Origin of the sequence: Paenalicyclobacillus ferrooxydans, assembly GCF_001399675.1 — a bacterium.
Classification (GTDB): domain Bacteria; phylum Bacillota; class Bacilli; order Alicyclobacillales; family Alicyclobacillaceae; genus Alicyclobacillus_B; species Alicyclobacillus_B ferrooxydans.
Map to the genome: position 1 here is coordinate 1 of NZ_LJCO01000069.1, position 166,454 is coordinate 166,454.

Sequence of the window (166,454 nt, forward strand, 5' to 3'; positions counted from 1 at the left end):
TGTGAAGAGCAGAATCCCCAACTTGTGGGACTCCTTGTGAAAGAGACAGGTGAAGCCTAGACGGTTCACAAGCGAGGGCTTAATCAACTCCGGCACGAATCACACATCATCCCATCAACCATGTGGTCATGGTTGGGCAAGCATGGCGAACCGCCGTATGCGGACCCGCATGTACGGTGGTGTGGGGAGACGGGGGCTTCTTACCCCCTCTTACCCGATTGTACAAATTGAGTAATGTCTTCGCGTTCCCCGACCACAAGAACGGTGTCCCCGACATGGAGCTCAGTGTGCCCGTGCGGTACAATCGGCTTTCCATCCCGTACAATGGACATAATCAGCAGGTTGCCAGGAAACTCAACCTCCATCAGGCGCTTACCATGATAGGCGTGACTGCACAGACGTACCTCTTGAATCTGCATGTCTCCAGGCCCGCGCAGAAGCTGCGTTGACACGGGATGATTGATTAACTGATCCATCAAGGCGACCTCGGCAAACTGCGAATTAATGACGACGAACGGTGCACTCTGACGGTGCTCCTCAAACAATCCGAGGTCTCGAATCGAGCAAATGACAGATTCGACTCCAAGTGAAACTGCAGCGCTTGCGAGTTGAATGTTCAGATGGTCGTCAGAGGTATAAGCAACCAGAGCTTTCGTTCCCTGTGGATGAATGTCCATTTTTGCCAATGCCGGGAGACAGTTTTCGATATCCTGGTCGCCTTGTCCTATATCCTCATGGTGCTTCGTGGGTTGTTCGATGGAAAGCCCTGTTTCCAACAGTGCTTGGTCCCAAGCCTGAACCCACAAAAAACGCTGGCTTTTAACGGATAACTCATCGACGAGCAATTTAGCCCCAGGCAGGTTACCGACAATGACAACTTGACGATCCACTGCGTGATCGCGATGCGGGAGCAGCTTCCCAAAAACTACTGGAGATATGATGGCTGTCAACATGGCAACGAGGATGATGGCCGTATCTACTCCGCGACTGATTGCACCGATTTGCATCCCTACTGCAGCTGCCGCAACCGTTACACTCATTTGAGTGGTCAGCAGTGCAGCGCCTGACAAGGTGTCGCGCCACGAGTAGCGTGATCGCAACAAAAGAACGGGAAGTCCCTTAAATACGTAAGTTGCAATAAACAGGACTGGCAACAGGATAAGGGCCTTTGGGTCTGAAAACAGGGATCGAAAATCAAAGTCGACGCCAACCATGATAAAGAAAATGGGAATGAGAAACCCAAAACCGATTGCATCGAGCTTATGGAATATATCTGACTTTGTTTCTTCGTTGACCAAGCCAACGAGTACCCCGGCCAGGAATGTTCCAAGGATAACTTGAACGCCGAGTGACTCTGCAAGGACCAGAAAGACAATCATGATGGCCATCGAGGCTCGAATACCCAGTTGTGCTGTGCCGTGAGCCAGGTTTTTAAAGGACCTGTAGTTTGAAAAACGGCGAAATAATCGGTACATGAAGAGTAAAGCAAAGATCAAAATGAACACGAACAATACTTTTGGCGAGAACCCGCCCTGGAACAGTGAAGCAGCAACGGAGATGAGCAGCATCGTCACAAAGTCAGCAAACATTGCCGCCGCCAGAATCAGTTGTCCGAATTCAGAATCCAGCAGGTCGTACTCTTTTAAGACGGGTACGACGATGGTCAAAGACGTGGTGGTAATGATGAGGGCAAGCAGAAAGGGACTTCGAATCAGGTGCAGGTGGTGCAGATAAATGGACAGCGCGATCGAAAGTCCGAATGTGAGGACGCAGGAAATCAGTGCAAACGCCAGCGGATTTCTGATCAGGCTGAACATACCACGGGTGACGCGGGCACCTTCTGAAGAAGTTGAATTTTGAGCCTGTGTGCGGCGTTTCGGCAGCAGTGTCTTGAAGTCTAATTCAAGTCCAGATACGAACATTAAGTAAGCAAGGCCGAAGAACTGTAAGAACTGCAGCCACTGAGATGATTGAATGATGTTGAATCCACTTTTCCCTACAATCACCCCCACAAGAATCTCGCCAACCACAATGGGGATGCGCACAACTTTGATCTTCGAAACAATCAACGGCACAAGCAACGCCAGTACCGTCACAATCAAGAGCGACTCCAGAGAAAACGTCGAATTTTCCATACAACACTCCTTATCTTGATGGTAAACCTTTTATCTTCGTGTCACTGTGCCACAAGTATAAACGATTGACGCGTTGTTGGTAGTTTTGCTCCAATCATGTGTATGTAACCAGAGTAAAACAGATACCTGAACCCGGGCGGGGTCAGGTATCTAGTGTTGTTGAAGGATTCATGGCAAGGATTCATGGCCGGGGTTGATGGAAAAGGGTTCACCGCAGAGACGGGGCCAGCATTTTGGCGAAGTCTGAAATCGGCATATCCTCCCAGACTCGAAGGCGGTGCAGTTGGTACGCTCCTTGGTTGGCATTCGCATATCCCGGGTGTTCTGTAAAGGCCAACAGGTAACCGTCTGTTTGTAAATTGCGGATGGTCGTTGCAGTGTATTTACTGCTCGGGTAACAGAAGTACAGTACGGGGTGGTGCAGATGAGCCGTGAGCACTTTTGCAGAATTGATGAGTTCCCTCTGTTGCGCAGCTTGGGTCGCCAAAGACATGTCAATATGGTGAATGGTGTGAGACTCCACGTCGATAACACCGCTCGTCTCCATAGCGGATAACTGTTGCCAGGTGAGCATCGCGAATTTCCCTGTGTGGCCGACTGCACCCGTTATCAGGAATACAGTTGCTGGAAAGTTGTATTTCTGAAGGACCGGGTAAGCGTTGGAATAGACACTTTCATATCCATCGTCAAACGTGATCACGATGGGACGCGAAGGAAGTGCGCCTTTTCGATACATCGCAGCATATAACTGTCCGAGGTGAATCGGGTGAAACCCGTGTTGATGGAGCCAAGCCATTTCGGATGAAAATTGTGTTTGTGACATGCCAAGGCTGTTGTGCGGAAGATACGTGACGTCGTGGTACATCAGGACGGGTACAGAAAGTCCCAGGTTAGGTTTATTGACGCTTGTGTGCTCGTATTTCACTGGTGATGCCGTCCAATGCGTACCCTCAGGTGTTGTCTCGACAGGACGAGTGGGGCGATGGTGAGACTCCTCAGTCTGGATTCCCATTCGAGTTTCTGGTTTTGGGGCTTGCGCGGTGGTCTCTTGAATGCCGCGGATCCTCGATGATGACTGAGGAGCACAACCAGCGACGAACAACAGGGTCAAGCAACTGCAAAGTGTTGTCAATCGTGCAGCGGATCGAGCGAGCTTCTTGAAACGAGTTTGTCTCATGCAGTTAGACGCTCCTCCCATCAAGATTCTGGTACCGTTATCGACTCAACATTTATGGGTCTGCATAATTATGGGTTTACATCACATGATTGGTTTCCAGCGTTATTGGCTTGAATCGTTATCGTTTCAGTCGTGCCAGTTTGAGTGTAAATTTGGACAGCAGCAGATAGGATGGGCGCACAACTGCATGTTATACACCGACTTCCATGCGTTTGGCATACATGAAGCCGTGACCCGCTGGGGCAGGTTAAGCAAAACGGGATTGAGGTGCCCGTGAATTATGCGGGGAACAACAGGGTCCTGCAGGACGGCGGGGGGCTTGGTAAGGTGGGGTATATCAGCATTAGCCCAAGCCGCTACTGGGGGCAACGGATCAGCACTATCAAGGGTATGTTCTGAGTCATCGTCACGGACTCTGCCTCGGTCTGTGCAAAGCCTCTATCAAATCGGTATACGGGAGTGCATTTAAGACATTCTCTTGGTACAACCATCCGCGCTGTGCCATCCGAACGCCATAGTTGATGTTCTGAAACTCACCACGATGATGAGTGTCGGTGTTGATCGGAACCAACATGCCCTTCGCCTTCACAGTGCGGAGCGGTTGCTCAAAAATATCGAGTCGGTTCGGATTGGCGTTCAGTTCCAGCATCACTCCATGAGTGAACGCAGCCTCAACAATCCGATTTAGATCTAGGTCATAGCCGGATCGCCTGCCCAAAATTCGGCCCGTCAAATGACCGATGATGTGGACTGCGGGATGTTCGATGGCGCGCAGGATTCGCTCGGTCATCTCCTCTTTGGTTTGATGCATCGCACTGTGAACGGATGCGATAACGAGATCGAGCTCGAACAGCGTGTCGTCAGGTAAATCAAGCCGGCCGTCGGCTAAGATATCAACTTCAGAGCCGTGGAGAATTCTGACTGGTGTATGCTTTTGTACCTCGGCGATTTCCTCTCGTTGTTGGCGAAGCCTTTCGGGTGTTAGACCGTTTGCGATGGTCAGGGATTGAGAGTGATCTGTGACAGCGATGTACTCATAGCCAAGTTCCTCTGCCATTTGAGCGATTTCAGAAATGGACAGTGAGCCGTCGCTCCACGTCGAATGCACGTGCAGATCACCCATAATGTCTGATGGCTGAATGAGTCTCGAGGGCGTGCACAGGAGACCATTGTCCTCTCGTACCTCCGGCGGGAAATAGGGTAATCCGAGCAGGGCATAAATCTCTTCTTCGCTGTTGACTTGAAGCGAGTCACGATTCCATTCGATGTTCTGCTGCATCAGCAGACCCGATATGACAGCTTGATGGGTCTGATCGCCCGTCGTCTCCATCAACCTTCGCGCATAGTCCGCCTCGGTGACGGTATGAATGTGGACTGGGATGTCGTCGCCGTGAACAGGCAGCAAGACGTTAAAGCCGCTTTGTCCAGAGATGGGGTCAGTACTGTTTTTTGACAGGTCCTCTCTGCAAACGGGGTCTTTGCTGGTCTTCTTCTGGAGCGTGAATTGGGCTGCCCACTCGGTGAGCGGGCCTGCATTGTCCAGTGCGGCGATAACTTCAATCTCCGGAACTGCAACAACGGACCGTCGGAGCGATCCGGTGAGAGACGCACGTGACACGCCTTGTATCTGAGATACCAGTTCGACCAGTTGGATTCCTAATGGCCAAGCCAGGGCAATCGGTATGGAGTGTTTGCGGTCCAAAAACACCCGCAGGTCCCGCCGAAGGCGGGCAAGGCGTTTGCTGCCAATACCGGGGACGCCTTGGAGGCTGCCATTTTGAAGCGCTCGGTTCAGTTCCTCAGCACAATGGATGCCGAACTGGTGAACGAGAGCATGCGCCGTCTTTGGGCCAATACCAGGGAGACGCAACAGTTCTGCGCAAGACAGTGGAATGTTAACGTGTAAGCGCTGCAGTAAGGCTTGCATGCCGCCTTCTTGCAAGGCGGTGACCATCGCGAGGGTTTCACGTCCGACCCCTTTGATACTGCCAGGCGGAAGGCTGAGGATCTCCCCGATTGAAAGAGGGGAGTCAGAAATCGCATCAGCCGACAAACTGTGAGCCCGAATACTGTATAGATTCGCACCCTCAATGGCCCATAAATCATTTGCCAGTCTGAGACATCTTACAATCTCCAACTTGTCCATTCGTGGTCACCCCTTCCGATTGTTACTGCTCTCTCTATCGTAGACCAGCCTACGGATTTTCAATCTGTGAGTGCAGTTGTGTCGAGAGTGCAATCCTGTTCAATCAGAGGTAACATATACGTGCATAGGTATATGCCTGAATGAGCTTAGCCTAAGCTTTATAGGATGAGGAGGAATTTTCGGATGGTTAAAGAGGTTGCAGACCAGTTGGCCCTGCTTACGATGATTCACGCAACAATTGATAAGATGGTTGAGGGGCTCTCAGATGAGGAGTGGACGAAGAAGAGCGGCGAAGGTTACAACAGTGTAGCCGCTGTCATCGATCATGTGCTTCTTGTTGAGGAGAAGTTCCTCTCTGTCTATACAGGGACAATCAGCGACGTAAATACACAGACTCCTTTTCAGAGCGCGCCTGCTGACTTGGCCGACATTCGCAGCCGTTGGGAAGCCAGCTTAGGCAAGGCAGAGTCAACCCTCTCCGGGCTGACTGAATCTGATCTCGATGCACCTGCTATCAAGCTCGGCGTTGGTGAGCTCAACAAGCGGCAGCTGCTCGCATACATGATTGCTCACACAGCACATCATCGCGGCCAGATTCCGATTATCAAAAAACTGAACCAAGGAGTGAAGTGAGTGGAGTTTGTCACACTCGCGGCCATCTTTGGGTTTCTCGCGGTGGCACTGGGCGCTTTCGGCGCCCATGCCCTCCGGGACAAGCTTTCTGCTGCCAATACACTTGGCGTCTATGAAAAAGGCGTCGCTTATCAGATGTATCATGCACTGGCTTTGTTTGGCACCGGTATTCTGCTTCATGTCGGTGCCACCCACAGTAACCTGGTACCGATTGCAGGCTGGCTTTTTGCAGCCGGGATTGTGCTCTTTTCGGGAAGCCTGTATCTGCTCAGTCTCTCTGGTAAACGGGCTCTCGGTGCAATCACGCCGCTTGGTGGTCTCTGCTTTCTAGCCGGTTGGGTACTGATATTGTTTGCTGTGGTGTGACGCACCGTCCACGTGAACGTCGCGCTTGACGTAAAGGTGCCAGGAGGGTCCTACACTCGTTTTTGGATTCCGCGGATAGCACCGTGTGGAAGCACTGCGTGGACTCCACGAGTTTGATTGACGATCTGTGTCACTCGAAGGTCCACGACCACACTGGCGAGTGCGAGTGCCTCAGCCCGTGTCAACGGATACAACTCCACCATAAACTTCACCATTTCCTCAAGAGCCATTGCGGTTGCCTCGTTCAGGTCCTCATGAAACCCAAATGTGATCCATGCCGAGGGTGTTTTTGCTCTCGGCATGCTTAGATTCATGCCCTTGAGCAGGAAAAACGTCAAGTCGACTACCTCCATGCCGCATTCAATCGCAGTCACCGAAACCTCCCCGTCACCCTGAGCTGCGTGTCCATCCCCGGTGGAGAACAATGCCCCTTCAGTTGCAACAGGTAAGTACAATGTGCTGCCCGCAATCAACTCTTTACAGTCGATGTTTCCACCGCAAAAACGCGGAGGGACGGTTGAGTGGATCCCAGGCTCCGCGGGGGCCAAGCCCATCATACCCATGAACGGTTGCAAGGCAACTTGATGTCCAAACTGGTTTGTGCCGGTCATGGTGTCGATATCGATGGACCAATTCAGGCGTGTCCGGTGCCCGGCATCCGCGATGCCAAGGCGCTCGTTCACTGCATGGGGGAATCCTCCAGCAACATTCCAGCCCCATTTTCCCGGGGTAATCTGATTCACCTGTACGGCAAGTACATCACCAGGCTCTGCACCTCGTACGGCCACAGGGCCAATCAAGGCATGCCCACGGTCAGTCTCGGGGTGACGCCCTTCAAACGTGGATCCGGACGGAGCAATTGTCCAGCCTGCATCGAGCGTCTGAAATCGGACCGTATCGCCAGAGTCAATGGTCAAGACAGGCGGAAATTCACGTGAAAAGGATCCCCTGAGTGTATCCCTGGACGGTGCAAGGTGGTGGATCGCCATATCAATCATCCTCCATAACATATCGGTTGTTTACACTTATATCGACGGCTCACAACGACTCAAACATGTTTGCACAAAATTCCTCAATCCGTGCTTGGTCTATCGCTTCAATGCGATAGACGTCAAAAATCAATTGGTCAATCGTTTGTTGGAGCAAAACTGGGTCGTAGGCGGTTTTAGATCGGCGAACTTCGACAATTTCCTCGGCAATATTTGCAATGCGGTGCTTGATTGTTGGCTCCGGTTCAACATATGGGAGGCGCTTAATGTACCCGGCTGTGACCATGTTTGTGCGATTCAAAACAGCTCGGATCAAGTATTTGACGAGTAAGCTGTTGAGAAACCCGAGTATGTAAAAGAGGTCTTCTCTCGACTTTGCAAAGAAGTTCCCGTTCACGCCAAACAGGCAACCCGCAGGTAAATACGCTGCAGAGAACTCAATTCCCATCGAAGAGCACGTGACGCCTTCCCGAAAGTAATATTCTGCATTGCGCGCCAGAAAGTCTTTATTGTTCATGCTGGCCGTTTTCCAGTCTCTGCCAATCCAGTATGGGGTCTCGTAGAACCATGCATCTCCGGCGCCGCCATTCTTGTAAAAAGGTACCCAAGTGTCGTCGTCCGATCCGTTACCAGAGGTGGTTGCACCAAAGGTGTCGCCGCCCGCGTCAGCCGATGGTTGTCCAGGGTTCCGTCCAACCCTGTCTGGTTCATTACATTTGCGCAGGAACTTTGCGTCGTTTCCAGTTGATATGCCAGTGCCTCCTGCAACGATGTCTCCCAACCGAGTGCCCGTGGTCTGAAATATCTCAATTATGCACTTTGGTACATTGATGAAAAAGGTGTGGTTGTCCATCTGCATGAAGTACTTTTGTTCGATCCGCTGGACCCTGTTTATACCAGGGCAGTGATACGACTGTTCATCCGGGAGTCGATCTACTAAATGCATGACATGTGCAGCACGCCTCGCTGCATTGATCTCACCCGTGCGCTTTTCGAGAATCAGGATGGCTGTACGGACGTCAGCATTCTTTTGATGGAATAAGCGGCGAGGAGCAAGCGTGATTTCATGAATCAAACAGTTGTCCACAACATATTTTCGGAAATTTTTGTAGTATACGTTAGTAAGAAAGGAATCTTGAACAATGACGCAGAGCACCCCGCCTTCCCTGAGGGAGCGGATGGCGTGAACAACAAACATGGAGTACATGTTCTGGATACCGACATCCTTGAACTGCACGTCTAACCGAGAACGATTTTGCTGAATATACACACTTTCTCGCTTTGACTTGTATGGCGGATTGCCAATAATCGCATCAAAACCACCCTGCTCCGAAGCAAGGAAGTCCTGACACTCGGCATTGATATGTGGAGGGAGACTGGCCACTGCTGTCGGATCGATATCAAAAGCGAGAATAGATGCTGGATGGACCCCGTGGCGTTGCAGGGACTCGACAAAGATGCCATCGCCGGCAGCTGGGTCGAGAATGGAGACATGATGCATTTGTTCTTGTGCCCTGCGAATCTGTAAAAAGGTCAGCAACCGTTCTACCATGTAGTCTACGGTCTGAATTGGAGTTGAGTACTGCCCGAGGCTGCGCTTGGTATCTAACATTCTATCCACTCCGGTCGACAGCAGTATACCATGTCGAATGAGGCAGAGGGGAAGGGATTATCAATGACTGAGCAGGCGTTTAACGAAGAAGAAGCGATCTCCTTCGGACAACTGATAGCCATTGCAGAAGCGATGTACGCACCGGGTCTCACGAACCCTCCCATACCTCCTGATTTGTCCGCGGATTGGGACGTCCTCATCGATGACATTAAGTCAACTCACTCCAATTCCCGGAATTGCGCCATACCATCAGTTGCTTTCATCATCTGTATACGTATCTGTATGTCCTTGGGGATCATGTAGACATCAGCAGTTAAGGCATAAGACGTTTCCTTCGACACATACTGAAAGGGTCGTTAACGTTGTGCGAGGAGGCGAACGGATGTCCCATAAGAGAACGAATGACGAGTCTAAAGTCGCGTGGCCGTTTAAGGATGAACATGAAAAAGGTTTGAGGAACAAACACGTTGACTTACCGAGCATGCGTACAGAGCTCACTCAGCAATCCATCGACCGCGGGTCAGGGGATTCAACGAGCAGCAAACGTGGTTAGGCCACGGCCACCCGAGTCAGGGTGGCCGTTTCATCTGCGAACAAGATGGGGTACCTAGCCCCGTCCCCCGAAGGTGACTCGAAAAAGGGCAAAGATTGCCCATCGCCGATCTCTTCTCTTCCGAAAACGAGGCAGCATACGATAAGTATCCAGGCATTCTCGCCAAGCTTCTTGTGCTCCTCTGGAGTTCCCGAGGAGTTGCTGCAGTTTCCCCATACGATAATAAGACTCACAGGAGGAGACGTTCTGCTGTTGAAAGGCATTTAAATACGCCACAGCTCTGTCTGGGTGCGTGTTTGCAACACCGGCGGCGAGCCTGAGGTAGGGCTCGCCATAATTAAGTCTCTTGTCGATTTCCAAGGACTGTATAATCAGAGACTCGCCTCGTTCTTTGTCTTCGAGGTTCAGATGGCATAAGCCTGTTAAATACAAGATCTCGGCCGAACCTTGCATTTGCTTTGGTAAACTCTCGAGCAGAGAGAGTGCTGTCTGATATTTGTGAACCTCGATGTACGCCTCAGCCAAATCATGTTTTGCAGGAGTGTCATGCGGATTCAACTGCACTTGTCGCCGCAGGTACGACATCCTTCTTTGCCGTTGAAAAGGCTTGGCAATGCTGGGCAACAACCCAATGTATCGACGGTCAACAAAATAGTAGATGGCCAGGATCACAATAATGGCCAGGAATGGATTTCCGGTGATTCTCAAGATGAGGTAAAAGACCAGAAGTTTTCCCATCTCAGTCTCCCGTGACAATGGATTTTACAATCACGCATCACTCCCTCCTATGATACCAAACGAATTTCACTTCCTCCTCAAATTTCCGATATCTTTTAGGCTTCCGCCTATCCAGCCCACGTTTTCCTGCATAGGCTGACGTGTAGATTTCAAAAACAGGAGGGCGGAGCGAGCATGCAAATTCATGTGGTTCGACCTGGGCAATCACTTTGGTCATTATCACAGCTGTACCGGGTGAGTGTTCAGGACATCATCAATACCAATGGCATCACTCAACCGAATCAGTTGGTTGTAGGACAGGCACTAGTCATTCCCATACCGAGGCGCACGTATGTCGTGCAACCTGGGGATTCTCTTTACACCATTGCAGAACAGTTCGGCACATCCGTGGCTACAATTGCAGGACAAAATCAAATCAGTCCATCTGCGCAGTTGACCGCAGGCCAGGTTCTGCAAGTGCCTCGGACGACGCGCAGGACGATTGAAGTGAATGCCTATCTGACTGATTTTGGTCAGCGAGGGCAGCAGACAGTTCAGCAAATTGGACCGGTTATCACCTATTTGAGCCCATTTAGTTATCACGTAGGCAGAGATGGTTCGCTGACTCCGCTGAATGACACAACCGTACTCAATCTCGCAAAGGCGCAAGGGGTGGCGCCACTGTTAGTCATCAGCAACTGGGAGGGGGCCATGTTCAATTCGGACCTGGCTCATACAATCTTAAACACTCAAACCGTTCAGGAAACCCTGATTAACGATGTGCTTAACACCATGAAAAGCAAGGGACATCGAGGTCTGAATATAGACTTTGAGTACATCTATCCATACGACCGTGAACCGTATAATCGTTTCCTTCAAAAAGTGACAACCCGGCTTCACGCAGAGGGCTTTACCGTTTCCACTGCACTGGCACCAAAATCCTCTGGTACGCAACAAGGGCTGCTCTACGAAGCCCATGATTACCCTGCACACGGAAGATTGGCTGACTTTGTGGTTCTAATGACGTATGAGTGGGGATGGATCGGCGGGCCGCCCATGGCAGTATCTCCTGTCAACGATATCCGGAAGGTGCTCGATTACGCGGTAACTGCGATTCCGCGCGACAAAATCTTAATGGGCATGTCGATCTATGGGTACGACTGGACGCTTCCGTTCGTTGCTGGTCAGTCCCGGGCTCAGACGTTGACGCCGCTCGGAGCAGCACAGCGGGCAGCAACGTATAACGTGCCGATTGGATACGACACCGGATCTGAAGCACCGAACTACCAATATACGGACGCTGCCGGGAGGCAGCACCAAGTCTGGTTTGAAGATGCTCGCAGTTTTCAGGCTAAGCTTGGTCTGGTTCAGTCCTATGGCCTGCGCGGGTTTAGTTTTTGGTCGTATCCAACGGACTTCCCGCAAGTTCCCTTGGTCCTTACGGACAGCTTCAGAGTACGGAAATTCTAATTCAAATTCTGAGCCCTTTGAGGCACAAACGATTCAGGGCATGATGAAGCGCTGCGAGAAGGCACTGCAAACCGTCTGGAGCGGTCAGCAGTTGCAGTACGCAGCGCTTCGTTACCATGTATGCCGCTGAGCCTTTAGATACATCTTTGCATCAGGGTGAGACCATTGGGTTGTCCGTGTAATGTTGATAGTAGTGCTTATGAACGGGTACGACGTTGTACCTGTGAACGTGAATGATTGGATGCACTATAGGGACCTCTTGCGAGATGCTGTGGTCATGGAACACGTACTGGGGTTCGCAAACAATCGGCGGACATGGATGGCACATGACCTTGTGTGCATGCTTCTTATGGGCGTATTCGGCGTGGTAGACCTTTTTTTCCGTTTTCATCTCAAATTGCTGGACGGCCATGCCATGAGAGTGACCGTAGCTCACTGAAGGTTGCGGAACCGGCATTTCCTTCTTTTTGTAGGCCTTAGGCGGGACCACTGAAGATTCATCTTTATGCGCCATGTAAGCAGGGGATTCTTCATCCTTCATTTCGTGTTCATGGTGCTGCCATTCCTTACCCTTTTCAGTCATTTTTGCACTCGCCCCTTCCTGAAGATACACTACATGTATGAATACCTAGGTACCAATGCCCTAGTCATTTGACCATTTTCTTGCATTCTTCTTCAGGCGCAGGTTCCCCACTCTTGCATTCAAGCAGTTCCTGGAGCGCTTGCTGCGACAGCAATGGCGTGCCATACGGCACGCCATTGGTTATTGCTTAGTCACTGCTCCCTCAGTTCGGTGCAAGTGCAATTCACCCGCGGTTGATCGGCCTTTCCTTTATTACTGTGCTGCATTCTTTGGACGACGGAACCACGGACCCTTTGCCGTGAAAAGTACAATGCCGTACAGGATGATGCCTACGATACAGATATAGAACCATCCTTTAAATCCAATGGCATTGACGATGACAAAGGTAAGGCCGCCAAAGATACCTGCAAGGACGTACTGGGCGAATGACCACAATGCCCACCCGGATCCCTGAAGGGTTGGGTGAATGTCCTCCAAGTTTTCTGAGTAGAGGGCCATCCAAGGACCAAAGCCGATACCGAGCAGGATCCCTTGGATCGACGTGTACCAAATCATGGTCGATACACTGACGGTGTGGCCAATCAAGTGAATCCAGAAGAACATGAAGATCAGAACTCCAACGACGCCAACCATTGAGCAGATTTTGCGGAGTTGGAGTTTGTCTGAAATAATGCCAACCAGAATTAGGGAACCAAGGTTTGCCAGCCAGAAGTAACTAGCGATACCAGCTGCTTGTGACGGAGCGTACTTGAATACCTCGGAAAGATAGAGCGGCCCGTACGCTGTTGTGAAATAGTACACCAACAGGAAGAGCACGATGCCCACTGCCAGAGCCCAGATACGGAACGACCCAAAGACAAGTCTTGGATTTGCGATCTCGCCTGTGTTGTGCCGAGCTTGGTCTTGTGCTTTTTCGACGTCCCGATGGTCCTTAATGATTTGTGCCCGCAGACTCGGAGACAGATCGCGAATGAAAAACGCGACGACGATGCTGATAACCAAACAAACGGATCCCATGATGTAAAACTGTGATTGCCAGTGATCGTGGAAGGCTGGCAATGTCCATCCGGCGACACCTGCTGCAAGAAAGTTGGCCCCGACTGGACCAAATGTCCAGAGTCCAAAGCCGAGCGCTCGACCAACGCGTGGTGTGAAGTCTCGTACCAGACCCGTGGTTGCAGGAAGTACGAGCCCAAGAATGACAGCCATAATGAATCGAACGATGATAAAGTCAAGTGTAGTGTGTACGAAAACCATGGAGAAGACAGCGAGTGCCGTAACAAAGGTGCCAAACACGACAAAAAAGGTTCTGCCATAGCGATCAAAGCGTGATCCGAGAACCATGGAAACAATGCCGGAGATGACTGTTGTGCCACCCATGATAAACCCATAGTCAATCAGGTTCAGTTTGAGAAAGGGTAATAAGAGCGGTACGACTGGAGCTAATTCGCCCTCATAATTCGCAACGATGTTTGCGATGACAACCAACACCAAAAGACCAACCTGCAGCCAACCGCGCGGATATACCTCGACATCGCGCTTGGCAAACCACCCGACAATACCACGGGGGTTTTCTGAGATTACTGTGGACATGCATTCATTCCTCCTAATGGCCATCAACAATTTTCGTAAAGCGCTTACAGAAAGCCCTTACACAAAAATCTTGCACGAGACCTGAGGGGACCGACCACAACAACAGAACAAACAAGGCGAAGCGAGGGACATCACACAACGGAGCAACGAAGCCACTGTGTTATTAAATTATCACATTTATCCAAATATTTAAATGGATATTCGGGTGAAAGTGATCATTATGAAAATGATTTGCATATAGGAACGGATAACATGTGGGGTCCTGCACGGATGGGGCACAACGTAAACAGCACTGGAGACCAAGCTTGGTCTCCAGTGGCATAACCTGCATTTGTATCGCTTACGCAGAGAAGGTACCGAATGTGGTCGACTTAGTTTGCGCGGGTCATGCCGCCTCCCGCAGACTGGGGACGGGACATCGGCTGCCCAACAGGGAAGATGGTGCGCCCTGCGACTGAGTTAATCACTCCCGCAGCAGAGGTGTACAACGCCAGAATGCCGCAAACGAGACCAATCCAACCGCCAACCTGGCTCCCCATCACATTGAAATTTCCCAGTGCCAGGAACACGAAGGCAAGCCACAAGGTCAAGAAGACAAAGAACAATGCACGGTTCAGATAGAACGTGCCAATCCACAGGTAGAACGTCAGAATCCCGTACATCAAAAGGAATACACCCATGCCGGCTTTAGGGGCTGCGTGCACAATGAAGTAGAAGGCAATCCAGAATGCACCATACGATGTGAAAGCGGTTGCACCGAAGGTATTGCCTTTCTTGAATTCCCACATGCCAGCCAGCAACTGAGCACCGCCGCCGTAGCAAAGCGCGAGCCCAAGCACCACGCCGAGGGCGTTTGGTGATGTGACATGGGCGTTAATCAGACTGAGAATAACCGTTGTAATGCCGAAGCCTGCGAGTCCAAGCGGACCTGGATCGGCAATCGTAACCTTTGCTTCATCGGACATGGAGATTCTCCTCTCAAATTAGAACAATGTTTTGACAAAACATTTCGTTGAGGTCATGACTGAGACGACATTTCGGCGCCTCGAGACCGACAACAATCGACATATGATTCAGACATCTAATTCAAAATGACTGTGCTCTGGGGTTGACACCTCCTCGCGCGCACCTGATTCATGCGTGGTCTGGGACTGCCACAAAGGATGTGAAAATAGCAGAAGAAATGAGTATATGTGACCTGCTGACCGACAGTTTCGGTCAGCAGGGCGACATCAGAGGAACTGAGAACAATCGTCTTGATTAAGACTCAGTATGTGCGTATTGATTTTTGAGGGATTCAACCACGCTCGGATCCGCAAGCGTAGTCGTGTCTCCAAGCACGCGGCCTTCCGCAATATCGCGAAGCAGACGGCGCATGATCTTTGCGCTGCGCGTCTTCGGCAGCTCTGCAGTAAAGATAATTTCTTCCGGACGTGCCATCGCACCAATTTTCTCGACCACGTGTTGTTTGATTTGTGCAACAAGTTCCGGTGAGGTTTCGATACCTTCCTTCACGGTTACGAAAGCAGTGATGGCCTGGCCTTTGACTTCATGCGAGCGGCCGATGACTGCTGCCTCTGCCACTGACTTATGGTCAACAATTGCACTCTCGACTTCCATCGTCCCGATGCGGTGACCGGATACGTTGATGACATCGTCAATGCGGCCGAGAATCCAGAAGTAGCTGTCTTCATCCTTGTGTGCACCGTCACCGGGGAGATAGATGCCTTCAAATTGGCCAAAGTACGTGCGCTTGAAGCGGTCATCGTCACCCCATACGGTGCGCAGCATGGACGGCCAAGGCTTTTTGACGACCAAATAGCCGCCATGTCCGGGCTCAACAGAGTTGCCTTGCTCATCCACAATATCTGCATCAATGCCTGGCACAGGCCGAGTGGCTGATCCTGGCTTGGTCGTCGTAATACCCGGTAACGGCGCAATCATTGCGCAGCCTGTTTCGGTTTGCCACCAAGTGTCAACAATCGGGCAACGGCCTTTCCCGATGTGTTCGTGGTACCACATCCAGGCTTCCGGGTTGATGGGTTCGCCAACCGTTCCGAGCAGCCGGAGACTGTCAAGGTTATGCTTTTCTGCATACTGCGGTCCCCACTTCATAAATGTGCGAATGGATGTGGGTGCAGTGTACAGGATGGTTGCACTGTACTTTTCAACGATAGCCCAGAACCGGTCCCTCTCAGGGAAGTCTGGAGCTCCTTCATACATCACCACGGTCGCTCCTGCAGTCAGAGGCCCGTAGACAATATAGGTGTGACCGGTAACCCAACCGATATCAGCGGTACAGAAGAAGATGTCTTCTTCTTTCAGGTCGAACACGCTGCGCATCGAGGTATTTACACCGACCAAGTAACCTCCGGTTGTGTGAACAATCCCCTTCGGTTTACCGGTTGTTCCGGACGTGTACAGCAGATAGAGGATATCTTCAGCATCCATCTCCTCCGCAGGGCAAGGTGTCGTCGGTGCCTTTGCCATCTCCTCGTGCCAGTAGACGTCTCGTCCTTCAACCATTGTTGCATTCGACTTTTCTCCGATCCGCTGTACAACGACCACCTTGCGTACTTTGGTCCCTTCTACAGCTTCGTCCGCGTTTGCCTTCAATGGGACGATACCGCCGCGGCGCCAACCACCGTCTGCGGTGATGAGTACATCCGAGTCGCCGTCAAGAATCCGGTCCTGGAGACTCTTGGCTGAAAAGCCACCGAACACAACAGAGTGGATGGCGCCAATCTTTGCGCAAGCCAACAGCGTAATGGGGAGTTCCGGGATCATCGGCAGGTAGACCGTGACGCGGTCCCCCTTCTTCACACCGAGATTCTTCAGCATGTGAGCTGCTTTGTCTACTTCGCGGCCCAGCATCTCATAGGTATATACTTTATCGTCGCCAGGCTCGCCTTCCCAGATAATTGCCGCTTTGTTTTTCCGGGGACCTTGGCGATGTCTGTCCACTGCATTGTATGCAGCGTTCAGTTTGCCGCCGACAAACCATTTTGCGTGTGGCGGGTTCCATTCCAGAACCTTGTCGTAGGGTTTGAACCAAGTAATGTTCTCTGCTTGTTCCGCCCAATACCCATCAGGGTCTTTCAGGGCTCGTTCATAGACGCCAGGATCGTTAAAATTCGCCTGTTTCGCGAATGCTTCAGAGGGTGGGAAAGATCGCTGCTCGTGTAATAAGGTATCCAGTTGGTTGTTAACCTCAGACATTTTCAAAACTCCCTTCAGCCGATTGTTAAGTGACGTTGGCTGTAATCCGATCTCATTTGACAAGTGTGGCGGTGAAAATCCGCCGGCCCGACGTGTAAGCACACCGCAAACGCTTACAAGCATGTATATATAGAACAGTTTAAATTATACGAGCAATTCTGCTAGATACGCAATAAAACAGAAGGCAAATCGACAGGTTGCAGAAAAATATTACGAGATACGACACAATATCCATTCTAATTAATCTTTACAGGAAAACGACACCTGCTAGTTAACTGAACCTCTCATAAATGAACAAGGTGCGGGGAAAGATCCACTGCAGTCGCACTTGGGGGTGGTTCACCTGGTATTTATTATTTCTATTGTCATCGTTGTGCTTTTCGTCATTTGGGGCGCATTGGCTCCGCATCAGTTGTCTGCTGGCGCAAACTACATGCTCAGTTTCACGACAGATAAGTTCGGTTGGTTCTATCTCATCGCTGCCTTCGGTTTTCTTGTCTTCACTCTGTATCTTGCGTTCGGGAAGTACGGGAAAATTCGCCTTGGGGCTGACGATGAGGAACCTGAGTATTCGTATGTAACTTGGTTTGCCATGTTGTTCAGCGCGGGAATGGGGATTGGTCTTGTGTTTTGGGGTGTCGCGGAGCCCATTGACCACTATGTTTCGCCGCCGATGGGATTGACTCCGAAATCCTCTGAAGCAGCGACATGGGCAGAACGGTACAGTTTTTTCCATTGGGGATTACAACCGTGGGCCATCTATGCTGTGATTGGACTTGCCTTGGCGTATTTCAACTTCCGTAAGGGTTCCAAAGGCCTTATTAGTGCGACCTTCTATCCCATACTTGGTGACAGAGTCAACGGAAGCATTGGCAAGACCATTGATATCCTGGCCGTTCTTGCTACGGTATTTGGTGTCGCGACGTCACTTGGACTTGGCACACTGCAAATTAATGGTGGCCTAAATGCTTTGTTTGGCGTTCCGTCTACTCGCATTCTGCAGATTTCTATCATCGCAGTTGTGACGGTGCTGTTTTTGATTTCGGCAACAACAGGGTTAGACAAGGGCATCAAGATTCTTAGCAATACCAATCTCATCGTAGCAGCCGTGTTGCTCTTGTTTACGTTGTTTTTGGGACCAACGTGGTTTCTGTTTGATACGTTTACATCGACGCTCGGCGGTTACCTCCAAAATCTCGTACGGATGAGCCTCCGGCTGGCGCCATTTCGGCCGAGTACGTGGATTGCCAACTGGACTCTCTTTTACTGGGCCTGGTGGATTGCATGGGCGCCGTTTGTTGGCATGTTTATCGCCCGTGTCTCAAGGGGACGGACCATCCGTGAGTTTGTGACCGGTGTGCTTCTGGTCCCAAGTCTCGTGAGTTTTCTCTGGTTTTCTGTATTTGGTGGAACGGCATTGCATCTGCAAATGTTTCAAGGCGTAGATATTGCTTCTGTGGTGCAAAAGGACATGTCAAAAGCCTTATTTGTTGTGTTACGGCACCTTCCGTTGGGGTGGCCGCTGGCGGTGATTGCCACAATTCTAATTGTGACCTTCTTTGTGACGTCAGCGGATTCCGCGACTTTCGTGCTTGGTATGCTGTCTTCCGACGGGAGTTTAAATCCATCTAACCGAGTGAAGGTAACTTGGGGCATATTGCAGTCCTTGATTGCGGTGGTACTCTTGCTTAGCGGAGGGTTACAAGGACTGCAGACTGCATCCATTGTTGCCGCGCTTCCCTTTGCCGTTATCATGATTGTGATGTGCTATTCCTTGGTGAAAGCTCTGAATGAGGATTTACGGAACCAACGTCGACAAGAGAATGAAGAAATTCGCCGGATAAGGGTTCTGCTTCAAGCGGATAAAAGAACCTCTCCGTGAAGGTAACAGTTCTAGTGGCAGAAAAAGCCGAAACGAAGGAACAATGCTCGCTGCATAAATCGCCTTATTCTATAAAGTCCTTGACTCCCATCAGAAAAGTGTGTATTTTGACCGACAGAAGATCACACCAGGTGGGAGACGAGGGACGGAGCACGCCTTCGGATCAGGGCCTGCAGCGAGGAGAGACCAGCTTTGAAACTAGAGACGAAGCTTGCCCAGGCTGGAAATCGGATCGATAAGACAACGGGAGCAATTTCAATCCCGATTCACCATTCGACGACTTACGCGCACCCGCGTTTTACAGAAAGTACAGGCTTTGACTACTCACGGATGGGGAATCCAACCAGGCAGGTCTTGGAACAGACCATTGCGGAACTGGAAGGCGGTACAGCCGGATTTGCGTTTGCCTCTGGTATGGCTGCCATTCACTGTGTCTGCCAGTTGTTTCAATCCGGCGATCACCTGATTGTGTCCAATGACCTATACGGCGGCACATATCGGCTGATTGAACAAATTCTGCGGCCGATTGGTGTGAGCGCCACGTACGTAAATACATCCGATACGGCGCAGGTCGAGGCAGCTATGAGTACTGCGACAAAGGCGATTTTCATTGAGACGCCGACCAATCCAACGATGCAGATTACGGATATTAGGGCGTGTGTCGAGCTTGCGCAGTTAAAAGGCGTCACGGTTATTGTCGATAATACGTTTATGACGCCGGTGTACCAGAGACCGCTCGAGCTTGGTGCAGACATCGTTGTCCACTCTGCCACGAAGTTTCTCGGCGGCCACAACGATGTCCTTGCGGGCCTCGTGGTCACCAAAGACAGCTTTCTCGCACAGCGTATTGCCTTCTACCAAAACGCGATTGGGGCGGTACTGGGTCCACAGGATGCCTGGTTACTCCTGCGTGGGATGAAGACACTTGCACTTCGGATGGAGCGGCATGAAGAAAATGCCCGCGCGCTCGCTGATTGGCTCGTCACCCACCCGGCAATTACCCGAGTCTACTACCCGGGGCTATCCACTCATCCCGGCAAGCAGGTGCAGGAACGACAATCCACCGGTTACGGGGGCGTGATTTCGTTTGAGGTGGCAGACAAATCAATGGCGCCGCATGTCCTCGACGCCGTTCGGTTAATCACGTTTGCGGAGAGTCTCGGCGGCGTCGAGTCCTTAATCACGTTCCCTGCGGTCCAGACCCATGCGGATATCCCGCAAGCCGTTCGGGAATCGATTGGCGTGACGGAGAGACTGCTTCGCTTGTCCGTTGGCATCGAACATATCGAGGACCTAAAGGCAGACCTTGAACAGGCCCTTGCGAGTGCTTAGATTCGTCATTTGAGTCCAAAAAGGTTATAATACACACTACATGTTCCATCTGCGTCACGAATCTGCGCGTCACTCAAAGGAGGTTCCTGTGATGAGCGTACACATCAGCGCGAATGCCGGGGAAATTGCAGACACTATTTTACTTCCGGGAGATCCGCTCCGTGCTAAGTTCATCGCGGAAAACTTCTTGGAGAATGCAAAGTGCTATAACGAAGTCCGCGGGATGTACGGGTTTACTGGACAATACCGCGGAAAACGCGTATCTGTTCAGGGAACAGGGATGGGCGTGCCCTCGATTTCGATTTACGCGAATGAGTTAATGCAGAGCTATGAGGTCAAAAGCCTCATTCGGGTCGGCACGTGCGGTGCATATCAGCCGTCCATTCGTGTGCGCGATCTCGTTTTAGCCATGGCAGCGTCCACGGACTCTGCTGTGAATCGGGTCCGCTTTCCACACCTCGACTATGCACCAACTGCGGATTTCAATCTTCTTCAAAAAGCCTTTCAGGCGGCCGTCGCAAAGGGCGTTTCCGTTCACGTCGGGTCGGTTTTTACCAGCGACTCGTTTTACCGTGAAGAAGGGGACACCACGGTAGAACGTTTAACGGCTTACGGAACCTTGGCGGTCGAGATGGAGACTGCGGCGCTGTACACACTTGCAGCCAAGTACGGAGCGAAGGCTCTGTCCGTGCTGACCGTCAGTGATCACCTCGTCACAGGGGAGGAGACATCCTCTGAAGAGCGTCAGTCCTCTTTTGCAGACATGATAGATGTTGCTCTGCAAGCTGCCACTGCGGAATAACCCGATTTCATCAAGAAAAAACACCTGCCACCTTAGCGTTAGCACAGGTTTTGCGTGTTTCACGCCTGCCAACCATCCAACTTTTTTGCGTCCAAATGGATGCTCCGTCACATGCGAAGACAGCGATCTGCAGGTGCAAGGATATCTGCGCATAGATATCTCGCTAGAGGACGCACAGACAAAGAGGAATCATTGGAGGGAGAGAACCGGATGCCAGAACGCGAAGTGACTGAAGCACCCTTACACAGAGATATCAGAATCCTCGGTAACATACTTGGCGAAATCATTGTTGAACAGTGCGGGAAAGCTGTTTTTGATCACGTTGAAAACCTCCGCTCTCTATCAAAAGCATTTCGCCAGGCCCCGTCGGACGACTTGAAGCAAGCCTTTCAAGACTATGTGAATGCAGTCTCAGTCGACGATCGCCTTTTTGTTATCCGGTCGTTCGCGCTTTACTTTGAGCTCATCAACTTGGCTGAACAGCATCACCGGATCCGCAGAAAACGCGAGTACGAGAGAGCTGAGCGGCCTGTCTTGCAGCGAGGATCGATTGAAAGTGCCATGGCCGCGTTTCAAGCTCGCGGTATCGACGCGGAACACCTGAAAAACATCGTCGAAGGCCTTGGTGTCGAACTCGTTTTAACGGCGCATCCAACGGAAGCGACGAGACGCAGCATTCTAGATAAGCACCAACGGATAGCGGTCCTTCTCGAACGTTTGGACGATCCGCTGCTCTCAACCCGCGCAGCGCGCACGATTGAGCGTGAAATCCGTGCGGAGATCGTGAGCATTTGGCAGACCAGTCCAATTCGGGATAAGCGGATCACGGTGCTTGGCGAGGTCAGAAACGGACTTTACTTTCTCGACAGCATCCTGTTTGACATCCTGCCCGAAGTCCACCTGCACCTCGAAGAAGAACTCACAAAAGCATACCCGAATCAAGATTGGCAGGTGCCGAGCTTTCTTCGTTTCGGTTCTTGGATGGGTGGAGACCGGGATGGAAATCCCAATGTCACGGCTGATATCACGTGGCAGACGCTCCTGATTCACTTTGAACTGGCACTCAGCAAATACGCCCAGCGGCTTGAGACGATGTCGCTCGACCTCAGCCAATCATCCACTCTTGTCCCGGTTAGCGACGAATTGATTGCGTCACTGCAATTGCAGACAGCCAGCGAAATTCCATCTGAGCCTTACCGGGCCAAGATCGACCACATGATGGCTCGCTTAGCCTCTTCTCGGGTGGGACTTGAAACGGCACGGAAAGGTAGTCTGCTCGGTTCAACTGCAGCTTCCAACCCGAGCCAAAGTGGAGGCACGGACCACGTACCGGATTCGGGTCAGAAACCGGGTCAGGACAGATCAGGATATATCCGCCCTTATACAGGCGCCAAGGAGTTGCTGGCCGACTTGTACCTCATCGACCGCTCTTTGCGGGAAAACCACGGAGCAGAGGTGGCGGATGCAAAGGTCAGGCCGCTCATTCAGCAGGTGGAGTTATTCGGTTTTCACATGGCTACCCTCGACATTCGGCAGCACAGCGGTGTGCACGAATCGAGCGTGGCGGAGCTTTTAAAGGCGGCTCAGATTCGCTCTGATTACATGGAAATGCAAGAGGACGAACGGATTGCTCTCCTCACGGATCTGATTGTTGACCCGCGCCCCGTATGGAGCCGCTTCTATCAACTCTCACCGACGACGATGGAAGCCTTGAAGGTGTTTGACATCATCAAGCTCGGGAAAGACCAACTCGGTGAAGACTGTATCCAGACGTATCTCATCTCGATGACACAGGGTGTCAGTGACCTCCTTGAGGTCCTGTTTTTGGCGAAAGAAGCGGGACTCGTGCAGGTTGAGAACGGTGAGATTGTGGAAAGTCGGTTGAATGTGGTTCCTTTGTTTGAAACGATTGACGACCTGCGGCGAGCGCCGAGTATGGTCGAAGAACTGCTGACCAACCCGACTTTCAAAAGCCAGGTCAGAGCCCATGGTCAGTCACAGGAGATCATGCTCGGGTATTCCGACAGCAACAAAGACGGTGGTGTCCTTACGGCCAACTGGGAATTGTACAAAGCGCAAAAGGCGATGCTTCAGAGTGCCAAAGAACACGGTGTGCGGCTCAAGTTCTTTCACGGTCGCGGCGGTGCGCTGGGGCGCGGCGGCGGTCCAGTCGAACGCAGCATTCTTGCCCAGCCGCCAGAGGCGCTGCTCGGTAAAGTCAAGATAACCGAGCAAGGAGAGGTCATCGCGCAGAGATACAGCCATCCTGGGCTTGCCGAGCGTTCATTGGAGTCGGCGGTGGCCGCAGTCCTCACTGGATCGCTGAATGTCCAGACCCCATCCATGCAACGTACGGAAACCATGTGGTCGAGTATTGTTGAGCGACTGTCTGAAACTTCCTATCAGTGCTATCACAACTTTATCTACGGTACAGAAGACTTCCTTCCCTACTTTCAACAGGCAACGCCCATCAATGAAATCGGGGCGTTGAATATCGGATCGCGCCCGGCGAAGCGCAAAAACTCCGCTCGCATTGAGGACTTGCGTGCCATTCCTTGGGTGTTTTCTTGGACTCAAACGCGACACCTGTTGCCTGCATGGTTTGGTTTTGGGACTGCCGTCGAGGAGTATATGGCGGGACTCGGAGATGATCCAACGGCAACGTTTGGCGCTGAAAAAAACCTGCTTACGGAGCGCAACAAGCGGATGCGGACGCTTCGCGACATGAATAAAAAATGGCCTTTCTTTCGGGCACTCGTAGACAACCTGCAGATGGCGTTGGCGAAGACGGACCTCACCATCGCCTCCGCGTATGTGGAATTGGTTGAGGATGAGACGCTCGCACGGCGCGTCTTTGCAGGGATTGAGGCCGAGTTTGAGCGCACAAGGCATTGGGTGCTCGAAATTACTGAGCAGGCGGAACTGCTCGATAACAGCCCGGTCATCAAGGAGTCGATTCGGCTTCGCAATCCGTATGTCGATCCGCTTTCCTACTTCCAGGTCGCATTGCTGAAAGAATTGCGGACGTTAAGTACGGATGACCCGCGCTATGCGGAAACGCTCCAGGCTGTGCTTTGGACCATTAAAGGCATCGCATCCGGACTTCGTAATACAGGCTGAGATAACGGGATTGCATCCGGGTTTCGGGCTACAGGCTGAGATAAAAGTATCGCATCCGGACTTCGCAATACCTGCTGATAATTCGACAGGATCTGTCAAGAAGGTATGTACACAATTTGGTATACTCCAAAGTATCAGTGTGGCGAGGAGAAAAGTCTGTGATTGTAGAACTGAAGGACGTATTTTGGCGTCAAAAGGGGCGCGTGATTCTGTCAGAGGTAAACTGGCAGATTGAGTCAGGTCAGCATTTTGCGTTAATAGGTCCTAACGGATCGGGCAAGACCAGCTTGCTGAACATCATTCTCGGTTATCAGTGGCCCACAAGGGGACAGGTCTCGGTTCTTGGCAACCGCTATGGCGCTTGTGATATGCAGACCGTGAGAAAGTCGATTGCGTACGTAAGTGCATCCCTCGGAGCTCGTTTCCACGCTGCTCACGCAGAGGACTTGGCGCGGGAAGTCGTCAAGAGCGGCAAGCATGCCGCGATTGGAACGAGCTACCACCGCTTTACAGAAGCAGATGATGAGCGAGCAGAGGGAATGCTCGAAACGTTTGGGTGTCTGCGTTTGGCGGATACGCCGTTCTCTCAGCTGTCCCAGGGGGAGCAGCAAAAAGTATTGCTCGCACGGGCGTGGATGGGCCAGCCTCAACTGATGATCCTGGACGAGCCGTGTACGGGGCTCGATGTGGGGGGGCGGGAAAACCTCCTCTCTGCCCTCTCTGCCCTCGGTCGTCGTGAGGATGCTCCGGCGATGATTTATGTGACGCATCACGTGGAAGAAGTTTTGCCGGTGTTTACGCACGCCCTGGTTGTGAAGTCGGGTACAGTTCTGGCATCAGGTGAAAAACAACAGGTACTGACGGATGACACACTCACTCGTGCATTTGAGGTTCCCTGTCAGGTTACGTGGCAAAGCGGCCGTCCGTGGTTACGTGTCGTGTAGTCAGGTAGTCAGGTAGTCAGGTAGTCAGGTAGTCAGGTAGTCAGGTAGTCAGGTAGTCAGGTAGTCAGGTAGTCAGGTAGTCAGGTAGTCAGGTAGTCAGGTAGTCAGGTAGTCAGGTAGTCAGGTAGGCACGGTTTGACAAATGACAATTGAAACGGGAGGACGACGGTATGCAACTTGAAGGCACGAAAGCGTTCCCGACAGCACCAATGGCAACGTATGAACTCATCACCAACCCCGACGCGATTCAGCGCGCCATGCCCGGACTGAAAGAACTTCGTGCTGTTTCTGACACCTCTTACGAAGCCCGGATGGAAGTGGGCGTTGCAGGAATTAAGGGTGTTTACGACGGCACGCTCGACATGGCCGATGTTGTTCCTGGTGAGTCGTATCGGCTGATTGTCAAAGGTGAGGGGCCGATGGGGTTTATGGATGCAGATGTGGCGGTCCAAATCCGAGCGTCTGACGCAGGAACAGCGGTCAGTTATCAAGGTGAAGCCAAGGTCGGCGGAACGGTTGCGGGTGTTGGTCAGCGCATGCTCTCTGGAGTCGCGAAGTTCATTATCAATCAATTCTTCAATGCTCTGGTCAAAGAAGCGAAGACCATCGCCAAGGAAGCATAACAACCAAGACAGGAAGTGACAGGATTGGCGAATGATGAAACAAATGCGGGTCGTCATTTGAATGGCCGGATGAATGACCGGCCCAGTCCGGGTGCCCTGGAACATGGGTTACGCGAAGCCGGGTATGTGGCTGGCCCGCATCTTGCCAAGATGATCTCGCTTGGTTGCACGATGCCTCGTCCGATTCTTCTCGAGGGTCCTGCGGGAGTCGGAAAGACGTCTCTCGCTGCAGCATTGGCAGAGGTGCTCGAAAGAGACATCGTTCGATTGCAATGTTACGAGGGTATCACGGCCGATCAAGCGCTCTACGAATGGAACTACCACAAACAATTTGCAGCACTTACCGTAGATAAATCGTCTGACGTCTTTACGTCCGAATATCTGCTTGAGCGCCCGTTGATGCGCGCCTTGAACCGCCCTTCAGTGCTCTTGATTGACGAAGTTGACAGAGCAGATGAAGGATTTGAAGCCCTATTGCTCGAATTTTTGGGAGAGTACACAATTTCAGTTCCGGAATGGAAGACTGTCCATGCTGAAGTGCCGCCTGTCGTTCTTCTGACCTCCAATCGAACGCGTCCGCTCAGTGATGCGCTTCGCAGGCGATGTCTGTTCTACCGCTTTGAGTGGCCAGAAGAAGTGCAAGAGCATGAAATCGTCTCCTCTCACGTTCCTGAGTTGCCGGAGTCAGAGATGCAGATGGTCGTCAAGGCAGTTCGCGCCCTGCGTACGTGGAACCTCATCAAACCGCCGGGGGTCGCGGAGTGCATTGACTGGGCAAAGGCACTTTCTTTGGAAACGGGCGGCTGGTCGCTCGATTTTGCCAGTCAAACCATCGGTTGCGTAGTGAAAGACGTACTCGACATGGAGGTGGTCGCGAAGCGCCTCAAAGAGCTCTTCTCTGGCGAGACCTGAAGGGACCCTGACGGTGACAAACCAGGACATCCCAACCCCAGTTCTGAAACCGTTTCCCGAGTTCCGCAGCACAGAGAAGATACTGGGGCAAGTTTCGACGACGCATCTGAGCAAGGCAGCGGCACCGCGAGTCTCGGCGTTGGAGTACGTTACGGAGCAGAGGCTTTTGTGGACCTGCCGCCCTGGACAGCTCGCATTGAAGGCAAGTCCACATTGGTTCACCAAGTTCAGAGCAGGGCAAAGAGCACCAAGCGCATGAAGACGTCGCCAGACTGGAAGCGCACGGTTCGCCTCTGGCAACGCTTGGGACACGTTTCACTGCAGTACCTTCCGGAAGCACGCTACAGCGTGCCAGGGCGGGTGGCTGTGTTGTGGGACGTATCGGGATCGATGGCGGAATCGATTGACCTCTATCTGCCGTGGCTTTACATACTCCGGCGCAAATGGAAGCGTCTTGGCGTGTTTCCGTTTGCGACCCGCATGGCGGACATCACAGAGGGACTGCTGGCCCCATACCCGTTGCTTCGTGCCTATTTGGCTGAAATTGAACACGTTTGGGCTGGCGGAACGAACATTGGTTGGGCACTTGGCGAGTGGATCTCGTCTTACGGCAGTCGCTGGTTAAAGAGTGACACGCTGCTCGTCATCATCAGTGATGGTTGGGATGTCGGCGCTGCAGAGGACGTACGACAGGCGCTCCACACCATTCGTGCGCACGACACGCGTGTCGTGTGGGTGAACCCATGGATGGGCACCCCTGGATTTGAGCCGAGGACAAGGACTTTGCAGGCGGCGCTCCCGTTTCTTGAGAAGATGGTCCCGGGGGGAACCGTTGCGAGCCTTCTCCGATTGGCAAACGAATAAACCACATGACGAACGAGTACATGACAATGAGCAAGTGACAACGAGCAACAAACACCAAGTACACGACAACGTGACAAAACGGTACGCGAAAGGAAGGGAAGCTATGAAACCGGCTGTTTTTCAGTATGTGCGGCCAAATAACTTGCAAGAGGCATTGTCTGCTCTACGAGATAATGCTGACGCAAAGCTGTTGGCAGGTGGGCAGAGTCTGATTCCACTGATGAACTTTCGACTCAGCCGCCCCACAACGCTCGTTGACATTAGTCAACTGAAGGAACTTGCAACCATTTCCGTTTCTGAAGGCACTGTCCACATCGGCGGTTTGGTCCGCCACCAACAACTGCACGAAGACGAGCAGATTCGAGAGGTTCTCCCGGTTTTATCGAAAGCTGCAGGCGAAGTCGGGCACTGGGCGATACGAAATCGCGGGACCCTCGGTGGGTCACTGTCGCATGCCGATCCCGCTGCGGAACTTCCTGCGGCAATGGTTGCCTTGCACGCCACACTGCTCCTGGAGAGCGCCGACAGCGCACGCGAAGTGCCGGCTGAGGAGTTTTTCCTCGGCTTCCTGACGACGGATTTGCAGGACGGCGAGATGATAACGAGCGTTAAAATTCCGGTTCCTGCACCGAACGCTAAATACGGTTTCGCGGAGTTCGCCCGCCGCCCAGGTGACTTTGCCTTGGCAGGTGCATACGTCGAACTCTCTGGCGAGGGCGGCACGGACGCGGTGACCTGGTTTGGTGTCAGCGGCGGTCCAGAGCGTCGGGAACTGTCTATCGCAAAGGAGACATCGGATCGCGCAGAACAGTTCAAGGAACTCGCTGAAGAGTTCGATCCGGTGGAAGACCCTGCCTATCGCAAACACCTCGCCGTCGTTGTGGCGGAACAAGCATATCAGCAAGCCAGAAAGGGGCAAGCCTGAGATGGAGACATTCACCAAACAGACTGTTCAAATTACCCTCCGCGTCAATGGCGAGAACCACTCTGTAGAGGTTGAGCCACGCATGCTGCTCGCGGATGTCCTGCGCCATGAGATTGGTCTCACGGGAACGCATGTCGGCTGTGAGCAAGGCGTATGCGGCGCGTGTACGATTCTCGTCGACGGAGCGCCCGAGCGCAGTTGCCTGATGTTTGCCGTTCAGGCAGAAGGCCGTGAGATCACGACGATTGAAGGGGTTACGCCGGACGAAGGGATGAGCGAACTGCAGGCTTCCTTCCAGAAGCATCACGGTTTGCAGTGCGGATTCTGCACACCGGGCATGATTTTGACTTCGGAGGCCCTCTTGGCGCGCAACCCGAATCCGAGTGAAGCGGAAATCCGCGAGGCACTCTCCGGGAACCTTTGCCGTTGCACGGGATATCAGTTTATCGTCGACTCGGTTCAGGATGCGGCTGCTGCAAAGGCTGTTAACCATACGAATGCGGACGGCGGATCTGACAAGGAGGGAGCATAATGGCAGATATGGCTTCGCGTCCCCAGTTTACGGGGAGCCGAATTACTCGTATTGAAGACGCACGTCTCGTCTCTGGGCAGGCACGGTACCTGGACGATGTGGACTTCCCAGGTATGTTGGAAGTCGCCTTTGTTCGATCTAACCGTCCCGCTGCAAAGATTACATCGATCGATATCGAAGCGGCTAAGGCCCTGCCTGGTGTGAAGGCGGTTTGGACACACGACAACTGCCCGCTTGAGATGACGAGCGCAGGCTTCAAGACGACCTGGTACGCCCTCGCGAAAGACGAGGTCCGCTTTGTCGGTGAGCCGATTGTTGCGATTGCGGCAGAGAATCGTTACGTTGCAGAGGACGCGGCCGATCTCGTTAGGATCCGCTACGAAGAGGTTGAGCCAGTGCTTGATGTCCGTACTGCGGCTCTGGAATCGACTCGCCAGGTGCATGAAGGCCGATCCAACGTCTTCTTCCACCGCGAGCGCAAGACAGAAGGCTTTGACGATGCGTTTAACAATGCGCCGCATCGCTTGAAGGATACATTTACGTTCCATCGGCAAACGGGTGCTGCCATGGAGAACCGCTCATTCGCTGCGTTGATGGATCCGTTCTCGGGCCGCCTGACCTGCTATTGCGGTCATCAAAGCCCTCATGAACTGCGCAGTGAGCTGTGCGAGATGCTCGGCATGGAAGAGAACATGGTCCGCGTGGTCGTGCCGGAAGTCGGCGGCGCATTTGGCATCAAGGCTGCGATGTACCCGGAATATCTCGTGGTTTCCTGGATGGCGCTCAAACTGCGCAGACCCGTGAAATGGGTCAGTGACCGCCAGGAGTCGTTCCTCTCCGACGTTCACGCTCGTGATGGTGTGCACGACGTGGAGTTTGCGTTTGATGATGATGGTAAGATCATCGCTATCTATGACCACATGATGGCCGATCAGGGTGCGTATGCTGCGGTGCCGTTCCCGGGATCGCTTGGGGAAACCGTAACGGCAGCCAACGTCTTGACGGGTCCCTACACGATTCCGCACCAGGCTACGGTGATTGACTGTTCGTTCTCGAACAAGATGCCGCTTGGCGCGTATCGCGGCGTCTGGGGTCCGATTGCTTCCTTCATTCAGGAGGGGATCGTTGACCGGGTTGCACGGCACCTCGGCAAAGACCCGGTAGATGTGCGCCGCATGAACATGATTAGCGACGCAGACTTCCCGTACAAGAACCCGTCCAAGATGCTCTATGACAAGGGATCGTACCTGAAGTCTATGGAAGACGCACTGCGCCTGATTGGATACGAGGATTTCCGCAAAAAGCAAGCTGAATACCGGACACAAGGCCGTTACCTTGGCGTTGGTATCTCGGTCTTTGTGGAGCCGACCGCTTCCGCAAGCTCAGAAGCCGGCAGCGTCGGTTATGAGGCTTGTACGATTCGCGTCGAGCCAACGGGTACGGTCACTGCCGCTCTCGGTCTGGGGCCTTCAGGTCAGGGTCACGAAACGACGATGGCTCAGCTGATTGCTGACCAACTTGGCGTGGACGTGAAGGACATTGTCATCCTGCACGGTGACACTGACAGCGCACCGTTTGGCGGGGGTACGGGCGGCAGCCGTTCCGGCACCATCGGCGGCGGTGCAGCCATTTCGGCTGGCAAAGAGATGCGTGCAAAGCTCGTGAAGCTCGCTGCTCATGTACTCGAAGCTGGCGAAGATGACATCGAGCTGCAAGAGGGCAAGGCATTTGTTGCAGGTGTGCCGGCGAAATCTTTGACCATTAAAGAGCTCGCGCAGATTGCCTACACGCACGTGGCCAAACTGCCAGAGGGGATGAAACCGGGTCTCGAAATCGTCACCCGCTATCAGCCTCCGTTCAAGGTCAGCTTCTCGAATGGCACGCACATTGCGGTCGTCGAAGTACACCCGGACACCGGTCTCATCGAGACCCTCGACTATGCGGTTGTGAACGACTGCGGTAACCTGATTAACCCGACCATCGTCGAGGGCCAGATCCATGGCGGAGTAGCTCAGGGTATCGGCGAGGCGTTCCTCGAGGAGCTCAAGTACGACGAGAACGGCCAGCTGGTGACGACGTCCATGCAGGACTACCTGCTGCCGGCGAGCGTAGAGGTACCGCGCATGAAGATTGAACACATCGAAACTCCGTCTGCCTCGGAAGGCGGATTTAAGGGTATGGGCGAAGGTTCGCTGATTGCGGCCCCTGCAGCCTTGACTGCGGCTGTCTCCGATGCACTCGAGCCATTTGGTGTGATGGTCAATGCAATGCCTGTGACCCCGGCCCAGGTTGTGGAGTGGGTATCGAAGGGTACACCGGCGGTCGGCGCAGACTGAGGTGTAGGCGGCGCAGTGATGGGGCGGCTTGACGCTGCCATGGCGCAGCTGTGGCATGGATTTGCGTGGACGGTCGCTGCTTGAATCCGCAGGGTCGCCTCGGGTCATGTCAAGGTATCCGGCCGGGTGGGGTCAGGTCATCTGATCCGCCACAGCGCTCTGGATATAGGCCACAAGTAAGCCATAAGTCATTGGAATTGGAATTGGAATTGGAATTGGAATTGGAATTGGAATTGGAATTGGAATTGGAATTGGAATTGGAAGTAGATGCCCCAGGGCTGTGCCCTGGGGCTGCCTTTCAATTATGGCTTAGGATACGGATACAGGGCTCTGGTGGAGACAGAAGCGTCATGGTCCACTGTGCGAGCTAGCCGAAGAAGGGGTCCCCCTGTACCGCAGTGTGGACGAATATGACACAAAGGAGTCGTAAGATGGCAAGTGAGGTTTCAGGTAATACGCCAGATGAGAAGGTTGCAAAAACACAACTTCAGATTGTGTGTGTGGTGCTGGCAGCGGGATCGTCAAGCCGAATGGGTCAACAGAAACTCGTACTCCCGCTCGAGGACGGCGAACCATTGATTCGACGCGTCATGGAGACAGCCTCAGGGGCTCACTTTTCAGCTCGGATTGTGGTTGTCAGTTCGGATGACGAATCCGTGCGCGAGGTGACCCGGCATCCTTTGTGGCAGCAGGTGCTCAACCTCAACGCCAAGGAAGGGATGAGTACGTCGCTGCGCGCAGGGGTTACGGCCGCGGAGGCAACGGGAGCTGATGCAGTTGTTATCCTGCTGGGGGATCAACCGGGTGTGACTGTGCACCATGTGCAGGCGGTCGTAGAAGGATATCAACGAGATCGGGCGCTCATCGTTCAAGCATCGTATCAAGGAGAACCAAGCCACCCGATTCTGTTTGACAGGGCGCTGTTTGGCGAACTGATGCAAGTTACGGGCGACGAGGGGGGCCGAAGTGTCGTGTGGGCGCACCCTGCGGATCGCCGCTTGGTGGCTCTACTTGACGATACGCCTGTCGATCTCGATACACCGGCAGCCTATGAGGCGTGGTTAGCAGAACATCGCCCCGTAGACGATGTGTAAATGACCTGAAGGGTGCCGCTCGAGTACCGCTCCAGGTGACGTTACCCCGTCAGGGTGTCCATCCAATCCTGTGGAAGCAGCACCTTGCTCCGGGCAATCCGCCGCACGTCAAACATCTCAACAAGATCTTCGGGCCGAAGAGGTTCCGGTCTATCAAGCAACCCGGCAAACCAGCCCAGGTAACCTGTGATTTGTTCTGCAGTCACACCCTTCGACCGAAGGCTGCGCAATGTCATCGAACCATCCCGCTTGGCAAATCGTTCCCCGTCCGCTGAGTAGATGAGTGGAACATGAGCAAACGAAGGTTGCTCCAGCCCGAGTGCCTCGTACAGATAAATTTGACGTACGGTGGAGTCGAGGAGATCATCGCCACGAAGCACCTGCGTGATCCCCATTTCCGCGTCATCTACGACCACAGCGAGCTGGTAGCTAAACACTGCGTCAGCTCGGTAGACAATGAAATCACCGCCGAATGCGGTACCGAACTGCTGATGCCCAGCTACCAAGTCTGTAAATTCTACTGGCCTATTCGGCACGACAAAACGCCACGCCGGCTGCTTCTGCCGCATTCGACGTAGTTGCTCTGCGGACAATAGGAGGCGGCATGTTCCTCTGTAGACGGGACCCTCAGATGCGAGACCGTGGGGTGCGGAGGCTGCCTCGCGTAACTCCTTGCGGCTGCAGAAGCACGGATATACCAAGCCCTGCTTCTTCAACGAATCAAACGCGTGTTGATACTGTTCGATCCGATCCTTCTGCCGATATGCCCCATGCCGTCCCGCCACGTCAGGACCTTCATCCCAGTCTAGCCCTAGCCAAGACAGATCCTCTAAGATGGCCGATACGTATTCGGGATTCAGGCGTCTTTCATCGAGGTCTTCGATGCGCAACACAAACTCACCACCCTGTTGGCGCACTTGTAACCACGCCAGCAGGGCAGTGAATGCATTGCCGATATGGAGATATCCCGACGGGGTCGGTGCAAAACGCCCGCGTACAGGATCACCCATTCTCTATCACCTCTTACAGGTTTGAAGCAACTGACTCAAAGACCGGCCTTTGCACAGCCTGCCCCCCGAGTCAGTTTCCACGAGGACCGCTGACTGAACTTTTCAGGGTCATCTGTTTTCCCCGACCAGTCCGACCTGACTGTACTGCTGTCAGCGACCCTGGATCAGGCGCTCAATGTCCTCGACCGTCTTCGGAATCTCTGGCGACAGCACTTCACACCCGTGTTTCGTGACGATGACGTCGTCTTCAATCCGGATGCCGATGCCCTCGTCCGCGAGGTACAGGCCCGGCTCAATCGTAATCACGGCACCGGGAACAATCTTGTACGATGAATCCCACACGTCATGCGTGTCGAGTCCCATGCTGTGGCTGACGCTGTGGTAATAGTAATTCACCACTTCATCATCTTCTTTAATCTTGCCAATTCGCTTCAATTCCCGCGCCAACACCTTCTTGGTCACGTCGTTCAACTCTTTGAGGGTCATCCCCGGTTTCACTGCAGCAATGGTCTCTTCTTCTGCAGTCAGCACAATTTCGTAAATCTCGCGCTGCCTATCGGTGAACTTGCCGTTCACAGGGAAGGTCCGGGAGATATCTGCACTGTAGTAGTTCCAGGCGGCTCCGAGGTCGATTAGGACCAACTCTCCGTCTTTCAATTCCTGGTTGTTTTCAACGTAATGCAGCACTGTGGCGCGCTGTCCGCCGGCGATGATGGATGGGAAAGCGTGATCGTGCACACCAGCACTCGTCAGCTCAAAATCAAAGTAGGCCTGCAGCTGGTATTCCATCATGCCAGGGTGCACATTTTTCAGCATGCTGTGAATGCCGTCGTTGGTGATCTCGATAGCACGACGGATCTGTGCCACCTCTTCCTCCGACTTCACGGCACGGAGTTCACAGATAAGCGGGAATGCATTCTTGATTTTCAGGTGTGGCATCCGAGTACGAACCTGATCTGCAAACTCGTGCGCAGGCGTACTTGGTGTATCCCAAGCCTCTGACTCAAAGGAGAGGTACAGTTGTTTGAACATGGTGCGACGGAATAAGGCCTTGAACTGGGCGTCAAATTCGTCCAAATAGGCGATGGACTGGGCGCCGGACAACTCCCGAGCACTGTTTGCACTGAGACGTTCACCAGTCCACTTTGCTGCTACTTCATCAGGGCGCTCCACATACAAAGTCTCTTCCACGTCACCATCGCGCTTGACGATGCGAAGAATGACATTTTCCCTATCGATCCCGGTCAAATAGTAAAAGTTCCGATTGGGGGTGAACGGGTACTCGCTGTCTGCTGACCTGTGCGGTGCACGTCCTGCAAACAATACAAGAACTGAAAAATCTTTCATAGAATCTGCCAATCTCTTACGGTTCGCAGCGTAAAACTCTGCGCTAATTTGATTGCTCATGCCCTGACCTCCTCTTTTCCTGTCGGGATCTATGATACCGCATTCTTGGTCAACACTCCTACCATCAGGCTTTCGACGCAAATAAAAAGCTCGGGTTGTAGTAAATCACCTGGGTCCAGTATCTGCTAAACGGGAAAGTAGCAGGCAGCCATCTATCGTGTTATCGTGTGCCTCGGACATGTTAAGTCGGTGTGACCGACTTAATGAGGCCTATCCGGAAAAGGTAAGACGGTGGCACCGACTAAGCCGGGCAAATTGAGCGAGTTAAGACGCTGATACCGACTAAGCAACGTGCATTCGCACCCGGGAGGGGGCAATAAGTCGGTGTGACCGACTTAATGAGGCCTATGCGGAAAAGGTAAGACGGTGGCACCGACTAAGCCGGGGAAATTGAGCGAGTTAAGACGCTAATACCGACTAAGCAACGTGCATTCGCACCCTGGCGGCGGCGCTAAGTCGGTGTGACCGACTTAATGAGGCCTATGCGGAAAAGGTAAGACGGTGGCACCGACTAAGCCGGGGAAATTGAGCGAGTTAAGACGCTGATACCGACTAAGCAACGTGCATTCGCACCCAGGAGGGGACCCTAAGTCGGTGCGACCGACTTAATGAGGACTATGCGGTAAAAGTAAGTCGGCTGCACCGACTAAGCAGGGGAAATTGAGCGAGTTAAGACGCTGATACCGACTAAGCAACGTGCATTCGCACCCAGGAGGGGACCCTAAGTCGGTGCGACCGACTTAATGGTTCCTTGCCTCACGCCATCTATCCGGGGTATAAGCATTCGATGACAAGACGTGATAGAATAATAAGAGTTTTACGATAGGGTTGTGAAAGGGTTCTCAGGAGTAGGGTTCTCAGGAGTAGAGTTCTCAGGAGTAGGGTTCTCAGGAGTTTTGAAGGGGCTCCCAAAGTGTTCCAGGGGAGCATTCAAAACGTTTCAAAACAGGCTCCAAAACGCTTTTTAAGCGTTCTCAAAGGGTTTTGAAGGAATTTGACTGATAACATCGGTTCTGTGCAGAACAAATGTGGGGAGGTACTCAATTGGCAAAGCAAACAGCTCAGTACGGCAGTTGGAAGTCACCGATCACCTCCGATCTAATTGTGCAAGGCACCATCAGTTTTGAGCAAGTCCTTGTAGATGGACTCGATATCTACTGGATTGAGAGCCGTCCGGCTGAAGGCGGTCGCAGCGTCGTCATGCGACAAAACGCCTCTGGTCAAGTGGAAGAACTAACCCCGCAACCATTTAACGCTCGCGACCGAGTTCATGAATATGGCGGCGGCGCTGTTGCAATCCGCGACGGCATCGTCTATTTCTCCAACTTTGCAGATAACCACCTTTATGTTCGCGATCGCGATGGAAACATTCACGCACTCACACAAGACTCCAAAATGCGTTACGCAGACGGGCAAATCGATGTCGCTCGGGGCCGTTGGATCGGTGTTCGCGAAGACCACACCAAATCCGATATCTTCGCAGAGAACACCATTGTCGCCGTAAATACAGACGGCAGCGGCGAGACAGTCCTAGTCTCAGGAAACGACTTCTATGCTTTCCCGCGGATCAGTCCCGACGGCACACAGTTGGCCTTCATCACCTGGCATCACCCCAACATGCCTTGGGATGAGACAGAACTCTGGACAGGCAAATTCGCAGCAGACGGCACCTTAACCGACCTGACGAAGGTTGCCGGCGTGAAAAACGAATCCATTCTCCAACCCAAATGGGCACCAAATGGTCAGTTGTATTACATATCAGACGAGAGCAATTGGTGGAATATCAAGCGGATCACAGACGGTAAGTTGGAGACCGTTGTCGCCATGGATGCAGAGTTCACCTCCCCCAACTGGGCGTTCGGCCAATCCGACTATGACTTTATCGATGCTTCGACCATCATCTGTGACTACACACAGAACGGGAAATGGTACTTGGCACAAATCGATACCCAATCCGGTGCACTCAAACCTGTCGCAAGCGAATACACATCCTTCAGTTCCATCCGTACAGATGGGGAACGGGTTGTGTTTTTAGCGGGATCGCCAACGAGTTTCCGCGTCGTTGTGACCACCAACGTGGACGGGTCAAACCCGACTGTCTTGCGGAAGTCTTCAGAGGTTCAAGTCGATCCCGATTACCTCTCCATCCCGGAATCCATTGAATTCCCAACGGAGAACGGGAAGACGGCGCATGGTATCTACTACCGCCCAAAGAACCCGGACTTTACTGCACCGGAAGGTGAAAAGCCGCCGCTGCTTGTCCATGTGCACGGGGGCCCGACAAGTGCCGCATCGAGTGTTTTGAGTCTGAGTACTCAGTACTGGACTAGCCGAGGGGTCGCAGTGCTCGATGTGAACTACGGTGGTTCGACTGGGTATGGGAGAGAGTATCGCGATCGCCTGAAGGGTCAGTGGGGCATTGTCGACGTGGACGATGCCGCAAACGGAGCGAAGTACCTCGGTGAACAAGGAGAGGTTGACGCAAACCGACTCGCGATCGCCGGCGGCAGTGCGGGCGGGTACACAACCCTTGCTGCGCTTACATTCCGGGATGTGTTTAACGCGGGTGCGAGTCACTTTGGGCTGAGTGAGCTTGAGGTGTTTGCACAAGAGACCCACAAGTTTGAGTCCCGCTACATGGACAGCCTGCTTGGGCCGTATCCGGAAGCCAAAGACGTCTACTTCAATCGATCTCCCATCAATTTCACCAATCAGTTGTCTTGCCCGATCGCATTTTTCCAGGGCTTAGATGACAAGATTGTTCCACCCAACCAAGCTGAGTTGATGGTCGAAGCGCTGCGCAAGAAGAACCTGCCGGTCGCATATCTCGCGTTTGAAGGCGAGGGACATGGGTTCCGTCGCGCAGAAAACATTAAACGAGCACTCGACGGGGAGTTTTACTTCTATTCACGCGTGTTCGGATTTACGCCAGCGGATGACATTGAGCCTATCCACATTGAAAACATGGATGCTGAGCCCGGCAAGTAATGTTTGATGCGGTTGTACGACCGGGTTGCATGACCAGACTGCATAACCAGACTGCATAACCAGACTGCATAACCAGACTGCATGACCGAGTTGCACACGACTCGACGGCATGACCAAACTGCACGTCCGGGTTGCACAAGACTCGACGGGATGACCAAACTGCACGAGCTCTAGGCATCGGTTGGTATGAGGACACGTGGTTCGGGTAGAATTGTGTAGACTTGGAACTGGCTGGATTACATCACAGAGGAGGACCCACGTTGAAATTTGAAGAGATGAAATACGACCGTCCAGAAATAGATCAAGTTGAAAAGCAGTTCACCGATCTGCTGACAAAGTTTCAGGCGGCAGACAGTTTTGAAGCGCAAAACAAGGCCATGAAGGAAATCAATGATCTGCGTGTGGAAGTCGAGACGATGGCGACGCTGGCCTCCGTTCGGCACAGCATCGACACGAATGATGCCTTCTACGACGCGGAGAATGACTATTTTGATGAGAACCAGCCGCGCATGCAGGCCTTGTCAACGCAGTTTTACCGTGCACTCGTTGAGTCTCCCTACAGAGCGGAACTTGAGCAGGCGTGGGGCAAACAGTTATTCCGTTTGGCCGAGATGACCTTGAAGACGTTCGATCCGGTTATCCTCACCGACCTTCAGAAGGAAAACAAACTTTCGAGCGACTACGACAAGCTGATTGCCTCTGCAAAAATCGACTTCGAGGGGGAGGAACGCAACCTCGCGCAGATGGGGCCGTTTCTGACTTCACCGGATCGGGAAATGCGTGAACGAGCATTTGCAGCCCGTTACGCTTTCTTTGCGGAACACCAGGACGAACTCGACAACATCTATGATGGATTGGTTAAGACCCGCACGGAGTTAGCACGAAAGCTCGGTTATAAGACTTTCACGGAGCTCGGCTATACCAGGATGTCACGGTCTGACTACAACGCTGAGATGGTCGCAAACTTCCGCAAGCAGGTGGAAGAGTTCATCGTGCCTATCGCCAGCAAGTTGCGTGAACGGCAAAAAGAGCGGATCGGCGTAGATAGACTGAGATTCTACGACGAAGGATTCAAGTTCCCATCCGGGAACCCGAAACCACATGGTGATCCGAACTGGATCGTTGAGCAAGGCAAGCGGATGTACATGGAGCTTTCACCGGAAACGGACGAGTTCTTTACGGTCATGACCGAGAACAACCTGATGGACCTCGTCAGCAAGAAGGGCAAAAACGCGGGCGGCTACTGCACCGGACTTGGCAAGTACAAGGTGCCGTTCATCTTCTCGAACTTTAACGGGACTTTCGGGGACGTCACGGTCTTGACGCACGAAGCTGGACACGCATTCCAGGGCTACAGCAGCCGCCACTTTGAGCTGCCGGAGTACGGTTTCCCGACGATGGAATCGGCCGAGATCCACTCCATGAGCATGGAGTTCTTCACCTGGCCGTGGATGGACCTGTTCTTTGAAGAGGAGACGGAGAAGTTCAAGTTTATGCACCTGGCAGACGCCCTGTTGTTCATTCCGTACGGAGTTGCAGTTGACGAATTCCAACACTTCGTCTACGAGAATCCGGACGTGTCACCGGCCGAACGGCGGGCAGCCTGGCGACGCATTGAGAAGAAGTACCTGCCGCATCGGGACTACGAGGGCAACGACTACCTCGAGAGCGGGGCGTTCTGGCACCAACAGGGCCACATCTTTGGTGTGCCATTCTACTACATTGACTACACGCTGGCTCAGATTTGTGCCTTCCAGTTCTGGAAGAAGGCAAACGAAGACCGTGAAGCGGCATGGGCTGACTACCTGAACCTGTGTAAACAGGGCGGCAGCAAGTCGTTCCTGGAGTTGGTTCAGATCGCAAACCTCATCTCGCCATTTGAGTCGGGGTGTGTGGAATCCGTCATCGGCGATATCGAAGCCTGGCTCGACAGCGTCGACGACAGCAAGCTGTAAGGATAGCGGACAACGACATTTTGGGCCTTGTTCTTAGTCTTTTGCCTGTGCCTCTTGTCGTGCGCTGGATGACGCGCGGAGCAAGGACAAAGGTTCAGAGACAAGGACTAGGCTTCAGAGGCAAGGACAATGCTTCAGAGGCAAGGACAATGCTTCAGAGGCAAGGACTAGGCCGAACGCAAGTTTTAGAATAGAAATCAATGAGGAATAACCCGCCAATGGCGGGTTAAACCTTTTTTCGGGGGCTTTCCTTCCCGAGCGACGGAGCCGATGAGGCTCGCAGCAGTATTTAGGGGACTATGGCTTCAACGAAGGGAAGATTTGTTCCTTACTCGCTGGCTTTGAGCATCACGTTACGAAACAACGAACCAAATTTCCTTTGTTCGGTCCTGCTGCCCCAAATCGAGGTAGAGATAGCGTCACAAGGGACAGTTTGTACTCTAATTCGAAGCGCAGGCTGGAATTTCAGGCAACAGAGGAAGTTTTGTTCGCTATCCTCATGTGGCGTGGTGACACTGTGCGCTGGACACACAACAGTGGACGTTTTGTACGCTGCTGCCACGACTGCCGCCACGGCCATCCACGACTGCCGCCACGGCCATGCACAATTCATTCAGGTACGACATTGTGCCTCTGTGCCCATCGACTTCCATATGGGCCAGCCTCTCAACCCACTCCGGGTCGCCCTTCGTGCCCCCCGATTGATATGCTGTCTACTGCGCCACTTTGATGGTGAACTGCTGCGTGAAGCTCCGCGACCCAAACTGCACTGTAAGGGTTACTTTATCGGTGCCTGGGTTCGCCAGCGTTGTTGTGCCGCTGAAGGCTCGGTTTTGATTGGACAAGCCGATGGTTTGATTCACGCCGTTCCCGAAGATTTGAACTGTCCCAGTTGGGGGCGTACCACCGAAGGGACCACCGGTTCGATTCCCGATCCGATTCCCTCCACCGTAGCCTCCTCGGTATCCACCGGTGCGGTTGCCGGTGGATCCGGCAGCTGCTCCAACCGAGTTCCCAGTGCGAGGGCCCATGTAACCGGGATGACCTGTACGGGGGCTCCGATTTGCAAACTGCATCGAAAACGTCATGGTAAACTGCTTGCCAGCTGACAGGCTTGTTGGGTTTGTCTTCATGACAAATGTCGGTTTAAAGTTGGCGTCCCTGCGAAAGCCTGAACCAGTTGCATTTTGGGCAGCCTGTCCTGTCTGTGCTGCTGAAGCCTGTCCCGTGGTGTTGGCACTGGCACTGCTTCCGCACCCCGCAAGACTGAATACGACAGCCACAGCTGCCATCCCCGTAACAAGCTTTCTGATCTTTGACCGACCCGAATTGCCAACTCCACTACGAACCGCATCGCCAACCCTATCTCCAACTGTGCCGGCAACTGTATTGGCAACTGTATTGGCAACTGTACCGGCAACCGTATCGTAAACTGTATCGCCAGCTCTATTGCGAGCGCCACGCCGAATTCTATTCATGACCCCATGCAGAGTGCCCTTTGTTGCAGTTGATTTCATCGTCGTCCCAGTCTCCTTAGTTTAGATCTACCCACTTTCTAAATAGATTTTAGGACATCACGTATGGAGCATTTATGCCGAATATATCTCAGTTTTGTGATAGACGGAGGTTTCGTTCCATGACCGAACTTAAGCATGCAGCAGGGTCCAGCAGCGGTTACAGGTTGACAACATTCTGAAATCTGATATCCTGACCCTAACTAAATAGTGAGATCGTGTCTGTCTGGCTTATGCCAGACCACCTCTTATCACGAGAAGCCGAGGGACTGACCCAGTGACGCTTCGGCAACCAGTGTCTACGAGAACTCGCAGGCGCCCGGTGCCAATTTCAGAGGATCTCAGGTCAGATCCGAAGATGAGAAGTTGACGCGCCCAAATCTACGGATGAAGGCCTCTTCTCTCTTTTGAGGGAAGGGCTTTTTTGTATGGGATCACGTAAGTACGTTTGTATGGGATCACGTAAGCACATAGACATCGTTTATAAATAGAGAGGAACGTAGAGATGAGTCAGGAACTGAACCAACCGAACCAACCGAGCCGAACGCACCAAAGTGAATCGCACCGCCAGCCGGACCACAGGGAAGCTCAGGATCCTCAAACTGCGAAGAGCCAGCCGCCACAACCGTCGCAGCAATCTCAAGCTGCGACGACTCCGTCCGAACCACAGCACCCGCACCTCAAGGTCGGCGCCGTCCACCCCATGATGGAGGGCGGACTGAGACTTAAAGAGGCCATCGCCAGCCGCATCCTTATCCTGGACGGTGCGATGGGCACCATGATTCAGCAACTCGACCTCACGGAAGCGGACTTTGGCGGGCCCCAGTACGACGGCTGCAACGAGTACCTCGTCCACACAAAGCCGAAAGCCATCCGTGCCATCCACGATGCGTACCTCGACGCGGGGGCCGACATCATCTCGACCGATACCTTTGGCGGCACGCCGCTGGTGCTTGCCGAGTACGGCCTTGAAGACCAAGCGGAGCAACTCAATCAAACGGCTGCTGAACTCGCTCGCAAAGTCGCGGACGCCGTCTCCACACCGGAGTGGCCGCGCTTTGTGGCTGGTTCTATGGGGCCTACCACGAAGAGTCTGTCTGTCACTGGCGGTGCCACATTCGATGAGCTCGCAGAGTCCTACCGGGTACAAGTCCGCGGCTTGCTGAGAGGCGGCGTCGACGTGCTCCTGCTCGAGACCTCCCAGGACATGCTGAACGTCAAGGCAGCCAGTGAGGGCATTCGCCAAGCCTTCGCCGATCTCGCTTTATCCGTCCCGGTCATCATCTCCGGCACGATTGAGCCGATGGGCACCACCCTTGGCGGCCAGAACATCGAGGCCTTCTACCTCTCCGTCGAGCACCTGCACCCGCTCGCCGTCGGCCTCAACTGTGCTACGGGGCCCGAGTTTATGCGCGATCACATCCGCACCTTGTCCGGCCTCGCGGAGTCTGGTGTGAGCTGCTATCCAAACGCAGGCCTGCCGGACGAGAACGGCCACTACCACGAGACCCCGGCAGCCTTCGCCACGAAAGTCGCCGACTTTGCGAAGGCCGGCTGGCTGAACCTGGCCGGCGGTTGCTGCGGAACCACGCCGGATCACATCCGGGCGCTCCGTCAGGCGCTCGGTGGCATCGCCCCGCGCACACTGCCACCGGCGCATACCCACGCTGTCTCAGGGCTTGAACCAGTGTACCTGGAAGACGACAACCGCCCCGTGCTCGTGGGGGAGCGGACAAACGTCATCGGATCGCGCAAGTTTAGAAAGCTCATCGCCGCCAAAGACTACGAGACCGCCGCCGAGGTGGCACGTGCGCAAGTCCGGTCTGGCGCGCAGGTTGTGGACGTCTGCCTGGCCGATCCCGATTCCGACGAAGTCGCCGACATGGCCGCCTTCTTGCCGCATGTGGTGCGGAAGGTGAAGGTGCCGTTCATGATCGACTCGACCGACGCAAACGTGGTGGAAACGGCGCTCAAGATGATCCAGGGCAAAGCCATCATCAACTCGACCAACCTCGAGGACGGGGAGCCGCGGCTCGCTCGGTTCGCCGGGTTGGCGAAACAGTACGGCGCAGCTCTGGTGGTCGGCACGATTGACGAAAAGGGCATGGCCGTCACCCGCAAACGAAAACTCGAAGTGGCGCTCCGCAGCTACGACCTGCTCGTACACAAGTACGGCATTGCTCCGTCAGATATCATTTTCGATCCGCTCACCTTCCCCTGTGGGACTGGGGATGAGAACTATATCGGATCGGCCAGGGAGACGGTGGAAGGCATCCGCCTGCTGCGGGATCGTCTGCCTGAGTGCCCGACCATCCTCGGCGTGAGTAACGTCTCCTTTGGCCTGCCGCCTGCCGGCCGCGAGGTGCTGAACTCCGTCTTCCTCTACGAATGCACAAAGGCGGGACTGGGTTACGCCATCGTCAACGCCGAGAAGCTCGAACGCTACGCGTCGATTCCAGAACATGAGAAGAAGCTGGCTGAGCGTCTGTTGTTTGAGACGAGTGATGCGTTGGTTGCCGAGTTCACCGCTTTTTACCGCGACAAACCGAAAGAGCCCCCCATCGAGAAGGCCTCGCTGCCGCTCGATGAGCGACTTGCTCGGTGTGTCGTTGACGGCACGAAAGAAGGGCTGATTGACGATCTCGATGAGGCCTTGAAAGCGAGGTCGCCGCTCGAAGTCATCAACGGGCCCTTGATGGACGGGATGAATGAAGTTGGCCGACTGTTCAACAACAATGAGCTGATTGTCGCTGAAGTCTTGCAGAGTGCCGAAGTGATGAAGGCAGCGGTCGCCTACCTGGAGCCGAAGATGGAGAAGTCGGAGAGCGCCAACAAGGGAACGGTGCTCCTCGCAACGGTCAAAGGTGACGTGCACGATATTGGGAAAAACCTCGTCGAGATCATCCTTGCGAACAACGGGTTCAAGGTGGTCAACCTCGGGATCAAGGTGCCGCCAAACGAGCTCATCGAGGCCGCGCATGAGCACAAGCCGGACATGATTGGTCTGTCGGGACTGCTCGTGAAATCAGCGCAGCAGATGGTTATCACAGCCGAAGACCTGACGAGTGCAGGTGTCGATGTACCGGTGTTGGTTGGCGGTGCAGCCCTGACGAAGAAGTTTTCGTACACGCGGATTCAACCGGCGTACAAGGGCTCCATCGTCTATGCGAAGGACGCCATGGAGGGACTCGCGTACGCCAACAGGCTGGTCAGCGGGGATGCCGCACGCGCAGAGCTCACAGAGCAGTTGGCCCGTGAGCAGGCGGAGATGGCAGCACGAGATGTATTGAAAGTCAGCCCGGAAGGGGACGGTGCACGAGGTGATAAGCCGCATGTATCCGATATCTCGCGGACTGCCCCGGTCTTTACGCCACCTGACCTCACGCGCCATGTCCTGCGGGAGATTCCGCTGTCTTATATCCGGCCGTACTTGAATCTACAGATGTTGCTCGGAAAACACCTTGGCTTGACGGGGAATGTGGAGAAGCGCTTGGCGGAAGGCGATGAGAAGGCTGTCGAGTTGCTCGAACTGGTCGACGATCTGATTCGACAGGGCGCAGCCGACGGCTTCCTGAAGGTGAGTGCAGTCTATCAGTTCTTCCCGGCTGTGGCATCCGGAGATGAAGTATTGATTCTCCATCCGGAGGATGTTGCAGAAGCCGGACTGGGGGCCGGACGAAAAGTCGGATCAGAAGCTGCCGCTGAATCTGGCGCACAATCTGGCGCTGAATCTGGTCGCTCACTCCGTGAAGCACGGGTGCTCGAACGGTTCCACTTCCCGCGCCAGCAAAAGGCGCCGTATCTCTGCCTGGCAGACTTCCTGCGCCCGATTGATGGCGGGGTGGTCGACTATGTGGCGATGTTGAACGTCACCGCAGGCACAGGGGTCCGCGAAGTGGCCGAGGCGTGGAAAGCCAGTGGAGACTACCTCCGCGCACACGCCCTGCAAGCTGTGGCGCTCGAACTCGCAGAGGCGTCAGCGGAGCGGATCCACCATGTGATACGAGATGCTTGGGGCTTTCCCGATCCGCTCGAGATGACCATGCGCGAACGCTTCATTGCCCGTTACCAAGGCATCCGAGTGTCATTCGGCTATCCGGCCTGCCCGAACCTTGACGATCAAGCCCAGTTGTTCCGACTGCTTCAGCCGTTTGACATCGGAGTGGAACTGACGGATGGATTCATGATGGAACCCGAAGCCAGCGTCTCAGCCCTCGTGTTCTCGCATCCGGAAGCGCGCTATTTCAACGTAGACATCGGATAAATCGATAAACATCCAATCAGGAGGTGACATGATGTCGGAAACCGAACAAACGCAAGACGGATCCCGACCGCAGCAGGACGGACCTCGACCGCTGCAAGACGGACCCCGACCGCGGCAGGACATCCGCGACGTCTGGAGTCAGCGCGTCATCCTTGGTGATGGCGCGATGGCAACGATGCTGCACCAGTCGGGTGTGCCTATTCGCACGTGTTACGAAGAGCTCTCTCTGTCTCATCCCAAGCTCGTTCGCGATGTCCACCTCGCTTATATTGCTGCGGGTGCCGAGCTGATTCAGACGAACACCTTTGGTGCGCACCGGGTGGGACTTGCTCGCTATGGACTCGAAAGCCAGTTAGCAGACATTAACAGGGCTGCGGTTGCGGTGGCGCGTGAGGCGGCAGAGTCTGCTCCCGCTCGGCAAGGAGCCGGGCACCAGGGAACCACAAGACAGGGATCGGGGCAAGGATTCAGTGCATTGGACACCCCAGTCAGGAGTTCCAAGGGCCAGGTGTGGGTGTTTGGAACCATCGGATCGACAGCAGGACTCGGATACCGAGGTGAGACAGAGGATGAGACCCGCTTCACGTTGCGGGATGTGTTTGCCGAGCAGCTTGATGCGTTGCTCGAGGCTGGAGTGGACGGCATTGTCCTCGAAACCTTCGCCGATCTCTATGAAATGCTCGTTGCCCTCGAAGTGGTTAAAAGCCGGACGATCCTCCCTGTTCTTGCGACTTTATCGCCAGATGCGCCAGACGTTACCCGTGATGGTGTGCCGCTGGCTGACGCGTTTACCCGAATGCAGGAGGCGGGGTCGGATGTTTTCTGACTGAACTGCCGACTTGGCCTGGCTGGAATCCTGCGAGCCTACGAGCGCATGCCCCATGCGCCCGGGACAGTCTACGCCGCGGTGCCGAACGCGGGCATGCTGCACATTGACGAAGGTGACGTGAGCTATACCGCAGGTGCGGATTACTTTGCAGACATGGGCAAGCGGTTGGTTCAAAGCGGGGTTCATTTTGTCGGCGGCTGTTGTGGAACGACTCCAGATCACATTCGGCGCCTCGCAGTGAAACTGCAGGAAAGTGATATCTCCGGCCGAGAGGCGAAGGCCAGGCCCGTCGTTGCCACCGAGACAACGGCTGTGCAGAACCGCATTCACATCAATGAAGAGCAGCATAAAGGCGGAGAGACGAGTAGGAGCAACGAGACGCACGGCAACCAAGAGGTGCACAGCAACCAAAAGGTGCACAGCAACCAAAAGGTGCACAGCTTTGACGCAAAACCTTCCTCAACACTGCTCGACAAAGTCAAGCGTGAAACGACTGTGATCGTCGAATTGGATCCGCCGCGGACCACGGATATCTCCCGATACATGAAAGGTGCGCTGGCGTTGCACGAGGCCGGTGCGGACTCGATTACCCTCGCTGACAACTCTCTTGGGACCGTTCGAGTGAGTAACATGGCTGTGGCTGCAATGTTGAAGCCGCTTGGTATCGATCCGCTCGTTCATGTGACGTGCCGCGACAGGAACCTGATTGGACAGCAGTCACACTTGATGGGTCTGCATGTACTCGGAATTCACCACATCTTGCTCGTGACCGGAGACCCGTCCAGGTTTGGAGACCTGCCGGGTGCAACATCGGTCTACGATGTCTCCTCTATCGAATTAACCAAGATGGTGCGGCGTTTGAATGAGGGGATCGCGTTTTCAGGGCAGCCGCTGAAGCAACCTGCAAAATTTGTGGTTGGCACATCGTTTAACCCGCATGTCAGAAACTTCGACAAGGCCATTGAGCGATTGAAGCGCAAAGTAGATGCGGGGGCAGACTACATCATGACGCAGCCGGTGTACGACGAGCGTCTGATGGAGGTCGTAGCAAACGCAGCATCAGAGATTGGTGTTCCTGTATTTATCGGAGTGATGCCGCTCGTCAGTGCACGGAATGCCCTCTTCCTGCACAATGAGGTCCCAGGGATGCAGATTCCTGAAGACATCATACAGAAAATGGTTGATGCACCACTTGAGGGCGCTGCAGAAATCGGCATGCAAATTGCAGAGGGGCTAACAAATAGAGCAAGCGAGTACTTCAACGGGATCTACCTGATGACACCCTTTCTTCGCTATGACTTGACGGTCCGCTTGACCAAGGCTGCAAAAAGGGCTGCAGTTGTTAAACCGTACTAACCGATCCGGTCATCCGGTCATCTAGAGTCGTCCCTTTGACCATGTATTCGATCGAGTGCAAAAGAGCAGTCCCGCTGTTGGATAGAGAGTGCATAAAAATGAATAAAAGATGGACAGGGAATGGACAGGGAAGGCTCTGTCCATTTTTATTTCCATCGTCGCAAATGACAAAGCGGAAACTTTTTTACGAATCGCTGAGAAGGCAAGATCAGCGTGCTTCAACACCCGCTTAAATACGCATTTAAATACGCATTTAAACCGACTGGAATATTCTTAGGACAGCTGTGATCCTTTGTGACGACAGAGGAGGTTGCATTGCAAACGCGGCTACAATCCGGTATACCGATGGAAGACGTCTAGGGAAGGAGTAGGTACCTTGACTTGGCTTGTTGAACCAAACCCCACGCAAGATCAGCTTGCTGACCAATTTAGACTACTGATGAGAAATGAATCCCTTTTGCAAATTCCAGGTGCGCATGACGGAATGAGCGCCCTGCTTGCGAAAGAAGCTGGCTTTCAGGCACTGTATTTGTCAGGAGCGGCTTATACGGCGAGCCTGGGCCTTCCGGATCTGGGTCTCCTCTATTCCAATGAAGTTGCCGCACATGCCCGGGTGCTTGTACGCGCCTCAAAACTCCCCCTGCTTGTTGATATCGATACGGGTTACGGGGGCGTACTGAATGTCGCACGTACAGCTGCAGAGATGGTAGAAGCCGGTGTGGCTGCGGTTCAAATTGAAGATCAGGACCTTCCAAAAAAGTGTGGGCATCTCAATGGCAAAAACCTCGTGGCGACGGAAGAAATGCAGCAGAAGATCAGAATGCTGAAGCAGGTGGCACCTACATTGGTGGTCATTGCGCGAACGGATGCCAAGGCAGTCGAAGGAATAGAATCTGCGATTGCGAGGGCAAATGCATATTTGGCAGCTGGTGCAGATGCGATTTTCCCGGAGGCACTCACAACGGAGGCGGATTTCCTCCAGTTCCGCCAGGCTGTTTCTGCACCGTTGTTGGCCAACATGACTGAATTCGGAAAGACGCCGTATTACAGTGCAAAACAGTTCTCAGACTGGGGATATGACATGGTCATCTATCCCGTAACGTCACTTCGAGCAGCTGCAAAGGCTGCTGAAACGGCTTATCGCACGATTCATAATGAAGGAACGCAGGCCGGAATTCTGTCTACATTGCAGACACGTGCTGAGTTGTACGATACCATTCACTATTACGACTACGAAGCACTCGACGAGCACATTGCCAAAACAGTATTGCCGACTCCTGATGCCGACTCGAAAGACAGGCTTCGGCTGTGACTTGGTATTTGTCTTTGCTTCTGTCTTTGGGGGTACCGTGTAAGTCTTGTGGCTGGGAAGAGGGATTTGTATGAATTGGAGACGTACACTCTGGATTTTATGGGCGTCAAACTTCGCTGTTACCGCCGGTATGAGTTTAGTGATCCCGTTTCTGCCGTTATACATCGAAAAGCTTGGAATTCACAACCTGTCAGCTATGGAGCGATGGTCAGGTTGGGTGTTTTCAGCTCAATTTGTGACCTCTGTTATTTTCCAACCGATCTGGGGAGCTTTTGCGGATAGGCACGGGCGGAAAATCATGCTTCTTCGGGCTGGCATCGGCATGGGTGTCGTCACGGCATTGATGGGTGCAGTGGGTGCAGTGTGGGAGTTATTGCTGCTTCGCCTTTTCAACGGAATATTTTCTGGTTTCATCTCCATGTCCGTATCCCTGCAGGCATCTATAACGCCAAACGAGCACTCTGGAAGAGCTCTCGGAACGCTGCAAACCGGTGCGATTGCGGGAAACCTCATTGGACCTCTGATTGGTGGGGCATTGGCTGAAACAATTGGATTTCGGGGTGTGTTCTTCTGCACAGGTGGCATGTTGATTATTGCAAGTTTGATTGTATTGCTGTTTGTTCACGAACATCATCAGCCAATCGTTCGAGCGAAAGGGCCAACAGGGGGCATCAGACAACTACGCCCTTTGTTTCCGGTCTTTGTGGTTTCCACCTTTATTCAGGTAGGTATGATGAGTATCGAACCGATTGTCACGATTTACGCAAAGACGTTGTACACAGGTCCGCACTTAGCGCTGATTGCGGGTTTGGTCGTTTCTATAACAGGTATGGCCAATCTCGTCGGTGCGCCGTCTCTGGGTAGATTGGGCGATCGGATCGGGCAACGGAAGGTCCTCATCTTGGCTACCTGTGCCGCTGCGGTGATGTATATCCCGCAAGCCTTAGCCGGGAACATCGGGGTTCTTCTTGTGGGACGGTTTCTGCTCGGGCTGTTTATTGGTGGTATGATACCGTCGCTCAATGTACTGGTAAAAAAGAAGGCGCCTCCGGAACTCTTAGCGACAGCATTCGGAATCAATTCTGCGTCTACGTTTCTGGGAAACCTGCTTGGTCCGCTTCTTGGGAGCAGCGTCGCCGCTGCGTATGGAATTAAGAATGTGTTTTACGTAACCATGATCATTTTGGTGCTGAATGGGATCATCATATTTTTCAATCGAAGGTTGGATGCGGAACGCGTGCCTGCTGTAGCAGGCTAGACGGTTGTGGACGCCTATTCCCACGGGTATCCCAGCCCTTCCGCATCGGCGGGTTCATACATGTACGACACTCCGAAGAGCATGATTTCGCTCTGCACGCAAAATAACGTGCCAATCTTTAGATTGGCACGTTCAGACTGACACCGGTACGCCGCTGCGTGACCTCATAGAGGAACTGAGTTCCTCTCCAGCCAGGCGGTCTTCCGCTGCGGAACCTCATAGCGGAACTGAGTTCCTCTCCACCCCGAACGTGCCAAAGCTGTCATTATCACGCCACTGAGCTGGCTGTTTATGCCTCACTGCCAAAAATCTCTGGCCACTCGGACCTGGCGGACAACATTTTCTGAGCCAACTCTTTGGCGCCTTCGAGACTGTGGCTTGCCGCCCAACCGCACTGGACCTCGTTGCAAGCCGGGACCTCGGTTGCTTCCAGCACATCTTTCAGCGTGGCTTCGAGATAAGCCATGACCTCATCGCGATCATCGACGTTTAGCATCGTCAGGTAAAATCCTGTCTGGCAACCCATTGGGCTGAAGTCAACCACTTGGCTGGTGTGGTTACGAATATTTTCGGCCATCAAATGTTCGAGTGAGTGGAGTGCCGGCATCTCCATGTGTTCTTGATTCGGCTGGCACAGCCGTACATCGTATTTGTAAATCGTGTCTCCATGGGTGCCGTTTACTACGCCGGCGAGTCGTACGTAAGGAGCCTTGACCTTGGTATGATCCAGATTAAAACTCTCGACATTCATCTTCTTCACATCAATCTACCTCCCAAGTCTTCAAGATGGACGTAATCTTCAATTTCATGTTGCCGCCTTGAGCCAGATAGCCTTGAGCCAGATAGCCTTAAGCCAGATAGCCTTAAGCCAGATAGCCTTAAGCCAGACCGCCCAGACCGCCGCTGTCGCAGACGCCCGTTGACATAGATGGCCTGTTTCGACTCCAGTTAAAACAGGCACTCCAAGGCGTTTAGAACGTCCTCGTCAAATGCGCCGGCGTTCGCCCGAAGATGTTGCATAGTTTCGGTATGAGAAACTCTCTTTAGAACAACAGATTCTGCGTATGCGTCTGACAGTTGCAGAATCCTTTCCGCTGCTTTCAGACTGTCACGTTCTGCCTCTTCGCCATTGGGACTGACGGGGACGTCAGTCGCCTGGTTCGGGAAACCGGATCCGTCACAACGCTCATGGTGCCGCAAGATGAGGGTGTTGACGTCTGGACAAAATTGGAGCTCACCGAGCATTTCTACAGTCAGCTCGGGATGATGAATGTATTGCAACCAGGTAGTATGTGAGCGATCCGGTCGGTCTGTAACGTCGGACCCAATCGCTGTCAGGCCGTAGTCCGCCAATCTTGCGGCGGTCACAAGATTTACTTTCATTTCTTCGGAGAGCTGCAGTTGATGGGCCAACTCTGTTGCGTACTTGACCCGTGTATCAATAAACTCCGAAAAACGAGTTGCAATAAACTCTTGTGTGTTCCAGGCCTCTGTAATCAGTAGAAACCGCTTCATCAGCGTAGTGTCTCCGGCAAGATGTCTGTCCGGGGAGACGCGTCCGTCTGTCCATTCCTCCAGGCGTGCTCTGATCTCGGCGAATTCTCGCCAGTGGCCGAGTAATCCGACTTGGAGTTCGGCCTTTTCCATCAGCTGCTTGGCAAGGCGTTGATCACCAATGTGAAACGACAGCTCCGCGTACAATCGGCACAGATGGGCCGTCAACAGCGGATCGGCCGTCTGGTATGCCTCGTCAAACAAGGGCACGGATCGCCTTGCATATTCAATGCTCTGCTCATAATCCCCCTGGTGGAGGTACATTCGGGACAGAGCAGTGTATGAAAACATCAGTTCTTCCTTTGCATCCGAAGCTTCCAGGGCTTTTTGAATACATAACTCTGCGTTTTCATAGTCACGCAGTTCGATGTAGCAAATACCGAGATTGTTATAGAGCGTGCTATGGTAATGCACAACGTCTGCTTCCTCGAAGTACTGAAGGCTTTTCCTCAGGCTGGTTACGGCATCGCGGTAAAACTGTGTCGCCCATTGGACCGTGGCAAGGTTGTTAAACAGAATTCCCCTTCGCAGGTTGGGGAGTTGTGCTCCTGCCCGGTTTTCAATCTCCTGCAATAAACGGTAGGCCCGGTCAAAGTTTGATTGGGCATGGAGTGCCATGGCTAAGTGAATCTGACACTTGGCTTGGTTATCAAGTGTGTCGGCTGCTGCGACAGCCAACGTAAAGGAATGCTCCGCAGCATTGATATCATGTTGCTGAATTTGAATCTTACCAATTTCATCGTAGAGTAACGAGAGTGAACCTGAGGCTCCGTACTCTCCACTCCGAAGTTTGTCTTGGAATTTCTCAAGTGCTGCATACAGATGCCCGTTTGCTGACAACTTTAAGGCGTGTTGGAGCTGTGCATCATGAAGTAATGTTCGCATTATGAACCCAACCTGTCCGCATTGTACATACCCTATGTGAACTAGCAGCAAGGATGTGATTTCTCCGTGCTGAGAGCCCAAATCCCATTTATCTTTCTCTCTATTTATTCATAAACCGGCAGCCGGATCTCGAACCGGGCACCTGTACCTGGAGCAGATTCGATAAGAAACGTACCGTCTAGGTATTCGATCCGTTCCTTCATGCCGGCGAGGCCGTAGTGCCCTTCTGGTATCAAATCGGGATCAAAGCCCTTGCCATTGTCTGCGACCTGGATAATCAAGTCACTCTTTGACTGTGAGAACGCAATCTTGACGTTTGTCGCCTCGGCATGTTTGTGGACATTGTTCAGCAACTCTTGAATCAGCCTGTAAATCGCAACCTGACGAGCAGGGGCGATATCAAGCGAAACATCCTCTTGAACTGAAACTTCAATCTTCAGGTTCCAGTCGTGTTGATTCCGCTCACAGAGCTGCAAGGTTGCCTGAAGCACGCCGACTTCGTCAACAGCCACCGGGCGTAAATCATAGATCAATCGCCGAACGTCACTGACTAGCACGCGAACCTTCTGTTGTAACCGATCTACCTCTTCCTCAACAAGCGCAGGCTGAGTTTGAAGTAAACGGCGGATGATATCCAGACGCATACTGACATTGGTGATAGCTTGCGCTGGACCGTCGTGCAGATCGCGGGCGATTCTGCGGCGCTCTTCTTCAATGAGCTTAATGCCGTGATCCGTTTGATCGAAAATCGGGAGATCGCCAGGTGACATCGAGAATAACCCCTTAGTTGTTTTACTGCCCATCAGTGCGTTCACAGTGATTGGTTCCCCTTGTATTGTAATATAAAAAGATCCATCAGTACTAGGAAGGGAAGCGTTGCATGCAAACGGGCGTTGAATTGACTTGAATTGAGTTGAAATTAAATGGAAGTTCAACAGAAGTGAATGTTGAACACAAATGAAAAGGGGCAGTGCGCGCAGGCACCCACCCCTGTAGCAGATGAAGTCTGAAACAGTTTCCCGTTAATCCCATATTGGCCGAACAATGATATTTGGGGACGTCGTTGTAGTTGTGGTTGCAGCTACTGCTGCAGAACCATGGTGCGATGCCGTGTGGAAGGTTACTGGGACGACGACCACAGCAGCAACAATTGCGAGCCCCGCAAAAACGGCTTTTGCCCACTTTTTCATGCTATTTCTCCTCCTTTCTGACGGTCAGGAGCACCGGAAACCCGGCTGCCATAGTGGTCTGAGAACACGCGTTCATCAGCACGACAGGCCCGTGGCTTTGCGTCCTTGCCTTTCGACAAGTTTGCTATTACTTACCAATATATTAAATTCAGAATTAAAAGTCAACTAAATTTATCCAAACTTTGAGAAATTGAGAAATGGGGTGGTAGATTGCGAGCGGTGGCTCATGAGTGGTTGGTTACCGGGCAGTAGATTAGGAGCAGAGGCTTACGAACGCCGGCTTATGAGCGGTCGCTTACGAGCTACGAGCAGTGCCTCGCGAGTAATGGGTTACGACCGGTACCTTAGGAATAATGGGTTATGAATGGTATCTTACGAATGGTATCTTCATCAAACGATAAGATGGATAGATGGATAGATAGCATGTTAACGGATAGATGGAGGGAATAACGTGGAAAACCAAACTTCAAACAGATCTGACAGTCAACATCGCCTTGCCGGCAGGGTCGTCCTTGTGACAGGTGCTGGGCGCGGGATTGGTCGTTGTGTGGCACGTACATATGCGGAGATGGGTGCACAGGTCGTCTGTTGGGACAAAGACGCGAACTTGTTGAACGAAGCCATGGCCAAATACCCGCAGACGTTTCGGGATACCGTGACGGCCACGGTAGATGTCAGCAAACCGGATGAGATCACCCGTGGCATTAGAGAGGTCGTTGAAGCGTTCGGTCGGATCGACATCCTCATTAATAATGCTGGGATATCTCATTGGAAGTCGCCGATAGACCTAGCTGTGGCGGAGTGGGATGAAGTCATTCATGTAAACCTCCGTGGGACCTTTCTGTGTGCAAGAGAAGCAGTGCAGCATATGGCCAAAGGAAGCGCGATCGTGAATCTGGCATCGACACGAGGCATCATGTCAGAGCCGAACAGTGAGGCGTACGCAGCATCAAAGGGAGGCATTCTAGCCCTGACACACGCACTGGCAGCCTCCTTCGGACCCCGCGGCATCCGGGTGAATGCCATCAGCCCGGGATGGATTGAGACGGGTGACTACGAAGCGTTGGGTGAAGCGGATCACGCACAACACTTCGCAGGCCGGGTGGGCCATCCGGGGGATATCGCCAAAGCTTGTCTTTACCTGACTGATCCGGATAACGATTTCGTGACCGGGACCAACCTTGTTGTAGACGGTGGCATGACCCGCAAGATGATTTACGTCGAGTAATTACGACAGACTTATAGCCTTGTCCGCATTTTGTGATACAGTGAATCTCGATCTATTCCTTTGCCCCATCGACAGTGACATGCTGAAATTAGGAGTGAACTTCATGAAACGAATGATTACGGGGATCTCGCTTATCGCGCTCACCTCGATGGGCTTTATTACGGGGTGCGCGACCAACACAACAAACCAGGCCAACACGTCGGCGACAAATAGTATCTATACAAACACAACTACACCAGCAGCCGGCTCGGGCAATGCAACAGCGACTGGTTCAGGGAACGTGACAGGGACAAGCGGAAGTGCAGGAAACGCTGCCAGTACGAGCAGCAACCCTGTCATGACTGATGCTCAGATGAAGACTGTTGCGAAGGACCTCGTCGACAGGTACCTTCAGTCGCACAACGACAAGACGGCAGCCGAATACCAAGTCGATATCACTCAAATTTTAATACCTGGGCTTGCTCAAGCCGTCGCCTCTGCAGCGAGAAGCGGCGTCGATTACAATCACCCGATTCAGTCATCAGCGGTCACGGTAGAATCCATTCAATACATGAATCCAAACTCGTTTGGAGCCATTGCGAACGCGAACATTCATTTTAAAGATGGGAAGACGGAGCAGACAAAGTACCATCTGATTTTGGCGCTTGATCCGGGTTCCCAGCAGTGGCTCATCCGGTCTATCGGCTAGCCTCCTGCCTCCCGGTCGAGGTGTTGGGGACTGCACATTGCCGGCGGCACCCTTCCTGAAACACCCTTCCTAAAGGCCAAGTGGTGAACAACAAGGCAACGTGGTGAACAACCGCTGGACAAGAGTCCAAATAGAGCCCGTTTCGGGGATTCGACGTGGCATCTTCCGGGTCGCAACCATACAGTATGGTGAGGCTCCTGCGGGAGCGTAACTCGACAGAGGAGGGACCACTGTGCGGAAGCGACCCACTAAAAAAGTAGCCAAGAAACGGCAAGCGAAAGTTGCTCCCAACAGTCCGGCGCAGTCAATTCAGTCTCCGATGCCGACGGCACAAACTGCTTCTTCTCAAAAACCGATAGATAATTTGAAGCAGAATCTGTCTGGCAAACGAAAAGCGATTTTTCAAATCCTGGATGATGTGAAGAAGGTTCAGCCGGACCAATGGAAAGACCCGAATGAGGTTGAAAAACTGGCGAAGAACTTCGCTGGAAAGCTCGGGTTGCCGGTGCCGGAAGAGCGGATCAAGCAGTTTGTGAATGCGTACAAGGACGCAACGAAGAACGGACCGAATGCCAATGTGGACGACATCGTCAAAAAATACGGCAAGAACGTCGATGGAGACACCCTGAAAGAAATCAAGAAGTTTGTTCCCAAGAGCAAGTAACAAAGGGTTCGCAGCCAAGGCGGACCGTCTCGTCGCAATGATGAGGCGGCCCGTTCTGGGTTGATGGGAGAGAAACCGTAAAGGGCTGGCACACCGTGCCAGCCCTTCTTGCTGTACGAAGAACCGGAATCAGCCTATCCGGGGAATCCTGCACGTCCGGCTGGCCGCCCGGCGGGTTGCTGACGCGCCGGGCGGCGCTGTGCTTGCTGCCGGGGAGGTTGCTGTCGCCGGGGCTGAGGGTTCCTCTGCGCAGCTGCTGGCTGACCCTCAATCAACGCTTGTTGGTTAGCAGGTGCTTCTACCTGCTCCACGTTGTCGGAGTCATCGGATCCGCCGCCCATCCCCTTCAAAATTTGGCTTCCTGCCGGTGAATTCATCAGAGCAACAAGGATATTTGTAAAGTCCTCGGTAGACAGATTCTTGCCGCGTTGTTTGATGAGCTTGTCAAGGACTCCGGTTTCCCGCAATGAATTTGTGGTTACAAATACCGTGTCCAAGACCTGGTCGGCCTGTTGCAGATACGTCATCCATTTTTTTACTTGAGTTCGCAAACTGCCAACACTTTTGATGGTTTCTTGAATGTTCTCGGGTGATAGGAGTTTTGACAGACTGTTCTTGCTGCCCGAGCTGCTTGCATTCGTCTTACTTGGCAAGCCGCTGCTCCCTCCGGACGCTTTCGCTGGGCGCTTTGCCGGACGCTTTGGTCTTCGTGACGTCCCTGGACCGGCCGACTTAACCTGTGTACCTGGCCTTTTTCTGACTTTGCTTGGTTGGGCCATGGTCTCACCTCCGTCTCTGTGCACAACTTGCCAACTACTGTATTGTATGGGCGGACAAGGGATTCGGTGACTGGACTTGAACCCGACCGTGACGGAAGGTGCATGATGTGCCGGGAGCAAAGCCAAACTACATGCGAGTTGATTTACAAATGGATCAGGCTTCAGAAGCCGACGGAATGGGGGAAGATACTTGGCTGAGGACAAGGACAGGAGTCAGAGGGAACGTTCTCTGCATGCCCGGTACGGAGGCGTCCACTTTACGCAGCTAGCGCATGCACGGGACATCAATGAATTTGTCCGGGCGCTTCCCATGGATAAAAAGGACAGCTTGTTTGAAGTGATGCAAGAGCTTCACAACAGTGGGTACATCCGAATCGAGAATGATCACGAATTCACTGACCACACCGGCGAAGTTCACCCAGACACGCACAACGCATAACGGCGCAAAAACAGGCGGTACCGTCTTTCAACCGACGGGCCGCCTGTTTCCTGGACTGAGTCATTATTTCCTCTTTGGAGACTACGATTCGAGGCGCGAGATAAACCGCTCGATCCGCTCAACGGCCGTTTTGATCTGCTCCATCGATGTAGCATAGGAAAGACGCATGTTTTCCGGTGCTCCAAAGGCTTCGCCGGGAACCGCGGCAACGAGATCGGTCTCGAGCAAAAGGGTACAAAAATCATTTGAGGTCTCAATCCGTTTGCCGTTCAGTGACTTGCCGTACAGTCCGGAGATGTTCGGGAATACATAGAATGCTCCATCGGGCACCAGACACTGGATACCGTTCATGTTTTGCAAGGCACTAACCAGGTAATCCCGGCGCTCGTGGAACGCTTCGACCATCCCGGGGTCAAACGAGTCGAGGGCTACAATACCCGCTGCTTGCGAGATACTGGCAGGGTTTCCGGTGGCGTGACTTTGCAGACTGGAGACAGCCTTGACCACGTCCTGTGGTCCGGCCAAGTATCCAAGTCTCCAACCGGTCATCGCAAACGCTTTGGAGAACCCGTTGACGACAATCGTGCGATTCATCAGATCGGGAACTAGGGCCGGAAGACTGTAGTGCTCCACATTGTAGACGAGTCGTTCGTAAATCTCATCGGTAACCACATACACATCGTACTGCACGAGAACTTCGCCGAGTGCCTTTAATTCGTCTTTTGTATAGACGGCACCGGTTGGGTTGCTCGGCGAATTCAACATGACCGCTTTTGTACGCGGCGTGATGGCAGCTTTCAACTGCTCTGGCGTCATCTTAAAACCGGTATCTTCATTGCAGGAGACGATGACAGGTTCTGCACCCGACAGTCGGATCTGCTCTGGGTAAGACACCCAATACGGTGCAGGAAGGATGACCTCGTCACCGGGATCGCAGATAGCAAGAAAGATGTTGAACAGCGAGTGTTTCGCGCCGGAAGATACGACGATTTGTTCAGGCGTGTACTGCAGGCCGTTTTCGGTCATGAGCTTCTGTGCGATCCGCTTGCGCAGCTCGAGCGTCCCTGCTGCAGGAGTATAGCGTGTTTGTCCATCGACAATCGCTTTAATTCCAGCAAAGGCAGCTGCTTTCGGTGTATCAAAGTCCGGTTCGCCAACGCTCATGTTGACGACTGGCTGCCCCTCTTTCATCAGGGCCTTGGTCTTGGCGTCGATGCTCATCGTCGCCGATGGCGCTATTCCTCGAACGCGCCCTGATAAACGTTGCTCCACGGGCCCACGCTCCTCTCATAGTTTGAGGTCATTGTACCATCATCACTGTACTGTCACTACCACTGTACGCCGCGAAACCGCTTGCAGTTGCAAAGATTTCTGAAAAGACCATATTCATCGCCAAAACCCACATAGTTCACGCCAAACCTACACGTTTGTCGCTACAGCCGCATGGTGGTCGCTAAGGCCGCATGATGCTCGCCAGAACGCATGATGGCAGCTGGAACGCATGGTGGTCGCTAGAACGCATGGTGGCAGCTGGAACGCATGGTTATCGCCAAAACCATTTTTTCCACCAAGGCGTCTTCTCCACCTGATGCTCTTCAGGTACCTGTTCCGCATGAAGCGAACAGAACTCTTTTGGTGCAGTGCCGGGTGTAAAGTAATCCGTCTCGGTGGTGCTGCAGTTCTTGGTAGCTAGTTCTGCGGTCACCGGATCGATAACCCGTTTCTCAAGACCGAGCGGCGGGCGGTACCAATCGGATGGGAGGCGCTGCTGGGCGGTGCCCATGAACTTCGCCCAAATGGGGCCGGCGAGATGTTCTTCATCCAGGGACAAAGGATGGTTGCTGTCGTATCCGACCCATACGGCACAGACGAGTTTTGGCGTGTACCCGACCATCCACGCGTCCGTGTCTGTGGTGCCTGTTTTCGCGGCTGCCGGGCCGTGCATGTATTGGTGGATTTTGTACCCTGTGCCGCCTGGGCCAAGGACAGACTTCATCAGATCGGTCATCTGGAACGCAACCGCCTCCGGAATGACGCGTGTTTTGTCCTTCTCTGTTCCAAACTGCTGCACGGATCCGGTAAACGAGGAACGGACTTCGTCTACCGTATGCGGCACGATCCGATATCCTCCGTTTGCCAAGGTGGCGTACACGGTGGCCATCTGCAGTGGACTTGTTGGGAATACCCCAAGCGCGAGCGCGGGGTACGGCTGCAGCGGTGTTGTCACGCCCATCTTTCTGGCTTGGTCGATCACGGTTTGCGGCCCGACGTCGAGATTCGCTGTCACTGCGTACACATTGTCGGAGCGAGCGAGCGCCTCCCGCATGGTGAGCGGCCGGTGTGCGTAAAACTCACCGTAGTCATGAACGGTGTACAGTTTTGACTTGTCGTACAAAAAGGTAGTCAGCTCGCTGTTCACTTGCTCGGCAGGCGTCCATCCGTGCTGGAGAGCAGCGGTGTACAGAATGGCCTTAAAGGTCGAGCCTGGCTGCCGCTCAGCAAACGCTCGGTTGTATGGACTGGTTGCGTAATCCTTGCCGCCAACCATGGCTTTAATGGCACCGGTTTGCGGATCGATGGCAACCAGAGCTGCCTGGATCGAGCTGCCCTTTGGCAGGGTGCTCACAACTGCGTGTTCTGCGGCTTGTTGTAAAACCGGATCGAGCGTGGTTGTAATTCGGATGCCGCCCCGATACAACTCGTCACTGCTGATGTGGAAGTGATCCTTTGCTTCCTCGAGTGCTGTATGTGTGAAATAAGGTGCAGAGGCCGTCGGGTCTTGTGCAGTATGGTAGTGCAGCGGTTGTGTAAATGCTGCATCTGCCTGTTCCTGAGTCAGTGCTCCAACCTGAACCATTCGGTTTAACACTAGTCTTTGCCGGTCCTTCGCCGCTTCCGGATGGAGCAACGGGGAGTAGATGCTCGGTCCTTTCGGCAGACCGGCGAGCATGGCAGATTCCGCAAGCGAGAGCTCGGACACGGGTTTTCCGAAATACAGGCGTGAAGCAGCGCCAACACCATAAGCACCGTGGCCGTAGTAAATGGTGTTCAGGTACTGGGTCAGGATGTCCTGCTTAGATTCGTGCAACTCAAGCTGCAGGGATAACAGACCCTCGCGGACTTTCCGAGTGATTGTCCGCTCTTGACTGAGAAAGAGGTTTTTAACCAGTTGTTGTGTAATGGTCGATCCGCCTTCAACTACATGCCCGCTCTTGGCATCGACGAGAAGCGCGCGGAACATCGACCTTGGGCTGACCGCATGGTGTTGATAAAAACGGGCATCCTCGACCGCAAGGGTAGCCTGTTGTAACTGAATCGGGATTTGATCGATTGGAACTTGCTCACTTCGTACACCACGAAGGGTCCACTCAGACAGGACGCTCCCTTGTTCCGTTTCAATTCGGGTCGGATCGAGAAAGCTTTGGTCCGGCAACGGGGTTGCTTTCAGCGCCAACAGAAGCGTTGTCATTCCTGCAAAACCAAGGGTCATCGGAAGAAACACGTATTTCGCCCACCAGGGAGACCGTGCCCACCAGTTTTGGTGAGGTGGACGGTTGTGATCATTTCGGTTTTGGCGGGAGCTGCCGTGCTGGGAGCTTCTGTGCTGGGAGCGCCCTTGCCGGTTAAACACATATGTTGTTTGTTGCTGGATGGGCAAGCCAAAACCTCCTTATGTTGCTGATCGAGGGTTAGTATGCACAGTCTTCCAATCTGGTATAATACGGGCGGCATAACTTTCGACAGAATGTGCCTGCTGCTGTCGATGGGCGGCAACGCTGGGTGCGATCCCGTGGCGCGTGCGGGGCGGTGTTGCGGGTGCGATCCCCGGGCGCACCGACCGGCGCACGCGGCTTCGGCGATCGTAGAGGAACTCAGTTCCGCTAAATCATCGCCGCCCGCGGCCTGGGCGCGCGTAGAGGAACTCAGTTCCGCTAAATCATCGGCGCCCGTGGCCCGGACGCTCGTAGAGGAACTCAGTTCCGCTAAATCATCGCCGCCCGCGGCCTGGGCGCGCGTAGAGGAACTCAGTTCCGCTAAATCATCGGCGCCCGTGGCCCGGACGCTCGTAGAGGAACTCAGTTCCGCTAAATCATCGCCGCCCGCGGCCTGGGCGCGCATAGAGGAACTCAGTTCCGCTAAATCATCGCCGCCCGTGGCCTGAGCGCGCATAGAGGAACTGAGTTCCGCTAAATCATCGCCGCCCGCGGCCTGAGCGCGCATAGAGGAACTCAGTTCCGCTAAATCATCGCGGCCCGCGGCCTGAGCGCGCATAGAGGAACTCAGTTCCGCTAAATCATCGCGGCCCGCCAGCCATCCCGGCACTGTCGGCCGACAGGCCACAACGGATGAACGGCTTGTACAAAACGGTTTTGTACATATGAAGGAGGAATTGTTCAAGTGAAAAATGCAGAGTTGTGGTTTACCGAGTACCAATCCGATAACCTCTCGATTGGCCTTCGTATTAATAAAACGATTCATAGCGAAGTGACGGAGTTCCAAACGCTCGATATCATGGAAACTGAGCAGTACGGCAACCTGCTTGTGCTCGACGGTTGCGTGATGACGACGGATAAGGACGAGTTTGTCTATCACGAGATGATCTCACACGTACCTTTGCACACCCACCCAAATCCAAAGCGCGTGCTTGTCATTGGCGGCGGAGACGGCGGGGCTATCCGCGAGATCATCAAGCACCCGTCGGTTGAGAAGGCGGTTCTAGCCGAGATCGACGGACGCGTCATCGAGACCTCCAAAGAGTACTTCCCGCAGATTGCGAGCGGCCTTGCTGACCCGCGTGTGGACGTCCAAGTCACGGACGGTATCCAATACGTCAAGGACCACAAAGGTGAGTTTGACGTGATTCTTGTTGACTCGACCGATCCGATAGGTCCCGCCGTCGGCCTCTTCGCCCGCGACTTCTACCAGCTGGTCTTTGAGGCCCTGACAGACGATGGCCTGTTTGTCGCGCAGACGGAATCGCCGTTCGCGAACCAGAAGCTCATCAGCCAGGTCAACGCGGATATCAAGAGCGTGTTCCCGCAGACACACATGTATCTAGCCTTCATCCCAACCTACCCGACCGGTATGTGGAGCTTTACAATGGGATCGAAGAAATATAACCCGCTCCAAGACCAACAGCCGCAACGCGTGACGGGCACAAAGTACTACAGCAGCGATGTGCACAAGGGAGCCTTCGCGTTACCCCCATTTGTTCAGGAGTTGATCAAGGGATGAGTGGCGCAGGCGAGCATAACTTCAATGGAGGAACGATGGGATCAACTGCCGGAGTCGGCAACGCTTCCGGGGCAGGCTCAGGCCTAGGTGGCACAGGCGGGCCAGCTACCACGGCCGGGGCGGCCCGCCGCCCGCTCGATCCCGCATACAGCGGCAACGTCTACATCGGATCGAGCGAAGATTATGAAGCAGCCAAAGCAGTCATCTATGGGATGCCGATGGACTGGACGGTCTCCTTCCGCGGGGGCACACGCCTCGGACCGGCCCGCATCCGCGAGGTTTCGATTGGGGTGGAGGAGTACAGTCCGTATCTCGATCGCGATTTATCGGACATCACCTTCTTTGACGCGGGCGACGTACCGCTTCCGTTTGGCAACCCGCAGAAGAGTGTCGAAGCCCTGTATCAGTATGTGCGTTCGGTGTACGCTGACGGCAAGCTGCCGATAGGCCTTGGCGGTGAGCACCTTGCTACGTGGGGGCCGCTCCGTGCAGCGTGGGAAAAGTACCCTGACTTGCACATTGTCCACATCGACGCACACACCGACCTGCGTGACGAATACGAGGGCGAGCCCTATTCGCACTCGACCATCATCAAGAAGGCCTGTGATGCTATCGGACCCGATCGGATCTACCAGTTTGGCATTCGCTCAGGCACCCGCGATGAGTTTCGTTGGGCAAAGGAGAACACGCACTTCTACCCATTTGACGTAGCGGAGCCGCTCAAGAAGGTGCTGCCGGAGCTGAAGGGGAAACCGGTGTACGTGACGTGGGATATTGACGTGTTCGATCCCGCTTACGCCCCTGGCACAGGCACAGCTGAACACGGTGGCATCGACCCGCGCGAAGGCTTCGAAACGATGAAGTTATTAGCGGAATTGAACGTAGTGGGCTTCGATCTGATGGAGATCTCCCCGCCGATTGACCCCAGCGAGCTGTCGCAGATCCTGGCGGCGAAGCTGATCCGCGAGGCCTTGCTGGCATTTGTGAAGTAGGGAAATTGTGGGCTGGACCGGGCCGCGGGGGTCAACGGGCTGCGAGGCTGCGAGGCTGCGAGGCGAGCCAGCACGGAGTTACGGCTGTTTCGTCGAGGCCAATGGGCCAATGGGGTCTACTGCACCCAAGGGATTAACGGGAAGGAGGGCATCAGATGAGGGACTTCTGGTTTTCGGAGACCGATTTCGTGGTTCCTGTTGAACTGAGCATCTCGAGGCGTAACCGATTTTTAGGCCATCTGACAACCGGCCAGCCGTGGGACGAACAGGAAAAGCAGACGGTTCAACAAGTTCGCTGGAAGCAGAGTGCAAACGTGCATGAAATCTCTTACCGGGAGACACCAGAGAATCCGAATCGCCGAGGGGGATCCGGATCGGCTGCCTCCCCCTTGGCTGCCTCCGACGAACCTCCGAACCTGACCATCTGCCGGTTAGAGCCCACAACACTGACGTGGCAACGGCATGGCGGTGTTGAATGGGAACACATTTTCGAAACAGGGGATGTACGATCGTCTCTGATGACGGTACCAGGTATCGGTTCCATTGAGGTGAAGCTGCGGACGCGCAGCTTACGGATTGAGGTCGGACCAACCGGCGGGTTGATTGACGTGGCATACGATATGACCATGTCTGATGTCACACAGTATATTGAGCTCAGTATGCGCTTCACCCGGACGTGAACTCCGGTTTCGCCCCAGCCGCGTTGACGGGATTCAGGCACGGTAGCGGCATTCAGGCATAGCGACGGGACTCAGATGTAGCGGTGGGACCCAGATATACCGGTGGATTCAGGCATATCAAAAGGAGGCACACGCAGTGGCCGATCTCGATTTAAGCCGCGACGGACTCGTTGAGATCCTCGATACCATTGATGAAGGCATTCATGCCGTGAATCTCGCGGGTGAGACAACGGTCTACAATTGTGCTGCTGCGCGCCTCGACGGCCTCAAACCGGAAGATGTGCTCGGTAAACACCTTCTCGAGTCTTTTCCGTCACTCGAAAACGGCACAAGCACGTTGCTTCAGGTCCTGAAAACTGGCAAGCCTATCTATAATCGCCCGCAGACCTACACCAATTACCTTGGCGTTAAAGTCCACACGGTGAACACAAGCCTGCCCATCCTCTCGGAAGGCCACCTCGTTGGCGCGCTTGAGGTGGCGAAAGACTTCACCCAGGTCAAGCGGCTGTCGGAGCAGGTGCTCGAGTTGCAAGCGCAGGTCACCGGATCGAGCAGGAAGAGGGGGGCTGCAGGTAGCGGATCGGCAAGCGGATCGGCAGAGAACCGATCGACGAGGGCCGTCTACCGTTTTTCACACCTGTTAACGAAGTATGATCCGCTCCTCGAAATCAAACGCCAAGCCGAACGCGCGGCACAGACGAGTTCTCCGGTGCTCATCTACGGAGAGACGGGAACCGGCAAGGAACTGCTGGTTCAGGCCATCCACAACGCCAGCCCGCGGCAACAGGAACCTTTTTTAGCGCTGAACTGTGCGGCGCTTCCTGCGTCGCTGCTCGAAGGGATCCTGTTTGGCACGGTGCGGGGGAGTTTTACGGGTGCCGAAGATCGGGCAGGGTTGTTCGAGCTCGCCAACGGAGGAACAATTTTTCTTGACGAGATCCAGTCGATGCCGCTTGAACTTCAGGCGAAACTCCTGCGCGTCCTGCAGGAAGGCGAGCTGATGCGCGTTGGCGATTTTCATGTTCGACGGATCGACGTCCGTGTCATCACGGCGACGAACCTTCGCCCGGAGAATGCGGTTCAGGCGGGGCAACTGCGCGGTGACCTCTACTTTCGCATCAACGTGGTGCGGTTTGATTTGCCGCCCTTGCGGGATCGCCATGTCGATCTCGCTCTCCTCACCGACCACTTCATCGGCAAACTGAATGGCCGTTTCGGCGCGCGCGTTCGCGGTGTGACCAAGGATGTGGCAGAACTGTTTGCTGTCTACACTTGGCCTGGCAACGTGCGTGAGCTTGAGAACGCGCTGGAGGCGGCGATGAACTTGATCGATGACGGGTGGATCGGTATCGAAAGCCTCCCCGTGCACCTGCGGAACTTCGCCCGTCAGCACGGTTTGGGTGAGGACGGTGCCGAGGCGGGGACAGGGGTGGGCCTGCAGGGGGCACCAGGGCTCGGTCGCGATGGCCAGCGCGGTGAGCGAGGGGCTGGAGTTGCCGATGGAGATGGAGTTGCCGACGGAGATGGAGTTGCCGACGGAGATGGAGTTGCCGACGGAGATGGACGCGAGGCTGGGAACACAGCCGCGCATATCGATAGGCACATGCATTCAACGGTCGTAGCAGATAGGCGCGCCGATAATTCGGCACAAGAGTCATCGGGCAAAGTGCATTGTGCCGAAAATCCAGCACAAGAACAGTGGGTAGATGCCTTAGAAGAGGTTGGGCTGCCAGAGTTTTGGCACAACATCGAGCAATCACAGCCACCCACAGTCGGTTGGAGAGAATTACAAAGTGGTTTTGAACGGATTATCTTGAAGCATGCCTTGGCGTCAGCCCACGGGAACGTAAAACAGGCCGCATCGACATTGGCAATCCCTCGGCAGACCCTGCAGTATCGCCTAAAGCAGCTGGATTTAACTTAGTCTGCGGGCCGTCTATGGGTTTGTGGTACGAGTCTGTACGTTTGTCGCTGCACCTAGCTGTAGGTGGCTGTATGTGGCTGTATGTGGCTGTATGTGGCTGTATGTGGCTGTATGTGGCTGTATGTGGCTGTATGTGGCGATGATACCTGTATGGGTATGCCTCTGAGCTAAGGCACAAAAGTTCCCTTCAGCACCCCACAACGTCCTTTGTTACCCTCGTATCAATAAAATACCTACCTGGGTATTCTGCGATAGCGTACAAACGTTCCCTTACCCTCCCCTTTTCGCTGTCTCCTGCCGAAATAAGACCCAGAATTTCCTCTGTAGCCTCAAACCATCCCCGGATTGGCTTGAATTTGGATGATAGAGGACGTTTCGTCCTCTATTCCATTTGGTCTTTTAAAATCCAGGCCTACAAGGGAAGCATTTTCCCTTAGCACGCCCCACCCCCATCCGGCTCGCTGTAGTGACTCCACTCCAACTCACCATCGTGCTCCGACCTCCCGACGGAGATGGAGATGGAGATGGAGATGGAGATGGAGATGGAGATGGAGATGGAGATGGAGATGGAGATGGAGACCGGGAACACAGCCACGCATTTCGAGAGGCACATGCGTTCAACGGTCGTAGTAGATGCGCGCGCCGATAATTCGGCACAAGAGTCATCGGGCAAAGTGGATTGTGCCGAAAATCAAGCACAAGAACAGCGGGTAGATGCCTTAGAAGAGGCCGGCTGCCAGAGTTTTGGCATAACATCGAGCAATCACAGCCACGCACGGTCGGTTGGAGAGAATTACAAAGTGGTTTTGAACGGATTATCTTGAAGCATGCCTTGGCGTCAGCCCACGGGACCGTCAAACAGGCCGCCGAGACATTGGCCATCCTTCGGCATACCCTGGAGTATCGCCTAAAACAACTGGATTTAACTTAGTCTGCGGGCCGTCTATGGGCTTGTGGTACGAGTCTGTATGTTTGTTGCTGCACCTAGCTGTATGTGGCTGTATGTGGTTGTACGTGGCGATGATACCTGTATGGGTATGCCTCTGAGCTAAGGCACAAAAGTTCCCTTCAGCACCCCACAACGTGCTTTGTTACCCTTGTATCAACAAAATACCTACCTGGGTATTCTGCGGTAGCGTACAAAAGTTCCCTTACCGTCCCTTTTTCGCTGTCCCCTGACGAAATAAGACCCGGAATTTCCTCTGTAGCTTCAAATCATCCCTGGATTGGCTTGAATTTGGATGATAGAGGACGTTTCGTCCTCTATTCCATTTGGTCTTTTAAAATCCAGGCCTACAAGGGAAGTATTTTCCCTTAGCAGGCCCCCCCTCGCTGTCGTGCCCCGCCCCTCGACCTCCCGACCAAAGCACTGGTGGCACACTTTTTTCATAATTCTTTCTTTCAGATAAGACACCAGTGTCAGGAGGGAGAAGGGTATGCCGCACACCTACAACAATTCGCACACCAACCTAGGCCTCAGCGCTGAGGGAGGCCAAAGTGGCCACGCCACCAGCCCGGGCCCTGTGAACACACCCACGAGCCAGACGCCCACGGGTCAGCCGCCCCTGAGCCAGCCGGACCCGAGCCAGCCGGACCCGAGCCAGCCGGACCCGAGCCAGCCGAACCCGAGCCAGCCGCCCACGGGTCTGCCAAGCGCCCCCAGCGTTCACGCGGACTCGGGAATGACCGACGATCCCTACGGTCTCTACCGGGTGGTGACCCCAGAGGGGAGCATGCCGCAGGCCGCCTGGAGGGTTGACAACACGCCTGTGTGCCGCGGGGGTGAGATTCTCATTGACGTCGAGATGCTGAATATCGATTCGGCCTCGTTCACGCAGATCAAGTCAGTCGCGGACAACGACCCTGCCCGCGTGGCGGAAGAGGTCAAAAAAATCGTCGACGATCGCGGCAAGATGCACAACCCCGTAACAGGGTCCGGCGGGATGTTGATTGGCCGGGTGAAGGAAATCGGATCGCGCATCGAGGCTAGAGGGGATGTACAGGTTGGCGATCGCGTTGCAACCCTCGTTTCCCTATCCCTGACACCACTGGAGTTACGCCAGATTCATCACGTCGACATGCACAATGCGCAACTCGACGTGGAGGCTGTGGCGGTACTGTTTGAAAGCGGAATCTACGCGAAGATGCCGGAGGATCTGCCGGATCGGATCGCGCTCGCCATGTTCGACGTCTGCGGTGCCCCGGCTCAAACCGCTCGCTTAGTGAAGCCGGGCAACACTGTAGTGCTCCTCGGAGCCGGCGGAAAGTCCGGGTTGACCGTGCTCGCACAGGCAAGAAAGTCGGCGGGTGACGGCAAGATTGTCGCCATTGAGTACGGGGACGCAGGATGCGAGCGGATTCGCAAGCTCGGGTTCGCTGACGTCGTCCTCAACCTCGATGCAACCAAGTCAGCCGACGTCTATCAAGCCGTAACGGACGCGCTCGGTGGAGAGTTGGCAGACGTCGTCATCAACTGTGTGAACGTCCCTGGCACGGAGATGAGCTCGATCCTCTGTGCGAAGGACCGCGGTACCGTCTACTTCTTCAGCATGGCGACCAGTTTCACAGCTGCCGCACTCGGCGCCGAGGGAGTCGGCAAGGATGTGGACCTCATGATTGGCAACGGGTATTGCAAAGACCATGCCGATCACGCGCTCAACCTTCTTCGCGACACACCGGCCTTGCTGGAGGTCTTTGAACAGAAGTTTGCTGCCGGCGCAAAGTGACTAGACCAGAGGGGCCCATGTGAACCGGTTACCTCTACAACAGCCACCACTCAAACGGTGTTGCAATCGGCTGCGTGGAACCTGCTCAAGTGACAATGGCCGGCCAGATTAACGCCCTGAAATCTTGAACCGGCTAGATTCGGCTAGATTCACACCTTGATACCCTAAACGGCCTGGGCCCGCGCCCACCCGTCTACCTTAGCCGTTTACCTTAGCTGTCTACCCTAAAGGAGGATGACCCATGAGCTTACTCGAAAAGAACCTGACCCACCGTTATGGAAAGAAACAACGCCACTTCCGCGAAGTTGAGTTGTGGAAGGACGTTGCCGATGAGCAGTGGAACGACTGGAAGTGGCAATTGACGCACACCGTCAACACCATCGACGAGTTGAAACAGGTGGTCAATCTGACGGAGGATGAGATTGGCGGCGTGGAAAACGTGCGCGAGTCGATTCCACTCCGGATTACACCGTACTACGCCATGTTGATGGATCCGGATGATCCGACCGATCCGGTCCGCATGCAGGCCGTACCGCTGTCGAATGAGATGCAGCGATCCCCATGGGACATGGAAGACCCGCTCGACGAAGACGAGGACTCCCCGGTGCTCGGTCTGACGCACCGCTACCCGGATCGTGTGCTGTTCCTCATCACCAACCAGTGCTCGATGTACTGCCGGCACTGCACGCGCCGCCGCTTCTCTGGTCAGGTCGGCCACGCGGTTCCGAAACCGCAGCTCGATGCGGCCATCGACTACATCCGGCGGACGCCAGAGGTTCGCGACGTGCTCCTGTCAGGCGGCGACGGTCTGCTCGTGAATGACCGGATCCTTGAATACATTATCAGTGAGCTCCGTGCGATTCCGCATGTTGAAATCATCCGGATCGGTACCCGGGCGCCAGTCGTGTTCCCGCAGCGGATCACCGATAACCTCTGCAACATCCTGAAGAAGTATCATCCAGTGTGGATCAACACGCACTTCAACCACCCGGACGAGATCACGCCGGAAGCTGCAGCAGCTTGCGAAAAACTGGCGGATGCCGGTGTGCCGCTTGGCAACCAGACCGTCTTGATGCGCGGTGTCAACGACTGCGTACACGTGATGAAGCAACTCTTGCACGATCTCGTTAAGATCCGCTGCCGCCCCTACTACCTCTATCAATGTGACCTGTCAGAGGGCATTGAGCACTTCCGGACCAGTGTGGCGAAGGGCATTGAGATCATGGAGCAGTTGCGCGGTCATACCTCCGGTTACGCCATCCCGACCTACATCGTGGATGCGCCTGGCGGGGGCGGCAAGATCCCGGTCGGACCACAGTACCTCATCTCGCAGGGACACGGAAAAGTCATCCTGCGCAACTTTGAAGGTGTTATCACCACCTATCACGAACCGATTTACGAAGATCAGGGCTGCCCGCCGTCCTGCACGCATGACCATTCACGTGACAAGGATGAACTCATTGGCGTGGCGCGCCTCTTGAACGACGTAGATTTGACCTTGGAACCCAAGAACCTGAAGCGCCGCAATGGGCGTGAACATCTGGATCGCCAACATGCCGATCTCGATGCGCTTCGCCGCGCACCCCGTCACAACTGACGGAAGCGGAGGGCCCCCGGGACGACCACCGGCATCAAAGACAGTCATCACGATGAAACAGGAGGCGATCCCATGAACCTGCTCGAGCGATGCAGACAGCACGGATGGCGGAGGTTGGCGTTTATCGGGATCGCCAAACATGCAGGGAAAACGACTGCACTTAATCGGTTTCTGCATGAGTTGGCCGAGGCTGGCGGCGGTGAAGAAGAAGGCAAAAGCCGTGAAGAAAGCGGCCACGCAAGCGGCCACTCAGGTGAGCCCCTGCGCGCGAACACAGGCGAACGCGAAAGTCACAGGTCGCAAATCGGGGTTGGCCTGCTCAGCATTGGTCTCGACGGAGAGCGCCGGGACACGATCCTGGGCGTACCCAAGCCCCGGGTCTATGCAGAGGTTGGGACACTGATCGCATCTGCCGAGGGTGCGCTCCTCGACTCTGAGGCTAGGTTCGAATGGATTGAGGAGTTGCCCATTTCTTCGCCGCTTGGACCGATCATGATTGCGCGCGTAACAACACCGGGGCCTGTCGTATTGGCCGGCATCCGGCAGCGTGCACATGTCCGACTGGCAGCAGAACGACTGGAAGCGCTCGGTTGTGAGTACATCCTCGTCGACGGGGCGTTCGATCGCGTTGCAGCTGCCGCCCCCACGTTAGTCGACGCCGCGGTGTTGGCCGTTGGCGCTGTCGTCGGGAGTACGGTCAGCGAGGTCTTGCAGCATGCATGGCCGGTCATTGAGCGGTTTGCACTCCCAGAGACGGACGAGCCTTGGAAGCAGCTTTTTGGCTCAGTACGCGACGAAGGTGCAGCGGGCATTGCGGTTCTTCAGCCCACGGTTCATCACTTGGCGTCTCGTGACTCCGAGGCACGTGACTCGGTGATGACTCATTCCTCCGAAGGTGTCACGGGTGAAGGTGTGTCGCGTGAAGACGGGGTGTTCGAGCATGTGTCGGTGCTCCGCCTGCCACGAGACGCCGTGATGTTTGATGTGACCCGTCAGATGGGGTGGAGTGATGCCGTCATCGGGGTGTATATCCCGGGTGCGGTTACGGATGGGGTTATCGGCGGACTGCTCCGCCACCCATCCCCGCTCCAAATTGTCGCGGATCATCCCGCTCAGATATTGATTTCCGAGTCTACCCACCGAAAGATGGCTCGGCATGGGCATCAGTTGACGGTTTGGGATCGATTGCCGTTAGCAGCGATTGCGGTAAACCCCCACCATATTGCGGGGGCAGACTTGCCTCGCGACGAACTGCTGAGACAAGTTGCATCGATAGCTGGGGATGTGCCCGTATACGATGCGATGGACCACTTGCCCTCGCAAGGCCTCCGCGCGAATGAGGCTGAGCCGTCAGGTCTGTCAGCGCTGTCCGAGAAGGCGACCGGGGCGTCGGGGGAGGGATCGATACGATGAGTTCGGGAGACAGCACTCGTTTATCGAGCCTTTCTTCAAGCTCTCCATCAGGACATTCATCCAGCTCTCCATCAGGCGGCTCGGGGAACATCACCCGCGGCGCAGCCTTCGTGGATGCTGAGACAGAGCGCGCAGTCGATTGGTCTCATCTTCTGGCCATCTTCGCACCTATTACGCCGTACGGTCGTGATCGCAAACGTACCCTGCAGCCATTCCTGCCTGGTTTTGAGGCAGATGCAAAAGCTGTCTGGAACCAAATACGCGAGGACGACCGACATTGGAAGGACGAAGACCTTGGCAGGCTTCGAGAGGCTCTTTCTCGCCTTCCTGATATTCGTGAAGCAATCGAAACGGTGGCGTGGAGCAGTGCACCGTTAACGCCGAAGCACTTTCTGGCGCTGAAGCAGTTTGTCGTACGTGGTGCTCGACTCTCGGAGAGTCCCGAAGTGCAAGGAGTCGGGTGGAGTGAACCAGCCCGGTGGCGAAGGCTTCTTCAGGTGTTTGCGGCTCAGCCCGCCGAGGCTGGCCGGGCGAATCAGTCTGCCCAAGCGGACGACTGGCCTGCCCCAATCTTCGAGGCGGCCACAGACAGCCGGCCTCGTCCGACTGCCCGCCCCAATCAGCCCGCCCCAACCTTCGAGGTTGAGTCAGCCAGGATGTCTGGCGCCGCTGAAGCAGTTTCGGATGAAGTGGTTGCGGATGAAGTGGTTTCGGATGAAGTGATTGCGGATGAAGCAGTTTCGGAGCAGTTCTCCATTGCCGATTTAGCGACACCCGCTTACGAAGCAGCAGCGGCTGCCATGAACAGTGCGTTGCACAAAGTTGCGCAGGCAAAGCACCGGCAACAGATAACGTGGCGGGCAATTCCGGGGGCCAATTTGCGCCGTGATGGGCAGCTCGTCATCACGCTCCCAGCACATCGAGATCTCGCCGAAGCATGCAAACAAGACGCCTGCCTCAAGTGGCTGCGGGATACTCCCTTCGAGAGTATCTTTGAGGTCGTGCCAACCGCAGAGCTGCAAGCCGCTGAGGCAGAACTCGAGGAGGCAAAGGCTACGCTCTCCCGCGAGGAAGACATCATCCTTGGCATCTTGACCGAGCGGCTTCGCGAAACCCTGCCCCTCTGGAACCAGGCCGCCGAGGACACAGCGGATCTCGACGTTCGGATTGCAAAGGTCCGGATGCTCCATCAGTTTGACGGCTGCATCCCGGAGTTCACAGACGCACTTCACGTCGTCGATGCGGTGCATCCGGAGACAGCGGATCGGCTGCGCAAACAGTCCCAGACGTTCACGCACATTACACTGCGGCCGGAAGACGGGGTGAACATCCTGTTCGGTTCAAACATGGGCGGCAAGACGCTCTCACTGTCCATGCTTGCCGCATATCAGATGCTCGCACAGTTTGGCCTGCCTGTGCCTGCGAAGGCATTCCACACGCGTCTCTTCTTTGCGATCCGCTTTGCCGCCACGACGGGCACCGACGTCCACTCGGGGCTGAGTGCTTACGGCAGCGAGGTCGTGCGTGTGAGTGACTGTTGGCGGGCTTTGGTGTCAGCATCCCCGGCCTTGATTGTCTTCGACGAGCCCGTGCGGTCAACCAACCCCATTGAAGGGGCTGCGCTCGTGACCGGGTTGGTTCGGGCGGCCAGACGGCAGACAGAGGGTACTCTGTCGGTGGTCTGGATCGCAACTCACTTTGCCGATCCGCTCTCTGAACCCGGCATAACCAAGTTCCGGGTCCGCGGACTTCAACATCACAGCTGGTCTGCCCTTACTGACCCGAAAGACAGGGTGGAATCACTCAAACGGCTCGAAGCGGCGATGGATTACCAGATCGACAGGGTTGATACCACCCACATCGACCAAGAAGCCTTGCCTGTCGCAGAGATTCTCGGTGCACCGAAAGAATGGCTAGAGCACGCGAAAGCCTATTTGCAGGAGGGAAAATCATGAAGTCCAAACTCAACTTGGACCCACAAATGGTCGAGCGGGCCAGAGCAGCCGCGGCGACGATTGCAGACAACGTAACGGACTTCATCTCACAGCGCACGACGGAGTCTGTTGAACGAACCGTGTTACGCCTGTTTGGTGTAGACGGAATAGACGCTGACGGTGTACCGCTGCCAAATGTCGTCGTCGATGCAGTGCACGAAGCAGGCCTGCTCGCTGGCGGGGTTACGCGCCCGTTTATGAGCGCACTCATCGCGACCGGACTTTCTGTGCAGGAATTGGCCGAGGCCGTGGCGGATGGAACGGTCGACATCTCATCGATCGCGCTCGCCCCTGAGGCCGACATTCGGGCGAAGGCGCGGGAACTGGCGGCTGTGGGGATGGACCGGATCAGGCAAAACCGCAGCACCAGGGACGCTTATTTGGATAGATTGGACGGCGGTCAGGCACCGCTGTTGTACGTCATTGTGGCGACTGGCAACATCTACGAGGATGTGGTGCAGGCCCGTGCTGCAGCAAGACAGGGCGCGGACATCATTGCGGTCATCCGCAGCACAGGTCAGAGCCTGCTCGATTATGTTCCCTATGGCCCGACGACGGAAGGCTTTGGCGGAACCTATGCGACGCAGGAGAACTTCCGCATCATGCGTGAGGCCCTTGACGAAGTTGGCGAGGAACTCGGGCGCTACATCCGCCTCTGCAACTACTGCTCAGGTCTCTGTATGCCGGAGATAGCCTCGATGGGTGCGCTTGAGCGCCTCGACGTGATGCTGAATGACGCCTTGTACGGGATTCTGTTCCGGGACATCAACCCGCAGCGAACCCTCGTCGATCAGGCGTTTTCGCGCATGATCAACGCCTACGCTGGCGTCATCATCAACACGGGTGAGGACAACTACCTGACAACAGCAGACGCTGTGGAAGCGGCACACACGGTGCTTGCCTCGCAGTTTATCAATGAGCAGTTTGCCCTTCGCGTCGGATTGCCGGAGGAGCAGATGGGTCTCGGTCACGCATTTGAGATGAATCCGATGATTGAAGACGGCTTCCTGATGGAACTGGCACAGGCCCAGATGGCCCGCGAGATCTTCCCGAGGGCGCCGCTCAAATACATGCCGCCGACGAAGCACATGACGGGCAACATCTTCCGCGGTCACATTCAGGACGCCCTGTTTAACATGGTCGGCATCATGACCGGCCAGGGAATTCAGCTGCTCGGTATGATGACGGAGCAGATCCATACGCCGCTGATGCAGGACAGACACCTGGCGCTCGAGAACGCGAAGTACATCTTTAACAATGCGCGTCACATCGCGGAGGAAATCGAGTTCGCGCCAGAGGGACGGATTGTCCAGCGTGCGCACGCAGTCTTGGCGGAGTCGGTGGAACTGCTTGAGCGCATCGTCGAGACAGGGTTCTTTGAGGCATTGGCCAAAGGAGTGTTCGCGGATGTGAAGCGGACCATCGACGGCGGGAAGGGACTGCACGGTGTCCTCCTCCGATCCGATGACTACTTCAACCCCTTCGAGATTGCGCTCCGTGAAGAACTGGGTCTCGGGCCTGTAAAGGTAGGTGTGCGAGGGTGAGTATGAATGAGACTTCACGCGTTGTGGAGGGACAGCCGGGCGATGATTATCGCGATCGGATTGCCAAAGCAGACCTGACCCGCATTCGCCCGTATGGGGACACGATGGATGACGGCAAAGTCCAACTGAGCTTCACTCTGCCAGTCCCCGATGGTCCGGAAGCGGTGGAAGCGGCTAGGCAGCTTGCTGCAAAGATGGGACTGGCTGAAGCCTCGATTGTGCACCACGAGGGGACGGGCGAGGGCTTCACCTTTTTTGTCGCGTATGGCAAGTGCCTGCACACGGTCGATTACGCGCACATCCAGGTCCCGAAAGTGACCAGTGAAGTGATGGACTTCTATGAGATCAACCATTATATCCAAGACCGTATTGGCCGTAAGGTCGTCATCTTGGGAGCATGCACAGGGACCGATGCGCACACAGTAGGTATTGACGCCATCATGAATATGAAAGGCTACAACGGAGAGTACGGGCTCGAGCGATACCCGGAGGTTGACGCACACAACCTCGGCAGCCAGGTCGAGAATGAGGAGCTCGTGCGCAAGATCATCGAGTATAAGGCAGACGCCGTCCTTGTCTCGCAGGTTGTGACCCAAAAGGACGTGCACATCAAGAACCTTGGTGCCTTGGTCGATCTGCTTGAAGCCCAAGGGCTGCGCGAAAACCTGATTCTTGTTGCGGGGGGGCCGCGGATCACGCATGAGTTGGCCTTAGAACTCGGCTATGACGCCGGTTTTGGTCCAGGCACACTGGCGCCGGATGTGGCATCATACGTCGTGCAAGAATTGGTCCGGCGAGGGCTGGCGAAGTAGCTGGAACTCTGTCTTGGTACACCCGTTGTGTATAATTGGATGAAGGATCAATGGCTGGCGGGCAAAAGCCAGCCCTTGTTATTGCATACAAAGGGGAACATTGATGTCGCTCCAAATTACTCCGTCAGCACCATTTGACTTCTCCCAAATGCTCCGGCGTCCATTGTCGAGGCCGTCCAAGGTAACCATCATCCATCCGGAGCTTCCATCCTACACGCGAGCTATGTGGGTATCTGGTCACCCGATTCCCATCACTGTCTCTGCCATAGGCACAGTTGAGTATCCTGTGCTCGACGTGACGTACCCTGACGATCTATCTCGCGAGGAACAAGCCCACGTTGAGCGGTCGATTCGACATATGTTTTCAACGGATGTCAGGCTGGAACAATTTTACTCGCACATGGCAGATATCCGTGAGTGGTCAGGTCTGACGGACCGGCTTTACGGCCTGCGCCCCATTCAGGATGCAGATCTATTTGAGTCCATGGTCAAGGTTATCATTGGGCAGCAGTTGAATGTGCAATTTGCCGCAACGCTGGTGGAGCGTTTGGTCGATCTCGGTGGACAGGTCATCGAGTGGCATGGGACAGGCTTGCCTGTTTTTCCGTCTGCACAACAGGTTGCGAACTGGTCTTATGAGGATCTCAGGACGCTTTCGTTCAGCCAGCGAAAGGCGGAGTATGTGATCGATTTTGCCCGGGCAATGGTTAGCGGCAAGGTCGACCTCGAGTCACTTTGGCACATGTCCGATGACGAGGTCTATGATCTGCTTCTCCCACTGCGGGGCATTGGCCGTTGGACGGTGGAGTGCTTTCTGCTTTTCGGCATGGGAAGAGCGGACATTATGCCCGCAGCGGATATTGGTGTGCAAAATGCGATACAAAAGTTGTATGGCATGGTTGAGCGGCCGAAGGAACAGGAAATCAGGCAGTTGGCTGAACCCTGGGCCCCTTGGAGAAGTTATGCCACGTATTACCTGTGGCAAAGTTTAATCCCGTTTGAACCCAATTCCTCAGCAATGACGCGTAATCTTCAGCATCCTAGCGAATGATAGGGACAGACTCCCATAGAAGCGCAATCTCTCAGAGCATTCATGCCCGTGGACAAATTTAGAGTTTGCAAGTGGATGATGACAGAGTAGACTCTGATGTAAGATATCTGTGGATGAATATGACATTCGACAGCACAGAGTTTGGACGACTGTATACTTTTGACGACTGTATACTTTGGGATGCACACCGCTGAAGCGACACCTTACATCAGGGGTCGTTTTATGTTTTTTTGCAAATTGTAAGGTGCATGAACCGAAGTTGGGGAGTTCCGTACCATATCCCTTCATATCGCGTCATATCACTAGGGCAATTTTACAACATGGGGGTCATGACCTTGGCAAACAATCGTTCACTAGGACTCTTGGGAAATATGCGGATGATCGGGCGTCGAAGTCCAAAGACGATTGGTGTCATCGGTGCAGGTCGATTTGGGACGGGTGCTGCAGAAGAACTATTGAACAACGGGCACGATGTGCTTCTGATTGATAAATACGCGGAGTTTCTCGAACCTTACGCAAGCCGCTGCAGTACGGCTATCGGAGATGCGGAAAGCATCGAATTTTTAGCGGAAGCCGGGATTAAAGACGTAGATGCAGTGATCAACGCGATTGGAGACGATGAGACTGCATCGAATCACGTCGTCATCAACTGTAAAGATTTCGGACTCTACGTCATGGCGAAGGCGAAAGACGCCACGCACGGAAAGATTCTAGAGCGATTAGGGGCCGATCACGTCGTCTATCCCGAACGCGACTCGGGGATTCGGCTGGCGAGGCTCTTAACGAGATCGGCTATCCTCGACATGGTTGAGCTTTACGAGGGCGTGTTCATGATGGAGATCAGTGCAGGTGGGGAGTTGATTGGCAGGACTCTCGATCAGCTCGATTTACCCCGCCGCTTCGGTGCACAGGTCTTGCTTATCATTAGAGGGGACAAGACCATCTTCTCGGTGTCTGCGACAGACAAGGTGTGTGAAGGTGACCGGATTGCGGTGCAGGGGCCGGCAGAAGCGCTGCAGAAAATTGCGCGTCGAGTGGAGCTTGAAAACGTTCGTTCCTAAGGAACAGCTTTTACGCCAGACTCGAGAAAGAAAGCATACATACGGTGGCAATACACCAAACGTTAGTTTTCAATCGATCTGTTTTTTCAAATGGATGGATGTTGGTTTTCCATCGATGGATGTTCGTTTTCCATCGATTAATGATGTGCCTGGGGGAGTTTTCTACAAATGTTCAGTACGCAGCAATGGCAAAGCGTAGTTACGATTCTGATCGTCATTTTTGCCGGCGGCCTCATTGTCGGCAAGCTGACGGAGAAGCCGAGGATTCCGGATGTAGCGGCTTATCTTGTGTACGGCATCATCATCGGCCCTGCAGTCCTGAACTTGATCAACGTACCGAGTCAGAACCAAGTCAATCAGTTCCTGCTGAACGTCGGAGCCACACTGATTCTGTTTGATGGTGGTCGCGGAGTTCAGTTTAAGGTTTTGCGTAAGGTATGGTTGAGCATTGTCATGCTGGCTATTGTGGGTGTGTTGGTGACGGCATTCACCATGGGTCTTGCAGCACACGAATTTCTGAGGATTCCATGGATTACGGCCATCTTACTGGGCTCGGTGATCGCGTCAACGGACCCCGCGACACTCATCCCGGTATTCAAACGGGTTGCCATCATTCCAAGGCTTCAACAAACGGTTGAGTCGGAATCTGCCTTTAACGATGCAACAGGTGCCGTGCTGGTGTTCACGGTGTTATCCATCATGCAGGCTCATACGGCGCTTCACTGGTACGCTCCGATTACCTCATTCCTTCACTCTGCACTTATCGGCCTTGTTGTAGGTATCGTCTTTGGGTTGCTCAGCCTCTGGCTCGTTTCGAAGCGAGGGTGGGGGATTTTTCACGAGTATGGGTCGATTGTCCTGCTGACGGTTGCACTTTCCTCCTACCAAGTGGCAGGCATGTTCAATGCGAGCGGGTTCATGGCAGCCTTTACTGCAGGTATCATCACAGGCAACGGCGAGTCCTTTCGGCTCGGGTTCATGGAGCACACAGAGGAGAACATTCATCACTTCGGCAATGCCATCACTTTGATTATGCGGATGCTCATCTTCGTTCTGCTTGGCACACAGGTGGACTTTAAGCTGATTCAGGAACACCTGTGGATGGGGTTGTTGTTGGTTGTGGTATTCATCGTGATCGCCAGACCATTGGCGGTGTTCGCTTCAGTGCTGGTCGATCGGAGTGCACAATGGGGCCGCAATCACGTCGCGTTTATGTGTTGGGTTCGGGAAACGGGTGTGATTCCGGCCGCACTGTCTGGCGTGCTGGTAGCGAAAGGCATTCCCAACGCGCACCTCATTGCCTCCATCACGTTCATGGCCATCTTGCTCACGATTTTAATTCAGGCGAGCACGACAGGTCTGGTCGCGAAACGTCTGAACGTCATGCGTGAATCGGAGACCGAGGACATTTGACGAGTGGGGGTGGCTGTTTGGGGGGCAGGGCCAGATGGCCCTCGCCGTCCGTCCGGCCATAGCGGAACTGAGTTCCTTTAAAGTAGCCGGGTTCGCGCTCCGTACAGGTCGGCCACAGCCCGGGCGCGCTACAGCCACCGGCTACAGCGCCCGGTCGAGCAGCTCCATGATGTGGACCGCCTCAACGTGATCGGACAAACCAGCCCGAATAATCCCCTGGCGCATCTGCAACAGGCATCCGGGGTTGGATGTGACAATGACATTTGCCTTCGTGTCCACGACTTTACCCATCTTATCGTCGAGAATCTTCATCGACAGGTCAAAGTTTGTGATGTTGTATATTCCGGCAGATCCGCAGCACTGATCAGCCCCCGGCAATTCCACGTACTCTACGCCCGGCAACTGGCGAATCAGCTCGCGAGGCTGTTTCCAAATCCCCTGGCCGTGCCGTAAATGGCAGGAGTCCTGATAGGTGACCCGCGCATGGACTTCCTTTGTGAACGAAATCTCAGGCAGCTTCGCGAGCAGCTCGTTTGCATCCATGAGCTTGGCCACGAACGCTTTGGCTCGTTCACTCCATTCGGGATCGCCCTCGAACCAATGGCCGTATTCGCGGAGAGCCGCGCCGCATCCGCCTGCGTTGTTCACGACGTAGTCGATGCCTGCCTTCTCGAAGGCCGCGATGTTGCGCTTGGCGAGGTCAAGTGCACCCCACTGCTCGCCGGAGTGTGCGTGCAGAGCGCCGCAGCAGGCCTGATCCTCCACGAATACAACCTCGCACCCAGCCTTGGACAAAACGCGCGCAGTCGCCTCGTTTGCCTCAAAGAACATCACATCCATCACGCAGCCCTTGAACATGCCAACGCGAATCGTTTTCGATCCGATCGAGCCGTCCATCGAAGCCCCAGTTGAGGCCCCGGCCGGCACACTCGTTGCGGCTCCCGCGGTCACCACACCCGTTGCTGCTGATGCAACCCTGGTGCGATTCGCCGCGCCTCCACCGGCAGTCTGCATTACACCTGCGGCCGAAGCAGCACCCGATGGCGGCACAACAGTCCGGCGCTTGCGACGTGCAGCGGGGGATGCCACCTTCGGCACCGCCTTTTGCATTTCCGCCATCGACCGTGGCAGGATGCGCATCAGACCCGTTTTGTCGGCGAGCTTCTGCAACCCCAGGGTTTGTGCGGCCCAGAGCACAGTTCCCATTTTCTCGATCCGGCTGGGATACAAAAATATCCGTCGAAACACGAGGTTGCGGACAAAAGACTCTTTCGCCGTCCTCTTCACGGTATGTTTGAGCGGGAGTGTGCCCGTCGCAGCTCCGTTCGCTGTGATGGCGTCTGCAGCAACCTGCAGACTGCCGCCCTGAGCCGTTGCCACAGACGTCTGATCGCTTTGCGTATCGGTGGTTTTGGAGGCGTTCATGGACTTGACTGTTTCAATGGCGTCACGCGCGTTTTCTACGAGTCGTCCGTATTTCACGCCGGCCGGGCAAGCCGACTCACAGGCCCGACACCCCAGGCACAGGTACATGTTGTCTTCGAAGTCTTGGTCTATGGCCAACTGTCCTGTGGCTATGCCTTTCATCAACGCGATCCGTCCGCGCGGGCTGGCGTATTCCTTGCCTGTTTCGCGGAAGGTCGGGCATGCGGGGAGACAAAATCCGCAGCGCATACAGTTCATGATCTCGTTCATGTCAAACTGCGGCACAAACGAATCAGCAGACTCAGCAACCGGGGCCTGATTCGACAGTTCCTTCGTCATCGTGTCTTTAGTGGACGTGCTCATGAGTTCCAATCACCACCCTGCGACGCGTATCCTTGGCGAACATCTTGCCCGGGTTCATGATCCCGAGCGGATCGAACGCCTGCTTCACACGCTTCATCAATTCCAAACCTTCGTGGCCAACCTTCAACTCGAGGTAGCGCGCCTTTGCGAGTCCGACACCGTGCTCGCCAGTGACTGTGCCGCCGAGCTTGATGGCCGCGTGGAAAATCTCCTCAAACGCCTGCTCGACCCGCTCAATCTCTTCTTTGTCCCGCTCGTCCGTCAGGCACGTCGGGTGGAGGTTACCGTCTCCGGCATGGCCAAAGGTGCAGATTTCCACGTTGTACTTCTTCGCTATGGCGTTCACCTGCTCCACCATCTCCGCGAGTTTTGCGCGCGGTACGGTGGCGTCCTCGAGAATCGTCGTTGGTCGCACACGGGCAAGCGCGCTCAGTGCCGCACGCCGGGCGGTCATCAGTTCATCGCCCTCCTGCGGAGTAGCGGCCATCCGAACCTCCACCGCGCCTGAGGACCTGCATAAGCTGGCGATCCGCTCGATGTCCTCCTCGACCTGCAGCGTCGACCCGTCCTGCTGGATGAGCAGCATGGCCTCCATATCGAGGGGGAGACCGATGTGGCTGAAGTCTTCGACGACATGCATCGTACCGTGATCGAGAAACTCCATCGAAGAAGGAAGAATCTTCGCTGCGATAATGGCAGAAACGGTCTTTGCCGCATCGACCAGGCTCCGGAAATAGGCGACGAGGGTCTGCGTCGATTCAGGGAGCGGCAGCAGTTTCGCAGTGATCTCGGTAATCACAGCCAAGGTCCCTTCCGATCCGACGAGCAGCCGTGTGATATCGTACCCGGCGACGTCTTTCGCATTTTTGCCGCCGAACCGGACGACCGATCCATCAGGAAGAACCGCCTGCACACCCATCACGTAATCCTTCGTGGTTCCGTACTTCAACCCGCGCATACCGCCGGCACACTCTGCCACGTTGCCGCCGAGGGTGGAGACGCGCATGCTGCCGGGATCGGGCGGATAAAAAAGTCCTTTGGCCTCTACGGCCTTGTGCAGGTCTGCCGTGACAAGGCCAGGCTGAAAGGTTGAGGTGAGGTTATCTGTGTCGATCTCCATCAGCTCGTTCATCCGGTTCAGGTGCAGCACAATGCCGCCTTCGACCGGCACCGTACCGCCAGACAGGTTGCTGCCTGCGCCTCTTGAGACAATCGGAATTCGATGTTGACTCGCGAGTTTCAAGATGGCGGCAATCTCTTCGGTGTCGCCGGGTTGGATGACGAGATCGGGCATTGATTGATACAGCGGCGTTGCATCATAAGAGTACGAAAACCGCTCTTGTATGGAGTCGAGCACATAGGTATTGCCGACGATTTCCCGAAACTGCCGGATCAGGCTTTCATCCACTTTCATCGCTCCTTGCGTTCGAATGTCAGCGTTTGCTCGTTGGGTACGGCGCCTGTTTCACTGATATCATCAGGTCATCAGAGATATCATCAGGTCATCAGATGAATTATGTAAGAACACTCTATCACAGTGACGGGAAAGTGTGTAGAGTATTGGCTGTGAATGGGCAGGTGCAGGCTGCAAGGGCACAGGGGTATAACGTGCAAGGTGGAGGATGGAGGGTGCAGGGTGCAGGGTGCAAGGTGCAAGGGTATAAGAGAAGATATTTCCCCTATTACAAAAAGGCTGGTAAAGCCGATTGGATAGCGGACGAAACGTCCGCTATCATCCGAATTTCAGTGAATTAAGGGAAGAATTAAGGCCAGAGCGGCAAATTTGGGCCTTAATCGAAAGAGGTTTCCTGAGAATGAGGCCATAGAGGAAATTTTGGGCGTTGTCGAGATATACTGGAGTGGGTATGTGGATGGTTTAACGGTGTTTGCGGGCGTTAATGACTCACGAACGGAATGTTTGTACTCTAGCTTCCGTGCGGGGGATTTTCGTCTCTGTGCACAGCGCCGCCTGTTACTGACGGGCTGATGAATAGAAGGAGTATGGTCTAAATGGGTTTAGTCCGGAAAACGTCTGAAGTTGTGGCAGACGATTTGGAGAGACAGATAAGCGACGGGTCCCTCAAGTCGGGTGATCAATTGCCGACAATTGATCAGTTAGCGATCCAGTACGGCGTCGGCAAGTCCACCATTCGTGAAGCCATCAGTCAGCTGAAGGCTCGTGGACTGGTTCAACCCCGGCAAGGGGAGGGAACATTCGTCACGCCGAACGCAAACGATGCTTTGCAGCATGCGAATCATGCCTTAGGCAATATCCCGTTAGCCTTAACAGGGAACCCTGAAGAACTAATTCAGTTGCTTCAGGTGAGACGACTCATTGAGGGTGGATGTGTGGTGGCAGCGGCTGAGTCTGCAGATGAAACGGATATGCTGCGGATGGCGAATATCGTTCACAAGATGCAAGACGCTGTTGATAATGAGGAGATGAGTCGACTCTACGATATACAGTTTCACATGGAGATTGCGAAAGCGTCCAGGAATCCGTTTCTGCTGAAGATCATGGAGACCATCTCGGAGGCCTTGAATCAGACCATTCGCGATTCGAGATCGCTGTGGTTGTACAGGGGGCAGCAGCAAAACCACCAGCTCTACCTCGATCACCGGAGCATCTACGAAGCCATTCATGATCGGGATGCTGCTCTCGCCAAACAGCGGATCGAAGCCCATCTCGATAATGTGAGTGCAGCACTAAAGGAGTACTTAAACGCGAGTATATGACCTGAGCACCTGACCTGAGCATTCCCACCCAAGTAGTCACCCGCTCGCATGACGAGACTTCAGACGCCAAACGGGTAGGAGCAAGGCAGCCCTTTAAACCGTTCACCGCCAGGGCAACCCTTGCCTATCCCTATCCCTATCCCTATCCCTATCTCCATCTCCATCTCCATCTCTTGGCCGACCCCCACAACACCTTCGTCTTCTGTGTTCTTCAATGGTGTCTTATTTATGCGGAAAAATGAATATATACAGACAACTTCACCTTGTTCACGCTTCTCATAAATCAACGAATCATAAGTGTTATTCATTCTTAAATCAATATTCCGCCTATTTTATCTGATTGCATATTTATACGTTAAAACTATTGACATATACGGTACTGCGGATTTAATCTAGGATTCATTCACTTCCGCGTGCCGCCTTGAGGCTGGCACACTGCTTGTTCGCTGGTCAGTCGCTGATCAGCCAATCCATGCAAGTTAACCAATGACAGGTATAAACACAACATGATCTGACAGACAGGAGTTGTCACTTCCCAATGAAAAACATCAAGCAAAAGTCGATTTTATCCACAATGGCAATGGGCGGTATTGCAGTTCTTCTCGTCGCAGGCTGCGGCACAACGGCTGGCAACAACACAACCAATCCGACAACGGGCCAGGGTGCAGGCAATACCACCTCATCCGGAAGCGCAGCATCGACCAAGAAGATCAGTGCCATCAATGTTACCGCGACGGCCAACCCCAATGCGGAGCCGAAGGCAGGCACTATCGTGATCGGCACAGATGATACTTACCCGCCAGATGAATACACCAATGCGAGCGGCCAACTGCTTGGTTTTGATGTCGATCTCGGTGACGCCCTCGGCCAGGTCCTCCATAAAAAGGTCATTTGGAAGCCGACTGCATGGGACGGAATTATTCCAGGACTTGAAGCCAACAAGTATGACGCCATCATTTCATTCATGAACGTAACACCGCAGCGTGAGCAGCAGATCCAATTTATCCCGTATGGAACTTTTGGACAGGTCATCGTGACCAAAGCCAATTCCTCTGCACCCATTACGACGCTGAACGACCTCAAGGGCAAGAAAGTAGGTGTTCAGATTGGAACAACCAGTGAGGATGCCGTAAAGAAGGTCGGCGGTGCCATCATTAAGGAATACAACACATTCCCTGACGCGCTCAACGATCTGGCAAACGGCCGCATAAATGCCGTCGTGGTGGACGAGTCTGTCGGACGATATTACATGGCAAAAGACCCAGGTGTGTTCAAAGTGGCTGGACAACCTTTTGCGTCTGAACCAGTCGGTATCGGTTTGCGTAAGAACGAAACGCAACTTGACCAACAGCTGCAACAGGCTTTGAACACTCTGAAGCAAAACGGAACATACAACAAGATCTACACCTACTGGTTCGGAGCTCCGAGCAAATAAGCGGTGCGAGCAAGCAAGTTAGCAGATGATTGTTTGAGAAGACCGCGGGGTAAGTACTTCAACATACAGAGAATCGTTCCAAACAGGAGTCATGCTGGACAAGCATGACAGCAGACAAGCATGAAGCCAGACAACAGAGTACTCGCAACGTAGAAAGGATTTTCACGGATGCAATTTGTGAATTACGCCATCGAATATCTCCCCCTGCTCTTGCGGGGGGCTTTGGTTACACTGGAACTTACGGCGCTCGGGGTGTTGTTCGGCTTGGTGCTCGGCGTTATCGCCGCATTAGGACGCATTTCACACTTTTGGTTGTTTAATGTTCCGGCCAGGCTCTATACCTGGATCATCCGAGGAACCCCGCTTTTGGTCCAGATCTTGATCATCTACGTGGGGTTGCCGTCACTTGGCATCACGTTGCCTCCATTTCCGGCCGCAGTCATCGCACTGAGCATCAACTCCGGGGCGTATATCACCGAGATCATCCGAGCGGGAATTCAGTCCATTGATGTAGGGCAAATGGAGGCATCACTGTCACTGGGGATGACGTATGGAAAGGCGATGCGACGCATCATTTTTCCTCAGGCCTATCGTCGCTTACTGCCGCCCCTTGTGAATGAGTTTGTCGCTTTACTGAAGGACTCGTCATTGGTATCGGTGATCTCAATGGAAGAACTCCTGCGCCGAGGCCAGGAGATTTACACCGCCAACTTCAAGCAGATGCAGACGCTCATCCTGGTGGGCATTCTCTACCTGATTATGACCAGTATCTTCGTGCTGGTTGCCAATCGACTTGAAAAACGCCTGGCGGTAAGGGGATGAGCGGAGGCATGAGCGAACAGAACATCGTTGTCCGTGCTCTAGATGTTCACAAGGCATTCGGTGCATTGCGTGTCTTAGAAGGTGTGACTGTCGAGATCGATCGCGGTGAGGTGCTCGCCATCATCGGCCCGAGCGGATCGGGCAAATCAACTTTGCTTCGCTGCTTCAACGGCCTGGAGGAAATCCAAGGTGGGAGTGTTGAGATTCTAGGGACTCCGCTCAGCCTCAAACCTCGCCGATTGGCAAAACAGCGTGAGAAGCTGGGCATGGTGTTTCAGCGATTCCACCTGTTCCCGCATCTGACGGCTTTCCAGAATATTATCGAGGCACCTATCCACGTTAAGGGTGTGTCGCGGAAAGAGGCGGAGCGGATCGCGTATGAACTGCTCGATAAGGTAGGGCTTCGCGACAAGGCGAACGTTTACCCGTCACAGTTGTCCGGCGGACAGCAGCAGCGCGTCGCCATTGCTCGGGCACTAGCGATGGAGCCGGACGTGTTGTTGCTCGATGAGCCGACTTCCGCGCTCGATCCGGAGCTAGTTGGCGAGGTCCTCCAGGTGATTCAGCAACTCGCGCAGGAAGGCATGACGATGGTGCTCGTCACGCACGAGATGGCGTTTGCTCGCAAGGTAGCGGACAGGGTCATTTTTATGGAGGGTGGCGTCATCGTCGAAGAAGGGGCACCGGAGGAGATGTTCACCCGGGCGAAATCGCCGCGGACGCGCCAGTTTCTGCAGCAGGTGATGCACGAGGAATAAGGGTTTGTCGTCCAATGAGGAACAAGGGTGTGGCCAGCCACTTAACCACGCCTGAGTCGGTTCGTTAAGTCGCTCCGAGCGACTTAACTTCCGAATTTGAGTGACCTTAGTCGGTGACACCGACTTAACCTCGCCCACTCGGCATCGTTCCGGCCTGCTTAGTCGGCTTCAGCCACTTAGCCAGGCCTCAGTCGGTTCGTTAAGTCGCTCCGAGCGACTTAACTTCCGAATTTAAGTGACCTAAGTCGGTGACACCGACTTAACCCCGACAACTCGGCGCCGTTTCGGCCTGCTTAGTCGGCGTCACCGCCTTAACCGCGACAACTCGGCATCGTTCCGGCCCGCTTAGTCGGCGTCAGCCACTTAGCTAGGCCACAGTCGGTTCGTTAAGTCGCCCCGGGCGACTTAACTTCCGAATTTGAGCGACGTAAGTCGGTGACACCGACTTAACCCCGACAACTCGGCGCCGCTTCGGCCAGCTTAGTCGGCGTCAGCCACTTAACCACGCCTGAGTCGGTTCGTTAAGTCGCTCCGAGCGACTTAACTTCCAAATTTGAGCGACGTAAGTCGGTGACACCGACTTAACCCCGACAACTCGGCGCCGTTTCGGCCCGCTTAGTCGGCCTCAGCCACTTAACCACGCCTGAGTCGGTTCGTTAAGTCGCTCCGAGCGACTTAACTTCCGAATTTAAGCGACGTAAGTCGGTGACACCGACTTAACCCCGACAACTCGGCGCCGCTTCGGCCCGCTTAGTCGGCCTCAGCCACTTAACCACGCCTGAGTCGGTTCGTTAAGTCGCTCCGAGCGACTTAACTTCCAAATTTAAGCGACCTAAGTCGGTGACACCGCCTTAACCCAGTCAACTCGGCACCGTTCCGGGCTGCTTAGTCGGCCTCAGCCACTTAATCAGGCCTGAGTCGGTTCGTTAAGTCGCTCCGAGCGACTTAACTTCCGAATTTAAGCGACGTAAGTCGGTGACACCGACTTAACCCCGACAACTCGGCGCCGCTTCGGCCCGCTTAGTCGGCCTCAGCCACTTAACCACGCCTGAGTCGGTTCGTTAAGTCGCTCCGAGCGACTTAACTTCCGCATTTTAGTGAGGGTGTCGCACGTTACGTTGGTTGGAGCCCATGGACCTCTAGCCGGCACCCCAATTATCCTATCCCCGCGCCCCATCCTAGTTCAGCTACCAGCGGACATTCCCAGAAGTTTTGATTTCCCCATCCAGCCCATTCATGGTATCTTAGACTTGTGACAGGGTGTGTACGGTTTCATGGCGAGGGTCCTCCTCGCATAATGTGATTGTGTCCACCACTTCTTTTTTCTCTATGTAGAACCGACCGGTCGGTCGATAGTTTTTTCAAAGAAACATCCCGGTGTCACCTGCAGCAGCATGTAAGAGGTTTTAGCAGCAAGACAAGATCTTCACACGTCTTCACCGCATCTTAGTGGACATGGAGGGGTATTGCGGTATGTGGTTCATCATTCAAGCCGTTCTATTCGTACTCATTTTTGGCGCGGCCCTTTACTCGTTCGGCTACGCCATCGCGCAGCGCGTTCGCTACCTTACGTTGGCGTCACGCGAGGACAGCCGGCTCGATCGCAAAGGCGACCGGTTCATGAGCTTCGTCAAGTATGTGCTTGGCCAGCGCAAAGTTATCGCTGAGCCGTCAGGCCTCGGTCACTTCTTCATCTTCTGGGGCTTTCTTGTTCTCGTCTTTGGCGATCTCGATTTCATCATCTACCACCTGACCAACTGGCACCTGCCATGGGCAACCGCACCAGCGTACCTGTTCATTCAGGAGTTGTTTTCCGCGTTTGTCTTGGTGTCGTTGCTTGTAGCTGGGTTGCGCCGGTTCCTGTTCAAACCTATGCGCCTGTCTAAATCAGTCGAAGGCGGCGCAATTCTCGGTCTCATCGCCACCATCATCATCACCTATTATCTCGCGACCGCAGCCGACATGGCGCTGGCTGGCACGCATCCAGGTTGGGCGTCTCCGATTATTAGTGCCATTTCAAGTGGATTTGCGGGGATGTCGACGACCGGTCTATGGGTGATTCGTGAAGTCTTCTTCTGGATTCACGTTTTGTGCCTCTCGACCTTCCTGTATATCATTCCGCGGTCGAAGCACTCGCATATGATTGGATCCATGTTCAACTGGTACTTCCGTCGTCTCGATTCACCCGGTAAACTCCGTAAGCTCGATCTCGAAGATGAGTCCATCGAAGAGTTCGGTGTTGGTCGGATTGAGCAGTTTACATGGAAGCAGTTGCTCGATGGCTACGCCTGTACCGAGTGCGGCCGCTGCCACGTTTCCTGCCCGGCCACGCTGAGCGGCAAACAGTTGTCACCGAAGTACATCATCCTCAAGATGAAGGATCAAATCAACGCTGCCGGCCCAGGCATGCTGGCAAAAATGGCTGCCGGCGCAGAAGATATGACCAGTGAGAACCTGTTTGAAGCTGGCGTGTTCACCGAAGAAGAAATCTGGGCCTGCACCACCTGCCGCGCTTGCGAAGAAGCTTGCCCGGTCGCCAACGAGCACGTGCAAGCCATCGTAGACATGCGTCGCAACCTTGTCTTGACAGAAGGCAAGACGAGCCCGGAAGTCACCAAGGTATTTTCGAACCTCGAACGTCAGTCGAATGAGTGGGGTATTAACCGGCGCGATCGCGCTCTGTGGGCCAAGGACCTTCCAGTCAAAACGATGGCAGAGGTCGAAGGCAACGCAGAGTACCTGTTCTTCGTCGGTACGGCAGCATCGTTTGATCAGCGCAACCAGAAAATTGCGCAAGCCTTCGCGAAGGTTCTCCTCGCTGCTGGCGTTGACTTCGCCATCCTTGGCCAGGAAGAAGAGTCTGATGGCGATTCCGCTCGCCGCCTCGGCAACGAGTTTCTCTATCAGGAGTTTGTCGAGCGCAACGTCGAGATCTTCAAGGAATACGGCGTGAAGAAAATCATCACAACGGATCCGCACGCATTCAATACCTTTAAAAACGAGTATCCCGATTTCGGTTTCGAGGCGGAGATCTTCCACAGCACACAGTTTGCTGCGAAGCTCATCTCCGAAGGTAAGCTGAAACCGAAACGTGCCGTGAATGAGACGATTACCTACCACGACTCGTGCTACCTCGGCCGCTATAACGATGTGTACGATCCGCCGCGTTACATCCTCGAATCCATCCCAGGTCTGAAGCTTGTGGAGATGGAGCGCAGCCGCAATAAGAGCATGTGCTGCGGTGCAGGCGGCGGTGGCATGTTTAAGGAAGAGACAGGAACGCGTATCAACGTGATGCGCTCCAAGCAAGCCATCGATACCGGGGCAAGTATCATCGGCACAGCCTGTCCGTACTGCATGACCATGATGATCGATGGAACCAAGGCAAACGGGAAAGAAGACGATGTCAGCACGTATGACGTCATCGAGCTGCTCGCGATGTCGATTGAAGACGAGGCAATGCATCAACCAGAAACTGCAGCTGTGAACTAAGGAACCGTAACCAGAGTGAAAAATCAAAGGCACCGGCGCAGGTCGGTGTCTTTGACCTTGGGAGGAATAAAAAATGTCCACGAATCCAAGACAGTCTGTCATTGTAAGCGCTGCCAGGACGCCGTTTGGAAAGTTCCAGGGCGGGCTCAGCAGTAAGAAAGCCGTCGAACTTGGCGGCACAGTGATTCAGGCAGCCATGCAACGTGCCGAGGTCCGACCTGAAGAAGTGGAACAGGTCATTATGGGTCAGGTGCTCCAGGGTGGATCCGGTCAAATTCCATCGCGTCAAGCAGCCAGGCTGGCCGGTCTCCCTTGGGAAACGCCCAGTCTGACTGTCAATAAAGTGTGCGCATCAGGCCTGCGGGCAGTGACGCTGGCTGACGCTCTGATTCGAGCAGGGGACATTGACGTGGCAGTCGCTGGCGGCATGGAGAGCATGTCGAATGCACCTTATGCCATTCCGGGTGCACGAAACGGTCTGCGGATGGGGGACGGCGCAATCATCGATCTCATGATCCATGATGGACTCCAGTGCGCCTTCCACAATGTGCATATGGCCGTTCTTGGAAGCCGAGTCGCCGGGGAGTACGGGATCTCTCGCGAAGCACAAGATGAGTGGGCCCTGCGTTCTCATCAACTGGCTCTCGCTGCCATTCAGTCTGGGAGGTTTGCAGAGGAGATCGTGCCGGTGGAAGTAACGGATCGCAAGAAGGGAACTATCATCGTCGATACGGACGAAGCCCCGCGATCCGATACGTCACTCGAAAAACTTGCCTCCCTGCCGCCTGTGTTCACGAAGGACGGCAGTGTCACGGCCGGGAACGCCCCTGGTGTGAATGACGGTGCGGGCGCCCTTACAGTCATGTCGGCCGAGTACGCCGAAAAGACGGGGCGTAAACCGCTCGCCTACATCAAGGGATACACCGAGGTTGCGGCGGAGGCAGCGTACATTGCGACAACCCCGGGACTTGCGATTGAGAAGCTGCTGAAGAAAACAGGGTATCAACTGTCCGACATCGACCTGTTTGAGGTTAACGAGGCGTTTGCTGCGGTGACGCTGACGTCCGGACAGATGATCGGCCTCGATTACAGCAAGGTGAACGTAAACGGCGGTGCAGTAGCGCTTGGTCACCCGATTGGCGCGAGCGGTGCACGCATTCTAATGACCCTTATCTACGAGCTTCGCCGTCGCGGTGGCGGACTTGGCATTGCGGCCATCTGCAGCGGTGCCGCGCAAGGCGATGCCGTGCTCGTCGAGGTTCCGTCCTAAGTCGGTGACATTCCGTCCTTCGGAGTTGACCTTCAGCCGCAGGTCGGTGAAGTTCCCCTCTTAAGTAATTGAGGTGTGGATACAAAATACGAAAGAGCATCACCAATTCAGGCAATTCCGCATGTTTTTCCATTGCATGATTTCGTGCCGATAGGGCTTTGCTTCTTGTTACAATGGTGCATGGAACACTTGTTGATACGGACTAACATTTGCAGTGAGGAGTGGAGAAATATGGCACTTACCGTAAACAAGCTCATGGTTGTCGGGGCTGGCCAGATGGGCAGCGGCATTGCACAGGTCGCTGCGGAGGCTGGACTGAAGGTTTACCTGAATGACATCAGTGAAGAGTACGTCAACCGCGGGATCGCGAACATCACAAAAATCCTCAGCAAGAACGTAGCAAAGGGTCGCATCACTGAGGCGGAGAAGGACGAAATCCTCGCTCGCATCACTCCGTCGACGTCGCTGTCAGATGCGTCATCCTGTGACATGGCGGTAGAAGCAGCAACGGAGAACATGGAGATCAAAACGCAGATCTTCAAGAATCTCGATGCTGCCCTTCCGACCGATGCAATTCTCGCTTCAAACACATCTTCGCTCCCAATCACTGAGCTCGGAGCAGTGACAAACCGGCCGGATAGAGTGATTGGCATGCACTTTATGAACCCGGTGCCGGTGATGAAACTCGTCGAGATCATCCGGGGACTCGCTACATCAGACGAAGTGTATGACACGGTGCACGCCTTGGCAGAGCGGATGGGCAAAGTGGGTGTGTTGGTGAACGACTTCCCTGGCTTTGTCTCCAACCGGATTTTGCTGCCGATGATCAACGAAGCTATCTACTGCGTCTACGAAGGGGTTGCCACTCCGGAAGCCATCGATGAGGTCATGAAGCTCGGCATGAATCACCCGATGGGGCCGCTCACGCTGGCTGACTTTATCGGTCTCGATACTTGTCTGGCCATCATGGAAGTGCTGCACGAAGGGCTCGGGGACTCGAAATACCGGCCGTGCCCACTGCTTCGTAAATACGTCAAGGCTGGTTGGCTTGGCAAAAAGACGGGTCGCGGATTCTACGTGTACGAGTAAGGTTGTGCAGTCAGCGGGTGCTTGAACATCCGCAACAGGCTTTCGACGCAGCCTGCGCTTAACTTAAGAGGCTGTGAGCCACTTCAGTCAGAGTCCGAGCCCCACCCCATGAACCATAAACCATGGATCATAAGCCATGGACCATGGGCTATGGACTCTCGAATCTAAGCGGTACAGTTGAAACCTAAGCAAATGATTCTCTGGTGAGGTGATCTTACGCAATGGCGAACCGTGAACTTGTCGACCTTCAGGTCGAAAACCATATTGCAACCTTGACGTTGAAGCGTGAAAAACAGTTGAATGCACTGAGTCAACAGTTACTGACCGACTTGAATGATGCGCTCGGCGAGATCGAGCAACGAATGGAGCAACAAGACGAGATCCGTGTCGTCCTTCTGACGGGTGCAGGCAGAGCTTTTGCAGCAGGCGCGGACATTGCCCAGATGAAGGACCTTTCTGCACCTGTGGCGGAAGCGTTTGCAAGACTGGGTCAGCAGGTCTTCTCAAGGCTTGAACAGCTCGCAGCGCCGACAATTGCACTCGTCCATGGATATGCACTGGGCGGTGGGATGGAGCTTGCGATGGCTTGTGACATCCGCATTGCGGCGGAAGGAACAAAGTTTGGGCAGCCGGAAGTCACACTGGGGGTCATCCCCGGTTTTGGCGGCAGTCAACGATTGCCCCGGATTGTTGGGCAGGGCAATGCACTCCATCTCCTGTTGACAGGCGATTCGATCGATGCCGCAGAGGCGTATCGCATTGGTCTTGTCACGCAGGTCGTGCCCCTCGACGAGTTGACCACTGCCGGACACAAAATTGCTGCGAGACTGCTTGAACTAGGCCCCACAGCTTTAGCGGGAGTGAAGCGTGCTGTATATGAAGGTGCTGAGCTCAGTTTGGAAGCTGGTCTCGTTTACGAGGCCGCACGATTTGGGATGTGCTTTGCGGGTGACGAGCAACGCGAGGGTATGACTGCGTTCGTCGAGCGCCGCAAGCCGCAGTTTGCGATCAGTGCCAAGCCCGACGGACAGCAGCAATGACGGACAGCAGCAATGAGGTGACGGAGCCATGAACTTCGAACTGACCCAGGAACAACGTGAGATGCGCGAACTTGTGCGCCGATTTGCCAAGGAAGAGATCATGCCACGCGCAGCGGAAATTGACGAAACGGACTCTTTTCCGCGCGATCTCGTCAAACAGATGGGCGAACTCGGCCTCATGGGATTGCCCATCCCGGAAGAGTATGGCGGCGTTGGTGCCGATTTTGTCAGTTACATGCTGGCGATTGAGGAGATTTCCTACGCTTCTGCCACGCTCGGTGTCATCCTGGCGGTGCATACCTCCGTCGGATCGTTTCCTATCCTCTACTTCGGCACCGAGGCACAAAAACAACACTATCTGCCGAAATTGACCTCGGGTGAGTACATCGGCGCCTTTGCACTGACAGAGCCGGACGCCGGGTCAGACGCCGCGAGCATCCGCACGCGCGCAGTTCGTGACGGCGACCACTATGTGCTGAACGGCAACAAAGTCTTCATCACCAACGGCGGCGAGGCGGACGTCTATTGTGTCTTCGCAGTCACCGACCCCAAGCGCGGCAACCGCGGCATCACTGCATTTCTTGTCGATCGCGATACACCAGGCTTTCGCGTCGGCAAAAAGGAGCGGAAGATGGGGTTGAACGGATCGGCAACGGCGCAGCTTCACTTCGAAGATGCTAAGGTCCCCGTGGAAAACCGCCTTGGGCAGGAGAACGAGGGCTTTGTCATTGCCATGCGGTTGCTGAACGGCGGTCGCATCGGCATTGCAGCGCAGGCACTCGGCATTTCTCGGGCAGCCTTTGACGCAGCCAACCGCTACGTTCGCAGCCGCAAGCAATTCGGCCAAGAGGTCTTTCAATTTCAGGGTGTACAGTTTATGGTTGCAGATATGGCGACCAAGATTCAAGCCGCAAGGTGGCTCGTTTACCACGCGGCGCAGCTCAAAGAGGAAGACCGGGACTGCGCCCGCGAAGCGTCGATGGCAAAGGTCTTTGCCACCGACACTGCGATGCAAGTCACGACGGACGCTGTGCAGCTGTTCGGCGGTTATGGATATGTGAAAGAGTATCCTGTTGAACGATATATGCGTGATGCAAAGGTTACGCAGATTTATGAGGGAACCAATCAGATTCAGCGGATCGTGATCGCCCGTCATCTCGACGTCCCGACGATTTAGCCGGCCAGGGCACCGTGCCGCTGTCGACCTGGCTTATCCGACCAAACGATAGAAATGGAGCGTGCTGATAGAAATGAAATTCACACTCGATCAAGAACACGAACAACTACGCAGATTGGTCCGCGACTTTGCAGATCGCGAGGTGGCCCCCGGGGCTGCAGAGCGTGACGAGTCCGAACACTTTGACCGCGGACTGTTTGAGAAAATGGCGGAACTTGGCTTGACGGGTATCCCTTGGCCGGAGGAGTACGGCGGCGCTGGAATGGACTTCCTTGCCTACGTCATTGCTGTTGAAGAGTTGTCCCGCGTCTGTGCCTCGACAGGTGTCGTGCTGTCGGCGCACACGAGTTTGGCAGGCTGGCCGATCTATAAGTTTGGCACGGAAGAGCAGAAACAGAAGTATCTTCGCAAGATGGCAGAGGGCGAGTGGCTCGGTGCCTATGCGTTGACGGAGCCTGGGTCTGGATCGGACTCCGGTGCCATGCGCACTACGGCGAAGCTGGATGGCGACCACTATGTCCTCAACGGCAGCAAGGTGTTTATCACAAACGGTGGTGCAGCAGACGTGTACGTTGTCTTCGCGCTCACCGAACCGGAGAAAAAAACGCGCGGTGTCACCGCGTTTATCGTAGAAAAAGGGATGCCGGGCTTCTCAATTGGCAAGAAAGAAAAGAAGATGGGCATCCGCGCTTCCACAACGGTTGAGCTGATTTTTGAGGACTGCCGCGTTCCCGTTGAAAACCGTTTGGGAGACGAGGGGTTCGGGTTCAAGATCGCGATGATGACCTTGGATGGCGGCCGCAACGGCATTGCAGCACAAGCGGTCGGTATCGCACAAGGCGCGTTTGAGCAGGCACGAGACTACGCGAAGCAGCGCGTACAGTTTGGCAAGCCTATCTCTGATCTGCAGGCGATTCAGTTTAAACTCGCCGACATGGCCACAAAGATTGAGGCGTCGAGACTCCTCACGTACCAAGCGGCCTGGCTCGAGTCGAGCGGTCTGCCGTACGGACAGGCCTCTGCCATGAGCAAGGTGTTTGCTTCCGACACCGCGATGGAAGTGACGACCGAAGCGGTGCAGGTGTTTGGCGGCTACGGATTTATTCGGGAGTACCCGGTTGAGCGGATGATGCGTGATGCGAAAATCACGCAGATTTACGAGGGTACGAACGAGATCCAACGCATGGTGATTGCTCGGCACATCCTGACACAGCAAAAGTAAGGATTGTGACGGTCGATCCCGATGTTGGTCCACCTGGTCCACCTGGTCCTCCAGGGCTGACGTGGGGTCAGATGGGTCCGCATGTCGGTCCACCTGGTCCGACATGATCACAACAACGGCCTTACGGGGTAATGATTCCGGCGGTGACTATCGCTTCGTGGAGGTGGACGCTTTGCATCCATTGGTGTCGCGCATTTTGCGGGGCGACATTCGCGCGGTCGCAAGAGCGATGACGCTCGTTGAAAATGACCATCCGGAGAAACGTCAATTGCTGCAGGGTCTCTACCCCTATTCCGGGCGAGCGCATCTGGTGGGGATCACCGGATCGCCCGGGGCCGGCAAGAGTTCCTTGGTCGACGGATTGATTGCGCACCTGCGCGGTCTTGGTCTCTCCGTTGGCGTATTGGCTGTCGATCCGTCGAGCCCCTTCACTGGCGGCGCACTCCTCGGCGACCGGGTGCGGATGACGAGACACAGCGAAGACAAGGGCGTGTATATCCGAAGTATGGGCAGCCGCGGGACGCTTGGGGGCCTCGCCAAGGGATCCCGGGAGATGCTGTATGTGTTCGAAGCCTTCGGTTGCGATGTGGTTTTGCTCGAGACCGTCGGCGTTGGACAGGCCGAGCTCGACGTCATGTCCGTGGCGGATACAATTGCACTGGTGCTCACGCCTGGTGCGGGGGACGGTGTGCAGACTGCCAAATCTGGCATTATGGAAATCGCGGATGTGTTTGTCGTCAACAAGTTTGACCTGCCTGGTGCTGAGGCCCTTGTGCGTGAGATTCAGATGATGTTGATGGACAAGTCCTCTTTTCGTGAGGATTGGCAGCCCCCGATTGTTCGGACCAAGGCGGCGCACGGAGAAGGCATTCCTGAGATGTGGACAGCGTTCGAAAGCCATCGACATCATCTCAAAACAAGCGGGTTTTGGAAGGCGCGACGCAAAGAACGGCACAAGCGAGAGACGCTGCAACTCTTGCAAGGACACCTATCGAGGTATGTGGAAGACCGCGCAGACACCGATTTACGTTGGCAACGAATCTTGGAGGATGAAACACAACTTGATCCGTACCGGGCCCTCGATGAGCTGCTTGTCGACCTGCCGTGGTTGACGAATCTTGGACGAGACGCAGAATAGCCGATTCAATCTCGGTCGACTTTCAGACGTTGTGGGTAAAAATAGCCTCTCGTGCGTTGCTGTCAGGATTGAAAATGGGCCTCTCATGCGTTGCCATCAGGGTGGACATCGTGTACGATGGACGCGCGAGTTTCCATATTGTGCAGGCCGTGTGCTATAATCCTTCTTATTTGCCACGGCGGGTTTTGTACCTGGTCTGAGGGAGGGTATCTCATGACAGCTTCACTTTCTAAGAGTGCTGACGAAATTCAGCAATTACCTCTGGTGGAGATTGCATACGAACTGTTAAAAGCCAAGAAAGAACCGATTTACTTCCGTGACATCATGGAAGAAATCCGTACACTTCGCGGCATGACTGAAGAAGAAGCGATGGACGTCATTGCACGACTGTACACGGAAATCAACATTGATGGTCGGTTTATTCACCTCGGACAGAATGTCTGGGGCCTGAGACGCTGGTACCCGGTTGAGAAGGCCAACGAACGTCCGCAGTCGAGCAAGCGTTTCGTTCGCAGCAGCGGCGACGCCTTCAGTGATGATGATGAGTTACTCGATGATTATGACGAAGAAGAGGACAGCATTGCTGAAATCGGCGAGGCGGAAGACGACACCGAAGACGGCGATGACTACGATAAGCTCAACAGCGACGACGATTTCGATGAAAATGACGACACCGAAGACGCCGACGACGACTTCGATGGTGATGAAGACAGTGATGTCGAAGAGGATATAGAGGATTCCGACTTCGCGGATGAAAGCGATGATGAACCCTATCCTGACGACGAGCTTGATGACTCCAATCCAGATGATGAGGATGACGATCGGTAATGTCTACTCGTCCCACACCATCTGTGGTATAGTAATTGGGGCGAACGAACAAAACTTGCGTTCTGGGTCCTCCAGAACGCTGTTTTTGTGCGGTCTTTGGTTTGGAATTGACGAGGAGGAGCACAGATGTCCAAGTTTATCTTTGTCACCGGTGGTGTAGTCTCGGGGCTCGGCAAGGGAATTACAGCTGCGTCTCTTGGGCGGATTTTAAAGAACCGGGGATTCCGGGTAACGATACAGAAATTCGATCCGTACATCAATGTTGATCCAGGGACGATGAGTCCGTATCAGCATGGTGAAGTGTTTGTCACCGTCGACGGTGCAGAGACTGACCTTGATCTTGGTCACTACGAGAGATTTATCGACAACGAGCTGACGCAAGACAACAACGTGACGAGCGGCAGAATCTACTGGTCTGTCATCACGAAAGAACGCCGCGGTGATTACTTAGGTGGAACCGTACAGGTTATACCTCATATTACCAATGAGATTAAGGATCGCATTCTGCAGGCTGCAACACCAGAAACGGACTTCGTCATCACCGAGATCGGCGGTACGGTAGGCGACATTGAGAGTCTGCCATTTCTTGAAGCCATCCGCGAGATGAAAAGCGAAGTCGGCCGTGACAATGTGCTCTACATTCATGTCACCTTGATTCCGTACCTCTCTGTCAGCGGTGAAGTAAAGACCAAACCAACGCAACACTCGGTTGCGGAACTGCGCAGTATTGGTATTAATCCTCATATCATTGTCTGTCGTACCGAAGTTCCTTTGAGTCTGGATGTAAAGCGCAAGATTGCGCTCTTCTGCGATACAGATATAGATTCCGTGGTTGAAGCCAGGGATGCCGAGGTGCTGTATGAAGTGCCGTTGCTCCTCCGTGAACAAGGCTTCGATGACACTGTACTTCGTCATCTGAAACTTGAGGCACCTCAGCCGGATATGACTGAGTGGTGCAAGATGATTAACCGCATCAAGACCTTGCAACACCAAGTCCGGATTGCAGTAGTCGGCAAATACGTCGCCCTCCAGGACGCTTACGCAAGTGTGGCAGCGGCGCTCCAGCACGGCGGCTATGAAAGTGACACATCAGTGGACATTCTCTGGGTGCAATCCGAAGATGTGACTGCAGAGAATGTGGAAGAACTTCTCTGCGGGGTGGATGGTATTCTCGTGCCTGGCGGTTTTGGCGATCGCGGTATTGAAGGCAAAATCATCGCTGCCAAATACGCCCGTGAACACAAGATTCCGTACTTCGGAATTTGTCTCGGCATGCAAATCGCCGTGGTTGAGTTCGCTCGTCACGTTGCGCAAATGCAGGGCGCGCACAGCAGCGAGTTTGATCCGGAAACATCCTATCCGGTCATCGACCTGCTGCCTGAGCAGAAGTTCGTCGAGGAAAAGGGTGGCACGATGCGCCTTGGCGGGTACGAATGCAGTGTCGTACCAGGCACGCATGCAGCTGAGGCCTATGGTAAGGACTCGATTGTCGAGCGCCACCGTCATCGCTTTGAATTCAACAATGACTACCGCGAACAACTCGTTGACGCGGGTCTCATCATCAGTGGGACATCACCGGATGGCCGCTTGGTTGAGATGGTTGAGGTGGCTCAGAAGGAACATCCGTGGTATGTTGCCGTGCAGTTCCATCCGGAGTTCACGTCCCGCCCGAACCGTGCACAGCCGCTGTTCCGTGACTTTGTTGCGCACGCACTCGCTTATCAGCAGGGTCATTTACACCAGACTGCTCGATAACCCAGGCGTTTCAATAAACGGCATTTCTCGATAAAAGCAATTTTTAATCAACGGCGTGAGCAATCTCAACAGAAGATGATTCGATACGAAAACGGGAGCCGAGGCTCCCGTTTTCTATGTGCAATGGTTTTTTCATGCGTCTTCCAAACATTGCGTGTGAAGCGCGGGGGCCGGCTCGCCGGCAGGAGAATTACGAACTTTTAGCGAAAGATATACAAGACGGCGGTACAGACTTGCATCAATACGTTTCACTCGTGCTTAAATGTTTCCAGAGGCATTTATCGAGAGCGCTGAACTGCACCACAACGCGCTTCAGCATCACACTAACTGTCTGTGATACCGCATACAAACCAGCAGCCCGTTTGACCATGAGCAACTCACTGACCATGGAACGGCTCCAAAGGAGGAGACAGCTTGGAGAAGAAAGTACTGATTGTTGACGATCAATTTGGCATCCGTGTACTACTGCAAGAGGTACTGTCACAAGAGGGTTACACCGTGTCCCAAGCACCCAATGGCCAAAAAGCGTTAGAGTTGGTCAAGGCCGACAAACCAGATCTAATTTTGCTGGACATGAAGATTCCGGGCATGGATGGCCTTGAAATTCTACGAAATATCCGCAAGATGGAGGTAGACACCAAGGTCATCATGATGACAGCTTATGGCGAACTCGATCTCATTCAGGAAGCCATGGAGATGGGGGCCTTGGCCCACTTCACCAAGCCTTTCGACATCGACGAGTTGCGTCAGGCTGTACGGGCACAACTGCAATAATTGAGCAACACCAAGATGAGTACCCTGCTGGGGGTGTACGAATGATGGATGAAGGCAGACTAGACGGCAGTTGGGAAGTTACCATTCGGTTGCGGATGAGCGAACACGATGCACATTATGGGGGTCGCCTTGTTGATGGTGCCCGAATGCTGGGCCTGTTTGGCGATGTCGCGACTGAGCTTTTGATTCGTCATGACGGAGATGAAGGACTTTTTGTGGCATACGACTGTGTGGAGTTTAAGGCACCTGTGTATGCCGGGGATTACATTGAAGCGAAGGGCCGCATCACGAAGGTTGGTCGAACATCTCGGCGAATGGAATTTGTGGCGATGAAGGTGATTGAGGCCAATATCGATCCCGCTGTCCCCTCCGCTGCCAATGCCCTCGACCCGCCAGTGCTTGTTACATACGCCAGTGGCACCTGTGTTGTGCCGCTGGATAAACAACGGATCGACCACTGATTTCACTATGCCTTGCCCAGGCGTGATTTGAACAGCAAAGGGCCAAGTGAAAGGTCTCATAAAGTGACGACAAGGCGGTGAGTGATACGGATAAGCTCATCATCACAGCGGCGATGGTTGGGGCGGAGACAATGCCATCGGATCAGCCAAACCTCCCCATCACGCCGGAACAGATTGCGGATGCAGCAAAGGCTTGCCGGGACGCAGGCGCGAGCATCTGCCATCTTCATGTACGCACGGACGATGCGAGGCCGACTCAGGATAAGGAGCGGTTTCGCGAGACGATTGAAGCCATTCGCGAGAAAACGGACATTATTGTGCAGGTGTCAACTGGCGGAGCCGTTTGGATGACACCTGAGGAACGCCTGCAACCCATTGAACTGGCTCCGGAGATGGCAACGCTCACGTGCGGGACGGTCAACTTCGGTAAAGAGGTGTTTTGGAACAGTCCAGAACTGCTCGAACGGTTTGCCTCGGAGTTTCAGAAGCGGGGGGTCCGCCCGGAATTCGAGATTTTTGATTCTGGAATGATCGCGAATGCAATGAATTTAGCAAAGCTTGGCCTTGTTGAACCACCGTTTCATTTCGACTTTGTGCTGGGGGTTCCGGGCGCACTTCCGGCGAGTGCGAAGAACCTGTTGTTCCTAATGGAATCCATTCCTGCGGGCGCAAGTTGGTCAGTTGCAGGAATTGGCAGGCACCAATTGCCGATGGCAGCGCTTGCAATTCCACTTGGCGGGCATGTACGGGTTGGATTTGAGGATAATATCTATTATCGTAAAGGAGAACTTGCGATCAGCAATGCGCAGTTGGTCGAACGTGTGGCACGAATTGCAGCTGAGCTAGATCGGCCTGTGGCCACACCAGACGAAGCACGAGCACTGCTTGGTATTCCGCGAAAAGCATAAAACCGTTCGTGGGCACAACTCCTTTGTGGGAACAACTCCTTCGTGGAAACAACTCCGATGACAGGTCAGATCATGCGATTTGGCCTGTAGACGTTTTGGACACCACGAGACGGTCCTTAGAATGTAGCGGGAGTGCTTGTTCGAAATATAAAAATATAGGGGTGGAGCCAAGTGAAACTGTTTATCGACACAGCGAATGTCTCGGAAATCAAGGATGCCGCAGAAATGGGAATTTTGGCTGGTGTCACGACGAACCCAAGCTTAGTCGCAAAAGAAGGCCGTGACTTTGTGCAGGTCTTGAAAGAGATCCTGGAGATTGTCGACGGACCCATCAGCGCTGAGGTCATTAGCCTGGATGCAGATGGCATGGTTGAGGAAGGCGAAAAGTATGCCGCGATGCACAAAAACATCGTCGTCAAGGTGCCGATGACATCGGAAGGCCTGAAGGCTGTGCACCGCTTCGCACAGAAGGGCATCCGCACCAATGTTACGTTGGTCTTCAGCGCGAACCAGGCACTGTTGGCAGCGCGGGCGGGTGCATCGTTTGTCAGCCCGTTCATTGGCCGTCTCGATGATATCAGCTATGACGGCGTGGAATTGATCCGCGACATCAGCACCATCTTTGACATCCATGGGATCGACACTGAGATCATCGCGGCAAGTATCCGACACCCAATGCACGTGACTCAGGCTGCTTTGGCTGGCGCGCATATTGCCACCTGCCCGTACAGTGTCCTCGATAAGATGACGAAGCACCCACTCACCGACCAAGGTATTGAACGCTTCTTGGCGGATTGGAGCACGGTCGCAAACAAGAAGTAAGCAGAGTAGCGTATGTGTTTGGGCTCACCTTCAGTCGCAGGCCGGATGACCAGGCTCACTGGGGTCGGTGGCAGGCCTGCTGACACGCCCATGCGTCTGTGGCATCGGCGGCTCAGATGTCGTCTGGCATGGACTACAATGAACAGCTTTTCCGGGTAAATCATCGTGCCCGCGTGCCAACGGCCGCGGGCTACATTTTAGTTTAGTCTTGGAAGGGGATAACCGGATCGTGGACGCGGAGCAAATTATTGAGTTTATTCGATCAAGCGAAAAGAAGACGCCCGTCAAGGTGTACTTAAAGGGCCGTCTGAGTGAGATTCAGTTTGGCGAGAGCATACATACGTTCATCAACGATTCTACGGGTGTTGTCTTTGGCGAGTGGAAAGACTTGCAACCCGTCCTCGAAGCCCACGCAGACGCGATTGAGGATATGGTGATTGAGAATGACCGTCGCAATTCGGCGATCCCGCTCCTCGACCTCAAGGGCATCCACGCCCGCATTGAGCCGGGGGCAATCATTCGCGATCAGGTCGAGATCGGCAACAACGCAGTCATCATGATGGGGGCTTCCATCAACATCGGAGCTGTCATTGGCGAAGGCACGATGATCGACATGAACGCGGTCGTCGGCGGTCGCGGCATCATCGGGAAGAACTGTCACATCGGTGCAGGCTCGGTCGTCGCCGGCGTCGTAGAGCCGCCATCGGCTAAGCCGGTTGTGATTGAGGATAACGTTTTGGTCGGGGCGAACGCCGTCATTCTAGAGGGTGTCCGAGTTGGCAAGGGATCGGTTGTGGCGGCGGGTGCCATCGTGATCGAAGACGTGCCGGAAAACGTTGTTGTCGCTGGCGTCCCGGCCCGCGTGATTAAGCAGATCGACAGCAAGACGCAGTCGAAAATCGAGATCAAGCAGGAACTGAGGCAACTCTAATGCAGGACGTACAGGTGTACGACGGTCTGACGTTAACCCAAATTCGTCGGCGGCTTCATGAGATCCCTGAGCCTGGCTATGAGGAGTTTGAAACGCAAGCGCAACTGCTGGCATGGATCTCTACCCTCCCGCAGGACAACATCGAGGTCAAGACCTGGCGCACGGGCGTGTTAGTCATGGTGCGCGGCACGGAGGCTGCTGGCGCCGGAGCTGAGGCCGGGGCCGGGGCTGACGTGGGGACTGTTGGAGCTGGCGCTGGAGCTGGCGCTGAGGCCGGGGCTGGAGCGGGGGCTGAGGCCGGGGCTGGAGCTGGGACTGTTGGCGCGGCGGGTGGAGCGGGATTCACCATTGGTTATCGGACAGACATCGATGGCTTGCCGATTGTCGAAGAGACTTCGTATGACTTCAAGTCTACCCATCCCGGCTTTATGCACGCGTGCGGGCACGACATGCACATGTCGATCGCGCTCGGCGTCTTACGCCACTTCGCAGTTCATCCGCCGAAGCAAAACCTGCTGATGGTGTTTCAACCTGCGGAAGAGGGCCCTGGGGGCGCCAAACCGATGCTTGTGAGCGATGAGTTCAACCTCTGGCGGCCGGACATGATGCTCGCGCTTCATATCGCACCTGAGTACCCTGTTGGTACGATTGCCACTCGCGAAGGCCTGTTGTTCGCGAACACGTCGGAGCTTTTCATCGATCTCGTCGGCCTCGGCGGCCATGCGGCCTACCCGCATCGGACCCGAGACATGATTGTTGCTGGTGCCCATCTGATCACGCAACTGCAGAGCATCGTTTCCCGCAATGTCGATCCGCTCGACTCCGCCGTCGTCACCATCGGGAAGCTCACCGGGGGTACGAAGCAAAACATCATCGCCGAAACAGCGCGCCTCGAAGGTACCATTCGAACGATGTCCATGACTGCAATGAAGGCCGTCAAGGCACGCATTGAAGCGCTGGTCAAGGGCATTGAGGTTGGGTTTGAGTGTAAAGCGACCATTGATTACGGCGCCAACTACACACAGGTCTGGAACGACAGCGGTCTGACGCAGGAGTTTATGGAGTTCGTGCAGGGGATGGGTGCGTTAGATGGGTTAGGCGAGCGGCATCAGGCGCAGGCAGAACAAAAGGCCGAAGCGCAAGCCATACGCCAGGCACGCGGGGTAACAGACACCGGCGGCCAGCTCTCAGTCGAGTTGGTTGAATGCGGGCCTGCGATGACGGGGGAAGATTTCGGCGATTTCCTCGCTAAAATTCCAGGATTCATGTTTTGGCTCGGAGTCGATACACCGTACGGACTACATCACAGTAAAATTGAGCCGAATGAAGGAGCCATTGAAGTGGCTGTCGGACTTATCACCCGTTACATCGAGTGGAAGTGCGAGCGAGGCTTGTAGGGCTTGTAGGGCTTGTTCGAACCAATGAAATGAGGAAGGCAGGCCTCCGGCCTGCCTCTCCATATTAAATGCTCTAAACAACCTGGAATGCGCTGAATAACGTACCATTTGTCTCTTAATCCGGATTTCAAGCCACCGTCAGCTTAAACAGCAAACAAATTTTCCCTTATGGCTCGCTGTCGGGGCTATTTTGCCGACCTGAAGCCCCATAGCGGAAGTTTTCTCCTCTAAAAGTCGCCAGACTGCCCGAAATCAGTCAACAACGAACAAACCTTCCCTTACAGCGTGTGCTCTGCACTAAGTTGTGACTTCAGGGCCAGTACATCAGGTGACCGGACCGTCAATCGACTGGCCGCGCAGCGATGTCCGGGCGTTTTAAAGGAACAGAGTTCCGCTAAGGCCACCGTTCCCCCCTGCTCCCGTCCTGCTCCCGTCCTGCTCCCACCCCGGCGCCCCGTCACCACCACCCCGGGGCCCTACCACGCCCACCATAATCACCCCAGCGACTTCACAAACCGCTCCATCCGGTTCAGGCCTTCCGCCAAGGTCTCTATGAAGACGGCATACGAGATTCTGACGTGCCCTTCGCCAGTCTCTGAGAAGGCGGTCCCAGGGACCACAGCAACGAGCGCCTCGGCCAACATCCGGACTGCGAAATCCCACGATGACAACCCAAACTTCGAGATCGACGGGAACACATAGAATGCCCCGCTCGGTCTTGTGACCTCAAGCCCCATTTGCTCGAGCCTGTCGCATACATAATCACGCCGATCCCGATACACCTTCCGCATTTCACTCGCATCATCGATGCCGTTTGTGAGTGCTTCGAGGGCTGCAGCTTGGCTGACGCTGCTCGCACAGGTGGCGTTGTATTGATGCACCTTTAGCATCTGATTCGATATGTAAGCCGGGGCAAACGTAAACCCGATGCGCCATCCGGTCATGGCGTGCGACTTTGATAATCCGTTCACCACAATGGTCTTCTCTCTCATCCCAGGGAAGGTCGCAATCGATTGATGTTCCCCTTCATACACCAGTTCGCTGTAGATTTCGTCCGAGATGATAAACAGGTTCTTGTCCCTCAGCAGATCAGCTATCCGACGTAGTTCATCTGCCGGCAGGGTGCACCCGGTCGGGTTAGACGGATACGGGAGAATCACACAACGCGTTCGGTCTGTCAGGTGCCGCTCCAGTTTCTCTGCGGTCAGGATGAAATCCGAGTCCCGTGTATCCACGTAGACAGGATGGGCGAGTGCCATGCGGATAAGCGGCTCATACGCAGGATACACAGGCCCTGGGAGAACGACTTCGCATCCTGGCTCGAGAATCGCGCGCAGTACGATGTCAATCGCCTCACTGACACCATTGGTTGTGATAATCTCGTCCTCGGCCCGGTAGCGAAGGCCGTATCTTTGCTCAACAAAATAGCTCGCCGCACGGCGTACCTCAATCGTGCCAGCGTTATGGGTGTACGTCGTCTGATTTTCGTCGATAGCTCGTTTGGCAGCTTCCTTCACATGATCCGGTGTGGGGAAATCCGGCTGCCCAATCGTGAGCGACAGCGCTCCAGGATGGTTGGGGATCAAGTTGAACAAACGCCGGATCCCGGAAATTTGGATATCCTTCACCTGCGGATTCAGCAGGGCTTCTAGCGAGGTCTCCATACGAGCATCTCCTTGTTTAACGCGGTTTCCAAAAATATATCACACCGTTGGGACGAGGAGAGAGCAGATATCACTTTGCAGTGGATTGGGCTCGTCTCACCGTCCCGCGAGCCTAGAGCTCCGCGAGCCTGAAGGTTCGCAAGTCTGAAGGTTCGCAAGTCTGAAGGTTCGCAAGCCTAGAGGTCCGCAAGCCTAGAGGTCCGCAAGCCTAGAGGTCCGCAAGCCTGAAGGTTCGCAGGTTTGGAGGTCCGCAAGCCTGGACGTCGGTAAACCTAGAGGTCCGCAAGCCTGAAGGTTCGCGAGCCTGAAGGTCCGCAAGCCTGAAGGTTCCCAGGTTTGGACCATCGCAGCGCTGGCGGTCTGAAATTCGGAAGTCCGGAAATCCGCCAATATTGCCTGTACTATGTTGTGTCACATATTGATAAATGTGTTATATTATTAAATCGAAAAGTATATACGGGTTTTCAATCATCAGAGGGGGACATGACCGTGGACAGAGAACTGGCACTTGAAATTGCACGTGTCACGGAGATGGCTGCACTAAACTGCGCGCGTTGGATGGGGCGCGGTCGCAAGATGGAAGCGGATGACGCCGCGACCACCGCCATGCGACGCATGTTCGATACGGTGCAGATGGACGGTATTGTTGTGATCGGTGAGGGTGAGATGGATGAAGCGCCGATGCTCTATATCGGGGAGAAACTCGGGACCGGATCGGAACCGCGTGTAGACGTCGCTGTCGATCCGCTCGAGGGCACCAACATCCTCGCCAAAGGTACGTGGAACGCGATGTCTGTGGTAGCTGTAGCGCCCCGTGGCACGCTGCTTCATGCGCCGGATATGTATATGGACAAGATCGCCGTGGGACCCCGTGCGAAAGGCAAAATTCATCTCGATGCCACCATTGAAGAGAATCTGAAGGCCGTCGCAAAGGCCACGGACAAAGACGTTCAGGATGTGGTTGCTGTTATCCTTGACCGTCCCCGCCACGCACATATCATCGAACAAGTCCGTGCGGCAGGAGCACGTATTCGCCTCATCTCAGATGGCGACGTGGCCGCAGCACTCAACACAGCATTTGAAGATACCGGTGTTGACATTCTGTTTGGATCCGGTGGCGCTCCCGAAGGCGTCCTCTCCGCCGCAGCCCTCAAGTGCCTCGGTGGTGAAATGCAAGGACGACTCCTGCCGGAAGATGAAGCCCAGATGCTTCGTTGCCGGGAAATGGGCATTGATGATGTGAGTCGCGTTTTATATATGGACGATCTCGTTCAAGGCGACGATGCCATCTTTGCTGCAACCGGTGTTACGGATGGTGAATTGCTTCGGGGTGTGCGCATGATCGGCAAGTCCCGGGCCCGTACCCATTCCATCGTCATGCGGGCGAAAACAGGCACAGTTCGGTTCATCGAAGCCGTGCACGATCTGACCCGTAAACCAGGTGTGACTGACGGCACGCTCAGTATGGCAGGCTCATCGTCTTTGTAACACACTTTTGCGCAGCGGGGGGTCCCAAATCCATAGCCCTTCCTATCCAGCGGAGGGTTTCAATCGGCATTGGCGCTGGGGCGCCTGCGTCAGGGTCTCCTCGTCCTGCAAGTGCCCCCTCCGGATAGCGCAGCGAACGGAGCCGCACTAAACGGAGCCGCAGCGAACGAAGCCGCACTAAACGAAGCCGCACTAAACGGAGCCGCACTAAAATGCGTCAAAGGGTATCAAAAGCCCCGGGAATTACCTCCCCTTTGAGCCTCACTAATCTTTTAAGAGGGAATCCTGAATGAAAATTCGTGCGGCGATCCACTTCGTGACGGCATAGAATAGGATTACGCGGGTAAACATGATATAATGCAAGCGATTTACTGCTTGCTGTGAAGGGTGCGTTAAGAATGTGGGGGACGCTTATTGGACATTAAAGAACTAGAATCAAAAAAACTGACAGAGTTGTATCAGTATGCAAAGGAATACCAAATTCCGTATTACGGGAACATGAAGAAACGCGAACTCATTTTTGCTATCCTACGTGCCCAAGCGGAGAAAGACGGGTTGATGTTTGCCGAGGGTGTCCTCGAAATCATGCAGGACGGCTTTGGATTCCTCAGACCGATTGGTTATCTTCCCAGCGCAGAAGACATCTACGTTGCAGCTTCACAGATTCGACGCTTTGATCTCAGAACAGGTGACGTTGTTTCCGGTAAGGTTCGCCCACCCAAAGACAACGAACGATATTTCGGCCTGTTGCACGTCGAAGCCGTCAACGGTGTAAGCCCGCAAGAAGCAATGGAAAGATTGCATTTCCCCGCGTTAACACCTTTGTTTCCTGAAGTTCACATGGTTACAGAGACAACACCAGAACGGGTAGCAACAAGACTCATTGATTTATTTGCCCCGATCGGTTTTGGTCAACGCGGTCTCATCGTCGCACCACCCAAAGCAGGCAAGACCGTTTTACTGAAGGAAATCGCCACAGCTATCACTACGAACTATCCTGAAGCCACGCTGATTGTTCTCCTGATTGACGAACGTCCTGAAGAAGTCACCGATATGCAGCGGTCCGTCAAGGGTGAGGTAATCGCCTCTACATTCGACGAAGTGCCTGAGAATCACATTAAGGTTGCTGAGTTGGTATTGGAGCGTGCACTCAGACTTGTCGAGCATAAGCGAGATGTCATCATCTTGTTGGACAGTATCACACGTTTGGCCAGAGCGTATAACCTGGTTGTTCCGCCGAGTGGACGGACATTGTCTGGCGGTATCGATCCCGCTGCATTCCACCGCCCAAAGCGCTTCTTTGGTGCTGCGCGTAAAGTTGAGGAAGGCGGCAGCTTGACCATTCTGGCAACGGCGCTGATTGACACCGGATCGCGTATGGATGACGTCATTTACGAAGAATTTAAAGGCACCGGCAACTTGGAGCTGCACCTCGACAGAAGACTTGCAGAAAAACGCGTCTTTCCTTCGCTCGATATTCGACGTTCGGGGACACGGCGTGAAGAGATGCTGTTACCAAAACCTGTGCTCGACAAGGTATGGGCGATCCGTAAATCCATGGGTGACAACCAGGACTTCACGGAACTGTTTATTCGTAAGTTCAAACATTATAAGACGAATGAAGAATTCCTCGCAGGACTCGAGATACAGCATAAAGAGAAAAAGGCATAAGGGTAGAAACGAGATGGTGTTGAGCGCAACAGGTCAGGGTTTTTAGGGCCTGGCATCAAGCTCAAGTGACAACGTCAATCACTCCTCCCTTCTCCTGTCCCGCGCCCAAGCAACTCCCTGCAAATCCAAGCCGAGATAAATTTACCCATTGTAAAAAGGAAGATGACAACTCGCTTTTATGGTGTTATAATGGTTCGCAGTGTCTTATGTATCCATTAAAGCGAGGTGATTTTCATGAAGACCGGAATCCATCCGGAGTACCATGCAACAACAGTCACCTGTGCCTGTGGTGCAACATACGAGACCGGATCCACTAAGGAGAACCTTCGTGTTGAAGTTTGCTCTAACTGCCACCCATTCTTCACGGGTCGACAGAAGTTCCTCGATGTAGGCGGACGTGTAGAGAAGTTCAACAAGAAGTACGGACTCGCATCACAGAACCAGGAATAACAAAGGAATTGACGAGGCCAGGCAGTCGTCTGCCTGGCTTCAGTTTAAGACCCGAGGTTTCTTTAAACAGACCTTTCAAAGCCAAGCAGGACTTTCGCGCGTATCGGGGTTGCTGTCGAGACAGCTGTCACCGTCGGTCTCGAAGGGTTCTGACTTGGCTTTTTGTAACGGATAGATGCTTTGTGCAACCGACAGATGCTTTTTTGTAAATGACAGGTGCGTCGCAGATACATGTTTTTTTAAAATGATAGATGATGAAGATAATGAGGTGTCGGCCATGTTCGACCGTTTAGAATCCATTCTGGACAGATACAACCAGTTGGGGAACTGGCTGTGCGATCCAGACATCGTCAGCGACCCAGAAAAACTGAAAAAATACTCTAAAGAGCAGTCTGACCTGAGCGAGACGGTCGAGGCCTACCAAGCATACAAGCAAGCGCAGCAGCGGATCGCCGAAGCGAAAGAGATGCTGCAGGAGAAACTCGACGATGAAATGCGCGACTTCGTGAAGCAGGAGATTGACGAGAGCTCCAAGGAGATTGAGCGGTTGCAGCAGGAACTGCAAGTGCTCCTGTTGCCGAAGGATCCGAACGACGACAAAAACGTCTTCCTCGAAATCCGCGCGGCTGCAGGCGGCGAAGAGGCAGCCTTGTTTGCCGCACGCCTGCTCCGTATGTATTCGCGTTATGCGGAACGCAGTGGCTGGAAGACGGAGATTATTGATGCCAACTACACGGATATTGATGGGTTCCGTCAGGTCGTCATGTCGATCCTCGGTAAGGGTGCCTACAGCAAGCTGAAGTTTGAGAGCGGAACGCACCGGGTGCAGCGTGTCCCGGTGACGGAGTCGGGCGGACGTATCCACACCTCCACTGTCACCGTGGCAGTGATGCCTGAGGTGGAGGACATCGAGATCGATATCCAGGATAAAGACGTTCGCATTGATCTCTTCTGCGCAACTGGACCAGGCGGACAGAGTGTCAACACGACTCAGTCTGCGGTTCGCTTAACGCACTTACCGACCGGTATCGTGGTGTCGTGTCAAGACGAAAAGTCGCAGCTGAAGAACAAAGACAAGGCGATGAAGGTCCTGCGCGCTCGTTTGTACGAGAAGTACGAGATGGAGCAGAAGGCCGAACTCGACGCCAACCGCAAGAGCCAGGTCGGCACAGGCGATAGAAGCGAGCGCATCCGAACCTACAACTTCCCGCAGAGCCGGGTGACGGATCATCGGATTGGGTTTACAACGCATCGGATCGAAGAAGTCCTCGATGGCGATCTCGATGAACTCATCCAGAGTCTCATCGTAGCTGAGAGATCGGAATTGCTGACCGCGGCGGAGGCATGATGGACGACGGGATGGACGACGGGATGGACGACGGGATGGACGACGGGATGGACGACGGGATGGACGACGTACAGAGAGTCGGGCAAGCTCTGCAAGTTGCGCTAAACAAGTTATTGGAGTCCTCAGGTCCGTCACAAGGCGGGCCTGTTTCCGTTGCGGATGCTTTGCAGATAGCACGCGGTGAGGCGGAATGGCTTCTTCAATCGGTGCTCGGATGGACTCCGACAAAGATGCTGATGTCACTTGGGGATCCGCTTCCGGCAGACGCTGCAAAACGCTTTTTTGAGGCAGTGAAGCGCCGATCCGCTGGGGAGCCCATCCAGTACATCATTGGCGAGGCACCCTTTTACGGACGATGGTTTCACGTTGAACCGGGTTGTCTCATCCCGCGGCCGGAGACAGAATTACTCGTTGAGGCCGTCGTTACATATATCCACGACGTACATCGAGGGAACGTGCACGGCCTGACAGGAGGAGCATACAGCGACCATCTGCGGGTGGCGGATATCGGCACAGGAAGCGGAGCCATCGCTGTGACCGTCGCCTTGGAGTGTCCGGGTGTCGACGTCTATGCGATTGACCTTTCGATGGATGCTCTCCGGATTGCCCGCGGCAACGCACAGGTCCATGACGCGCCTGTATCGTTTGTACATGCCGACGGCATTAACTGGCTGCGTGATTTCTCGGGCCAGATTGTTGTCAGCAACCCACCGTACATTCCTTCACAGGATATCGAGGAATTGGCGATGGACGTACGCGATCACGAACCACGCTTAGCCCTTGACGGGGGCCCAGACGGTCTCGATTTTTACAGGGGGCTGGCGTCGTTGGGTGATGGGATCTTTGCAGACGGCCCGGCAGCTATCTTTCTTGAAGTCGGAGCAGGTCAGGCACCTGCGGTCCGAGACCTGTTTGTCCACGGAACAGGTGGAGCCGATTTCAGGAGTTGGGATTTCAAAATCCTGAAAGACTTACAAGGGATTGAGCGGATCGTGAAGGGAGTCCGTGGGGATGGCTGACACGGTCAGACAGACTGTTCAAAGGGCATTGACAGAGTGGATGTGAAGGGTGCCTCAGCAAGGGTGCCTCAGCAAGGGTGCCTCAGCAAGGGTGCCTCAGCAAGGGTGCCTCAGCAAGGGTGCCCCAGATGGTTGAAAGGTGCCTCACGCGAGGGTGCCTCAGCAAGGGTGCCCCAGATGGTTGAATAAGGGAAGAAAAGTTCGTTGATCACCCGAAAATCAAAGTTCAGCGTTGGATAGAGTACAAAATTTCCCCTGTCCCCTCATAACTGAATCAAATCGGCAGTGTATCAGGTAACAAAGGAAGTTCGGTTCGTTATTTCAAGCGCGTCTTCTGAATTAGTACGGACAAGGGAAAAATATTCCCTTAAATCAACATACCCCAATGGGTATGCCTGGAGAATAGAGACCATTATGGCCGTTCGGGGTTGTTTAACGTACATGAGGAGCCTCTGACTTACCTGGCCGTCGGCGCCAAACCCTGCAATCGTGACATCCTGACATTCTCGCATTCTCGCATGCTTGCACTCGTGCCCTCCTTTGTGTAGCTCTCTGCCGTATGGACCTACGAACCCCCAACAGGGGAGCAAAGTTCATTCGCCAACCACCGTGCTTCGCACAGCACGTGATCCGTATTTTCGTGAGCCTGCGTTTAAATCTAGCAATCTGTGGCCAAACTTCCTACTAGAAATGGTAGGAGGGGTCGCTGATGAGTGTCGGAAAACGGTTGGCAGTGTTCGTGGTTGGAGTCGTATGTGTGACGGCAGTTGCCAGAGCGATGTTGGGCATAGGCGGGCCAGGCTTGACTGCGCAGCAAGGAGGCAGCAGAGCCAACACTGGCAACTCGCAAAGCGCTGTGGCACAATCACTAACGACAACACAAACCGGTAACTCATCAGCGAATAATGGGCCGATTCTGACCACTGAGGCTTACGATGTCGCAACACCGCATGATGCGCCCATCCCGCAGCAGGCGTTTCGGCTGAGGATTATCGCAAACAGTGACTCAACGCAGGACCAAAACGTGAAACGCGATGTCCGCAATGCGATTGTCATAGAGGTTGCCAAATTGGTACACGGTGCAAAGACAGAACCGGAGGCACAGGCCCGAGTGACAGCTGCCCTGCCAAAACTGCGCGCCATAGCACTCAAGGTAACCCGTCAACACGGTTTTACCTACCCTGTGAAGGCGATGGTTGGCAAGGCCCCATTTCCGACCAAACTGTATGGCAATCAGGTCTACCCAGCTGGTGAGTACAAGGCACTTGTTATTACACTGGGCAAGGGTCAAGGGCAAAACTGGTGGTGCGTTCTATTCCCACCGCTGTGCTTCATCGATATCGCTTCTGGAGATGCGGTCCCAAACACGGCAGGGTTCCCCGACCTCCCACCGCTGGAAACCATATCCATCAATGGACCGACGGGTCAGCCTGAAAAAGTACAGGTTCGCTTAGCGGTACTCGATTACGGCGAAGAGGCTTGGAAAGCGATGATGCATTGGTTCTAAACTGCAACGTTTCACGCAAGTACGAAGAGGTACCTGTTCAAGCAAGTATGAAGAGGTCCCCGTTCGCGCAAGTATGAAGAGGTCCCTGTTCACGCAAGTATGAGAAGGTCCCTTTTCGCGGAGTTATAGGAGGTTCCTTATGGAAGTCTGGCGGATCGAAGGTTTCGCATCATCTGGGAACAACGCATCGGAACACAATGTATCTGACAACGTCTCATCGGATCACAACTCGTCTGAGAGCAATATTTCATCCAACAACAATATGAAATCGAACAACAACGTGAAATCGAACAACATGAAATCCAACTTGGAAGGGAGCATCCACACAGCCGATCAACTCCGGCATGCGCTCTCTGAGCCCGCGCATCGACTTCGCCGAGGCCAGGTCATCGCATTCCCTACCGAAACCGTGTACGGTCTTGGGGCGAACGCCTGGGATGAATCCGCCGTTCAAAAGGTATTTCAGGCGAAGGGCCGCCCATCTGATAATCCGTTGATCGTCCATATCGCTGACCTGACGCAGCTTAAAGAGGTCATCAGTGACCCTGGGACAATCCCGGGTCCTGCCAAGCGGCTGATGGATGCCTTTTGGCCGGGCCCGTTAACCATTATCTTCCCTGCCCACGAGAAACTCGCCACATCTGTTCATCCAGGGATGGATACCGTTGGTGTACGCATGCCGAACCACCCGGTGGCATTAGCTCTCATTGCTGAAGCCGGGTGTCCTGTGGCTGCACCGAGTGCGAATTCGTCCGGGCGGCCGAGCCCAACTGTGGCTGAGACTGTTTTGCACGATCTCGCCGATCGGATCGACGGTGTGGTGGACGGCGGACCTTGTCAGGTGGGCTTGGAGTCCACGGTGATTGCCGTCACTGAGACCGAGGGTGTCGTTTATCGACCGGGCTGGATCACGCCAGAAGAACTCCAAGCAGCCTCAGGGGTCCCTTTCACACTCGATCCACATCTGAAAGGCGAAGGAGACAAACCAAAGTCTCCTGGGATGAAGTATCGACATTACGCTCCCGATGCACGCGTGTGGGTCTGGTGGGGCGATCCGGTGGATGTCCGGGAGGTCATCGCGGCGACGATAGCGGATCACCCGGAGTTGGAGCGAGTGGCGCTCATCTGCCCCGCGGACTTCCCGGATGTGGATGGCCTCTCGGCGAGGTGGAGTCCTGACCCAAATGCGCCGTACGAAAACGGACTTGGCCATGAACTGTACGAGCGCTTGCGCTGGGGGGACAAGATTGGCGCCGATGCGCTCTTTATCGTTGGTGTCGAGCCGAAGGGGCACGGGCTTGCACTTATGAACCGTTTGCAGAAAGCGTCAGAAGGCCGCCAGTTCCATGCGACACCGTCCCGCCAAGAGCCTTCCAAACCGCCGCTGCCGGGGCATACAAGACGCCGTTGATTCCTACAATTGGATGCGTGAGGCTCGTCGCCTCTCCGTCAATTTTGAGCAGCCAGCCTGACATCACGAGGTTGGCTGTTTGCGATCCGGTGCCACTACTCCCATCGCTCGCCGGCCCCATAGGCGAGAACACGAGACTAGTGCCGCCGCTTCCTGTATTGGCACCTGCGCTGCCCGAGCTGCCCGAGCTGCCCGAGCTGCCCGAGCTGCCAGAGCTGCCAGAGCTGCCAGAGCTGCCAGAGCTGCCAGAGCTGCCAGAGCTGCCAGAGCTGCCAGAGCTGCCAGATCCAGTGGGCGAGCCCCCAGTGCTGCGGTTCACCTTCCCAACGTTTTTGCCCCCACCTGCGCTGCTCCCATTTCCTACACCTGCCCAACTAGATTGAATAAGGCCGCTGTGCAGAGGTGTCTCAAGGGAGATGGTGCGGTCCGATCCATTCTCTTTGAACGTACCTCCGACCGCCTTCGAAATGACGCGAAGCGGCATGTATACAGTTTTGTTCCACACAAACCCGTTTCCCGAAACAGCACTCTGATCCGGCTGGTAGGTGGTGATTGATCCGTCTCGAACAGGAACCTGTTGCCCCCCGAATTGAACCTCACCCGGCCAAGGCCGCGTGAGCAGCGTGAGGTTGTTTGGCGCAACGTACCCCGTCTCGCCCGTTGGCAGCAATACCTGAACGTCCGACTTGTGGATGTCGGTCACGATGACACCTGTGTTTCCACGGATCCACCCAATCGGATTCGCGGCAAAGTTTGCTGTCGGGTAGACCAACGTCCCGGGGTTCGAAATCGCGTAGAGCCGAGGAATTGAAACCTTGGGTTTTGCCAGCGTCTGCTCGATTAAGCGGGCAAGCACCATCTGACCGGCCGCGGTCGGGTGAACATCGAGATCGTTTAACCGTACGTCCACCGCCTGCTTGTGATTGAAGGCGCTGTAGGCATTTACGACCGGGATTCCGTTCTCGGCGGCGATCTTCCAGATGGCATCGTTCGCGGGTGCGATTGCCTGCTCGGCAATGTCGTGAAGGCTGCTGCCATCGGGGAACGGATCGTACAGGTTAATGAGTACAATCGGTGCCTGTGTGTCGCTTTGCACGGTGTGGATGATTTTCGGGAGGTCTGTCACGAAACCGTTCACGGCTTGGCGCAGGATACTGCTGTCCAGCATGTCATTTTTCGGTGGCAAGGGTGTATTTGGCCGAAGGAAGATGTAGCTTGCATGCAGCAGGTCGTTGCTCCCAATATCAATCGTGACGAGACTTGCCTTTTGAAGAGCAGACTTAAACTGAGGTTGACGTACAGCGAAGAGTAGATCGTTGGACGTCCAGCCAGCCACACCGAGATCGACAGCGTTCATTCCCTCCGCTTTGGCCAGCAGAAACGGGAAGGCCTCGGGAGACGGTTGGGTTGCGGTTGATCCGGGGAGTCCAAACCCAAACGTAATCGAGTCGCCCAGGGAAACGAGCGTCTTTTGATCCGCTGTGCTTCCATTTGGCTTCGGATTCCCGCGTCCGATAGACGGGTTGGCAGATGCGTTGCCTACCGTCACAAGACCGCCTGGTTGCAGCATCGAGTTCAAATTGTTTTGCGTGGACCCTGAATTGGTTTTGGAAGATGAGCTACGGGTGGGAGATTTGGACACAGCGTCTGCTACGGCTTTCAGTTGCTCGGAGACAGAGCGAAACGCGGTCGGGATTTCGGGTCTTGGCACTTTCGCCCAGATGCCGACCGTAATGGCGACGGTGAGTACAGGGATTGCTGCAATCTGCAGGATCTGTTTTACGATTTGACGCTTGGTGCGACGGGAGGGCGTCTTATCGGGCAATGTTGGAGTCATAACGGATCGCCTCCCAGCAGATTTAGTTTCGATTGTTTCATGTGACGTCAGTTGGAGTGAGTTGGCGTCAGTTGGTGGGAGCGACATAAGGTTCCTCGGCCAAGTCAGGTTACCTAGAAACTCAGGTTCACTAGAAAATCAGGTTACATAGCCAGTTTGGGTTAGCTAGCCAGTCAGGTTATATACCCAATACCCAGTTAGGTTAGCTAGCCAGTCAGGTTATATACCCAGTCAGGCTCCTCGGCCAAATTGAGTGGTAGATTTCCTCCCGAAATTCGTTCTTCTACTAGTAATTGTACGCAGATTTGCCCCATTTGGCCACCGGCAGGCTTGTCGGGACAATCCAATCATGTCCAAACGGACAAGCGCATACAGTTTGGATAGGCAGCGAAAAGGGGGAGGCAACTTGCTCGCTCACCACATAAATGACGCGTTAGAGATCCTCATGATGGCGTTAGCACTCGGCATGGATGCATTCTCTTTAGCCGTTGGTGTAGGGTTAAAGGGAATCGACCGCAATCGGGCTATTTTTTTGTGTTTTGCGATTGGCATTTTCCACATTGTGTTGACCTTGATTGGTATATACGCGGGAATGCTGCTTCAAGGGGTGCTAGGAACCCTGGCAAAGTGGTTCGGATCGTTCCTGCTGTTTGGACTCGGGTTACACATGTTGTATTCAACGCTGTTTGCTAAAGAAGAGGATGCAAGTTCTTTGAATACGACTTACACGGGCATGATCCTGTTTGCGATTGGGGTCTCGATTGACGCTTTATCCGTTGGCTTCAGTCTTGGACTGCGAAGCACAGCCTATGGCATCGTGTCCGCGGCGACATTTGGGATTGTCGGATTGGTGATGTGTGGCGGCGGCCTTGTCATTGGTCGACGCGTAAATCGCCTCGCAGGAACGGCCGGGGAAATCCTTGGGGCGATCATCCTGCTCGGGTACGGAGTCTATTTCCTGCTGTAGTCTGGATTGGCAGTTAAAAGCCCTGACTTCGGGTCAGGGCTTTTAACTGCAGGTCAGGCTTTTAGAGGAACCGAGTTCCTCTGTGAGGCTGCGCCGCAGCTTGCGGCCGGATTTAGAGGAACTGAGTTCCGCTGTGAGGTTGCGCGGCAGCTTGCCGCTAGTTTTAAAGGAACTGAGTTCCGCTGTTAGGCTGCGCCGCAGTTTGCGGCCGGATTTAGAGGAACTGAGTTCCGCTGTTAGGTTGCGCGGCAGCTTGCGTCCGGATTTAGAGGAACCGAGTTCCTCTGTGAGGCTGCGCCGCAGTTTGCCGTCGGATTTAAAGGAACTGAGTTCCGCTGTGAGGTTGCGCCGCAGTTTGCGGCCGGTTTTAGAGGAACTGAGTTCCGCTGTGAGGTTGCGCCGCAGTTTGCCGTCGGATTTAGAGGAACTGAGTTCCGCTGTGAGGTTGCGCGGCAGCTTGCGGCCGGATTTAGAGGAACTGAGTTCCTCTGTTAGGCTGCGCGGCAGCTTGCCGCTAGTTTTAAAGGAACTGAGTTCCGCTGTTAGGCTGCGCCGCAGCTTGCGGCCGGATTTAGAGGAACTGAGTTCCGCTGTGAGGTTCCCCCTCCGCGTATTTTCTCGACAGCTTTGCGCGAATGACATGACGGATAGGCCTTCGGGACTTCAACGGAAACCATAGGCCTGTGGGGCTTCAACGGAAACGATAGGCCTTCGGGACTTCAACGGAAACGATAGGCCTTCGGGGGTTCAATGGAAAGGATAGGCTTGGGGAAGTTTAACGGAAAGGATATACTGACGAGAGAGAATACATGATGAAGCCTTCAGATGGGAGGCGGCTGACGTGCACTTGTTGTTCGTTTGTACAGGAAACACGTGTCGCAGCCCGATGGCGGCTGCCATGGCACAAACAATGATCGCTGAGCGCAACCTCCCGTGGACGGTTGCGTCCGCCGGCTTGGCTGCTGCAAACGGGTTGCCCATGTCACCTTTATCAGCGCAAACGCTGACGAGGCGGCACATTCCCCTGCCACAGCATCGTTCATCCATGTTGCGCAATGAGATGGTGGACAAGGCGGACCTGATTCTGTGCATGACTGAAGGTCACGCTGCACAGGTCAGACGCCAGTTCCCGCAGGCGGCGGAAAAGGTGCACTGTCTCGGGGAGTATCGCCGGCCCGCCGAACAAAGCCCGCATCCAGACGACGGGTCAGCAGGTGGTGCAGGCAGAACAGGTGACGCGGGCAGCATAGGCCACAATGCGAGGGATAAAGGAGCGAGGCCAGATGGAGCGGATCGCACCGGACACCGCCGATCTCGACATGGTTCATCGTGTGACATTGTCGATCCGTTTGGCGGATCGGATGAAGATTACGAGCAGGCAGCGCGTGACATTGAGTCCGCCTTGGCAGGGCTTTTTAAGGCGTTGACGGCGAGAGATGCAAACCCGCCGGGGAAGGCGGAAGGGGACGATGCGGATGGCGGATCGCCCACTGGAGAAGGAGGAACGCGATCGTGAAGGTGGCAATCGCAAGTGATCATGCTGGTTTTCGGCTCAAACAAGAGCTGCTCGGGGCATTGAAGGAGTTGAACGTTGACTTTGACGATCTCGGCACGTTTGATGAGCAGTCTGTCGACTACCCGGACTACGGAAAAAAGGTCGCAGAAGGAGTCGCGAAGGGACAGTATGATCGCGGTGTGCTCGTCTGCGGAACAGGACTTGGCATGGCGATTACGGCCAACAAAGTCCGTGGTGTACGGGCGATTACGGCCCACGACGTGTTTTCGGCGAAGATGTCTCGTCTGCACAATGATGCCAATGTCCTCACGATGGGCGAGCGCGTTGTCGGACCAGGATTGGCTGCTGAGGTACTCACGGCTTGGTTGGCTACCGAGTTTGAGGGCGGTCGCCACCAGCGACGGGTGGACAAGATGACGGCCTTGGAAGAGGCGTGGGTAAATTGACGGCGGATGGCGTTCGAGAGGATCTCATTGCAAAACAACTGAGGGAATCCCTCGAGGACTTGCAGGAGCAGGCGCATCTCGGGCCGGGCGGTTTGCTTGTCATCGGCGCGTCCACCAGCGAGGTGGCTGGAAGGCGCATCGGGACGGCGACGTCATTGGCGGTGGGGAGCGTGATCGCCAAAGAAGCGATAGCATTTGCTGCATCTGTCGGCTGTGACGTGGCGTTTCAGTGCTGCGAGCATCTCAACCGGGCCCTTGTGGTTCGAAAGGCGCTTCTCAAGGAGCGTGGTTGGTTTGAGGTGATGGCCCGTCCTGTACCGGGGGCCGGAGGTGCTGTCGCCGCGAGTGCGTATGTTCAACTCGAGGGCGCATGTCTCGTTGAAACGATTCAGGCGGATGCGGGCATTGATATCGGGGACACCTTTATCGGCATGCACCTGAAACGCGTTGCGGTGCCTGTGCGGGGAAGGCATCGTGAAGTCGGGGAGGCACACTTAACCATGGCGAGAACGCGGCCGCCGCTTATCGGGGGAGCGCGTGCAGTGTATGATGAGGATGTATTCCGGGAACGCCTCGGACTGAAGGATTAGTCTCGGATTGAAGAACTGGTTTCGGACTGAAGGATTAGTCGTAGATTGAAGAACTGGTTTCGGATTGAGGGATTAGTCTGGAATGGGAACACTCGGGTGGCTCGGGCAGAACGAGGGCGGGTGTATGCACCAAAATGTGCGCATGCACTCAGGGTGAGCGCATGAGCGCATGCACCCAGGGCGAGCGCTTGGGAGCAAAACGAAAGCGGGATAGATAGGGACTTGGGGAGGCAGATGTTAGATGACCATGCTTGGCGATTGGGATCCGGAAATTGCACGCGCGATGGAGCAGGAACTTTCACGTCAGCGTGACAAGATTGAATTGATTGCGTCAGAGAACTTTGTCAGCGAAGCGGTTATGAACGCGATGGGCAGCGTATTGACGAACAAGTACGCAGAAGGTTACCCGGGACGCCGCTACTATGGCGGCTGCGAGTACGTAGACGTTGTGGAAGATATTGCCCGCGACCGGGCAAAGAAACTGTTTGGAGCGGAGCACGCGAACGTCCAACCGCACTCTGGGGCTCAAGCAAATATGGCAGTTTACTTCAGTGCACTTCAGCCTGGCGATACCGTCCTCGGAATGAACTTGGCGCACGGCGGCCACCTGACGCACGGAAGTCCGGTCAACTTCTCCGGCACACTGTATAACTTTGTCGCCTACGGCGTGGACGAAACCACACAGACTATTGACTATGACAAGGTTTTGGAGATTGCGAAGGAACATCGCCCGAAAATGCTCGTCGCGGGGGCTAGTGCATATCCCCGGACCATCGACTTCCAGAAGATGCGTGAAATTGCCGACGAAGTCGGCGCACTTCTGTTCGTCGACATGGCTCACATCGCGGGCCTTGTTGCGACCGGTCATCATCCATCACCGATTCCCTATGCCCATTACACGACCACAACCACGCATAAGACGCTGCGGGGGCCGCGCGGGGGCATGATCCTGACCTCATCGGATCAGGCAAAGGCGATTGACAAGTCTGTCTTCCCTGGCGTTCAAGGCGGCCCGCTGATGCATGTGATTGCTGCGAAGGCCGTAGCATTTGGCGAGGCACTGAAGCCGGAGTTTACAACATACTCGGAGAACATCGTGAAGAACGCGAAGGCGTTGGCTGCTGGGCTTATCGATCGCGGTTTCACCCTCGTCTCCGGCGGCACGGATAACCACCTCATCTTGATCGACCTGCGCAACCTCGGCGTGACGGGCAAAGAGGCGGAGCACCGGTTGGACGAGATCGGCGTGACGGTCAACAAGAACTCGATTCCGTTCGATCCGGCGAAACCAATGGTCACAAGCGGCATCCGTATCGGGACACCAGCTGTGACGACTCGCGGCTTTGGTGAGGCGGAGATGGATCAGATCGCGGAGATCTTCCGGATCACGCTCGCTACTGACTTCTCCGAAGGCGACATGTCGGCAGCGCGCAAAGCGGTTGAAGCGCTCACCTCGCGCTTCCCGATGTATCCAGGCCTGTCGTACGTGGGAGCCTAAGGGCGCGAGCTAGCCCGGCGGGGCTGCATAGGCCCGGCTTACATAGGCCGCATCAGCATGGGGCTGGATTGCATAGGCCTGGCTTGCATAGGCCTGGCTTACATGGCCGTATCAGCATGGGGCCGGATTGCATAGGCCTGGCTTACATAAGCCGCATTGGCATGGAGCCGGATTGCATAGGCCTGGCTTACATGGCCGCATTGGCAGGTTTGCCAGGACTCACATAGGCCACGTCGATCGGGCTCTTTCACCTAAGTTCCACGTTCCACCAAGCTATCTTCGAGCATCTACACAGTGGACAGCCCCGCGATATCTGCGGGGCTGCCATTTTCGGATAAGGAGTGTATGCATGGCTGAAGCACCGGATCTCACCGCGCCGCAGTCCCTGATACTTTTCGATCTCGACGGCACGCTCACGAATCCCAAACTGGGCATTACCTCGGGGGTCCATCACGCGCTTGAGAAGCTCGGTATTGAAGCCCCCAGCCCGGATGAGCTGGAGTTCTTTATCGGTCCACCGATGCGCCTAATGTTTAAACAGACCTACGGCCTCGCTGAACAAGAAGTGGATCGAGCAGTGCAGTATTATCGCGAGTATTACGATCCGATTGGCTGGCGCCAAAATGAAGTCTATGAAGGCATTCCGGAGGCCTTGAAGGCACTCCGCACAGCTGGGTTCAAACTTGGATTGGCAACCTCAAAGCCGACCGTCTTCGCACAACGCATCTTGGACCATTTTGGGTTGCGCGACGAGTTCTCTGTGCTCGCAGGCAGCAATCTGGATGGAACGCGGGAGGACAAGGCAGAGGTCATCCGTTACGCGCTGGCAGAGGCGGGATTTGACATAGGGTCGGATTCGGATTCCTCGGATGTTCTTGTGGAGCCTCAGGTGGTCAACCGAGCAGCCTTCCCGGTGACCATGGTGGGTGACCGGAAGTATGACATCATTGGCGCCAAAAGGCTTGGCTTGCGCTCGGTTGGTGTGACATACGGATTCGGATCACGTGAGGAACTAGAGAGTGCTGGCGCAGATGTCATCATTGACCGCCCAAATCAACTTGTTGAAGCCCTGCTGCCGGCCCATCAGGCAGATGACAGATGAGATGACGGTTGGGTTGCTCTGTAAGGTGGGTTCATGCAGCATTCCTGATGCCCGCTGAGGAACGTTTTCGCTAGTACGGCGGCCAATACAGCGGCCAAGGCAGTGGCCAATACAGTGGTTCGTTCAGTGGCTAATACAGTGGCTAATATCCGGCCAAGGCAGCGGCCAAGCCAATACAGCGCGCCAAATATAGTGGTTAAGGAACATTTCCTCCGCTATACCAGATCGTCTAGGGAAGGATCTTCCCCTATTCAGTCATTCTGAGGAGAAAGTTCGGAGATAGCGAACTATTTTTCCGCTGTGACCTCGATCCTAGCTTGAATTCCTTCGGGTCGAACCGATAAGGGAAATTTGGTTCGTTCTTGTGGCACCAGGGCCAGTTTTTGTCGTTTAACGAACAAAATTTCCCTTGATGCGTCGTCCAACGCTCAGAGTCACGGGTTCGAGTTGGCAGGCGTCTCTTTAAATTTGGTTGCTCCTCGCCACGGCGAGGAGCTTCCTTATGATGGTACCTATTCGGCTTTGCAAGTGGGCCTTGTTCAGTAGGCTTTTCCAGAGGCTTTGTCAGTAGGCCGTGTTCAGTTGGCGGCATTGGCTGCTCTTGCGTCTTTCATGCCCTTGGGCCCCGTCGCCTCCTCCATGATGGCCTCCGTCGCACCAGCCCCAGCAGCATCCCTGCCCGCCCCAGCGGCCTCCGTCGCACCAATCGCGGCGGCATCCCGGCCGGCCCCAGTGGCCTCCGTCGCACCAATCGCGGCGGCATCCCGGCCAGCCCCAGCAGCATCCCTGCCAGCCCCAGTGGCCTCCCGGCCAGCCCCCACCGGCTTCACACCGGTGCGCTCAAACAGCTCCTCGCGGCTCATCCAGACCAGCTTGATTTCGAGCTCGCGCGTTCCCTCTCTGAGGCGCCGGAACCCCTCCGGATGATACATCCCCATGAGGAATTTCATATATCGCTGCAGGCGCCGGTTCTCTTTCGTCTTCGGCAGGTCTTCGACGTGGAAGCCGAGCATTTCGATCCCTCGGTTCATCAGCGTCGGCGCCGCCACCACTTCGATGTTCTGAAAGCCCGGGTGGTAGACGATCATCCGCGCAATGTCTCGCAGCCCCTCTTTCACCTGACGGAGGCCGCGGACCAAGGAGCGCTGGTCGGCGGCGGAGGAAATCGCGATCAGCGTCTCGTTTCGAAAATGCAGGTCAAGTCCGGGAGCCCCCTCACGTACCATCACGGTTGAGTCATCGCCGACGCGTGGTCCGTGGTGCCAAACCATTGGCCCGATCCGGAATATTTCATTGACGCCCTGCACATGGTACATCCGGGCGAACGCCAGTTCGACAACGGCCCATACACCAATCAGCATCCGCCTCCAGAGCGGGTAGCCTCGATAGAGTGATCGCCTCTGCTGTTCAAAAGTCTCCCACGCCTCCGACATCTCGCTGACCGTGGAGAATTCGTAGCCAAGGCGGCGGAGTTGCTCAATCGCCTGCGGCAGCGCGGTGATGGTGTTTCGCGGTGCTCCCTCCGCGCCTCCAGCGTCGTGACAGAGGACGATCGCGCCCGGATGCGCACCGACAATCACCCTCTGTTCGACTTCCGTCGCGTGATCGCCAGGAAGCCAGTCGATGGCTCGAGCTGACCACAGCGTAGGTCTCAGCCCCAACTTCAGCGAGGTGAGTTTTGTGAACCAGTTGAACGCGCCCCAGGGGGGGCGGTAAAACCGGATCGGGCGACCTGTCATCCGTTCCAGCGTTTCCTTCGAGCGTTTCATGTCGAGAAAGGTCGTTACGGGATCGCGAAACCAATGATGATGATGCCGATAGCTGTGCGATCCGATGTCGTGCCCCCCAGCAACAATCTGCGCGACGAGTGATGGGTTTGCTGCTGCCCGCTCGGCCACGAGGAAGAAGGTGGCTTTGACGTCCTCTTCAGCGAGGATCGAAAGCACTTGCGAAGTGTAGCGGGGGTCGGGCCCGTCGTCGAATGTGAGCGCCACACGTCGCGGGCCAGGGTTGCCGTGAAAGAGCGTGCCGATGTGCCAGATATGGAACAGCAACTCCGGCAGCAACGTATAAAGCACCCATACCAGCACCACAATGGCCAATATGATTAACCATGTCCACCCATCCACTGTGCTCACCCCAATTCAGAACAACTCTCTTCTGCCAATTGTAGGATACAAGCACGTGGTTGGAAAGTCTTTCGCGTCCAATCGGGGCTGCGTTCACGCGCGCCGGTCTGTTGGCGAGAGGCCTTGGTTCATGCCCGAACGGATCGCGCACGGAACCGCTTCTCAATCGGCAGCACTGTGTAGAGCAGGCCCATGATTAAAATCACAACTGCACTGACCCAAAACGGTGCGGATGGGCCGATCCGGTCCCACACCAGGCCGCCAAGATACGGTCCTGCGGCAGAACCAAACCCTTCTACGGTCATGAACACACCCCACAGCGAGCCCTTCTTATCCTCGTCGATGGACCTGTCTAGCACCGCATTCCAGGCTGGAAGGATAAAGGAGTACGACGCACCGAGCAGGCATACGAGTGCAAACGTGAATGGAACCGTTCGAAACAACGGAAAAAGGGCCAGCCCAGTTCCTGCGGTCAGGAAAGCCACGACGAGCGGAGTACGGGGGCCGATTCGATCGATCAACTTGCCCGTTGGAATGAGCCCGATGACAGTGACGGAACCGGCTGCTACGAGCATCAGACTGTACATGGCACCGCTCAGTTTCAGGACTGCGTTTGCGTAGACGGACAAAATCGGGATCAGGGATGCCACAGCAAACGTCTGCGCGAACATCCCCGGGAACAAAAACGACACCTCTTTGATGTTGCGCCACACAGACTCCCAATCAGTTTTTCGAGTCGAGGCTTCTGTAAACTGTGAACCGTCCCTCATCGCACCCACAGAAGTGGCATGGTGTACAGGGTTGGCATCTAACGCAAACCCGTCGCTGCTGGCAAACGGATCTCTCGCAGTGGGAACCGTGGGAACGGTGGGATCAGCGTCCCTCGAACTTCCAATGGGGGGAACGGTGGGAACCGTGTCCCTCGAATTTCCGATGGAGGGAATAAGATCCTTTGAAATGCCAACCGTGGGAACCGCGTCCCTCGAATCTCTCGCAACGGACCGTGGATCTCGCAGAGTGTGTTGGAGATCTCGCAGAGTGCGTTGTGGATCTCGCGCAACGTGTCGTAGATCTCGCAGAGTGCGTCGGGGACGCCGGGCAGGCAGACCGAGTTCAAGTGCGGTCTCGCTCAGGTAGGCGCTTCTCAGACCTATCAGCTTCTGCCTATCCAGAACCAGAGAAAGTACCGTCGGCCTGAAACGGCCATATTTCGCGATTCGATGTGCAAGCCCAGATGCAGCGGATCCCGGAATGAGTTTTGGGGAGCGGGCAGTGTCCCGAACGGTCTCCGCACTGTCATCCCGACTGTACTTCCGACTGTTATCTAGCGTGTTGTCCGGGCCGTTGTCCCGCCTGTTATCTCGGCTGTTGTCCCGCCTGTTATCCCAGGCAGTATTTCGTGCCGGCGCCAAGATGGAGTCGCGACTCTGGTCTTGGGCGGCGATGTCACCAGGAATAACTTGCCCTGCGCGCCAGGTCGAAGTGCGGCTGCGGCGTACGAGTGCAAATGCCGTGAGAAAGCCGATGGCGTCAACAGACAAGAGAAACAAAAACGCGATCCGATACGTGCCGCCGACGAGAAAGTTGATGATGACTGGGCCGAGTCCGGCTCCAAGGAGCCAAAAGATATACACATAGCTCATGAACAGGGCACGCTTTCCCTCTGGTGTGGCGCGGCTAATACCCGACATCACAGATGGCCATACGACATTTGCCCCCACACCGTAGGCACAGAGGCTAGCGATCAGCAACGTGATCGTATGCGCATTCATCATCCCAAACACGGAGGCAGTCGAAATGGCAAAGCCAGTCAGGAGGACGCTGCGTTCGCCGACGTGATCGACCAGCCATCCCGACGGGGTACGCAACAGGTTATCTACGAGATAATGCAGAGACAAAGCAAGGGCGGTCCATTCCACGCGAAAATGGAGAACGGATCGGCCGTATGTTGGCAACAAGGAGAGAACTAACGCGCCGCGCACAAATTCAGACAGTGACAAACACAGGAAAATGCCCAAAACAAAAGGCTGAAACAGCTCAGGTTCCAGCCATCGATGTAAACGTCTAGGTACACGGGCTGTTGTGTCCGTCACGGAACCACTCCCTGGGTTGAACTTGCGTATTGGTGTGAGCTTAGATAGGAGTAGTTTGTCCACGGTGGGGATTGTCTAGTACACCTATGGGCTTATTCGGCCGATCCGATGGCTTCACACTGCGGCGGGGGCGAGCGGAAGTCCGGGCAGCTTGGGCAGCTTGGGCAGCCTGGGCTCCGCTGCCGGCGGACCGGGCCGCGATAAAGGAACTGAGTTCCGCTAAAGCCGTGTGAATGGCGAACCCGGTTGCGATAAAGGAACTGAGTTCCGCTAAAGTCAGGCGAATGCCGAACCGGGTTGCAATAAAGGAACTGAGTTCCGCTAAAGTCAGGCGAATGCCGAACCGGGTTGCAATAAAGGAACTGAGTTCCGCTAAATCCGTGTGAATGGCGGACCGGGCTGCCATAAAGGAACCCAGTTCCGCTAAATCCGTGTGAATGGCGAACCCGGCCGCGATAAAGGAACTGAGTTCCGCTAAAGCCAGGCGAATGGCGAACCCGGCCGCGATAAAGGAACTGAGTTCCGCTAAAGTCCGGCGAATGGCGAACCCGGCCGCGATAAAGGAACTGAGTTCCGCTAAAGTCCGGCGAATGGTGGACCCGGCCGCAATAAAGGAACTGAGTTCCGCTAAGCGGTGCAACCGGCGAAGCGGGCTGCCTCATGCAAATGCAAAAGCAGCCCCTGCCACAGCAGGGGCTGCTCCACTGACCCAAGGCTTTTACGCCGGCCGCTGAACCTAACTTTAGTAACGCCATAAACATAAGCCCTCGTCCACAAGCCATCGTTCACAAGCCATCGTTCACAAGCCCTCGTCCACAAGCCATCGTTCACAAGCCATCATTCACAAGCCATCGTTCACAAGCCATCGTTCACAGGCCCTCGTCCACAGGCCCTCATTCACAGACCATCGTCACGCCTCAGATCCAGACTTAATACGGGTATGAGTAGTTTGCACGGGGTTTGCGCAAGCTACCGAGGTCGAGTAATTTTTCTGCGATGCTTTCAGCCGCGCTCAGCTTGCGCACCCGGAGACTTCGTCTGCGCATCGCCCCAATCTTGTCCGGGTTTTGGACAAGCAGTTCATGGAGCCTCTCGCTGACTTGTCTGCGATTGCGGGCGAGAACGGCGACACCGGATCGGACCAAATACTTTGCGTTTTGGACCTCTTGTCCCGGAATTGGGCGATACAACAGCATCGGCAACTGCATGGCCAATGCCTCCGAGATCGTGAGGCCGCCTGCTTTCGTAATCATGAGATCGGCAATCGCCATCAGTTCATAGACCTCTGAGACGTAGCCAAACACGTATGCCGGATTGGTCGCGTTCGGCAGCATCTCGGACAGTTGGGCAGCCATGCGTTCGTTGCGGCCGCTTACGACAATCGTCTGAACCGGATACGGATAGGAGAACAGCTCCTCGCAGATCTGTTGGATGTCTCCCATGACACCATAGGCGCCACCCATCACCAGTACAATCGGCAGGTCTGGGCGCACCCCGTACTTCTGACACAAGGACGCCTTGTCGAATGTCTGCAGGAACGCCGGACGAATCGGGATCCCTGTCACGTGAATGGTGCTTGCGGGAATGCCGCGCGCCATTAGGCCGTGTTTAACATGTTGCGATCCGACGAAGTACATATCCGTCTCCGGATGGATCCACTGTGAGTGAATCGCATGATCCGTAATCACCGTCGCTGACGGCACGTTCGTGCGCCCTTGTTGACGCAAAAAGGACACAACCCCTGCTGGTGTGGGGAAGGTCGAGAAAACGACATCGGGATCGTACGCCTCAAGTTCCTCTGCCAAGCTCTCAATACCAAGAGAGTTCAATTGGCGTTGGATTAAAGACGACGGTGGAATCTGGCTGGTGCCTTTATAGAACCATCCGTAAAGGGCAGGCGCATACCGGACACTCTTCAGGTAACAGTATTTCACAATCGAGTCCAGCGTCGGGTGCACGTGATGCATGTAGTCTACAATGCGCACATCCGTCTGTGGACTCATTTTTAGTAGCGCATCGCGAACCGCATTGGCTGCCTGCTCGTGGCCAGCCCCGTAAGAAGCAGACAGTACGAGCAACTTGGACAGTCCAGTCATTCTTGTTGAACACCTCCATCCGCCGGTCACAGGGTGTGTCAAGTGCTCACATGATGTGGTCACATTGAGTCGATCATATCTTGAATTATGTCCATTTTATCGTACAGCATATCATGTGACTACTAGTACGAGCCTATGGAAGATGTGGTCGGCGTGAATTTTAGCCCGTTCAGCGGGCTGGAAACTGAGGTTGCACAGCAATTCCTGGCGAGACACGTCGATGCGGGAGACATAACCCTACGTCCTGCTTTCTCATTCTGCTATAATAACAGCGATGCTGAGCCTGTACGATGTGCGTGGTACTATGCAGATGGTACACAGTGCGCAGTCAGGATATCAGCAAAAAGGAGCGTGAAGGTATGGGACAAGTCTATGTCCTTGACCATCCTTTAATTCAGCACAAACTCACATTTATCCGTGACAAAAGCACAGGAACCAAGGAATTTCGAAATCTGGTTCAGGAAGTTGCCATGTTGATGGCGTATGAAATCACCCGCGATCTCCCGCTGATCGAGGTTCAAACAGAAACTCCCGTTGCCACTGCAACGACAAAGGTGATCGAAGGAAAAACACTCGCACTCGTACCCGTGCTTCGCGCCGGCCTTGGAATGGTCGATGGAATTTTGACCCTCATCCCAAACGCGAAGGTGGGCCATGTCGGTTTGTATCGCGATCCAGAAACGCTGCAACCCGTCGAGTACTACTGCAAATTGCCGCCTCATGTGGAGGAACGGGATGTGATCGTTGTCGATCCGATGCTCGCCACCGGCGGATCGGCCGCCGCCGCCATTACTGCTGTCAAGGAACGCGGTGCCACAGCCGTGAAGCTGATGTGTCTGGTCGCAGCACCGATTGGCGTTGAAAAGGTCCAAGAGGCGCACCCGGACGTCGATATCTATGTGGCCGCTGTGGATGAAAAGTTGAACGATCACGGTTACATCGTACCCGGACTCGGCGACGCGGGGGACCGGTTGTTTGGCACTCGCTGACGGCCTTGGCGCTGCTTGACTGGCGGCCGTTGGGTTGCTGTTAAACCGCCGCCATTGCACGGTGCCGTCGCATGGTGCTGCAATCAGCTGTCCGCTGCTTGACGGCCAAATTTGGCCGACCGTCGCTCGATTTTATCCATTGTTACCCGCTGACCTGAGGAGGAAACCTGCTTGGCTCGAGAAAAAGTTCGCGTGATGACCGTGTTTGGTACCCGTCCAGAGGCTGTCAAAATGGCACCGCTGGTGAAAGTCCTGGAGCAAAACCCATTCATCGAATCGCTCGTATGCGTCACAGCGCAGCATCGCGAGATGTTGGATCAAGTCCTTGAGGTCTTCAACGTCCATCCAGACGACGATCTCGATATTATGGAACCAAGCCAGTCGCTTGGCACCATCACGCGCAAGGCGCTTGAAGGTTTGGAGACGGTGATTGCACAGCGCAAGCCGGATATTGTTCTGGTACACGGCGACACCACGACGACACTTGCAGCCGCACTCGCCGCCTTTTATCAGCAGGTGAAGATTGGTCACGTCGAGGCTGGACTTCGTACGTACGACAAGTACAGCCCATTTCCTGAGGAAATGAACCGTCAATTGGCGGACGTCTTGACGGATCTGTTTTTTGCACCCACGTCCTGGGCAGCGGGAAACCTTTACCGGGAAGCAAAACCGGAGGAAAATGTGTTTATCACCGGTAATACCGCAGTGGATGCGATGGCAACGACGGTACGTCAACAGTACCATCATGAGGTTCTCGACAGTATTCCGGACGGGACGAGGATTGTCTATATGACCTCACACCGCCGTGAGAATCTGGGCGAACCACTCGGCAACATCTGCCGGGCGGCCCGACGGTTGGTGGATGCGCACCCTGATGTTCACCTCATCTACCCGATGCATCTCAATCCGAGTGTCCGGGAAACAGCAGTCAGTGTCCTTGGCGGACACGACAGGATCCATCTGATTGAACCGCTCGGCGTCATTGACAACCACAACTTCATGTCGCGAAGCACGCTCATCTTGACCGACTCTGGCGGCATCCAGGAAGAAGCCCCATCTCTCGGCGTTCCCGTGCTCGTCATGCGGGACACGACGGAGCGACCTGAAGGTGTCGAGGCGGGCACCCTGCGCCTCGTCGGTACAGATGAGGAGGCCATTTACAACAATGGCTACGAACTCCTGAACGATGAAGCGGTTTATCAAGATATGGCCGGACGCAAGAACCCGTATGGGGACGGGCATGCGTCGGAACGGATCGCAGAAGCCATCCTGTATCACTTTGGCATGGGCGAGAAGCCAGCCACTTTTGAATAGAATCGATTAGACCTTTGTGGCCGGACGCGGTGTAAGTCATTGCGATCGGCCACACGGGGTCCACTGAAGGGGGATTTCACATGGCAAGCGAGGTTGTGATTGTAAGCGCTGTCCGAACTGCGATAGGAAACTTTATGGGTTCACTCGCTCCCCTATCCGCAACAGAGCTAGGGGCAATTGTGGTCGACGAAGCGTTAAAACGGGCTGGTCTTGATAAATCTGAAGTCGACGAAGTGATCCTCGGCAACGTGCTTCAGGCTGGACTCGGTCAGAATCCTGCCCGCCAGGCGGCCATCAAGGCGGGCCTTGCCGACGAGATCCCATCGATGACGGTCAATAAGGTTTGCGGATCCGGTTTGAAAGCCGTGATGCTGGCCGCGTCTGCAGTCAAAGCTGGTGACGGGGAAGCCTTTGTTGCAGGCGGTATGGAGAGTATGAGCAACGCGCCGTACCTCCTTCCGGGTGCCCGCAGCGGCTATCGAATGGGGAATCAGCAGGTGGTCGACAGCATGATCAAGGACGGCCTCTGGTGCGCCTTCTGCGACACGCACATGGGCATCACCGCCGAGAATATCGCGGACAAGTACAGCCTCACCCGCAACGAGCAGGATGAATTCGCCGCACAAAGTCAACAGCGCGCAGAGGCCGCCATCAAGTCCGGCCGGTTCAAGGATGAGATTGTGCCTGTGATGATTCCACAGCGCAAGGGCGATCCGATTGCCTTCGACACCGACGAATTCCCACGCGCCGGAACGACGGTGGACACCTTGGGCAAACTGCGCCCTGCGTTCAAGAAAGACGGTACAGTCACCGCTGGAAACGCATCCGGCATCAATGACGGTGCCGCAGCGCTCGTCGTAATGAGTGCAGAGAAGGCTGCGAAGCTCGGACTGAAACCGCTGGCTCGCATTCTCGGCTACGGTAGTGCCGGTGTCGATCCCGCTGTGATGGGCCTCGGCCCCATCAACGCAACCCGCAAGGCACTGAAAAACGCAGGCCTCGAGTTGTCGGACATCGAGCTCATTGAGGCCAATGAGGCGTTTGCCGCTCAGTCACTCGGCGTCGCACGCGAGCTCGGATTCAACAACGAGATCTTGAACGTAAACGGTGGAGCCCTCGCGCTCGGTCACCCGATTGGCGCGAGCGGTGCCCGCATCCTGGTCACCCTCTTGCACGAAATGGCCAAGCGTGAAAACCGATACGGCCTCGCCACGCTCTGCATCGGCGGCGGCCAGGGCGTTGCGATGGTCGTCGAGCGCATCTGACGTTTGGGGCATCAGCACCCAGGGGCTCTGTTGGAATGGACCGGCTTGGGTTGGCTTGGGTCGGCAGGGTCGGCAGGGGTAGAATTGGACCGGCAGGGTCGGCTTGGGGCTCCCGGGTGCTGATTTGCTTCATGGAACGGACACTGACACAACAAGAAAAGACGCAACGAGAACGGCCGCAACAAGGGACAAATGTTCCCTTATCAGCTGCATTCTAGCTCGATCCGCTCCAATAACGCCCGTTCTTTCCCTTATGCCGCCAAATCTGACCCTACGGGGGCCGGGGTGCCGACATAGCGAACAGTTTTTCCTCTATAACTCTCCGCTCTATCCCCGTTTGGCATCATAGCGAACAAATTTTCCCCAATTTTCTGTGGTCATGCCTCCGACTCGGTCCAGAGGCGCCCATCCATACGGGGCCGCTGTCGCGGCTGCGGCAGGCGTACCTCGTGTGTGCCGATACTCCGCCTTGGCCTCATTTCGCGGTTAAGCCGCACCCACCGCACCCACCGCACCCACCGCACCCACCGCACCTCACCGCACCTCACCGCACCTCACCGCACCTCACCGCACCTCACCGCACCCACCGCACCGCACCTCACCAGGTCCGTCCCAACTTGTGCCGTTCCATCGCCAGATTGCTTAAGTTAACAGTGGAAGGCAGGCCGTACGGCCTGCCAACCAATCGTTGCTTTTCAATGGCGTTGTACCCTTGGTGCGTCGGAAACGCGCAATTGTCCCCAGAGAAATAGTTTTTATGCCTAGATGTTTACGGAATGCGAGGCTGAAATTGGGGGAAATATAACAGATATGTGTAAATTAACTCCTTCAAACCGTCTGAGGGGGTCGAAAATCGTAGAGTTTCGTTGACACGCATTTTTGGGCTAGTGTACTATTATTCAGGGTTCCCGTATTTCACGTAGGAAATTGGTGTTTCGCCCTGTGAAACAGACTGGCGAGGGAAGCAGTTAGAACAGGCCTGTTTCAGAAACACCGAATGCTGTCGGCATTCCGACATCTTGCATTTTTCCGCTTTATGACAGGGTGCGTGAAATGGGCAGGCTCATCGAGCCTGGGGAATCGCGTTCACTGACCGCTACGCTGGCGCGTGCCGCTCTACAATGTCCCTCTCGGTATTTCACGTTGGGTGGTGTACAAAGTAGAAAAAAAAGAACCTCCTCAATCTGGGACCAGTATGTGGAAAACGTTTGCAGTGTATTCGGGAGCGATGTTCCAATTCGGAGCCTGTATGGTTATTTTCGGCTACCTTGGACACCGCCTTTCGTCGCGTATCCACCATACGTGGCCAACAATTGCGGGAGTTGTGTTCGGCGTCATCGTAGGCTCGTCCGGAATCGCGTTTCTCGCCAAACAGATTTTGGGAGACAAGCCATGACTCAAGACCGTTTGAACGCCAGGCTTCGTGCAACTAAATTGTGGGGACTCGCCTTTATCGTGCTAACCGTTATCGCTTGGATCGCGATTCGGGGGTTGCACCAACTCATTGGTGGTCTCTTCATAGGGGAACTAGGTGGGGCCTATGTGCTCGTCAGCTTGATTGGCCAAGGCCATCGCAACGACGACATGGAAGGCACAGCCTTGTTCGCGTCCGGAATGCTCGGGATGTTTACGCGAATCATTGCACTGGTCATTGTAATGGTTGTAGCTGAACATTGGCGGACCTATTTCAATCCCTATACCGCACTGGTCGGCTATCTACTTGGGTTTGTCTTCGTCGTTGCGGGCCTCTATGGGTTTGCCAAGAGCCGAAAAACCGACTCTTAAGCGAAGAGGGTGAGAAAATGCCTAATTTTCCTGTGCTGTTTGGGAATACCGCATTTCCAGTCAATTTGGTCGCCATCGGTACAATCATTTTCACGGGACTAGTGGTCCTTGTGTTGATGCGTGTGGCGGTTGCCAAGATGGATATGCGGCGCCCAAGGGGTATGCAGAACTTTGTCGAATGGGCTCTTGACTTTACGAGGAACATGGCGAGAGATACCATGCCGACGGAGAGTGCAGTGCGCTTTGTTTTACCGCTTGCATTCTTCACCTTGTTCTTTCTGTTTATCGCCAACTGGCTCGGTCTGATTGTGACCATCGGGGTCAAACTGCATCATCCTATCCCGTGGTTAGGGTTGACTGCAGCGAAACTGGCGACAACAAAGGGAGACGTTCTGTTCTTTGACTCCCCGACTGCCAACATGAGTGTTGCTCTGGGGTTGGCCGTGCTGGTTTGGCTTATCAGCCATGCCCGTGGACTACGCCACCCGAAGCTGTGGTTCCGCCACTTCTTTTCTCCGTCCCCGCTGGGGTTGTTGGAAGAAATCACGAACCCGCTCACGCACGGTATGCGTCTTTTCGGCAACATTTTTGCTGGCGAAGCGCTGCTGACCGTGATGTTGCAAGCCCCGTTCGCGCTGGGGTGGATTCCGTGGACCCTTCCGCTGATTCTGGTGTGGTTGCTTTACGCCGGGTTCGTTGCTTCGGTGCAAGCGTATGTGTTCTCGGTCTTGCTGTGTTTGTATATCGGCAACAAGTCTTTTGAAGGTCACGCGCACTCTTGAGGCAAGTCTTCGATGAGGCGTGACATGTGAAATTGGTGTCGAAACAGAACGAAAAAGGTTTCAGAGAAACTGCGCAATCAATGCGCAGCTGAACCCTCTCTTACACACCATCTCTTACACCCATAATGTGCACAAAATACAGGGGCACAACTCAAGGAGGATAACTTCGAATGAATGCAGCGAACAATTTGTTGTATATCAAGGCAATGTTTGACATCGCGGCAGGACTTTTGCTCGGTATGGGCGCACTTGGTTCCGGTGTTGGTGACGGCTTGGTTATGAGCAAGTACGTCGAAGGAATCTCTCGTCAACCAGAAGCACGTGGTCAAATCTTTGCTGGTTCGATTCTTGGTATTGCGTTTGTCGAAGCTTTCCCGGTTATCGCGATGGCTTTCGGCATCATCATCTTGTTTGGCTCGGGTCAACTGTAAGCCGCGTCATCTCGTCGAAACGAGGATCAATCTGTTAGAGAAGGGAGTGGCGTAGTTGTTCGAGCTAGGTACGTTTATATTCTCGATTATCGCGTTCCTCCTCATGTTCTGGATTGTCTCGCACTTCGGGTTTAAGCCCATCGCGAGAATGCTGGAACAGCGAAGAGCGCACGTGACCTCGCAAATAGAAGATGCTGAAAAAGGACGCTTGGAAGCAGAAGCTATTTTGGCCGAACAGAGACGTCTGCTTGAAGAAGCGAAGAATGAAGCTCGCGCCATTATGGACGCAGCACGAGCACGTGCTGACGAACAGGCACAGCAACTTATCCATGCCGCTCAGGCAGAATCCGAGCGCGTTCTGGCTGACGGTCGTGAGTTGATTGAACGCGAGCGCAACGAAGCCCTTGCATCTGTGATGGATCAGGTCGCAAAGCTTACGGTTGAGCTTACGACGAAGCTCCTGCAAAACCACGTCACGGAGCAGCTTCAGCAGGACATGTTAGCCGAAGCGGAAAAGCGCATAGGTGAATTGGTATGATAAGCGGCGCCGTGACCAACCGATACACTGAAGGACTCTATGGGGCTGCGAAAGATTCAGGCGTCGTCGACGCCGTTGATATAAGCCTGCAAGAGGTCGCCAAGGCTCTGGACAGCAACCCTGACTTTCGCGTCTTTCTGGAACATCCGGTGATTCCGGCGAAAGCCAAGAAAGAACTCGTCGGTCAGGTGTTTGGCCAAGCAGCGCAGCCGCTGGTTGTGCGGTTCCTGGACGTGTTAATCGACCGGAAGCGAGCAGCCTATGCGAGCGCTGTTGCAGAGGCGTTCCATCGCCGCGCAGAGCAAGAGCGGGGTCATGTGATTGTCCACGTTGAGTCCGCTCAACCGCTGTCGGAAGCGGAAACACAGGCCATCCGACAGAAGCTTGCTTCTGCCCTGAACAAAGAGCCCCAAACCATCGTCGAAGTGAACCCCGCCCTCATCGCCGGCTATCGGTTCCGGATTGGGAACCGCATTCTTGATGCGACTGTGCGCGGGGCGCTGCAACAGTTTTCACAAAAACTGACGGCGAGCGGGGCTGTCGAGGAGGGAATCCGTTGAGTATCCGACCTGATGAAATCAGTGCGCTGATTCGCAAACAAATAGAGCAGTTCGAACAAAAAGTTCAGGTTTCCGACACTGGCATCGTGTTGTCCGTCGGTGACGGTATCGCACGTATCCACGGCTTGGACAACGCCATGGCTGGCGAACTCGTTGAGTTCTCCAACGGCGTCTACGGTATGGCTTTAAACCTTGAAGAAGACAACGTCGGTATCGTCGTTCTGGGTTCCGTTGAAGGAATTCAGGAAGGCGACGAAGTAAAGCGCACCGGCCGTATCGTCGAAGTTCCCGTCGGCGACGCACTTCTTGGCCGCGTTGTGAATCCGCTCGGTCAACCGATTGACGGCCGTGGTCCGATTGAGTCCACAACCTTCCGTCCGGTTGAATCACGTGCTCCTGGCGTTATCGAGCGTAAGTCCGTTCACGAACCGCTCCAGACTGGTATCAAAGCTATCGACGCGATGATCCCGATTGGCCGCGGCCAACGTGAGCTCATCATCGGCGACCGCCAGACTGGTAAAACTGCCATCGCGATCGACACCATTATCAACCAGAAGGGCAACGGCGTGAAGTGTATCTACGTCGCGATCGGCCAGAAACGCTCTACCGTCGCTCAGGTTGTTGAGACCCTTCGCAAGCACGGCGCGATGGACTATACCATCGTCGTTTCCGCTGGTGCATCTGAGCCGGCACCGTTGTTGTTCTTGGCTCCATACGCAGGTTGCGCGATGGGCGAACATTACCTCTACAACGGTCAGCATGCCCTCATCATTTACGATGACCTGTCCAAACAGGCTGCTGCTTATCGTGAGATGTCCCTGTTACTCCGTCGTCCGCCAGGTCGTGAAGCTTATCCTGGTGACGTATTCTACTTGCACTCCCGCCTCTTGGAGCGCGCTGCGAAGCTCAGCGACGCCAATGGAGCAGGGTCCCTGACAGCACTGCCGTTCATTGAGACCCAAGCTGGCGACGTGGCTGCGTATATTCCGACCAACGTGATCTCCATCACGGACGGCCAGATCTTCTTGGAGTCTGACCTGTTCCACAGCGGTGTTCGCCCGGCTGTTAACGTCGGTATTTCCGTCTCCCGTGTCGGTGGTTCCGCACAGACCAAGGCGATGAAGAAAGTTGCCGGTACTTTGAAGCTCGATCTCGCTGAGTACCGCGAACTGCAAGCTTTCTCCCAGTTCGGGTCCGATCTCGATAAGGCTACTCAAGCTCGCTTGAACCGTGGTGAGCGCACCGTTGAAATCTTGAAGCAGCACCAATACGAGCCGATGTCGATGGAAAACCAAGTGCTTTCCCTGTGGACCGTCGTCAATGGCTATGTGGATGATATCCCGGTTGGCTCTGTTCGCAAGTTTGAAGGGGAATGGTTGAGTTTCTTGGCTTCGAGCTATCCGCAGGTTCCAGAGTCTATCCGGACCACGGGCGCACTGTCCGATGAGACGGTTGCGGCGATGAAGGAAGCTGTTCAGAAGTTCAAGGCAACCTTCGTATCGTAAGACTAGGGCAAGCCTACGAAGCTGTGGCTTCGAAGCGAAGAGAAGTGCGCGTTCCCGATGGGCACTCCCATCGGGTGCGGACAACCCCGAAAAGGTGGTGAACTGAGTGCCACAGAACGCAAGGGATATTAAGCGGCGTATTACCAGCTTTAAGAAAACCGCGCAGATCACCAAGGCCATGGAAATGGTTGCGGCGGCCAAACTGCGCCGCGTGCAGGAAGCTGTGCAGTTGTCGAAGCCATACCTGGCTAAGATGACTGAGATGCTCGCTGACATCGCTGAATCCGCGCGTTGGATCAAGCATCCACTGCTTGCACAGCGTCCGGTTAAGAAAACTGGTTACCTTGTGATTTCTTCAGACAGAGGCTTGACAGGACCGTACAATTCACAGGTCATTCGGCAAGCGCTGATGGAGTTTCGCAAGAAGGATAAATCAACGTACACCATTTATGCAGTCGGCCGTAAGGGTCGTGACTTCTTCCGTCGCCAGGGTTACCCGATCGGCGGAGAGATTACCGGATTGCCTGATTCCCCGACGTACGGGAGTGTGCGGCCGTTAGCCGAGCAGATTGTCGAAGCATACGCGAACCAGGAGTTTGACGAGCTGTATCTCGTCTATAACGAATTCGTCAATGCCGTGACGCAGACCCCGGTCATCAAAAAGGTCCTCCCCTTGTCGGGTGTGACCAACGGTGAGAAACGGAAGTCACCACAGTACTTGTTTGAACCAGGCCCTGAAGCTGTGTTTGAACGACTGTTGCCCCGCTACGCTGAGACATTAGTGTACCAGGCTGTTCTCGACGCGAAAGCGAGCGAACACGGTGCCAGTATGACAGCGATGGGCAACGCGACAGAAGCGGCGTCAGAGATGATTGATGACTTGACGTTGGTTCTGAACCGCGCCCGTCAGGCCGCGATTACGACGCAGATCGTCGAAATTGTCGGCGGCGCAGAAGCACTCAAGTAACTGTCGACTTGAATTTCAAGTTGACTCGGCAATAGCTGCAAGCCAGGCCAACTGCAAGCCAGGCCGATTTTGCGAAACGGCAAGGCTCGGTCGAAACTGCGATATCGGCAATATCGGCTAGGCTAGGTTGAATTTGCAACACTAGAAGGAGGGTATGCAGTGAACAAGGGAACAGTCGTGGCAGTCATGGGACCGGTCGTCGACGTCCGGTTTCCGGAGGGCCACCTGCCGGCTATCAATAACGCGCTGCGCATCGACAGTGAGGGCGAAGTTGCGATTCACCTGACCCTCGAGGTCGCTTTGCACCTTGGCGACAACGTCGTTCGCACAGTCGCCATGTCCTCAACGGACGGACTTGTCCGCGGCACAGATGCTGTGGACACCGGTACCACCATTTCGATGCCCGTTGGTCAGGCAACCCTGGGACGTATCTTCAACGTCCTTGGTGAAACGATCGACGAACAGGGACCTGCAGGAACCGACGAACGCTGGTCTATCCACCGCAAAGCACCAGACTTCACACAGTTGAGCACCAAGGTTGAAGTGTTCGAGACCGGTATCAAGGTTATCGACCTTCTCGCCCCTTACATCAAGGGTGGTAAGATTGGTCTCTTCGGCGGTGCTGGCGTTGGCAAGACCGTTTTGATTCAGGAGCTCATTCACAACATCGCGAAGGAGCACGGTGGTTTCTCCGTGTTCGCGGGTGTTGGTGAACGTACTCGTGAAGGTAACGATCTGTACCACGAAATGAAGGATTCCGGCGTTCTGGACAAGACCTCCATGGTCTTCGGTCAGATGAACGAGCCGCCAGGCGCACGTCTGCGCGTTGCTCTGTCCGGACTCACCATTGCTGAGTACTTCCGCGATGTCGAACACCGTGACGTGTTGTTCTTCGTCGATAACATCTTCCGTTTCACCCAGGCTGGTTCAGAGGTTTCCGCTCTGCTTGGACGTATGCCGTCCGCCGTCGGTTACCAACCAACCCTGGCGACAGAAATGGGCCAGTTGCAAGAGCGGATCGCGTCAACCGTCGACGGATCGGTCACATCCATTCAGGCCATCTACGTGCCTGCTGACGACTACACCGACCCAGCCCCGGCGAACACGTTCGCGCACTTGGACTCCACAACCAACCTGGATCGCCGCATTTCTGACATGGGTCTCTATCCCGCTGTCGATCCGCTGGCTTCCACCTCCCGCGCCCTGTCTCCGGACATCGTCGGCGAGGAGCACTACAACGTTGCTCGCGGCGTTCAGGGTATCCTGCAGCGCTACAAGGAACTGCAGGACATCATCGCCATCCTGGGTATGGATGAGCTCAGTGACGATGACAAACTTGTCGTTGCTCGTGCCCGCCGAATCCAGAACTTCCTCTCGCAGCCGAACTTTGTTGCTGAGCAGTTCACGGGTATCCCAGGTAAGTACGTTACGGTTAAGGATACCGTTCGCAGCTTCAAGGAAATCCTTGAAGGTAAGTACGACGATATTCCGGAAACCTATTTCCGTTACAAGGGTGCCATCGAAGAAGTTGTTGAGGCTGCCAAGAAAGACGGCGTCGCTGTCTGATGTCTGTGGAGTGTGCAGATCGGTGATGGCGGGGTGACCCGCGAGAGGCCATGTGGTGCTGGCATGCAGGCTGTGTGGTGCTGGTGCTGGCATGGAGGCTGTGAAGTGCTGGTGCCGGCATGTAGGCTGTGTGGTATTAACATGCAGGCTGTGTGGTGCTGGTGCCGACATGGAGACTGTGTGGTGCTGGTGCCGGTATGTAGGCTGTGTGGTATTAACATGCAGGCTGGAAGTGCTGACATGGCTGCTCTCTCGTTTGGGGAACCTACCGCTCTGATCTCACCCCAATCACGCGTCATGCCGGAGGTGAGAACGGCTTGAGTACGACCTTATTGGAAGTTGTGACTCCGGAGAGAATGCTTCTCTCAGAGGACGTCAACATGATTATCATCCGCACTGGCGGCGGGGAACTTGGCATTCTGCCAAGGCATACGGCGCTCGCAGCCACCGTGAAACCTGGCGTCATCCAGGTGAGATTCCCGGATGGGGAGGACTTCATCCACACGACTGGCGGGTTTCTGCAGGTGTTGCCGGACAAGATCACTATTCTTGCCGACGCAGCTGAGTTGGCTTCACAGATCGATCTCGAGCGCGCCGAACGCGCCAAGACACGCGCTGAACAGCGTCTGAACCAGCGCGACAGTATCGATGTTGCTCGGGCCGAGATGGCATTGCAGCGCGCTCTGAACCGGATCGAAACGGCACAGAGAGCGCATCAACCTGGCACACGGGTCACCAATCGGTAATTTGTTGCTCAGTTGGTGTTTGTGAGGCCAGTTGGTGTTTGTGAGTTCAGTTGATGTTTGTGATTTGAGTTGCAACGCGTCAGCTTCGCGGTTTATCGTTTCGGATGCTCGCGCGGGAGCATATCGAACGTTCACGATGAAGTGGCGGTTAAGTGGCGATTAGACGAGTTCTGACGATCTCGCTCTAGTCCGCCACTTTTTTGTGTGTTGTGGGGCTTGTGGGGCTCCGCCCGAGCGGCCAGAGTTGAACTCAGTTCCCTTTAAGCAGCCGATTAAGCGGCCGACTCTGGGGCCCACGGACGTGTAGCGGAACTCAGTTCCGCTAGCGAGCAGGGTGATGCTCGTGGATGCACCTCAGCGCCTTGATAGGTTCCACATTAGAGCCAAAAGTTTCCCTTATGCACCCGTTTTCAGCGTAATCTGGCGTGACAGCGTACAAATCTTCCTTTTTGCCGCCAATCGGCCTCAATATCGGGTGAATCTACCCCGTCAACGAACAATTATTCCCCTATCGACTCCGCGGATATTGCACAGACAGCCCTAGCGCACAAAACTTCCCTTAGCATCTCTCGCTGGCCTATCTCCAGCTTTCACCTTGCATCTTTCAACTTCGTCCTTCCACCTTCCACCTTCGACCTTGCATCTTTCAACTTCGTCCTTCCATCTTTCAACCCTTCCACCTTCCCGGTCGGCGACTTCATTTCAGAGTGGAAGGCAGGCCGTTTCGGCCTGCCAACCAAATGTAATTCCTTCCATTCGTGGGGCGGACTGACGGATCGAAACCGTGGAAATTGACAGGGTTCTCTCGATTGCGCGAATGTTCGCAGTCCGTGTCAAGCCAAGAACGCTCAAAACGGGCGATTTATGTCGAATATAGCTCATTCGGACTACGTTTATGGCATCCTCGTGGTGTTTTACACCCAAAAATCGGTTTGTTATACTTATGGACGGTTCACTATGGCCGATCATCTTGTCTGACGGCCGATTTTAGTCCAGTTCACCAGGGGGGAACGCCATGTTCCATTACTGGAATCCGTATTTCCTGATTGTCTTGTACGTGGTTCTGGGCATTTTTTTACCAGTCGCTTCAATCTGGGTAATTGGTCCAATTTTGAGACCAAATAAACCCTCTGAAGCAAAGGGCTCTACCTACGAAAGCGGGCTCGAACCCGTGGGGGATGCACACGTCCGCTACAACGCACGCTACTACTTATTTGCGTTGATGTTCGTAGTGTTTGACGTAGAAACCCTGTTTCTGTATCCGTGGGCAGTAGCATTCAAAAAGTTGGGGATGTTTGCCCTGACTGAGATGCTCATCTTTATCGTCCTACTCGTCATCGGGCTGGCATACGCCTGGAGAAAGAAGGTGCTCGAATGGACCTGACGGCAGCATCACGAAACCTGCCGGTTATCCAGTATGAAGGCTTTACGCCCGAAGAAAACGCGATCCTCAGCCGCGGTGTTATCGTGAACTCGTTAGAGGTCATCAAAGGCTGGGCGCGAAGCAACAGCTTGTGGCCAATGACTTTTGGTCTCGCATGCTGCGCGATCGAGATGATGGGAACTGGTGCGGCACATAATGATCTAGACCGTTTTGGAATTATTTTTCGTGCATCTCCGCGCCATTCTGATGTCATGATCGTCGCCGGTACTGTGACAAAGAAAATGGCTCCCTTGCTTCGTCGTCTGTATGATCAGATGGCCGATCCGAAGTGGGTCGTATCCATGGGCGTATGTGCTACAGCTGGTGGCCCGTACGTAAATAGCTATTCAGTGGTGAAGGGTGTCGACCAGATCGTTCCAGTTGACGTTTACGTTCCCGGATGCCCGCCATCTCCTCCGGCGCTTATTTACGGACTGAACATGCTTCAGGAGAAAATTCGCATTGAGGCCCGCGGGAAGAAGGTGCAGGCATGAGTGACGAGGAACGCTCGCAGCAACCAGATTCTCAGCCGACGACTGAGCCGAGCGGCGCAGACAGTCAACCTGCCCCTGCGGAACCTGCATCCGAAAAGCCAGCAGCCCCGGCTGAACAGCCTGCCGTAGCTGCCGAAAAGCCAGCAGCCCCGACGGAAGCGCCTACTGCCGCCGACGAGAAACCCGCCGCTGGTGCCAGCAAGCCTGCTCCAGCCTCGGCCGCCGCGGACCCAGCCTCAGCTGCTGATGCAGCGCCCGCTGCTGCTGGTGATGCCGCCGCCAAGCCGAAGGTGAAGCCTGAGGGAGCCGCCAAGCCGGCAGCCGCCGCGAAACCCGCGGCCGCAGACGGAGAGGCCAAACCCGCAGCTCCGGCAAAGAAAGCGCCGCCAAAGAAAGAGGCGCCGCCGCCGAATCCGCGGACGATTGCTGCCAAAGAGCTCGCCGATCAGATTGCTGCCACCATCTCTGCCAGCTTCGGCCAAGAAGTTGTTGAAGAGACCGGCGCAGCGCAGTTCAAATCGATGGTTCGCGTCCGTAAGGACCGTTGGCACGATGTCTTCGCCATGCTCAAGGATCATGAATCATGGAAGTTCAATTATATCGAAATGATGGCTGGTACGGATTACAAAGACTACATCGAGATCGTGGCCTTTGTTCAGTCGACTGAACTCGGCCATTCTGTATTGCTCAAGACTCGCACAGACCGAGAGAACGCATCCGTTCCTTCACTCGTCAGCGTTCACCCCGGCGTGAACTGGGAAGAGCGTGAGATCTACGACCTTCTCGGCGTGACATTTACCAACCACCCTGACCTTCGTCGCATCATGATGTGGGAAGGCTTCAAAGGGCACCCGCTGCGCAAGGACTATACGCCGTGGGAAGGGGAGGAGGATCCCGATGTCGCTGAGTGATGGCAAAACGCAACTGCGTACAGAAGAAATGATCTTGAACGTGGGTCCTCAGCATCCGAGTACTCACGGGGTGTTCCGGCTGGTTGTGAAGCTCGACGGTGAAACCGTTGTCGAAGCTGAACCGGTCATTGGTTATCTGCACCGCGGGACGGAGAAAATTGCTGAAGACCTGCAGTACACGCAGATCATTCCTTATACCGATCGCCTGGACTACCTCGCCGCAATGCTCAACAACTACGCGCTCTGCCATACCGTCGAGGAAGCCATGGAGATGGAGATTCCGGAACATGCGGAATACCTGCGGGTCATCATCATGGAGATGCAACGGATCGCATCGCACATGCTCTTTATCGGCGCTTATCTGCTCGATCTCGGTGCAATGAGCCCGTTCCTCTACGTGTTCATCTCGCGTGAACGGATCGTCGAGTTGTTCAACGAGATCAGCGGTGCAAGACTCACGTACAACTTCATGCGGATTGGCGGTCTGCGTTTCGATGCGCCAAACGGCTGGTTGCAAAAGGTGCGCGATCTCGTTCCACAACTGCGCGCTGACCTGAAGCTCTGCCAGGACCTCATCACAGGCAACGAGATCTTCCTCAACCGCGTGAGAGGGCTCGGTGTTTATACGACTGAACAAGCTCTTGCCTACGGCATGAGCGGTATCAACCTGCGCAGCACCGGATTTAAATGGGATCTCCGAAAGACGAAACCATACAGTATTTATGACAAGTTTGACTTTGAGATCCCGGTCGGCCAAAACGGCGACTGCTTTGACCGCTACTATCTTCATATGCAAGAGATGGAGCAGTCCGTGCGGATCATTGAGCAGGCGCTCGATGACATTCCTGACGGGCCGTTTATCGGGAAGGTTCCGAAGTTCGTTCGCGTGCCTGCAGGTGAGTACTACACCGGTATTGAAGGCGCGAAGGGTGAACTTGGATTTTACATCGTCAGTGACGGAAAAGACAAGCCGTATCGAATGAAAATTCGCAAGCCGTCTTTTGTGAACCTGCAGATGCTTCCTGAACTCCTGAAGGGGCAGAACATGGCAAACGTCATCGCGATCCTCGGCGCCATTGATATCGTACTGGGGGAGGTGGATGCCTAATGTGGAACTGGGCAACACACCCCGTCTCTTGGCTCTCGTTTCTCGGGATGCTGATTGGGACCGTTGTGATTCTGCTTTTGACACTGGTTGTTGTCATGTATTCCATTTACTGGCAACGGAAGTTTATCGGCTGGATCCAGCTTCGCATCGGGCCGAACCGAGTCGGACCGTTTGGACTCCTGCAGACAGCAGCTGACGTATTTAAGCTGTTAATCAAAGAGGACATCATCCCGAACAAGGTCGACCGAGTCTTGTTCATGATTGCACCAATCATCGCCTTTGTTCCATCATTCATGGCGTTGTCCGTTATCCCGTTTTCACGGACGCACGTGTTCACGGCAAACATCGCGGTTGGCGCACTGTTCTACCTGGCTCTGTCTGCCATCACGATTCACGGTGTTATGATTGGCGGCTGGGCATCAAACAACAAGTACGCGCTGATCGGCAGTATGCGGTCTGCAGCTCAGATGCTGAGTTTCGAGATTCCGCTTGGGATGTCCATCGTCGGGGTGGTTCTGATGGCGGGATCCATCAACCTCAACGACATCATTGCCGGACAGCAGCACAGCGTCTGGTACATCATTCCGCAGGTTCTCGGCTGTATCGTCTTCCTGATTGCATCGACAGGTGAGCTGAACCGAACGCCGTTCGACTTGCCGGAAGCTGAGTCAGAGCTTGTTGCAGGTTATCACACCGAGTACTCTGGTTTCCGTTTCGCGTTCTTCATGCTGACCGAGTATGTGTACCTGTTTGCGATGGCAGGACTGTTCGCCACCTTGTTCCTCGGTGGTTGGAGCGGACCTTGGCTTCCAGGCTGGCTCTGGTTTGCAATCAAGGCTCTCATTTATATCACGTTCCAGTTCTGGGTCCAGGCTACCATGCCCCGTATGCGTGTTGATAAGGTAATGCCGTTTGCTTGGAAGGTGCTGCTCCCGTTGGCGCTGTTCAACCTCGTCATCACAGCAGTACTTAAGGCGGTGCTGTAAGCGTGCGAAAGCGAGCGAATGAGGTGAGACCATGTTTGGATTCATGAAAGGCTTGGGTGTCACGCTGCGCCAACTGCCAAAGAAAAAAGTGACCTTGATGTATCCGGAGCAAAAACCGGTGTGGCCCGAACGTTTCCGCGGCGTGCATCGTTTCATTCCAGACTTGTGCATTGTTTGTAACCAGTGTGCACGTGTTTGCCCAACGGACTGTATCTCGCTGTCAGGTACCCGCGGGCCGGATAAGAAGATGCGCATTGACACCTACGACATCAACTTTGATATCTGCATTTTGTGTTCTCTTTGCACCGACGTTTGTCCGACAGAGTCGATTTTGATGTCTGACACGTTTGAACTCGCGACCTACTCGCGTGACAATCTGTACCTTGATATGCACTGGTTGTATGAGAACGAGCTCGCGTATGAGCGAAACCATCCGGAGCGCTTTGTGAAGGATGCAGAAGGCAATGTCGAGTCGGAGAAAGCAGGTGACGCCGAGTGAACTTTGTCTGGAGTTGGCCCGTCATCGCGTTTTACATCATCGCGCTCTTGACTCTCTGCTGCGGTGTCATCATGCTCTCAGTCCGCAAAGTCATCTACATGGCTCTGACGATTGGCGGCGTATTTATCGGTGCCTCAGCGCTTTACTTCTTGCTCGGAGCCGATTTCGTCGGTGTCGCGCAGATTCTCATCTACGCCGGCGCCATCACGATTCTTATCATGTTTGCCATCATGCTGACGAACCACGAAGCGACGGAACCTGGTTTCAAGTGGTCGCCGAAGAACATCGCAGCTGCCATCGGTTCGGTCTTGCTGGCTGTGGTCTTACTCTTGGCGATCCGCTCAACCGCCTGGCCCACTGCCACCACTTCGCAAACTGCGCTTGATGGCGGGAACAGCAATCCGATGGCGATTGGTTTGGTCATGTTCAAGGGTTACGCGATTCCGTTTGAACTGGTCTCCATCCTGCTGATTGTGGCGTTGGTTGGAGCCGTCATCCTCGCCAAAGAGCGAAAGGAGGACGAGTGAGATGGGTGCAGCCCCGTTTCCGGTGCCGACCGGATCGCTACTTGCATTAGGAGCACTGTTGTTCTGTATCGGATTGTTTGGAGCGCTCACAAAGCGCAACCTGATTATCGTGCTTGTATCCATTGAGTTGATGCTAAACGCAGCGAACATCAACTTGGTGACCTTCTCCCGTCTCGGTGTTGCACCGAGCCTGAGCGGACAAGTGTTTTCACTGTTTACCATGACAGTGGCCGCTGCTGAAATTGCGGTTGGACTGGCTTTGCTGCTTGCCCTTTTCCGACTGCGTAAAACAAGCGAAGTGAAGGACCTGAACATCCACAAGTGGTAACGACGGCGACGGCTCTCCGGCATCACCGCGCAAACGGTGGCTGGGCGATGCCAATACGCAAGCGGCAAAGGGCCGCGCGTGTAACCACTGTGGCAAGCGGCAGGGGGTACAAATTGCTCCACTAGCCGTGGTTAGCCAAAATCAGGTCAGCTTACATCAACGAGTCGGATGCGGGTGCAAGGACACCCGTCGTCAAGCCGCAATGCGAGGAGGGAGTTTATGGTACAGTACGCCTGGCTGGTTCCTTTTCTGCCGCTCGTCGCGTACGTTTTCCTGCTGGTGCTGGGAAGAAAGGCTGCTGAAGGCCTGGTCGCCGGGGTGTCCGTCATCCTGACAGCCGTGTCCTTCGTCCTCAGCCTCTTCATCTTCCAGGCTGTTGGAAACAACCCGCATGGGAACAACACCTACGTGTTTCATTGGTTGACCGTTGGAAACCGCGTATTCGACGTTGGATTCCAAGTCACCCATTTAAATGCCTTGATGTTGGTCGTCGTGACACTGGTCAGCACCTTGGTGTTCTTGTTCTCCAAGGGTTACATGCACAAGGATGACCGCTTCCCGGTCTTCTACCAGTACCTGAATTTGTTCGTGTTTTCAATGCTCGCTCTTGTCATCTCACTGAACCTCCTGCAGTTGTACATCTTCTGGGAGATGGTCGGTTTGTGCTCGTACCTGCTCGTCGGATTCTGGTACTTTAAGCCGGAAGCTGCACTGGCAGCGAAGAAGTCATTTATTGTTACCCGTATCGGTGACACAGGAATGTTTGCAGGCATCGTCCTGTTGTTCCTGGCAACCGGCAGTTTTGATTACTCAACCATCTTCTCGGCGGTGGCCCACGGCACCCTGCACATTGGCTGGTTGTCGAACAACGGCGTCATCACCTTGACGGCTCTGCTCATCTTCGCGGGTGCGGTTGGTAAATCGGCTCAGTTCCCGCTGCACGTCTGGTTGCCGGACGCCATGGAAGGTCCGACCCCTGTGTCAGCCCTTATCCACGCGGCAACGATGGTCGCAGCAGGTGTTTACTTAGTGGCTCGTACCTTCCCGTTGTTCCAAGCAAGCACGGGTGCTACCACGACGGTCGCTTGGATCGGCGCGATCACCGCGTTGATGGCTTCCCTGATTGCGCTCACGCAACGGGATATTAAACGCGTCATCGCCTATTCGACGATGTCGCAGCTCGGCTACATGATGATGGCACTCGGTGTCGGCGCGTATGCGTACGGTATCTTCCACCTGATGACACACGCCTTCTTCAAGGCGCTCCTCTTCTTGGCTGCCGGTTCTGTCATTCACGCTGTGGACACACAGGACCTGTTCGAGATGGGTGGTCTTCGAAAGAAGATGCCAGTCACCACGTACACCTTCCTGGCTGGTGCCTTGGCTTTGGCCGGTATCGTTCCGTTCGCCGGATTCTGGTCGAAGGATGACATCCTGTCAGCGACCCTGCAAAGCGGCCATCCGGTACTCTATTGGTTCGGTCTGATTGCAGCCTTCTGTACCGCGTTCTACATCTTCCGCGTCTTCTTCTTGACCTTTACAGGCAAGCCGCGCGTGGAAGAAAAGTACGAGCATGCACACGAAGGCTCCTGGGTCATGAAACTGCCGCTTGTGGTTCTGGCCGTGTTCGCGACCATCGCTGGTTTCTTCAACAGTCCAGTCAACCACTACGGTCTCGAGCGCTACCTGTTCGCTGACTTTGCCAGCGGCACAGCGGGCGTGGTGGTAAAGGAAAACGTCGGGTTGATGGCTTTCAGTGTCGCTGTCGGCTTGCTTGGCATTCTGCTTGCAGCCCTTATGTACTGGCGGCCAGCCTTTGGCGGCGAGAAGCTGTCTAAGGCGCTCAGCATTCCTTATATCATCTCGTTCCGGAAGTTCTTCTTTGACGAGATCTACACCTTCGTCATTGTTGGCGGCGGTAAGGTGATTGCAGCTATCGTTGATTTCGTCGATCGCTATATCATCGACGGCATTGTCAGTCTGCTTTCGTGGATCGGATCTGTGTTTGGAACCATGCTCAAGTACACGCAAGACGGTCAAGTTCAGACGTACAGCGCGATTGCGGCGTTTGGCGTGCTGATTTTCATCGCCATTGCGGTGTTCACAGTCGGGGGGGTGTTGTAACATGAGCCTGTCCTTTTGGTTAGTGGCTGCCCCTCTGATTGCAGCAGTACTGTTGCTCGTTCTGCCAAAGATGGGTGGTGCAGCATCACGGGGCCTGGCGATTGTCGGGACACTCGTATCCCTCGTTCTCGCCATTGTGATGTGGCTGTCGTTCCCAAGTGGGAGTACAGGGTTTGAGTTTATCGGCAAGATCCACTGGTTTACACTCCCTGCGATGTGGCATGGGACGGACCTCTCGGTCGGCCTCTCCTTCGGGGTCGATGGACTCTCGCTTCCTTTGGCTGCCATGACCGCGTTTATCTCGGTACTCGCGATGGCGGGTGCAAAGCGCGATATCGATCGGCCGCGGCTGTATTACTTCTGGCTCTCGATGGTAACAGCGGGTCTGCTTGGCGTGTTTGCCGCACTCGATCTGTTCACCTTCCTGGTCGCTCTCGAAGTGACGTTGTTTGGCAGCTTCTTCTTGATTCAACTGTTTGGCCGCCCAGGCAGCCCGAAGGCAGCCATCAAGTTCCTCATCTACCGCGGTTTCGCCACGGTCGCGATGTTGGTGGCACTGGTTGGCATCGCCTACGGACTTACAGGTGCTTACTCGCACTCCGGTATATCGGGAAACCTCAGCTTCTCGATTCCGACGATGCTGAATGAAGCGCATCATCTGTCGAGCGGCATTCTTCCGGCAGGAGTCGCAGGTGCATTACTCCTCGTTCTGTTGCTCGGTGTGTTTATCGAAGAGGCATTCGTCCCCTTCCACACCTGGTTGCCGACGACGCACGAATACGCGGATACCCCAACCAACATGGTGATTGGCGGACTCCTGACCAAGACTGGTGCATACGTTCTGCTTCGCTTCGGTGTCGGTATGTTGCCTGCGCAGATCCAACACTACGGCATGCTGATCGCGGTCTTCGGTGTCATCAACATCCTCTATGGTGCATTTGCAGCGTGGGCGCAGAAAGACTGGCGTCGTCTGATTGCCTTCGGCGGGATCAGCCACATGGGCCTGGTGCTCCTCGGCATCGCTTCATTCTCCGCTGCCGGCCTTCAGGGTGCGATGTTCATGATCGTTTCTTCCGGCCTTTTGACGGCACTGCTCTTCTTCTTGACGGGCGCCATCGAAGACCGTACGAATACTGTTCAACTGAAAGACCTCGGCGGCTTGTCAAAAGCCATGCCGATGATTTCCGGGTTCCTCCTTGTTGCGGCACTCGGCTCACTTGGACTTCCGCTGACCAGCGGGTTTATCAGTGAGATTCAGGCGTTTATCGGTGGTTTTACAGCGTATCCAGCGGCCTCGTTCGTTGGGCTCGGCGGCCTCATTTTGTCCGCTGTGTACCTCCTGTACGCGATTCAAAAAACCACCTTCGGCCCGACTGCGAAGCTTGCAGAAGGTCTGTCAGATGCAACCGCAAGGGAGTATCTGCCAACCATCCTTTTGACCGCATTCGTGCTGTTGATTGGTATTTACCCGAACCTCATCGGGCACCTGTTTGGGTTGTCCGTACAAGGTTTGTTGGGGATAGGGGGTTAAGGCCATGACAACTCCTCTGGATATGCTGCATCAGCCGTATTGGATGACCATGGGGCCGATGATTGTCGTGGCCGCAACAGGCTTCGTCGTGATGATTCTCGAGTTTATCTTCCGCAAGGGGGACAGACGCTGGCTGACAGTGCTGTCAATGCTCGGCGTTGTCGCGGCTCTCGTTGTGGCTATTATCCACTTCAACGCAAAGCCGACTTTTGCGCTGAATACTATCGGGGTCGATCCGTTCGCCTCCGTCTTCTCGGTCCTGATTCTCATCTCGGCTCTCTTGGTCTTGCTCTTTACGCTCGACTTCAGTGCCAAGAGTGATGTCCCGGCGGAGCACACGTACCTCATTCTGTTTGCTGTCGTCGGCGCACTGACCATGGCTTCCTCCATCGATCTCGTCACCCTCTACGTGGGTCTCGAACTTTTGTCGGTGGCGAGTTATGTCCTGGTTGCAGTCCGGACGCATTCGATTCGCAGCGTTGAGGGCGGCATCAAGTACATGCTGATGGGCGCACTCGGCTCAGCCGTCCTGCTCTACGGGATGTCGTTCATCTACGGCATCTCAGGTACGACGAATCTGATGAATCTTAGCGGTGCCGGTCTGCAGATGTTCTCTACGTACCCGGCCATTACCGTGATCGGCTTCTTGATGATGCTGATTGGCATGGGCTTTAAGCTCTCGCTGGTTCCGTTCCACATGTGGACACCGGACGCTTACGCCGGCGCACCAACTCCCATCACCTCCTTCTTGGCTACGCTTTCGAAGGCGGCGTCATTTGGGATGTTGCTGCGGATGTTGGTCTTCATCTTCAACGCACCGGGCGCGCACCTGTTCTACTGGGCAGGTATCATTGCCGCCATCACGATGATTGTCGGTAACTTCATCGCCTTGCCGCAGCGGAACATGAAGCGGCTGCTCGCGTTCTCCAGCGTGGCGCAGGCAGGCTACATCCTCGTCCCGTTCGCGATGTTCGGCATCGCACAGTCGGCGGATTGGGCCGGGCTGTTCGACAGCATCTCGTTCTACCTGTTCGCTTACACGTTCATGACGGTCGGCGCGTTTGCTATCGTCTATCTGCTCGAGCGTGACAAGGGATCACTCGATTCAGATGCGCTGATTGGACTTTATCAGCGGTCTCCATGGCTGGCTGTCGCACTGACCATCTTTGTTCTGTCGCTCGCCGGCATGCCGCTGACGGCAGGCTTCCTTGGGAAGTTCTACATCTTCGTCGACACCATGCACTTTAGCACCATCTGGCTTGGCGTCATCCTCTTTGCGACCAGCGTCGTGTCGTTCTACTACTACATCGGCTGGCTGCGAAAGGTGTACCAGAAGGAGCCGGTCGCGGAAGTGACCGCCTTGTCTGCAAGCCCGATTATGCACACCCTTGTTGCGGTTTGTGTGATTGGCACGCTGGCACTCGGTATCGTTCCTGCATTGCTCCTGCACCCGCTCGCAGGCCTGCCGTGGATTTACGGGTGATAAGTGGCCGATAGGCGGTCGATAAGCGGTCGATAAGTGTTCGATAAGTGTTCGATAAGTGGCAGATGAGTGGCAGATGAGTGGCAGATGAGCCCGGTGTGCTGGGCCTGAACGCAAAAGCCGCAAGAACGGCGAGACGGCACGGGTCTAGCGAGCCGACCAGGGTTCACGCCGGCCACACGTGGCACATCAGGGTATGAAGCCAAGGCCTCTACCATGTAGACCGAGCACCGATTCAACTGAAAATGACATTAGAAGGTAGGGCCCCGCTCTTGGCGGGGCCCTATTTCGTCGTGGGTAATTCATATGGGGCGCAGCCTTGTGGTGGTTGGTACCCTTTCATACAAGTTGACACGCAGCTAAGTCGGTGTCGCCGACTAAGCAGGGCCCCAGACGCCTTCGGACACGGGTCTAAGTCGGTGTCACCGACTAAACCGAGGCCGCAGAGACAATTAGTAGGCTGACACCGACTAAGGTCTGCCAAGGATGCCCCGTTAGTAGGCTGTGACCGACTAAGCAGGGCCTCAGACGCCTCGAGACACGGTTCTAAGTCGGTGTCACCGACTAAACCGAGGCCGCAGAGACAATTAGTAGGCTGACACCGACTAAGGTCTGCCAAGGATGCCCCGTTAGTAGGCTGTGACCGACTAAGCGAGGCCCCAGACGCCGTCGGAGACGCAGCTAAGTCGCTGACACCGACTAAACCGAGGCCGCAGAGACAATTAGTAGGCTGACACCGACTAAGGTCTGCCGAGGATGTCCCATTAGTAGGCTGTGACCGACTAAGCAGTGCCCCAGACGCCGTCGGAGACGCAGCTAAGTCGCTGTCACCGACTAAACCGAGGCCGCAAACACAATTAGTAGGGTGTCCCCGACTAAAGATCCCCAACTTCCATAGTGCCTCGATAGGGCACCGCGCCCCGGAAGTGCGGTAGAATAGAAGCTAAGTTGACATCAGACCGGGTTGGCTGGAAGAGATGGAGTGATGCTCCACCGTGACGAGTTGAACCACGACCCGCAGCGACAAGTTGAAGCACGGGACGTAATCACCACATGTGGTGTGAGCCGCAGCGTCAAGTTGCGTCAAGTTGCGGACAGTTGCGACCAGTTCGACCCAGTTGCAGCGTACGTGCATCGACCAGCTGTGACTGAGCAGGTGTTATTGCGCTTAAGTCGCAAGCAAAGACACGGGGGTAGACTTTCGATGGGTATCGGTACAACAGGTGCGGCGAATACACAATACACGGTCATGGTCGCCGCCGACGGGTTTATTTTTATTATCGCATTCCTTGTAGGCACCTATTATTCGTGGAGAGCCTTGGGAATCTTAAAGTGGGACAAATTTGTGTTCGATCCGATGGGCGTACAGGCCCGCATCCTTCGCTTTCTCATGTCCATGGCCGGAGGCTTTATGGTTGGCCTGATTGCTATCGCCTACCTCGTCGCGGGACAGGCCCTGCGCATCTTGTTCTAAGACTCGTCGACCAGTTGATCGCATCTGGCCCGGTTTCAGGAGTAACTAGTCCCCCATTTCATCCGTCGATCCGTTCAAAGTTGGCAGGCCCCTGACCTGCCTTCCACATCATCATTGTTATTATCTTCAGCACCATCTTTGATCCCAGAAATCGTTCTCTTCGACCCCGGAAACGGCCAACTTCAATCCAATAAATAACCCCCCCGATCCAAATAAATCACCATCTTTAGCCCCAGAATCATTCTCTTCGTTCCAAGAAACCATCCTCTTTGATCCTCTTTGATCCTCTTTGATCCTCTTTGATCCTCTTTGATCCGATGAATCACTCGAACGAACCCTCTTCGTCTAGTCCCATGTCATCATGCGCCAAACCATTGCATTCAAAACTCGGCCTCTGTGGACAAAAATGGAGTTATCCACAGAAACATGTAACATGTCCACAGAAAATCTGTGCATATCCACAAAATTAGCGGTATACTCCACAATTAAGTTCGGGTTTCCCACATTTCCTTAGACACTTATCCACAGTGAACTAAGATGGCTACCCCCTAGAATGACCGTAATCAACGCCTCCGTGTGTGGATTCCATATACCTAAACTTTAAACGTGTAATTCTGCAACTCGTTCCAGAATATATTCAGTGTGCTGTCGGCTCAACTCAGTGCCCGCCATGACGTGCTGTCGGTCCAATCGCGAGTTAACTCTGGTCGTTAACCGTTGTCGGGAGGTGCTGCCACCCAGGCCCGCCGTGGGTCGGAATGCGCTGCTGCGGGCCCTATGTAATTTGGGACTGGTGGGGCTCATGAAGCGACACCCGTAACATTTCTTGTTCAGACCCGTCTGTATACCGTGACTCATTCTGTGTATTACGTGACTCATTTCGCCAATTATGTGATTCATTCCAACCATTAAAGGGGTCTGATGTAGAGAGAAGAACCGGGTCTACCCAGATGGTCATCATTCGGTCTATTAAATCTAGTAAAGCTGTTCGCCGATATAGTATAAAACCCCAACCGCAGGTAAACACTTCAATGTATAGACCACCGAGCGGTAGGGGAGGAGTAAACATGAAAAGGCGAACACTGTTGGTGACGGCGGCGTGTGGGGTCATGGCCTTGGCGGGTTACCACATGGTATCGACTGCAACTGTAGGGAACGGTTTGAATCAGACTGGCATGTCAAGTCACCGGATGGCTGCAGCAACGAGATCTTTGATTTCATTCGATCCACAGACCAACAGCGCACGGACAGTGTCTGCAACAAGCTCCACCCCTGGGGTCGGCAGACCTCAAACTAGTACTTCGGCAGCCAGCAGTACTCAAAACGGAAGTACGCCAGCCAGCAGTACGCAGTCCAGCAGTGGCGGTTCGGGACAAGCTGGAAACATCAATCTGAACGCTGCGAATCCCAAAACTGAGGCCCAATTCCTTGAAACGGCATTTCGAGCCACGGGGAGTCAAGTGAACGGATACGTCGTAAACAACTGGTCCCAAGTCAATAACAACTTCGAGTCGCTTCAACAAATCACCTCATTTGTCGACAAAATTGGGCAGGAATTAGGTGTTCAGAACGCGAAGTTTCTAACACATCAGGACACTGGTACGACGCAAACTGCTAGCAACGGTCATTCCGACCAGAATACTTCCGAAGTATATGGAACGTGGCCCGACTCTACCCAAATAACAGTTACAGCGAGCACATTTAACTTCGGAAATGGGCAAAAGGAAACACTGTTGGTGATTTGGGCGAGAAGTAAAGGAAGTAACTTGAAGCAATTCGAACAAGACTTGTCCACAATCCGCAACATCCTTGATTCTGAGGGTGTGGCGCCGGAAATTAGTGCTTGTATCATCGGATCGCAGGGTGCTAGAATGAGTGGCGGGCAAGCAGAATCGCTGATTAGCGAGGCCTTTGCATCCGTTCATGCAGCACGGGTAGAAGGTGTAAGTACATCGCTGTATACCAGCATTTCCGGCTATTCTGCAATGATGCCGCAGTACATCCTCACAGATGGACGGAAAATGAACATACAAATTGGAATACATTATGATGCCGTTCATCACCGAACGAACGTACTCGTAGGATCTCCTATTATTACAGTCACGTATTAATACGGAGAGGCGAGGCTTCGATGGAGGAGTACTGAGCGGTTGCGTACAGGAGTTGACGCAATGGCGAAGATCGTGATTGAAGGCGGGCACCGGATCTCCGGGACAGTCCGCATTGGTGGCGCTAAGAACGCAGTGCTGCCCATCCTAGCCGCCAGCCTACTGGCCTCCGACGGAGCCAGTTACATTGATGATGTCCCTTCACTACTTGACGTAGAACATATGCTGCAAACCATTGAGGCACTCGGCTGTGATGTGCAAAACGGTCTGGGAAGCATCCGAATAGATGCAACGCATGTCAATTCATACGAACCACCGCACGATCTCGTTCGTCAGATGCGGGCGTCTTTCGTAGTGGCGGGACCGTTGTTGACCCGCGTGGGTGAAGCGGTGATCGCGTTGCCTGGCGGTTGCAATATCGGACCCCGACCCGTCGATCTGCACATCAAGGGACTCGAGGCGATGGGTGCAGAAGCGCGAATTGAGAACGGTTGCGTGCACTTCCGCGCACCCAAGGGCGGCCTGCACGGTACGCGCATTTACTTAGACATTCCAAGTGTCGGTGCGACACAAAACATCATGATGGCAGCTTGTCTGGCACAAGGTCAGACGATTATTGAGAACGCAGCGAAAGAGCCTGAGAATGTCGATCTCGCGAATTACCTCAACGCCATGGGCGCCCGCGTTCGCGGTGCGGGGACAGACACCATCCGTATCGAAGGTGTCGACGCAATGCACGGGGCGAACCATAATGTGATTCCGGATCGGATCGAAGCAGGTACATTCCTCATTGCAGGTGCAATCGCCGGAAACGGCGTGTACGTTGAGAATGCACTGTCTCAACACCTGAGTTCCTTGCTCGCCAAGTTGGAAGAGGCGGGCGCCATCATTGAGGACGACGTGCGGGGCATCCGTGTGTATCCCGTTCAGTCGGGTCGGATGCGCGCGCTCGATGTCAAGACCCACTACCATCCCGCTTATCCAACGGATATGCAGGCACAGATGGTAGCAGCTCTTTGTACAGCCGTCGGTACGAGCACGATTACGGAGACCGTGTTTGAAAATCGGTTTATGCATGTCGCAGAACTGCAACGCATGGGTGCGGAGATTCACATCGAAGGGCGTACCGCCATCATTGAAGGGATTCATCGGCTTTCTGGTGCAGAGGTGACTTCCACAGACTTGCGGGCAGGTGCGGCACTTGTGATTGCGGGATTGGTCGCAGACGGTGTCACAACCGTCGGAGGCTTGCATCACATCGACAGGGGTTACGACAACCTCGTCGGTAAGTTCCAGGCCCTCGGGGCGAACATTCGCCGGATCGAGGAGGCAGTTGAAGTCTGTTAGTTAGTTAGCCAGTTAATTGGCAGGCCTTTAGAGCTGGGACGCTCTAGCGGTCTGTTTTTTTTTTTTTTTATCCGCTTCAGCGGTCTTGCCTGGGATGTCTGCATGCTGCTTTAGAGGTCTGCCCTCGTCGACCTCCCTTGTCGGTCTGCCTGTCGGGTCTGCCTGTTCGGGTTCTTTCGTAGCCTGTAGAGGTCTGCGCTCGTCGGTCTGCCCTCATGGGTCTCCCTTTAGCGGTTTGCTCGGGCACGCTTCCACAGGATGTAGCCGACCAGTGACTCCTGCCGTGCCGCCCCTCGACAGGGGGCGCACAAGGCCAGGTTCTGTGGCGGTTGAAATCGTGCGCTCGGGATATCCGACAAAGTCTGCCGTACCACAGTTTACGACTTCGGGCCTTCCAAGAGAGGCGTGGTTTGAGCGATCACCCGTTGCAACGATTGTGCACACGTTGTGTACAGTTGCTTGGCAGCGGGATTTTCTGTCTCAAGGGCAAATGTTTCGAGGCTGGCCTGGGCTTGCTTCAGTGTGGCAAGGGTTGTTGGGTGGGCATTGCTTCGGGTCGGTGGGGGTGTCATCGTATCATCGTAAAAGTCCACGTGAACCGAACCCATTCCGTCCACCTGTGCCAAAGCGATTGACTGGATGTGTTTGATCCCTTGTCTCCGCAGTTCACCTGCCAGCCAACTCCGACTGACCCCAAGCTGTGCTAACGCTTGTGCCTGAACCAAACCATCAATCACGACATCCACCGGACCCGACGTGTTTTCCACCGGGATATTTAATTGCTTCGGTGTCACTGGCTGACTTTCCGATTTCAAAAGCACGCTCAGTTGCCCGTCCGGCTCCAGAACCCCCATTTCCACATCCGCAACTTGAAACGCATTCTTTTGCCGCAGCATGGACAATAACTGAGCCATGGGGGTCTGTGCTTTTTTCAAGTTGTCCTCAAGGACTTTCCCACCTTGAACGACAATGGTGGGCTGCTTACCGATCAAGGTCGCAAACTGCGGTGACTTGAGGCTTGCCCACTGTGCGAGCAGAGTCAGACCGATCCACGTTGCCACGGACACAAACCAGTGCGTCCACGATACTCCGATGTCCACAGCGGTGATCCCCGTCATACACGCAATCGCGAACGCTATGACCGCCATCAGGTTTTGCGCCAGAACCCGTGCAACAATGACGATCCCGATAAATGTGGTGATGCTGTGCAACAGCACAGTGACTTCATCCGACAGATGTATCAAAAGCTCTCACCCGCTTGAACCCATGATGGGGGAATGTATGAAGTACGGTACAAAAGCAATCAAAAATGGACCATACAGTGCAGTCCGAAGAGCGATCCCATCCGGACCGCCCTCCGACTGCCTCATCTGAACTTACTTGCTGCATTGCTCTATTGCTCTATTGCTGCCTCAGCGCTAAATCTGGCGAGTTCCTATTAAATCAAAACCCCGCATTAGAACCCTTTATACTGCGGTTCCTCCTGTTCAAGCTGCTGAACGCGGGATTCCAGTGCCGTTACGATAGTCTCTGTTTGTGACGCTGCATCCTGGTACAACTGCTTTGCCTGCTGATTCTGTGTCTGCAGTGCAAACTGCTCAAAGCTCGCTTGTGCACTCTTGAGTCCGGCAAGGGTCTGTTTTACCTGACTTGCTACTGTCATCAAATCGCCTCCTCTACACCCAAATGAAATGCGGGTTGCCCACATCGTTTTGATGTTCCGCAATCCCGACGCTCACAGGTTGCGCGATTCACATCGGGAAATACCATATTCCTACAGGAAATTTCAGGGTACCTATCCACTCCTAGGCCGGTGCTCATAACCTGTCCACTTCGCTCATACCTCTGTATACAGGGAGTCGTCTGTGCGCTCCCCGCCAGGTTGGACAACCACATGCATCCACACGCGTGGGACATGGCACTACATGCATCCACATCGGTTGGACATGGCACCACATGCAACCACATAGGAGGGCCATGCCACTCGGTGCATCTGCATGCGTGGGACATGCAACCATCATGCATCCACACGTGCGGGACATGCCCCTGCGATCAACGACACGCACGACTCGACACAGCCAGTTAACCAGGACCGCGATAGGGAGGGATCCGTTTGCACGGAATTCAACATCCAAATGGGGTTAAATCAATCTTTGCGAGGTTTCAACAAACGGTGGCAAGGGCTATCCATGTGCTCCGGGCCAATCCCATTGGTTGGTGGTGGCGCCGATACAGCGATTGGCGACTTGTCCTGACCTTGATTATGGTAGTGGCTTTCATCAGCATGATCGCGATGCCAGCCAGCGTCGCTTTGGCCTTTCACCGGGGCAAACCAGCTCCAAATTCTGTACAAGCCTGGCTCAACTCATCTGACGAGCAGACCACCATCTATGTGTACAGAGTGCACACGGGAGAAACGGTGGCTATGCCGCTTGGCGAGTACCTGATTGACGTACTCGCGGCTGAACTTCCGCCAAACGCTCCGCCAGCCGCACTGGAGGCTGCAGCTGTTGCCGCGCGGACCTACGCGGTACAGGCGATGCTCGCCAAACGATCCGGTATGGTGGCTCCAGGTGCCACTCGACCCGCCATTACCACTCTGACCACCAGCAACGCCAGTCACGTCAGCGGTGCCACATCTGCTGCTTCCAAGACAGGTTCAACTTCCCAAGCTGGTTCGACTTCGAGGACAGGCTCGACTTCCCAAGCCGGTTCTGCATCCCAGGCCGGGTCAACGTCTCAGGGTGCGCCAGCCTCGAACGGCGTCTCTGGGGGCCAATCTAGATCCCCCTCTAGTTCGGCATCCCAGGCCGGTTCTACGTCCCAATCGACGTCTCAAACCGGGGCCGGGTCACAGAATGCTGCATCATCCCACACCGGGTCTGCATCCAAGACAGGCTCAACGTCGCAAGCGCAGTCGGCACAAGCTGCAGGAGCTGACGTAACGGATTCTGGCCAATACGATTTGCCGATGGAGACAGCCGCCGCACAAGATGCGCGATGGGGTTCTCAGGTAGACGAGATGCGAGCAAAGTACCAGGCCGCGATTCTAGCTACTGACGGTTTGATCGTCAGCTACAAGTCCCTGCCGATTTTGGCTTTCTCATTTCCCTTGTCTCCAGGTGTAACGCGAAGTGCTGAGGAGGTCTTCCATAAGTCGATCCCATATCTCCAGGCTGTTCCTGCGCCGGATGACAAGCGTGCGGCCAAGCAGCCTGTAAAGTTTTATACACTAGCAGAGCTTTCTGCTCGCCTTGGGTTTTCCGCGAAGGGCGCCGCATTAACACAGTTTGCTGTGACGAAGCGGCTGAAAGATGGGTTTGTAGTTGGGGTTACCGGGCCTCGGGGGGCGAGTTGGACCGGATCGACATTTGAACAGAAACTTGGACTCTCATCGAGTGACTTCACACTAAAAGTGGTGAGAGACAAACTGGTCGTGGAGACGTACGGGATTGGTGCAGATGTCGGTCTAAGCCTTCACGAAGCTGCGGCTCTTGCGGCACGCGGCGAAACGTGGCAAAAAATTCTGGCTACATTTTATCCCGGTACAGGGATCATGTCAGACGTAGGTTTTCCGCTCACAAGTTTTCAACAGTAATGGCAGACTTCCGTTATCAGAAAGTTTTCTATTTCTTCTGTTTCACGTTGGTATAAATCGTTGTAGATGTGGCGACACTTCGTTAATGAGGTGAGCGCCAAATGGATGCAAACAAACATCCACAAGAACAGAACAAAGAACAGTTACAGGCAACCCACAAGCCAAGACTTCGGGGTGCCGCCGGTTCGCGCCGGATCTTCTCAAAGCGCTGGGTGTATCCTGCAATCTATCTCGGAGCCGCAGCCCTGATCATCGGACTCATGTATGTTAAGAGCCAGGTTGGCAGCAGTCCGGTAACAAGCAACGCGGTGGAAACAGGCACTACTGGGCAGACTACCACAACAGCAGCCACTGAAACATTCCAGTGGCCGGTCGCAACTAACGTAAGCCCGAAGGTCACGCTGGGCTTTTTCTCAGACAAGGGCACTCAAACCCAGCAAGCAGCAGCCTTGGTTCACTACGACAACGGTTACTATGCACACCAGGGTTACGACATTCAAGCTGCCGACAAGAAGACGTTTAACGTCCTGGCGGCGGTCAGCGGTAAGGTGACCAGTGTCGACGTGGGTAAGACCACGAACCCGCTGTACGGAAACATTGTCGAGGTTACGAGTCCGAACGGGTACCAAGTCCGTTACGAGTCTCTCGGCAGTGTGTCGGTGAAGGTGGGCGAAACAGTCCAACAGGGACAAGTGCTTGGGACAAGCGGTACTTCACAGTTTGAACTGTCCCAAGGAAACCATCTCTACTTCGCTGTCTACAAGAATGGTGTCGCGGTCGATCCGGCGAGCGTTTTACCGAAGCAGTAAGGTCTATCATTTCCCGAGTTCAGCGTTAGACAGACAAGCTTAGAAAAACAGCGCAATCTGTGAGAAACCGCGCGAAACTTATTGAGTAGCCGCTTCTATCGAAGTTGGCTACTTTTTTTATTTCCCTCGAAGCAAATGAGAGAAAACAAAAGATAAAGGGACAAAACAAGCCGTGACAAGCTCTCAAGGACGAAACCAAGGCATATGGTGTACACCCCCTCATATACTGTAACAGACCATCTGAGCAAAACCTGGGGAGGCGAGGGGAGTGCATGACTATATCAAGGAGCGTACTCTGAAAATCGGTGAGTATATTGTAGAAACGAGAAATACAGTGCGGACCATTGCAAACGAGTTCGGCGTCTCAAAGAGTACGGTCCATAAAGACTTGACGGAGCGTCTGCCGGAGATCAATCCCGACCTGGCGAACCGCGTCAAGGAGATCCTTGAATACCATAAGTCCATTCGACATCTGCGTGGGGGGGAAGCGACCAAACTCAAGTACAACAAAGACTCTGAGCCGGAGCCAGTGAAAAATACGTCGAAAAAGTTCGAGCGGAAGACAGGAGTTTCTAGCGGTCTGTAGAAACCTTAAGCTATTCCGATGTATCTTCCGTGAATGGGGTAGCCAGCGTCCGCTCTAAGTACCTAAGATGTGCACCTGCATGTCGTGTATGCCTTTCGATCGCATGTATCGCTTGTGTGCCAAGATGAGTCAGGATGAATGCAACAGTGTGACTTGAATCATCAACGCAACATATCACGTATGATCATACATGGCGTTCAATGGTCCAGGCGGACTCTACAATCACCGACACATTGGATACGCTTATCTGCACGCTCAGTTGGGGAGGACTCGCCGTAAATGTTTTCCAAGGAGATTGGAGTAGACTTGGGCACTGCCAACGTCCTGGTACACGTTCGTGGCCAAGGTGTGGTCTTGAACGAACCATCGGTTGTAGCTATCGATCAGGTCACAAAACAGGTGGTCGCTGTTGGGGAGGAAGCCAGGCAAATGCTCGGGCGGACTCCAGGAAATATTGTAGCCATCCGCCCACTGCGGGATGGGGTCATTGCTGACTTTGAAGTTACGGAAATTATGTTGCGGCACTTCATTCGAAAAACGATTGGTCAAAGTGTCTTTATTCGCCCGCATGTGCTCATCTGTGTGCCGGCAGGTATCACGTCCGTTGAGCGAAAGGCTGTCCGTGAAGCAGCGGAAGCCTGCGGAATTAAACATGTGGATTTAGTAGAGGAACCTAAAGCCGCTGCGGTGGGCGCCGGACTCAATATCTTTGAACCGAGTGGTAGCATGGTGGTCGACATTGGTGGAGGAACGACAGATATCGCAGTGTTGTCACTGGGAGATGTCGTGACCTCCACGTCTCTCCGCATGGCGGGGGACAAGCTCGATGCAGCCATTGTCAAATATATTAAGCGTGAGTATAACTTACTCATCGGTGAGCGAACTGCAGAAGAACTCAAGATCTCGTTGGCCACGGTGTGCCCGAACAGCCGTGTCGCGGAAACAACCGTACGCGGTCGCGACATGATGTCGGGTCTGCCGAAGACCATCACCGTCAAATCAACCGAAATGCACGACGCCTTGCGGGAACCGATTGATGCCATTGTGGCTGCAACGAAATCCGTTCTGGAAAAAACGCCGCCGGAACTCGCCGCTGACATCTTTGATAAGGGCATCGTCCTTACAGGCGGTGGGGCGCTTGTTGATGGGTTGGACAAACTCATGATCCATGAACTCCAGGTCCCTGTTCACGTAGCAGAAGACCCGATGCAATGCGTCGTGCTTGGCACAGGCCTGATGCTCGAACACCCAGCCATGAAGCGCTCCAAGCGTATGAGTCGTGCGCAGCGACGAGCTTATTAAGCAGCGCTAGGCAGGGTTCATTGAGGGGCCGAAGTGGTGGAACGAAGTGGTGGAACGAAGCAGTGGAACGCAGGGCTCATTGATGGAATGAAGCGGTGGAAGAACGGGTCTCATTGATGGAATGTAAGCCCATTGATTAGAGCTTTTGATCCGAACGAAGGACCGATTCATTAAGGACCGATTCATTATTGATGTTTCTAGGGATTGGGTTAGGTAAGCCCGGCCATGTGGCCGGGCTCTATTTTATTTGTGCGCCCGGCATGGGCGTTGTCTATACGGTGGAAGTCCGGAGTGGTGAAGGTAGCAGTAGCCATTAGCTCAAGCCAAGGGTGTCCACCGCGAGGTGGAATCTGAAGGAAGGCGGCGGCAAAC

Annotated in this window: 135 protein-coding genes, 1 pseudogene and 2 riboswitches; of the genes and pseudogenes, 104 read left to right on the forward strand and 32 right to left on the reverse strand. The window is 54.5% G+C overall.

Features of this window, described 5'->3' with window-relative positions; all coding sequences use genetic code 11:
- Window positions 1-200: 200 nt before the first annotated feature.
- The 3 genes from AN477_RS15365 to AN477_RS15380 form a co-directional block, all read right to left on the reverse strand.
- Window positions 201-2,135, reverse strand: a complete 1,935-nt coding sequence (locus AN477_RS15365) for a cation:proton antiporter domain-containing protein (protein ID WP_054970051.1) — start codon at window positions 2,133-2,135, stop codon at window positions 201-203.
- A gap of 208 nt (window positions 2,136-2,343) precedes the next feature.
- On the reverse strand, window positions 2,344-3,312 hold the full coding sequence (locus AN477_RS15370; RefSeq protein ID WP_054970052.1) for a polysaccharide deacetylase family protein: 969 nt from the start codon (window positions 3,310-3,312) through the stop codon (window positions 2,344-2,346).
- Window positions 3,313-3,718: 406 nt separating this feature from the next.
- A complete protein-coding gene (locus AN477_RS15380; RefSeq protein ID WP_054970054.1) occupies window positions 3,719-5,458 on the reverse strand; it encodes a PHP domain-containing protein in 1,740 nt (579 codons plus the stop codon).
- A 183-nt stretch (window positions 5,459-5,641) separates the two neighbouring features.
- Between AN477_RS15380 and AN477_RS15385 the strand changes: the two genes are divergently transcribed.
- Both AN477_RS15385 and AN477_RS15390 read left to right on the forward strand, forming a co-directional pair.
- Window positions 5,642-6,091, forward strand: a complete 450-nt coding sequence (locus tag AN477_RS15385; RefSeq protein ID WP_054970055.1) for a DinB family protein — start codon at window positions 5,642-5,644, stop codon at window positions 6,089-6,091.
- Complete coding sequence (locus AN477_RS15390) at window positions 6,092-6,457, forward strand: DUF423 domain-containing protein (RefSeq protein ID WP_054970056.1); 366 nt, start codon at window positions 6,092-6,094, stop codon at window positions 6,455-6,457. It abuts the gene before it with no gap.
- Window positions 6,458-6,507: 50 nt separating this feature from the next.
- Here the strand turns inward: AN477_RS15390 and AN477_RS15395 are convergent, their stop codons facing one another.
- Both AN477_RS15395 and AN477_RS15400 read right to left on the reverse strand, forming a co-directional pair.
- Window positions 6,508-7,446: an acetamidase/formamidase family protein gene (locus AN477_RS15395; RefSeq protein ID WP_054970057.1), complete on the reverse strand. Its 939-nt coding sequence runs from the start codon at window positions 7,444-7,446 to the stop codon at window positions 6,508-6,510.
- A gap of 49 nt (window positions 7,447-7,495) precedes the next feature.
- Complete coding sequence (locus tag AN477_RS15400) at window positions 7,496-9,058, reverse strand: N-6 DNA methylase (RefSeq protein WP_054970058.1); 1,563 nt, start codon at window positions 9,056-9,058, stop codon at window positions 7,496-7,498.
- Window positions 9,059-9,440: 382 nt separating this feature from the next.
- Here AN477_RS15400 and AN477_RS24600 point away from each other — a divergent pair, with 382 nt between their 5' ends.
- Window positions 9,441-9,611: a hypothetical protein gene (locus AN477_RS24600; protein ID WP_157061998.1), complete on the forward strand. Its 171-nt coding sequence runs from the start codon at window positions 9,441-9,443 to the stop codon at window positions 9,609-9,611.
- 54 nt (window positions 9,612-9,665) lie between these two features.
- Here AN477_RS24600 and AN477_RS15410 read toward each other — a convergent pair whose 3' ends face one another.
- Entirely contained in the window at window positions 9,666-10,349 is a 684-nt protein-coding gene (locus AN477_RS15410; RefSeq protein WP_054970060.1) for a tetratricopeptide repeat protein, read from the reverse strand.
- Between the two features lie 174 nt (window positions 10,350-10,523).
- Here AN477_RS15410 and AN477_RS15415 point away from each other — a divergent pair, with 174 nt between their 5' ends.
- A complete protein-coding gene (locus AN477_RS15415; RefSeq protein WP_054970061.1) occupies window positions 10,524-11,798 on the forward strand; it encodes a glycoside hydrolase family 18 protein in 1,275 nt (424 codons plus the stop codon).
- A gap of 151 nt (window positions 11,799-11,949) precedes the next feature.
- On the opposite strand, the gene AN477_RS15420 is transcribed toward AN477_RS15415, so the two are convergent.
- From AN477_RS15420 to acs, 4 genes are all read right to left on the reverse strand, one after another.
- Complete coding sequence (locus AN477_RS15420; protein WP_054970062.1) at window positions 11,950-12,381, reverse strand: hypothetical protein; 432 nt, start codon at window positions 12,379-12,381, stop codon at window positions 11,950-11,952.
- A 252-nt stretch (window positions 12,382-12,633) separates the two neighbouring features.
- Window positions 12,634-13,974 (reverse strand): MFS transporter, encoded by a 1,341-nt coding sequence (locus AN477_RS15425; protein ID WP_054970063.1) that lies wholly within the window; start codon window positions 13,972-13,974, stop codon window positions 12,634-12,636.
- A 371-nt stretch (window positions 13,975-14,345) separates the two neighbouring features.
- Window positions 14,346-14,939 (reverse strand): acetate uptake transporter, encoded by a 594-nt coding sequence (locus AN477_RS15430; protein WP_054970064.1) that lies wholly within the window; start codon window positions 14,937-14,939, stop codon window positions 14,346-14,348.
- Between the two features lie 295 nt (window positions 14,940-15,234).
- A complete protein-coding gene (acs, locus tag AN477_RS15435) occupies window positions 15,235-17,193 on the reverse strand; it encodes an acetate--CoA ligase (protein WP_054970065.1) in 1,959 nt (652 codons plus the stop codon).
- A gap of 343 nt (window positions 17,194-17,536) precedes the next feature.
- Here acs and AN477_RS15440 point away from each other — a divergent pair, with 343 nt between their 5' ends.
- The 12 genes from AN477_RS15440 (at window position 17,537) to AN477_RS15495 (ending at window position 32,559) form a co-directional block, all read left to right on the forward strand.
- The gene (locus AN477_RS15440) at window positions 17,537-19,075 is read left to right on the forward strand and encodes a glycine betaine uptake BCCT transporter (protein WP_054970173.1); all 1,539 of its coding nucleotides are present in this window, start codon (window positions 17,537-17,539) and stop codon (window positions 19,073-19,075) included.
- 192 nt (window positions 19,076-19,267) lie between these two features.
- A complete protein-coding gene (locus AN477_RS15445; protein WP_054970066.1) occupies window positions 19,268-20,407 on the forward strand; it encodes a trans-sulfuration enzyme family protein in 1,140 nt (379 codons plus the stop codon).
- Window positions 20,408-20,498: 91 nt separating this feature from the next.
- Window positions 20,499-21,209 carry a purine-nucleoside phosphorylase gene (gene deoD, locus AN477_RS15450; RefSeq protein ID WP_054970067.1) on the forward strand — a complete coding sequence of 237 codons (711 nt, stop codon included), beginning with the start codon at window positions 20,499-20,501 and terminating at the stop codon, window positions 21,207-21,209.
- A 210-nt stretch (window positions 21,210-21,419) separates the two neighbouring features.
- Window positions 21,420-24,329 carry a phosphoenolpyruvate carboxylase gene (gene ppc, locus AN477_RS15455; RefSeq protein WP_054970068.1) on the forward strand — a complete coding sequence of 970 codons (2,910 nt, stop codon included), beginning with the start codon at window positions 21,420-21,422 and terminating at the stop codon, window positions 24,327-24,329.
- 158 nt (window positions 24,330-24,487) lie between these two features.
- Window positions 24,488-25,273 carry an ABC transporter ATP-binding protein gene (locus AN477_RS15460; RefSeq protein ID WP_054970069.1) on the forward strand — a complete coding sequence of 262 codons (786 nt, stop codon included), beginning with the start codon at window positions 24,488-24,490 and terminating at the stop codon, window positions 25,271-25,273.
- Between the two features lie 170 nt (window positions 25,274-25,443).
- Window positions 25,444-25,896: an SRPBCC family protein gene (locus AN477_RS15465; RefSeq protein WP_054970070.1), complete on the forward strand. Its 453-nt coding sequence runs from the start codon at window positions 25,444-25,446 to the stop codon at window positions 25,894-25,896.
- A 24-nt stretch (window positions 25,897-25,920) separates the two neighbouring features.
- Window positions 25,921-26,808, forward strand: a complete 888-nt coding sequence (locus AN477_RS15470) for an AAA family ATPase (protein WP_245631847.1) — start codon at window positions 25,921-25,923, stop codon at window positions 26,806-26,808.
- A 168-nt stretch (window positions 26,809-26,976) separates the two neighbouring features.
- On the forward strand, window positions 26,977-27,672 hold the full coding sequence (locus AN477_RS15475) for a VWA domain-containing protein (protein WP_054970071.1): 696 nt from the start codon (window positions 26,977-26,979) through the stop codon (window positions 27,670-27,672).
- A gap of 103 nt (window positions 27,673-27,775) precedes the next feature.
- Window positions 27,776-28,597: an FAD binding domain-containing protein gene (locus AN477_RS15480; RefSeq protein ID WP_054970175.1), complete on the forward strand. Its 822-nt coding sequence runs from the start codon at window positions 27,776-27,778 to the stop codon at window positions 28,595-28,597.
- Between the two features lies 1 nt (window position 28,598).
- On the forward strand, window positions 28,599-29,129 hold the full coding sequence (locus tag AN477_RS15485) for a (2Fe-2S)-binding protein (protein WP_054970072.1): 531 nt from the start codon (window positions 28,599-28,601) through the stop codon (window positions 29,127-29,129).
- On the forward strand, window positions 29,129-31,465 hold the full coding sequence (locus AN477_RS15490; protein ID WP_054970073.1) for a xanthine dehydrogenase family protein molybdopterin-binding subunit: 2,337 nt from the start codon (window positions 29,129-29,131) through the stop codon (window positions 31,463-31,465). The genes AN477_RS15485 and AN477_RS15490 overlap by 1 nt, the downstream gene beginning before the upstream one ends.
- A 431-nt stretch (window positions 31,466-31,896) precedes the next feature.
- Entirely contained in the window at window positions 31,897-32,559 is a 663-nt protein-coding gene (locus tag AN477_RS15495) for a nucleotidyltransferase family protein (protein WP_054970074.1), read from the forward strand.
- Between the two features lie 41 nt (window positions 32,560-32,600).
- Here AN477_RS15495 and gluQRS read toward each other — a convergent pair whose 3' ends face one another.
- Entirely contained in the window at window positions 32,601-33,569 is a 969-nt protein-coding gene (gene gluQRS, locus AN477_RS15500; protein WP_054970075.1) for a tRNA glutamyl-Q(34) synthetase GluQRS, read from the reverse strand.
- A 150-nt stretch (window positions 33,570-33,719) separates the two neighbouring features.
- Window positions 33,720-34,964: an aminopeptidase P family protein gene (locus AN477_RS15505; protein ID WP_054970176.1), complete on the reverse strand. Its 1,245-nt coding sequence runs from the start codon at window positions 34,962-34,964 to the stop codon at window positions 33,720-33,722.
- 1,056 nt (window positions 34,965-36,020) lie between these two features.
- Here AN477_RS15505 and AN477_RS15510 point away from each other — a divergent pair.
- Together AN477_RS15510 and AN477_RS15515 are read left to right on the forward strand one after the other, a co-directional pair.
- Window positions 36,021-37,964, forward strand: coding sequence for a S9 family peptidase (locus AN477_RS15510; RefSeq protein ID WP_211266021.1), 1,944 nt, complete (start codon window positions 36,021-36,023; stop codon window positions 37,962-37,964).
- Window positions 37,965-38,224: 260 nt separating this feature from the next.
- Window positions 38,225-39,919 (forward strand): M3 family oligoendopeptidase, encoded by a 1,695-nt coding sequence (locus tag AN477_RS15515; protein ID WP_054970077.1) that lies wholly within the window; start codon window positions 38,225-38,227, stop codon window positions 39,917-39,919.
- A 713-nt stretch (window positions 39,920-40,632) separates the two neighbouring features.
- Here AN477_RS15515 and AN477_RS15520 read toward each other — a convergent pair.
- On the reverse strand, window positions 40,633-41,436 hold the full coding sequence (locus tag AN477_RS15520; protein WP_054970078.1) for a hypothetical protein: 804 nt from the start codon (window positions 41,434-41,436) through the stop codon (window positions 40,633-40,635).
- Window positions 41,437-41,678: 242 nt separating this feature from the next.
- A riboswitch (SAM riboswitch) is annotated at window positions 41,679-41,798 on the forward strand.
- Between the two features lie 341 nt (window positions 41,799-42,139).
- Here AN477_RS15520 and metH point away from each other — a divergent pair.
- The 4 genes and pseudogenes from metH to AN477_RS15545 all read left to right on the forward strand — a co-directional run bounded on the left by metH (window position 42,140) and on the right by AN477_RS15545 (window position 50,452).
- Window positions 42,140-45,697: a methionine synthase gene (gene metH / locus AN477_RS15525; protein WP_054970177.1), complete on the forward strand. Its 3,558-nt coding sequence runs from the start codon at window positions 42,140-42,142 to the stop codon at window positions 45,695-45,697.
- Window positions 45,698-45,728: 31 nt separating this feature from the next.
- A pseudogene (locus AN477_RS25285) lies at window positions 45,729-47,882 on the forward strand (bifunctional homocysteine S-methyltransferase/methylenetetrahydrofolate reductase).
- 376 nt (window positions 47,883-48,258) lie between these two features.
- Window positions 48,259-49,194: a methylisocitrate lyase gene (gene prpB, locus AN477_RS15540; RefSeq protein WP_054970081.1), complete on the forward strand. Its 936-nt coding sequence runs from the start codon at window positions 48,259-48,261 to the stop codon at window positions 49,192-49,194.
- A 70-nt stretch (window positions 49,195-49,264) separates the two neighbouring features.
- The gene (locus AN477_RS15545) at window positions 49,265-50,452 is read left to right on the forward strand and encodes an MFS transporter (RefSeq protein WP_054970082.1); all 1,188 of its coding nucleotides are present in this window, start codon (window positions 49,265-49,267) and stop codon (window positions 50,450-50,452) included.
- A 289-nt stretch (window positions 50,453-50,741) separates the two neighbouring features.
- Here AN477_RS15545 and AN477_RS15550 read toward each other — a convergent pair whose 3' ends face one another.
- From AN477_RS15550 to AN477_RS24605, 4 genes are all read right to left on the reverse strand, one after another.
- The gene (locus AN477_RS15550; RefSeq protein WP_054970178.1) at window positions 50,742-51,203 is read right to left on the reverse strand and encodes an S-ribosylhomocysteine lyase; all 462 of its coding nucleotides are present in this window, start codon (window positions 51,201-51,203) and stop codon (window positions 50,742-50,744) included.
- Window positions 51,204-51,400: 197 nt separating this feature from the next.
- Window positions 51,401-52,891 (reverse strand): HD domain-containing phosphohydrolase, encoded by a 1,491-nt coding sequence (locus AN477_RS15555; RefSeq protein ID WP_054970083.1) that lies wholly within the window; start codon window positions 52,889-52,891, stop codon window positions 51,401-51,403.
- Window positions 52,892-52,995: 104 nt separating this feature from the next.
- The gene (locus tag AN477_RS15560; protein WP_245631848.1) at window positions 52,996-53,706 is read right to left on the reverse strand and encodes a sensor histidine kinase; all 711 of its coding nucleotides are present in this window, start codon (window positions 53,704-53,706) and stop codon (window positions 52,996-52,998) included.
- Window positions 53,707-53,913: 207 nt separating this feature from the next.
- A complete protein-coding gene (locus AN477_RS24605) occupies window positions 53,914-54,081 on the reverse strand; it encodes a hypothetical protein (protein ID WP_157062000.1) in 168 nt (55 codons plus the stop codon).
- A 32-nt stretch (window positions 54,082-54,113) separates the two neighbouring features.
- A riboswitch (cyclic di-GMP riboswitch) is annotated at window positions 54,114-54,217 on the reverse strand.
- Between the two features lie 315 nt (window positions 54,218-54,532).
- On the opposite strand from AN477_RS24605, the gene AN477_RS15565 reads away from it, so the two are divergent.
- The 3 genes from AN477_RS15565 to AN477_RS15575 all read left to right on the forward strand — a co-directional run bounded on the left by AN477_RS15565 (window position 54,533) and on the right by AN477_RS15575 (window position 56,661).
- On the forward strand, window positions 54,533-55,309 hold the full coding sequence (locus AN477_RS15565; protein WP_054970085.1) for an SDR family NAD(P)-dependent oxidoreductase: 777 nt from the start codon (window positions 54,533-54,535) through the stop codon (window positions 55,307-55,309).
- A gap of 103 nt (window positions 55,310-55,412) precedes the next feature.
- On the forward strand, window positions 55,413-55,997 hold the full coding sequence (locus AN477_RS15570; protein WP_054970086.1) for a leucine-rich repeat flightless-interacting protein: 585 nt from the start codon (window positions 55,413-55,415) through the stop codon (window positions 55,995-55,997).
- 232 nt (window positions 55,998-56,229) lie between these two features.
- Window positions 56,230-56,661 (forward strand): hypothetical protein, encoded by a 432-nt coding sequence (locus tag AN477_RS15575; RefSeq protein WP_054970087.1) that lies wholly within the window; start codon window positions 56,230-56,232, stop codon window positions 56,659-56,661.
- 134 nt (window positions 56,662-56,795) lie between these two features.
- Here the strand turns inward: AN477_RS15575 and AN477_RS15580 are convergent, their stop codons facing one another.
- Entirely contained in the window at window positions 56,796-57,440 is a 645-nt protein-coding gene (locus AN477_RS15580; protein ID WP_054970088.1) for a hypothetical protein, read from the reverse strand.
- A 190-nt stretch (window positions 57,441-57,630) separates the two neighbouring features.
- Here AN477_RS15580 and AN477_RS15585 point away from each other — a divergent pair, with 190 nt between their 5' ends.
- The gene (locus AN477_RS15585) at window positions 57,631-57,879 is read left to right on the forward strand and encodes a hypothetical protein (RefSeq protein ID WP_054970089.1); all 249 of its coding nucleotides are present in this window, start codon (window positions 57,631-57,633) and stop codon (window positions 57,877-57,879) included.
- An 81-nt stretch (window positions 57,880-57,960) separates the two neighbouring features.
- Here the strand turns inward: AN477_RS15585 and AN477_RS15590 are convergent, their stop codons facing one another.
- The 3 genes from AN477_RS15590 to AN477_RS15600 all read right to left on the reverse strand — a co-directional run bounded on the left by AN477_RS15590 (window position 57,961) and on the right by AN477_RS15600 (window position 62,202).
- Window positions 57,961-59,151: a pyridoxal phosphate-dependent aminotransferase gene (locus tag AN477_RS15590; RefSeq protein WP_054970090.1), complete on the reverse strand. Its 1,191-nt coding sequence runs from the start codon at window positions 59,149-59,151 to the stop codon at window positions 57,961-57,963.
- Between the two features lie 271 nt (window positions 59,152-59,422).
- Window positions 59,423-61,381 carry a transglycosylase domain-containing protein gene (locus AN477_RS15595; protein WP_245631849.1) on the reverse strand — a complete coding sequence of 653 codons (1,959 nt, stop codon included), beginning with the start codon at window positions 61,379-61,381 and terminating at the stop codon, window positions 59,423-59,425.
- Window positions 61,366-62,202: a hypothetical protein gene (locus AN477_RS15600; protein ID WP_157062001.1), complete on the reverse strand. Its 837-nt coding sequence runs from the start codon at window positions 62,200-62,202 to the stop codon at window positions 61,366-61,368. Before AN477_RS15600 ends, AN477_RS15595 begins: the two co-directional genes overlap by 16 nt.
- 75 nt (window positions 62,203-62,277) lie before the next feature.
- Between AN477_RS15600 and speE the strand changes: the two genes are divergently transcribed.
- The 15 genes from speE to AN477_RS15670 all read left to right on the forward strand — a co-directional run bounded on the left by speE (window position 62,278) and on the right by AN477_RS15670 (window position 80,321).
- The gene (speE, locus tag AN477_RS15605) at window positions 62,278-63,114 is read left to right on the forward strand and encodes a polyamine aminopropyltransferase (protein WP_054970092.1); all 837 of its coding nucleotides are present in this window, start codon (window positions 62,278-62,280) and stop codon (window positions 63,112-63,114) included.
- Window positions 63,111-64,106: an agmatinase gene (gene speB, locus AN477_RS15610; RefSeq protein WP_245631850.1), complete on the forward strand. Its 996-nt coding sequence runs from the start codon at window positions 63,111-63,113 to the stop codon at window positions 64,104-64,106. The genes speE and speB overlap by 4 nt, the downstream gene beginning before the upstream one ends.
- A 155-nt stretch (window positions 64,107-64,261) precedes the next feature.
- The gene (locus AN477_RS15615) at window positions 64,262-64,786 is read left to right on the forward strand and encodes a YwiB family protein (RefSeq protein WP_054970093.1); all 525 of its coding nucleotides are present in this window, start codon (window positions 64,262-64,264) and stop codon (window positions 64,784-64,786) included.
- Between the two features lie 136 nt (window positions 64,787-64,922).
- Complete coding sequence (locus AN477_RS15620) at window positions 64,923-66,710, forward strand: sigma 54-interacting transcriptional regulator (protein ID WP_054970094.1); 1,788 nt, start codon at window positions 64,923-64,925, stop codon at window positions 66,708-66,710.
- 518 nt (window positions 66,711-67,228) lie between these two features.
- Window positions 67,229-67,534 (forward strand): hypothetical protein, encoded by a 306-nt coding sequence (locus AN477_RS25070; RefSeq protein WP_054970095.1) that lies wholly within the window; start codon window positions 67,229-67,231, stop codon window positions 67,532-67,534.
- An 8-nt stretch (window positions 67,535-67,542) separates the two neighbouring features.
- On the forward strand, window positions 67,543-67,641 hold the full coding sequence (locus AN477_RS25915; RefSeq protein WP_425388194.1) for a helix-turn-helix domain-containing protein: 99 nt from the start codon (window positions 67,543-67,545) through the stop codon (window positions 67,639-67,641).
- Between the two features lie 751 nt (window positions 67,642-68,392).
- Window positions 68,393-69,436, forward strand: coding sequence for an L-erythro-3,5-diaminohexanoate dehydrogenase (gene kdd, locus AN477_RS15630; RefSeq protein ID WP_054970181.1), 1,044 nt, complete (start codon window positions 68,393-68,395; stop codon window positions 69,434-69,436).
- Between the two features lie 241 nt (window positions 69,437-69,677).
- On the forward strand, window positions 69,678-71,033 hold the full coding sequence (gene kamA / locus AN477_RS15635; protein WP_054970096.1) for a lysine 2,3-aminomutase: 1,356 nt from the start codon (window positions 69,678-69,680) through the stop codon (window positions 71,031-71,033).
- A gap of 72 nt (window positions 71,034-71,105) precedes the next feature.
- The gene (gene kamB / locus AN477_RS15640) at window positions 71,106-72,446 is read left to right on the forward strand and encodes a lysine 5,6-aminomutase reactivase subunit KamB (RefSeq protein ID WP_054970097.1); all 1,341 of its coding nucleotides are present in this window, start codon (window positions 71,106-71,108) and stop codon (window positions 72,444-72,446) included.
- Window positions 72,443-74,401: a MutS-related protein gene (locus AN477_RS15645; RefSeq protein ID WP_054970098.1), complete on the forward strand. Its 1,959-nt coding sequence runs from the start codon at window positions 72,443-72,445 to the stop codon at window positions 74,399-74,401. The genes kamB and AN477_RS15645 overlap by 4 nt, the downstream gene beginning before the upstream one ends.
- Window positions 74,398-75,984 carry a lysine 5,6-aminomutase subunit alpha gene (kamD, locus tag AN477_RS15650; protein WP_054970099.1) on the forward strand — a complete coding sequence of 529 codons (1,587 nt, stop codon included), beginning with the start codon at window positions 74,398-74,400 and terminating at the stop codon, window positions 75,982-75,984. Before AN477_RS15645 ends, kamD begins: the two co-directional genes overlap by 4 nt.
- 2 nt (window positions 75,985-75,986) lie before the next feature.
- On the forward strand, window positions 75,987-76,796 hold the full coding sequence (gene kamE / locus AN477_RS15655) for a lysine 5,6-aminomutase subunit beta (RefSeq protein ID WP_083486339.1): 810 nt from the start codon (window positions 75,987-75,989) through the stop codon (window positions 76,794-76,796).
- Between the two features lie 103 nt (window positions 76,797-76,899).
- Complete coding sequence (locus AN477_RS15660; protein ID WP_054970100.1) at window positions 76,900-77,847, forward strand: DNA-3-methyladenine glycosylase family protein; 948 nt, start codon at window positions 76,900-76,902, stop codon at window positions 77,845-77,847.
- 335 nt (window positions 77,848-78,182) lie between these two features.
- Window positions 78,183-78,908 (forward strand): potassium channel family protein, encoded by a 726-nt coding sequence (locus AN477_RS15665; protein ID WP_054970101.1) that lies wholly within the window; start codon window positions 78,183-78,185, stop codon window positions 78,906-78,908.
- 168 nt (window positions 78,909-79,076) lie between these two features.
- On the forward strand, window positions 79,077-80,321 hold the full coding sequence (locus AN477_RS15670) for a cation:proton antiporter (protein WP_054970102.1): 1,245 nt from the start codon (window positions 79,077-79,079) through the stop codon (window positions 80,319-80,321).
- A 141-nt stretch (window positions 80,322-80,462) separates the two neighbouring features.
- On the opposite strand, the gene AN477_RS25510 is transcribed toward AN477_RS15670, so the two are convergent.
- Together AN477_RS25510 and AN477_RS15680 are read right to left on the reverse strand one after the other, a co-directional pair.
- The gene (locus tag AN477_RS25510) at window positions 80,463-82,109 is read right to left on the reverse strand and encodes a (Fe-S)-binding protein (protein ID WP_245631851.1); all 1,647 of its coding nucleotides are present in this window, start codon (window positions 82,107-82,109) and stop codon (window positions 80,463-80,465) included.
- The gene (locus AN477_RS15680) at window positions 82,093-83,517 is read right to left on the reverse strand and encodes an FAD-binding oxidoreductase (RefSeq protein ID WP_425388192.1); all 1,425 of its coding nucleotides are present in this window, start codon (window positions 83,515-83,517) and stop codon (window positions 82,093-82,095) included. Before AN477_RS15680 ends, AN477_RS25510 begins: the two co-directional genes overlap by 17 nt.
- Before the next feature lie 101 nt (window positions 83,518-83,618).
- Between AN477_RS15680 and AN477_RS24615 the strand changes: the two genes are divergently transcribed.
- From AN477_RS24615 to AN477_RS15780, 20 genes are all read left to right on the forward strand, one after another.
- Window positions 83,619-83,864, forward strand: coding sequence for a hypothetical protein (locus AN477_RS24615; protein WP_157062003.1), 246 nt, complete (start codon window positions 83,619-83,621; stop codon window positions 83,862-83,864).
- Between the two features lie 255 nt (window positions 83,865-84,119).
- Complete coding sequence (locus AN477_RS15685; protein ID WP_054970104.1) at window positions 84,120-84,845, forward strand: FadR/GntR family transcriptional regulator; 726 nt, start codon at window positions 84,120-84,122, stop codon at window positions 84,843-84,845.
- A 538-nt stretch (window positions 84,846-85,383) separates the two neighbouring features.
- A complete protein-coding gene (locus AN477_RS15695; protein WP_054970106.1) occupies window positions 85,384-86,280 on the forward strand; it encodes a substrate-binding periplasmic protein in 897 nt (298 codons plus the stop codon).
- Between the two features lie 168 nt (window positions 86,281-86,448).
- Entirely contained in the window at window positions 86,449-87,102 is a 654-nt protein-coding gene (locus AN477_RS15700) for an amino acid ABC transporter permease (protein ID WP_054970107.1), read from the forward strand.
- Between the two features lie 8 nt (window positions 87,103-87,110).
- The gene (locus AN477_RS15705) at window positions 87,111-87,860 is read left to right on the forward strand and encodes an amino acid ABC transporter ATP-binding protein (RefSeq protein WP_054970184.1); all 750 of its coding nucleotides are present in this window, start codon (window positions 87,111-87,113) and stop codon (window positions 87,858-87,860) included.
- A 1,473-nt stretch (window positions 87,861-89,333) separates the two neighbouring features.
- On the forward strand, window positions 89,334-91,352 hold the full coding sequence (locus AN477_RS15710; protein ID WP_054970108.1) for a (Fe-S)-binding protein: 2,019 nt from the start codon (window positions 89,334-89,336) through the stop codon (window positions 91,350-91,352).
- A gap of 73 nt (window positions 91,353-91,425) precedes the next feature.
- A complete protein-coding gene (locus tag AN477_RS15715; protein ID WP_054970109.1) occupies window positions 91,426-92,622 on the forward strand; it encodes an acetyl-CoA C-acetyltransferase in 1,197 nt (398 codons plus the stop codon).
- Between the two features lie 231 nt (window positions 92,623-92,853).
- Complete coding sequence (locus AN477_RS15720; protein ID WP_054970110.1) at window positions 92,854-93,711, forward strand: 3-hydroxybutyryl-CoA dehydrogenase; 858 nt, start codon at window positions 92,854-92,856, stop codon at window positions 93,709-93,711.
- 221 nt (window positions 93,712-93,932) lie between these two features.
- Window positions 93,933-94,751, forward strand: a complete 819-nt coding sequence (locus tag AN477_RS15725) for an enoyl-CoA hydratase-related protein (protein WP_054970111.1) — start codon at window positions 93,933-93,935, stop codon at window positions 94,749-94,751.
- A gap of 28 nt (window positions 94,752-94,779) precedes the next feature.
- Window positions 94,780-95,928: an acyl-CoA dehydrogenase gene (locus AN477_RS15730; protein WP_054970112.1), complete on the forward strand. Its 1,149-nt coding sequence runs from the start codon at window positions 94,780-94,782 to the stop codon at window positions 95,926-95,928.
- A gap of 73 nt (window positions 95,929-96,001) precedes the next feature.
- Entirely contained in the window at window positions 96,002-97,150 is a 1,149-nt protein-coding gene (locus AN477_RS15735) for an acyl-CoA dehydrogenase (protein ID WP_054970113.1), read from the forward strand.
- Between the two features lie 172 nt (window positions 97,151-97,322).
- Window positions 97,323-98,288 carry a methylmalonyl Co-A mutase-associated GTPase MeaB gene (gene meaB / locus AN477_RS15740; protein ID WP_054970114.1) on the forward strand — a complete coding sequence of 322 codons (966 nt, stop codon included), beginning with the start codon at window positions 97,323-97,325 and terminating at the stop codon, window positions 98,286-98,288.
- Between the two features lie 213 nt (window positions 98,289-98,501).
- Complete coding sequence (gene rpoE / locus AN477_RS15745; RefSeq protein ID WP_054970115.1) at window positions 98,502-99,116, forward strand: DNA-directed RNA polymerase subunit delta; 615 nt, start codon at window positions 98,502-98,504, stop codon at window positions 99,114-99,116.
- Window positions 99,117-99,242: 126 nt separating this feature from the next.
- Window positions 99,243-100,871 carry a CTP synthase gene (locus tag AN477_RS15750; RefSeq protein ID WP_054970116.1) on the forward strand — a complete coding sequence of 543 codons (1,629 nt, stop codon included), beginning with the start codon at window positions 99,243-99,245 and terminating at the stop codon, window positions 100,869-100,871.
- Between the two features lie 414 nt (window positions 100,872-101,285).
- Complete coding sequence (locus AN477_RS15755; RefSeq protein WP_054970117.1) at window positions 101,286-101,645, forward strand: response regulator; 360 nt, start codon at window positions 101,286-101,288, stop codon at window positions 101,643-101,645.
- A gap of 41 nt (window positions 101,646-101,686) precedes the next feature.
- On the forward strand, window positions 101,687-102,106 hold the full coding sequence (gene kal / locus AN477_RS15760; protein WP_245631852.1) for a 3-aminobutyryl-CoA ammonia lyase: 420 nt from the start codon (window positions 101,687-101,689) through the stop codon (window positions 102,104-102,106).
- A 77-nt stretch (window positions 102,107-102,183) separates the two neighbouring features.
- Window positions 102,184-103,014, forward strand: coding sequence for a 3-keto-5-aminohexanoate cleavage enzyme (gene kce, locus AN477_RS15765; RefSeq protein WP_083486341.1), 831 nt, complete (start codon window positions 102,184-102,186; stop codon window positions 103,012-103,014).
- A gap of 171 nt (window positions 103,015-103,185) precedes the next feature.
- Window positions 103,186-103,836, forward strand: coding sequence for a fructose-6-phosphate aldolase (fsa, locus tag AN477_RS15770; protein ID WP_054970118.1), 651 nt, complete (start codon window positions 103,186-103,188; stop codon window positions 103,834-103,836).
- A 226-nt stretch (window positions 103,837-104,062) separates the two neighbouring features.
- Complete coding sequence (dapD, locus tag AN477_RS15775) at window positions 104,063-104,767, forward strand: 2,3,4,5-tetrahydropyridine-2,6-dicarboxylate N-acetyltransferase (RefSeq protein WP_211266023.1); 705 nt, start codon at window positions 104,063-104,065, stop codon at window positions 104,765-104,767.
- Window positions 104,767-106,164, forward strand: a complete 1,398-nt coding sequence (locus tag AN477_RS15780) for an N-acetyldiaminopimelate deacetylase (RefSeq protein WP_054970120.1) — start codon at window positions 104,767-104,769, stop codon at window positions 106,162-106,164. Before dapD ends, AN477_RS15780 begins: the two co-directional genes overlap by 1 nt.
- A 494-nt stretch (window positions 106,165-106,658) precedes the next feature.
- On the opposite strand, the gene AN477_RS15785 is transcribed toward AN477_RS15780, so the two are convergent.
- The gene (locus tag AN477_RS15785) at window positions 106,659-107,828 is read right to left on the reverse strand and encodes an aminotransferase A (protein ID WP_054970121.1); all 1,170 of its coding nucleotides are present in this window, start codon (window positions 107,826-107,828) and stop codon (window positions 106,659-106,661) included.
- Between the two features lie 489 nt (window positions 107,829-108,317).
- Between AN477_RS15785 and glpX the strand changes: the two genes are divergently transcribed.
- The 7 genes from glpX to AN477_RS23850 all read left to right on the forward strand — a co-directional run bounded on the left by glpX (window position 108,318) and on the right by AN477_RS23850 (window position 116,722).
- Entirely contained in the window at window positions 108,318-109,316 is a 999-nt protein-coding gene (glpX, locus tag AN477_RS15790; protein WP_054970122.1) for a class II fructose-bisphosphatase, read from the forward strand.
- Window positions 109,317-109,730: 414 nt separating this feature from the next.
- Complete coding sequence (gene rho, locus AN477_RS15800; protein WP_054970124.1) at window positions 109,731-110,987, forward strand: transcription termination factor Rho; 1,257 nt, start codon at window positions 109,731-109,733, stop codon at window positions 110,985-110,987.
- Window positions 110,988-111,221: 234 nt separating this feature from the next.
- Window positions 111,222-111,437 (forward strand): 50S ribosomal protein L31, encoded by a 216-nt coding sequence (gene rpmE / locus AN477_RS15805; RefSeq protein ID WP_054970125.1) that lies wholly within the window; start codon window positions 111,222-111,224, stop codon window positions 111,435-111,437.
- A gap of 277 nt (window positions 111,438-111,714) precedes the next feature.
- The gene (gene prfA / locus AN477_RS15810) at window positions 111,715-112,785 is read left to right on the forward strand and encodes a peptide chain release factor 1 (protein ID WP_054970126.1); all 1,071 of its coding nucleotides are present in this window, start codon (window positions 111,715-111,717) and stop codon (window positions 112,783-112,785) included.
- Window positions 112,785-113,804, forward strand: coding sequence for a peptide chain release factor N(5)-glutamine methyltransferase (gene prmC, locus AN477_RS15815; protein ID WP_054970127.1), 1,020 nt, complete (start codon window positions 112,785-112,787; stop codon window positions 113,802-113,804). The genes prfA and prmC overlap by 1 nt, the downstream gene beginning before the upstream one ends.
- A gap of 709 nt (window positions 113,805-114,513) precedes the next feature.
- Complete coding sequence (gene spoIIR, locus AN477_RS15825) at window positions 114,514-115,311, forward strand: stage II sporulation protein R (RefSeq protein ID WP_054970129.1); 798 nt, start codon at window positions 114,514-114,516, stop codon at window positions 115,309-115,311.
- Window positions 115,312-115,606: 295 nt separating this feature from the next.
- Entirely contained in the window at window positions 115,607-116,722 is a 1,116-nt protein-coding gene (locus AN477_RS23850) for an L-threonylcarbamoyladenylate synthase (protein WP_083486351.1), read from the forward strand.
- Here AN477_RS23850 and AN477_RS15840 read toward each other — a convergent pair.
- Window positions 116,616-118,559 (reverse strand): SGNH/GDSL hydrolase family protein, encoded by a 1,944-nt coding sequence (locus AN477_RS15840; protein ID WP_054970132.1) that lies wholly within the window; start codon window positions 118,557-118,559, stop codon window positions 116,616-116,618. The two genes, AN477_RS23850 and AN477_RS15840, sit on opposite strands and share 107 nt — an antisense overlap.
- Window positions 118,560-118,965: 406 nt before the next feature.
- On the opposite strand from AN477_RS15840, the gene AN477_RS15845 reads away from it, so the two are divergent.
- Window positions 118,966-119,526, forward strand: coding sequence for a manganese efflux pump MntP (locus AN477_RS15845; protein ID WP_245631854.1), 561 nt, complete (start codon window positions 118,966-118,968; stop codon window positions 119,524-119,526).
- Between the two features lie 42 nt (window positions 119,527-119,568).
- Here AN477_RS15845 and AN477_RS15850 read toward each other — a convergent pair whose 3' ends face one another.
- Window positions 119,569-120,168 carry a hypothetical protein gene (locus AN477_RS15850; RefSeq protein ID WP_054970133.1) on the reverse strand — a complete coding sequence of 200 codons (600 nt, stop codon included), beginning with the start codon at window positions 120,166-120,168 and terminating at the stop codon, window positions 119,569-119,571.
- A 199-nt stretch (window positions 120,169-120,367) separates the two neighbouring features.
- Here AN477_RS15850 and AN477_RS15855 point away from each other — a divergent pair, with 199 nt between their 5' ends.
- The 5 genes from AN477_RS15855 (at window position 120,368) to AN477_RS15875 (ending at window position 124,678) form a co-directional block, all read left to right on the forward strand.
- Window positions 120,368-121,042, forward strand: a complete 675-nt coding sequence (locus AN477_RS15855) for a low molecular weight protein arginine phosphatase (RefSeq protein WP_054970134.1) — start codon at window positions 120,368-120,370, stop codon at window positions 121,040-121,042.
- Window positions 121,039-121,488 (forward strand): ribose 5-phosphate isomerase B, encoded by a 450-nt coding sequence (rpiB, locus tag AN477_RS15860; protein WP_054970135.1) that lies wholly within the window; start codon window positions 121,039-121,041, stop codon window positions 121,486-121,488. Before AN477_RS15855 ends, rpiB begins: the two co-directional genes overlap by 4 nt.
- Window positions 121,476-122,078 carry a TIGR01440 family protein gene (locus tag AN477_RS15865; RefSeq protein ID WP_157062004.1) on the forward strand — a complete coding sequence of 201 codons (603 nt, stop codon included), beginning with the start codon at window positions 121,476-121,478 and terminating at the stop codon, window positions 122,076-122,078. The genes rpiB and AN477_RS15865 overlap by 13 nt, the downstream gene beginning before the upstream one ends.
- A gap of 241 nt (window positions 122,079-122,319) precedes the next feature.
- Complete coding sequence (glyA, locus tag AN477_RS15870; protein WP_054970137.1) at window positions 122,320-123,576, forward strand: serine hydroxymethyltransferase; 1,257 nt, start codon at window positions 122,320-122,322, stop codon at window positions 123,574-123,576.
- A gap of 349 nt (window positions 123,577-123,925) precedes the next feature.
- Entirely contained in the window at window positions 123,926-124,678 is a 753-nt protein-coding gene (locus AN477_RS15875; protein ID WP_054970138.1) for an HAD family hydrolase, read from the forward strand.
- Window positions 124,679-125,256: 578 nt separating this feature from the next.
- On the opposite strand, the gene AN477_RS15880 is transcribed toward AN477_RS15875, so the two are convergent.
- From AN477_RS15880 to AN477_RS15895, 4 genes are all read right to left on the reverse strand, one after another.
- Window positions 125,257-126,807, reverse strand: a complete 1,551-nt coding sequence (locus AN477_RS15880; protein ID WP_054970139.1) for a polysaccharide deacetylase family protein — start codon at window positions 126,805-126,807, stop codon at window positions 125,257-125,259.
- A 128-nt stretch (window positions 126,808-126,935) separates the two neighbouring features.
- Window positions 126,936-128,900 (reverse strand): MFS transporter, encoded by a 1,965-nt coding sequence (locus AN477_RS15885; protein WP_054970140.1) that lies wholly within the window; start codon window positions 128,898-128,900, stop codon window positions 126,936-126,938.
- Window positions 128,901-128,940: 40 nt separating this feature from the next.
- Window positions 128,941-129,540 carry a hypothetical protein gene (locus AN477_RS15890; RefSeq protein WP_054970141.1) on the reverse strand — a complete coding sequence of 200 codons (600 nt, stop codon included), beginning with the start codon at window positions 129,538-129,540 and terminating at the stop codon, window positions 128,941-128,943.
- 289 nt (window positions 129,541-129,829) lie between these two features.
- Window positions 129,830-130,996 (reverse strand): MGDG synthase family glycosyltransferase, encoded by a 1,167-nt coding sequence (locus AN477_RS15895; RefSeq protein WP_054970142.1) that lies wholly within the window; start codon window positions 130,994-130,996, stop codon window positions 129,830-129,832.
- Window positions 130,997-131,355: 359 nt separating this feature from the next.
- Between AN477_RS15895 and upp the strand changes: the two genes are divergently transcribed.
- The 26 genes from upp to murA all read left to right on the forward strand — a co-directional run bounded on the left by upp (window position 131,356) and on the right by murA (window position 159,787).
- Window positions 131,356-131,985 carry a uracil phosphoribosyltransferase gene (gene upp, locus AN477_RS15900; RefSeq protein WP_054970143.1) on the forward strand — a complete coding sequence of 210 codons (630 nt, stop codon included), beginning with the start codon at window positions 131,356-131,358 and terminating at the stop codon, window positions 131,983-131,985.
- Between the two features lie 195 nt (window positions 131,986-132,180).
- Window positions 132,181-133,299, forward strand: coding sequence for a non-hydrolyzing UDP-N-acetylglucosamine 2-epimerase (gene wecB / locus AN477_RS15905; RefSeq protein ID WP_054970188.1), 1,119 nt, complete (start codon window positions 132,181-132,183; stop codon window positions 133,297-133,299).
- 80 nt (window positions 133,300-133,379) lie between these two features.
- The gene (locus AN477_RS15910; RefSeq protein WP_054970144.1) at window positions 133,380-134,564 is read left to right on the forward strand and encodes an acetyl-CoA C-acetyltransferase; all 1,185 of its coding nucleotides are present in this window, start codon (window positions 133,380-133,382) and stop codon (window positions 134,562-134,564) included.
- A gap of 1,392 nt (window positions 134,565-135,956) precedes the next feature.
- Entirely contained in the window at window positions 135,957-136,349 is a 393-nt protein-coding gene (locus AN477_RS15925) for a hypothetical protein (RefSeq protein WP_245631855.1), read from the forward strand.
- Between the two features lie 17 nt (window positions 136,350-136,366).
- Window positions 136,367-137,131 (forward strand): F0F1 ATP synthase subunit A, encoded by a 765-nt coding sequence (gene atpB / locus AN477_RS15930; RefSeq protein ID WP_054970146.1) that lies wholly within the window; start codon window positions 136,367-136,369, stop codon window positions 137,129-137,131.
- A gap of 170 nt (window positions 137,132-137,301) precedes the next feature.
- On the forward strand, window positions 137,302-137,562 hold the full coding sequence (atpE, locus tag AN477_RS15935) for an ATP synthase F0 subunit C (RefSeq protein ID WP_245631856.1): 261 nt from the start codon (window positions 137,302-137,304) through the stop codon (window positions 137,560-137,562).
- Between the two features lie 55 nt (window positions 137,563-137,617).
- Window positions 137,618-138,100, forward strand: a complete 483-nt coding sequence (gene atpF / locus AN477_RS15940) for a F0F1 ATP synthase subunit B (protein ID WP_054970147.1) — start codon at window positions 137,618-137,620, stop codon at window positions 138,098-138,100.
- A complete protein-coding gene (atpH, locus tag AN477_RS15945) occupies window positions 138,097-138,660 on the forward strand; it encodes an ATP synthase F1 subunit delta (RefSeq protein ID WP_054970148.1) in 564 nt (187 codons plus the stop codon). Before atpF ends, atpH begins: the two co-directional genes overlap by 4 nt.
- Window positions 138,657-140,165 (forward strand): F0F1 ATP synthase subunit alpha, encoded by a 1,509-nt coding sequence (gene atpA, locus AN477_RS15950; RefSeq protein ID WP_054970149.1) that lies wholly within the window; start codon window positions 138,657-138,659, stop codon window positions 140,163-140,165. Before atpH ends, atpA begins: the two co-directional genes overlap by 4 nt.
- A 106-nt stretch (window positions 140,166-140,271) precedes the next feature.
- Window positions 140,272-141,132, forward strand: coding sequence for an ATP synthase F1 subunit gamma (atpG, locus tag AN477_RS15955; RefSeq protein ID WP_054970150.1), 861 nt, complete (start codon window positions 140,272-140,274; stop codon window positions 141,130-141,132).
- Window positions 141,133-141,291: 159 nt separating this feature from the next.
- Window positions 141,292-142,698 carry a F0F1 ATP synthase subunit beta gene (gene atpD, locus AN477_RS15960; RefSeq protein WP_054970151.1) on the forward strand — a complete coding sequence of 469 codons (1,407 nt, stop codon included), beginning with the start codon at window positions 141,292-141,294 and terminating at the stop codon, window positions 142,696-142,698.
- A 317-nt stretch (window positions 142,699-143,015) separates the two neighbouring features.
- Window positions 143,016-143,444, forward strand: coding sequence for an ATP synthase F1 subunit epsilon (gene atpC / locus AN477_RS15965; protein WP_054970152.1), 429 nt, complete (start codon window positions 143,016-143,018; stop codon window positions 143,442-143,444).
- A gap of 1,015 nt (window positions 143,445-144,459) precedes the next feature.
- Window positions 144,460-144,828, forward strand: coding sequence for an NADH-quinone oxidoreductase subunit A (locus tag AN477_RS15970; protein ID WP_054970153.1), 369 nt, complete (start codon window positions 144,460-144,462; stop codon window positions 144,826-144,828).
- Entirely contained in the window at window positions 144,819-145,361 is a 543-nt protein-coding gene (locus tag AN477_RS15975; protein ID WP_054970154.1) for a NuoB/complex I 20 kDa subunit family protein, read from the forward strand. Before AN477_RS15970 ends, AN477_RS15975 begins: the two co-directional genes overlap by 10 nt.
- Window positions 145,358-146,272: an NADH-quinone oxidoreductase subunit C gene (locus tag AN477_RS15980; protein WP_054970155.1), complete on the forward strand. Its 915-nt coding sequence runs from the start codon at window positions 145,358-145,360 to the stop codon at window positions 146,270-146,272. The genes AN477_RS15975 and AN477_RS15980 overlap by 4 nt, the downstream gene beginning before the upstream one ends.
- A complete protein-coding gene (locus AN477_RS15985) occupies window positions 146,259-147,380 on the forward strand; it encodes an NADH-quinone oxidoreductase subunit D (protein ID WP_054970156.1) in 1,122 nt (373 codons plus the stop codon). Before AN477_RS15980 ends, AN477_RS15985 begins: the two co-directional genes overlap by 14 nt.
- Window positions 147,380-148,366 (forward strand): NADH-quinone oxidoreductase subunit NuoH, encoded by a 987-nt coding sequence (gene nuoH / locus AN477_RS15990; RefSeq protein WP_054970157.1) that lies wholly within the window; start codon window positions 147,380-147,382, stop codon window positions 148,364-148,366. The genes AN477_RS15985 and nuoH overlap by 1 nt, the downstream gene beginning before the upstream one ends.
- Before the next feature lie 31 nt (window positions 148,367-148,397).
- Window positions 148,398-148,865, forward strand: coding sequence for a NuoI/complex I 23 kDa subunit family protein (locus AN477_RS15995; protein WP_054970158.1), 468 nt, complete (start codon window positions 148,398-148,400; stop codon window positions 148,863-148,865).
- Window positions 148,862-149,392, forward strand: a complete 531-nt coding sequence (locus tag AN477_RS16000) for an NADH-quinone oxidoreductase subunit J (protein ID WP_054970159.1) — start codon at window positions 148,862-148,864, stop codon at window positions 149,390-149,392. The genes AN477_RS15995 and AN477_RS16000 overlap by 4 nt, the downstream gene beginning before the upstream one ends.
- Before the next feature lies 1 nt (window position 149,393).
- Entirely contained in the window at window positions 149,394-149,720 is a 327-nt protein-coding gene (gene nuoK / locus AN477_RS16005; protein WP_054970160.1) for an NADH-quinone oxidoreductase subunit NuoK, read from the forward strand.
- Between the two features lie 219 nt (window positions 149,721-149,939).
- Window positions 149,940-151,844 carry an NADH-quinone oxidoreductase subunit L gene (nuoL, locus tag AN477_RS16010; RefSeq protein ID WP_054970161.1) on the forward strand — a complete coding sequence of 635 codons (1,905 nt, stop codon included), beginning with the start codon at window positions 149,940-149,942 and terminating at the stop codon, window positions 151,842-151,844.
- 1 nt (window position 151,845) lies between these two features.
- The gene (locus AN477_RS16015; RefSeq protein WP_054970162.1) at window positions 151,846-153,375 is read left to right on the forward strand and encodes a complex I subunit 4 family protein; all 1,530 of its coding nucleotides are present in this window, start codon (window positions 151,846-151,848) and stop codon (window positions 153,373-153,375) included.
- A gap of 4 nt (window positions 153,376-153,379) precedes the next feature.
- The gene (locus AN477_RS16020; protein ID WP_054970163.1) at window positions 153,380-154,858 is read left to right on the forward strand and encodes an NADH-quinone oxidoreductase subunit N; all 1,479 of its coding nucleotides are present in this window, start codon (window positions 153,380-153,382) and stop codon (window positions 154,856-154,858) included.
- A gap of 982 nt (window positions 154,859-155,840) precedes the next feature.
- On the forward strand, window positions 155,841-156,332 hold the full coding sequence (locus tag AN477_RS16025) for a DUF1146 domain-containing protein (RefSeq protein WP_169787911.1): 492 nt from the start codon (window positions 155,841-155,843) through the stop codon (window positions 156,330-156,332).
- 1,067 nt (window positions 156,333-157,399) lie between these two features.
- Entirely contained in the window at window positions 157,400-158,443 is a 1,044-nt protein-coding gene (locus AN477_RS16030) for a YwmB family TATA-box binding protein (protein ID WP_054970165.1), read from the forward strand.
- Between the two features lie 60 nt (window positions 158,444-158,503).
- Complete coding sequence (murA, locus tag AN477_RS16035; RefSeq protein WP_054970166.1) at window positions 158,504-159,787, forward strand: UDP-N-acetylglucosamine 1-carboxyvinyltransferase; 1,284 nt, start codon at window positions 158,504-158,506, stop codon at window positions 159,785-159,787.
- Window positions 159,788-160,164: 377 nt separating this feature from the next.
- Here the strand turns inward: murA and AN477_RS16040 are convergent, their stop codons facing one another.
- Together AN477_RS16040 and AN477_RS16045 are read right to left on the reverse strand one after the other, a co-directional pair.
- Window positions 160,165-161,031, reverse strand: coding sequence for a DUF421 domain-containing protein (locus AN477_RS16040; protein ID WP_054970167.1), 867 nt, complete (start codon window positions 161,029-161,031; stop codon window positions 160,165-160,167).
- Between the two features lie 212 nt (window positions 161,032-161,243).
- Complete coding sequence (locus AN477_RS16045) at window positions 161,244-161,450, reverse strand: DUF1657 domain-containing protein (protein ID WP_054970168.1); 207 nt, start codon at window positions 161,448-161,450, stop codon at window positions 161,244-161,246.
- Between the two features lie 450 nt (window positions 161,451-161,900).
- On the opposite strand from AN477_RS16045, the gene AN477_RS16050 reads away from it, so the two are divergent.
- From AN477_RS16050 to mreB, 4 genes are all read left to right on the forward strand, one after another.
- Window positions 161,901-163,385, forward strand: a complete 1,485-nt coding sequence (locus tag AN477_RS16050) for a SpoIID/LytB domain-containing protein (RefSeq protein ID WP_054970169.1) — start codon at window positions 161,901-161,903, stop codon at window positions 163,383-163,385.
- Between the two features lie 101 nt (window positions 163,386-163,486).
- Entirely contained in the window at window positions 163,487-164,194 is a 708-nt protein-coding gene (locus AN477_RS16055; protein ID WP_054970170.1) for a M23 family metallopeptidase, read from the forward strand.
- A gap of 268 nt (window positions 164,195-164,462) precedes the next feature.
- Window positions 164,463-164,780 (forward strand): sporulation transcriptional regulator SpoIIID, encoded by a 318-nt coding sequence (gene spoIIID, locus AN477_RS16060; RefSeq protein WP_054970171.1) that lies wholly within the window; start codon window positions 164,463-164,465, stop codon window positions 164,778-164,780.
- 279 nt (window positions 164,781-165,059) lie between these two features.
- Complete coding sequence (gene mreB, locus AN477_RS16065; protein WP_054970172.1) at window positions 165,060-166,082, forward strand: rod shape-determining protein; 1,023 nt, start codon at window positions 165,060-165,062, stop codon at window positions 166,080-166,082.
- Window positions 166,083-166,454 lie beyond the last annotated feature (372 nt).

Excerpts from the sequence above, each read along its gene's own strand:
- acs (WP_054970065.1), bottom strand. The coding sequence starts at position 17,193 with ATGTCTGAGGTTAACAACCAACTGGATACCTTATTACACGAGCAGCGA.
- AN477_RS15385 (WP_054970055.1), top strand. The coding sequence starts at position 5,642 with ATGGTTAAAGAGGTTGCAGACCAGTTGGCCCTGCTTACGATGATTCAC.
- AN477_RS15495 (WP_054970074.1), top strand. The coding sequence starts at position 31,897 with ATGGCAAGTGAGGTTTCAGGTAATACGCCAGATGAGAAGGTTGCAAAA.
- spoIIR (WP_054970129.1), top strand. The coding sequence starts at position 114,514 with ATGAGTGTCGGAAAACGGTTGGCAGTGTTCGTGGTTGGAGTCGTATGT.
- AN477_RS16030 (WP_054970165.1), top strand. The coding sequence starts at position 157,400 with ATGAAAAGGCGAACACTGTTGGTGACGGCGGCGTGTGGGGTCATGGCC.
- AN477_RS15910 (WP_054970144.1), top strand. The coding sequence starts at position 133,380 with ATGGCAAGCGAGGTTGTGATTGTAAGCGCTGTCCGAACTGCGATAGGA.
- AN477_RS15615 (WP_054970093.1), top strand. The coding sequence starts at position 64,262 with ATGAGGGACTTCTGGTTTTCGGAGACCGATTTCGTGGTTCCTGTTGAA.
- AN477_RS15730 (WP_054970112.1), top strand. The coding sequence starts at position 94,780 with ATGAACTTCGAACTGACCCAGGAACAACGTGAGATGCGCGAACTTGTG.
- atpE (WP_245631856.1), top strand. The coding sequence starts at position 137,302 with ATGAATGCAGCGAACAATTTGTTGTATATCAAGGCAATGTTTGACATC.
- wecB (WP_054970188.1), top strand. The coding sequence starts at position 132,181 with ATGACCGTGTTTGGTACCCGTCCAGAGGCTGTCAAAATGGCACCGCTG.
- AN477_RS15490 (WP_054970073.1), top strand. The coding sequence starts at position 29,129 with ATGGCAGATATGGCTTCGCGTCCCCAGTTTACGGGGAGCCGAATTACT.
- nuoH (WP_054970157.1), top strand. The coding sequence starts at position 147,380 with ATGTGGAACTGGGCAACACACCCCGTCTCTTGGCTCTCGTTTCTCGGG.
- kal (WP_245631852.1), top strand. The coding sequence starts at position 101,687 with ATGATGGATGAAGGCAGACTAGACGGCAGTTGGGAAGTTACCATTCGG.
- AN477_RS15555 (WP_054970083.1), bottom strand. The coding sequence starts at position 52,891 with ATGCGAACATTACTTCATGATGCACAGCTCCAACACGCCTTAAAGTTG.
- AN477_RS15895 (WP_054970142.1), bottom strand. The coding sequence starts at position 130,996 with ATGACTGGACTGTCCAAGTTGCTCGTACTGTCTGCTTCTTACGGGGCT.
- AN477_RS15975 (WP_054970154.1), top strand. The coding sequence starts at position 144,819 with ATGGACCTGACGGCAGCATCACGAAACCTGCCGGTTATCCAGTATGAA.
- metH (WP_054970177.1), top strand. The coding sequence starts at position 42,140 with ATGGAGGGCGGACTGAGACTTAAAGAGGCCATCGCCAGCCGCATCCTT.
- mreB (WP_054970172.1), top strand. The coding sequence starts at position 165,060 with ATGTTTTCCAAGGAGATTGGAGTAGACTTGGGCACTGCCAACGTCCTG.
- AN477_RS15840 (WP_054970132.1), bottom strand. The coding sequence starts at position 118,559 with ATGACTCCAACATTGCCCGATAAGACGCCCTCCCGTCGCACCAAGCGT.
- rpoE (WP_054970115.1), top strand. The coding sequence starts at position 98,502 with ATGACAGCTTCACTTTCTAAGAGTGCTGACGAAATTCAGCAATTACCT.
- AN477_RS15645 (WP_054970098.1), top strand. The coding sequence starts at position 72,443 with ATGAGTTCGGGAGACAGCACTCGTTTATCGAGCCTTTCTTCAAGCTCT.
- AN477_RS15980 (WP_054970155.1), top strand. The coding sequence starts at position 145,358 with ATGAGTGACGAGGAACGCTCGCAGCAACCAGATTCTCAGCCGACGACT.
- AN477_RS24600 (WP_157061998.1), top strand. The coding sequence starts at position 9,441 with ATGTCCCATAAGAGAACGAATGACGAGTCTAAAGTCGCGTGGCCGTTT.
- AN477_RS15425 (WP_054970063.1), bottom strand. The coding sequence starts at position 13,974 with ATGTCCACAGTAATCTCAGAAAACCCCCGTGGTATTGTCGGGTGGTTT.
- gluQRS (WP_054970075.1), bottom strand. The coding sequence starts at position 33,569 with ATGGGTGATCCTGTACGCGGGCGTTTTGCACCGACCCCGTCGGGATAT.
- ppc (WP_054970068.1), top strand. The coding sequence starts at position 21,420 with ATGCCAGAACGCGAAGTGACTGAAGCACCCTTACACAGAGATATCAGA.
- deoD (WP_054970067.1), top strand. The coding sequence starts at position 20,499 with ATGAGCGTACACATCAGCGCGAATGCCGGGGAAATTGCAGACACTATT.
- kamB (WP_054970097.1), top strand. The coding sequence starts at position 71,106 with ATGAACCTGCTCGAGCGATGCAGACAGCACGGATGGCGGAGGTTGGCG.
- AN477_RS15715 (WP_054970109.1), top strand. The coding sequence starts at position 91,426 with ATGTCCACGAATCCAAGACAGTCTGTCATTGTAAGCGCTGCCAGGACG.
- AN477_RS15430 (WP_054970064.1), bottom strand. The coding sequence starts at position 14,939 with ATGTCCGATGAAGCAAAGGTTACGATTGCCGATCCAGGTCCGCTTGGA.
- AN477_RS15750 (WP_054970116.1), top strand. The coding sequence starts at position 99,243 with ATGTCCAAGTTTATCTTTGTCACCGGTGGTGTAGTCTCGGGGCTCGGC.
- rpmE (WP_054970125.1), top strand. The coding sequence starts at position 111,222 with ATGAAGACCGGAATCCATCCGGAGTACCATGCAACAACAGTCACCTGT.
- AN477_RS15925 (WP_245631855.1), top strand. The coding sequence starts at position 135,957 with ATGACTCAAGACCGTTTGAACGCCAGGCTTCGTGCAACTAAATTGTGG.
- nuoL (WP_054970161.1), top strand. The coding sequence starts at position 149,940 with ATGGTACAGTACGCCTGGCTGGTTCCTTTTCTGCCGCTCGTCGCGTAC.
- AN477_RS24615 (WP_157062003.1), top strand. The coding sequence starts at position 83,619 with ATGAATTATGTAAGAACACTCTATCACAGTGACGGGAAAGTGTGTAGA.
- AN477_RS15785 (WP_054970121.1), bottom strand. The coding sequence starts at position 107,828 with ATGGAGACCTCGCTAGAAGCCCTGCTGAATCCGCAGGTGAAGGATATC.
- AN477_RS15660 (WP_054970100.1), top strand. The coding sequence starts at position 76,900 with ATGTCGCTCCAAATTACTCCGTCAGCACCATTTGACTTCTCCCAAATG.
- AN477_RS15735 (WP_054970113.1), top strand. The coding sequence starts at position 96,002 with ATGAAATTCACACTCGATCAAGAACACGAACAACTACGCAGATTGGTC.
- atpB (WP_054970146.1), top strand. The coding sequence starts at position 136,367 with ATGCCTAATTTTCCTGTGCTGTTTGGGAATACCGCATTTCCAGTCAAT.
- AN477_RS25070 (WP_054970095.1), top strand. The coding sequence starts at position 67,229 with ATGGAGATGGAGATGGAGATGGAGATGGAGATGGAGATGGAGATGGAG.
- AN477_RS15705 (WP_054970184.1), top strand. The coding sequence starts at position 87,111 with ATGAGCGAACAGAACATCGTTGTCCGTGCTCTAGATGTTCACAAGGCA.
- AN477_RS15780 (WP_054970120.1), top strand. The coding sequence starts at position 104,767 with ATGCAGGACGTACAGGTGTACGACGGTCTGACGTTAACCCAAATTCGT.
- AN477_RS15485 (WP_054970072.1), top strand. The coding sequence starts at position 28,599 with ATGGAGACATTCACCAAACAGACTGTTCAAATTACCCTCCGCGTCAAT.
- AN477_RS15670 (WP_054970102.1), top strand. The coding sequence starts at position 79,077 with ATGTTCAGTACGCAGCAATGGCAAAGCGTAGTTACGATTCTGATCGTC.
- AN477_RS15410 (WP_054970060.1), bottom strand. The coding sequence starts at position 10,349 with ATGGGAAAACTTCTGGTCTTTTACCTCATCTTGAGAATCACCGGAAAT.
- AN477_RS15380 (WP_054970054.1), bottom strand. The coding sequence starts at position 5,458 with ATGGACAAGTTGGAGATTGTAAGATGTCTCAGACTGGCAAATGATTTA.
- AN477_RS15720 (WP_054970110.1), top strand. The coding sequence starts at position 92,854 with ATGGCACTTACCGTAAACAAGCTCATGGTTGTCGGGGCTGGCCAGATG.
- AN477_RS15365 (WP_054970051.1), bottom strand. The coding sequence starts at position 2,135 with ATGGAAAATTCGACGTTTTCTCTGGAGTCGCTCTTGATTGTGACGGTA.
- upp (WP_054970143.1), top strand. The coding sequence starts at position 131,356 with ATGGGACAAGTCTATGTCCTTGACCATCCTTTAATTCAGCACAAACTC.
- AN477_RS23850 (WP_083486351.1), top strand. The coding sequence starts at position 115,607 with ATGAAATCCAACTTGGAAGGGAGCATCCACACAGCCGATCAACTCCGG.
- AN477_RS15420 (WP_054970062.1), bottom strand. The coding sequence starts at position 12,381 with ATGACTGAAAAGGGTAAGGAATGGCAGCACCATGAACACGAAATGAAG.
- AN477_RS15400 (WP_054970058.1), bottom strand. The coding sequence starts at position 9,058 with ATGTTAGATACCAAGCGCAGCCTCGGGCAGTACTCAACTCCAATTCAG.
- AN477_RS15520 (WP_054970078.1), bottom strand. The coding sequence starts at position 41,436 with ATGAAATCAACTGCAACAAAGGGCACTCTGCATGGGGTCATGAATAGA.
- kamE (WP_083486339.1), top strand. The coding sequence starts at position 75,987 with ATGAATGAGACTTCACGCGTTGTGGAGGGACAGCCGGGCGATGATTAT.
- AN477_RS15995 (WP_054970158.1), top strand. The coding sequence starts at position 148,398 with ATGTTTGGATTCATGAAAGGCTTGGGTGTCACGCTGCGCCAACTGCCA.
- AN477_RS15875 (WP_054970138.1), top strand. The coding sequence starts at position 123,926 with ATGGCTGAAGCACCGGATCTCACCGCGCCGCAGTCCCTGATACTTTTC.
- speB (WP_245631850.1), top strand. The coding sequence starts at position 63,111 with ATGAGTGGCGCAGGCGAGCATAACTTCAATGGAGGAACGATGGGATCA.
- AN477_RS16045 (WP_054970168.1), bottom strand. The coding sequence starts at position 161,450 with ATGACAGTAGCAAGTCAGGTAAAACAGACCCTTGCCGGACTCAAGAGT.
- AN477_RS15370 (WP_054970052.1), bottom strand. The coding sequence starts at position 3,312 with ATGAGACAAACTCGTTTCAAGAAGCTCGCTCGATCCGCTGCACGATTG.
- AN477_RS24605 (WP_157062000.1), bottom strand. The coding sequence starts at position 54,081 with ATGAAAAAGTGGGCAAAAGCCGTTTTTGCGGGGCTCGCAATTGTTGCT.
- AN477_RS15700 (WP_054970107.1), top strand. The coding sequence starts at position 86,449 with ATGCAATTTGTGAATTACGCCATCGAATATCTCCCCCTGCTCTTGCGG.
- AN477_RS15580 (WP_054970088.1), bottom strand. The coding sequence starts at position 57,440 with ATGGCCCAACCAAGCAAAGTCAGAAAAAGGCCAGGTACACAGGTTAAG.
- AN477_RS15395 (WP_054970057.1), bottom strand. The coding sequence starts at position 7,446 with ATGGCGATCCACCACCTTGCACCGTCCAGGGATACACTCAGGGGATCC.
- AN477_RS15725 (WP_054970111.1), top strand. The coding sequence starts at position 93,933 with ATGGCGAACCGTGAACTTGTCGACCTTCAGGTCGAAAACCATATTGCA.
- AN477_RS15985 (WP_054970156.1), top strand. The coding sequence starts at position 146,259 with ATGTCGCTGAGTGATGGCAAAACGCAACTGCGTACAGAAGAAATGATC.
- AN477_RS16055 (WP_054970170.1), top strand. The coding sequence starts at position 163,487 with ATGGATGCAAACAAACATCCACAAGAACAGAACAAAGAACAGTTACAG.
- prfA (WP_054970126.1), top strand. The coding sequence starts at position 111,715 with ATGTTCGACCGTTTAGAATCCATTCTGGACAGATACAACCAGTTGGGG.
- AN477_RS16020 (WP_054970163.1), top strand. The coding sequence starts at position 153,380 with ATGACAACTCCTCTGGATATGCTGCATCAGCCGTATTGGATGACCATG.
- AN477_RS15850 (WP_054970133.1), bottom strand. The coding sequence starts at position 120,168 with ATGTCATTCGCGCAAAGCTGTCGAGAAAATACGCGGAGGGGGAACCTC.
- AN477_RS15695 (WP_054970106.1), top strand. The coding sequence starts at position 85,384 with ATGAAAAACATCAAGCAAAAGTCGATTTTATCCACAATGGCAATGGGC.
- kamD (WP_054970099.1), top strand. The coding sequence starts at position 74,398 with ATGAAGTCCAAACTCAACTTGGACCCACAAATGGTCGAGCGGGCCAGA.
- kamA (WP_054970096.1), top strand. The coding sequence starts at position 69,678 with ATGAGCTTACTCGAAAAGAACCTGACCCACCGTTATGGAAAGAAACAA.
- prmC (WP_054970127.1), top strand. The coding sequence starts at position 112,785 with ATGGACGACGGGATGGACGACGGGATGGACGACGGGATGGACGACGGG.
- glyA (WP_054970137.1), top strand. The coding sequence starts at position 122,320 with ATGACCATGCTTGGCGATTGGGATCCGGAAATTGCACGCGCGATGGAG.
- AN477_RS15465 (WP_054970070.1), top strand. The coding sequence starts at position 25,444 with ATGCAACTTGAAGGCACGAAAGCGTTCCCGACAGCACCAATGGCAACG.
- AN477_RS15550 (WP_054970178.1), bottom strand. The coding sequence starts at position 51,203 with ATGAATGTCGAGAGTTTTAATCTGGATCATACCAAGGTCAAGGCTCCT.
- AN477_RS15415 (WP_054970061.1), top strand. The coding sequence starts at position 10,524 with ATGCAAATTCATGTGGTTCGACCTGGGCAATCACTTTGGTCATTATCA.
- AN477_RS25510 (WP_245631851.1), bottom strand. The coding sequence starts at position 82,109 with ATGAGCACGTCCACTAAAGACACGATGACGAAGGAACTGTCGAATCAG.
- atpH (WP_054970148.1), top strand. The coding sequence starts at position 138,097 with ATGATAAGCGGCGCCGTGACCAACCGATACACTGAAGGACTCTATGGG.
- AN477_RS15685 (WP_054970104.1), top strand. The coding sequence starts at position 84,120 with ATGGGTTTAGTCCGGAAAACGTCTGAAGTTGTGGCAGACGATTTGGAG.
- nuoK (WP_054970160.1), top strand. The coding sequence starts at position 149,394 with ATGGGTGCAGCCCCGTTTCCGGTGCCGACCGGATCGCTACTTGCATTA.
- AN477_RS15710 (WP_054970108.1), top strand. The coding sequence starts at position 89,334 with ATGTGGTTCATCATTCAAGCCGTTCTATTCGTACTCATTTTTGGCGCG.
- AN477_RS16015 (WP_054970162.1), top strand. The coding sequence starts at position 151,846 with ATGAGCCTGTCCTTTTGGTTAGTGGCTGCCCCTCTGATTGCAGCAGTA.
- AN477_RS15970 (WP_054970153.1), top strand. The coding sequence starts at position 144,460 with ATGTTCCATTACTGGAATCCGTATTTCCTGATTGTCTTGTACGTGGTT.
- kdd (WP_054970181.1), top strand. The coding sequence starts at position 68,393 with ATGACCGACGATCCCTACGGTCTCTACCGGGTGGTGACCCCAGAGGGG.
- AN477_RS15570 (WP_054970086.1), top strand. The coding sequence starts at position 55,413 with ATGAAACGAATGATTACGGGGATCTCGCTTATCGCGCTCACCTCGATG.
- AN477_RS15545 (WP_054970082.1), top strand. The coding sequence starts at position 49,265 with ATGAATTGGAGACGTACACTCTGGATTTTATGGGCGTCAAACTTCGCT.
- murA (WP_054970166.1), top strand. The coding sequence starts at position 158,504 with ATGGCGAAGATCGTGATTGAAGGCGGGCACCGGATCTCCGGGACAGTC.
- AN477_RS15480 (WP_054970175.1), top strand. The coding sequence starts at position 27,776 with ATGAAACCGGCTGTTTTTCAGTATGTGCGGCCAAATAACTTGCAAGAG.